This window comes from Microtetraspora sp. NBRC 13810 (assembly GCF_030268685.1).
In the GTDB taxonomy this organism is placed as follows: domain Bacteria; phylum Actinomycetota; class Actinomycetes; order Streptosporangiales; family Streptosporangiaceae; genus BSRQ01.
The window spans coordinates 170,492-398,788 of sequence record NZ_BSRQ01000001.1 but is presented as its reverse complement, the minus strand read 5'-3'; the positions used below and the strand labels follow the sequence as shown (position 1 = coordinate 398,788).

The 228,297-nt window shown below is 71.4% G+C and carries 207 protein-coding genes, 1 tRNA gene and 1 pseudogene (2 of these 209 only partly in view); 122 read left to right on the top strand and 87 right to left on the bottom strand.

All coding sequences use genetic code 11. From position 1 onward, the window contains the following. The 5 genes from QSK26_RS01835 to QSK26_RS01815 form a co-directional block, all read right to left on the bottom strand. Nucleotides 1-311: the beginning of a LacI family DNA-binding transcriptional regulator gene (locus QSK26_RS01835; RefSeq protein ID WP_285773152.1), read on the bottom strand. The gene continues 685 nt to the left of window position 1, outside the view; only the first 311 of its 996 coding nucleotides appear in the window; the start codon lies at nt 309-311; its stop codon lies beyond the left edge, outside the window. Nucleotides 312-342: 31 nt separating this feature from the next. Next, the gene (locus QSK26_RS01830; protein ID WP_285773151.1) at nt 343-1,770 is read right to left on the bottom strand and encodes a GH1 family beta-glucosidase; all 1,428 of its coding nucleotides are present in this window, start codon (nt 1,768-1,770) and stop codon (nt 343-345) included. Nucleotides 1,771-1,775: 5 nt separating this feature from the next. Continuing rightward, entirely contained in the window at nt 1,776-2,636 is an 861-nt protein-coding gene (locus QSK26_RS01825) for a carbohydrate ABC transporter permease (protein ID WP_285773150.1), read from the bottom strand. Then, nucleotides 2,633-3,625: a carbohydrate ABC transporter permease gene (locus QSK26_RS01820; RefSeq protein WP_285773149.1), complete on the bottom strand. Its 993-nt coding sequence runs from the start codon at nt 3,623-3,625 to the stop codon at nt 2,633-2,635. The genes QSK26_RS01825 and QSK26_RS01820 overlap by 4 nt, the downstream gene beginning before the upstream one ends. A gap of 93 nt (nt 3,626-3,718) precedes the next feature. Beyond that, nucleotides 3,719-5,014, bottom strand: coding sequence for an ABC transporter substrate-binding protein (locus QSK26_RS01815; RefSeq protein WP_285773148.1), 1,296 nt, complete (start codon nt 5,012-5,014; stop codon nt 3,719-3,721). Nucleotides 5,015-5,283: 269 nt separating this feature from the next. Between QSK26_RS01815 and QSK26_RS01810 the strand changes: the two genes are divergently transcribed. Beyond that, nucleotides 5,284-6,669, top strand: coding sequence for a glycoside hydrolase family 16 protein (locus QSK26_RS01810; protein ID WP_285773147.1), 1,386 nt, complete (start codon nt 5,284-5,286; stop codon nt 6,667-6,669). Between the two features lie 16 nt (nt 6,670-6,685). Here QSK26_RS01810 and QSK26_RS01805 read toward each other — a convergent pair whose 3' ends face one another. Next, complete coding sequence (locus QSK26_RS01805) at nt 6,686-7,315, bottom strand: LysE family translocator (RefSeq protein ID WP_285773146.1); 630 nt, start codon at nt 7,313-7,315, stop codon at nt 6,686-6,688. 139 nt (nt 7,316-7,454) lie between these two features. On the opposite strand from QSK26_RS01805, the gene QSK26_RS01800 reads away from it, so the two are divergent. Next, nucleotides 7,455-10,631: a helix-turn-helix transcriptional regulator gene (locus QSK26_RS01800; RefSeq protein ID WP_285773145.1), complete on the top strand. Its 3,177-nt coding sequence runs from the start codon at nt 7,455-7,457 to the stop codon at nt 10,629-10,631. A gap of 241 nt (nt 10,632-10,872) precedes the next feature. Here QSK26_RS01800 and QSK26_RS01795 read toward each other — a convergent pair whose 3' ends face one another. Then, nucleotides 10,873-11,268 (bottom strand): response regulator transcription factor, encoded by a 396-nt coding sequence (locus QSK26_RS01795; RefSeq protein WP_285773144.1) that lies wholly within the window; start codon nt 11,266-11,268, stop codon nt 10,873-10,875. A gap of 117 nt (nt 11,269-11,385) precedes the next feature. On the opposite strand from QSK26_RS01795, the gene QSK26_RS01790 reads away from it, so the two are divergent. Further along, nucleotides 11,386-11,457, top strand: a tRNA-Arg gene (locus QSK26_RS01790). A gap of 665 nt (nt 11,458-12,122) precedes the next feature. Here the strand turns inward: QSK26_RS01790 and QSK26_RS01785 are convergent. Further along, nucleotides 12,123-12,296 (bottom strand): BlaI/MecI/CopY family transcriptional regulator, encoded by a 174-nt coding sequence (locus QSK26_RS01785; protein ID WP_285773143.1) that lies wholly within the window; start codon nt 12,294-12,296, stop codon nt 12,123-12,125. Nucleotides 12,297-12,538: 242 nt separating this feature from the next. On the opposite strand from QSK26_RS01785, the gene QSK26_RS01780 reads away from it, so the two are divergent. Beyond that, a complete protein-coding gene (locus tag QSK26_RS01780) occupies nt 12,539-16,036 on the top strand; it encodes a serine/threonine-protein kinase (RefSeq protein ID WP_285773142.1) in 3,498 nt (1,165 codons plus the stop codon). Between the two features lie 125 nt (nt 16,037-16,161). Here QSK26_RS01780 and QSK26_RS01775 read toward each other — a convergent pair whose 3' ends face one another. Beyond that, nucleotides 16,162-16,416, bottom strand: a complete 255-nt coding sequence (locus QSK26_RS01775) for a hypothetical protein (RefSeq protein ID WP_285773141.1) — start codon at nt 16,414-16,416, stop codon at nt 16,162-16,164. A gap of 1,014 nt (nt 16,417-17,430) precedes the next feature. On the opposite strand from QSK26_RS01775, the gene QSK26_RS42060 reads away from it, so the two are divergent. Beyond that, nucleotides 17,431-17,586 (top strand): hypothetical protein, encoded by a 156-nt coding sequence (locus QSK26_RS42060; protein WP_502888654.1) that lies wholly within the window; start codon nt 17,431-17,433, stop codon nt 17,584-17,586. 208 nt (nt 17,587-17,794) lie between these two features. On the opposite strand, the gene QSK26_RS01765 is transcribed toward QSK26_RS42060, so the two are convergent. Continuing rightward, a complete protein-coding gene (locus tag QSK26_RS01765) occupies nt 17,795-18,226 on the bottom strand; it encodes an RICIN domain-containing protein (RefSeq protein ID WP_285773140.1) in 432 nt (143 codons plus the stop codon). 375 nt (nt 18,227-18,601) lie between these two features. Here QSK26_RS01765 and QSK26_RS01760 point away from each other — a divergent pair, with 375 nt between their 5' ends. After that, nucleotides 18,602-18,778 carry a hypothetical protein gene (locus tag QSK26_RS01760; protein ID WP_285773139.1) on the top strand — a complete coding sequence of 59 codons (177 nt, stop codon included), beginning with the start codon at nt 18,602-18,604 and terminating at the stop codon, nt 18,776-18,778. Nucleotides 18,779-18,923: 145 nt separating this feature from the next. Here the strand turns inward: QSK26_RS01760 and QSK26_RS01755 are convergent, their stop codons facing one another. After that, on the bottom strand, nt 18,924-20,603 hold the full coding sequence (locus QSK26_RS01755) for an ABC transporter ATP-binding protein (RefSeq protein ID WP_285773138.1): 1,680 nt from the start codon (nt 20,601-20,603) through the stop codon (nt 18,924-18,926). Nucleotides 20,604-20,872: 269 nt separating this feature from the next. Here QSK26_RS01755 and QSK26_RS01750 point away from each other — a divergent pair, with 269 nt between their 5' ends. From QSK26_RS01750 to QSK26_RS01730, 5 genes are all read left to right on the top strand, one after another. Beyond that, entirely contained in the window at nt 20,873-21,016 is a 144-nt protein-coding gene (locus QSK26_RS01750; RefSeq protein ID WP_285773137.1) for a lasso RiPP family leader peptide-containing protein, read from the top strand. A 118-nt stretch (nt 21,017-21,134) separates the two neighbouring features. Further along, entirely contained in the window at nt 21,135-23,003 is a 1,869-nt protein-coding gene (locus QSK26_RS01745) for an asparagine synthase-related protein (protein WP_285773136.1), read from the top strand. 75 nt (nt 23,004-23,078) lie between these two features. Beyond that, nucleotides 23,079-23,345, top strand: coding sequence for a lasso peptide biosynthesis PqqD family chaperone (locus QSK26_RS01740; protein WP_285773135.1), 267 nt, complete (start codon nt 23,079-23,081; stop codon nt 23,343-23,345). Further along, the gene (locus QSK26_RS01735; protein WP_285773134.1) at nt 23,342-23,776 is read left to right on the top strand and encodes a lasso peptide biosynthesis B2 protein; all 435 of its coding nucleotides are present in this window, start codon (nt 23,342-23,344) and stop codon (nt 23,774-23,776) included. Before QSK26_RS01740 ends, QSK26_RS01735 begins: the two co-directional genes overlap by 4 nt. A gap of 165 nt (nt 23,777-23,941) precedes the next feature. Continuing rightward, nucleotides 23,942-24,685: a PDZ domain-containing protein gene (locus tag QSK26_RS01730; RefSeq protein WP_285773133.1), complete on the top strand. Its 744-nt coding sequence runs from the start codon at nt 23,942-23,944 to the stop codon at nt 24,683-24,685. Nucleotides 24,686-24,760: 75 nt separating this feature from the next. Here QSK26_RS01730 and infA read toward each other — a convergent pair whose 3' ends face one another. Together infA and QSK26_RS01720 are read right to left on the bottom strand one after the other, a co-directional pair. Further along, nucleotides 24,761-24,985 (bottom strand): translation initiation factor IF-1, encoded by a 225-nt coding sequence (infA, locus tag QSK26_RS01725; RefSeq protein WP_285773132.1) that lies wholly within the window; start codon nt 24,983-24,985, stop codon nt 24,761-24,763. Between the two features lie 35 nt (nt 24,986-25,020). Then, entirely contained in the window at nt 25,021-25,434 is a 414-nt protein-coding gene (locus tag QSK26_RS01720; protein ID WP_285773131.1) for a hypothetical protein, read from the bottom strand. Between the two features lie 371 nt (nt 25,435-25,805). Here QSK26_RS01720 and QSK26_RS01715 point away from each other — a divergent pair, with 371 nt between their 5' ends. Then, nucleotides 25,806-26,183, top strand: coding sequence for a hypothetical protein (locus QSK26_RS01715; RefSeq protein ID WP_285773130.1), 378 nt, complete (start codon nt 25,806-25,808; stop codon nt 26,181-26,183). Nucleotides 26,184-26,210: 27 nt separating this feature from the next. Here QSK26_RS01715 and QSK26_RS01710 read toward each other — a convergent pair whose 3' ends face one another. The 3 genes from QSK26_RS01710 to QSK26_RS01700 all read right to left on the bottom strand — a co-directional run bounded on the left by QSK26_RS01710 (nt 26,211) and on the right by QSK26_RS01700 (nt 30,505). Then, on the bottom strand, nt 26,211-27,659 hold the full coding sequence (locus QSK26_RS01710) for an Ig-like domain-containing protein (protein ID WP_285773129.1): 1,449 nt from the start codon (nt 27,657-27,659) through the stop codon (nt 26,211-26,213). Between the two features lie 195 nt (nt 27,660-27,854). Then, on the bottom strand, nt 27,855-28,535 hold the full coding sequence (locus QSK26_RS01705) for a response regulator (protein ID WP_285773128.1): 681 nt from the start codon (nt 28,533-28,535) through the stop codon (nt 27,855-27,857). Between the two features lie 11 nt (nt 28,536-28,546). Further along, nucleotides 28,547-30,505: a sensor histidine kinase gene (locus QSK26_RS01700; RefSeq protein WP_285773127.1), complete on the bottom strand. Its 1,959-nt coding sequence runs from the start codon at nt 30,503-30,505 to the stop codon at nt 28,547-28,549. A gap of 247 nt (nt 30,506-30,752) precedes the next feature. Between QSK26_RS01700 and QSK26_RS01695 the strand changes: the two genes are divergently transcribed. Beyond that, the gene (locus QSK26_RS01695) at nt 30,753-31,676 is read left to right on the top strand and encodes a CPBP family intramembrane glutamic endopeptidase (protein ID WP_285773126.1); all 924 of its coding nucleotides are present in this window, start codon (nt 30,753-30,755) and stop codon (nt 31,674-31,676) included. Here the strand turns inward: QSK26_RS01695 and QSK26_RS01690 are convergent. Beyond that, the gene (locus tag QSK26_RS01690; protein ID WP_285773125.1) at nt 31,651-34,428 is read right to left on the bottom strand and encodes an AfsR/SARP family transcriptional regulator; all 2,778 of its coding nucleotides are present in this window, start codon (nt 34,426-34,428) and stop codon (nt 31,651-31,653) included. The genes QSK26_RS01695 and QSK26_RS01690 overlap by 26 nt on opposite strands. A gap of 1 nt (nt 34,429) precedes the next feature. Then, entirely contained in the window at nt 34,430-34,786 is a 357-nt protein-coding gene (locus QSK26_RS01685) for a hypothetical protein (protein ID WP_285773124.1), read from the bottom strand. A 148-nt stretch (nt 34,787-34,934) separates the two neighbouring features. Here QSK26_RS01685 and QSK26_RS01680 point away from each other — a divergent pair, with 148 nt between their 5' ends. After that, nucleotides 34,935-35,450, top strand: a complete 516-nt coding sequence (locus QSK26_RS01680) for a hypothetical protein (RefSeq protein ID WP_285773123.1) — start codon at nt 34,935-34,937, stop codon at nt 35,448-35,450. Nucleotides 35,451-35,460: 10 nt separating this feature from the next. Then, nucleotides 35,461-36,543 (top strand): protein kinase family protein, encoded by a 1,083-nt coding sequence (locus QSK26_RS01675; protein ID WP_285773122.1) that lies wholly within the window; start codon nt 35,461-35,463, stop codon nt 36,541-36,543. Between the two features lie 40 nt (nt 36,544-36,583). On the opposite strand, the gene QSK26_RS01670 is transcribed toward QSK26_RS01675, so the two are convergent. The 3 genes from QSK26_RS01670 to QSK26_RS01660 form a co-directional block, all read right to left on the bottom strand. Beyond that, nucleotides 36,584-37,828 carry a hypothetical protein gene (locus tag QSK26_RS01670; protein ID WP_285773121.1) on the bottom strand — a complete coding sequence of 415 codons (1,245 nt, stop codon included), beginning with the start codon at nt 37,826-37,828 and terminating at the stop codon, nt 36,584-36,586. A 91-nt stretch (nt 37,829-37,919) separates the two neighbouring features. Beyond that, nucleotides 37,920-38,120 (bottom strand): DUF397 domain-containing protein, encoded by a 201-nt coding sequence (locus tag QSK26_RS01665; RefSeq protein ID WP_285773120.1) that lies wholly within the window; start codon nt 38,118-38,120, stop codon nt 37,920-37,922. Continuing rightward, nucleotides 38,111-38,899 (bottom strand): helix-turn-helix domain-containing protein, encoded by a 789-nt coding sequence (locus QSK26_RS01660; protein ID WP_285773119.1) that lies wholly within the window; start codon nt 38,897-38,899, stop codon nt 38,111-38,113. The genes QSK26_RS01665 and QSK26_RS01660 overlap by 10 nt, the downstream gene beginning before the upstream one ends. A 329-nt stretch (nt 38,900-39,228) precedes the next feature. On the opposite strand from QSK26_RS01660, the gene QSK26_RS01655 reads away from it, so the two are divergent. The 4 genes from QSK26_RS01655 (at nt 39,229) to QSK26_RS01640 (ending at nt 42,689) form a co-directional block, all read left to right on the top strand. Beyond that, nucleotides 39,229-39,705: an ATP-binding protein gene (locus QSK26_RS01655; protein WP_285773118.1), complete on the top strand. Its 477-nt coding sequence runs from the start codon at nt 39,229-39,231 to the stop codon at nt 39,703-39,705. Nucleotides 39,706-39,937: 232 nt separating this feature from the next. Further along, nucleotides 39,938-40,984: a copper resistance CopC family protein gene (locus QSK26_RS01650; protein WP_285773117.1), complete on the top strand. Its 1,047-nt coding sequence runs from the start codon at nt 39,938-39,940 to the stop codon at nt 40,982-40,984. Between the two features lie 23 nt (nt 40,985-41,007). After that, the gene (locus QSK26_RS01645; protein WP_285773116.1) at nt 41,008-41,373 is read left to right on the top strand and encodes a cupredoxin domain-containing protein; all 366 of its coding nucleotides are present in this window, start codon (nt 41,008-41,010) and stop codon (nt 41,371-41,373) included. Between the two features lie 2 nt (nt 41,374-41,375). Beyond that, nucleotides 41,376-42,689, top strand: coding sequence for a hypothetical protein (locus QSK26_RS01640; protein ID WP_285773115.1), 1,314 nt, complete (start codon nt 41,376-41,378; stop codon nt 42,687-42,689). Between the two features lie 77 nt (nt 42,690-42,766). Here the strand turns inward: QSK26_RS01640 and QSK26_RS01635 are convergent, their stop codons facing one another. Further along, entirely contained in the window at nt 42,767-43,468 is a 702-nt protein-coding gene (locus QSK26_RS01635) for a ferritin-like domain-containing protein (RefSeq protein ID WP_285773114.1), read from the bottom strand. A 123-nt stretch (nt 43,469-43,591) separates the two neighbouring features. Between QSK26_RS01635 and QSK26_RS01630 the strand changes: the two genes are divergently transcribed. Then, the gene (locus QSK26_RS01630) at nt 43,592-44,980 is read left to right on the top strand and encodes an alpha/beta hydrolase family protein (RefSeq protein ID WP_285773113.1); all 1,389 of its coding nucleotides are present in this window, start codon (nt 43,592-43,594) and stop codon (nt 44,978-44,980) included. A 110-nt stretch (nt 44,981-45,090) separates the two neighbouring features. On the opposite strand, the gene QSK26_RS01625 is transcribed toward QSK26_RS01630, so the two are convergent. From QSK26_RS01625 to QSK26_RS01585, 9 genes are all read right to left on the bottom strand, one after another. Next, nucleotides 45,091-49,026, bottom strand: a complete 3,936-nt coding sequence (locus QSK26_RS01625) for an nSTAND1 domain-containing NTPase (protein ID WP_285773112.1) — start codon at nt 49,024-49,026, stop codon at nt 45,091-45,093. Nucleotides 49,027-49,293: 267 nt separating this feature from the next. Further along, a complete protein-coding gene (locus tag QSK26_RS01620) occupies nt 49,294-49,533 on the bottom strand; it encodes a hypothetical protein (RefSeq protein WP_285773111.1) in 240 nt (79 codons plus the stop codon). An 88-nt stretch (nt 49,534-49,621) separates the two neighbouring features. After that, entirely contained in the window at nt 49,622-49,867 is a 246-nt protein-coding gene (locus QSK26_RS01615; RefSeq protein ID WP_285773110.1) for a globin family protein, read from the bottom strand. Beyond that, nucleotides 49,801-50,019 carry an antibiotic biosynthesis monooxygenase family protein gene (locus QSK26_RS01610; RefSeq protein ID WP_285773109.1) on the bottom strand — a complete coding sequence of 73 codons (219 nt, stop codon included), beginning with the start codon at nt 50,017-50,019 and terminating at the stop codon, nt 49,801-49,803. The genes QSK26_RS01615 and QSK26_RS01610 overlap by 67 nt, the downstream gene beginning before the upstream one ends. A gap of 65 nt (nt 50,020-50,084) precedes the next feature. Further along, the gene (locus QSK26_RS01605; protein ID WP_285773108.1) at nt 50,085-51,074 is read right to left on the bottom strand and encodes a hypothetical protein; all 990 of its coding nucleotides are present in this window, start codon (nt 51,072-51,074) and stop codon (nt 50,085-50,087) included. Continuing rightward, on the bottom strand, nt 51,071-51,250 hold the full coding sequence (locus QSK26_RS01600; protein WP_285773107.1) for a hypothetical protein: 180 nt from the start codon (nt 51,248-51,250) through the stop codon (nt 51,071-51,073). The genes QSK26_RS01605 and QSK26_RS01600 overlap by 4 nt, the downstream gene beginning before the upstream one ends. Nucleotides 51,251-51,462: 212 nt before the next feature. Further along, entirely contained in the window at nt 51,463-52,617 is a 1,155-nt protein-coding gene (locus QSK26_RS01595) for a sensor histidine kinase (RefSeq protein WP_285773106.1), read from the bottom strand. Then, entirely contained in the window at nt 52,617-52,754 is a 138-nt protein-coding gene (locus QSK26_RS01590; RefSeq protein WP_285773105.1) for a hypothetical protein, read from the bottom strand. The genes QSK26_RS01595 and QSK26_RS01590 overlap by 1 nt, the downstream gene beginning before the upstream one ends. Nucleotides 52,755-52,836: 82 nt before the next feature. Continuing rightward, entirely contained in the window at nt 52,837-53,070 is a 234-nt protein-coding gene (locus QSK26_RS01585; RefSeq protein WP_285773104.1) for a hypothetical protein, read from the bottom strand. A 149-nt stretch (nt 53,071-53,219) separates the two neighbouring features. Between QSK26_RS01585 and QSK26_RS01580 the strand changes: the two genes are divergently transcribed. The 3 genes from QSK26_RS01580 to QSK26_RS01570 all read left to right on the top strand — a co-directional run bounded on the left by QSK26_RS01580 (nt 53,220) and on the right by QSK26_RS01570 (nt 55,082). Then, a complete protein-coding gene (locus QSK26_RS01580) occupies nt 53,220-53,576 on the top strand; it encodes a nucleotide pyrophosphohydrolase (RefSeq protein ID WP_285773103.1) in 357 nt (118 codons plus the stop codon). Between the two features lie 133 nt (nt 53,577-53,709). Continuing rightward, nucleotides 53,710-54,006 (top strand): DUF8820 family protein, encoded by a 297-nt coding sequence (locus tag QSK26_RS01575; protein ID WP_285773102.1) that lies wholly within the window; start codon nt 53,710-53,712, stop codon nt 54,004-54,006. Further along, complete coding sequence (locus tag QSK26_RS01570; protein WP_285773101.1) at nt 54,006-55,082, top strand: DUF6745 domain-containing protein; 1,077 nt, start codon at nt 54,006-54,008, stop codon at nt 55,080-55,082. Before QSK26_RS01575 ends, QSK26_RS01570 begins: the two co-directional genes overlap by 1 nt. 26 nt (nt 55,083-55,108) lie before the next feature. Here the strand turns inward: QSK26_RS01570 and QSK26_RS01565 are convergent, their stop codons facing one another. From QSK26_RS01565 to QSK26_RS01535, 7 genes are all read right to left on the bottom strand, one after another. Then, the gene (locus QSK26_RS01565; protein ID WP_285773100.1) at nt 55,109-55,939 is read right to left on the bottom strand and encodes an STM4011 family radical SAM protein; all 831 of its coding nucleotides are present in this window, start codon (nt 55,937-55,939) and stop codon (nt 55,109-55,111) included. Then, entirely contained in the window at nt 55,933-57,198 is a 1,266-nt protein-coding gene (locus tag QSK26_RS01560; protein ID WP_285773099.1) for an STM4012 family radical SAM protein, read from the bottom strand. Before QSK26_RS01560 ends, QSK26_RS01565 begins: the two co-directional genes overlap by 7 nt. Next, nucleotides 57,185-57,970, bottom strand: coding sequence for an STM4013/SEN3800 family hydrolase (locus QSK26_RS01555; protein ID WP_285773523.1), 786 nt, complete (start codon nt 57,968-57,970; stop codon nt 57,185-57,187). Before QSK26_RS01555 ends, QSK26_RS01560 begins: the two co-directional genes overlap by 14 nt. After that, entirely contained in the window at nt 57,945-59,009 is a 1,065-nt protein-coding gene (locus tag QSK26_RS01550; protein WP_285773098.1) for an STM4014 family protein, read from the bottom strand. The genes QSK26_RS01555 and QSK26_RS01550 overlap by 26 nt, the downstream gene beginning before the upstream one ends. Beyond that, nucleotides 59,006-60,004 (bottom strand): STM4015 family protein, encoded by a 999-nt coding sequence (locus QSK26_RS01545; RefSeq protein ID WP_285773097.1) that lies wholly within the window; start codon nt 60,002-60,004, stop codon nt 59,006-59,008. Before QSK26_RS01545 ends, QSK26_RS01550 begins: the two co-directional genes overlap by 4 nt. Further along, nucleotides 60,004-60,972, bottom strand: coding sequence for an STM4015 family protein (locus QSK26_RS01540; protein WP_285773096.1), 969 nt, complete (start codon nt 60,970-60,972; stop codon nt 60,004-60,006). The genes QSK26_RS01545 and QSK26_RS01540 overlap by 1 nt, the downstream gene beginning before the upstream one ends. Nucleotides 60,973-61,044: 72 nt before the next feature. Beyond that, the gene (locus QSK26_RS01535) at nt 61,045-62,016 is read right to left on the bottom strand and encodes an STM4015 family protein (protein WP_285773095.1); all 972 of its coding nucleotides are present in this window, start codon (nt 62,014-62,016) and stop codon (nt 61,045-61,047) included. A gap of 216 nt (nt 62,017-62,232) precedes the next feature. On the opposite strand from QSK26_RS01535, the gene QSK26_RS01530 reads away from it, so the two are divergent. The 6 genes from QSK26_RS01530 (at nt 62,233) to QSK26_RS01505 (ending at nt 69,527) form a co-directional block, all read left to right on the top strand. Continuing rightward, nucleotides 62,233-63,348: a substrate-binding domain-containing protein gene (locus QSK26_RS01530; protein WP_285773094.1), complete on the top strand. Its 1,116-nt coding sequence runs from the start codon at nt 62,233-62,235 to the stop codon at nt 63,346-63,348. Nucleotides 63,349-63,518: 170 nt separating this feature from the next. After that, nucleotides 63,519-64,838, top strand: coding sequence for an ABC transporter substrate-binding protein (locus QSK26_RS01525; protein WP_285773093.1), 1,320 nt, complete (start codon nt 63,519-63,521; stop codon nt 64,836-64,838). Nucleotides 64,839-64,902: 64 nt separating this feature from the next. Further along, nucleotides 64,903-65,799 carry a carbohydrate ABC transporter permease gene (locus QSK26_RS01520; protein ID WP_285773092.1) on the top strand — a complete coding sequence of 299 codons (897 nt, stop codon included), beginning with the start codon at nt 64,903-64,905 and terminating at the stop codon, nt 65,797-65,799. Further along, a complete protein-coding gene (locus QSK26_RS01515; RefSeq protein ID WP_285773091.1) occupies nt 65,796-66,713 on the top strand; it encodes a carbohydrate ABC transporter permease in 918 nt (305 codons plus the stop codon). The genes QSK26_RS01520 and QSK26_RS01515 overlap by 4 nt, the downstream gene beginning before the upstream one ends. After that, nucleotides 66,710-67,708: a hydroxyacid dehydrogenase gene (locus tag QSK26_RS01510; RefSeq protein ID WP_285773090.1), complete on the top strand. Its 999-nt coding sequence runs from the start codon at nt 66,710-66,712 to the stop codon at nt 67,706-67,708. Before QSK26_RS01515 ends, QSK26_RS01510 begins: the two co-directional genes overlap by 4 nt. A 37-nt stretch (nt 67,709-67,745) precedes the next feature. Beyond that, complete coding sequence (locus tag QSK26_RS01505) at nt 67,746-69,527, top strand: DUF2264 domain-containing protein (RefSeq protein WP_285773089.1); 1,782 nt, start codon at nt 67,746-67,748, stop codon at nt 69,525-69,527. A 54-nt stretch (nt 69,528-69,581) separates the two neighbouring features. Here QSK26_RS01505 and QSK26_RS01500 read toward each other — a convergent pair whose 3' ends face one another. The 3 genes from QSK26_RS01500 to QSK26_RS01490 are packed head-to-tail and all read right to left on the bottom strand — an operon-like array spanning nt 69,582 to nt 73,362. Then, entirely contained in the window at nt 69,582-71,792 is a 2,211-nt protein-coding gene (locus QSK26_RS01500; RefSeq protein WP_285773088.1) for a xanthine dehydrogenase family protein molybdopterin-binding subunit, read from the bottom strand. Continuing rightward, the gene (locus QSK26_RS01495) at nt 71,789-72,760 is read right to left on the bottom strand and encodes an FAD binding domain-containing protein (protein WP_285773087.1); all 972 of its coding nucleotides are present in this window, start codon (nt 72,758-72,760) and stop codon (nt 71,789-71,791) included. Before QSK26_RS01495 ends, QSK26_RS01500 begins: the two co-directional genes overlap by 4 nt. Continuing rightward, a complete protein-coding gene (locus QSK26_RS01490) occupies nt 72,757-73,362 on the bottom strand; it encodes a (2Fe-2S)-binding protein (RefSeq protein ID WP_502888653.1) in 606 nt (201 codons plus the stop codon). Before QSK26_RS01490 ends, QSK26_RS01495 begins: the two co-directional genes overlap by 4 nt. 188 nt (nt 73,363-73,550) lie before the next feature. Between QSK26_RS01490 and QSK26_RS01485 the strand changes: the two genes are divergently transcribed. From QSK26_RS01485 to QSK26_RS01475, 3 genes are read left to right on the top strand one after another with little or no spacing between them, the layout of a single operon-like run. Continuing rightward, a complete protein-coding gene (locus QSK26_RS01485) occupies nt 73,551-74,009 on the top strand; it encodes a MarR family winged helix-turn-helix transcriptional regulator (protein ID WP_285773086.1) in 459 nt (152 codons plus the stop codon). Then, nucleotides 74,006-74,812: an ABC transporter ATP-binding protein gene (locus tag QSK26_RS01480; protein ID WP_285773085.1), complete on the top strand. Its 807-nt coding sequence runs from the start codon at nt 74,006-74,008 to the stop codon at nt 74,810-74,812. The genes QSK26_RS01485 and QSK26_RS01480 overlap by 4 nt, the downstream gene beginning before the upstream one ends. Then, nucleotides 74,772-75,602, top strand: coding sequence for an ABC transporter permease (locus tag QSK26_RS01475; protein WP_285773084.1), 831 nt, complete (start codon nt 74,772-74,774; stop codon nt 75,600-75,602). The genes QSK26_RS01480 and QSK26_RS01475 overlap by 41 nt, the downstream gene beginning before the upstream one ends. 1 nt (nt 75,603) lies before the next feature. On the opposite strand, the gene QSK26_RS01470 is transcribed toward QSK26_RS01475, so the two are convergent. Continuing rightward, a complete protein-coding gene (locus QSK26_RS01470; RefSeq protein WP_285773083.1) occupies nt 75,604-76,830 on the bottom strand; it encodes an epoxide hydrolase family protein in 1,227 nt (408 codons plus the stop codon). Between the two features lie 152 nt (nt 76,831-76,982). Between QSK26_RS01470 and ybiA the strand changes: the two genes are divergently transcribed. Then, on the top strand, nt 76,983-77,543 hold the full coding sequence (ybiA, locus tag QSK26_RS01465) for a riboflavin biosynthesis intermediates N-glycosidase (RefSeq protein ID WP_285773082.1): 561 nt from the start codon (nt 76,983-76,985) through the stop codon (nt 77,541-77,543). A 177-nt stretch (nt 77,544-77,720) separates the two neighbouring features. On the opposite strand, the gene QSK26_RS01460 is transcribed toward ybiA, so the two are convergent. Continuing rightward, complete coding sequence (locus QSK26_RS01460) at nt 77,721-78,869, bottom strand: glucuronyl esterase domain-containing protein (protein WP_502888652.1); 1,149 nt, start codon at nt 78,867-78,869, stop codon at nt 77,721-77,723. Nucleotides 78,870-78,967: 98 nt separating this feature from the next. On the opposite strand from QSK26_RS01460, the gene QSK26_RS01455 reads away from it, so the two are divergent. The 3 genes from QSK26_RS01455 to QSK26_RS01445 all read left to right on the top strand — a co-directional run bounded on the left by QSK26_RS01455 (nt 78,968) and on the right by QSK26_RS01445 (nt 82,214). After that, entirely contained in the window at nt 78,968-79,321 is a 354-nt protein-coding gene (locus QSK26_RS01455) for a hypothetical protein (protein WP_285773080.1), read from the top strand. 87 nt (nt 79,322-79,408) lie between these two features. Then, nucleotides 79,409-80,581: an elongation factor Tu gene (tuf, locus tag QSK26_RS01450; protein WP_285773079.1), complete on the top strand. Its 1,173-nt coding sequence runs from the start codon at nt 79,409-79,411 to the stop codon at nt 80,579-80,581. Nucleotides 80,582-80,873: 292 nt separating this feature from the next. After that, a complete protein-coding gene (locus QSK26_RS01445; RefSeq protein ID WP_285773078.1) occupies nt 80,874-82,214 on the top strand; it encodes a hypothetical protein in 1,341 nt (446 codons plus the stop codon). A 45-nt stretch (nt 82,215-82,259) separates the two neighbouring features. On the opposite strand, the gene recQ is transcribed toward QSK26_RS01445, so the two are convergent. Further along, complete coding sequence (gene recQ, locus QSK26_RS01440) at nt 82,260-84,182, bottom strand: DNA helicase RecQ (protein WP_285773077.1); 1,923 nt, start codon at nt 84,180-84,182, stop codon at nt 82,260-82,262. A 150-nt stretch (nt 84,183-84,332) separates the two neighbouring features. On the opposite strand from recQ, the gene QSK26_RS01435 reads away from it, so the two are divergent. Further along, nucleotides 84,333-85,781 carry an MFS transporter gene (locus QSK26_RS01435; RefSeq protein ID WP_285773076.1) on the top strand — a complete coding sequence of 483 codons (1,449 nt, stop codon included), beginning with the start codon at nt 84,333-84,335 and terminating at the stop codon, nt 85,779-85,781. Nucleotides 85,782-85,802: 21 nt separating this feature from the next. On the opposite strand, the gene QSK26_RS01430 is transcribed toward QSK26_RS01435, so the two are convergent. Further along, nucleotides 85,803-86,600 (bottom strand): SAM-dependent methyltransferase, encoded by a 798-nt coding sequence (locus QSK26_RS01430; protein WP_285773075.1) that lies wholly within the window; start codon nt 86,598-86,600, stop codon nt 85,803-85,805. 176 nt (nt 86,601-86,776) lie between these two features. Between QSK26_RS01430 and QSK26_RS01425 the strand changes: the two genes are divergently transcribed. After that, entirely contained in the window at nt 86,777-89,347 is a 2,571-nt protein-coding gene (locus QSK26_RS01425; protein WP_285773074.1) for a sensor histidine kinase, read from the top strand. Here the strand turns inward: QSK26_RS01425 and QSK26_RS01420 are convergent. After that, entirely contained in the window at nt 89,322-90,362 is a 1,041-nt protein-coding gene (locus QSK26_RS01420) for an esterase/lipase family protein (protein ID WP_285773073.1), read from the bottom strand. The genes QSK26_RS01425 and QSK26_RS01420 overlap by 26 nt on opposite strands. A 210-nt stretch (nt 90,363-90,572) precedes the next feature. Between QSK26_RS01420 and QSK26_RS01415 the strand changes: the two genes are divergently transcribed. Then, nucleotides 90,573-92,243 (top strand): GMC oxidoreductase, encoded by a 1,671-nt coding sequence (locus QSK26_RS01415; RefSeq protein ID WP_285773072.1) that lies wholly within the window; start codon nt 90,573-90,575, stop codon nt 92,241-92,243. Between the two features lie 12 nt (nt 92,244-92,255). Here QSK26_RS01415 and QSK26_RS01410 read toward each other — a convergent pair whose 3' ends face one another. Beyond that, a complete protein-coding gene (locus QSK26_RS01410; protein ID WP_285773071.1) occupies nt 92,256-93,149 on the bottom strand; it encodes a LysR family transcriptional regulator in 894 nt (297 codons plus the stop codon). A 115-nt stretch (nt 93,150-93,264) separates the two neighbouring features. Between QSK26_RS01410 and QSK26_RS01405 the strand changes: the two genes are divergently transcribed. Beyond that, nucleotides 93,265-94,176, top strand: coding sequence for a TIGR03564 family F420-dependent LLM class oxidoreductase (locus tag QSK26_RS01405; RefSeq protein ID WP_285773070.1), 912 nt, complete (start codon nt 93,265-93,267; stop codon nt 94,174-94,176). A gap of 8 nt (nt 94,177-94,184) precedes the next feature. On the opposite strand, the gene QSK26_RS01400 is transcribed toward QSK26_RS01405, so the two are convergent. Beyond that, complete coding sequence (locus tag QSK26_RS01400) at nt 94,185-94,874, bottom strand: CHAP domain-containing protein (RefSeq protein WP_285773069.1); 690 nt, start codon at nt 94,872-94,874, stop codon at nt 94,185-94,187. Between the two features lie 346 nt (nt 94,875-95,220). Here QSK26_RS01400 and QSK26_RS01395 point away from each other — a divergent pair, with 346 nt between their 5' ends. The 4 genes from QSK26_RS01395 (at nt 95,221) to QSK26_RS01380 (ending at nt 101,213) form a co-directional block, all read left to right on the top strand. Beyond that, the gene (locus tag QSK26_RS01395) at nt 95,221-96,483 is read left to right on the top strand and encodes a hypothetical protein (protein WP_285773068.1); all 1,263 of its coding nucleotides are present in this window, start codon (nt 95,221-95,223) and stop codon (nt 96,481-96,483) included. 188 nt (nt 96,484-96,671) lie between these two features. After that, nucleotides 96,672-98,471 carry a serine/threonine-protein kinase gene (locus QSK26_RS01390; RefSeq protein WP_285773067.1) on the top strand — a complete coding sequence of 600 codons (1,800 nt, stop codon included), beginning with the start codon at nt 96,672-96,674 and terminating at the stop codon, nt 98,469-98,471. Nucleotides 98,472-98,752: 281 nt separating this feature from the next. After that, complete coding sequence (locus QSK26_RS01385; protein ID WP_285773066.1) at nt 98,753-99,445, top strand: DUF998 domain-containing protein; 693 nt, start codon at nt 98,753-98,755, stop codon at nt 99,443-99,445. Between the two features lie 88 nt (nt 99,446-99,533). Then, complete coding sequence (locus QSK26_RS01380) at nt 99,534-101,213, top strand: alpha/beta hydrolase (protein WP_285773065.1); 1,680 nt, start codon at nt 99,534-99,536, stop codon at nt 101,211-101,213. Nucleotides 101,214-101,216: 3 nt separating this feature from the next. Here the strand turns inward: QSK26_RS01380 and QSK26_RS01375 are convergent, their stop codons facing one another. From QSK26_RS01375 to QSK26_RS01365, 3 genes are all read right to left on the bottom strand, one after another. Beyond that, entirely contained in the window at nt 101,217-101,624 is a 408-nt protein-coding gene (locus QSK26_RS01375) for a DUF397 domain-containing protein (RefSeq protein WP_285773064.1), read from the bottom strand. 216 nt (nt 101,625-101,840) lie between these two features. Continuing rightward, complete coding sequence (locus QSK26_RS01370; protein WP_285773063.1) at nt 101,841-102,056, bottom strand: DUF397 domain-containing protein; 216 nt, start codon at nt 102,054-102,056, stop codon at nt 101,841-101,843. A 157-nt stretch (nt 102,057-102,213) separates the two neighbouring features. Continuing rightward, nucleotides 102,214-103,065: a helix-turn-helix domain-containing protein gene (locus tag QSK26_RS01365; RefSeq protein WP_285773062.1), complete on the bottom strand. Its 852-nt coding sequence runs from the start codon at nt 103,063-103,065 to the stop codon at nt 102,214-102,216. Nucleotides 103,066-103,523: 458 nt separating this feature from the next. Here QSK26_RS01365 and QSK26_RS01360 point away from each other — a divergent pair, with 458 nt between their 5' ends. The 5 genes from QSK26_RS01360 (at nt 103,524) to QSK26_RS01340 (ending at nt 111,491) form a co-directional block, all read left to right on the top strand. Beyond that, nucleotides 103,524-103,757 (top strand): hypothetical protein, encoded by a 234-nt coding sequence (locus QSK26_RS01360; RefSeq protein WP_285773061.1) that lies wholly within the window; start codon nt 103,524-103,526, stop codon nt 103,755-103,757. Nucleotides 103,758-103,919: 162 nt separating this feature from the next. Next, complete coding sequence (gene glgX / locus QSK26_RS01355; RefSeq protein ID WP_285773060.1) at nt 103,920-106,025, top strand: glycogen debranching protein GlgX; 2,106 nt, start codon at nt 103,920-103,922, stop codon at nt 106,023-106,025. Continuing rightward, a complete protein-coding gene (treY, locus tag QSK26_RS01350) occupies nt 106,018-108,270 on the top strand; it encodes a malto-oligosyltrehalose synthase (RefSeq protein ID WP_352244274.1) in 2,253 nt (750 codons plus the stop codon). Before glgX ends, treY begins: the two co-directional genes overlap by 8 nt. Then, complete coding sequence (treZ, locus tag QSK26_RS01345) at nt 108,263-109,978, top strand: malto-oligosyltrehalose trehalohydrolase (RefSeq protein ID WP_285773059.1); 1,716 nt, start codon at nt 108,263-108,265, stop codon at nt 109,976-109,978. Before treY ends, treZ begins: the two co-directional genes overlap by 8 nt. A 109-nt stretch (nt 109,979-110,087) precedes the next feature. Continuing rightward, a complete protein-coding gene (locus QSK26_RS01340; RefSeq protein ID WP_285773058.1) occupies nt 110,088-111,491 on the top strand; it encodes a hypothetical protein in 1,404 nt (467 codons plus the stop codon). Nucleotides 111,492-111,494: 3 nt separating this feature from the next. On the opposite strand, the gene QSK26_RS01335 is transcribed toward QSK26_RS01340, so the two are convergent. From QSK26_RS01335 to QSK26_RS01305, 7 genes are all read right to left on the bottom strand, one after another. Then, nucleotides 111,495-111,797, bottom strand: a complete 303-nt coding sequence (locus tag QSK26_RS01335; protein ID WP_285773057.1) for an MTH1187 family thiamine-binding protein — start codon at nt 111,795-111,797, stop codon at nt 111,495-111,497. 319 nt (nt 111,798-112,116) lie between these two features. Further along, nucleotides 112,117-112,455, bottom strand: coding sequence for a hypothetical protein (locus tag QSK26_RS01330; protein WP_285773056.1), 339 nt, complete (start codon nt 112,453-112,455; stop codon nt 112,117-112,119). 18 nt (nt 112,456-112,473) lie between these two features. Then, a complete protein-coding gene (locus QSK26_RS01325; RefSeq protein ID WP_285773055.1) occupies nt 112,474-113,151 on the bottom strand; it encodes a uracil-DNA glycosylase in 678 nt (225 codons plus the stop codon). A 296-nt stretch (nt 113,152-113,447) separates the two neighbouring features. Continuing rightward, on the bottom strand, nt 113,448-114,350 hold the full coding sequence (locus QSK26_RS01320) for a carbohydrate ABC transporter permease (protein ID WP_285773054.1): 903 nt from the start codon (nt 114,348-114,350) through the stop codon (nt 113,448-113,450). Beyond that, nucleotides 114,347-115,813 (bottom strand): ABC transporter permease, encoded by a 1,467-nt coding sequence (locus QSK26_RS01315; protein ID WP_285773053.1) that lies wholly within the window; start codon nt 115,811-115,813, stop codon nt 114,347-114,349. Before QSK26_RS01315 ends, QSK26_RS01320 begins: the two co-directional genes overlap by 4 nt. A gap of 12 nt (nt 115,814-115,825) precedes the next feature. Continuing rightward, nucleotides 115,826-117,145, bottom strand: a complete 1,320-nt coding sequence (locus tag QSK26_RS01310; RefSeq protein WP_285773052.1) for an ABC transporter substrate-binding protein — start codon at nt 117,143-117,145, stop codon at nt 115,826-115,828. Nucleotides 117,146-117,229: 84 nt separating this feature from the next. Beyond that, nucleotides 117,230-118,498, bottom strand: a complete 1,269-nt coding sequence (locus QSK26_RS01305) for an ABC transporter substrate-binding protein (protein ID WP_285773051.1) — start codon at nt 118,496-118,498, stop codon at nt 117,230-117,232. 130 nt (nt 118,499-118,628) lie between these two features. On the opposite strand from QSK26_RS01305, the gene QSK26_RS01300 reads away from it, so the two are divergent. The 3 genes from QSK26_RS01300 to QSK26_RS01290 are packed head-to-tail and all read left to right on the top strand — an operon-like array spanning nt 118,629 to nt 122,189. Beyond that, the gene (locus QSK26_RS01300) at nt 118,629-119,135 is read left to right on the top strand and encodes a PadR family transcriptional regulator (RefSeq protein ID WP_285773050.1); all 507 of its coding nucleotides are present in this window, start codon (nt 118,629-118,631) and stop codon (nt 119,133-119,135) included. Beyond that, nucleotides 119,132-119,872: an ABC transporter ATP-binding protein gene (locus QSK26_RS01295; RefSeq protein ID WP_285773049.1), complete on the top strand. Its 741-nt coding sequence runs from the start codon at nt 119,132-119,134 to the stop codon at nt 119,870-119,872. Before QSK26_RS01300 ends, QSK26_RS01295 begins: the two co-directional genes overlap by 4 nt. Nucleotides 119,873-119,909: 37 nt before the next feature. Further along, nucleotides 119,910-122,189 carry an ABC transporter permease gene (locus QSK26_RS01290; RefSeq protein WP_285773048.1) on the top strand — a complete coding sequence of 760 codons (2,280 nt, stop codon included), beginning with the start codon at nt 119,910-119,912 and terminating at the stop codon, nt 122,187-122,189. 60 nt (nt 122,190-122,249) lie between these two features. On the opposite strand, the gene treS is transcribed toward QSK26_RS01290, so the two are convergent. Together treS and QSK26_RS01280 are read right to left on the bottom strand one after the other, a co-directional pair. Further along, nucleotides 122,250-123,935 carry a maltose alpha-D-glucosyltransferase gene (gene treS / locus QSK26_RS01285; protein ID WP_285773047.1) on the bottom strand — a complete coding sequence of 562 codons (1,686 nt, stop codon included), beginning with the start codon at nt 123,933-123,935 and terminating at the stop codon, nt 122,250-122,252. 329 nt (nt 123,936-124,264) lie between these two features. After that, entirely contained in the window at nt 124,265-125,968 is a 1,704-nt protein-coding gene (locus QSK26_RS01280; RefSeq protein ID WP_285773046.1) for an asparagine synthetase B family protein, read from the bottom strand. A gap of 38 nt (nt 125,969-126,006) precedes the next feature. On the opposite strand from QSK26_RS01280, the gene QSK26_RS01275 reads away from it, so the two are divergent. The 7 genes from QSK26_RS01275 (at nt 126,007) to QSK26_RS01245 (ending at nt 135,379) form a co-directional block, all read left to right on the top strand. Further along, complete coding sequence (locus QSK26_RS01275) at nt 126,007-127,896, top strand: hypothetical protein (RefSeq protein ID WP_285773045.1); 1,890 nt, start codon at nt 126,007-126,009, stop codon at nt 127,894-127,896. Between the two features lie 79 nt (nt 127,897-127,975). Next, nucleotides 127,976-128,779 (top strand): anticodon-binding protein, encoded by an 804-nt coding sequence (locus tag QSK26_RS01270; RefSeq protein WP_285773044.1) that lies wholly within the window; start codon nt 127,976-127,978, stop codon nt 128,777-128,779. Between the two features lie 26 nt (nt 128,780-128,805). Next, entirely contained in the window at nt 128,806-129,666 is an 861-nt protein-coding gene (locus QSK26_RS01265) for a neutral zinc metallopeptidase (RefSeq protein WP_285773043.1), read from the top strand. Between the two features lie 138 nt (nt 129,667-129,804). Then, nucleotides 129,805-131,187, top strand: a complete 1,383-nt coding sequence (gene lysA, locus QSK26_RS01260; RefSeq protein ID WP_285773042.1) for a diaminopimelate decarboxylase — start codon at nt 129,805-129,807, stop codon at nt 131,185-131,187. After that, nucleotides 131,184-132,479 (top strand): homoserine dehydrogenase, encoded by a 1,296-nt coding sequence (locus QSK26_RS01255; protein ID WP_285773041.1) that lies wholly within the window; start codon nt 131,184-131,186, stop codon nt 132,477-132,479. Before lysA ends, QSK26_RS01255 begins: the two co-directional genes overlap by 4 nt. A gap of 42 nt (nt 132,480-132,521) precedes the next feature. Further along, nucleotides 132,522-133,697 (top strand): glycosyltransferase family 2 protein, encoded by a 1,176-nt coding sequence (locus QSK26_RS01250; protein WP_285773520.1) that lies wholly within the window; start codon nt 132,522-132,524, stop codon nt 133,695-133,697. 2 nt (nt 133,698-133,699) lie between these two features. Further along, complete coding sequence (locus QSK26_RS01245) at nt 133,700-135,379, top strand: glycosyltransferase family 2 protein (protein WP_285773040.1); 1,680 nt, start codon at nt 133,700-133,702, stop codon at nt 135,377-135,379. A gap of 187 nt (nt 135,380-135,566) precedes the next feature. On the opposite strand, the gene QSK26_RS01240 is transcribed toward QSK26_RS01245, so the two are convergent. The 3 genes from QSK26_RS01240 to QSK26_RS01230 form a co-directional block, all read right to left on the bottom strand. After that, nucleotides 135,567-136,061 (bottom strand): hypothetical protein, encoded by a 495-nt coding sequence (locus tag QSK26_RS01240; RefSeq protein ID WP_285773039.1) that lies wholly within the window; start codon nt 136,059-136,061, stop codon nt 135,567-135,569. Between the two features lie 113 nt (nt 136,062-136,174). Continuing rightward, nucleotides 136,175-136,816 carry an FMN-binding negative transcriptional regulator gene (locus tag QSK26_RS01235; protein WP_285773038.1) on the bottom strand — a complete coding sequence of 214 codons (642 nt, stop codon included), beginning with the start codon at nt 136,814-136,816 and terminating at the stop codon, nt 136,175-136,177. A 78-nt stretch (nt 136,817-136,894) separates the two neighbouring features. Next, nucleotides 136,895-138,427: a glycosyltransferase family 2 protein gene (locus tag QSK26_RS01230; protein ID WP_285773037.1), complete on the bottom strand. Its 1,533-nt coding sequence runs from the start codon at nt 138,425-138,427 to the stop codon at nt 136,895-136,897. A 227-nt stretch (nt 138,428-138,654) separates the two neighbouring features. On the opposite strand from QSK26_RS01230, the gene thrC reads away from it, so the two are divergent. The 8 genes from thrC to QSK26_RS01190 all read left to right on the top strand — a co-directional run bounded on the left by thrC (nt 138,655) and on the right by QSK26_RS01190 (nt 149,508). Beyond that, nucleotides 138,655-139,713, top strand: coding sequence for a threonine synthase (gene thrC, locus QSK26_RS01225; RefSeq protein ID WP_285773036.1), 1,059 nt, complete (start codon nt 138,655-138,657; stop codon nt 139,711-139,713). Nucleotides 139,714-139,739: 26 nt separating this feature from the next. Further along, the gene (gene thrB, locus QSK26_RS01220) at nt 139,740-140,654 is read left to right on the top strand and encodes a homoserine kinase (RefSeq protein WP_285773035.1); all 915 of its coding nucleotides are present in this window, start codon (nt 139,740-139,742) and stop codon (nt 140,652-140,654) included. Nucleotides 140,655-141,117: 463 nt separating this feature from the next. Continuing rightward, nucleotides 141,118-143,175, top strand: a complete 2,058-nt coding sequence (rho, locus tag QSK26_RS01215; RefSeq protein WP_285773034.1) for a transcription termination factor Rho — start codon at nt 141,118-141,120, stop codon at nt 143,173-143,175. Nucleotides 143,176-143,384: 209 nt separating this feature from the next. After that, nucleotides 143,385-143,603, top strand: coding sequence for a 50S ribosomal protein L31 (gene rpmE / locus QSK26_RS01210; protein WP_285773033.1), 219 nt, complete (start codon nt 143,385-143,387; stop codon nt 143,601-143,603). A gap of 100 nt (nt 143,604-143,703) precedes the next feature. After that, nucleotides 143,704-144,756 (top strand): peptide chain release factor 1, encoded by a 1,053-nt coding sequence (gene prfA, locus QSK26_RS01205; RefSeq protein ID WP_285773032.1) that lies wholly within the window; start codon nt 143,704-143,706, stop codon nt 144,754-144,756. Nucleotides 144,757-144,767: 11 nt separating this feature from the next. Beyond that, nucleotides 144,768-145,622, top strand: a complete 855-nt coding sequence (prmC, locus tag QSK26_RS01200) for a peptide chain release factor N(5)-glutamine methyltransferase (RefSeq protein ID WP_285773031.1) — start codon at nt 144,768-144,770, stop codon at nt 145,620-145,622. Nucleotides 145,623-145,675: 53 nt separating this feature from the next. After that, nucleotides 145,676-146,341 (top strand): L-threonylcarbamoyladenylate synthase, encoded by a 666-nt coding sequence (locus QSK26_RS01195; protein ID WP_285773030.1) that lies wholly within the window; start codon nt 145,676-145,678, stop codon nt 146,339-146,341. 89 nt (nt 146,342-146,430) lie between these two features. Next, the gene (locus QSK26_RS01190; RefSeq protein WP_285773029.1) at nt 146,431-149,508 is read left to right on the top strand and encodes a hypothetical protein; all 3,078 of its coding nucleotides are present in this window, start codon (nt 146,431-146,433) and stop codon (nt 149,506-149,508) included. A 16-nt stretch (nt 149,509-149,524) separates the two neighbouring features. Here the strand turns inward: QSK26_RS01190 and QSK26_RS41675 are convergent. After that, nucleotides 149,525-149,599: pseudogene (locus tag QSK26_RS41675) on the bottom strand (pentapeptide repeat-containing protein); the annotation flags it as partial. A gap of 66 nt (nt 149,600-149,665) precedes the next feature. Between QSK26_RS41675 and QSK26_RS01185 the strand changes: the two are divergent. The 13 genes from QSK26_RS01185 (at nt 149,666) to QSK26_RS01125 (ending at nt 161,136) form a co-directional block, all read left to right on the top strand. Beyond that, a complete protein-coding gene (locus tag QSK26_RS01185) occupies nt 149,666-150,052 on the top strand; it encodes a hypothetical protein (protein ID WP_285773028.1) in 387 nt (128 codons plus the stop codon). Nucleotides 150,053-150,304: 252 nt separating this feature from the next. Beyond that, the gene (gene glyA / locus QSK26_RS01180; protein WP_285773519.1) at nt 150,305-151,528 is read left to right on the top strand and encodes a serine hydroxymethyltransferase; all 1,224 of its coding nucleotides are present in this window, start codon (nt 150,305-150,307) and stop codon (nt 151,526-151,528) included. A 64-nt stretch (nt 151,529-151,592) separates the two neighbouring features. Beyond that, entirely contained in the window at nt 151,593-152,939 is a 1,347-nt protein-coding gene (locus QSK26_RS01175) for a glycosyltransferase family 4 protein (RefSeq protein WP_285773027.1), read from the top strand. A gap of 127 nt (nt 152,940-153,066) precedes the next feature. Further along, a complete protein-coding gene (locus tag QSK26_RS01170; RefSeq protein WP_285773026.1) occupies nt 153,067-153,498 on the top strand; it encodes a Cg1360 family ATP-synthase-associated protein in 432 nt (143 codons plus the stop codon). Nucleotides 153,499-153,735: 237 nt separating this feature from the next. Beyond that, nucleotides 153,736-154,527: a F0F1 ATP synthase subunit A gene (atpB, locus tag QSK26_RS01165; protein WP_285773025.1), complete on the top strand. Its 792-nt coding sequence runs from the start codon at nt 153,736-153,738 to the stop codon at nt 154,525-154,527. 75 nt (nt 154,528-154,602) lie between these two features. Next, entirely contained in the window at nt 154,603-154,830 is a 228-nt protein-coding gene (atpE, locus tag QSK26_RS01160) for an ATP synthase F0 subunit C (protein WP_285773024.1), read from the top strand. Nucleotides 154,831-154,858: 28 nt separating this feature from the next. Further along, nucleotides 154,859-155,398, top strand: a complete 540-nt coding sequence (locus QSK26_RS01155; RefSeq protein ID WP_285773023.1) for a F0F1 ATP synthase subunit B — start codon at nt 154,859-154,861, stop codon at nt 155,396-155,398. A 37-nt stretch (nt 155,399-155,435) separates the two neighbouring features. Further along, nucleotides 155,436-156,245, top strand: a complete 810-nt coding sequence (locus QSK26_RS01150; RefSeq protein WP_285773022.1) for a F0F1 ATP synthase subunit delta — start codon at nt 155,436-155,438, stop codon at nt 156,243-156,245. Between the two features lie 40 nt (nt 156,246-156,285). Further along, a complete protein-coding gene (atpA, locus tag QSK26_RS01145; protein WP_285773021.1) occupies nt 156,286-157,935 on the top strand; it encodes a F0F1 ATP synthase subunit alpha in 1,650 nt (549 codons plus the stop codon). Between the two features lie 7 nt (nt 157,936-157,942). Then, complete coding sequence (locus tag QSK26_RS01140) at nt 157,943-158,845, top strand: F0F1 ATP synthase subunit gamma (protein ID WP_285773020.1); 903 nt, start codon at nt 157,943-157,945, stop codon at nt 158,843-158,845. A 1-nt stretch (nt 158,846) separates the two neighbouring features. Further along, on the top strand, nt 158,847-160,274 hold the full coding sequence (gene atpD / locus QSK26_RS01135; protein WP_285773019.1) for a F0F1 ATP synthase subunit beta: 1,428 nt from the start codon (nt 158,847-158,849) through the stop codon (nt 160,272-160,274). Between the two features lie 62 nt (nt 160,275-160,336). Then, nucleotides 160,337-160,741, top strand: coding sequence for a F0F1 ATP synthase subunit epsilon (locus tag QSK26_RS01130; RefSeq protein WP_285773018.1), 405 nt, complete (start codon nt 160,337-160,339; stop codon nt 160,739-160,741). Between the two features lie 23 nt (nt 160,742-160,764). Further along, nucleotides 160,765-161,136, top strand: a complete 372-nt coding sequence (locus tag QSK26_RS01125; protein WP_285773017.1) for a DUF2550 family protein — start codon at nt 160,765-160,767, stop codon at nt 161,134-161,136. Here QSK26_RS01125 and QSK26_RS01120 read toward each other — a convergent pair. Continuing rightward, nucleotides 161,133-161,723 carry a cob(I)yrinic acid a,c-diamide adenosyltransferase gene (locus QSK26_RS01120; RefSeq protein ID WP_285773016.1) on the bottom strand — a complete coding sequence of 197 codons (591 nt, stop codon included), beginning with the start codon at nt 161,721-161,723 and terminating at the stop codon, nt 161,133-161,135. The two genes, QSK26_RS01125 and QSK26_RS01120, sit on opposite strands and share 4 nt — an antisense overlap. Before the next feature lie 108 nt (nt 161,724-161,831). Here QSK26_RS01120 and QSK26_RS01115 point away from each other — a divergent pair, with 108 nt between their 5' ends. From QSK26_RS01115 to QSK26_RS01095, 5 genes are read left to right on the top strand one after another with little or no spacing between them, the layout of a single operon-like run. Further along, nucleotides 161,832-162,800 (top strand): ABC transporter ATP-binding protein, encoded by a 969-nt coding sequence (locus QSK26_RS01115; RefSeq protein WP_285773015.1) that lies wholly within the window; start codon nt 161,832-161,834, stop codon nt 162,798-162,800. Next, nucleotides 162,797-163,600, top strand: a complete 804-nt coding sequence (locus QSK26_RS01110; protein WP_285773014.1) for an ABC transporter permease — start codon at nt 162,797-162,799, stop codon at nt 163,598-163,600. The genes QSK26_RS01115 and QSK26_RS01110 overlap by 4 nt, the downstream gene beginning before the upstream one ends. Nucleotides 163,601-163,610: 10 nt before the next feature. Next, nucleotides 163,611-164,795: a sensor histidine kinase gene (locus tag QSK26_RS01105; RefSeq protein WP_285773013.1), complete on the top strand. Its 1,185-nt coding sequence runs from the start codon at nt 163,611-163,613 to the stop codon at nt 164,793-164,795. Next, nucleotides 164,792-165,385 (top strand): response regulator transcription factor, encoded by a 594-nt coding sequence (locus QSK26_RS01100; protein WP_285773012.1) that lies wholly within the window; start codon nt 164,792-164,794, stop codon nt 165,383-165,385. The genes QSK26_RS01105 and QSK26_RS01100 overlap by 4 nt, the downstream gene beginning before the upstream one ends. Before the next feature lie 58 nt (nt 165,386-165,443). Then, a complete protein-coding gene (locus QSK26_RS01095; protein ID WP_285773011.1) occupies nt 165,444-165,761 on the top strand; it encodes an STAS domain-containing protein in 318 nt (105 codons plus the stop codon). 5 nt (nt 165,762-165,766) lie between these two features. Here the strand turns inward: QSK26_RS01095 and QSK26_RS01090 are convergent, their stop codons facing one another. From QSK26_RS01090 to nucS, 7 genes are all read right to left on the bottom strand, one after another. After that, nucleotides 165,767-166,348 carry a TetR/AcrR family transcriptional regulator gene (locus QSK26_RS01090; RefSeq protein WP_285773010.1) on the bottom strand — a complete coding sequence of 194 codons (582 nt, stop codon included), beginning with the start codon at nt 166,346-166,348 and terminating at the stop codon, nt 165,767-165,769. A gap of 111 nt (nt 166,349-166,459) precedes the next feature. After that, nucleotides 166,460-167,941: an aldehyde dehydrogenase family protein gene (locus QSK26_RS01085; RefSeq protein ID WP_285773009.1), complete on the bottom strand. Its 1,482-nt coding sequence runs from the start codon at nt 167,939-167,941 to the stop codon at nt 166,460-166,462. Between the two features lie 38 nt (nt 167,942-167,979). Beyond that, on the bottom strand, nt 167,980-168,603 hold the full coding sequence (locus tag QSK26_RS01080; protein WP_285773518.1) for a response regulator: 624 nt from the start codon (nt 168,601-168,603) through the stop codon (nt 167,980-167,982). A gap of 5 nt (nt 168,604-168,608) precedes the next feature. Next, nucleotides 168,609-169,820 (bottom strand): sensor histidine kinase, encoded by a 1,212-nt coding sequence (locus tag QSK26_RS01075; RefSeq protein WP_285773008.1) that lies wholly within the window; start codon nt 169,818-169,820, stop codon nt 168,609-168,611. Continuing rightward, nucleotides 169,796-170,644: an ABC transporter permease gene (locus tag QSK26_RS01070; RefSeq protein ID WP_285773007.1), complete on the bottom strand. Its 849-nt coding sequence runs from the start codon at nt 170,642-170,644 to the stop codon at nt 169,796-169,798. Before QSK26_RS01070 ends, QSK26_RS01075 begins: the two co-directional genes overlap by 25 nt. Continuing rightward, nucleotides 170,641-171,480, bottom strand: coding sequence for an ABC transporter ATP-binding protein (locus QSK26_RS01065; RefSeq protein ID WP_285773006.1), 840 nt, complete (start codon nt 171,478-171,480; stop codon nt 170,641-170,643). The genes QSK26_RS01070 and QSK26_RS01065 overlap by 4 nt, the downstream gene beginning before the upstream one ends. 87 nt (nt 171,481-171,567) lie before the next feature. After that, nucleotides 171,568-172,230 carry an endonuclease NucS gene (gene nucS / locus QSK26_RS01060; RefSeq protein ID WP_285773005.1) on the bottom strand — a complete coding sequence of 221 codons (663 nt, stop codon included), beginning with the start codon at nt 172,228-172,230 and terminating at the stop codon, nt 171,568-171,570. Nucleotides 172,231-172,449: 219 nt separating this feature from the next. Here nucS and QSK26_RS01055 point away from each other — a divergent pair, with 219 nt between their 5' ends. The 3 genes from QSK26_RS01055 (at nt 172,450) to QSK26_RS01045 (ending at nt 174,400) form a co-directional block, all read left to right on the top strand. Beyond that, on the top strand, nt 172,450-172,773 hold the full coding sequence (locus QSK26_RS01055; RefSeq protein WP_285773004.1) for an Rv1322 family protein: 324 nt from the start codon (nt 172,450-172,452) through the stop codon (nt 172,771-172,773). Between the two features lie 45 nt (nt 172,774-172,818). Beyond that, the gene (locus QSK26_RS01050) at nt 172,819-173,532 is read left to right on the top strand and encodes an alpha/beta hydrolase (protein WP_285773003.1); all 714 of its coding nucleotides are present in this window, start codon (nt 172,819-172,821) and stop codon (nt 173,530-173,532) included. A 91-nt stretch (nt 173,533-173,623) separates the two neighbouring features. Then, nucleotides 173,624-174,400: an alpha/beta fold hydrolase gene (locus QSK26_RS01045; RefSeq protein ID WP_285773002.1), complete on the top strand. Its 777-nt coding sequence runs from the start codon at nt 173,624-173,626 to the stop codon at nt 174,398-174,400. A 4-nt stretch (nt 174,401-174,404) separates the two neighbouring features. On the opposite strand, the gene QSK26_RS01040 is transcribed toward QSK26_RS01045, so the two are convergent. The 3 genes from QSK26_RS01040 to mce form a co-directional block, all read right to left on the bottom strand. Beyond that, nucleotides 174,405-175,715: an AI-2E family transporter gene (locus tag QSK26_RS01040; RefSeq protein ID WP_285773001.1), complete on the bottom strand. Its 1,311-nt coding sequence runs from the start codon at nt 175,713-175,715 to the stop codon at nt 174,405-174,407. Between the two features lie 160 nt (nt 175,716-175,875). Continuing rightward, nucleotides 175,876-177,192, bottom strand: coding sequence for a DivIVA domain-containing protein (locus tag QSK26_RS01035; RefSeq protein WP_285773000.1), 1,317 nt, complete (start codon nt 177,190-177,192; stop codon nt 175,876-175,878). Between the two features lie 211 nt (nt 177,193-177,403). Next, nucleotides 177,404-177,835 (bottom strand): methylmalonyl-CoA epimerase, encoded by a 432-nt coding sequence (mce, locus tag QSK26_RS01030; RefSeq protein WP_285772999.1) that lies wholly within the window; start codon nt 177,833-177,835, stop codon nt 177,404-177,406. 120 nt (nt 177,836-177,955) lie between these two features. Here mce and QSK26_RS01025 point away from each other — a divergent pair, with 120 nt between their 5' ends. Continuing rightward, complete coding sequence (locus tag QSK26_RS01025) at nt 177,956-179,143, top strand: acetyl-CoA C-acetyltransferase (RefSeq protein WP_285772998.1); 1,188 nt, start codon at nt 177,956-177,958, stop codon at nt 179,141-179,143. A 94-nt stretch (nt 179,144-179,237) separates the two neighbouring features. Beyond that, a complete protein-coding gene (meaB, locus tag QSK26_RS01020; protein WP_285773517.1) occupies nt 179,238-180,230 on the top strand; it encodes a methylmalonyl Co-A mutase-associated GTPase MeaB in 993 nt (330 codons plus the stop codon). 202 nt (nt 180,231-180,432) lie between these two features. On the opposite strand, the gene QSK26_RS01015 is transcribed toward meaB, so the two are convergent. Together QSK26_RS01015 and QSK26_RS01010 are read right to left on the bottom strand one after the other, a co-directional pair. Beyond that, the gene (locus QSK26_RS01015; protein ID WP_285772997.1) at nt 180,433-181,116 is read right to left on the bottom strand and encodes a DUF4230 domain-containing protein; all 684 of its coding nucleotides are present in this window, start codon (nt 181,114-181,116) and stop codon (nt 180,433-180,435) included. Nucleotides 181,117-181,195: 79 nt separating this feature from the next. After that, nucleotides 181,196-182,977, bottom strand: coding sequence for a hypothetical protein (locus QSK26_RS01010; protein WP_285772996.1), 1,782 nt, complete (start codon nt 182,975-182,977; stop codon nt 181,196-181,198). 340 nt (nt 182,978-183,317) lie between these two features. Here QSK26_RS01010 and QSK26_RS01005 point away from each other — a divergent pair, with 340 nt between their 5' ends. The 3 genes from QSK26_RS01005 (at nt 183,318) to QSK26_RS00995 (ending at nt 186,796) form a co-directional block, all read left to right on the top strand. Then, nucleotides 183,318-183,809: a MarR family winged helix-turn-helix transcriptional regulator gene (locus QSK26_RS01005; protein ID WP_285773516.1), complete on the top strand. Its 492-nt coding sequence runs from the start codon at nt 183,318-183,320 to the stop codon at nt 183,807-183,809. A gap of 114 nt (nt 183,810-183,923) precedes the next feature. Next, the gene (gene icmA, locus QSK26_RS01000) at nt 183,924-185,597 is read left to right on the top strand and encodes a coenzyme B12-dependent isobutyryl-CoA mutase large subunit (protein ID WP_285772995.1); all 1,674 of its coding nucleotides are present in this window, start codon (nt 183,924-183,926) and stop codon (nt 185,595-185,597) included. A gap of 248 nt (nt 185,598-185,845) precedes the next feature. Further along, nucleotides 185,846-186,796 carry a tetratricopeptide repeat protein gene (locus QSK26_RS00995; protein ID WP_285772994.1) on the top strand — a complete coding sequence of 317 codons (951 nt, stop codon included), beginning with the start codon at nt 185,846-185,848 and terminating at the stop codon, nt 186,794-186,796. A 214-nt stretch (nt 186,797-187,010) separates the two neighbouring features. Here the strand turns inward: QSK26_RS00995 and fdhD are convergent, their stop codons facing one another. Both fdhD and QSK26_RS00985 read right to left on the bottom strand, forming a co-directional pair. Then, the gene (gene fdhD / locus QSK26_RS00990) at nt 187,011-187,841 is read right to left on the bottom strand and encodes a formate dehydrogenase accessory sulfurtransferase FdhD (protein WP_285772993.1); all 831 of its coding nucleotides are present in this window, start codon (nt 187,839-187,841) and stop codon (nt 187,011-187,013) included. Nucleotides 187,842-188,294: 453 nt separating this feature from the next. Continuing rightward, nucleotides 188,295-189,293, bottom strand: coding sequence for a 2-dehydropantoate 2-reductase (locus QSK26_RS00985; protein ID WP_285772992.1), 999 nt, complete (start codon nt 189,291-189,293; stop codon nt 188,295-188,297). A gap of 77 nt (nt 189,294-189,370) precedes the next feature. Between QSK26_RS00985 and QSK26_RS00980 the strand changes: the two genes are divergently transcribed. From QSK26_RS00980 to QSK26_RS00950, 7 genes are all read left to right on the top strand, one after another. Then, complete coding sequence (locus QSK26_RS00980; RefSeq protein ID WP_285772991.1) at nt 189,371-190,561, top strand: molybdopterin molybdotransferase MoeA; 1,191 nt, start codon at nt 189,371-189,373, stop codon at nt 190,559-190,561. Nucleotides 190,562-190,779: 218 nt separating this feature from the next. Continuing rightward, nucleotides 190,780-192,495, top strand: coding sequence for a thiamine pyrophosphate-binding protein (locus QSK26_RS00975; protein WP_285772990.1), 1,716 nt, complete (start codon nt 190,780-190,782; stop codon nt 192,493-192,495). 13 nt (nt 192,496-192,508) lie between these two features. Continuing rightward, entirely contained in the window at nt 192,509-193,738 is a 1,230-nt protein-coding gene (gene frc / locus QSK26_RS00970) for a formyl-CoA transferase (protein ID WP_285772989.1), read from the top strand. A gap of 3 nt (nt 193,739-193,741) precedes the next feature. Beyond that, on the top strand, nt 193,742-195,877 hold the full coding sequence (locus tag QSK26_RS00965) for an acetate--CoA ligase family protein (RefSeq protein WP_285772988.1): 2,136 nt from the start codon (nt 193,742-193,744) through the stop codon (nt 195,875-195,877). Between the two features lie 176 nt (nt 195,878-196,053). After that, a complete protein-coding gene (locus tag QSK26_RS00960) occupies nt 196,054-197,460 on the top strand; it encodes an Nramp family divalent metal transporter (RefSeq protein WP_285772987.1) in 1,407 nt (468 codons plus the stop codon). A gap of 1 nt (nt 197,461) precedes the next feature. Then, on the top strand, nt 197,462-198,010 hold the full coding sequence (locus QSK26_RS00955; protein ID WP_285772986.1) for a hypothetical protein: 549 nt from the start codon (nt 197,462-197,464) through the stop codon (nt 198,008-198,010). Further along, nucleotides 198,007-199,089 (top strand): TerC family protein, encoded by a 1,083-nt coding sequence (locus QSK26_RS00950; RefSeq protein WP_285772985.1) that lies wholly within the window; start codon nt 198,007-198,009, stop codon nt 199,087-199,089. Before QSK26_RS00955 ends, QSK26_RS00950 begins: the two co-directional genes overlap by 4 nt. A 708-nt stretch (nt 199,090-199,797) precedes the next feature. Here the strand turns inward: QSK26_RS00950 and QSK26_RS00945 are convergent. From QSK26_RS00945 to QSK26_RS00935, 3 genes are all read right to left on the bottom strand, one after another. Continuing rightward, entirely contained in the window at nt 199,798-199,983 is a 186-nt protein-coding gene (locus tag QSK26_RS00945) for a hypothetical protein (protein ID WP_285772984.1), read from the bottom strand. A 76-nt stretch (nt 199,984-200,059) separates the two neighbouring features. Then, nucleotides 200,060-200,782 (bottom strand): GntR family transcriptional regulator, encoded by a 723-nt coding sequence (locus QSK26_RS00940; protein ID WP_285772983.1) that lies wholly within the window; start codon nt 200,780-200,782, stop codon nt 200,060-200,062. Between the two features lie 148 nt (nt 200,783-200,930). Continuing rightward, nucleotides 200,931-202,352 carry an MFS transporter gene (locus QSK26_RS00935; RefSeq protein ID WP_285772982.1) on the bottom strand — a complete coding sequence of 474 codons (1,422 nt, stop codon included), beginning with the start codon at nt 202,350-202,352 and terminating at the stop codon, nt 200,931-200,933. Between the two features lie 108 nt (nt 202,353-202,460). On the opposite strand from QSK26_RS00935, the gene sucC reads away from it, so the two are divergent. The 7 genes from sucC to QSK26_RS00900 all read left to right on the top strand — a co-directional run bounded on the left by sucC (nt 202,461) and on the right by QSK26_RS00900 (nt 211,398). Beyond that, nucleotides 202,461-203,642: an ADP-forming succinate--CoA ligase subunit beta gene (sucC, locus tag QSK26_RS00930; protein ID WP_285772981.1), complete on the top strand. Its 1,182-nt coding sequence runs from the start codon at nt 202,461-202,463 to the stop codon at nt 203,640-203,642. Then, nucleotides 203,642-204,523: a succinate--CoA ligase subunit alpha gene (sucD, locus tag QSK26_RS00925; RefSeq protein WP_285772980.1), complete on the top strand. Its 882-nt coding sequence runs from the start codon at nt 203,642-203,644 to the stop codon at nt 204,521-204,523. Before sucC ends, sucD begins: the two co-directional genes overlap by 1 nt. Then, a complete protein-coding gene (locus tag QSK26_RS00920; RefSeq protein WP_285772979.1) occupies nt 204,520-205,353 on the top strand; it encodes a hydroxypyruvate isomerase family protein in 834 nt (277 codons plus the stop codon). The genes sucD and QSK26_RS00920 overlap by 4 nt, the downstream gene beginning before the upstream one ends. After that, nucleotides 205,350-206,222 (top strand): 2-hydroxy-3-oxopropionate reductase, encoded by an 873-nt coding sequence (locus tag QSK26_RS00915; protein ID WP_285772978.1) that lies wholly within the window; start codon nt 205,350-205,352, stop codon nt 206,220-206,222. Before QSK26_RS00920 ends, QSK26_RS00915 begins: the two co-directional genes overlap by 4 nt. 214 nt (nt 206,223-206,436) lie before the next feature. Next, complete coding sequence (gene gcl / locus QSK26_RS00910) at nt 206,437-208,161, top strand: glyoxylate carboligase (RefSeq protein ID WP_285772977.1); 1,725 nt, start codon at nt 206,437-206,439, stop codon at nt 208,159-208,161. A gap of 57 nt (nt 208,162-208,218) precedes the next feature. After that, nucleotides 208,219-209,760: an aldehyde dehydrogenase family protein gene (locus QSK26_RS00905; protein WP_285772976.1), complete on the top strand. Its 1,542-nt coding sequence runs from the start codon at nt 208,219-208,221 to the stop codon at nt 209,758-209,760. 228 nt (nt 209,761-209,988) lie between these two features. Continuing rightward, nucleotides 209,989-211,398 (top strand): NAD-dependent malic enzyme, encoded by a 1,410-nt coding sequence (locus QSK26_RS00900; RefSeq protein WP_285772975.1) that lies wholly within the window; start codon nt 209,989-209,991, stop codon nt 211,396-211,398. A gap of 31 nt (nt 211,399-211,429) precedes the next feature. On the opposite strand, the gene QSK26_RS00895 is transcribed toward QSK26_RS00900, so the two are convergent. Continuing rightward, complete coding sequence (locus QSK26_RS00895) at nt 211,430-211,555, bottom strand: hypothetical protein (protein WP_285772974.1); 126 nt, start codon at nt 211,553-211,555, stop codon at nt 211,430-211,432. 130 nt (nt 211,556-211,685) lie between these two features. On the opposite strand from QSK26_RS00895, the gene QSK26_RS00890 reads away from it, so the two are divergent. Beyond that, nucleotides 211,686-212,264, top strand: coding sequence for a YqgE/AlgH family protein (locus QSK26_RS00890; RefSeq protein WP_285772973.1), 579 nt, complete (start codon nt 211,686-211,688; stop codon nt 212,262-212,264). On the opposite strand, the gene QSK26_RS00885 is transcribed toward QSK26_RS00890, so the two are convergent. Then, a complete protein-coding gene (locus QSK26_RS00885; RefSeq protein WP_285772972.1) occupies nt 212,257-212,907 on the bottom strand; it encodes a TetR/AcrR family transcriptional regulator in 651 nt (216 codons plus the stop codon). The genes QSK26_RS00890 and QSK26_RS00885 overlap by 8 nt on opposite strands. Before the next feature lie 174 nt (nt 212,908-213,081). Between QSK26_RS00885 and QSK26_RS00880 the strand changes: the two genes are divergently transcribed. From QSK26_RS00880 to QSK26_RS00855, 6 genes are all read left to right on the top strand, one after another. Further along, entirely contained in the window at nt 213,082-214,671 is a 1,590-nt protein-coding gene (locus QSK26_RS00880; protein WP_285772971.1) for a DHA2 family efflux MFS transporter permease subunit, read from the top strand. Between the two features lie 93 nt (nt 214,672-214,764). Beyond that, nucleotides 214,765-215,013, top strand: coding sequence for a DUF3039 domain-containing protein (locus QSK26_RS00875; RefSeq protein WP_285772970.1), 249 nt, complete (start codon nt 214,765-214,767; stop codon nt 215,011-215,013). A gap of 134 nt (nt 215,014-215,147) precedes the next feature. Beyond that, nucleotides 215,148-216,170 carry a zinc metalloprotease gene (locus QSK26_RS00870; protein WP_285772969.1) on the top strand — a complete coding sequence of 341 codons (1,023 nt, stop codon included), beginning with the start codon at nt 215,148-215,150 and terminating at the stop codon, nt 216,168-216,170. Further along, a complete protein-coding gene (locus QSK26_RS00865) occupies nt 216,148-217,548 on the top strand; it encodes an MFS transporter (RefSeq protein WP_285772968.1) in 1,401 nt (466 codons plus the stop codon). The genes QSK26_RS00870 and QSK26_RS00865 overlap by 23 nt, the downstream gene beginning before the upstream one ends. Before the next feature lie 107 nt (nt 217,549-217,655). After that, entirely contained in the window at nt 217,656-218,375 is a 720-nt protein-coding gene (locus QSK26_RS00860; protein ID WP_285772967.1) for a hypothetical protein, read from the top strand. Between the two features lie 145 nt (nt 218,376-218,520). Next, nucleotides 218,521-220,272 (top strand): DEAD/DEAH box helicase, encoded by a 1,752-nt coding sequence (locus tag QSK26_RS00855; protein ID WP_285772966.1) that lies wholly within the window; start codon nt 218,521-218,523, stop codon nt 220,270-220,272. A 60-nt stretch (nt 220,273-220,332) separates the two neighbouring features. Here the strand turns inward: QSK26_RS00855 and QSK26_RS00850 are convergent, their stop codons facing one another. Beyond that, nucleotides 220,333-220,905, bottom strand: a complete 573-nt coding sequence (locus QSK26_RS00850; RefSeq protein ID WP_285772965.1) for a nicotinamidase — start codon at nt 220,903-220,905, stop codon at nt 220,333-220,335. A 9-nt stretch (nt 220,906-220,914) separates the two neighbouring features. Next, nucleotides 220,915-222,276: a nicotinate phosphoribosyltransferase gene (locus QSK26_RS00845; protein WP_285772964.1), complete on the bottom strand. Its 1,362-nt coding sequence runs from the start codon at nt 222,274-222,276 to the stop codon at nt 220,915-220,917. A gap of 39 nt (nt 222,277-222,315) precedes the next feature. On the opposite strand from QSK26_RS00845, the gene clpS reads away from it, so the two are divergent. The 6 genes from clpS (at nt 222,316) to QSK26_RS00815 (ending at nt 225,056) form a co-directional block, all read left to right on the top strand. Then, nucleotides 222,316-222,609: an ATP-dependent Clp protease adapter ClpS gene (clpS, locus tag QSK26_RS00840; RefSeq protein WP_285772963.1), complete on the top strand. Its 294-nt coding sequence runs from the start codon at nt 222,316-222,318 to the stop codon at nt 222,607-222,609. Next, the gene (locus QSK26_RS00835; protein ID WP_285772962.1) at nt 222,606-223,127 is read left to right on the top strand and encodes a DUF2017 domain-containing protein; all 522 of its coding nucleotides are present in this window, start codon (nt 222,606-222,608) and stop codon (nt 223,125-223,127) included. The genes clpS and QSK26_RS00835 overlap by 4 nt, the downstream gene beginning before the upstream one ends. 9 nt (nt 223,128-223,136) lie before the next feature. Beyond that, on the top strand, nt 223,137-223,544 hold the full coding sequence (locus QSK26_RS00830) for a M67 family metallopeptidase (RefSeq protein WP_285772961.1): 408 nt from the start codon (nt 223,137-223,139) through the stop codon (nt 223,542-223,544). 9 nt (nt 223,545-223,553) lie between these two features. Further along, a complete protein-coding gene (locus QSK26_RS00825) occupies nt 223,554-223,709 on the top strand; it encodes a hypothetical protein (RefSeq protein WP_285772960.1) in 156 nt (51 codons plus the stop codon). Between the two features lie 84 nt (nt 223,710-223,793). Beyond that, on the top strand, nt 223,794-224,072 hold the full coding sequence (locus QSK26_RS00820) for a MoaD/ThiS family protein (RefSeq protein ID WP_285772959.1): 279 nt from the start codon (nt 223,794-223,796) through the stop codon (nt 224,070-224,072). 36 nt (nt 224,073-224,108) lie between these two features. Beyond that, nucleotides 224,109-225,056 (top strand): PLP-dependent cysteine synthase family protein, encoded by a 948-nt coding sequence (locus QSK26_RS00815; protein ID WP_285772958.1) that lies wholly within the window; start codon nt 224,109-224,111, stop codon nt 225,054-225,056. A gap of 64 nt (nt 225,057-225,120) precedes the next feature. On the opposite strand, the gene QSK26_RS00810 is transcribed toward QSK26_RS00815, so the two are convergent. Further along, entirely contained in the window at nt 225,121-227,100 is a 1,980-nt protein-coding gene (locus QSK26_RS00810; RefSeq protein ID WP_285772957.1) for a DUF3352 domain-containing protein, read from the bottom strand. Between the two features lie 217 nt (nt 227,101-227,317). On the opposite strand from QSK26_RS00810, the gene QSK26_RS00805 reads away from it, so the two are divergent. Together QSK26_RS00805 and murI are read left to right on the top strand one after the other, a co-directional pair. After that, complete coding sequence (locus QSK26_RS00805; protein ID WP_285772956.1) at nt 227,318-228,109, top strand: thioesterase family protein; 792 nt, start codon at nt 227,318-227,320, stop codon at nt 228,107-228,109. A 118-nt stretch (nt 228,110-228,227) separates the two neighbouring features. Continuing rightward, nucleotides 228,228-228,297, top strand: the beginning of a protein-coding gene (gene murI / locus QSK26_RS00800; protein WP_285772955.1) for a glutamate racemase. The gene runs 779 nt beyond the window's last position; 70 of the gene's 849 nt are visible here — the first part of the coding sequence; its start codon is at nt 228,228-228,230; the stop codon falls past the right edge of the window.

The following is a 228,297-nucleotide window of genomic DNA, read 5'->3' as shown; positions in this document are numbered from 1 at the left end:
AGCATGAGCACCACCTGCTTGTCGGCGGCCTCCAGCTCCCTGCTGGCCGTCCTGATCACCGTGGAGAACAGCGGATCCTCGGAGAAGACCCTGGTGGGCGGCTCGGAGACCACCAGGGCGATGGAGTCGGTGCGTTGCGTCACCAGGCTCCGCGCGGCGGAGTTGGGCACGTAACCCAGCTCGTTGACCGCCCGGATGACGGCGTCGCGGATCTCGGGGGTGACCGTGGCCTGCCCGTTGACCACCCGGGAGACCGTGGCCCTGGAGACCCCCGCCCGCGCCGCCACCGCCTCCAGAGTGGGCCGTTTCATGCGATGGAGTTCCGTCCGGTGGTCACGTTCCTCATCCTGCCAGGCCGTTGCGGCCGATGACGTCGCGGTACCACAGGGCGCTGTCCTTGGGTGTCCTGGTCTGGGTGGGATAGTCCACGTACACGAGGCCGAATCTGCGCCGGTAGCCCTCGGCCCACTCGAAGTTGTCGAGCAGCGACCAGGCCAGGTAGCCGCGGACGTCCGCGCCCCCCTCGACGGCGGCGTGCACGGCCCGCAGGTGGCCGTCCAGGTAGGAGATCCGGTCCTCGTCGTGCACCCTGCCCTCGGTCAGCACGTCGTCGAAGGCGGCGCCGTTCTCGGTGATGAACAGGCCGACCTCGGGGTAGTCCTGGGACAGCCGCAGCAGCAGCCGGGACAGGCCGGTGGGCACGATCGGCCAGCCCATCGCGGTCTTCGGGGCGTCGGCGGTGGCGAAGCGCACGTCCTCGCTGCCCGGCCAGGCGGCGTCGGCGGGCTCGCCGGGGGCGGCCTCCACGACGCACGGGTTGTAGTAGTTGATCCCGACGAGGTCGATCGGCTGGTTGATGGTCTTCAGGTCGCCGTCCTGGATGTGCTCCAGGCCCGCGTGCCGTTCCACCGTGGCCAGCACCTCGGCGGGATACTCGCCGCGCAGCGCCGGGTCGAGGAACTGCCGGTTGAGCAGACTGTGCACCCGTTCCACGGCGGCGGCGTCGGCCTCGGAGACCGCGGCGGCCGGGTCGTGCACCTGGGCCGGCGTGGCCACCAGCGAGGAGTTGATCACCAGCATCAGCTCCTCGGCGCCCGCCGAGCGCAGCGCCTGCGCGCTCAGGCCGTGCCCGAGCAGCAGGTGGTGCGCGGCCCGCAGCGCGTCGCCCGGGTCGCGCCGCCCCGGCGCGTGCACGCCGTTGCCGTACCCGAGGAACGCCGACACCCACGGCTCGTTCAGCGTCGTCCAGGACCGCACCCGGTCACCCAGCCGGGCGTGCACGGCCACCGCGTAGTCGGCGAACCGGTAGGCCGTGTCCCTGGCCGTCCACCCGCCGCCGTCCTCCAGCGCCTGCGGCAGATCCCAGTGGTAGAGCGTCACGTACGGCGTGATGTCGGCGTCGAGGAGCTCGTCCACCAGGCGGTCGTAGAAGTCCAGGCCGAGCCCGTTCGGCGCGCCCGACCCGTCCGCCTGGATCCGCGGCCAGGCCACCGAGAACCGGTAGGCGCGCAGCCCCAGGTCCCGCATGAGCCGCACGTCGTCGGCGTACCGGTGGTAGTGGTCGCACGCCACCTCGCCGTTGTCGCCGTTGAACACCTTCCCCGGCGTATCGGAGAACGTGTCCCAGATCGATCTCCCTCGTCCGTCCTCCTTCGCCGCTCCCTCGATCTGGTAGGACGCCGTCGCCGCGCCCCAGACGAACCTTTCCGGGAAGTCCACCCGCCCCTGCGTGAGGTAGGAAGGCGCGGTCCCCCGAGTGGTGACGGTCATGGTCATCAACCTTTCACTGCTCCCTGCATGATTCCGCCGATGATTTGCTTGCCGAGTAGCGCGAAGACGATGATCAGTGGCAGCGTCCCCAGCGCCGTCCCGGTCAGCCCCAGGACATAGTCGTTGACGTAACCGCTGGCCAGCGTGGAGAGGGCGACCTGCACCGTCGGGTTCTCCGGGGTGAGGACGACCAGCGGCCAGAAGTAGTCGTTCCAGGCCGTCATGAAGGTGAGCATCCCCAGCACCGCCGCGGCTGGGCGGGCTGCGGGTATCACGACGTGCCAGAACAGGCCCCAGGTGGTGCAGCCGTCGACCCGGCCCGCCTCCAGCAGCTCGGTGGGCAGCGCGCGGGACAGGTACTGCGTCATGAAGAACACGCCGAAGGCGCTGACCAGCGACGGCGCGATCAGCGCGTACATCGTGCCGGTCCATTGGATCTTCACCATGAGCAGGTACAGCGGGATGATCCCGAGTTGCAGCGGCACCATCATGGTCGCCACGGTCATCACCAGCAGCGCGTTCTTGCCGCGGAAGCGCAGCTTGGCGAAGGCGAAGCCGGCCAGCGTGGAGAAGAACATCACCGAGATGGCGATCGACCCGGAGACCAGCACCGAGTTGAGCAGCGCGAGCGCGAACGGCACGGTGTCGAAGACCCGGGCGACGTTGGCGAAGAAGTTGCCGCCGGGAAGGAGCGGCGGCGGCACCTGGGCCAGCGCGGAGTTGTGCCGGGAGGCCACGACCACGCTGAAGTACAGCGGGAACGCCGAGAAGAACGCCACCGCGAGCAGGCTGAGATACGTCAGCCGGCGCGCCGCGGCACTCCCCGTCCGGCCGCTCCTGCCCGCGAGCCTGCTGGTCACGCTCATCCGACACCTCCGCGCATCCTGCGGGTCAGCAGGTAGTTGACGCTCGCCACGACCACCACGAAGACGAACATCACCCACGACGCGGCCGAGGCGTAGCCGAAGTCGAAGTTGGTGAAGGCGTGCTCGTAGACGTAGAGCGCCAGGGTCTGGAACTCCCGGTCGAAGCCTCCGGTGACCATGGTGCCGGCGCCGGTGGTGGTGGCGGCGAAGAGCAGCGGCTCGGCGAGGATCTGCATGGCGCCGATGGTGGAGACGATCACGGTGAACACGATCGTCGGCCGGATCATCGGGATGGTGATCTTGCGGAGCTGGGTGAACTTGGACGCGCCGTCGATGGTGGCCGCCTCGTAGAGATCGCGCGGCACGGCCTGCATCGCGGCCAGGAAGATCAGCGTGTTGTAGCCGGTCCACCGCCACATGATCATGACGGCGAGCGCGATGTGCGAGGTGGCCACTCCCGCCGCCCAGTCGATCGCCCCGAGGCCGAACCACGACAGCACCCAGTTGATCAGCCCGAAGTCACGCCCGAAGAGCTGGCTGAAGATGACCACCACGGCCACCACGCTGGTCACGTTGGGCAGCAGCAGGGTGATCCGGAAGAACGTCTGCGCCCGCAGCGGCCGGTTCAGCAGGTGCGCCAGCCAGATGGCCAGCAGCAACTGGGGAACGGTGGACAGGACGCCGATGGACAGCGTGTTGAAGGTCGCGTTCCAGAAGTAGGGGTCCTGGAGCAGGGTGGCGAAGTTGCCGAGGCCGATGAACTCCTGCGTGTCCGACAGCAGGGTCCACTCGTGCAGGCTGACCCAGGCCGTGTAGGCCAGCGGGAAGAGCCCGAACGCCGCGAACAGCAGGAAGAACGGGGCGATGTACGCGTACGGCGAGCCCTTGACGTCGAGCCGGTGGAGCAGTCCGCGGCGCCCGAGACGATGGGAGCGCGGGGCCGGACCACCGGGGGGAGCCGCCGGGCGGTCCGGGGCACGGGTGGCCATGCCGGATCCTTTCTGGACGGGCTTTCTGGACGGGGAGGGGGACGCGGGGGAGGGGCGGGCCGGCCCGCCGGTGCCGGGCCGGCGCCCCTGCGCCTACTTGATCTTGCCGACGTCCGACAGGACCTGCGTCCACGCCTCGTCAGGCGTCTGCTGGCCCTGCTCCACCCGGCCGAGGCCGTTGGCGACGGCCGTGCGGACCTCCGCCTCCTTGGGGCCGAGGTGCTGCGGCTTGAGCGCCTTCGCGGCGTCCGAGTAGATCTTCCCGACCGGCGCGTCGTTGAAGAACGGCTTCTTGAAGTCCTGGACCGCCGGGTCGTCGTACAGCGCGGGGATGGAGGGGAAGGTGCCCTCCTCCTTGAACACCTTCGCCTGGTTCTCGGGCGAGGTGAGGAAGTTGATCAGCTCGGCGGCCTCCTTGGGGTGCTTGCCCTGCTTGGGCAGCATCAGGTGGGAGCCGCCGCTGTTGCCGCCGCCGCCGGGCACCGCCGCGATGTCCCACTTGCCGGAGGCGTCCGCGGCCTGCTCCTGGATGAAGCCGGTCATCCAGGCGGGACAGATGATGGTGGCGAAGGATCCCTTCGCGAAGCCGGTGTTCCACGGCGGGGAGAACGCGGCCAGCTTGGCCGTCAGGTTGTTCTGGCTGAGCTGGTTGGACAGGTCCCAGGCCTTCTTCACCTCGGGGTTGGAGGAGACGACGATGTTGTCCTGGGCGTCGTACAGGCCGACGGCGGCCTGGTTGACGATCGCGCGGAAGATCTCACCGGGGCTGTCCACGAACTTCGCGCCCTCGACGCCGGCCGCGGCGAACTTCTTGCCGGTCTCGATGTACTGCTCCCACGTCGGCCAGAGCTTCGAGACCTCGTCCCGCTCGCTGGGCAGCCCGGCCTTCTCGAACAGGTCGGTGCGGTAGCACATCGCGAGCCCGCCGACGTCGGTGCCGAGGCCGAGGAGCTGGGAGCCGTCCTTGGACAGGCCCTGCTGCCACTTCCAGTCGAGGAAGTCGGCCTGCCGACTCTCCAGGCCGTACTCCTTTAAGTTGTGGAACCTGTCGGGTGTCGAGGTGAAGGTGCTGATGTAGCCGACCTCGACGGCCTCGATGTCCGCGGCGCCCGCGTTGGTGGCAAGCCGCTTGATCAGGTTGTTGTGGTGGTCCGCGAACTCCGCTCTGCGCTCCACGATCTCGATGTTCGGGTGCGTCTTCTTGTACTCCTCGTACAACGGCACGAAGCCCAGGTCGCCGAAGAGGCCGACGGTGAGCTTGACCTTCTCACCGGGCGCCGCGGCCGATGGTGCTCCGGAGCCGCCGTCGGAGCCGCCGCAGGCGGCCACGCTCACGGTCAGAAGTGCGGCGACCATCGATGCGAGAAGCCGGGGGCGCAACATACCCATGGAACCCTCCTGGGGGTCCGAATAAGTTGATCTTCTTGAGAGCGCTCTCTCCGAAGACTGGTTGCCGTTGCGTTAAGTGTCAACAGCTCCAGGCGTAACGATCGCCGTTATCTTGTTTCCACGGTGTGGGCGGCATGTTTCCGTGTGATGAAGTCAAGGCCCTTGACAGGCGCGCTGTCACAGTGGACGCTCTGGGCCTTGAGAGCGCTCTCCTCTTGGCCCCCGTCGTTGTGCGTGCGGCGGCGGCACCCCCCATCGAGGAGACAGTCATGCGCCGATGGTTCATCGCAATGCTCACCGCCGTGGCGGCGGCGCTCGCCGTCGCCGCCGCCCCGGCGGGGGCGGACGTGCCACCCACCCCCGGAGGGTGGTCCCTGGTCTGGTCCGACGACTTCAACGGCCCGTCCGGCTCGTCGCCGTCCAGCGCCAACTGGATCGTGGACACCGGGCACGGTTACCCGGGCGGTCCCGGCAACTGGGGCACCGGCGAGATCCAGAACTACACCGCCGACCCCGCCAACCTCAGCCTCGACGGCTCGGGCAACCTGCGCATCACCCCGATCAAGAGTGCCTCGGGCGCCTGGACCTCGGCCCGGATCGAGACCCGCCGCTCCGACTTCAAGCCGGCCGACGGGCGGATCCTGCGCATCGAGGGCCGCATCCAGATGCCGAACGTCACCGGCGCCGCCGCGCTCGGCTACTGGCCGGCGTTCTGGGCGCTCGGCTCGCCGTACCGGGGCAACTACTGGAACTGGCCGGCCATCGGCGAGTTCGACATCATGGAGAACGTCAACGGGCTGAACTCCGTGTGGGCCGTGCTGCACTGCGGCGTCACCCCCGGCGGCCCGTGCAACGAGACCAACGGGCTCGGCGCCAGCCGCCCCTGCCCCGGGTCCACCTGCCAGTCGGCCATGCACACCTACCGCTTCGAGTGGGACCGCAGCATCTCGCCCAACCAGCTCAGGTGGTACGTGGACGGGCAGCTCTACCACACCCTCACCCAGAGCCAGTTCGACGCCACCACCTGGTCCAACATGACCGGCCACGCCGGTTACTTCCTGCTGCTCAACGTGGCCATGGGCGGCGGCTTCCCGAACGGCGTGGCCGGGTTCACCACGCCCACCGCCTCCACCGTCTCCGGCCGGCCCATGCTCGTGGACTACGTGGCCGTCTACCAGAGCGGCACCCCGACCACCCCGCCCACCGACCCGCCCACCGACCCGCCGACGAACCCGCCGGGCGACGGCTTCGACGCGCGCTCCGCCATCCAGGCGGAAAGCGCCAACGCCCAGTCCGGCACCGGGACCGAGACGACCACCGACACCGGCGGCGGCCAGAACGTCACCCGCGTCGGCAACGGCGACTGGCTGCGCTTCGACAACGTCCGCTTCGGCACCACCCCCGCCACGCAGTTCACCGCCCGGGTCGCCTCCGGCGCGGGGGGCGGCGTGAGCGGCCTGGTCCAGGCGCGGCTCGGCAGCCCGACCGGCACGCTGCTCGGCGACTTCGCGGTCGGCAACACCGGCGGCTGGCAGAGCTGGCGCACCGTACCGGCCAACATCTCCGCCGTGACCGGCACGCAGACCGTCTACGTCACCTTCACCAGCGGCCAGCCGGCCGACTTCGTGAACGTCAACTGGATCCGCTTCTCCTGACCCGGGTGGTCACCGCTCAGGACGGCCGCGCCGAGCCGAACGCGGTGACCACGCCGAGGGCCAGGTAGACGACGCCGCTGACCCGGCCCAGCAGGCGGGCGCGGCCGCGCAGCCGCGCGCCGACCGCGCCCGCCCCCACCGCGTACACCGTGTCGACGGTCAGCCCGACCGTGAACAGGGTGAGCCCGAGGACCACGGTCTGCGCCGGTACGGCTCCCGCCGCCGGGTCGACGAACTGCGGCAGGAAGGCGAGGAAGAACAGGATCACCTTCGGGTTCAGCACGTTCACCACGACGCCCTCGAAGAAGACGGCGGACAGCGGCTGCGACGGCTCGGCGGCCACCCGCTCCTCCGCCTCGTGCCTGCGCAGCAGCGCCCGCACGCCCAGATAGCAGAGATAGCCGACCCCGGCCCACTTCACCACGTTGAACAGCACCATCGACCGGGCGACCAGGTACGACAGCCCGGCCGCCGCCGCCGCGATGTGCAGCAGCGTGCCCGTCTCCACCCCGAGCGCCGACGCCAGCCCCGCCGGCCGGCCCTGGGAGACGGCGCGGGCGGTGATGTAGAGATGGTTCGGCCCCGGCACGACGACGAAGGCGAAACAACTGGCCAGGAAGAGCGCGTAAGTGGAAAGCGGAATCACGGCCTGAACGTTATTACTGCCGAAACCCTCTCAAGAGGGCCATTTCCCATCCGGCTTCCTGGGCCAATCGGCCACGGACCGGGCATGGGATACTCGGCGGCGGGGGCGCTCCGTGCTCCCGGGTAGGCAGGACGGTGACGTGAATCTGAGAACGGCGGAACCCCCGGCGAGCAGTCTGGTCGGGCGGACCGGCGAGCTGGACCGTCTCCTGGGCGTGGCCCGCGCCGCCGCGGCGGGCGCCGCCGGCGTCGCGCTCGTCGGCGGAGACGCCGGCATCGGCAAGACCCGCCTGATCACCGAACTGGCCCGGCGCGCCGTGGCCGAGGGCTTCGCCGTCCTCGCCGGGCAGTGCGCCGAACTCGGCGACGCCGTGCCGTACCTCCCCCTCGCCGACGCCCTCCGCGACGCCGCCCCCGAGATCGTCTCCTCTTGGCCGGTCCTGCGCCGCCTGCTCCCCGGCGGTTCCGGCGGGGCCGCCGCTCCGCCGGGAGCCGGGTCGCCTCTGGCCGGTGGGGACGGCGAGCGGGAGCGGGGGCTGACCCAGCAGCGGCTGTTCGGCTCCACGCTCGCCCTGCTCGCCGAGCTGTCCGCGGAACGCCCGGTCATGCTGATCTTCGAAGACCTGCACTGGGCCGACCGGTCCAGCCGCGACCTGCTGGTCTTCCTCACCCGCATGCTGCAGACCGAGCGCGTCTGCCTCGTCGGCACCTACCGCACCGACGACCTGCACCGCCGCCACCCGCTCCGCCCGCTGCTGGCCGAGCTGCGCCGCCTGCCCGCCGTCACCACCGTCGAACTCCGCCCGCTCGGCCCCGACGAGCTCGCCGGCCACCTGGCCGAGCTGGACGACGGGGACAAGGCCGCCATCAGCGCCGTCGTCGCCCGCGCCGAGGGCAACCCGTTCTACGCCGAGGAACTGCTCGCCGCCTACGGCGACGGCCTGCCGGAAAACCTCGCCGAGCTGCTGCTCGCCCGGGTCGAACGCCTGTCGGAGCCCGCCCAGTCGGTGCTCCGCGCCGCCGCCGTCGCCGGCCGCCGGGTCGACGACGACCTGCTCAGCCAGGTGACCACGCTCGACGACGACGTGATGCGGGAGATCCTGTCCAGGGGTCTCATGCTCCGCGACGGGCAGGGATACCAGTTCCGGCACGCGCTGCTCCAGGAGGCCGTCTACACCGACCTGCTGCCGGGGGAGCGGAACCGGTTGCACACCGCGTTCGCCACGCTGATCGCCGCGAACGGCGGCTCCTACGCCGAGCTCGCCCACCACTGCCTCGCCAGCCACGACCTGCCCGGCGCGCTCGCCGCTTCCGCCGAGGCCGGCCGCCGGGCCATGCGCCTCGGCGCCCCCGCCGAAGCCCACCGCCACTTCGACCAGGCCCTCGACCTGTGGGACCGGGTGCCGGAACCGAACCGGCTGGCCGGCGCCGACCACGCCGCCATCGGCCTGCTCAGCGCCATCGCCGCCGCCGACAGCGGGGACAACCACCGCGCGGTCGCCCAGCTGCGCCAGCTCCCGCCCTCTCCCGAGGTGAACGAGCGCCTCGCCTACTACCTCGCCGAACTCGACGACGTCCCCGGCTCGGCCGCCGCCGCCCAGGCCGCCGTCGACGCCGCCCCGTACGGCCCGCTGCTCGCCCGCGCCCTCGCCACCTATGCCCGCTGCCTGGCCTGGACGCCGCGCCAGGGCGAGATCAAGGGCCTCGCCACCCGCGCCCTGGAGGTCGCCTCCGCCACCGGCGCCGTCGACGCCGAGAACAGCGCCCTCATCGCCCTGTCCACCTTCGTCGAGATGGAAGGCGACACCGACCAGTCCATCCGGCTGCTCACCCGGGCCTGCGCCCAGCGCTCCACCGACCTGTCCGTCGACCTGCGCGCCCTGTTCCACCTGGGCCGCGTCCACTACGAACGCGGCGAACTCGCCATCGCCGCCCCCATCGTCGACGGCGGCATCGCCCTGGCCGGCGAAATCGGCCTGCACTGGAGCACGTACGGCACCGACCTGCGCTTCCTCCGCTTCCTCATCCACTACGTCGCCGGCGAATGGGACGCCGCAGAGCAGGTCGCCGCCGGTTTCGCCCTCCGCGTCGGCACCCCCGCCGAGGCCGTCCTGTCGTCCTTCGCCCTCTTCGTGGAGGTCGCCAGGGGCCTCCCCGCCGTGACGGAACGCCTCGCCTGGCTCCGCCGCTTCTGGCACGAACCGGTCGTCGCCGACATGGCCAGGGGCCTGGAAGCCGAACACGCCATCTGGCAGGGCGACCCCCACGCCGCCCTGGACCACGTGGCCGCCGTCCTCCACGTCGTCGAACCCTTCGACCCGGTCGTCATCCGCATAGCCACCACCGGCCTAACCGCCCTGGCCGACCTCACCACCCCCACCCCCTCCACTACCGGCGATACCAGGAACGCGCCCGCCGCCGTCCTGGGCGCCGCCCCCGCGCAGGCGGGTGCTAGGACCCTCGCGGAGGCCGGTACTTCCGCGAGCGTCGCCGCGTTCGCGCGCACGAATACCGACTCCCACGCGGATTCCGTTCTTGTAAGCATGGCCGCGTCCCCGCCCACGGCTACGCGCACGGGGACCCTCACGGGCGTCGCGCGAGGCGGAGACGCGGGGCACGGCGGCCACGTGGTGAACACCCGGCGGGGCGCGGCCCGGATCGGCGGCAGTGCCGCGCTGGCCGCACACCAGGCCCTCACCCCCGACGTACTCCTCGCCGCCGCCCGCCACGCCGCCGCCACCGGTCCCGACCTCACGCCCAGAGGCCCCCTAGGCGTCGAGGCCCAGGCGTGGCTGGCCCGCGCCGAAGCCGAATGGCACCGCGCCCACGGCACCGACACCCCGGCCATCTGGGAGAAGGTCGTCACCGCCTTCGACTACGGCTTCACCTACGAGGTCGCCCGCTCCCGCTGGCGGCTGGCCGAATCCCTCGTCGCCGCCGGAGACCGCAAAGCCGCGCAAACCCAATGGGAACTCGCCACCACCACCGCGAACGCCCTACGCGCCACCCCCCTCGCCGACGCCCTCACCGCCCTGGCCCGCCGCGCCCGCCTCACCACCAAACCGACCGACCCCAAACCCAGCACCGACCCCAAACCCAGCAACACCAGACCCGGCGCCGACACCAGGCAACCCCCGCTCACCGACCGCGAACGCGAGGTCCTCGCCCTGGTCGCCGAGGGCCTCACCAACCGCGAAATCGCCGCCCGCCTGGTCATCGCCCAAAAAACGGTAAGCGTCCACGTCTCCAACATCCTCGCCAAACTAGGCGTCTCCACCCGAACCCAAGCCGCCGCCCACCTCCACAACCACCGCTAAACCACCCCCAACCGCCACAACCACCACCCCACCCACGTACGGCGCAGGGAGATACCACCGCACCAACCCCAAGGGCCACCGCACCGACACCGGGGAGTACGACATAGCCCCCGGTGGCCGTCACGACGGAGACCCAGCCGTCCCCTGCACTAACACTCCCCAAAGGGCCGGCGACAGCGAAAAGCGGCACACCCCCCACGTACGGCAGGCGACCCCGCCACGCCCGGAAGGCGGTGTGACGCTAAGCCCGCCCCGCACGCGCGGACACGGCGAGATCCCGCACCACCTGGATCAACTCGGCAGGATCGAACGGCTTGGTGAGATAGGCGTCCACGCCGATCCCCAGGCCGCGCTGCCGGTCATGCTCCTGGGCCCGCGCCGTGATCAGCACCACCTTGATGTGGCTGGTCTCCTCATCGTTCCTGAGGCGCGCCGCGGTGACCCAGCCGTCGAGCCGAGGCATCATCACGTCCAGCGTGATCACGTCGGGCATCACGTCCAGCACGCGATCAAGACAGTCCTGCCCATCGCAGGCGGTCTCGACCTGGAACCCCTCCAGCGTCAGGTTGACCGCGATGAGCTGCCGGATGACCTCATCATCATCCACTACGAGTACCCGCCCGAGAACCTCACCCACGGCCGCGAGGCTAACTCTTCCAAGGGGGGTCCCGTGCGACTTTCGAGGGATGTGTGCCCTGAGCGATATCAAGGTGACGAGTGATGGTCAGATGCTGGTAGCCTTATCTCTCGTCAGGCCCCCTTAGCTCAGGGGATAGAGCACCGGCCTCCGGAGCCGGGAGCGCAAGTTCGAATCTTGCAGGGGGCACACAGTCTTGATCAGTGATTTGGCCGCTGACCAGGGCAGATGGCAAAGCAACGGGCGGGTCTCCAATCTCACGGAGTCCCGCCCATTCTCGTTGTGGAACACTGGTTGTGGACCAGTTGTGGACCCATGATCGCCTGAACCACTTGGCTTTACATGACCACGCCGAGGCCGGCCGACCCAAGGGTCTGCGCGGACTGACCATCTCATCGCGTGGCGACACGTCCGCTCTTACCGATGAGCGCGCGTTGCGCGGTTCAACCCATCTCCACGCGGGCGGCCCACCGGGCCGCTTGCTCGACGCTGTGGACCTAGCTAGGGCTTGATGTCCTCGAGCAGGGCTCCGGACTGTGCACTGGAACTGGCCAGGTAGGCGAGGACCGCATCAGGTTCAACGAGCCGTTGGGTGATCGCGTGGTGCTGGACGCGAAGACTGGACTACCGGTCCTGTGCCATCGTGCGCACAACGCCTGCCGTGCCTGAAACGGCTGACGTCGACTGTTAGACCGAGGAATTCGCGTTCCTGGCGGCAACGTCCCGGCCCCCTCGGGGATGGCTCGGCCTGGTGACGCGGCGCCGTCCGGGGCGATCGCCACCGCGGTCACCTCGTCGGTGTACGGTCTCCCGACCTTCCACATCGGCTTCGCGCACGTTTGCCGGCTTAGCTCTCAACGGTCCATCTCGGGCACCATGCCCTTGCGCGACAGCCGCGGCAGAACGGTCAGCACCGTGGTGACCGCGGGCTCGGAGGGCAGCGCGTTCGCCAGGTCCTGCGCGAGCATCCCCTCCGGGTGGCTCCACAGGGCCTCCATGACCGCCCGCTCCAGGTTGCCGAGCCACACCGTCCCACCCCGGTCCCCGTCCTGGCCTCTACCGAGAGTAGAAGGCTATCGGCCCGCCGGGCGGCCCCGGCCGTCACTCCTCGGCCGGGACGGCTTCGTAGGCGGGCCCGGGTAGCCGGTCGCTGGCCCGTTCGAGCGTGCATGATGTCGCCTCCGCGACCGTCCCCCCGGAACACGAAGTAACCGGCGATCGGCACCAACCACTCGCGGTGTCCGTGCGTCTGATGTGAGGAGGAGGCGCGATGGATGCGTTGGCTGCGGGCGATCCCGATCGGATCGGCGGATACTGGCTGGCCGGTCGGCTCGGCACGGGCGGTCAGGGGGTCGTCTACGAGGCGTACGACGCCGCCGGGGGGCGGTACGCGCTGAAGGTGCTGCGGGCCGGAGCCGACGGCGAGCAGCGGCGGCGGTTCGACAAGGAGATCGCCGCCGCGCGGCGGGTGGCGTCCTTCTGCACCGCGCGGATCATCGACGCGGCCCCGGCCGCGGCCCCGCCCTACATCGTCAGCGAGTACGTGGAGGGCGTGGACCTGCGCCGGGCCGGGCGGCTCTACACCGGGGACGACCTGCACCGGCTGGCGACCGCGGTGGCCGCCGCGCTGACCGCCATCCACGAGGCCGGAGTCGTCCACCGGGACCTGAAACCGGACAACATCCTGCTCGGCCCGGACGGGCCTCGGGTCATCGACTTCGGCATCGCGCGTACCGAGGAGATGTCGCTCACCGCCGGCGGGTACGTCGCAGGCACCCCGACGTACATGGCTCCGGAGGTGCTGACCGGTGGCCGTGCCGGTGAGGCGGCCGACGTGTTCGCATGGGGTGGCGTGATGGTCTTCGCCGCCACCGGCGAGGACCCGTTCCGGGCGGACACGCTGGGCGCGGTGATGCACCGGGTGCTCTCCCACGACCCCGATCTGGGCGCGCTGCCGCCAGGCGTCCGCCCGCTGGTAGCCGCCGCGCTGAGCAAGGAGCCGGAGAACCGGCCGTCCGCGCGCGAACTCCTGCTCGCGCTGGCGGGCGGCGGCGTCCCGGACCGGTTCGACGGGCTGCGCCCGGCGCATGCGGCCGACCCCGCGCTCGGCGTCCTCGCCGAGGACGCCTACGCGCTGCTCACCCCCGAGGAACGCGACCTCGTCCCCGAACTGCTGCTGCGGCTCGTCGCGATAGGCCCCGACGGGCTGGAGACGGTACGGCCCGCGGCGACGGCCGACCTGCTGCCCGACCGGCCCGGCGCGCGGCGGCGGATTCTCACCGTGTTCGGCTATATGCTCACCGAACGCGACGGGGAGGTGGTCATCACCAGACCGGCCGTCCTGCGCGCCTGGCCCCGGCTGCGCCAATGGGTGGCGGCCGACCGCGACGGTCTTCCGCTGCTGGCCGAACTGTCGCAGGCCGCCCGGATCTGGGAGACGCACGGCCGCCGCGAGGTGGACCTGTTGCAGGGCAGCCGGTTGGAGACGGCGCTCGGCTGGGCCGCCACCGGACGCCGGCACGTCTCGCTCACCCCGCCCGAACGCGCCTTCCTCACCGAAGCGGGCAGGCTGACCCGCCGCAGGGGCAACCGCCGCCGGCTGCTGACCGTGATCCTCGCGGCGCTGCTCGCCTTGTCCCTGACCGGCGGGTTTGCCGCGGTCTACCAGGGGGCACAGGTGTCCGGGCAACGCGACCAGGTGGCGGCCGAACGCGACCGGGCGCGCGGACGTGAGATCGCCCGGGTGGCCGCCGACCTGCGCACGACCGACCCCGTCCGGGCGATGCTGCTGAGCGTGGCCGCGCACCGGCTGGCCCCGGGCGTGGAGAGCCGCACGGCGCTGAACTCCGCGCTGCTCCAGCGCGAGGTCACCGCGTTCCGCCCGCCGCCGGTCCCCGGAGTCGTCACCCAGGCGGTCAGCGGCGACGGCCGGACGCTCGCCGCGATCAGCGAGAGCGGGGTACGGGTGTACGACGTGGCCACCGGCAGGCAGACCGCGACCTGGACGTCGCCGAGACTGGCCGGGGGTGCGGCCGGCGCGGAGCTGAGCCGGACCGGGCGGCTGCTGGCCGTGGTGATCTTCCAGAGCATCGTGGTCTGGGAGACCCGTACCGGCCGGCTGGTGGGCGTGAAACCGATGGAAGGGGACAATCCCAGCGGGATCGCGCCGGCGTTCGACGACCACGACTCGCTGCTGGCGATCGGCTCGACCGGGCCGCCGTACATGATCTGGGACGTCGAGCACGACCGATCCATCCCCCTGCCGGAGGAGCAGGGGGCGTTCGCCGTCGCGCCTTCGGGGGAGATCGCCGCGACCGTGCACGGCGAGGGCGTGGTCAGCGTGTGGCGGATGCCGGGCTTCCGGCAGGACAGCCGGTTCCCGACCGGCTGCGGCGACTCGATCTCGTCCGTCGGCTTCAGCCCGGACAGCCGTCTGCTGATCTGCGGCGGCGAGCGCGTCGAACTGTGGGACACCGCGACGGGCCTCCTGGTCGCGCGGATCGCGAACAACGAGGAGAATCCCTGGCCCCGGGAAAGCCCCCAGGAGGACGCCAACGCCCCCACGGCCGTGCGGTTGAACACGGACGCGACACTGGCCGCGGGGTTCCTGGGCTCCACCATCCGGGTGTGGGACGTGCGACGGAGCCGGCCGATCCTGGAGTACCGGGCCCACGGCCTCGTCTCGGACCTGTGGCTCGACCCGGACGGCGGATTCCTGCGCTACCTCCTGGACGGTGACGTCGTCACCCTCGACCTGCGTCCCGCGATCCCCGCCCGCCGAGTAGGGGAGGACGCGTCCACGGAGGAGATCAGCCCTGACGGCCGCTGGCTCGCCGTCGAACCGCCCGGCGGCGCGTCGAGGCTGGAGCTGTGGGACATCCCGGCAGACCGCCTGGCCGGGGCGATCCCGGTGTCCGCGGGGACCACCGTCGACGTCACGTTCGATCCCTCCGGCCGGACCGTGGCCGTCTCCCACATCAGCGAGACCGTCGACGTGTACGACGCCGCGACGCAGCGTCGGCTGTGGTCCTACCGGCATCCGGACGGGCTGATCAGCACGAGCGAGGCGTTCACCGGTGACGGCCGCACCTACGCCGCGGTGTACTCGCAGAACTCCCAGCGTCAGGTCGACTTCTGGCTGCACGAATGGGACGCGCGCAGCGGACGGCCGATCAGGGTCGTCAAACTAGATCTATCGGTCTTCGACTTCGCTTTGATGCCCGGCGGTCAAGAGCTGGCATCGGCGACCGGCCGGTTCGTCGGCACCACGACGGGCAAGCCCGCCGGTCTCGGATACGGCACCGCGTCCGCGATCATCACGGACCGGGCAGGGCGGTGGCTTGCCCTCGACCGGAACCAGAGCGTCGCCCTGTGGGACGTCCGGAACGCCATGATCCTCACCCCCGACCTGCGCTTCCCCGGGCAGGTGGAGGCCATGGCCTTCAGCCCCGGCGGAGACGTGCTCGCCACGCTCTCCGGCAACGTCCTGTACCTGTGGGACGTCGCCACCCGCCGGAGCATCGGCAAGATCGGCGTCGACGAGGGCAGCGACTACCTCGCCGAGCACCTGGCCTTCACCTCCGACGGCAAGAGGGTGCGGGCCGCGACCGCCGGGGGCTTCGTCTATGAGCTTCCCGTCGAGCCCGCCCTGGTGGCCGACGCCGTGTGCGCCCGCGCCGGCCGTACGCTCACCCGGGAGGAATGGCGGGCACACCTCGGCGGCATCCCTTACCGCGACGTCTGCCCCGCCCTCCCGGTCCGGCGGTGAGTAGCCTCGAAGGGCGGTTCAGGTCGGGCTCCGGTGCCGGCGTTCGCGGGCGGCGCCGATGCCGAAGACGACCTGCGGGAGCACGAGCACCGCGAGCAGGACGAGCGGCACCGTCCAGTCGCCGGTCAGCTCGTGAACGGCGCCCAGGGTGAGAGGCCCGGTGGCGGCGAGAGGTAGCCGACGCCCTGCGCCATGCTGGACAACTGGGCCGCGTGCCGGGAGTCGGCTGCGCGCAGCACGATGAACAGCATGGCCAGGCTGATCGCCGCGCCCTGCCCGAGGCCGAGAAGGATCATCCACAGGTAGGTCCCGCTGGCCCGGGGAGACCTTCGCTGGCAGCACCGGCACTCCGGGTCGGTGAAGATCGCAACACGATGCACGACAGCGGCGTGCGCAGCGCATCCGGGAGGGGGAGGCAGCACCGGCTTTGCGGGGTTGGTGAGGATCGCAACCGCTCATCGATCTGCGTGAACACCTGCTCGATCACGGCAACACCGGCCCTCTGGAGTCGGTGAGGATCGCACCGCGACCGTCCTGGGCGGCAGCATCCCAAGGCCACGGCGAGGTACCAGTAACAACCGCGCCGCCTCAGAGCAGCACGCCGACGGTGTCCGTCAAAGCGGACAACAAGATCAGGGCGGTGAGCCGGGGCTGCTTGTCGGCCCTGATTGGTCGTGTGGTGGTGCTGCGTTCTTCCCGGCGTGATGAGCAACCGGAATCTTGCGACGTCCGCCAGATGGGCTTGGCTCTGCGGCTTAATCACGTACTGGGGACGTACACGCGTGGCCACGTACAGGGTGTTTTCGCAGGTCAGAGACATGAAGTCGTCCGGCCTCCGGAGCCGGGAGCGCAAGTTCGAATCTTGCAGGGGGCACACAGTCTTGATCAGCGGTTATGGCTGCTGACCAGGGCAGACAGCACAGCATCGGGCGGGTCTCCAGTCTCACGGAGTCCCGCCCGTTCTCATTGTGGATCATCATCTGTAGACCAGTTATGGACCCATGATCCGCACCTTGGCGAGGGGCGAGCCAGGGTTACGAGCGTAAACCTGATCTAGGGCTGTGAGCATCCCCGCAGGCGTGGTGCCGATCGTGCCTGGGCCATCTCTGCGAGGGTGGGCCGTGGTCATCATCAGACGTAGAGCCCGACGTTGAGACGCCCAGCACCGGCAGCAGGCTTACGGGGAAGCCTTTGGCTGTCCTGGCCGCTATCCGAGCACCCCGTACCTGCGGCGGCCGTCCCCGAACCCGTCCAGATCGAGTGCCGGCCGATACGGCCTGCACCTCCAAGGCCAACCGGAGCACCTGCGCAGGCGCGGCATCAAGGCCACCATCCCCAGCAAGGCCGACCAGGACGTCGCACGTCGCAAGAAGGGGGCGAAGGGCGGTCGGCCATTGCTCTTCGACCCCGAGATATACAAGCAGCGCCACGCCGTGGAATGCGGCATCGGCCGTCTCAAACGCAGCCGCGCGGTGGCCACCCGGTTCGACAAGTTGGCCGTACGCTACGAGGCCACGATTTGCATCGCCGCCATCAACGAATGGCTCTGACCCACTTCGATACAGGGCCTTAGGTGGCCCGGCCCATGGGCAGGGAAGTGAGGGTCGAGCCGTCCGGCGTTGCTCAAGCGCACGGTTTCACCGCGTCCGCTGTGGATCAGCGCCCGCTCGGCCAGGTGCCCGTAGACGGCGAGCGGCCAGGCCCGGATCGTGCCGTTGTCGTGGACGTCCAGGGTGCGGTCAAGGTGCGTGATCGGCGCTATGACTTACACTCTTCGAAGAACCACATTTGGTTCTGCCCTTCCCATCTTCCCCATACCGCTATTCTCGTTCCAGGGTCGGAGGACCCGTGGTTCGTAACTTCGAGATCTTTCTTGCAGTTGGGGACACACACGCGGCAGGACAGCGCGACCGCCTCTTCCTCCCACACATGCCACTCGAACGGGGATTCCCGCAGAAGGGCGCCGTCGTCATTCTTCGGCTGAAGATCGGTGCTGAGGTATGTACCTGTTCCGACGTTCCGCAGGGTCCACCCATCCCCGATCCGGTTGAGCTGCCACATCTGGGTGTCGCTGTCATTCAAAGGATTTCCGACGGCATGGACCGTGCCGCCGTCCTCGGCGATATCGATATAGGTGCCGGACTTCACGTTCCGTATTCTGTAGACTTTTTCTGATTCGATGTCAGTCAAGTTGCGCGCTCTTTCCCGGTGCCGGCAACGGCTCCGAACCTCCTTGATCCTTGAGTTATCTTGCCGCATATGTCCTTTCCCGACCACTTGCCAGGCGGCAACGTTTGACAGGTGACCCCTACGGATCCCGAGCCCGCTCGACGGCGGATCGTGCGAGATCGGCCTCCCGCGCGATCCGGCACCGGGCCGCCCTCCGGGCCGGTCAACGGGCCGGCCTCTGAGCTGACCGCGGAATCGAGCGTCTCCAGTCTCACGGAGTCCCGCCCGTTCTCGTTGTGGATCACTGGCTGCGTGCCGGAAACGGAGCCTCGGCCTTAACCTCGAAGCGGCCGGCGGCCGCACCACGTTCCCAGTGGGGCGCGTGTCATTACGCGCATGCCGATGCCGGACGAGCGGCGCGACCTGGCAACGTCAGTGGAGTTGCGGGAGTTCGGTGGCATGCCCGAGGGTGTGCCACTGTTCGAGATCGTGCCGGGGCACCGGAAGCTCCGCGAGGTTCTGCGGGGTGACCACGTCGAGTTGATCTTCGAGGATGCGGCGCCTGGCGAGTGAGCCTCGCCAGGCGGAATTCTGCAGCAATCTGCCAGCGAGTTGGAAGCTTTGTGCGGCTGACGGCGGGAGGCCTCTTGACCTGCGTAGATGCTTCTCAATGCTATTCCGCGGATTATGCGGGCGGTGGCCCTGGTGATGGATCGAGTCAGCTCAGCAGGAACTGGGTGGCGGCCAGCTCACGGTAGAGATTGTCCTGACCCACCAGTTCGTCGTGCGTCCCTACGGCGCGTACTTCGCCTGCCTCCATGACCACGATGCGGTCGGCGTCGGTGACCGTCGAGAGCCGGTGGGCGATGATCAGAACAGTTGTCTCGGTGGCCGTCTCGGCGATGACCTCGCGCAGTCTCAGCTCGTTGACAGCGTCAAGCTGGGAGGTCGCCTCATCGAGTAGCAGCAGCCGGGGCTTGCGGAGCAGTGCCCTGGCGATGGCTACGCGCTGACGCTCTCCGCCGGACAGCAGCACGCCGCGGTGGCCGACGGGAGTGTCGAGGCCCTCTGGCAGCCGGGTGACCAGGTCGCCGAGCCGCGTACGGGAGATGGCGCGTGCCAGTTCTTCCTCTGTGGCGTCCTGGGCGGCGTAGAGCAGATTCTCCCGGAGGGTCCCGGACAGCACGGGCGCGTCCTGTTCGACGTAGCCGAGTGTGGCCCGTAGTTCGGCGAGTGGCCAGTCGCGGATGTCGCGGTCGTCCACGGTGATCGTGCCGCTCTGGTGGTCGTAGAAGCGTTCCAGCAGGGCGAACACGGTGGATTTGCCTGCGCCTGATGGCCCCACGAGTGCGGTCAGCCCGCCGGGCCGTACGTCGAAGGTGACGCCGTTGTGGACGATCGGCCGGTACTCGCCGTATCGGAAGACGACGTCCTGGAATCGCACCCCGATGGGTGGGGAGCCGGCGGGTTCGGAGCGGGTGAGGGGCGCGGGGGTGACGATGAGCTCGGTGGGCAGGTCCTCGATCTCCTTGATTCGGTTCACGGCCGCCAGTCCGTGCTGGAGTTGCACGAGACCTTCGACGATCTGCCCGATGGGGGCGATCAGGTAGAAGAGGTACAGCAGGAACGCGATCAGCCCGGAGAGCTCCAGCGCGCCCGAGGCCACTCGGGCGCCACCGACGGCCAGCACGCACACGAACGCGATCTGCATCGCCATCCGGGTCGTCATTCTGGACAGCGATATCCACCGGGCGACCTGCAGTCCTTTGTCGCGGGCGCGCGTTGCGGCGTCGCTGATGACCGCGATCTCGCGCTCCTCCGCGCCGTTGGCTTTGACGGTCCGGTGGGCCTGGAGTGAGCGGTCGAGCATGGCCCCTGTATCACCTAGAGCCTCTTGGGCCCGCTTCTGGGTTCGTCGGATAGTCGGCATGATCAGTCCGGTAAGCCCGCCGATGAAGACCACCACAAGCAGCATGACCACCATCAGCAGCACGCCGTCCATGGCTGCCATCAGGACGATGGCTCCGACCAGCAGGAACGCGGCGTTGATCGAGTTGACGACCCCGTTGGTCAGGACGACGCGCAGCAAGATCGTGTCGCCGGTCACCCGCGACAGCAGGTCGCCGGGCTGGAGGTGGTCGACATCGGCCATCTTCAGACGGAGCATCCGGTCGACGAGTCTGTGCCGCGCGCCGAGCACGATGCCCTCGCCGGTCCGCTCCATCATGTACGTGCCCAGCGCCGAGACCACGGCTCCGACCAGCACTGCCACGGTCAGCGCGAGGAGAAGCCCGCCCATCGGGCGGTGCTCGCCGAGGGCGTCCACCATGTGCTTGGCGAGCAAGGGCATCGCGAGTCCCGCGGCTGAGCCGACCAGTCCCAGTGATCCACCGGCCATCAAGATCCACTTGTGTGGCCACAGGTAGGCGAATAGCTCTCTGATCACCATGTCTCAGCCCTTCTCCGTGACTACCTGGGGCCCCATCTCGGTGCAATCGAGGGGCGTCCTCGCTGTCGGCGGCACAGCACCTCTTGGGTGTACGGGGTGCGCGGCGTCTTTGTGTACCCATCCACCTACAGTGCTGGTAACAAAAAGTATCTCTATAGCTACTGAGAGTAATGGTAGAGAAGGGGTGACACATCAGTGCAGTGAAAGGAGCGTGTGCTGTGGAGACCTTTCCTTGCCAGGCGGTGTACGAGCCGCCCGCGATGATCGAGATCGGCGGCTTCGCCGATCACACCCTCGGCGCTTCCCTCGGCGTCCCCGACGGTGGCTCTGGGTCGAATGCGTTCTTCCGCGTCTGGTGGTAGGACCCGCTCCCGTTAGGAGCAGGGCCGCGGCTGGGAGCGGCTGCAGGTTCACGGCCCAGGCCGTGTCTCAGCACGACTGATGAGCCGAACGCTGACGGAGGGATCTGCGGTGATGCCCATGGATGGTGAGATGTGGTTCGCCGTGCTTCCGGACGCGGATGCGGCTCAAGCAGCGGCTGACGCGCTGCGTCGCCGGGCCGCCCAGGTGATCGAGCACGCCTCTGGGCGGCCATGGCTGGTCGGTGAGTGGCCGGCGGATCAGATGCACCTGGCGGGTGCGGGCGCGGCGAAGGTGGCGGTGATCGGGCGCTGCCCGGCCACCGCCGCCGACCTGGCCGGACAAGTACGCGGGCTGCGCGACCCCGCCCGCATCGGCTCGCTCGTGGTGGGCCTGCCGGGCAGCTTCCATCTGTGCGTCTCTGCCGGCGGGCAGGTGGCCGTCCGTGGGGTGATCTCAGGGATGCGGCGGGTGTTCCACACGCGCCTGGCAGGGGTCGAGGTCGCCGCCAGCAGGGCCGATGTGCTGGCTGAACTGGTGGAGGCGCCGGTGGAGGAGGAGGTGCTCGCCGCTCGCCTGCTGCCTGTCGGGCTGATCGCCCAAGTGCACGAGACGTCCATGTGGCGCGGAGTACGTGCCTTGGCGCCGGAGTCGTTGCTGCTGCTGCACGCGGACGGGTCGTGGGCGACGCGGCGGTGGTGGCGCCCTCCCGACCCGGTCATGCCGCTGAACGAAGGCGCGGTTGCGCTGCGTGAGGCGCTGATCGGCGCGGTGGACTCCTGCACGGCGTCGGGCGGCACCATCAGCGCCGACCTGTCAGGAGGGCTGGACTCCACCAGCCTGTGCTTTCTGGCAGCGCAGGGGCGAGCCAACCTGGTCACCCTGCACTACCGCACACTTGATCGCTTCAACGACGACGACGCCTGGGCAACGCGAGCGGCCGAAGAGTTGCCGGTGGCCCAACATCTGACCATCAACGCCGAACAGGTACCCAGGTGGTTCTCCGGGCTGACCACCGTGCCCCCTGCCCTTGAGGAGCCCGGTGGCTGGATTCGCGACACCGAACGCCTGACAGCGGTGGCCCACCGGGTCAAAGCGGCCGGGTCCCGGCTGCACCTGACCGGTGGCGGCGGCGACGAACTGTTCTGCCCCACACCCGGCTACCTGCACGACCTGATCCGCAGCCGGCCACTCACGGCACTACGGCGCCTAAGAGCGCACCGGCCAATGTGGCGGCAGAGCTACATCACCCTGCTACGCGCCCTCGTCGAGAACACCCCCTACGACAAGTGGCTGACCAGGTGCGCCGAACGCCTCACCACCGGGCCTCTCGATCTGAACGACCCCTCGACCAGCTGGTCCATCCAGCCGTTCATGCCGGTATGGGCCACCCCCGAGGCGGTGGCCGCGGCCAAGCGCGTGCTGGACGGCATCGCACGCCAAGCACCCGAACCGCTGGCCCCACAGCGCGCGGCGCATCAGCTCCTGGTCATGATCCGCAGCTCAGGGGCGAGCAACAGACTGTTGCAGCAGGGCATCGCCCGGCACGGCGTGCCGTTCGACGCTCCCTACCACGACGACGCCGTGATCGAAGCCGTGCTGTCGGTGCGCTCCCACGACTGGTCCCAGAGCGGCACCTTCAAGCCGCTGCTCACGGCGGCCATGACCGGCATCGCCCCCGCGCCGATCCTGCGGCGCGTCACCAAAGGCGACTACGCCGCCGAGTATTACGCCGGCTTCCACCGTCACCGGCGCGACCTGCTCGACCTCATCGAAGACTCACACCTGGCCCGGATGGGACTGGTCGACTCCGACGCCTTCCGCGCTGCACTACTCGCCCCGCAGCGAAACTTCAGCGACCTCGCCGTCCCACTGCAGCAGACGCTGGGATGCGAGATGTGGCTGCGCGCTGCCGCCCACCACCAGGCCAGCCCGCACCCGCCCGCGCCCGCTGCCGAGCAGATCCGCACACCACCGATCAACCACTGATTCCACCCCGAGCAGGAGGCATCCGCCGCGACGCCCGGGGCCGACGCGCTCAACGCTCCAGAAAGGGGGCCCTTCATGTCCGTGCGGCTTAGCACGCACGTCAGCCTTGGCGACACCGCCGACGCCCTCATCCTGCTGGACGGGCGAGCCGGCCGATACTGGCAGCTCAACGCCACCGCGACCATCATCGTCCGCGCCTTGCTGGCCGGCACCGCCCCGGCCCAGATCGCTCAGGACCTGGCAGCCTCCCACCCCGTCAGCGCCGAGCAGGCCGCCGCCGACCTCCAGGCCCTGCTCGCACACCTCACCAAGGCCAACCTCATCGAAACAGTCACCCCATGACCCCTATCGTCCCCTTCACCGCCCCCCGCCCACCGTTGACCCGACGCGTCACCGCCCGCGCGGCCACCACCGCGGCTCGGCTACTGGCATGCCTGCCACCCCGCCGCATCGTCGCCGTGCTACGCCTCATCCGTCACGGCTCGGTCCCCGCCACCCACGTCCAGGCCCTGCGCGCCCGCAACGACATCGTCGCCACCAGCAAGCGCTGCGCCGGCCGCTACTGCTTGCAACGCTCCCTGGCCACCACCCTGCTCTGCCGGATGCGCGGCACCTGGCCCCGATGGTGTACCGGCGTGCGAACGCCTCCCTTCAGCGCCCACGCCTGGGTCGAAGCCGAAGGGCAACACATAGGCGAACCCGCCGACACCGTCACCTACCAGGTCATCCTCGCGGTCTCCCATCCACTCGTGGACCTGGAAGCGACCACCTGACAGGCCATCGAGGAGGCTAGGCGCACTCCGCCACAACGCGCCGCAACATCTCGTCGGCCTTCCTGTGTCCCTCCCGGCTCGGAGGTACACGCTCCGCATAGAGGAAAGAAGGAATATCAGATGAAACACGTCACTGTCGGCCGCAGGACCGCCTCCATGGGGGCCGTGGCGCTGATCGCGCTAGCGCTGCCCGGTGCCGCCCAGGGCGCATCCGCCCTTCCGGCCACCGGATCGGCAGCGCTCCGCACAGGCTCGGCGGTGCTTCCTGCGTCGCCCGTGCGCATCCCACCGCAGCAGGAGGTGCCGGAACTCGATGCCCCGGGCCCTGCGAAGCCTGTCACCTTCCCACCGGACCGCCGCACCCGCCCAGCTTCGGGCACGTTCACCTTCACCGCTCCGCGCTACACCCGCATCACCCGCCTGGAGATGAACTGCCGCCCCCGCCCCTGCGCGGAGGCCATCGCCACCGACGGCTCCACCGCCACCGTCCGCATGGGGCCCGGGCGGTGGGGGTGGAATCTGCCGGTACGCGTGTGGCTCCAGGCCGACCCCAGTGCTCCAGTGCCCCGGGCCCGGTACAGCGGAAGCCTGAACGTCGACGGCGAGCAGCAGCCCCTCGACGTGATCATCACCGAGGGCAAGCACGGCATATTCGGCATCGTCCGAGAGGACACCCCAGACAATAGCGGAGTCCTGGTGGCCGACGTCGCGCCGGGCGGCCCCGCCGACAAGGCCGGGATCCGTACCGGTGACGTCATCATCTCCTTCAACGGCAAGCCCATCACCAACTCGAAGGAGCAGGTCGCCGCCCGCACACAAGTACGCGCGGGAGCCACAGTCCCCGTCACCTACCGCAGGCCCGACGGCAGTGTCAGAACCACCGAAGCCACCCTGGTCGAGATGCTTTGATCATTGCTGGCATCGAGCACATCTCTGGTCCAGGTCGAAGATTTCTTTTCCTATTTCAGTGTGTCCCGTCCGCCGCTACGTCCTGTATCGGAAGAGGATTCGGCCGCGGGTGAGGTCGTATGGGCTGAGCTCCACGAGCACCCGGTCATACGGCAAGATCTTGATGTAGTTCTTCCGTATCTTTCCGCTGATGTGCGCTAGCACTTTGTGCCCGTTCTGGAGCTCCACCCTGAAGGTGGCGTTGCGCAGGCACTCGGTGACGGTGCCCTCGACTTCGATGCCGTCTGTTTTTCTTGCCATATTCTCGCACTTCTCCGTTCGGTGGCGGTGGGGCGTCAGCGGAGCGCCAACTGCGGGTTGCTGCTCGCACGGCAGGCGCCGACGCCCTCGAACAGCGCCATAGCCGCCCCGTCCGGCGGCGGTGGCGCTGAGCCGAGTTCCGTGACCCGCGGGTCGGTGGGCACGAGGTACTCCCACTTGCGGCGTCGGGTCGTGAAGCCGGCTTGCTCCCAGTTGGACGTCAGGTCGAGGTCGGCCTCATCGACCACCGTGTGCAACGGCTTCGGCAGGTCCGTCAGCATGGCATCGGCGAGTTGGTCAAAGACCGCGCCGTGCCACGCGTCGATGCTGAGGAAGATCCGACCGTCGGGCCTGTGCGAAGTGTCGCCGCGGCCGACCGCTCGGTCGTCCTCCACGGCGTGCCATCGCTTCTCCGCGACCCGCGTGATCACTGCGGCATGCTTGCCCATGCCCGAAGTGAGATGCACAGAACTCATAGGTTGTTGCCTTTCGGGATTGCCCTGTCGAGGCGCTCCCGGCGACACCTACGTCAATCGCCCGACCATGACGGCAAGGGGGAGCACCCACTTCGATGCAGCGTTCATGGGTCTCACCTCCTCGCGCGATGTCACGGTCTGCCGCAAACTATCGGCCCGAACATCGTCCTGTCCAACCATTTTCCCGCCGACCAATCCGTCGGCCGACGGCTTGGTCGGCATGGTCGGGGTCCGTGATGGTGAGGACCTTCGTCAGACCCTGGCTGCATGCGTTGTCGCCGGCGCCGTGGGGGCAGTCGTGCCGAAGAAGAGTGTGCCGGAGGCCGCTCCGCCGATCACGGCTGGTGCGCCGGCCAGGAGCCTCGCCGGACGAGCCGATCGAGCCGATCGAGCCGATCGAGCCGATCGAGCCGATCGAGGTGATCGAGGTGATCGAGGTGATCGAGGTGATCGAGGTGATCGAGGGGTGTCATGGTGAGCGGCGGCAGATTGTCGGGTTGCCGCCGGCGATCGCGAAGCTGACCGCCGGCAAACAACCGCCACCCGCCCGCTGCCGTCCAGAGCGACGTGCGGGGGGCGGGCAGCTTGGTCGTGTCGAAGTGGCACCAGGTAGGGGGCTCAGTCTCGAAGGTGGCCTGGCCTTTGTCGATGCTCCTTCCGTCGGGAGTGCGGCCCCAGCCCAAAGCAGCGGCGGGGCCGTCGCATTCCGGCTCGCAGACTAAGGAGCGATCACGGCCGGTCTGTGTCCGTTAGTTCTTGGCCATGGGCAGGCAGGGGGGTGTTTGGAAGACCACGCCGTCGAGGAAGTTGCCGATCGCCGGGTTGCCGCCGGCGGCTGATACCGACTCGAAGGAGAAGCGGGTGACGGTCTGACCTGGAGGTACGACGTACGTGCCGGTGTAGTGGCCCCAGGCGGTGTTGCCGTCGGAGATGTCGGGGGAGGTGGCTCCGGCCGGGGTCTGGGCGACGGTGGCGCCCGGTGCGCCGATGAGCACCCGCATCACGTCGGTGCCCTGGCGGCCTCGGTGGTACAGCGACCAGGTCATCACGGTCCCTGGCACGGTGGGTACGTCCTGGTAGAGCGCGGAGGGCTCGTTGGCGTTGAGTTCGGCGAACTGCCGGCCGTCTGCGGCCGGGACGCCGCTCGAACTGTTCCAGAACTCCAGCTTGCGGTCGGAGGCGGTGGTGTGCCAGCCGACGGCGGAGTTGGTGGAGGCGTCGGGGATGTTCCAGTCGATTCTGGCCACGGGTGGCGTCTCGAAGCTGCCGTTGAGCAGGTTGATGGGCTCGCGGGTGCAGGCGACGGTGACGGTGACCGTGGCGGTGCTGGTCCCGCAGGCGGTCGTGATCGTGTAGGTGAAGGTGTCGGTGCCGCCGAGCCCGTTGTTCGGCGTGTAGATCACGTTGTTGCCGGAGATCTTCACCGTGCCGTGGGCTGGCTGGGTGACGCCGCTGATCGTCGGCGCTGTTGCGGTGTCGTTGGCCAGCACGGGCACGGTGACGGCCGTGCCCTCGTCGGTGGTGGCGGTGTCGTTGGCGGCCTTGGTGGGCGAGATGGATTGGCCATCGACGATCTGGATCGCGGGAGCGGATGTGTTGTTGCCGAGCTGGCCGGGAGCGGCGATGACGCTGCTGATCCCGGTGGGCCGCATGGTCATGCTGCGTCCGACGGTGCCTTGCTTGACCCGGAAGGTGATGACCTTTGCCGCCGGGTCGGTCTTCGTGCCTGACGACGGGATCGTCAGAGTGTTGCCACTGATGGTGCCGGCCCCGGACTGTGCGACGACGTCGGCGTTGGCCAGCAGCGACGAGAGATCCCACGTGGTGGTGTAGCTGCGGACCAGCGCCGGCCACTGCGCCGTGCTGTGCGTCATCGTGAGAGTGAAGGTACCGCCCGGGGTGATCTGACCACCCCACAGGGACGGCGAGGTGTTGACCGGGATCGCCCCTCTGCCCAGCTGCATGCCGAACGCGTTCTTCCAGTAGTACTCGACGGGGTAGGTCGTCTGGCCCTGGCGGACGCAGGCCGAGTTGGCGGCTTGGGAGACCGTCTTCGGTGCGGTGGTGGCCGCCTGTGCGCCGGTGGCGGTGAGGGGTGCCGTGATCAAAGAGAGTGTGAACGCCCCGGCGAGGGTTCCCGTCACCAGGACCTTGGCGCGATTGCCGAGGCGACGCGGGGGACGTGCTGCAAGCTTCAACTTGTCTCCTCACGGTAAGTAGTTGGCAAATAACTATCTGTAATCAACTTGGGGTGCAAGGGTTTGGCTTCGGCGGGCCGGTCCTAGGGGAGAATCGGTCCGAATTTTGCGATCATGTAAGTGATCTTGGTGAGTGATTCCGTCATTTGTTGCGGTTGACCGCCATAGCGTCCGCGTTGGTCGACGGAGAGGGTGTCAGCGGGAGAGTCCCGGGGTGCCCGGGTCGCCGAAGCCGGCGCGGCGGGCGCGGACGACGGCCTGGGCGCGGTCGGCGACCTGGAGCTTGGCGAAGATCGAGGTCAGGTGGTTCTTCACCGTCTTCTGGCTGATGAACAGGCCGCGGGCGATCTCGGGGTTCGATCTGCCCGAGGCGAGCAGGTCGAGGATCTCCCGCTCGCGGGCGGTCAGCTCGGGGAACGGTCCGCTGTCCGGCCCGGAGGTCAGGAACCTGCGGATGCGGCGGGCCACCGCCGGGCCGTACACGGCCTCGCCGCGGGCGACCGACCAGACGGCGGCCAGCAGACTCGTGCCGTCGGTGCCCTTGAGCACGTAGCCCCTGGCTCCGGCGCGCAGCGCGGCGAAGACGGAGGCGTCGTCCTCGCTCATCGTCAGTACGAGGACGCCGAGGTCGGGCTGCCGGTCGATCAGCCGCCGGGTCGCCTCGATGCCGGAGGTGCCGGGCATCACGAGGTCCATCAGGACCACGTCGGGGGCGAGGTCGAGGCCGAGCCGGACGGCCTCCTCGCCGTCGCCCGCCTCGCCCACCACCTCGATCCCGCCGACGTGTTCCAGCAGTGCCCGCAGCCCGTGCCGCAGCAGGGGGTGGTCGTCCACCAGCAGCACCCGGAGCGGCCGTTCCCCGGGGGATTCCTCCATGTTCACGCCCTTCACAGTGGCAGCACCGCCTCCACGATCGTGCCCGTGCCCGGGGCGGATGTCCGGTGCAGCCGGCCGCCGAGCTCGGCCGCGCGTTCCCTCATGCTGACCGATCCCACTCCCTCGCGGAACCGCGGGGGCAGCCCGTGGCCGTCGTCGCCGACCCGCAGCACCAGCTCGCCGTCCGTCACCCGGGCGGTGATCTCGACCCGTTCGGCGCCCGCGTGCCGCAGCGCGTTGGCGAGCGCCTCCTGGGCGATGCGGTAGGCGGCCACCTCGGTGGCGGCGGGCAGGTCGGGGAGCGGTTCGGGGAGCAGCACGGTGACCGCCGTGCCGCCCTCGGCGTCCAGCGCCAGGTCCTCCAGAGCCCCGCCCAGGCCGAGTTCGTCCAGGGCGGGCGGGCGCAGGTCGTGGACGACGCGCCGGACGTCGGCGACCAGGTCCCGGGTCAGCTGCCCGACCTCCGACACCGAGGTGCGCAGGGGCGGGGGAGCGCCGGACGGCACCAGCGCCTCGATCAGGTCGAGTCGTACGCCGATGGCGACCAGGCCGGGTCCCAGCCCGTCGTGCAGGTCGCGGCGCAGCCGGCGGCGTTCCTCCTCGCGGGCGACGACGAGCCGTTCCCGAGACGCCTGCACCTCTCCGGCCAGCCGTACGGCGGCGAGGGCCACGGCGAGCTGGCGGGCCAGGTCGCCGAGCACGGTGAGGTCCGCCGCGGACAGCGCCTCGCCCGGCGAACGCGGCGCGACCCACAGCTCGCCCTCCTGTCGGCCGCCGACCGCGAGCGGCAGCCGCAGGCCGTCGGCGGGTACGGAACCCTTGACGCACACCGGCGACCCGTCCACGCCGAGTACGGCGACCGCGGGCAGCCGCAACGCCCCGGCCACCGTCTCGGCCGCCCCGTCGAGCAGCCTGGTGGGATCCGCGGACATCTCCAGCCGCTGCCCCAGCATGGACAGCGCGGCCGCCGGATCGCCCCGGCTGCCGAAGAGCAGCCGCCCCACCGCCCGCTGCACGGCGTCCCGCAACGGCGCGAACGCGACCGCCACCACGGCTGTCGCGGCCAGCGGCCCGAACACGCCCCCGCTGTGCAGGAACGTGCCGACCGTGGTCACGGTCACCAGGTAGGCGGCCAGCAGTATCCCGGTCACCACGGCGTAGACCGCGGTACGGCGGAGCAGTACCTCGATGTCGAACAGCCGGTAGCGGAAGATGGCCACCGCGGTCGCCGCCGGGAACAGCGGCAGCGTGACCGCCTGGAGCCACGCCCCGATCGGCGGGTCGGGCGGCAGCACCTGGTCGGCCACCATCGCCAGCGAGATCGCGACGACCGAGGCGAGCACCGGCAGCAGCAGGCGTCGCTGCTCGGCGGCCCGCACCCGCACCACCATGGCGGCGGCGCCCGCGATAGCCGCCGCCGCGACCCAGACGGCGAACACCGGCCCGGCGACGGAGTCGGTGGGCACGAACCCGATCGGGCTCGGCACCTCCGCCCCCCACAGCCAGATCCGGTCCCGGAACATGAGCAGGACCTGGATGACCGCCATCCCGGCGACCAGCGTCAGAAGGACCGGCCGCCAGCGCGGGGACGGCGGCCGTTCGTCGGGCAGCAGCAGCGGAAGCAGCAGCAGCGGCCCGAATCCGGTGAAGAACACCCAGTTGACCACCCACGCGGCGACCTCGGCGCCGGGCCACCCGTGCACCTGGCCGTACGCCGCGTACCCGCCGGCCAGGGCCTGCGCGGACAGGCCGGCGCCGCCGAGGAGGAACAGCAGGCCGACCGCGTTCCGCCGCCGGCGGCTGACGATCAGCGCGCCCACCGCCGGATAGCTCAGGCCCACGCTCGCGTCGAGCACGAGGTAGGTGGTGTCGGCCGTGGGCACGGCCAGCGTCAGGCACGCCCCCACGGCGACGGCGGCGCAGCACAACACGGCGATCAGCCAGGGCCGGAGGAGCACTTCAGGTCGCACCCAGACATCATGGGACATCCCCATTGTGGGCGAAATAGGACCAGAGTCCCGTCCCGCCCGGGACCCCCTCCCAGTGGTTCATCACCGACCGGCAAAGTGGGCGATGCCCGAAGGAGAGAGCCACCGCCGGGGAGGCGGTTACGCGTGCGGGACGACGGCCGAGAACCGGCACGGCGCCGATCGCCCGGGACCACGAGGGGACCGCCGCCTCAACCGGCCGGGACCGCCGGCCGGATCTACTGCCCCCATGCACACCACCACACCACCGCCCACCGAACCCCCCGCCCCGGCCTTCACCGCCGCCGAGCGCGATCTGACGCGGCGGCAGCTCACGGTCTTCGCGCTCGTGCTGCCCGCCCTCGTCCTGCCGTCGCTGGCCTACGCCGTCTCCCAGGGGCTCGACCTGAACCGGCTCGACCAGGCGCCGGTCTCCGCCCAGATCGCCGTCTTCAGCGGCGGCTTCATGCCCGGCGTCGCCGGACTGGCCGGCTGGCTGGCCGCCGGGCGCGGCCTGCGCGGCTTCGACTGGGGCCTGCGCCGGGTCCGCTGGCCGGTGATCGGGCTGGCCTGGCTGATCCCGGTGCTCGGCGTCATCCCCGCGTACGTCGTGGCCTGGCTGACCGGCGCCGCCCGTTTCGACCCGGGCAACCTGGCCACGAGCACCGGGCTGCCGCCCGTCCTCGGCGTCCTGCTCGGCCTCGTCCCCGGCATCGTGCCGTACATGCTGCTGTCGTACGGCGAGCAGATCGGCTGGAGCAACCTGCTGGCGGTCCGGCTCTCCGCCACCAGGAGCGTCGACGCCACCGCGCTCATCGTGGGCCTCGCGTGGGGGGTGTCCCACTTCCCGCTGATGCTCCTCGTGCCCGGCGGGATCGAGGAGGGCGTCCCCGCCCCCTACGCGTTGCTGTGGTTCATGGTGGAGACGGTCGCCCTCGCCTATCCGCTGGTGTGGCTGCGGCTGCGCACCGGGAGCATCTGGCCCGTCCTCGTCCTGCACGCCACGCTCAACGCCTCCGTCTACTTCGTCGCCGGGGCGATGACCGCCGCCACGGACCACTCCGGCTGGTTCGTCGGCGAAGGCGGCGCCCTCACCTCGGTCTTCATCGCGCTCGCCGTGCTCGGCACCCGGCCGCTGTGGCGGAACGTCACCGCCTCGTCCGCCGCGAACTGAGCAGGGAGTGCACCCGCGCCTGCGGCAGGGCGGCTCCCTGCCGCAGGCATTCGTCGAACTCTCCGGCGGACAGCCCCCGGCGTACGGCTTCCGCCTGGCGGGGGGCGTCCACCGGGTCCATCTCCAGCGGGGAGAAGCCGACGCGCGCCCCGATGGCCCGCACCGCGCCGAGCACCCGCGCTCCCTCGGCGGGCCGGCCGGACTCGGCGAGCGCCGCGGCCAGGGTGTGCGCGATGACCAGCCAGGAGGTGAGGTCACCGTCGTCGTCCAGCAGCCGCAGCATCGGCGCGCCCACCGCCAGGGCGTGTTCGGCCTCGCCCAGCCCGAGATCGGTCTTCACCAGCAGCCAGGTGGAGGACGCCTGCACGAAACGGTGCTCGCAGGCGGCGGCGACGGCGATCGAGTCCTTCAGCGTGCCGCGTCCCTCGGCCACCTCCCCGCCCAAGGTCAGCAGCATGCCGAGCGCCATCAGGGCCTCCGCCTCCAGCCAGGCCACCCCGGTGAGACGGGACAGGTCCAGCGCCGCCCGCGCGTCCGCGACCGCGGTGGGGACGCCGCACAGCCCGCCGAACAGCGCCCGGTAGGTGAGGCCCTGCCCTTCGGACATCAGGTCGCCGGCGGTCCTGGCCGATTCGGCGGCGTCCCTGGCCGCCTGGTGGGCGGCGGGGAAGTTCCCCGCGAGGTAGCTCAGCCCGGCCACGCCGAGCTGCGCGCGGGCCCGTACGCCGGGAGCGGCCTCCCTGGTGAGCTCCATCGCCGTCGCCAGCCGGCCGAGCCCTTCGGCGACGTGGCCGCGCCGGTACCAGAACCAGGACAGGGCCGCGCACAGCCGCAGCGCGTATTCGCCGTCGCCGGCCAGCAGCGCCGTGGTGAAGGCGGCCCGGTGTTCCGGCTGGTCGGCGATGAGCAGCCGGATCGCGGGCACCGCCCGGTGGCCGCGCAGCCGCGCCTCGGCCGCCTCGGCGCGGGCGAGTACCCAGGCCCGGTGCGCGGCCTGGGCGCCGGCCAGCTCCGCCGGATCCTGCCGGGTCGTGGCGAAGTCCCTGAGCGTGCCGAGCAGCCGGTAACGGCGCGGCGACGTACCGGACTCCACGGTGACCAGCGACTTGCGCACCAGCGCGGTCAGCCCGGCCAGCACCGGCCCGCCGCACACCTCGGCGGCGGCCTCCAGGTCGAAACCGGCGGCGAACGCGCCGAGCCGGTGGAAGAGCGCGCGCTCGGCGGGTTCCAGCAGGTCGTAGCTCCACTCCACGGTGCGCAGCAGGGTGGCGTGCCGGCGCGGCCCGGGGCCGGAGACGAGCACCGTGAAACGGTCGTCCAGCGCGGACAGGATCTGGTCCACCGAGAGCATCCGGCACTGGGCGGCGGCCAGCTCGATCGCCAGTGGCAGCCCGTCGAGCCTGCCGCACAGCCGAGCCGTGGTCTCCAGCTCGGCGCACGTCGGCTCCCAGCCGGGCACGACGGCCGCGGCGCGGTTCAGGAACAGCTCGCCCGCCTCGTCGCCGGTCAGCGGCGGCACCTCGTACACCGCCTCGCCGGCCACGCCGAGGGTCTCCCTGCTGGTCGCCAGGACGCGTGTCTCTGGGGTGCGGGCGAGCAGGGCGGTGACCGTTTCGCGGACCGCGTCCACCAGGTGCTCGCAGTTGTCCAGCACCACGAGGAGCCGGCGGTCCCGCAGCGCCCGCGCCAGGGCCGTCGTGGTGGACGCGCCTGCGACGCCCACGGCCTGCGCGATCGTCGCGGCCAGCAGGGCGGCGTCCCGCAGCCCGGCCAGGTCGACCAGCCAGGGACCGTCGGCGTCCCGGCGGGCCCTGGCGCTCTCCAGCGCCAGCCGGGTCTTGCCGATCCCGCCCGGCCCGGTGAGCGTCACCAGCCGGTGGCCGGCCAGCATCGCGGTCACCCGGCCGATCTCGCCCGTCCGGCCGACCAGCCCGGTGACCGGGAAGGGCAGGTTCCCCGGCACGGCCGGGTCCGGCGGGGCCTGCGGGTGCAGGGCGTCGTCCTGGGCGAGGATGGCGGTCTCCAGGTCGCGGAGCATCGGGCCCGGATCGATGCCCAGCTCGTCGGCGAGCAGCCGCCGGGCGTCCCGCAGCGCGGCCAGCGCGTCCCCCTGGCGGCCGGAGCGGTAGAGCGCGAGCGCCAGCAGTTCCCAGCCGCGTTCGCTCAGCGGGTGCTCGGTGGCGAACTTCTCCAGGTCGCCCACCACGGCGGCGTGCCGGCCCAGCGCGAGCTGCGCCGCGAACAGGTTCTCCTGGGCCGCCAGGCGCAGCCCTTCCAGCCGGGCGACCTCGGGAGCCGCGAACGGCGCATCCGGGTAGTCCGCGTACGGCCTGCCTCGCCACAGTCCCAGCGCCTCCGACAGCGCCGTCGCCGCCGCCCCCGGGTCCCCGCCGGTCAGCAGCCGCTCGCCCTCGCCGGCCAGCCGGGCGAACCGCTCGGCGTCCACCTCGTAGGCGTCCACCCGCAGCGCGTACCCCAGGCCCTCCCGGGGCAGCACGCCGGAGTGCGTCTTGGCGGTCCTGCCCGGTTCCAGGGCCTGGCGCAGCCTGGCGATGTAGGAGTGCAGGGTCGCCATCGACGGCCCCTCGTGTTCGCCCCACAGGGCGGAGATCACCGTTTCCGCGGCCACCACCTGCCCCCTGGCGGCGGCCAGCACGGCCAGCACCCCGCGTTGCATGCGCCCGCCCAGCGCGACCTCGACCCCGTCCACCTCGGCCGTCACCGGCCCCAGCACGTTGACGCGCAGCGTCACGTCACCCTCCGGTCCCGCGCACGCGCGTCCCGACCTGCAGAAGGGGGACCAGCACGCCCAGTGTCCAGGCCCCCGCGACCAGCCGCCACGGGGCCCGGTGGAAGCCCCAGTCGAAGCCGCGCAGCCCGCGCCCGCCGGCCGCCCAGGCCACCAGCCCGGCGACGGCCGGCATGAACGCCTGGCCGAAGAGCGCGATCTGCGCGGCGGGCGGCGACTGTTCGAGCCGGTTCACGTCGGCCCCCTGTGACACGGCGACGGCGACCGCCGACAGCACGAGCACGGGCAGCACCAGCGCGAAGACCGTGAGCCGCCGCCGGGTGAGGCCGGATGCCGGCGTTGGAGAGATGATCGTGTTCACAGCGGCAGTACAGCCGCCCGGCGGTCCCGCTCACCTGAGCCCGAGGTCCCACCCCGGTCCCGCATCCCGCCCGTGCTCCAAGCCGTGCAGGGTCCGGCTTCAAGCGGATCCCAGGCGGGGCGCAAGTGGCGGCGGCGACGCTGGGGCGGTGAGCGACATCTTCCTCGTGCCGCCGTCCGGCGCGTCCCCCGGGCGGATCGGCAGAGTCGTCCTCGTCGTGCTGTGGGCGGCGATGGGCGTGCTGCCGATCGTGTTCGCGGTGCCGGGCCTCCGGCTCGCCGCCGGCGTGACAGGCGTGCCCGGCACGCTGACCGTGGTCTCGTGCGCGGCGCTGGGGGAGGGCAGGTACGACTGCCGCGGCTCGTTCGCGCCGGCGTCCGGCGGGCCGGCCGTACCGGTGCGGGCCTCGCCCGACTCCACCGCCGGCGACGTGCTGCCCGCCCGCCTCGCCCCGGGCGGCGACCGCGCGGTCCCGGCCGGCGCCGCCGGGGTCCTGGCCGCGCTCGCCCTGCCCGGCGTCGGCGTCGCGGGCCTCGGCTTCCTGCCCTACGTGATCGTGTACTGGTACGGCGGGCGGCGCGGCCGGAAGGCGGCGGCCGTCTTCGGTTGGGTCCTGACGGCCGCCGGTGTCATGATGACGGCCCTGGCCCTCACGGCCGGATGATCCGGAGGCGATGGTGGAACGACCTGACATGTCCCACGCGGCGCGGCTTCGTTCCTACGGGGACGTCTCCACGACCCTCGCCCTGTACGGCGACAGCCGGCTGCGCCGGCTCGTGGACGCGGCCGTTCCGATCGGCTCCGGAATCGGCGGGGTGTCGGCGCTCATGGACGTCGCCGGAGTTCCGGTGTTCGTGAAACGGGTGCGTCTCACCGACCTGGAGACACGGCCGGAGAACATCCGGTCCACCGCGAACCTGTTCGGGCTGCCCACCATCTGCCAGTACGGCATCGGCGGGCCGAACTTCGGCGCCTGGCGGGAGCTCGCGGTGCACACGATGACCACCGACTGGGTGGTCTCCGGACGGTTCTCCGGATTCCCCCTGATGTACCACTGGCGGGTGCTCCCGGACGTGGCGCGGCCCCTTCACGAGGAACTCGCCGACGTGGAGAAAGTCGTCGCCTACTGGGGAGACGCGCCGGAGGTGCGCGACAGGATCGAGGCTCTCCGGGAGTCGTCGGCGAGTCTCGTGCTGTTTCTGGAATACATTCCGCGAAATCTGCACGACTGGCTGGGGGAGCAGGTCAGCGCGGGTGGAGAGACCGCGGAGCGGGCCTGTTCCCTGGTGGAGGACGAGCTCGCGGCCGGCGTTTCGTTCATGAACGCCCGCGGGCTGCTGCATTTCGACGCGCACTTCGAGAACATCCTGACCGACGGCCGGCATCTCTATTTCGCCGACTTCGGCCTTGCCATCTCCACCCGTTTCGACCTGTCGCCGGAGGAGCTCGACTTCTTCGACCGGCACCGCGTCTACGACCGCTGCTACACGAGCACGTACCTGGTGCACTGGCTGACCGTCGCCCTTTACGGGAACGACAGGGAGGACACCCGGGCGCGGATCCGCGCCTGGGCCGCGGGCGAGCCTCCCACCGGCCTTCCCGGCGCGCTCGCCGAGATCCTCACCCGGCACAGCCCGCTCGCCGACGTGCTGGCGGACTTCTACTCCCGCCTTCAGACGGAGGACAGGAACACTCCTTACCCGCTGACCGAGATCCGACGGGTCGCCGCCCTGCACGGCCTCTCCCTCGAAGCCTGACGGGCACCCCGATCGAGAGGCTCCGGGCGGCGCGGCGACGTCAGGGAAGGGGAATCAAAGCAGGCTCCGGGGACGTGTGGCGTAGTTCGGCGGTGTCCGCGGCGTTGTGACGTCGCAGGATCCGCGCGATCGACGACACCCCTCGTGACAGATCGTCCCGGATGAGTATGTCGGCCGAGGTCGAGACGCTGATCCAGCGTCCGAGGACGCCGCAGCGAGTCGTTTCGCCGGCGATCTCGGCGCGGCCCAGCCCTTCTTGCCGCAGGGTGTCGTTCAACTCGGAGATCAGGATAGGAGCGTGTTCCGGCGGACGGTCCTGGGTGGCGAGCACCAGACGCAGTTCCCATGACTGCGCGCCGGCCAGGGGACTCGGGCCGAACCATCGCTTCGCCACGGAGCCGCGCGGCAGTCCGGCCAGCGTCTCCACGGCCCAGCAGGACTCGGCCCTGCTCACCGGTTCGGTCAGGGCACGTACGAGAACCGGATGGACGGCGTCCGCGGTGTGCAGGGCCGCGGCGAGCGGTTCGAGGTGAGCGGCGCCTTCGGCAGTGGTGCAGCGATTGAGGGCAGCGCGGATGGTGGGGGCCCGCAGGGATGGGGCGGTCATCGCACCGGCGAGGATCCGGGCTGCCTGACCGAGGAGAGCGGTCCAGGCGGTGAAGGGGAAGTCCGCGGATCCGGGGGTGCGCAGCGAGTTGAGGTCGCGTGGGGTGGAGTCAGGGGCCACCTGCTCGACGACCAGGTGGCCATCGTCCCCAGTTGTCCAGCGCAGTCCGCTGCCGCGCAGGTCATGCCGTTCGAACCAGTCGCGGGTCTCGGGCCGCAGGCCGTTTTCCGGGCGAGGGCGCACCGCCTGAAAGGCCGCGTCCATCAGTGGGGTGATGACGTCCGGGTCGTCCTGCTCATCAAGGACGACGAAGCGGGCCAGCAGCGCAAGCGCCGGCCCGGGGTGGCGGAGTTGCGGATCGTGCAGCGCCAGGGCCCGGGCAATCAGGTCCAGTTCGCTCCACCGCATGGTGTGGGGATGGAAGTGGGTTTGATCGTCCCAGCCGACGGTGATGGGTTGCGCCAGTCCGGGGGCGGTAAGAGCGAGGTCGAAGTACCCGGTGACAACGTCCAGATCAAGGACGAGGGCGAGTCCTTCGCCCACCTGGAACTCCGCGGTGAACGTTTCCCCGTCCTCATCGTCGTCAAGGTCAGGCTCGGGCGCGCCATCCTCGAAGAGGTATGCCGCCCAGAAGTCAGGGTCGGCCATTCGAGCCGCCAACACGTCGTCCAGAGGCATATCGCGCATGTTACAGATGTGGAATGGCCAGGACGACGACACGGGCGAGGACCTGGCCGGCCTCGACGACGACGCTCTCCTCTGGCGTCGGTTACCGGTCGAACTCGCCCGTCTTGACGGCGCGGATGAATGTTCTCCACTCGGTGGGGGTGAAAAGCAGTTTGGGGCCGTCGGGATCCTTGCTGTCGCGAACGGCGACGATGTCAGGGAGATTGGCGGCGACCTCCACGCACTGGCCGCCGTTATCGGATGAACGCGATGACTTCCGCCATATGGCGGTGCTCAGGTCCATTCCTGTTTCACTTCCTCGATCATCTTGAGGGATGTGTGTTCAGGATAGGCCCACAGCCGTATGGCCTCATAGCGCTTCCAGATGGAGGCCACGACCTCGGAGTCCGTCGTGATCTGTCCTTGTGCGGGTGAGTCGGCGTGGACGACGTCAGGCTCCCCGTCGGCCAGTTCGGCGATCATAAAGGCTCCGGCCAAGCCGGCCACGCAGGCCGAATCGACGACTTGGATGGAGACGGCCTGTCGGCGGGCGGTCTCCAGCAGGTGATGGAGTTGTTCCTGCATGAGGCCGGGATCACCGATCCGGCGGCGCAGCACGCCTTCATCGATGAGGGCGAGGAACATGGGCGGGTTTTCACGGTCAAGGATGGACTGCCGCTGCATGCGAGCCTCGACGCGCTGCTCCGCCTCCTCTTTGGTGATCCGAGGCCCTCGACTGAACAGGTATCGGGCGTAGGACTCGGTCTGGAGGAGGCCGGGGATGAGCAGCGGGTCCCAGGAGCGGAGCACGCGGGCGGCGGGCTCGACCTCCTCGACCCAGCTCCGGAACCACACGGGGCCGCCGGGGCGGGCGACGATGCGCTGGTACATCCGGGTGAACGACACGCCGTCGGCCGAGGCGAAGAGCCGGTCGAGCCGCTCGGCGTCCGACCTGGACGGCGTGCGGGTGGCCTTCTCCAGGCGGCTCACCTGGGTCTGGGTGCAGCCGAGCCGCGAGGCCACCGCCGCCTGTGACAGTTGCGCGACCTCCCGCAGGCGGCGCATTTCGGCCCCGAACCGCACCCGGGGGGAGCCGGGATCGAGAGACGGCACAGCATCCATTGCATTTCCTCTCGAATCACAGAAAACGGACTTCCGGTTTCCGGGCGATACCGAGTTCAGGCCAGCCCAGACCAGGACCGGTCATCGTCCGATCTCGCCTGGGTTTTCAGGCGGGTCACCGAAGCGCCCCCCGGAAGGCATTCTAAACACGTGCCTTCCGGCCGGACGGCGCGGACGGGAAATCGTTCCCATCATTGTCATGCCGGGTCGAATGGCGGCGGCAGGTGAATGCCACGATATTGTCGCTCCGCCCGGTCATGCGACCCGGAAATCCTCCAGGAGGCGAAACCATGAGCGGGCGAGGACGGCTCGGCCATCACCACGCCGAACGGCGGGAGCCATCCGCGGAAAGGCCGCCCATCTGCTGGCGGCGGCAATTCCCGGGAAAGGCGACGTCCGTTCCGGAGGTCCGGGAGTGGGCGCGCGATCTGCTGGCGGGGCGGCTCGCCACTCCGGTGCTCGACGACGCGCTGTTGCTGCTGAGCGAGATCGTCACCAACGCGATCGCGCACTCCGACTCGGGGCGGACACCGGAGGAGCGGGTCACGGTCCGGGTGATCCGCGTCTCGGGCGGCGTCCACGTGGAGGTGACCGACGCCGGTTCGGCCACCACGGCGCCCGCCGTACGCGTGCCGGGACCCGAGGACGAAGGCGGGCGCGGCCTGTGGCTGGTCGATCTGCTGGCCACCGCCTGGGGGACCCGCCGCGGGTATGGCCGCGGGACGGTGTGGTTCCGCCTGACCGAGCGCGTGCCGCGAGAGCCGTGATTGGGCGCGGAGAACCCCATGTCCGCACCGCGACCGTGCGGCGGGGACGCAACGGGACGGATCCGACGGCGGCCGGCGACCCGGATGATTGACGCTGCCGTGACTTTGTGCAAAGAATGTGGCTGAACAGCCCCAGAGTTCCACCGGACGGCACCCCGGAGGGCGGGTGGGCTGCCCCTCACCACGGGCTGGTCGGCGCACGTGTTCGGTACCCGAAAGGATCGGCCCGCGCTTGTCCCGGCATATTCGGCCTTCCGCCGCCTCATCCGCGGGCGGGACGGCGACGGACGGTCCCGCCCCACCCGGCCGGGTGCCGGTGCGCCGCGACCTGTGGCGCGTGATGTGGTCACTCCTCCTGGCGTTCTCCGGCTGTGTCGCGCTGACCGTCGCCGCGCCGCCCGCCGCCGCGCACGGGCAGCTCGCGACATCCACCCCGGCCGCGGGAAGCACGCTGAGCGAGCCGATGGAGTCGGTCGCGCTCTACTTCACCGAGCCGCCGGTGCCGCACGCCTACTTCACGATCTTCTCGCCCAGCGGCGTACGGGTCGACCGGCCGTGGTCGCCGGGCGCGCCGAAGACCCTCGACGAGCCGGTCAGGGAGCTGCACCGCGTCAACGGGGCCTGGGAGCCGCGGTTCTACCATCTCGGCCACCCGGCGGAGATCCCGGTCGGCTACTGGCCCGAGCAGGGCGACTACATCGTGAGCTACCTGACCGTGGCCTCGGACGGGGAGACCGTGCGAGGAGATGTCAGGTTCACCTACCGGGGCGAGATGTCGCAGCCGCCGAAGGGCTGGAAGACGCCGGGCGACGGGCCCGACCCGGAATTGGTCGCCGCGACCTCCGGGCACGGCGCGGCGGCCGGACCGTCACCCGCGCCCACGGTCGCCTGCACGCCGCGCACCGTACCCGAGACCGGCTGCGCCACCCACGCGTCACCGTCCGGCTCCGCCTCGCCCGGCGCGGCGGCGGGGACGCCTGGCGCGGCGGCGGGGACGACGTCCGGCGGGGCCGCGGGGGGCGGTGCGGAGGCGGTGTCCGCGGACCCGGCGGCGGGTGGTTCGGGGCCGCTGGTCTGGCTGGTGCCCGCCCTGGTCGTGCTCGGCGCCGGGGTCATGGTGGTCCGGGCGGCGCGGCGCCCGTCCACCGCCCAGGCGCCGTACGGCGGACCGGCCGAAGCGCGGCCCGGCCCTGGCAAGAACCCCCGGACGCCGCCGTCCCCGCCGCCGTCCCCGCCGACATCGACGAAGAGGCCAGGCAAGACCCGCAAGCGCCGCTGACCCCCCAGGAGAGACGGACGACCATGGCCCACGTACGCCTGCGCAAGTTGCTCGTCGTGCTGTTCCTCGGCGTGATCCCGCTGTCGGCCGGCTGCGGCACGTCGGACGCCGCGCCGGCGACGACGGCAGTGAAGGAGATCACGGTGACCATCGCCGACGGGAAGGTGACGCCGCCGCCCGGCCGGATCGAGGTGGCCCAGGGGCAGCCGGTACGGGTCACCGTGACCAGCGACGTGGCCGACGTCGCCCACGTGCACGGCTATGACAAGGCGGCGACGCTGACACCGGGCACGCCCGGCGAGATCCGGTTCATCGCCGACCAGGGCGGGCTGTTCGAGGTGGAGACGCACGAGGCGGATCTGCAGCTGTTCCAGCTCGTGGTGCGCTAGTGATGCTTCTGGCCCACGGCATCGGCGGACGCCAGGATCTGCCCATCCCGTTCTCCGCTGCGCTGGCCGGGGCGGTGCTGGCGCTGCTGCTGTCGTTCGCGGCGCTGGGCATGCTGTGGACGGAGCCGCGGCTGAGCGGCGGGCCGGGCGGGCGGCCGGTGTTCGCGCTGCGGCGGAACGCGGTGCCCCCGGCGTTCTGGCGGTGGGCGGCGCGGCTGGCCGGGCTGGTCGCGGCGGCGTACTTCTGCGTCGGGCTGCTCTTCGGGCCCGATCATCCGGACAATCCCACGGCGGGCGTGTTCTATGCCCTGTTCTGGGTTGGCCTGGTGCCGTTGTCGCTGCTGTTCGGCCCGGTGTGGCGGTACCTGAACCCGCTGCGCACGCTGCACCTCCTGGCCTGCGCCGGGCTCCGCCGCGACCCCCGGGCGGGGCTCCGGGCGCTGCCGGAGGGCCTGGGCTACTGGCCCGCCGCCGTGGGCCTAGCCGCGTTCGTATGGCTGGAACTGGTCGCCCCGGGCCGGGCCACGCTGCCCGTCATCTCGGCCTGGCTGGCGGTGTACGCGCTGGCCATGCTCGCCGGGGCGGTGGTCTACGGGTCGGGCTGGTTCGACAAGGGGGACGCGTTCGAGGTCTACTCCGACCTGATCGGCCGGCTCGCCCCGCTGGGACGCCGCCCGGACGGCGCGCTCGCGTGGCGCAACCCGCTGGACGGCATGGCCGGGCTGCGGCCCGCCCCCGGGCTGACCACCGTCGTGATCGTGCTCCTCGGCTCCACCATGTACGACAGCCTGTCCAACGCCCCGGTGTGGGTGCGTTTCGTCCAGGAGGGGCCGCTACCCGCGCCGGTCACCGGTACGGCCGGCCTGTTCGCGGTCATCGGCCTCGTCCTGCTCGCCTACCTCGGCGCGACCGCGCTGGCCGGGCGGCGCGGCGGCGGGCTGCCGGGGGCCACGGCGGGCGAGCTGGCGCACTCCGTCGTGCCGATCGCCGTCGGCTACCTGGTGGCGCACTACTTCACGCTGCTCGTCCTCGAAGGGCAGCGGACCGTCTCGCTGCTGTCCGATCCGCTGAACACCGGGGCCGACTGGCTGGGCACGGCAGGCTGGGAGGTCGCCGCCGCCGGTCTCACCCCGGCCGGGGTCGCCGTCCTCCAGGTGACCGTCATCGTCGTGGGCCACCTGCTCGGCACGGTCCTCGCGCACGACCGCGCGCTCGCGCTCTTCCCCCGGCGTACGGCTGTCGCCGGGCAGGTCCCGCTGCTCCTGCTGATGGTGGTCTACACGGTGACCGGGCTGCTGCTGCTCTTCGCCGCCTGACCACCGCTCACACCCGGTGCGCGTGCCCGCCGGGGCTCGTCTCGGCTCCCGCCGATCGTCAGGCCGGCGGGACCGGGTCAGGGACCGCCGGGTCTGGTGGCCTCGGCGAACAGCCTGAGCGCGTCGAGGGCGAAGCGGGCGGGTGGCACGCCCAGCGCGCGGAGCGCCTTCCCGTGGTCCACGGCGACGACGGTCACCGTCCCGGCCATCAGGCACCACCAGATCCCGGTGAGGAGCGTCCCGGCCGGACCCGGCGGGCGGCCGACGCTCAGCCGGTGGCGGTGGAAGGGGACGTGGCGCTCCTCGTCGGCCAGGATGCGGGCGGCGACCTCGCGGGTCAGCGGGTCGTCTCCGCCGTCGCGAAGCGCCCGGTAGTAGCGCAGCGCGACCACCTCGGCGACCATCAGGACCATCAGCTCCAGGCGGAGCCCGAGCGCCCGGCGCAGCCGGACGAAGACCGCGTCGCTCCAGTGACCGGACAGCGTGGGCACGCCGGCCGCGGCGAGCAGCTCCGCCAGCATGCGGGCGTGGTTCCGCTCCTCCTCGACGAAGAGGCGTACGGCTGCCGTGTAGGCGTCGTCCCCGGCCCGGACGGCCTTGTCGATCAGGTTCGCCCCGTCGCCGCTCTCGCCCACCTGGAAGCGCCGGACGCTCTCCGCCACGGCCGCGCCGAGCCGCGCCCCCCGGGCCCAGTCCGGGTCGCCCTTGGTACGGCGCCGCCCGGCCTCCGCCTCGAACGCGGCCACCCAGATCGTGAAATCTGCCGGAAATACGGTCATGCGGCCTAAACGTAGGGGACTTCCGTGGTCCGCGGCGGCCGGATGCCGGGGATGGGGCTAGGCGTGATCGTCATAGCGTGATACATCCACCTAAGTAGATTAATCTTCTGGTGGAGGAGCCTCATGAGGTCACTTCGGATCGGTGTTTCGGCCTTACTGGCCGCGGCCGTATCGGTCGTCTGGGCCCCGTCCGCCACGGCGGCGGCCTGCGCCGCGCCCGTGCCGAGCGAGACCCAGCCCGGATACACCGTGGCCGACCCCTGGTGCGACACCTCCGGCCGCCCCTTCACCGCGCTGCCCGGCGCCACCGCCCACGCGGGCGTCAAGGACGGCGCCGCCTACCGGATCGAGGTGCCCGCCCGCTGGAACGGCGAACTCGTCCTCTACGCCCACGGCTACCGGGGCACCGGCACCACCGTCTACGTCGACGACTCGCCCATCAGGGCGCATCTCATCGCGCGCGGCTACGCCTGGGCCGCCTCCAGCTACGAGACCAACGGCTACGACGTCGGGCAGGGCGTCGAAGACTCGCACGAGCTGATCGCGCTGGCCCGCCAGGTCACCGGCAAGCCCGCGCGCCGGGTGTACATGACCGGGTTCTCCATGGGCGGGCACGTCACCGCGGTCGCCGTCGAGCGTTACCGCAGGACGTTCGCCGGTGCGATGCCCGCCTGCGGCGTCCTCGGCGACACGGCGCTGTACGACTACTTCACCGACGCCAACGTGACCGCCGCCGCGCTCACCGGCACGCCCACCGACTTCCCGCTCGCCCCCGCGCCCGACTACGGGCAGGTCTACGCCGACCGGGTCCTCGGCCTGCTGCCCGAGCTCGGCACCGGCTTCAACCAGGGCAGCGCGCCGACGCTCACCAAGCTGGGCAGGACCTGGAGCGACGCGGTCGAGCGGCGCAGCGGCGGCGACCGCCCGGGCTTCGACTCCGCCTTCGCCTTCTGGAACGCGACCGGCCGCGCGCCGCTCACCCAGATCCCGTTCCTGTTCGGCCTCTATCCCGGCCTGACCGGCGGCACCGCGAGCATCGCCGACGGGAACGTCGTGGACAACCGGCGCACGGTCTACCAGCTCGACGACCGGCCGGGCCTCTCCAGGGCCGAGCGCGAACTCAACCGGGACGTGCTGCGGGTCGCGCCCACCGACCGGCCGAGCCGCGGCCTCGACGGCATCCCCGCGGTCGAGGGTGACCCGCGCATACCTGTCCTGTCCCTGCACAACATCGGCGACCTCTTCGTTCCGTACTCCATGGAGCAGATCTACGCGGACCGCGCCGCCCGCCACCGGCAGTCCGGCAACTTCGTCTCCCGCGCGATCAGGGCCGTCGGCCACTGCGACTTCACCCCGGGCGAGCTGACCCGCGCCTTCGACGACCTGGTCACCTGGGTCGAGCAGGGCAGGCGCGCGGCGGGCGACCAGGTCCACCACACCTCCCGCCCCGACTTCGGCTGCCGCTTCACCGAAGTAGCCCGCCCCACCTTCGCCGCCCCCGCCTGCCGCTGACCCGCCTGCTGCTGCCCCTCGCCTGGCGCTGACCCCCGCCTGGCGCTGAGCGCGGCTTTCCGTGGGGTCGGCCTGCTGTGGGCGGGGTTGTCGTCGCGCGATGGGGTGGGTCAGTGGGAGAGGGCGGCGAGGCGGGGCAGGGCGTCGGCCGGGCGGATCGGCCAGGTGATGATGCGGTGGTCGTCGCCGGCGGAGACGACGTGGGCGGAGTCGCCAGTGAACAGGACGTCGTTGACCGGGCCGTCGTGACCGGTGAGCCTGCTCACGGCGCGCCGGGTCGCGACGTCCCAGACGGTCACGGTGCCGCGGTGGTCGCCCGAGGCGAGCAGCCTGCCGTCCGGGCTGAAGGCCACGCTGCCCGCCGGGTCCCGCTGCCCGTGCAGGGCCCCGGCGGCGGCACGCCGGGCGGTGTCGAAGAACACGACCCGGCCGTTGGCGACGGCGGCCAGCAGCCGCCCGCCGGGAGCGACGTCCAGGTCGCCGATCGCGCCGGCCTGCCGGGGCAGCACCGCGCCCCACCGCCCGGTCGCCGGGTCGATCAGCGAGACGGCCCCGCTGCTGTCACCGACCGCCAGCAGGTACGGCGGCGCCGGCAGGAACGCGAGCGTGTCAACCACCCCGGCATGCTCCAACGCGAACACGACATCCCCGGTCCGCACGTCCCACGCCCGGACCACGCCGTCGGTGCCACCCGCCGTCACCAGCCGCCCGTCAGGGCTGAAGTCCACCGCGCGGACCGTGGCGGTGTTCCGCAGCGCCATCCCCGGCCGCCGGGCGATCGCGTCCCACAACCGCACCTCATGCCCGACGGCGACGGCGAGCACCCTGCCCCCCGGCCCGAAGGCGACAGCCCCAACGGGCATGCCGCCATCCGGACCGCCGCCGGTAGCCGAGCCGTCGCTACCCGAACGGGTGGCGCCCGAGCCGTCCACACCCGAGCCGTTGGCGCCCGAACCGTCCACACCCGAGCCGTTGGTGCCTGAGCCGTCCACGCCCGAGCCGTTGGTGCCCGAGTGGGTGGTGTCTGGCCAGCCGGTGTCCGCGGCGGCGGTTTGCGAGTTGGCCGGGTTGGCGCCGGTGGTGTCCAAGAGGGTCGGGACGCCGGTCGTGCGGTCCCACAGCAGGGCGGTGGAGTCGGCGGCGGCGCTGGCGAGGGTCCGGGCGCCGGGGACGTGTGCCAGGGAGGTGACCGCGGCGGTGTGCCGGGTCAGCGGCAGGGCCTCCCGGTCCCACACCACCACCGTGCCGTCCTGCCCCGCCGAGGCGAGCCACCGCCCGTCACCGCTCACCGCCACGTCCACGACCGGGCCGACGTGCGCCCGGAAGGCGACCACCTGACCGGACCGGTCGACATCCCAGACGGTGGTGGCGCCGCGGGCGTCACCGGAGACGAGGAGGCGGGCGTCACCGGAGAAAGCGAGCGCCCGCACCTCCGACCGCCCCGCGTCCAGCGTCACATCACCCCCCTCCCTCCGCACGCCGATCGTCCCGGAAAGCGGATCCCCACACGCGGACACCCGCCCATCGACCCCCAGCGCGTACACCACACACCCCTCCACCCCCACCCGAATGGCACCATCCCGAGAGGCGCCACCACGGGAGACCTCGCCCCGGGAGACCTCGCCCCGGGAGGCGTCATCCAGGTAGACGTCATCCAGGGAGGTGGCGTCCTCGGTGTGGGGAGGGCGGGTCGCGCCGTCGGTGGTGGCCCGGTCCGGGGCGGCGTCGGTGGGAGCGGTGTCGGTCGCCGGGTGCTGAGAGGCGTTGCGTCCGGCGGCGGGAGGGGTGGCCGCGGTCAGTTCCGTGCGGGTGGTCGCGGGGGGTGGGGCGGTGGTGGGGAGGTCGGGGTCGCATGGGCAGCGTTTGTCGACGATCTTGGCGCGCAGGGCGTGGAAGGCGGAGTCGCCGGGGGTGAGGCGGCGGCCGGTGTGCGCGTCCCAGACGCGGTCGTCGTAGCCGGGGTAGGCGGTGGTGGCGGTGATCCGGGTGCCGTCCAGGCTGAAGGCGACGCCGCTGACCGGGATCCGCGGGCCGTCGACCGTCCGGATGGCGGTCCGCCGGGCGACGTCCCAGATCACGACGTTGATGCCGGCGTCCGCGGAGACCAGCCGCCGGGCGTCGGGGCTGAACGCCAGCGCCTGCACGGGGGAGGAGTGGCGGCGCAGCACGGCGACCGTCGAACGTGTGCGCGTGTCCCAGAGGCGCACGCTCCCGTCGCGTTCCCCGTAGGCCAGCAGCCGCCCGTCGGGCGTGAACGTCACCGCCCCCACGGCGCCCGCGGCGCTGGTCAGCCGGCTGGTGTAGGCGGGCGCGGCGGCGATGCTCAGCACGGCGTCGCGGGCCTGGGCGGTCGGCGCGGTGCGGTACGCCTGGAGGGCGAGCGCGGCGGCGCGGCGTACGTCGCCGTCGGCGGCGGCCCTCGCCTCGGCCGCGAGCTGGCGTGACGTGGCCTGCCGCCGCTCGTCCTGGGCCGCGCGCTCCTGCCGCCACACGACGAGCACGCCGGTGGCGGCCACCAGCAGCAGGACCGACAGCGCGGCGGTGAGCGCGCGCAGCCGCCGGGCGGTCCTGGCGGCGGTGCGCCGTTCCTCGTCGCGGGCCGCCAGCCCGGCGGTCAGGAACGCCCGCTCGGCGGCGGTGAGATCGTCCCGGTGCTCCCCGGCGAGCGCCTCCTCGGCCGCCGCCAGGCGCACGCCGCGGTACAGCGCCCCCGGGTCGCGGTCGAGCTCCGTCCACGCGGCGGCGGCCTGGGCGAGCTGGTCGCGGGTACGGAGCCGTTCGCGGTCCTCCTCCACCCAGCCGAGCAGCCGGGGCCAGGAGGTGATGAGCGCCTCGTGGGCGAGGTGCACGGTGTCCTCGTCCACGGTGATGAGGCGGGACTGCGCCAGGCGTTCCAGGACGAGGGCGGTGCCGGCCGGGTCGCCGGTGTCGAGTTCGGTACGGCGGGCCGGGCGGCGGGTGTGCCGGGAGTCGGCGCCGGGGGTGATCAGCCGCAGCAGGATCCTGCGGGCGAGCCGGGCGTGCCCGGCCGGCAGGTCGGCGTACACCTGCTCGGCAGAGTGGGCGACCGCGCCCCGTACGCCGCCGGCGGCTTCGTAACCGGCCAGGGTCAGCGTCCTGCCCCGGCGGCGGTGCCACGTCTCCAGCAGCGCGTGGGACATCAGCGGCAGCCCGCCGGGTTCGCCGGCCACCTCCTGGACGATCCGCTCGGTCAGGGCCCGCTCGACGATCAGCCCGGCCCCGGCGGCCGGCCGTACGATCGCCTCCCGCAGCTCCTCCTCGGTCATCGGCCCCACCAGCAGGCCGATGCCGCGCAGCTCGCGGGTGAGCCGGCGGTGCTCGGCCAGCCGGCCGTAGAAGTCGGCGCGCACGCCGAGCACCACCCGGCTCCGGGAACCGGCCTCGCACACCGCCAGCAGGGCGTCGACGAACCGGGCGCGTTCCGCCGGATCGGCGCAGAGCGTGTACGCCTCCTCGAACTGGTCCACCACCACCAGCCCCGGTACGCGGCCCAGCTCGCGGAGCACGGCGGCGTGCGTGTGGAAGGGCCGTTCGCCCGGCGTGATGACCACGACCTTCGCCGGTTCCCGCGCCTCGGCGACGGCGGGTACCAGGCCCGCCCGCAGGAGCGAGGACTTGCCGCTGCCCGACGGGCCGGTCACCGCGACCAGCCGCCGCCCGGCAAGCTGCCCGGTCAGGTCGGCGACGAGCGCGTCCCTGCCGAAGAACACCCCCGCGTCCTCGTGGCCGAACCGGGCCAGGCCGCGGTAGGGCGGTTCCGCGTCGGCGTTCTCCAGCTCGCGCCAGCGCCGCTCCCACTCGGCCGGGTCGCCGTCGCACGCGCGCACGTACGCGAGCAGCACCGGCAGCGACGGCAGCCGGTCGCCCGCGGCGGCCCTGGACAGCGCCGCCACCGACGCCGGCACCCGCGCGGCCATCTGCCGATAGGTGGGCCCGCCGGCCTGTTCCCGTAACCGCCGCAGGTCGAAGGCGAAACGCTGGAGCGGTCCTGCCGCCGGATCGACCGGTTTCTCCTGACGCCCCATCGGTCATCCGCCTTCTGTCCGGTGGACCCCACAAGATGAATCGGCTCGGCCTCAAGCCTAGACAAGCAGCACCACTTCCAGTTGAAAAGGCCGGTAACTCCCCTTTGTCGCGACGGCGATTTTGTTTCCCCAGGTCACCGGGTGCACAACAAACGGCAGACGCACTAAACCTGGTGGTGGGGGCAACCCGGGGGAGCGGGAAGGGGGGGCGGACGCGTACGCTGGTCCGCCCCCATCCCGCTGGTCATCGACCGTCTGGGCGGGGGCTCAGGTGGCCGCCTCCAGGGACGGTTCCGCCGCGGACGCGCGCCGGTGTTCGACGGCGAGCATGGCCGCCAGGAGCAGCACCAGGGTCGCGAGCTGCGCCATCGCGGACCACAGCCCGGCTGCCGCGGCCGGCAGCGCGGCGACCGCCACCACGCCCCTGACCGCCGCCCGGCGGAGCCCGAGCACCCGGCGGAACCCGTAGTCGCCGGCGAAGTAGAGGGCCACGCCCGCGGAGAGCACGATCGCCGCCGCCGGTTTGAGCGGGTCGAAGGGATGCCCGATGACCTTATTTCACAAATGCGCAACTGGCTTGTTCGCGTGGCGCCGCTCACTGCTGGTACGGCGGGGCGACGCCCCAGCCCCAGCGCGGTACCGGCGCCTGGGCCGGCAGCGTCGCGCCCGGCTGTGAGTTGTGCACCGCGATGCGGGTGCCCCACTCGATGTAACCGGCGAAGGCGGCCCGGAACTCGGGGTCGTCCGGCAGGCCCACCTCGTCGGCCGCGTCCATCAGCAGGGCCGCCCAGCGGCGGCGCTGGTCCTCGCGGAGCCGCCGGCCGAGATGGTGGGCGAGCATCCGGGGATGTAGCACTCCGGCTCGTCGACGCACCTCGACAGCTCGTAGTCCAGGCACTGGGGCGCCTTGCCCAGCGGCACCACGGCCCGCCGGTAGGCGGCCTCGAACGTCTCCGCGTCCGGGACTCGGTAGCGGACGTACTCCACGATCATGACATGCCCCCCTTGATGTAATTGTGTAACCACATAAGCATCGGGGGTGTTAATCAGGGCGTCGTTCAGCGGGTGGTGGCGAGGATCCGGCGGGCGCGGGTCAACTGGTCGCGGCGGTAAGTGAGGAGGCGGGCGAAGCGGTCGGGATCGCGGGCGATGACGGCTGACTGGAGGGCGGACTCGGCGGCCAGCCAGGCGGCGACCAGGCCGGAGCGGTGCTTGCAGCGCACGTCCGCGACCGCGGTGGCCCGCTCGCCGGGCGTGACGGTGGGCGCGTCGAGGGCCCAGCGCCGGTCGGAGACCGCGGCCCGCGGGTCGGCGTAGTCGAAGCCGGAGGCCAGCATGCAGGCCCGCCAAGCGTCCCGTGCCCGCAGGACGTCCGGGTGGGCGGCAGACTCCTCGACCGTGCGCAGGTTGTGGGACTCCAGCCGGCGCATGTCGTCCTGGGGCGCGCCGGCGGCCAGCCACGTGCCGGCCCGCTCCCGGCAGCCGGGCCGGGTGGCGGTGCCGTGCAGGGCGGCACGCTCCCGCGCCGGCATCCCGTCCTCCCGCGCAGACACCCCGTCCTCCCGCGCAGGCAGCCCGCCCTCCCGGCCCGCGGACCGCGCCGCCCGGTCGTCCCCGGCCCCGCGCGGATCGCCGCCCGCCTCGCGCGGTTCGTCCCCGGCCCCGCGCCGGTCGTCGCCCGCCTCGTTCGGAGCGGCGCCGGCGCCGCGCGGATCGTCGCCCGCCTCGGGCGGATAGTGGTAGCCGAAGCGGTGGGCCACCGCCTCGTCGATCACCCCGTACCGCCGGGCGTGCTGGGGCGGGCCGTCCTGGGCCGGTGGCATGGGGCGCGACGTCCGGCCGAAGCCGTGCGCCCGCATGCACCGCTCGGTCAGCGCGTGGTGCGCCCGCCGCAGCAGGCCGCGGTCCTCCGAACTCAGCCGGTAGGGGTCGAACGGCAGCGCGATCCGCGCGGGCGGGGCGGCGGCGGCGGGTTGTCCGGTCCCGCACCCCGCCGAGCCGACGGCCAGAGTGAGCGACGCGACGGCGGTGGCGACGCCCGTCCTCATGCGCGGACGTCCATGGCGCCGGCCCGGTGACCGCTCACCGGACCGCTCACCGGACCGCCCACCGGACCGCAGGCCGGGCCGGTGAAGAGGCCGCCCCGGCCCGCCGCCGGTGTCGCGGTGACCGCGTCCACCGCCGCGAGGAGCGCCGCCGCGGCGGTGAGGTGACGTGTTCGCATGGAATTCCTTCCCTTTACGGGAACCGGCCGGTTAATGGCCGCTGCATCGACTCAAGCACACCCGGCGAAACCTGAGAAGCCGCATTCCTTTTTCTCATCGATACCGGTCTGAGCTGGCCGGAAGGTTATAGGAGGCGCTTTCGTCACGGGAAAGGGGAAACGATGATCCGAGGTGCCGGGAAATACAGGTAAGAATGCGGAGAAAGTAGGTGTTACGCGGTGGCGGGCCAGGGGAGCCGGGCCGTCACCCGCCAGCCGCCGTCCGGCGCGGGCCCGTGCTCCAGCCGCCCGCCGTCCAGCGCGACCCGCTCGCCGAGCCCGGCCAGTCCCAGCCCGGGGCCGCCGCCGCCCGCCCGCGGGCTGGCGGCGGGGGAGTTGCGCACCTCGATGGTCAAGCCCCGGCCGGGCGCGCCCGCCAGACGCACCGACGCCTCGGCTCCCGGCGCGTGCTTGCGGGCGTTGGTGAGCGCCTCCTGTACGACCCGGTAAGCCGTACGGCCGGCTCGCTCCGGGACCGGGCCGGCGACCTCCTCGCTCAACGTCACCGGCATCCCGGCCCGCCGCGAGTCGGCGACGAGTTCCCCGACGTCGGCGAGGGTCGGCTGCGGCAGCTCGCCGACCGGGGCGCGCAGCACCCCGATGACCTCGCGCAGGTCCTGTAACGCCTGGTGGGCGCTCTGCCTGATCACCCTGGCCGCGCTGGAGATGTCCTCGGCGGAGGCGTGCGGGTGGAACTCCAGCGCGCCCGCGTGCACGCTCAGCAGCGACAGCCGGTGCCCGAGCACGTCGTGGATCTCCCTGGCGATCGCCTCGCGGGCCCGCTGCTGCGCCTCGGCCTCGGTCCGCGCGGCGCTCTCCCGCAGCGACGCGATGAGCCGCCGCCGATGGTGGACGAACAACCCCCAGCCGACCGCCGCCCCCTGGAACGCGAACCCCAGCAGGAACAGCACCAACCGCGGCAGCTCGGGATCGGGACGCAGCAGCACGTAGACCAGCCCGGCCACCAGGCTCAGCGTGAAGACGGCCAGCGAGGTCCACACCGCCCGGTGCACCGCCACGGTGAACAGCGCCACCAGCATCGCGCCCGCGACCAGCTCGGAGTACGCCGACAGCACGACCAGCACGACGGCCAGCTCGACCGGCCGCCGCCGCCGCGCCCACAACGCCGCGCACCCCAGCACCCCGACCACCTGGTCGAGGTGGAACACCCACATGGGCACGTCCAGCGTGGCCGTCGCGAGCCGCTCGGCCGCCGTCAGCATCCCGAACGCCACGGCGAACACGAACAGCCCCGTGTCCACCACCCAGTCCCGGACCTCCCGCCGGCGCGGGCCCGCGTCCCGCCACGGCGGCGGATCGGCCGGCACTAGGACTCACCGAGCCGGCGGTTCACCGCGCGCTCGGCCGCGGCGGACTCCGCGCCGGTCAGCACCCCGGTCCGGGGCGGCCGGCCGGGCTCGCCGTCGAACGTCCACGACCCGTCCGGCACGAAGATCTCGGCCATGCGCCAGCCTCCCGTGATCACGCTCTCCGAAGTCTAGTCGCGCCGGGCACGGCGGCCCCGGAGGACGACCGGCGTGGACCGCTCACCCGCGCACCCGGCCGATCCGCTCCGTCGCGACGACCACGACCACCCCCAGGATCGCCAGCGACAGGTTCGCGAACACCTCATACCCCTCGAAGAACGGCACCCGTTGCACGACCAGCCGGTTGTACACGTTGAGGAAGACGCCGAACAGCGGCTGCACCGCCACGTGGTCGATGGCCCCGCTGACCCCCTGGAGGATCATGAAGAACCCGAGGAACTGGATGATTTTCATGCTTCGAGGCTAGGAAAACCGCCCGCCCGCGCACATCGGCCCTCGGCATCCCTCCCGCGAACCTTCGGCCGGGCGCGGCCCCCGCCCGCTCCTCCTTTGGTATCGCGGCCACGGGTCCCGGCGGCTCGCGGGGGCTAGGGTCACCTGATGTGAGCGATGACCTGGAACGGCTGGCCGTACGGCTGCGCGCGTTCGCCGAGGTGCGGGACTGGGAGCGATTTCACACGTCCAAGAACCTCGCGATGGCGCTGGCCGGCGAGGTGGGGGAGCTCGTGGCGGAGTTCCAGTGGCTGACCGCCGAGGAGGCGGCCCGGCCGGACCCGGACACCCTGGCCAGGGTGCGCGCCGAGCTGGGAGACGTCACCAACTACCTGGTCCGGCTGGCCGACGTGCTCGGCGTGGACCTGGTCGCCGCGGCGCACGCCAAGCTCGACGAGAGCGAACGCCGCTACGACCCGGACGTCTACCGGGGCTCGGCGCGGAAGGCCCCTCCGCTGCCGCCGTGACTGGGCGGGTGCGCGAAAGGCCCCTCCGCTGCCGCCGTGACGGGGCGGGTGCGCGGGGGGTCTCCGGCGGCCGGGGAATTGTCGGTCGCGGGCGATAGCTTTCGATCATTCCCCCCAAGCTGGAGGTTGGTCGATGTACCGACAGGGCGACATTCTGATCGTGCCGGTGGCCGAGGAGGCCGTGCCGGGCGGGCTGCGGCCGGAGGAGCGTGACGCGCGCGGTCGGCTGGTGCTGGCGCACGGCGAGGCGACCGGGCACTGTCACGCGATTCCCGGGCCGGGCACGCTGGCCGGCGGGTTCCTGCACCTGCCCGAGGGCGGCAGGCTCGTGCACGAGGAGCATGACGCGATCTCGCTGCCCAAGGGGTGGTATCGCGTGGTCCGGCAGCGGGAATACGTGCCGGGGTCGTTCCGGGTGGTGGCCGACTGATGGCGACGCTGACGTGGGAGCAGACGGCCTTCGCGACCGGTCCGGCGGATGACGTCGAGGCGGGCGTGCGGCGGGCCTACCGGGACGCGGGGCTGGCCGGGCCGGAGCGGGTGGTCGTGCTGGGCTCGCCGGCGGCGGGCGCGGCGGCGGCGGCGTGGCTGACCGGGGACGACGACCTGCGCAGGGCCGTCGAGGACGGCCTCCGCGCGGCCGGCCTGGGCGGGCCGGCGGAGACCGCCGCCGGCCTGGCCGCGCTGTTCGACGGGGTGGAGCCGGGGCGGTCCGTGCGTGACGACGTCAGGACCGCACCGTGGGAGCGGGCGCGGCGGGCGGCGTACGCGGAGCTGGGGCCGGCCGGCTGGGCGGCCCAGTGGGCGGAGACCGGCGGCCGGTTGTGGCCGCAGGTGGACCGGCTGGTCACCGCGATCCGCCGGGCCGTCGCCGACCTCGGCGGCGAGGAGCTGCGGCGGCTGACCCTGGACGCGGTCCTCGGCCAGCACGACGCCCCGTGGCTGTCGGCCTTCGACGGGTCCGACGGGCTGGCGGGCCTCAGGCAGGTCGCCGGAGGCGCGGGCTGGTGGTGGCCCTACGAGCGGGTCGCCATCGTCACCGAGCGGCCCGTCGAGCTGCACCGGGACGACGCCGGGCGGCTGCACCGGGGCGACGGGCCCGCCATGGCGTTCTCCGACGGGTTCGCGTTGCACGCCTGGCACGGGATGCCGGTCCCGGCCGACTTCGGGGCCGCGATGACCGCGCTCACCCCGTCCCGCATCCGCGAGGAGGAGAACGCCGAGCTGCGCCGGGTGATGCTGGAGCACTTCGGTTTCGACCGCTACCTCGCGGAGTCGGGGGCCGAGGCGCAGCAGTCCGACGAGACGGGCGTGCTGTGGCGGATCGAGCTGCCCGGTGACGAGCCGCTGGTGATGGTCGAGGTGGTCAACTCGACACCCGAGCCCGACGGCACCAGCCGCACCTACTTCCTGCGGGTGCCGCCGTGGGTGCGCCGGGCGCGCGAGGGCGTCGCCTGGACCTTCGGCATGACCGAGGGCGACTACCACCCCCAGCGCGAGACCTGAGGCGGCCGGGGCGCCACGACGGCGGCCTACGGCCAGGCGGCGGGGACGCGTTCGAGGATGCCGCCGGCGAAGACGGGGTAGAGGCCGGTGGGCTCCAGGTGGACGTAGCCGATGTGGCAGTCGCAGGCGGCGGCCGGGCAGGGGCGCGGGCGCAGCTCCCGGCGGTAGGAGCCGTCGTAGAGGTTGCCCAGCTCCTCGGGGATGAAGTGGCAGCGGCGGACCGTGCCGTCGCCGTTCACCGAGATCACACTGTCCCCGGTGCGGCAGGGCAGGCCGGCGCTGGGATGCGGGAAGCGGCTGTGGTGGAAGAGCGGGTCGATCGCGGACCACTCGGCCGCTTCCGCGTCGGTGTAGAGGCGGCCCTCCTCGGCGTTGACCCACAGGTAGGTCTCGGCGGGCAGGTCGGCCCGCAGCCGCCGGGCGTCGGCCAGATGGGCCGGGTCGCCCACGATGCCGACGCTGTGCCGTACCGGTAGGGAGCGGACCTTCGCCAGGAAACGGTCATAGGGCACCTGGGTGGGGTGGTAGGTCACCCAGAGGGCGGCCCGGTCCGACGCCGAGGCGAGCCACCCGGTGCGGTGGCTGAGGTTCGTCTGGACCGCCACCCTGCGCACGTTCGGCGCCCAGGACAGGTCCACGACGGCCCTGCGGTACCAGGATCGGACCAGCGCCTCGCCCCACGGGGTGAACAGCACGGACACCTCGAAGTCCTGGGCGGTGACCCAGGCGGTGAAGCGCTCCAGCGCGGCCCGGTCGGCCCGGAGCCGCTCGGGGGAGTCCCGCCGCTTGGCGAAGGGGCAGTAGGCGCAGTCGTAGTCGCAGCTCGCCAGCGGGCCGCGATAGAGGATGGTCAGCATGCCGCGTACCCGTCCATGAGGCCCCGGACCCGGTCGGAGAACAACGCCGGGCCGATCGCGTCGGAGTGGGCGAGGCCCTCGGCGGTCAGCCTGATCGCCGACGGCTCCACGACCAGCAGGTCGGCGAAGCGTTCCAGTGGGAAGTCGTCCAGCACGTCGGCGCCGAACCGGTCGCGGTAGAGCGCCCGGGACAGCCCCTCGGCCTGGAGCAGCGACTGGATCAGGTGCCGCCGCCTGCTCTCCCCGGGGGAGAGGGTGAACCCGACGTTCGCCGTGCCGAAGTCGGTCCGCCGCACGTAGTCGTCGATGATCGACCGCACCTGGCGCGCGCCCACGGCGTACTCGAAGGAGTAGTGCAGCGTGCTCGTGTAGGACCGGGCGCCGCAGCCGAGGCCGACCATGCCGTCGGTCTGGCAGCAGTATTCGGTGGACGAGCCCGAGCCGGGCAGCCGGAACATCCGCATGGACACCTGCTCGTAGCCCGCCGCGAGGAGGTGGTCGCGGCCGAGACGGTACAGCTCCAGCCGCTGGTCGTCCCAGGCCCGGCCCTGCTTGCCGAGGCCGGTCAGCGGGCGGACGTAGAGCGGGTAGAGGTACAGCTCCTCCGGTTTCCAGGTGAGCGCGGTGTCCAGCGAGTACCGCCAGGAGGCGGGGGTCTGGCCGTCGATCCCGTAGATCAGGTCGATGTTGAGCGCCGGGATTCCGGCCGCGCGGATCGCGTCGAGGGCCGCGTCCACCTCGGCGCGCCGCTGCGGGCGCACGGCGGACCTGGCCTCGGCGTCGACGAAGCTCTGCACGCCGATGGAGACCCGGGTGGTGCCGCGCTCGGCGAGCACGGCGAGGCGGTCGGGGGTGGCGGTGGCGGGTGAGGTCTCCACGGACAGCGGGATCGCGGCGAGGTCGGCGCCCATCGTGCGCTCGGTCAGGTCGAACAGCCGGGTCAGCTCGCCCGCGCTGAGATAGGTGGGCGTGCCGCCGCCGAACGCGGCGGTGCTGAACGCCGGGGCCTCCAGCGCCTCCCGCACGGCGCGGGCCTGCCGTTCGAGGGCGTCGAGGTAGCCGCCGACGAGCTCCTCGGGCGCGCCGGTGCGGGTGAACAGGTTGCAGAACCCGCAGCGCATCTCGCAGAACGGGATGTGCACGTACAGTGCGCCCGCCCGCTCACCGGCCCACACGTCCCGCAACGGCGGGCGCGGATCGAGCGGCCGGTAGGCCGTCTTGTGCGGGTAGGCGTAGACATATCCCTCATAGGGCCGCATGACGCTCCAGAATGAATTCGGCGTAGGGCACCGTCCACACGACCTCGTGACCGATCCGGTGGCCGACGTGACCGTCCTCGCCGTACGCGGTGCCGTGGTCGGAGCAGACGATCACCAGGCAGGGCCGGCGCATGAGGTCGTAGAGACGGCCGATGTGCCGGTCGACGTACTCCAGCGCGGCGGCGTGGCTCTCCCGCGAGTCACCGGTGGCGCCCGGCAGGTAGAAGTGGTTCGGCTGGTGCAGCGCCGAGACGTTGACGAACAGGAAGACCGGCCCGTCCCGGTGTGCCAGCACCTCGGCCGCGCGGTCGATCTGCCGCTCCAGCGACGCCGGGTTCGTCACGCCGAACTCCGGCTCCCAGTGGCTTTCCGCGAACAGGCCCGGCAGCGCCGAGCCGAGCGGGGTCCGCTTGTTGAAGAATCCGACGCCGCCGACGCAGATCGTCCGGTAGCCCGCCCCGGCGAGCCCCGTGGGCAGGTCGGGGGCGTCGAACACCCACGTGCCGCCCGCCGTCGTCTCGCTGCCGGGGAAGGTCGCCGCGAACAGCCGGGGATGCGGGCCGGGAGTCACCGGGGTGGGCAGGAACCCGGCGAACATCGCGGCGTGCGCGGCGTAGGTGAAGCTGCCGGGGCTGTGCCGCCGCTCCCAGCCGCCCCCGTGCGGCAGCAGCCCGGTCAGCCGCCCGGCCTCGGCCATCTCCGCCGCCACGTCGTACCGGAGGGTGTCGAGGGTGACCAGGAGGATGTCATGGCTGCCCACGACGTCGTGCATGTCCATCGATGACCGCCTTCACCTGCTCCGCGTAGGTGTCTCGTTCGTTTCCCGACAGGTCGCCCAGGCCCGGCAGCAGGTCGCCGAACGCGTTGACCTCGGCCACCGCGACGGACCGCAGGTCGGCGCCCACCATGACGTCCACGCCGGTGGCCAGGCTGCCGGGGAAGCACGCCGCCGCCCCGGCGCACGCGTCCAGCACCCGCGTCCACAGCGCCGGGCGGGAGCGGACCACGTCGAGGTCGCCGCGCTCGCCGCCGAGGTGCAGGTTGGTCATCGGGCCGCGGCCGACCCGGACCACCGCGTGCGTCGGCGTCCCCGCCACGGTCACGACCCGCAGGTCGTACGCCCTGCCGTCGATCGACGCCTTGGGGAACCACCGCTCGACGTGCAGCCCGTCGGGCGCCAGCGCGTCCACCAGCGCCCGCACGCCCTCCTCGTCCTCGTAGGCGCGCAGCTTCAGCGAGTTGCGCAGCACGCCGTCGAGCCAGGCCGCCGAGGTGACCGCCTTGACCCGGCCGGCGTGCGCCTGGAACGCGACCACCCCCGACGCCGACGAGCCGTGCGCCGGCTTGACGAACACCCTGGCCCAGCCGCGCTCCGCCATCCGCTCGCGCAGCTCGTCGTACGAGCCGGCCGGGAACGCCGGCGGCACCGGCACCCCGGCCCGGTCGAGCACGGCGTGGCAGCTCCGCTTGTCGAACATCACCGCGATCTCCCCGACGTCGCCGAGCAGCTCGACGCCGGGGATCGCGGCCACCCGCGCCAGCCCCTTCGTGAACGCGGCGTACCACGACGCGCCCCCGCCCACCCGGGCCGGATCGCCGGGCCCGCGCAGCAGCGCGTCGCTCTCCGCGTCCTCGCCGGGCGAGTCGATCCGCAGCAGCGCCCCCGCGGGCGCCCCGATCTCCCGCCCGGCCAGCACGTCCCGCCACGAGACGAGGGACGGCTCCGCGAGCCCGCGGGCGAGCACGGCGGCGCGGAACAGCGCCACCCGGCGGTCGCCGGGCGTGCCCACGACGGCGAAGCGCACCGTCATTCGCTCACCGCGACATAGAACTCGTCGTGCGTATATCGGTGGGAGAGGTCGACGGTCACCGTGGGCAGTGCCTTCTCGACCCTGGCCGCGGTCTCCTCGCTCAGGTAGTTGTGGTGCAGGTCGAGGTGCTGGAGGTGGCTGAGCGGCTGCCCGCTGAGGAGGGCTTCGGCTCCGGCGTCGGTGAGGACGCCCATGCCCAGGCTGAGCGCCTCCAGCCGGGCGACCACGGGGGCGGCGGCGACGGCCGAGGCGATCTCGTCCTGCCGCTCGCTGTCGCGCAGGCCGAGCCGTCTCAGCGCGGGCAGCCCGGCGCCGCCGAGGATGCCGGCCAGGTCGGCGGTCGTCGAGTCCCCGCCGTACTGCTCGACGCCGAGCCACAGCTCCAGGTGTGCCAGGCCGGGCAGGTGGGAGTCGCCGACCGCGCGGACCACGTGGGCGGGCAGCCCGCCGCACTCGAAGCGCAGCACACGGAGGTGCTCGTGCCGGACCGGTCGCATGACCAGCCCGTCGGAGCCGCGCACGTCCAGCCGCTCCAGCCGGGGGAACGCCTCCAGCAGCGGGGTGATGTCGCCCTGCCGGATCCAGGAGATCTCCCAGTGCTCGGGCTCGACGAATCCCAGGAACACCGAGCGGAGCCGGGGCAGCCGGTGGGCGTGCGCCGCGAGGACCTCCGGCGCCCCGCTCGCGTCCTCTCCGGCGACGACGATCGCCTGGATCCGCTGACCGCCGACCCGGCCGATCAGCTCGGAAAGATCGTCGGCGAGGGACGACCCGGCGCCGCCGTCGGTCGAGGCCCCGTCCCACAGGACCCAGGCGGCCTGCCAGGGGTCGGCGCACGGGTCACCCGGCTCCACGATCGGCAGCCCGGCGAAGCGCTCGCGGTGGGCGCCGGCGGGGTCGTGGCGGTAGACGGAGTCCTCCGGGATGAACGCGTCGCCGGGGTCGCGCGGATCGGCGGGCGTCTCCTCCCACTGCTCCTCGAGGTCGTCGTACATCATTCGCTCACCGCGACATAGCGCCAGTCGCGGTCGGTCCGCTGCCGGTCGGACAGGACGACCTCGACGCCGGGCAGGGCGGCGGTGACCCGCTTCATCATGGCGTCGGTGAGGAAGTGGTGGTGCAGGTCGAGTCTGCGCAGGTGGGTGAGGGGCTGGCCGCTGAGGAGGGCTTCCGCGCCGGTGTCGGTGAGGACGCCCATGGACAGGTTGAGGCTCTCCAGCCGGGCGACGATCGGGGCGGCGGCCACCGCCGCGGCGACGTCGTCCTGGATCTCGCTGTCCTGGAGGCCGAGGTGGCGCAGCGACGGCAGCCGCTCGCCGGTCAGGATGGGGCCGAGGTCCGGGGTCGTCGTGTCGCCGCCGTAGTTCTCGACGCCGAGCCACAGTTCCAGGTGTTCCAGCGCGGGCAGGTCGCAGGCGCCGATCGCGCGGACGACCTCTCCGGGCAGGCCGCCGGTCTCGACGCGCAGGATCCGCAGGGCGTCGTGCCGCACCGGGTTGAGCCGCAGCCCGCTGCCGCCGCGCACTTCCAGCCGCTCCAGCCGGGGGAAGGCGGTGAGCAGCGGGGTGATGTCGGACTGCTGGATCCAGGAGATCTCGGCCTCCTCCGAGCTGATCGCGCCGAAGAAGAGTGAGCGCAGCTCGGGAAGGCGCCCGGCGCTCTCGGCCAGCCGGGAGACGAGGGTATCCGAGGGGGTCTCGTAGGAATCCTCCCAGCCGCCGATGACCAGTGCGGTCACCTTGGCGGTGTCCACGAGGCCGAGGAAGCGGTCGAAGCACTCGGCCATGGTGGAGTCCGCGGTGTCGTCCCACTCGCTCGCGGTGAGCCGCCAGGCCACCGAGCCGGGGTCGGGGAGCGGCTCCTCCTCGCCGGAGTCCGGAAGGTGGGTCACGGGCAGCCCGGCATAGGTCTCGTCGTAGCGACGCTGGTAGCCGTGACGCGGGTCGTACTCAATCTCGATCATGGGGGGATCCTCGCCTGGGGGAGTGGCGGAACATGTCCTACCAGAGGCCGCCGACACTTCGCGGCGGGCGTCTCACTCGCTCACCGCGACGTAACGCCAGACCTCGCCGTCCTCGTCGTCCTCGTCCTCCAGGTCGGGCTCCTCCTGCTCGGACAGGTCCACGTGCACGCCGGGCAGGGCGGCGGCGACGCGGGTCATCATGGCGTCGGTGAGGTAGTGGTGGTGCAGGTCGAGTCTGCGCAGGTGGGTGAGGGGCTGGCCGCTGAGGAGGGCTTCGGCTCCGGTGTCGGTGAGGACGCCCATGGACAGGTTGAGGCTCTCCAGCCGGGCGACGACGGGTGCGGAGGCCGCGGCGGCGGCGATGTCGTCCTGGATCTCGCTGTTCTGCAGGCCGAGGTGGCGCAGCGACGGCAGCCGCTCGCCGGTCAGGATGGGGCCGAGGTCGGTCACCGTGGCGTCGCCGCCGTACTCCTCGACGCCGAGCCACAGCTCCAGGTGTTCCAGCGCGGGCAGGTCGCAGGCGCCGACCGCGCGGACGACCTCTCCGGGCAGGCCGCCGGTCTCGACGCGCAGGATCCGCAGGGCGTCGTGCCGCACCGGGTTGAGCCGCAGCCCGCTGCCGCCGCGCACCTCCAGCCGCTCCAGCCGGGGGAAGGCGGTGAGCAGCGGCGTGATGTCGGACTGCTGGATCCAGGAGATCTCGGCCTCCTCCGAGCTGATCGCGCCGAAGAAGAGTGAGCGCAGCCCGGGAAGGCGCCCGGCGCTCGCGGCCAGCCGGGAGACGAACGTCTTGCTGCTCTCCGTGTAGCAGTCGCCCCAGTCACCGGCGACGACGGCCGTGACCCGGGTGGTGTCCACCCGGGTGAAGAACCGGTCGAGGCACTCGTCGAGCGAGTGACCGTCCCACGTGCCGCCGCTGAGCCACCATGCCGCCGAGCCGGTGTGCGGGAGGCGCTTGTCCGGCGAGGCGGGCAGGGGGGTGACGGGCAGCCCGGCGTAGGTCTCGTCGGCGCGGGTCAGGAAGACGTCGTCTATCTCGATCATGGGGAGTCCTCGGCTGGGGGGTGGACGGTCCTGTCCTACCAGACCCGGCCGACGGAACCGTCCCCTGTGCTGCACGGTGGTAACGGCGGGGGGCGTTGACGGGATACTCCTCTTCAGCGGGGGCGCGGACGGCGGAGGCGCCGGGTGCGACAGTTTTCGAAAACGAACGTCACCGTTACGATGACGAACGAAACTTGCCGAGGAAGGAGCCCGCGGGTGCTGGCCGAGGAACGACACGAGGCGATCTTGCGGGAGCTGAGCCGCAAGGGCTCGGTCCGGGTGGCGGACCTGGCGGCGAGCCTGGGCGTGTCGGCCGTCACGATCCGGCACGACGTGCGGGAGCTCGCCGGCCGCGGCCTGCTGACCAGGGTGCACGGCGGCGCCCTGTCGGCCCCGGTGACCTCGGGCGACGGGGCGGCCGTGGAGCAGCTCGTCCGGGAGCGGGCGCCGGAGCCGGAGACGGAGCGGGACGCCGCCGGGCGGGAGCCTTACGTGCTGGGCATGCTGGTGCCGCAGGCGGCCTACTACTATCCGGCGGTGATCCGCGGCGCGCAGGCGGTCGCCCGCGAGCTGGGGGCCAGGATTACGCTCGCGGTGTCCCGGTACGACCTGAAGGAGGACCGCAGGCAGGTGGCGCAGCTCCGGGCCTCCGGGGTGGACGGGCTGCTGCTGACGCCGAGCGAGGACCCGACGCGCTCGCTGCAGACCGAGCAGTGGGTGAACGAGCTGGACCTGCCGGTGGTGCTGGTGGAGCGCCGGTCGAGCTGGCCGGTGGACCGGGTGGAGCAGGTGGCCACCGACCACGGGTACGGCGCCTACCTGGCCACCTGTCACCTCGCCCGGCTGGGGCACGACCAGGTGGCGCTGTTCGCCAGGGAGAGCAAGACGACCCCGTGGATCCGCGAGGGGTACGAGCGGGCCCAGCGGTCCCTCGGCCTGCGCGAGGGGCACCTGCACCTGGTCCCGCTGTCCGAGGCGGACGACCCGGTGCCGATGGACGAGCACGTGGACGCCTTCGTGCGCCTGGTCGCGACCGGCGCCGTGACGGCCGCGCTGGTGCACAACGACATGGACGCGTTGCTGCTGGTCAGAAGTCTGCGGGCGCGCGGGATCTCGATCCCGGGTGACCTGGCGATCGCGACCTACGACGACGAGGTGGCCGCGCTCGCCGACATCCCGCTGACCGCCGTGTCGCCGCCCAAGCAGGCGGTGGGCGCCGAGGCCGTGCGCATGCTGGTGGACCGGCTGGACAACCCGGACCGGCCCCTGCGCAGCGTGCTGCTGCGGCCGGAGCTGCGGGTCCGCGCCTCCTGCGGCGCGCCGGGCCGCTGACCGCCCCGTACGGCGCACGCATCGTTGGCGACCCCGACGATCTTCGTTTCCTTTCGTTTTGCATCGTTGTAACCAGAATGCAATTGATCGTCGGTGGAGAACCGTTGACAGCCCTTCATTCGTAATCGAATGATTGCACCGAACTTCCTTCTCCCCCATGGACGGTGCACATGAAGCGTAGGTCCCTGCGGATGTCGGCCCTGCTCGCGAGTGCCGTCGTGTCGTTGTCGGCCGTGGCCGCCTGCGGTGGCACGGATTCGAGCACTCCCCAGGCGGAGTCGGGCGGCGGGCCCGTCACCATCACGTTCCGCTCCTTCGTCAAGGGCTCCGACGTCGTCACCGCGGCCTTCAACAAGACCCACAAGGACATCCAGGTCAAGTTCGAGAACGTGCCGAGCGGCGCGGACTACTACACCAAGCTCGCCAGCTCGGTGAAGGCCGGCAACGCCCCGGACGTGGCCGTCGTCGAGTACAACCAGTTGCCCGAGGCGGTCAGCCAGGGCGAACTGGAGGACCTGACCGCCAGCGCGGGCTCCCTGGTCTCGGAGAAGTTCCGCCCGCCGGTGCAGGCGCTGGTCAACCTCGGCGGGAAGACCTGGGGCGTGCCGCGTGACGTGGCCCCGCTGGTGTTCTTCTACCGCAAGGACTTCTACGACAAGCACAAGATCGAGCCGCCGAAGACCTGGGACGACTTCACCAAGGCGATGGAGGCGGTGAAGAAGGCCGACCCCGAGGCCAGGGGCGGCGTCTTCCAGACCGGTGACCCGGACGCGCTGGCCGCGTTCGCCTGGCAGGCGGGCGCCAAGTGGTACGGCACCCAGGGCGACGCCTGGAAGGTGGACATCGACGACGCGGCGTCCAAGAAGGTGGCGGACTACTGGAACGACCTGGTGGTGAAGGACCTCGTCGCGCAGTTCAACACCGTCAGCGACGACGCCTTCTTCCAGGCGTTGCAGAAGGGCCAGGTCGTCTCCTACGTCTGCCCGAACTGGTGCGCGGGCGCCCTCCAGTCCACCGTGCCCGACCAGTCCGGCAAGTGGGCCGTCGCGCCGGTGCCGAGCTGGGACGGCCAGCCGGCGTCCGGCATGCTCGGCGGCTCCTCCTTCACCATCCCGAAGGGGTCCAAGCACCCCGAGGCGGCCATGGAGTTCATCAAGTTCATCACCAGCGACATGGAGGGCATGAAGGCATGGCTGTCCAGCGGCACCAGCAGCATGCTGCCCGCCGCTCCGGATCTGGCCCCGGCCACCAGCGTCTTCAAGCTCGACTTCTTCGGCGGCCAGGACATCTTCTCCGTCGCGTCCAAGGCGTACGAGTCGATCCCGGCGGGCTGGGCGTGGGGGCCGACCGCCGGCGTCACCGAGACCGCGATCAACGACCAGCTCGGCAAGCTGGCGACCGGTGAGGTGCGGCTGGCCGACGTGCTCACCAGCGCCGAGCAGGCCACCGTGGCCGACCTGAAGACCCGCGGCCTGAACGTCGTCCAGTAGCGCCCGAAAGGGCCGGGTGCCCGCCCGCGGCGGCGGGCACCCCCGACTCCGGAAGGAGAGTGCCATGGCGACCCGTTCGGCGCGGCGGCAGGGCCGCACCGCCGCCCTGCTCATCGGCCCGTTCCTGCTGCTCTTCCTCGCCTTCTCCATCGCGCCGCTGGTCTACACGGCGTGGCTGAGCCTGTTCTCCGAGCGGAGCTCCGGCCTCGGGTTCGGCGGCACGGAGACGTTCTTCACCGGCCTGGAGAACTACGTGCGGGCCCTGTCGGACGAGGCGTTCCGCAACAGCTTCCTGATCATCGCGCTCTACGTGCTGCTGTACATCCCGCTGATGATCGGCGGCGCGCTCCTCCTCGCCCTGCTCCTGGACTCGGCGATGGCCCGCGCCAAGCGGTTCTTCCAGCTCGCGCTCTTCCTGCCGCACGCCGTGCCCGGCCTCATCGCCGCGGTCATCTGGGTGTACCTCTACACGCCCGGACTCAGCCCGGTGATCGACGCGCTGGAGTCCGCCGGGGTGCGATGGAACTTCCTGTCGGCCGACCACGCCCTCTTCTCGGTGGTCAACATCTCCACCTGGGAGTGGATCGGCTACAACATGGTGATCTTCTACGCCGCCCTGCAGGCCATTCCCCGGGAGATCCTGGAGGCGGGCCGGGTGGACGGGGCGAGCGGGGCGCGCATCGCGCTGCGGATCAAGGTGCCGATGGTCCGCCCGGCGATCGCGCTCAACGTGCTGTTCACCGTGATCGGCGCACTCCAGCTCTTCACCGAGCCCCGGGTCATCTACCGGGTCTCCACGGAGATCGGCAGCGCCTGGACCCCCAACATGTACGCGCTGCGCGCCGCCTTCGAGAACCACGACTACGGCCTCGCCTCGTCGGCCTCGATCCTGATCGCCCTCCTCGGCGCGGTCCTGTCCTACATCGTGACCCGCTTCTCCGGACGCAGGGGGCAGATATGACGCTCACCGCGACACCCGCGCCCGCGGTCCCCGCGAGCCCGCCGCCCAGGCCCGGGCGCACCGGCCTGATGCCGCGGCTGCTGTCGCGCACCGCGGTCAACGGCGTCCTCGTCATCGCCACGCTCTACACGCTGATGCCGCTGCTGTGGCTGGTCATGGCGTCCACCAAGGACATGCGCGACCTGTTCGGCACCAACGGCTTCGCCTTCGGGCAGGAGTTCAACCTCGGCGCCAACCTGTCCCACCTGTTCACCGCCAACGACGGCATCTACCTCGAATGGCTGTGGAACACCGTGCTGTACGCCGGGGGCGGCGCGCTGGTCGCCACCGCCCTGTGCGTCGCGGCCGGCTACGCCTTCGACAAGCTGGCGTTCCCGTTCAAGGAGAAGATCTTCGGGCTGATCCTGCTCGGCGTGCTGGTCCCGGCGAGCGCGATGGCGCTGCCGATCTACTTGCTGGCGTCGAAGGTCGGCCTCGTCAACACCTTCTGGGGATTCTTCCTGCCGAGCCTCGTCTTCCCGTTCGGGGTCTACCTGGCCCGGGTGTTCAGCGCCGCCTACGTGCCGGACGAGGTCGTCGAGGCGACCCGGGTGGACGGCGCCGGCGACCTGCGCACCTTCGTCAGCATCGGGTTCCCGATGTTGCGCACGGCCTTCGTGACCATCTTCCTGTTCCAGTTCACCAGCATCTGGAACGGCTTCTACCTGCCGCTCGTGATGCTCACCGACCAGCATCTCTACCCGCTCAACCTCGGGCTCTACACCTGGCAGACCACGGGGCTCAACCAGGGGCACCCGGAGGACTACCTGCTCGCCATCACCGGATCGCTGGTGGCCGTCATACCGCTGATCATCGCCTTCGTGGCGTTGCAACGCTACTGGAAGGCCGGCATGACCACGGGAGCGGTCAAGTGACCCTGCCCCGCGCGCTGTTCGTGATGGAACCGCGCTTCCGCACCGCCCTGTTCGGTCCCGAGGAGCTCGACCGGCTCACCGGGCTGACCGACATCGACCCCGGCCTGGTCGTCCGCGACTTCGCGGACGCGCCCGGCCTGGACACCGCCGAGATCCTGATCACCTGCTGGGGCTGCCCGCAGATCGACGCCGACGTGCTCCGGCGCGCGCCCCGGCTGCGGGCCGTCGTGCACACCGCGGGCACCGTCAAGCAGATCATCACGGACGCCTGCTGGGAGCGCGGCATCGCCGTCTCCTCCGGCGCCGCGGTCAACGGCCTGCCCGTCGCCGAGTACACCGTCGCCGCGATCCTCTTCGCCGGCAAGCGGGTGCTGGCCCTGCGCGACCTGTACCGCGCGGAGCGCCGCACCCTCGACTGGGCGGCGCGGTTTCCCTCGCTCGGCAACTACCGCAAGGTCGTCGGCGTCATCGGGGCCTCGCACATCGGCCGCCGGGTGCTGGAACTGCTGCGCCCGTTCGACCTGGAGCCGCTGATCAGCGACCCCTACCTCGACGAGGCCGGGGCCGCCGCGCTCGGCGCCCGCCTGGTGGACCTGGACGAGCTGATGGCCACCAGCGACGTCGTCTCCGTGCACGCCCCCGCGCTGCCGGAGACCCGGCACCTGCTGGACGCCAGGCGGCTCGCGCTGCTGGCCGACGGGGCCACGCTCATCAACACCGCCCGCGGCTCGCTGGTGGACATGGACGCGCTGGCGAAGGAACTGCTCACCGGGCGGATCGACGCGGTGCTCGACGTCACCGAGCCCGAGGTGCTCCCGGCGAACTCACCGCTCTACGACCTGCCGAACGTCCTGCTCACCCCGCACATCGCCGGCTCCTTCGGCGGGGAGCTGCGCCGCCTCGCGCACGCCGCCCTGGACGAGCTGGAACGCTACAAGGCCGGCCTGCCGTTCGCGCACGCCGTGCTCCCCGACACGATCGGCCGCTCGGCGTGAGCCGGCGCCGCCCCGCCCCGGACAGGAAGGCTTCACGGTGACCGACCCCCTCGCAGGCAACCCGTTGCGCACCCGCGCGGACCTCCAGGAGGCGGTGCGCGCCCTGTGCGCGCCGCTCGCCGCGCGGTTCAGCCCCGGCGGGGCGCGGGTGCGGCTCGGCGGCACCGGCGCGGTGTTCGACGACGCCGCGGCCGAGCTGGAGGGGTTCGCCCGCCCGCTGTGGGGGCTCGCGCCGCTGGCCGCCGGGGGAGGCGACTTCGACGGCTGGCCGGTGTACGCGCGCGGGCTGGCGAGCGGCACCGACCCGGCGGACCCGGAGTTCTGGGGCGACCCGGTCGAGCGCAACCAGCGGCTCGTGGAGATGGCCGCGCTCGGCTTCGCGCTCGCCCTGGTCCCCGAACAGGTGTGGGACCCGCTTCCGCCGGCCGCACGGGACAACCTCGTCCGCTGGCTGTCCACGATCAACGAGCGGGAGACCGCGGACAACAACTGGCTGTTCTTCCGGGTGCTGGTCAACCTGGGCCTGGCCCGGGTGGGCGCCGAGCACGACCCGGCCGCGACCGAGGCCGCGCTGGACCGGCTGGAGAGCTTCTACGTGGGCGACGGCTGGTACACCGACGGCCCGACCACGCAGCGCGACTACTACATCCCGTTCGCGATGCACTTCTACGGTCTCATCTACGCCCGGCTCGCCGACGATCCCGCCCGCGCGGCGCGGTTCCGGGAGCGGGCGGCGCTGTTCGCCGGGGACTTCGCCCGCTGGTTCGCCGCGGACGGCGCGGCGCTGCCGTACGGGCGCAGCCTCACCTACCGGTTCGCGCAGGGCGCGTTCTGGGGCGCGCTGGCCTTCGCGGATGTCGAGGCGCTGCCGTGGGGGGTGATCAAGGGACTGGCGCTGCGCCATCTGCGCTGGTGGCGGGACCGGCCGATCTTCCAGCCGGACGGGACGCTGTCCATCGGGTACGGGTACCCCGACCTGATCATGGCGGAGGGGTACAACTCGCCCGGCTCGCCGTACTGGGCGTTGAAGTTCTTCCTGCCGCTCGCGCTGCCGGAGGAGCACCCGTTCTGGCAGGCGGAGGAGGCGCCGCTGCCCGAGTCGCCGCAGGTCACCGCGCTGCCCCGGGCCGGGATGGTGATCGTCGGGGATGCCGGCGGGCGGCAGGTGACGGCCCTGGCCGACGGCGGGCAGTGGGCGGACTGGCAGCCCCGGCACGCTGCTGAGAAGTACGCCAAGTTCGCCTACTCCACCGCGTTCGGCTTCAGCGTCCCCGCCGGGGGGCGCGGCCTGGCGCAGGCGGCGGCGGACAGCATGCTCGCGCTCTCCGACGACGGCGTGCACTACCGGGTCCGCGAGCGGTCGGTGGAGACGTCGGCCGACGGGGACGTGCTGCGCTCGGTGTGGCGGCCGATGCCCGGCGTGGAGGTGGAGACCTGGCTGCTGCCGCGCGCGCCGTGGCACGTGCGGATCCACCGGCTGCGCTGCGACCGGCCGCTGCACAGCGCCGAGGGCGGCTTCGCGGCCGGGCGCGGCCTGACCGGCTCCGCCCAGGAGGCGGGCGCCGCCTGGGCGGTCGGCCCGGCCGGCGGCAGCGGCCTGCTCGACCTGTCCGGCGCGCGCGACGGGCTGCTCGTCCTGACCGAGCCGAACACCAACCTGATCGCCCCGCGTACCGTCCTGCCCACCCTCGTCGCCCGGCACGAGCCCGGCGAGCACTGGCTGGCCTGCGCCGTCCTCGCCGACCCCGACCCCTCCGCGTGGCAGGCCGCCTGGCCCGCCCCGCCCGAGCCGCCGGAGTGGTACGCCGGTCGCCGCTAGACCACCCCGAGGGCGGCTCCCGTCGCGCGGGCCGGGAGCCGCCCCTGCGGGTGGTCACTCCGTCGCCGCGGCCTCCCCGGCGGCCAGCACCAGGTCCGGGGTGATCGGCAGGTGCCTGACCCGGTGGCCGGTCGCGTGGTAGACGGCGTTGGCGATGGCCGCCGCCGTGCCCGTGCCCGCCACCTCGCCCATGCCCCGGGCGCCCAGCGCGTTGGCGTGCGGGTCCGGCCGGTCCACGAAGATCACGTCGAGGTCGGGCACGTCCGCCTCGACCGGGACCAGGTAGCCGGCCAGGTTGGCGGTGACGATCCGGCCCAGCCGCCGGTCCACCAGGGTGTGCTCGGTGAGGGCCATGCCGATGCCCCAGATCATCCCGCCGATGGCCTGGCTGCGCGCCGTCGCGGCGTTCAGCACCCGGCCCACGTCCAGGGCGCTGACCATGCGCGACACCCTGACCTCCCCGGTGACGGCGCTGACCCGCACCTCGGCGAAGGCGGCGCCGTAGGATCCGGCGCCCGAGGGGGCGGGGGTCCCCAGGTCGGCCGACCCGGACGCGTGCACCGGCGCGCCGTGCCGCTCCATGATCTGCCGGTAGGTCTCGCCGCGGCGCGGCCTGGCCGTGAGGAACAACCGGTCGTCGGCCGCCCCGACCTCCCCGGCGGCGGCGCCGTACAGCGGGGAGCGCGGGTCGGCGACGGCCAGGGCCGTGACCTTCTCCCGGGCGGCGCGGCCCGCCTCGCGGACGGCGACGCCGACCGTCGCCGCGGTGGTGGACCCCGAGGAGGTCGGTCCGGGCGGGTATCGGGTGTCGCCGAGGCGTGGCCGCACGGACGCGGGGCGCATGCCGAGTGCCTCGGCCGCGATCTCCGTCATGATCGTGTAGGTGCCGGTGCCGATGTCCTGCGTGCCGGACCGCACGATCGCCCGCCCGTCCGTGCCGATCTCCACCGCGGCCTGCGCGCGCATCCCGTGCCAGCGGTGGTAGGAGCCCGCCATGCCCCAGCCCACCAGCGTCTCGCCCTCGCGCATCGACCCCGGCTCCGGCCTGCTGCGCGGCCAGCCGAAACGCTCCGCGCCCAGTTCGTAGCACTCGCGCAGAAACCTGGTCTCCGGGTTCGTGGCCCCCGGCTCGGAAGCGGCGTAGTTCGCCAGCCTGAGCGCGACGGGATCCATGCCCAGCTCCCAGCTCAGCTCGTCCAGCGCCATCTCCAGCGCCTCGTTCGCCGGGCCGCTCGGCGGGCGGGTCGCCATCGTGGTGCCCATGTCCACCTCCACCACCTGAGTGCTCACCCGCAGGCCAGGGCAGGTGTAGACGGCCTGGGTGGAGGCGACCGGGTTGAAGTGGATGAGGTCGCGCGTCGCGCTGTGCGAGATGATGTGGTGGGTCAGCCCGGTGAGCCGTCCGTCCCGGGTGGCGCCGGCCCGCAGGCGCTGCACCGACGCGGGCCGGTGGCCGCAGGAGGTGCTCATCTGCGCGCGGGTGAGCACCAGCCGCACCGGACGGCGGAGCTGCCGGGCGACGGCCGCCACGATGTAGGTGTGCGGCCACACGAAGCCCTTGCTGCCGAAGCCGCCGCCGAGGAACGGCGTGACCACCCGCACCCGCTCCGCCGGCACGCCGAGCATCTCGGCCACCACCTCCCTGGTGTACGTGATCGACTGGGTCGACTCGTACAGCGTGAGGTTCTCCCCCTCCCAGACGGCCAGCGTCGCCGACGGCTCGATCGGGTTGTGGTGGTTGACCGCCGTCGTGTACTCCGCCTCGATCCGCGCGTCCGCCGCCGCCAGCCCGGCCTCCGGATCGCCGCGCACGAGTTGCAGGGCGCCCGGCGTCCCGTCCGGCGGCGTGTACGCCCTGCCGAGGTTCTCCCGCAGGCCGATCGTCGGGGTCTCGGCGTCGTAGTCCACCCGGACCAGACGGGCGGCTTCGTGCGCGCGTTCCAGGGTGTCGGCGACCACGACGGCGACGTGCTGCCCGCCGTACCAGATGTCGGGTTCCTGGAGCGGTACCGTCGACTGGGCGTGCGGCGGGAGCCAGGACGTGGGCCGGTGGGCGAAGCGGGGCATGTTCTCGTGCGTGCAGACCGCCAGCACGCCGGGGGCCGCCTCGGCGGCGGCGGTGTCGATGCGGGTGATCCGGCCCCTGGCGATCGTGCTCTGCACGAGCACGGCATGCGTGAGACCGGGTACCCGCTGGTCGGCGGCGTACCGGGCGGCGCCGGTCACCTTGTCAGGGCCGTCCACCCTGCCGGGAGGCGGAGTCATCGGCCGCCTCCCACGCGCTCCAGCACGTCGGCGACCGTGCGCCGGACGAGTTCCACCTTGAACGCGTTGTGCTCGCGGGGCGCCGCGCCCTCGACGGCCGCCTCGCCGGCGGCGCGCAGCACGTCGGGGGTGAGCCGGCGCCCGCGGACCGCGTTCTCGGCCGCGAGCGCCCGCCACGGCCGGGGCGCCACGCCGCCGAGCGCGATCCGCGCCTGGCGCACGGTGCCGCCGTCCAGGTCGAGCGACACGGCCACCGACACCAGCGCGAACTCGAAGGACGCCCGGTCGCGCACCTTGCGGTAGCCCGAGCGGAACCCGGCCCCGGCCGCCGGGATCTCCACGGCGACGATCAGCTCGCCCGGCCGCAGCGCGGTCTCGACGTGCGGGGTCGAACCGGGCAGCCGGTAGAACTCGGTGATCGGGATGCGCCGGTCGTGCGTGACGACGGTGGCGTCCAGTGCGGTGAGCGCCACCGCGAGGTCCGACGGATGCACCTTGATGCAGGCGTCGCTGCCGCCCAGGATGGCGTGCCAGCGGTTCTCGCCGCCGATCGCGGGGCAGCCGCTGCCCGGCACGCGGGTGTTGCACGGCATCGCGGCGTCCCTGAAGTACCAGCACCGGGTCCGCTGCATCAGGTTGCCGCCGACGCTCGCCGCGTTGCGCACCTGGGCCGACGCGCCCGCCAGCAGCGCCTGCGACAGGACCGGCAGCCGGTCCCGTACCCGGGGTTCGCGGGCCACCTCCGCCATCCTGGCCAGCGCCCCGATCCTGATCACCTCCTCCCCGAAGGAGATCCCCTTGGCCGGGACGGCGTTGACGTCCACCACCAGGCCGGGGGCGGCCAGCCCGTCCCGCATGAGGTTGAGCAGCTCGGTGCCTCCGGCCAGGAACGCGGCGGAGGGATCCCGCCCGGCCACGGCGACCGCGTCCGCCGCGCTGGTCGCCTGCGCGTAGGCGAAGGGTCTCATCGGGGCACCTCCGCGACGTCGGCGACGGCGTCCACGATGTTCGGGTACGCGCTGCACCGGCACAGGTTGCCGCTCATGCCCTCGCGGATCTCGTCCCTGGACCGTGGCCGCCCCTCCTTGAGCAGTCCGACGGCCGACAGGATCTGGCCCGGTGTGCAGAAACCGCACTGGAAGGCGTCACGTTCGAGGAACGCCACCTGCATCGGGTGCAACCGGCTCCCGTCTGCCAGCCCCTCGATGGTGGTGATCTCGGCGCCCTCGCGCATGATCGCCAGCGTCAGGCAGGACTTCACCCGGACGCCGTCCACAAGCACGGTGCACGCCCCGCACTCCCCGTGGTCGCAGCCCTTCTTCGTCCCGGTGAGGTCGAGCTTCTCGCGCAGCGCGTCCAGCAGGGTGACGCGCGGTTCGACGAGCGTCTCCCGCACCTGCCCGTTGACCCGCAGGGCCACCCTGACCTCGCCCGGCCCGACGATCTCCGGAGCCGCCCCGGCCGCCGCGGGCCGCGCCCCGCCCGGGGCCACCGTGGTCGCCGCGGCCAGCGCCGTGCTCGCCGCCAGCACCTGACGGCGGCTGAACCGCCCTTTAGCGTCTTCCTCCACCACATCTCCCGTCCGGGCCGGGACCGCGCCCGGCTCCCACGGGTACTCTCATCGCCGCCGTCCCCCGCGAACAACGGCGAATCGCTCAACGCGACGGTAAGCGGGATTCACCGATGCCGCGCGGGCGGCTGCTGCTCGCCGCCTCCCTATGTGGCGAAATAGCTCTGAATAAGAGCTAATATGTGGACATGACGCCCAAAACGCCACAGACCACTGCCGACGACGTGATGGCGGTGGTCCTGGGGATGCGTCGCGTGCTCCGGCGAAGGCTCCGGGACCTGTCTGCCACGCCGACGCTGCGAGGTGCCCAGGTGGAGGTGCTCACGTTCGTCGAGGCCGAGCCGGGCAGCGGGGTCGCGGCGGTCGCCCGCGCCCTGCGTCTGGCGGGTAACTCGGTGAGCACGCTGGTCAACCAGCTCGTCGACGCCGGGCTGCTGAGCCGCGAGGTCGATCCGGCCGATCGCCGCGCGGTCCGGCTGTTCCTCACCGACGCCGCCCACGCCCGGCTCGCCCGCTGGCGCGAGGCGCGCAGCCGGCTGCTCGGCGACGCGTTCGCCCGGCTGCCGGCGCAGGAGGCCGCCACCATCGCGGCGGCCCTCCCGGCCCTGAGACTTCTGATCTCAGAACTCGCAGAGGAGGATGTATGACCCCGGCTGTGCGCTGCATCGGGCTGCGCCAGAAGTTCGGCGACACCGTCGCCGTCGACGGGCTCGACCTCGTGGTCGAGTGTGGCCTGGTGTTCGGCCTGCTCGGCCCGAACGGCGCGGGCAAGACCACCACGATCCGGATGCTCACCACGCTGCTGCCCGCCACCTCGGGCACCATCGAGGTGCTCGGCCGCGACGCCGCCCGGCAGCGTACGGCGGTGCGCAGGCTTATCGGTTACGTGCCGCAGCAACTGTCCGCCGACGGCACCCTGACCGGCAGGGAGAACGTCGCGCTGTTCGCCCGCCTCTACGACGTGCCCCGCCGTGCCAGGACCGCGCAGATCGACGCCGTGCTCGAAGCGGTGGACCTCGCCGACGTGGCCGACCGCCAGGCCAGGACCTACTCGGGCGGCATGATCCGCCGCCTGGAGCTCGCCCAGGCGCTGGTCAGCGCGCCCCGGCTGCTGATCCTCGACGAGCCCACCGTCGGCCTGGACCCGGTCGCCCGCGACGGCGTCTGGGAGCGGATCCAGGCGACCCGCGAGGCCACCGGGATGACCGTGCTGGTCACCACGCACGCCATGCAGGAGGCCGACGAGAACTGCGACCGGATCGCCCTGATGCACCGCGGCCGGATCCGCGCGGAGGGCGCCCCCGCCGACCTGAAGAGCGCGCTCGGCCCGGACGCCACCCTCGACGACGTCTTCCGCCACCACACCGGCAACACCCTCACCGAGGACTCCGAGAACGGAGGGATGCGCAATGTCCGCGCAGCTCGTCGCACCGCCCGCCGCGTCGGCTGACCCCGGGCGCCACCCGCTCGGGCTCGTCGTCCTGACGCTGTCCCGCGTCGGCGCGATGTGCCTGGTGGAGATGCAGAAGCTCCGTCACGACCGGACCGAGCTGGTCACCCGGGCCATCCAGCCGGCGTTGTGGCTGGTGGTCTTCGGCAACGTGTTCACCCAGATCCGGGCCATCCCCACCGGCTCGACGCCCTACCTGGACTTCCTGGCGCCCGGCATCCTCGCCCAGTCCGCGCTGTTCATCGCGATCTTCTACGGCATCCAGATCATCTGGGAGCGGGACGCCGGGGTGCTCGGCAAGCTCCTCGTCACGCCGACGCCGCGGGTGGCCCTGGTGGCCGCGAAGGCGTTCGCGGCCGGGGTACGGGCGACCGCGCAGGCCGTCGTCGTGCTCATCCTCGCCCTGGTCATGGGGGTCAGCTTGACCGGGAACCCGGTCAAGCTGCTCGGCGTGGTCGCCGTCCTGGTGCTCGGCTCGGCCTGCTTCTGCTGCCTGTCGATCACCATCGCCGGGCTCGTGCTGTCCAGGGACCGGCTCATGGGCATCGGCCAGGCCATCACGATGCCGCTCTTCTTCGCGTCGAACGCGCTCTACCCGGTGCAGCTGATGCCCGGCTGGCTCCAGGTGATCAACCACATCAACCCGCTCAGCTACGAGGTCGAGGCCCTGCGCGGCCTGCTGATCGGCACCCCCGCAAGGCTGGCCCTCGACTTCGGCGTGCTCGTCCTGGCCGCCGCCATCATGATCACCATCGCGTCGGCCCTGCTGCCCCGCCTCGCCAGGAGCTGACTCAGCGCCGGCCGCGGAAGGTGCGGCGCAGGTCGGCCACCCAGGCATCGGGGATCTCCCAGGGGATGAAGTGGCCGCCCTCGTGGTGCACGGTGAGGTTGACGTGGTTGTACCAGCCGCCGCGCTCGGAGTCGACGAAGTGCTGGACGCGCTGGTCGGTGCTGACGCCGGGCGGGTTCTCGTACCCGACGAAGGTGATGCCGGTCGGGGCTTCGACGGCCGGGCCGCGGTCGTGGGACGGGGTCCACGGGTAGCGGTTGGCGTTGGCGTAATAGCGCAGCGACGTGCCGATGGCGTTGTTCACCCAGAAGATCATGGCGTGGGTGAGGATGTCGTCCTTGCTGAAGACGGTCTCGATGTCGCCGTGGTTGTCGCTCCACTTGACCCAGCGCTGCAGGATCCAGGCGAGCAGCCCGGCCGGTGAGTCGCTGAGGCCGTGCGCGAGAGTGCTGGGCTCCAGCACGTGCGCGGCGAGGTGGACGGCGAAGCGCCGGTCCAGGGCGACGATCCGGCGGTGGACGCTCTCGGGCAGCCCGTCGGGGATGGGGTGGCCGCCGCTGAGGTCCCAGGCGCGGTCGCCGTTGAACATGGTGAGCATCTGGCCGGAGCCGATGTGGATGGCGTGCAGTTCCTCGGCGTACTTGTGCCCGAGCTGGCCGGTGACCAGGGCGCCGATGTCGCACCCCGCGGCGGCGTACTTCCGGTGGCCGAGCACGCCGGTCATCAGCGTGTGCCACAGGTCGGCGACCTTCCAGAAGTTCATGTCCGGATGGTTCGGCAGCGGGGTGGAGAAGCCGAAGCCGGGCAGTGAGGGCACGATGACGTCGAAGGCGTCGGCGGGGTCGCCCCCGTGGGCGCCGGGGTCGGCGAGCGGATCGACGACCTTGGCCCAGTGCCAGAAGGTCCACGGCCAGCCGTGGGTCAGGATGAGCGGGACGGGAGCGGGGCCCACCCCCGGCCTGCGCATGAAGTGCACCGGAACCCCGTCCACGGTCACCCGGTAGTGCTCGTAGGCGTTGATCGCCGCCTCGGCCTTGCGCCAGTCGTACCGGTGGAGCCAGTGGTCGACGAGTTCGGCCAGGTAGTCGCCGCTGATCCCGTAGTGCCAGTCGTCGTTGCCGGCGTCGACCGGCAGCCGGGTGAGCCGCAGCCGCGCCCTGAGGTCGTCGAGCACCGCGTCGGACACGTGGATCGGCGTCGGTTCGAGCGGGATCTTGCTGTCTGCCATGAGGGTTCCTTTCGCACGTGCGGACGAATGTATCACCTCCTTATTTAAGTTGCTTATGTATCTCTCGGTGCCGCCGGAACCCGTCCCCGGCATGGACGAACCGCCGGAAAACGCGTCGCCGCCGGAGGTGGTCGTCTGGGATCGTGGGCCGCATGTCGAAGGCGGCGGACGTGCGCGGCGTGGCGGAGCTGATCAGGCTGGACGGCCCGGTGGACTACCTGTTCTTCTGGGGCCCCCGGCCAGCCGGGAGTCAGGCGCGCAAGGGGTGCCTGTCGCAGTGGTGGCCGGGCGACTTCAGCGTGGACGGCGTCGTCTACCGTACGGCGGAGCACTACATGATGGCCGCCAAGGCGCGGCTGTTCGGCGACGGGGAGATGGCCGCGAAGATCGTCGCCGCCGGGCACCCCGGGGAGGCCAGGGCACTGGGCCGCCAGGTGCGCGGGTTCGACGAGGACGCCTGGGTGGCGGCCAGGTCCGGCGTCGTCGTGGCCGGCAACCTCGCCAAGTTCGGGCAGCACCCGGCGGCGCGCGACTTCCTGCTGCGCACCGGCTCCCGGGTGCTGGTCGAGGCGAGCCCGCTGGACCGCATCTGGGGGATCGGCCTGGCCGAGGACGACAGCCGGGCCGCCCGCCCCGCGGACTGGCGCGGCCTCAACCTCCTCGGCTTCGCCCTGATGGAGGTACGGCAGGCGCTGGCCGCCGCACCCCGCTGACCCGCCGCGATCTCGCCGTCCAGTCACGCCCGCACCCCCGCCCGGCCGACCCCGCCCCTCGGCTCCCGTGGGCTCGACCCGCACTGACGCGCCCGCACAGGAGGCGACTCGCGGGATCGGCCGGGTCGCCGGCCCGCCCACACCGCCGGGGGTGGGCGGGCCGGGGAGCGCCTGATGTCAGGCGCAGGTGTATCCGGAAGGAAGCGCGGTGTCGCCGTTCGGGCGGCTCGCCTGGAAACCGGCGCTGGTGGTGCCGGTTCCCGGGGCGAGGGTGCCGTTGTGGCCGGCGTTCCTGATGGTCACGGTCTGCCCGCTGACGGTGGCGGTGCCGTTCCACGAGCCGGTCAGCGTGTGCCCGGCCGGCAGCGTGAAGGTGACCGTCCATCCGCTGATCGCCGAGGTGCCGGTGTTGGTGATGGTCAGCGGCTGGATGACGTACCCGCTGCTCCACTGGGTCTGCACGGTCGGCACGGCCGTACAGGCTCCGGTGGACGTGCCGGGCTGGGTGGTGACCTGCGCGGTGTTCGAGACCGGCGAGGTGTTGCCCGCGGCGTCCCGCGCCCTGACCTGGTAGCGGTAGGTCGTGCTCGGGGTCAGGCCCGTGTCGGTGAACGAGGTCGTGGCCGAGGTGCCCGCCTGGGTGAACGCGCCGCCGCTCGCGCCTGGCGCGCGCAGGATGTCGGAGTCGCCGAGAGCCGGAGTCTGCCAGTCCCGCCACTCGGCCAGGTTGCCGGACGCCCGGGACGAGATTCTCATCGCGCCGGGGGCGTTGCCCGTCTTCAGCAGGAACTTCTGGATGTTCTGCTGCAACGGGGTCCGCCATTCGGCCCTGCCGGCACAGTGGGTGCCGTCCTGGACGTCGGACCAGTAGGTGATGTTCTCGCCCGCGCCGAGCGCCTTGTACACCTCCGCTCCGCCCAGGGCCGCGACGCTCGCGGATCTGGGACCGAGGTTGGCGATGTGCGGGTTGTCCATGATGAACAGTCCGCGCGGCGCGACCATGGCCACCATGTGGTGGGTGTCCACCGGCAGTCTGGCCGGGCTGCCGGTGAAGGAGCCGAACGCGTCGCCCAGCCACGGCTGCTCTCCGTAGGCGCTGCTCAGACTCTGGGCGCCCTCCCCGGGTATCCCGCGGAAGATGGGGACACCGGCGCTACCCGACTCGATCGGCATGGTCAGGGCGATGCGCTGGTCGAAGGCGCCGGTCACGAAGGCGCCCTTGCCGAACCGCGAGCATCCCGTGACGCCGGTCGCGTCCGCGCGGAGGACGCTGCCGTCGGACTGCTCGATGGGTGATGCCGGTCCGCGAGACCGTCCCCGTGACACTCGCCGGCTTCGCGGGCTTCTCACCGTAGACGAACCGCTCCGCCAGCCTCTTGATCTCCTCCCGCCGGCACCGCCACTCGGACCTGGTGGAGATCCGGGTGTTGTCCAGCTTCCTGAAGGGGTCGGGAAGCCTGGCGTCGGTCGGCAGGGATCCCGCGTCGGGCAGGCCGGTCACCGCGCAGTCGGCACCCTCGTTCTCGACTCCGGCGGCCGCGGCGGCCTCGGGGGGCAGGACCGTCAGTGCTCCGGCGACCGAGAGCGTCGCCGCCATCGCCAGCGCGACGACCCTCGAACGGATCGGGTGCCGGAAATTCGCTTGCGGGCGCGGGCGGCCCCGGCGGATGATGGTCCGCATGTTCCGGCACGCCTTCCTTCGCACGCCCGCCATCGCGGGCGCGCCGGCGCGTGCCCTGATGCCTGCCGCGACGCGGCTCGACGGCGTCGAGCGCTGACCCTTTCCCGGTCGTCCATGTGACCCCACGGGAAAGGGTCGGCCGAACGTCCGGGGTCACCCCGAAACGGGCATCAGAGGAATGATCATGTCCAAGCAGACTTACGTGCGCAGCAAGCCGCACCTCAACATCGGCACGATGGGGCACGTCGACCACGGCAAGACCACGCTCACGGCGGCCATCACCAAGGTGCTCAGCGAGCGGGGCGGCGCGACGTACGTGCCGTTCGCGCGGATCGACCGGGCGCCGGAGGAGGCCGCGCGGGGCATCACCATCAACATCGCGCACGTGGAGTACGAGACGGCCACCCGGCACTACGCCCACGTGGACATGCCGGGCCACGCCGACTACGTGAAGAACATGATCACGGGGGCGGCGCAGCTCGACGGCGCGATCCTGGTGGTCTCCGCGGTGGACGGCATCATGCCGCAGACCCGGGAGCACGCGCTGCTGGCCAGGCGGGTCGGAGTCGAGCACCTCGTCGTCGCGCTCAACAAGGCCGACGGCGCCGACCCCGAGCTGGCCGACCTCGTCGAGCTGGAGCTGCGCGAGCTGCTCGCCGAGCACGGCTACGACGACGTGCCGATGGTCCGGGTCTCCGGCCTGCGCGCGCTGGCCGGCGACCCCGAGTGGGTGGCGTCGGTGGAGTCGCTGCTGCGCGCGGTGGACGACCACATCCCGGTCCCGGTCCGGTACGTGGACGCGCCGTTCCTGCTCCCGGTGGAGAACGTGCTGACCGTCACCGGGCGGGGCACGGTCGTCACCGGGGCGATCGAGCGCGGCTCGGTCAGGGTCGGCGACACGGTCGAGGTCGTGGGCCTGGCCGAGGGCTTCACCGCGGTGGTCACCGGGGTCGAGACCTTCGGCAAGGTCATGGAGCGCGGCGAGGCCGGCGACAACGCCGCCCTGCTGCTCCGCGGCGTCCGCCGCGACCAGATCCGCCGCGGCCAGGTGCTGGCCGCTCCCGGCAGCCAGACCGCCCACCGCCGCTTCACCGCCAGGATCTACCTCCTGACCGGTGAGGAGGGCGGCAGGAGTACGGCTGTCGCCACCGGCTACCGCCCGCAGTTCTACCTCCGGACCACCGACGTGCCCGGCCGGGTGGACCTGCGGGACGCCGAGCTCGCCCTCCCCGGCGACACCGTCGAGGCCACCGTCGACCTCGGCAAGCCGGTGGCCCTGGAGCCGGGCCTCACCTTCGCCGTCCGCGAGGGCGGCCTGACAGTCGGCGCCGGCACGATCACCACCGTGCTCGACTGAGCCACGCGCTCGGCTGATCCACCGTGCGCGGCTGACCACCGAGCCGGCCGCCGCCGGGCCCTGAGCCAGAAAGTTCAGGGTCCGGCGGTGCCGTCGTTTCCGGGGGTGTACCTCGATGCGGTGAAATGTTATGAAGTAGGTGATAGGTCACACTCTTTGGTGTTGTTTTCACATCTCATCGTGATGTCCGCCGCGATTTTCCGTGGCGCCACGAGCATGTTCGACGCGTGAGCGTCGCCGGTTCTCTCCTGCAAGTCCCGCCACCCTGCCGAGCCCTGCGAAAGGACTCCCCTTGCGGAAACATGTGGCACGACTCGCCATGATCCTGCTGTTCCTGACGATGGCCGCCGTGCCCCCGGCGTACGCGGTGCCGAAGGCAGACCCCGTGCCTATGGCAGACCCCGGGTACGGTACCCCGCTGGTGAGCGCGCCGGCCGCCGGGCTGGTGTGGCACCCGACCACGGGGCTGAGCACCCTGAAGGCGCAGGCCGGGCTGACCCAGGTCGGCTTCGGCGACGTGATGGGCAGCGCCAACCATCCGATGCGCGGCTGCGACGCCACCGAGCGGGCGGGGCTGCCGATCGCCCCGGCGGCCACCGTCGCCTGGTGCTGGGACACCGGCGACGCCACCACCGAGACCTGGATCCCGCAGAGCGTCACCACCTCCGGCGACGCCGACGACGACGGCCTGTGGGGCGCGCACAGCGTCATCCTGTCCGGGTGGAACCACTGCAACTCCGGCGAATGCGGCCCGCACCCGCGTAACAACGACGCCCGGGTGGCGTTCATCGACTACACGAACCCGGCCGCGCCCCGCTATCGGTGGGCCTACCTCGTCGCCCCCACCGACGGCACCGCCAACCCCAACGCCACCAGCTACGCCAACCGGGACTTCGGACCGGCCAAGGCCCACATGGGCGGCATGGCCTGGTACGGCGACAAGCTCTACGTCAGCGCCACCGGCAACAACTCCACGGCGATCCGGGTCTTCAGCATGCAGGAGATCCTCCAGGTCAACGACGGCGGCTCCGCCATCGGCAGGACGAGCGCCGGCTACGCCGCCTACGGCTACCAGTACGTGCTCCCCGAGATCGGCTACTACAGCTACCGGGGCGGCACCTGCGACATGAGCTCCGACACCGGCGTGCCGTGCTTCTCCACGATCTCCCTGGACCGCAGCACCAGCCCGGACAGCATCGTCGCCGGCGAGTACTTCAACGTGCCCACGCTGCACGGGCGGCTGTACCGGTACAACCTGGGCGGCGCCAACTTCCTGCTGGCCGCCTCCGGGAGCAACGTGGCCTCGGCCCAGTCGTACCGGACCAGGGTCGGCAACATCCAGGGCGTACTGGCCTGGAACGGCACCTGGTATCTCGCGCACAGCTCGGCGGACGCGGCGGGGGAGCTGTGGGCCCTCACCACGTCCAGCGGCGCCTCCCCGACCTGCGCCAACCCCTGGAGCACGGTCCACGAGTGCTGGGGGATGCACCCGGAGTCCCTGACCTACAACTACGCGACCGGCATGGTGTGGTCGATGACCGAGTGGACCAAGCACCAGTGCGCGACCGAACGCCCCACCCCGCAGTCGTGCGGACGCGCACTCTTCGGCCTACCACGAACGAGACTGCCGTGACCGGCCACTCGAACCGGTCCACCGCGACCAGGCTGCCGTGACCGGCTACTCGAAGTCGAGGTGTTCCTGTTCTTCCTCCTCGGTGGCGTCGCCGGGATGCAGGGTCTCCAGGACCTGCTTGCCGTACTTGGCGAGCTTGCTCTCGCCGACGCCGCTGATGGTGCTGAGGGCGGTGAGGGTGGTGGGCAGCTCGACGGCGATCTGGCGCAGGGTGGCGTCGTGGAAGATGACGTAGGCGGGCTTGCCCTCCTCCTTGGCGGTGGCGCCGCGCCAGGCGCGCAGGCGCTCGAACACCGGCGCCGCCTCCGGCGGCAGCTCCTCGGCGGCGGCGGACCGGCTCCGCCTGGCGGACCTGCCCTCCCTGGGCGCCTCGGCGTCGCCCGCCCCGCCGCCGGGGCGGGGCTGGTGGACGGGCTCGCGGCGCAGCGGCACCTGGCGCCGGCCGCGCAGCACCTCGGTGCTCGCGCCGGTGAGGTGCAGCGTGCCGTAGTCGCCCTGGACGGCGATGAGCCCTTGGGCCAGCAGTTGGCGCACCACGCCGCGCCACTCGCCCTCGCTCAGGTCGGAGCCGACGCCGAACACGGAGAGCGTCTGGTGCCGGTTCTGCAGCACCTTGGGGGTCTCCTTGCCGAGCAGGATGTCGATGAGCTGCCCGGCACCGAACCGCTGGCCGCGCTCGCGGTCGAGCCGCAGCACGGTGGACAGCAGCTTCTGGGCGGCGACCGTGCCGTCCCACGACTCGGGCGGCGACTGGCAGGTGTCGCAGTTGCCGCACGGCTCGGCGCCCTCCTGGCCGAAGTAGGCGAGCAACTGGACCCGGCGGCAGCCGACCGTCTCGCACAGGGCGAGCATCGCGTCGAGATGGGAGGCCAGGCGGCGGCGGTGCGCGTCGTCGCCCTCGGAGGTGTCGATCATCTTGCGCAGCTGCACGACATCCTGCAGCCCGTAGGCCAGCCAGGCGGTGGACGGCAGGCCGTCGCGCCCGGCCCGGCCGGTCTCCTGGTAGTAGCCCTCGACGGACTTGGGCAGGTCGAGGTGGGCGACGAACCGCACGTCGGGCTTGTCGATGCCCATGCCGAAGGCGATGGTGGCCACCATGACCACGCCGTCCTCCCGCAGGAAGCGCGCCTGGTTGGCGGCCCGGGTCGGCGCGTCCAGCCCCGCGTGGTAGGGCAGCGCCTCGATGCCGTTGTCGGTCAGGAAGGCCGCGGTCTTCTCCACCTCGGCCCTGGACAGCCGGTAGACGATGCCCGCGTCGCCCGGGTGCTCGCGGCGCAGCAGGTCGAGCAGCTGCCGGCGGGGCTCCTTCTTGGGGGTGATGCGGTAGTTGATGTTGGGCCGGTCGAAGCTGGCCACGAAGTGCCGGGCCTGCTCCAGGTTGAGCCGCGCGGCGATCTCGGCGTGCGTGGCCCGGGTGGCGGTCGCGGTGAGCGCGATGCGCGGGACGCTCGGCCAGCGCTCGTGCAGGGCGGACAGCGCGAGATAGTCGGGGCGGAAGTCGTGGCCCCACTGGGCGACGCAGTGCGCCTCGTCGATCGCGAACAGCGAGATGTCGCCGCGCTCCAGCAGCCTGAGCGTGGACTCGGCGCGCAGCCGCTCCGGCGCGAGGTAGAGCAGGTCGAGCTCGCCGGCGAGGAAGGACGACTCGACCAGTTGCCGCTCGTCGAAGTGCTGGGTCGAGTTGAGGAAGCCGGCCCGCACGCCGAGCGTGGTCAGCGCGTCCACCTGGTCCTGCATGAGCGCGATCAGCGGCGAGACGACGACGCCGACGCCTTTGCGGACCAGCGCGGGGATCTGGTAGCACAGCGACTTGCCGCCGCCGGTCGGCATCAGCACCAGCGCGTCGCCGCCGGCGACCACATGCTCGATGATCTCCTGCTGACCGGGGCGGAACGAGTCGTAGCCGAAGACGCGCCGCAGCACGCTCGAAGCCTCGCTCACCTGGGTGTCACTGTCGGGGGCAGCCATTGGGCCATTCTATGAAGATCATCACAGCGCCCCGGGAGGAATCCCGTCACCTGTGGAAGAAGCCGTCGGCCCTGTGGACGGCCGAACATGAGCGACTCCCGTACCGGAGCGGGGAATTCCGCGACCCGATCCGGGTAAAGCGTCTTCTCTATGAGCGACGTGCGAACCGGCACCGTGACCACCAAGGTGCCCGCCAGGCTCGACCGGCTTCCGTGGTCGCGCTGGCACTGGATGATCGTCATCGGCCTGGGCACCGTCTGGATCCTCGACGGCCTCGAAGTCACCATCGTGGGCAACCTGTCCGCCCGGCTGGCGGCCCCGGGCAGCGGCCTGGACATCACCCAGGCGCAGGTGGCGGGCACGGCCGCGGCGCTCTACGTCGCGGGGGCGTGCTCCGGCGCGCTGTTCTTCGGCTGGCTGACCGACAGGTTCGGCCGCAAGAAGCTCTTCATCATCACGTTGCTCCTCTACCTGTTCGCCACCGCGATGACCGCGTTCTCCTTCCACGTCTGGTGGTTCTTCCTGTTCCGGTTCCTGACCGGGTTCGGCATCGGCGGGGAGTACGCGGCGATCAACTCGGCGATCGACGAGCTCATCCCGAGCCGGCACCGCGGCAGGATCGACATCATCATCAACGGCAGCTACTGGCTCGGCGCGGCGGGCGGCGCGCTGCTGACCGTCCCGCTGCTCAACGACCTCCCGGTCAACATCGGCTGGCGGGTCGCCTTCGGCCTCGGCGTGGTGCTCGGCGTGGCGATCCTGCTGGTGCGGCGGAACGTGCCGGAAAGCCCCCGCTGGCTGTTCATCCGCGGCAGGGGCGACGAGGCCGAGCGCATCGTGGGCGGCGTCGAGCAGGAGGTCGAACGCGAGACCGGCACCCGCCTGGCGGAGCCCGAGACGTCCATGACGATCCGGCAGCGCCGGTCCATCGGCTTCGTCAGGATCGCGCACACCATGATCGCGCTCTACCCGAAGCGGACGATCCTCGGCTTCTCCCTCTTCGTCGGCCAGGCGTTCCTCTACAACGCGATCACCTTCGGCTACGCGCACATCCTGTCGAAGTTCTACGGCATCGAGGCCGACGCGGGTTACTACTTCGCGGTCATCGCGGTCGGCAACTTCCTCGGCCCGCTGGTGCTCGGCCCGCTGTTCGACACGGTCGGCAGGGTGCCGATGATCTCCGGTACGTACATCGGCTCGGGACTGCTGCTCTTCGGCACCGCCTGGCTCTTCGCGCAGGGCATGCTGACGTCGTTCACGCTCACGCTCTGCTGGTGCGTGGTGCTGTTCTTCGCCTCGGCGGGCGCGAGTTCGGCCTACCTCACGGTCAGCGAGATCTTCCCGATGGAGACCAGGGCGATGGCGATCGCGTTCTTCTACGCGATCGGCACCGCCGTGGGCGGCATCTCCGGTCCGCTGCTGTTCTCCGGGCTGGTGGAGAGCGGCGTCCCGGGGGACACCGCGCTCGCGTTCTCCGTCGGCGCCGCCCTCATGGTCGCCGCCGGGCTGGTGGAGTTGTTCCTCGGCGTCCGGGCGGAGCGCAAGGGCCTGGAGGAGATCGCCGCCCCGCTGTCCGTGGAGGAGGCGGCCCGCCCCTGACGGGCCCGCCGGGAGCGGGGGTCAGGAGACGCGGCCGACCCCCGCGGCGACCTTGAGCTTGGTCGGCGGGGCCGTCTCGTCCGGCCACCACTCCTGCACGTCCACCACGCCGGGCGGCAGCACCTCGAAACCGTCGAAGAAGCGCTCGATCTCGGCGCGGGACCGGAAGCACATGGGGGAGGGGGAGTTGACCGAGATCTCCTCCAGCTTCGCCTTCGCGCCGGGATCGCTGCCGTCGGTGCAGAACTGCGAGATCATCACATGGCTGCCCGGCGCCATCCGCCCGCGGAACCGCGCCACCAGCCCGGCCGGGTCATCCTCGTCGCCGACCAGGTGGAACAGGCCCACGAACAGCACGAGCAGCGGGCGGTCGAAGTCGATCAGCTCCTTGACCTTCGGGTGGCCCATGATCCCGGCGGGGTCGCGGACGTCGGCCTGGATGGACACCACGTTCTCGGCGCCGGTCAGCAGCGCGTCGTTGTGCACGGTCACGATCGGGTCGTAGTCGACGTAGACGACCCGGGCGGCGGGGTTGACCGCCCTGGCCGACTGGTGCACGTTGGGCGCGGTCGGGATGCCGGTGCCGATGTCGAGGAACTGGTCGACGCCCGCCTCCGCGCACATCCGCACCACCCGCAGCAGGAACCTGCGCTGCGCCCTGCCCAGCACCGGCAGGTCGGGCGCGAGGGCCATGACCTGCTCGGCGGCGGCGCGGTCCACCGCGTAGTTGTCCTTGCCGCCGAGGACGTAGTCGTAGGCGCGGGCGTGGCTCATCCGGGTGACGTCGATTCCGGGCGGCGCGCTGTCCTGCTCACTCACCATGACACCCCTGCGATCTTCGGCGGGCCTCGGAACCCAAAGCGTAGCGCCGAGGGTGGAGCGGGCCAATCGTTGATGATCACCATTTCCGGCGGACGCTCCGTCGAGGCGCGGAAGGCCGCATGGCAGGGTAGGACCCGGGAAAAGGGGGCTTCCACACGGAAGGTGAGCGAAAGGTGCCACGCGGGCGGCTGCGGATCTATCTCGGCGCCGCGCCCGGCGTTGGTAAGACCTACGCCATGCTGGGCCAGGGGCGCAGGGCGTGCGAGCGCGGGCGGGACGTCGTGGTGGGATTCGTGGAGACCCACGGCCGCTCCCGCACCTCCGCCCTGCTGGACGGCCTGGAGGTCATCCCGCGCCGGACCCTCACCTACCGGGGCGCCGAGTTCACCGAGCTGGACACCGAGGCCGTCATCGCGCGCCGTCCCGCGGTCGCGCTGATCGACGAGCTCGCGCACACCAACGTGCCCGGCTCGAAGCACGAGAAGCGCTGGCAGGACATCGAAGACATCCTGGACGCCGGGATCGACGTGGTCTCCACCGTCAACGTGCAGCACCTGGAGTCGGTCAACGACGTGGTGGAGCAGATCACCGGCGTGCCCCAGCGGGAGACCGTCCCGGACGAGGTGGTACGGCGGGCCGACCAGATCGAGCTGGTGGACATGTCCCCGGAGGCGCTGCGCCGGCGGATGGCGCACGGCAACGTCTACGGGCCGGAGAAGGTCGACGCCGCGCTGTCGAACTACTTCCGGGTCGGCAACCTCACCGCGCTGCGCGAGCTGGCCCTGCTCTGGGTGGCGGGCAAGGTGGACGAGCAGCTCGACCGCTACCGCACCGAGCACGGCGTCTCGGCGACCTGGGAGGCGCGCGAGCGGGTGGTGGTGGCGCTGACCGGCGGGCCCGAGGGGGCGACGCTGCTGCGCCGGGCGGCCAGGATCGCCGCCCGCACCACCGGCGCCGACCTGCTCGCCGTGCACGTCACCAGCGCCGACGGGCCCGGCGGGGCCGACCCGGCCGGGCTCGCCAGGCAGCGCGCGCTGGTGGAGAGCATGGGCGGCAGCTACCACCAGGTCGTCGGCGAGGACATCCCGCGGGCGCTGCTCGACTTCGCCCGCGGCGTCAACGCCACCCAGCTTGTGCTGGGCGCGTCCCGCAGGGGCCGCTTCGCGCAGATCCTGTCCCGTGGCGTGGGCATGACCACCGCCGCCTCCTCCGGCTCGATCGACGTGCACCTGGTCACCCACGAGGAGGTCAGCAAGGGTAGGGCGCGTCCGGCGGCGATGCGCAGCGCGCTGACCCGGCGGCGCAGGCTGGCCGGGTGGGCGATGACCGCGGCCGGCCTGCCCGCGCTCGGCGGGACGCTCCTCGGCCTGCGGCACCTGACCGACCTGCCCAGCGAGATCCTCATGTTCCTGCTGCTCGTGGTGGGCGTGGCCCTGGTGGGCGGCCTGTGGCCGGCGCTGGCCGCGGCGGTCGGCGGCTTCCTGCTGCTCAACTTCTTCTTCACCCGGCCCTACAACAGCCTCGCCGTCTCCGATCCCCAGGTGGTGTTCGCGCTGCTCGTGTTCGTCCTGGTGGCGGCGGCGGTCAGCGCGATCGTGGACCTCGCGGCCCGCCGTACCAGGGAGGCCGCGCGGGCCAGGGCGGATGCCGAGGTGCTGTCCACGCTGGCCGGGCACGTGCTGCGCGGGGAGGCCGGGGTGCCCTCGCTGCTCGCCCGGCTCAGGGAGACCTTCGGCCTGGCCTCGGTGACCCTGCTGGAGCGGCGGCCCGGCGCCGAGCCGGGGCCCGGCGACCACGCCGACGCGGACGCGTGGCAGGTCGTCGCCACGGCGGGCGGCGCGCCGTGCGAATGTCCCGCCCAGGCCGACACCGACGTGGTCATCGACGAGGACCTGGTGCTCACCGCGCGCGGCAGGCTGCTGGACGCCGCCGACCGGCGGGTGCTGGAGGCGTTCGCCGCGGAGGCCGCGGTCGCGTTGCGGCAGCGGCGGCTGGCCGAGCAGGCCGAGCGGGCCGCGCCGCTCGCGGCGGCCGACAAGATGCGCACCGCGCTGCTCGCCGCGGTCAGCCACGACCTGCGCAGCCCGCTCGCGTCGGCGAAGGCGGCGGTGGAGAGCCTGCGCGGCGCCGAGATCGCCTGGAGCGACGAGGACCGCGCCGAACTGCTGGCCACCGCCGACGAGTCGCTGGTCAAGCTCGACCGCCTGGTGGCCAACCTGCTCGACATGAGCCGCCTCCAGGCCGGGGTGCTCGGCGTCGCCGCGGAACCGGTCGCCCTCGCGGAGATCGTGCCGCACGCGATCGAGGAACTGGGCGCGTTCGCCGGGCGGGTGCGCGACGAGGTCTCCGCCGGCCTGCCCGACGTCCTCGCCGATCCCGCGCTGCTGGAGCGCATCCTCGTCAACCTGATGTCGAACGCCGTCCGCTACAGCCCGCCGGGCGAAAGCGTGCTGGTCACCGCGAGCAGGTACGCGGGGACCCTGGAGATCAGGATCGTCGACCGGGGACCCGGCATCCCGCGCGAGGCGTACGACCGGGTGTTCCTGCCGTTCCAGCGGCTGGGCGACCGGGACACCCACTCCGGCGTCGGCCTCGGCCTCGCGCTGTCCCGCGGGCTGGCCGAGGCCATGAACGGCACGCTGATCCCGCAGGAGACGCCGGGCGGCGGCCTCAGCATGGTGCTCACCCTGCCGGTGTCCGCCCCGGCGGGACACGAGGTCAGCCCGGACGCTCCAGCTCCCTGACGATCAGCGGGAAGACGTCGCGGTGCGCGTGCCTGCCGAGGAACATGTCGAGGTGGCTGTAACGGGGCAGCACGTGCAGGGAGTGGAAACGCGGGCGGAACCGCGAGAAGAACGCGTGCGACCTGCGCTGGCTCTCGGGCAGGAAGCAGCGGTTCCGCTCCCCGGCGAGGAAGACCACCCGGGCGGCGGTCCGCGGCTCCTGGGCGGTGTAGTCGTCGGGCAGCCCCTTGACCCGCTCGTAGGACACCAGGTGGCCGCGCCGCACGCACCGGGCCATCTGCTGGAAGAACGTCAGCGGCACCGGCCCGAACTCGCGTGGGATCCAGGCGTCGTGCGTCTTCGCGTCGAGGTTCTCATGCCGCCACAGGGCCGGGAAGCCGCTGCCGTAGGTGAAGCTCACCATCTTGCACACCGTGTTGCCGCACTCGTGGTGGCCGGCCTTGACCAGGTGGGTCAGCATGCTCGCCGCGCCCGGCGGCGGGGAGTCGCCCCACGCCGGGTTCAGGTACGGCAGCAGGCGGTGCACCACGGGCACGGCGTAGCGCAGCTTGGCCTCCGACCAGGGCGGGACCACCGTGTGCAGGGACACCGCGTTGGAGACGATCACGTCCACCTCGGGCAGCAGCCCGGCGCAGGCGGACATCATGAAGGACGTCGAACCCTGGCAGTGCACGACGGCCTTGACCGTCTCGGCGCCCGTCTCCTCGACGATCTTCCGCACCGCGGCCGGATGGTCGTGGCGGGCCGCCTGGTCCAGCGTCCAGCTCGTGGGCGGCAGGTCGATGCTGGCCCGCCAGTTCTCCAGCCAGACGTCGTACCCCCGGGCGACCAGGGTGTCCACCAGGTTGACCGGCAGCGGGGCCCGGAAGACGCCGGCCCGCACGCCCGCGCCGTGCACCAGCACGACGGGACCCCGGGTGGGCGGGGCCGCCCCGCGGACGTTGATCAGGTTGAGCTCGGTGCCGTCACCCGCGGTGAAGGGCACCGTGCGTTCCAGGAGTGCGCCCTCGTCCATGCCGATTCAGCCTGCTTTCCGTAGTCTGCCTGCTCCGGTGCGTGGTGGAACACTCCGCAGTGTGTATCTCGGGATCTCGCTTGACAAGCAGGTGGGAAAGAGCAGTCTGGAATCCTCTCGCTTCGGGGAGTGATCGGGAACACCTGGCGGTGACACGTGGCGATGACACGTGGCGGTGACACGTGTTCGGGAGACGCGGAGGGGAAACCGATGGACGAGCACGCCGATGTCGTCGTGGTGGGATCGGGCTTCGGAGGGTCGGTGGCGGCCCACCGGTTCGCGGAGGCCGGTCGCCAGGTCGTGGTGCTGGAGCGCGGCAAGCCGTACCCGCCGGGGTCCTTCGCGCGCTCGCCGGCGGCGATGGCGCGCAACCTGTGGGACCCGAGCGAGGGCCGGCACGGGCTGTTCGACCTGTGGAGTTTCCGCGGCATCGACGCCGTGGTGTCCAGCGGCCTCGGCGGCGGCTCGCTCATCTACGCCAACGTGCTGCTGCGCAAGCCCGAGAGCTGGTTCGTGAACGAGAGCCCGCTGCCCGGCGGCGGCTACGAGCACTGGCCGGTCACCCGCGACGACCTCGACCCCTACTACGACGAGGTCGAGCGGATGATGGGCGCGCAGCGGTTCCCCTACGAACACGCGCCCTACGCGGCCAGCGCCAAGACGGCGGCGATGCGCGAGGCGGCCGAGCGGCTGGGGCTGCACTGGGAGCTGCCCACGCTCGCGGTGAGCTTCGCGCCGGAGCCGGGCGCCCGGGCCGGGCTCGGCCTGCCCATCCCCGAGCCGTCGTACGGCAACCTGCACGGCGTGCCGCGCGTCACCTGCCGGATGAGCTCCGAGTGCGACTTCGGCTGCAACGGCGGCGCCAAGAACACCCTCGACCACACCTACCTGTCGGCCGCCGCCTTCCACGGCGCCGACCTGCGGACCCGGCACGAGGTCCGGGGGTTCGAGCCGTTGCCCGGCGGCGGCTACCTCGTGCACTACGTGGTGCACGATCCGGCCGGCGAGGGGACCAGGACGCGGACCAGGCGGCTGCCGGTGCGCAGCATCCGGTGCAGGCGGCTGGTCCTCGCCGCCGGCGCGCTCGGCACGACCTACCTGCTGCTGGTCAGCAGGAAGAAGCTCCCCGCCCTGAGCAACGCGCTGGGCACCCGGTTCAGCGGCAACGGCGACCTGCTCTCCCTCATGCTGAGCGCGCGCGGCGCCGACGGGGAGCACCGCCCGCTCCGGGGCAGCACCGGACCGGTGATCACCAGCGCGATCCGCGGCGAGGACGGCCCCGGCGGACGCGGCTTCTACGTACAGGACGCCGGATATCCCGGGTTCGTGGACTGGCTGGTGGAGGCCACCCAGGTGTCCGGGCAGGCCAGGCGGATGCTGATCTTCGCCTGGGCCAGGCTGGCCGCGGCGGTCACCCGCTCCCCGCGGACCAGGATCAACGCCCAGGTGGCCGCGCTGATCGGCCGGGGCAGCCTGTCGGAGGCGTCGCTGCCGCTCCTCGGCATGGGCCGCGACGTGCCGGACGGCGTGATGCGGCTGCGCGGCCGGCACCTCGACGTCCAGTGGACCACCTCGACGTCCCGCGCCTACTTCGACCGGGTGCGCGGGACGATGCGGGAGATCGCCGAGACGATGGACGCCGACTACCGGGACAACCCGCTGTGGTGGGCCAGGCGGGTCATCACCGTCCACCCGCTCGGCGGCGCGCCGCTGGGCCGCCACTCCGGCGAGGGCGTCGTGGACGCGTACGGCGAGGCGTTCGGCCATCCCGGGCTGCACGTCCTGGACGGCAGCGCGCTGCCCGGCGCGTGCGGCGCCAACCCCTCGCTCACCATCGCCGCCCTGGCCGAGCGCGCCTGCGAGCGCATCCTGACCGCCTGACGGCCGGCTTCCTCAGCCGAAGGCCGCCAGCAGGGTGCCCGCGCAGGAGGCGGACATGCCGGAGGTGACGAGGAAGCCGGGCACCAGCACCTCGGGATCGAAGGGCAGGACGGACACCGTACGGGTCGCCGGGGGCACGTCGGCCGGGTAGAGCACGGTCCACGCCGGCGGGCCGCCGCCGATCTCCAGCAGGGTCTCGTGCGGCGCGCCCGCCGGGCGGCCGAGCAGCGGCTCGACGCCCGCCTCCCGGCAGGCCCGGACGATCAGGTCGTGCACGAAGCGGTCGCAGTCCCGGCCGGGCAGCCGGGCGGGCAGCCCGGCGAGGTCGGCCGGCCGTACGGCGGCGGCCCCGGCGAGCGGGTGCGCGGCGGGGAGCGCCACCATGAGCGGCTCCCGCCACAGCTCCGTCACCTGGAGGCCAGGCGGGCGAGGTCCGGCGGCGGAGGCGGGCAGGGCGCGGACGAGGGCGAGGTCGAGGTCGCCGTCGCGGACGGCGGTCAGCCGCTCGTGCGGCGGGCGGTAGTCCAGCTCGACCTCCAGGCCGGGCGCGGCCCGCCGCAGCTCCGCCAGGGCGGGCTCCAGCCGGGGACCGAGGCCGGGCGCGGTGCCGATCCGCAGCCGCACGGCGCCCGCGCGGGCCAGCTCGGCCGCCACGCTCGCGGTCCGGTCGGCCGCGGCGAGCACGGCCCTGGCCTCGGGCAGCAGCCGCTCGCCCGCGCTGGTGAGCCTGACCCGGCGCGGCGAGCGGTCCAGCAGCGGCACGCCGAGCTCCCGCTCCAGCCGGCGCACCTGCTGGCTCACCGCGGGCTGGACGATGTGCAGCCGCTCCGCCGCCCTGCCGAAATGCAGCTCCTCGGCGACGGTGACGAAATAACGAAGTTGCCGCAGCTCCACGTCCGCCTCCACGATCACGATGCGTTATCGCCGCACAGGACAACCGCGTCTTGGTCGCGCGTCTTCCCTCCCGTTGACTGGATCGGGTCCACGACGTTCACGACGAGGTTCACGACGAGGAGGACGGGTGCGCATCGGAGTGTGGTTCGACGATTCCGGGATGACCGTCGACGAGATCTGCCGCCGGGCCGGCGAGGCGGCCAAGGCAGGGTACGACGTGGTGTGGCGGGGTGAGACGGGGAGCTGGGATCCGCTCACGATGCTCGCCGTGATGGGCCGCGAGGTGCCGGGCGTCGGCCTCGGCACGGCGGTCGTGCGCAGCTACCCGCGCCACCCGCTGGCCCTGGCCGCCCAGGCGCTCACCGTGCAGGCCGCCGTCGGCAACCGGCTGAGGCTCGGTCTCGGTCCCGGCCACGCGGCGATCATCGAGGGGCAGTACGGCCTGCCGTTCACCGGGGCGGTGGACGGTTTCCGGGAGTACCTGGAGGCGCTGCTCCCGTTGCTGCGCGGGGAGGAGGTGGCGTACCGGGGGCGGAGCTGGACGGCGGTGGGCGAGGTCGGGGTGGTCGGCGCGCGACCGCCCGCGGTGCTGGTGTCCGCGCTCGGCCCGCGCATGCTGCGCCTGGCCGGCGAGCTGTCCGACGGCACCGTCACCACCTGGCTCGGCCCCGCCGGGATCGCGGACTACGTCGCGCCCGCGCTGGCCGAGGCGGCGCGGGCGGCGGGACGCCCGGCGCCGGAGGTGATCGCCGGCGTGTGCGTCGCGGTGACCGGCGACCCCGACGGCGCCAGGAGCTGGGTGAACGAGCGGTACGGCAGGGCGGGCGACCTGCCGAGCTACCGCGCGGTCATGGACCGGGAGGGCGCGCGGACGCCGGGGGACACGATCATCGCCGGCGACGAGGCGGCCGTCGAGCGGGAGCTGCGCCGTTTCGCCGACGCCGGAGCGGCCGAGGTGCAGGTCATCCCGGTGGGCACCCCCGAGGAGCAGGAACGCGTCTTCACCCTGGCCCCGCAGTTGGTCGCGGCCTCGCGGTAGCCGGGCGGTCAGTCGCGCGGCCGGGTCCTGCGGTGCCGGCCGGGGGTGGTGTGGAAGGGGCGGACGACGGCCAGCACCACGGTGGTGCCGACCAGCAGCGAGAGCAGGCCGACGGCGGGGACGAGCGTGGCCGAGAAGTCGGAGCGGTCGGGCAGCGTCGCGGCGGTCAGCGACTGCGTGGTACCGGGGGCCTGGCCGGGCGCCACCTTCAGCTCCACGGACTCCAGGTGCTCCTTGACCTTGCGCGGCAGCCCGTAGCCGACCACCTTGCTCTCGTCGCGCACCTTGCGCTTGAGCCACACCTTGTCGACGTTGGCCTCGATCGTGTGGATCTTGCCGTTGGCCACCTTCTCCACGATGCCGACGTGGTCGATCTTCTTGATCGCCTTGGCGCCCTTGCCGCCCGACCAGTCGAAGAACACCAGCGCGCCCGGCTCGGGCGTCCCGGTCCAGGCGTCACGCTGCTCGAACCAGCGGGCGTGCGAGGGGGTCCAGGCGAACTCGCCGACGTACTCCTGCACACCCGCCCGGTTCGCCGCCCAGGCGAGGAACATGTCGCACCAGGGCGCCTTCTTGTACTGCGGGTCCTGGACGGCCTGGGCGTACCACTCGCCGAACTTCGTGTGCTGGTCGGTTCTCTCCCGGTAGCCGAGCTCCGGCTCGATGACCCTCAGCAGGTTCGTGGTGATGGGGTCCATGGTGGTCAACGGAGTCGTCCACCGCCGGCCGCCGGGGCGAGTCGGGGGAGGGACCGTTCCAACATCTCTCCTTGTCCGCCTGCCGGGGGGTCGCCCTCCCCGGTGGCTGATCGGCTTGACGATCGACTGTAGGCAGACATTTCGGAAAAAGTGCCGAGAATGCCCAAAGGATCTTTGACGGATTTTTCGGGTTATGCCGGAAATATTGGATTAGGCTGGCAGAAATTCCCCGGTCGATCGTTCCATCGGGCACCGGTATTCCCGCCAGCATGTTGTGGCCCCGGGAGAAGTTGATCCGCGCGGCGGCGGCGGTGACACTGCGCGCATGGGCAGATGGAGAGCCGCAGTGACCGCAGTGCTCATGGTCTTCGTCGTCGGGGCGACGGAGGCCCCGCGAGATTCCTTCGAGGTGTGGCTGGTCGACCAGTCCGACACCGCCGGGCTCGGGTACGGCGGCACCGTCCGGGTGTACGAGGGGCCGGACGCCCGGCCGGACGGGACCATCGACCTCGGCGGCGCCACCGCGTCGATGTGCCTGGCCGCCACCGGCAAGAACCCGGTCCGGCCGCACATGCTGGTCTTCAACAAGAAGGACACGCACGCCGCGATCGGCTTCGTCGCGAGCGGGCACGTGGCCATCCTCGACGCGAGCACCCGCCGGCCGCTGGCCTGCGTCCTCACCGAGGCGGGCGCCGGCGGCGCGCAGCAGGCGCACGCGCTCTGGCCGACCAGGGACGACAAGTACCTCGTGATCGCCAACCAGAACGGCAAGAAGCTGGAGCGCATCCGCACCGACTACGCCTCCGGCACCTTCACCCAGCAGCCGTCCGCCACGCTGGACCTGGCCAACTGCACCACCCCGAACGGCGCCCCCTGCCAGTCGGCCGAAATCCGCCCGGACAACGCGCCCATCTGCCCCTACATCGCCTCCGACAACGGCCCGGTGTTCGTCAGCCTGCGCGGCGGCGGGATGCTGCTCGTGGACTGGCGAACCACGCCGATGTCGATCGTCGCCGAGTACGACATGCACAACGTCCCGCCCAACGGCTGCGGGTTCGTGGAGGCCAAGGGGTCGATCTTCGGTGACGGGGGCGGCGGCACCGCGCACAACATGGACGGGTTCAGCGTCTTCCGGCTGCCGATGACCGGGTACTCCCCGGCCAACCCGCCGAACACGCCCGCCGTGCAGCGCCTCTTCGACGACGAGTCGCACGACAGGGACGCGCACGGGACGGCGGCCACCGCCGGGGAGCGTTATGTGTGGGTCGCGGACCGCGACGCCAACGTCGCCGAGGTCTTCGACGCCAGGACCGGCGCGCGGGTGAACACGGTGAACCTCGTCTCCCCGCACAGCGCCGACCCGACCGTGGACCTCTTCGACATCTCGCCCGACCGCGAGTGGCTCTTCGCCTCCACCCGGGGGCCGAACCCGCTCTCCGGCGACCCGCACTCCTCGCAGGGCGCCGACCCCGGACTGCTGATCATCAAGATCACCGCGGGTGGCCGGTCCGGACAGGTGCGCGGCCTGATCCCGATCTCGAACGTGGACGCGGGCGGGGTGCAACGAGCCGACGCGCACGGCATCCGGCTGCGCCGCACCCACCGCTAAGCCCGCCATATCCTGCGATAAAGGAATATATCCGGCACGCTGGAATTTGTGGCATGATCACGGAATTCGAGGAGGTTAGCCGTTATTGCCACTTGATGGAAAAAGGATCTCGACATGTGGCTATCCAGGCGTTAACTTCCCAACGTAATGCGATTGACGCCGCCCAGTGGTGCGCAGGGGAGACCGCCATGAGAAGCCGCCGCCGAGCGTGGCAGGTGTCCGGCTACACCCACATCCGCGACCTCGGCGCGGGCGGCGCGGGACGGGTCGTGCTCGCCCGCCACGACGCGGACGGGTCACACGTCGCGATCAAGTATCTGTCCGGCGGGATGCTCACCGACCCGGAGTTCGTCGAACGGTTCAGGACCGAGGCCCGGCTGATCGCCTCGATCGACAGCCCGCACATCGCCCGGCTGCGTGAGTACGTCGAAGGCGAGGACGGCGCGGCCATCGTCATGGAGCTGGTCGACGGCGTGACCCTGCGCCGGCTGCTGCGGGAGCAGGGCACCACCGGCCCGGAGGCGGCGCTCGTCGTGCTCAAGGGCGCGCTGCTCGGCCTGGTCGCCGCGCACCAGGCCGGCGTCGTGCACCGGGACTTCAAGCCGGAGAACGTGATCGTCACGGTGGACGGCGGCAGCAGGCTGGTCGACTTCGGCATCGCCGTACCGCTGGGGGAGAGCGGGCGACGGCTCGGCACCCCGCCGTACATGGCCCCCGAGCTGTGGCAGGAGGCGCCCGCCAGCCCCGCCACCGACGTCTACGCGGCGACCATCGTCTTCTTCGAGTGCCTCGCCGGCAGCCGCCCCTTCCACGCCGACGACATCGCCGCGCTGGCCTACCAGCACGAGAACACGCCGCCGCCGATCGAGCGGGTGCAGGAGCCGGTGCGCCCGCTGGTGGAGCACGGGCTGGCCAAGGAGCCGTGGGACCGGCCGTCCTCCGCCGGGGCGTTCCTCGCCGAGCTGGAGGAACTGGCGGTCGCCCGCTACGGCCCCGACTGGGAGCGGAACGGGCGGCTCGGCCTCGGCGGGCTGGCCGCCGCGCTGGTCGGGTTCGGCGCCGTGCCGCCGGCGGAGTTCGCCGTGCCGCACGCCGGGTCGTCCCTGGTGAAGACGGTGCTCGTGCCGGCCGGCAAGCTGGTCGCGGCCGGCGCGCTGGCCGCCGTCACGGTCACCGGCATCGTGACCGCCGTGCTCTCCATCAACGACTCCGCGAACGAGACCCCGGCAGCCCAGGGCCCCGCCGCCACCGCCCCCCGCCTCCCCACCACCCCCACCCCCTCCGCCCCACCCACCGCCGACCCCACCCCCTCCGAGGCCCCCACCGACCCGGAGCCCCCCGCCGACTTCCCGGTCGACCAGCGCGCCCCGATCGCCCTCGCACCCCCCGACGCCGCCCCACCCGCCGACACCGACGGCGCGGGTTCGGACGGCGCGGGTTCGGACGGTTCCGGTTCGGACGGCTCTGGCTCGGACGGCTCTGGCTCGGACGGTTCCGGTTCAGACGGTTCCAGTTCGGACGGCGCGGGTTCCGACGGCCCCGGTTCCGACGGCCCCGGTTCCGACGGCCCCGGTTCGGACGGGCCCGACCCCGGACCGCCTGCCGCCGACCCGGATCCGGAGCCCGCCGACCCCGGCCCGCCGCCGGTCGAGGACCCCGGCCCGGCCGACGAACCGCCGAGCCTGGACACCGAGCCCGACCTGCCCGAGCCCGATGGAGGGGAGGCGGCGGCACCCGCCCCCGAGCCGCAGCCGGACCCGCAGCCCCCGGCCCAGGAACCCGAAGCCCCCGGCCCGCCCCCGCCCGCCGCAGCGGACCCCGGCCCCGGCCCCGGCCTCCCCGACCCGCCGGCCCGCGAGAACGCCCCCCTCCTGGACGTCAGGGTCTCGGCCTCGCTCGGCCTCCCCCTCCTCGGCGGCGACTCCGGCCGCCTCCTCGACGCCGACATCCTCGTCGGCATCACCTCAGGACTCCTCGGCCCCAGATAACCCCCACCCACCCAGCAAAACCGCACCCCCTCCCAACCGCGTCCCCCACCCACGCCCACCCATCGCCCGCCCCTCCGGCTCGTGCCCCACGTCCGGCGGGAGCCACCACGCGGCGCCGCGACCGCTCCCAGCCGCGTCCCCACCCATGCCCACCTGCGCCCGCCCTCTTCGGCCTGTGCCCCACGTCCGGGAATGGCCGCGCGGCGTCGCGCCCTCCGCCCTCCCGCGGGGGACGACATACATCGTTTTTATCGGTGGTGGGGGATCATGGGCGCCTTGGCGTGGTGAGGGAGGTGGGCGTGCAGCGGGCGGCGTGGGGTGGAGTGGGCGTGGTGGGGGTCGCGGTCGCGGTGGTGCTGGGGCTGGAGGTGCGTTACGCGGACGAGGTGAATCCGTGGCGGCGGACGATCAGCGAGCACGGGCTGGGGCCGGACGGCTGGCTGTTCGGGGCGGCCGTGGGGCTGGTGGCGGCCGGTTCCGCGGTGATCGCGGTGTCGCTGGTGCGGCGGCGGATCGCGGCGGCGTTCTCGGTGGGGACGCTCGCACTGGTCACGTGGTGCGTCGGGCTGGCCGTCGTCGCGGTGTTCCCCAAGCACGACTGGTCGGTGGGGCCGAGCCTGGGCGGCACGATCCATCGGGTCGGCAGCGTGATGGCGTTCGTCAGCCTGCCGATCGCCGCGCTGCTGATCAGCCGCCGGGCCTGGCGGCTGCCCCTGGGGCGGGTGGTGGCGTGGCTCGGGCTGGGGTCGTCGCTGTGGGTGGTCGGGATCACCGGCGTCATGGCGGTGGCGTCGTGGCAGGGCCTGCCGTGGTGGCGGGCCATGCCGCTCGGCCTGGTCGAGCGCGGGCTGGTGGTCACCGAGATCGTGACGCTCCTGGCCCTGGGCGTGTGGGCGGCGGCCCGCCCGGCCCCGCGAGCCGCCCCGGAGGCCGTGGGCGTCCCCGGCGGACAGGGCGCGACAAGTCGATCTTGATGGTATAAGCCGACCTGGCCGCCACGGATGGCCCGCCGGGGGGCTAGGGTCGGCTGTACGAACACCTGATCGTCAGCGGGGGCCGCCGGTGCAGGACCGGGTCGAGGATCGTACGGCGGAGCGTGCCGGGACGCCGCCCACGGGCGACGGCTCCTCTCGTGTCGTGCGCAGGAGGCTCGACATCGCCGGGACCCTCGTCGCCGTGGGATTCTTCTGCGCCTCCCTGTCCCCGTCGCTGCTGCCGCGTTCCTGGTTCCTGCAGGGGGTCGTCGCGGGCGTCACCGCGGCGGCGGGCTACGGCCTGGGCGGCACGATCAGCGCCCTGGTGCGCCGCTTCACCCGGCTGGTCCCCAGCCCGCGGGCGGGCGCGTTCGCCTGGCGGCTGCTGCTGGTCGCGGGCACGGCGCTGTGCGTGCTGGTGCTCTACTACAGCTCGGAGTGGCAGCGCGAGGTCCGGCGCACCATGGCCATGGACACCGACATCTCCTGGTACCAGCCGGTGATCGCGGTCATCGCGCTGGCGACGTTCGCGGTGCTGGTGGCGCTGAGCCGGTCGATCCGGCTCGGCACCCGCAAGCTGATCAGCCTGCTGGGCCGGTTCATCCCGCGGATGGTCGCGAAGGTCGTCGGCCTGGTGGTGGCCGTGCTCCTGGTCAGCCTCTTCGCCAACGACGTGGTCTTCGCCAACTTCATCGAAGGCATGAACAACACCTCGTCCCTGGTCAACGGAGGGACGGACCTGGGGGTGACGAGACCGCGGTCACCCTTTCTGGCCGGCGGCCCCGGATCCCTGGTGCCCTGGGAGACCCTCGGCAGGGAGGGACGCGACTTCACCGGCCGGGCGCCCACCCGGACCGAGCTGAGCGCCTTCGCGGGCAAGCCCGCCATGGACCCGGTCCGGGTCTACGTGGGCCTGCAGTCCGCGACGTCCTACGACGGCCAGGCCCGCCTCGCCGTACGTGAGCTGGAGCGGACCGGCGCGTTCCGCCGCCAGGTGCTCGTCGTGATGGGCACCACCGGCACCGGCTGGGTGGACGCGAACATCGCCGACGCCCTGGAGTACATGTACGCGGGGAACTCCGCGCTCGTCGCGATGCAGTACTCCTACCTGCCGAGCTGGCTGTCCTTCGTGGTGGACCGGACCAAGGCCGCGCAGGCCGCGGTCGCACTGGTGCGGGCGGTGGAGGCGAAGCTGGCGACGCTGCCGGCGGACTCCCGGCCGAAGTTCCTGGTCGCCGGCGAGAGCCTCGGGTCGTACGCGATGGAGGAGGCGTTCGGCACCCTGGACGCGTTGCTGGCCCGCACCGACGGGGCCTTACTGGTCGGCCCGCCCAACGCCGACCCCATCTGGCGGCGGGTGACCGAGCGGCGCGACCCCGGCACGCCCATGTGGCGGCCGGTCTACCAGGGCGGCTCCGAGGTGCTCTTCGGCCAGTTCCCGGCGGATTTCACCCCCTTCGCCCGCGCGCACGTCGTCTACCTGCAGAACGCCTCCGACCCCGTGGTGTGGTGGAGCCCCGACCTGCTGTGGCGCAAACCCGGCTGGCTGGAGGCGCCGCGCGGGCCGGATGTGGCGCCGGCCATGCGCTGGTACCCGGTGGTGACGTTCTGGCAGGTCGTGGTGGACCTGGCGTTCGCGAACTACGTGCCGCCAGGGCACGGCCACCAGTACGGCGTCAACGTGGTGAACGGCTGGGCGGCCGTCGCCCCGCCCCCGGGCTGGACCGGCGCGGACACCGACCGGCTGCGCAAGACCCTCGCCCCCTGACCCTCACATCCGGTCGGCGTCGAACCGCCGCTCCCGCACCGCCGCCGCGAACGCGTCCCACTCCTCGGCGGAGAAGCGGAGCACGGCGCCTTCGTCGTCGCACCGCAGGAGCACGAGGTCGCCGGTGAAGGCGATCTCCAGCCGGTCGGCGTCGTCCAGGGGTGTATCGCTCGTCCAGGCCGCGAACGGCACGCCGTCGTGCCGTCCTGGCGCGGGCCGGGTCAGCCGGCCCGACTTGATGGCGGTGATCAACTGTGACCACGTGGGACAGGAGACGATCAGGAATGGCGTGGGATTCTTACTGTCCCTGATCGCGATCCAGTCGTCCTGGCGGGCCGCGTTGGCGCAGGCCCCGCCGTTGCACAACGGCGAATGCCAGGTCGCGCCGAGAAAACTCGGCCGGTCCTTCATGCCATTCCTCCGGGCAAAGATCGACAGCATGTGTCACCGAATTACCGCGCCCGGCTCTCATTTTACATGGCCTTGGCGATCGGGCCGGGTCCACGTGACCGGACGGATCGCAGGGGCCTGAGTTCCCAGAGAGGTTGAAGTGGGGTTCCGCGCTGGAAGGAGCGGGTCGACGGATATCGTGAGCCCGCCCCTCCGTCCGCAGGTTCAGCCGCCCTTTTAGGGCTTCATGTCGTTGTCACCCTGTCGGGTGGCGGACAAAAACGCCTGCCATTCTGGTGTGCTGAAAGTCAGGACCGGACCGTCGGGGTCCTTCGAATCGCGTACCAGAACACTTCTCCCGGTAAAGGCAACTTGAACGCAGTTGCCACCTCCGCAACGAGTTGCGGTCCGCCACTCCAGGCCGGAGGCGGGTGCGGGATACGATGACGTCATTGTCGGTGTCCCTCTAAGAGATGGAACGAGAGTAGAGAACTGCTTGAGGGGATCTTAACGTCAGCGACTTGGGGCTTATGTCGAAGATACTTCGACATAGCGTAACGATCCGCTCGACCAACCATAACGATTCGGTCACGGACCCGTGAAACCCGGTTTACGAATAAATGGCCTTCTTGAGGTCATTAATTAATTGCACGGAATCGTCGGGCGCCAGCGCATTCTCCGTGATGTTCCTGATCGCCTCGGCGTAGATCGTGATCTCGTTCGGCCGCTCCAGGTAGTCGGCCTTGGTGAGCCCCTCCAGATAGACGATCCGGGCCGGTGACATCTCCGGCAGCTCCAGGAGCACGAAGGTGTTGGCCAGCCCCATGTAGGCGCCCGCGGTGAACGGCACGATCCGGACCGAAACGCTGGGCAGCGCGGCCGTCTGGACGATCCGGTCGAGTTGCCGGGCCATCACCTGGGGGCCGCCTATCCGGTGGTGCAGCACCGACTCGTGGAACAACGCGTTGAAACGCGGGGCGCCTTCCTTGGTGAGGAGCTGCTGCCGGCGCATGCGGAGCGCGACCCGGGATTCGAGCACCTTCTCCTCCATTTTCGGATAGATGCCGCGGATGAGCGCCCGCGCGTATTCCTCCGTCTGGAGCAGGGCCGGCAGGTAACAGGTCTGGAAATCGGTGATCGTGGCGGCCTGTTCCTCGTAATCGTTATAAGGATAAAGCGTCTCGTCGCCGAGGTCGTATTCGTGCCGATATCCCGGGCGCCGCGCCTCGCGGGCCAGCTCTATCAGCTCGCTCACCAGCCGCTGGTCGGCGACCCCGTAGATCTCGCAGAGGTCTCGCACGTCCCGCGGAATCGCCGCCCGGCGGCCCGTCTCCAGCCTGCTGATTTTGGAAGGGTGGCACATCAGCTTCTCGGCGACGTCGTCGATGCTGTACCCCGAGCCGAGCCGGAGCCTGCGCAGACGGTCGGCCAGCTGGCGTCTGCCGAGTGTCTGGTTCGCCATCGGGCTGTCACCCCTCGCGGCGGTCAAGCATGCGATGTCCTGTAAGGCGGGCGAAGTGCAGTTTCTCCCATGCTAGTGGGCTTACCGTACTCGCCGCGGGCAACTTCCGCCAGCAACTTCCAGCGGATGTGCCAGAGGCAACCGCCATTTGGCACTTGCCAATGATCATGGCAGCGTTCACTATACGAGATAGGACGACTCGATGAGAGTCCTTCGTGAACGGCACGCCCTCTGAATCTGGACGGAGAGGAGGCGATGCCCGACAGGGACGAAGGGTCGCGCCAGGCCGGGCAGGGGCCGCCTGGCGGAGGCGCAGACGTGAGCTGGGCCGATGTTGGCTCCATCGGCCCAGCCGAGAGACCACCCCGCGCTTCTGCTCAAACGGAGGCTAAGTCTCAGTGATTCATGGTAACTCCCGGGGGTTGCAGCACAACGCCCTGCTTTTGGTCCATCGCCTGATGTGGCGGCTGAGCCGTTCGATGTTCGACGAGATCGACTCCTTCGCATGGACGCAGGACTGGCGCATCGAGCGGCGCATCACCCGGCGTCTCTACCACGACCGCCGGTTCGACTCGCTGGTCCAGTGCTCCGAGTGCCACGGTTCCTTCGTCGTGACCGAGGACGAGGAGTGCAGGATCTGCTCGGGCACCGGGCATCTCATCCTGCTCCCGATGCCCGGCGGTGAGGGTTGACCGCTCCGGCGGCCGGGTAGGCCGCGGTGACACAGGACGTACGGCTTGCGCTTCGCGGGAGGGGCGCAGGCCGTACTTGTGGAGTCGGCGTGGCGCGGCGCGTGGAACAGGCATAAGGCAGGAACATGTGGGGATAACGAATCACCGCTGAAGGGCGGTGCGATGACCGAGACTTGGCCTGGCGATCCCTATCCGCTGGGAGCCACCTACGACGGCGCGGGGACCAACTTCGCGCTCTATTCCGAGGCCGCGGAACACGTGGACCTGTGTCTTTTCGACGACGACGACAAGGAGACCCGGGTCCCGCTGAGCGAGTGCGACGGCTTCGTGTGGCACGGCTACCTCCCGGGCATCGGCCCGGGGCAGCGATACGGCTACCGGGTGAGCGGGCCCTACGACCCGGCCAGGGGACACCGGTGCAACCCGGCGAAGCTGCTGCTCGACCCGTACGCCAAGGCGATCGAGGGCGAGGTGCGCTGGGACCAGGCGGCCTACGGTTACACCTTCGGCCAGCAGGACAGCCGTAACGACCTCGACTCCGCGCCCTACGTGCCGCGGTCGATCGTGATCAACCCGTTCTTCGGCTGGGGGCACGACCGGCCGCCCGCGACGCCGTACCAGGACACGGTGATCTACGAGGCGCACGTGCGCGGGCTGACCATCCGCAATCCGAAGATCCCCGAGCACATCAGGGGGACCTACGCGGCGCTCGGCCACCCGGAGATCATCGACCACCTCACCGGGCTCGGCGTGACGGCGATCGAGCTGATGCCGGTCCACCAGTTCGTCACCGACCACGTGCTGGCCGAGCGCGGGCTGACGAACTACTGGGGCTACAACACCGTCGGGTTCTTCGCCCCGCACAACGCCTACTCCTCCACCGGGCAGCGCGGCGGCCAGGTGCTGGAGTTCAAGGCGATGGTGAAGGCGTTGCACGAGGCCGGCATCGAGGTGATCCTCGACGTGGTCTACAACCACACGGCCGAGGGCAGCCACCTGGGGCCGACGCTGAGCATGCGCGGCATCGACAACGCCAACTACTACCGGCTGGTCGAGGACGACCCGCGCTACTACCTGGACACCACGGGCACCGGCAACAGTCTGCTCATGCGGTCCCCGCACGTGCTCCAGATGATCATGGACTCGCTGCGCTACTGGGTCACCGAGATGCATGTGGACGGCTTCAGGTTCGACCTCGCCGCCACGCTCGCCCGGGAGCTGCACGAGGTGGACCGGCTGTCCGCCTTCTTCGACCTCGTCCAGCAGGACCCGGTGCTCTCCCAGGTCAAGCTGATCGCCGAGCCGTGGGACGTCGGGCCCGGCGGCTACCAGGTGGGCAACTTCCCGGCCAGGTGGACCGAGTGGAACGGCCGCTACCGGGACACGATCCGCGACCTGTGGCGGGGGCAGCCGGCCGCGCTGCCGGAGTTCGCCTCCCGGCTGACCGGGTCCAGCGACCTCTACCAGAACGACAGCAGGCGCCCGGCCGCCTCGATCAACTTCGTCACCTGCCACGACGGGTTCACCCTGCGCGACCTGGTCTCCTACAACGACAAGCACAACGAGGCCAACGGCGAGAACAACCGCGACGGCACCGACGACAACCGGTCCTGGAACTGCGGCGCGGAAGGCCCGGCCAGCCTGACCGTCGAGTCGCTGCGCGAACAGCAGAAGCGCAACTTCCTGGCCACCCTCTTCCTGTCCCAGGGCGTGCCGATGCTCTCGCACGGCGACGAGCTCGGCCGCACCCAGCAGGGCAACAACAACGCCTACTGCCAGGACAACGAGATCAGCTGGGTCGACTGGTCCGACGTGCGGGAGAACTGGCTGCTGCTGGAGTTCACGAAGTCGCTGGCCAAGCTCAGGCGCGAGCACCCCGTCTTCCGGCGCAGGCGCTTCTTCTACGGCCGGCCGGTGCGCGGCCAGGAGGACGGCCTGAGCGACATCGCCTGGCTCACCCCGGGCGGGGAGAAGATGACGGACGCCGACTGGAAGGTGGGCTACGCCCGCTCGATGGCGGTCTTCCTGAACGGCGACGCCATCACCGAGCCGGACACCAGGGGCAGGCGGATCCGCGACGACTCCTTCCTGCTGATGTTCAACGCGCACCACGACGTCATCAAGTTCACCATCCCGAAGGACTACGGCGAGATGTGGCTGACCGAGATCGACACCGCGATGCCGATCACCCTCGACACCCGGGCCTGCCGGGCCGGCGAGGGCGTGGCCGTGGCCGGTCGCTCGGTGCGGGTGCTGCGTCGTGTCTAGCGCGCCGGAGCCCGGCTCCAGCGCGCCGGAGCCCGGCCGGCCGGCGCGGGCGGACGTGCCCACCGCCACCTACCGGGTCCAGCTTACCCCCGACCTCGGATTCGCCGAGGTGGCCGAGCTGGCGCCCTACCTGCGCGACCTCGGCGTCAGCCACGTCTACCTGTCGCCGATCCTGCAGGCCGTCCCCACGTCCCTGCACGGGTACGACGTGGTGGACCACTCGCGGGTGCGCGCCGAGTTCGGCGGGATCGACGGCCTGCGGGCGATGGCCGGGCGGCTGGCGGAGCACGGCATCGGCGTCGTCGTGGACATCGTGCCCAACCACATGACGGTGCCGGTGCCGGAGTCGGGCAACGCCCAGCTCTGGTCGGTGCTGAAGGACGGCCCGGCGTCGCCGTACGCGTCGTGGTTCGACATCGACTGGCGGGACGGGCGGGTGGCGATGCCGGTGCTCGGCGACGACGTCGCGGAGCACCCGCCGCACCCGGACGGCGAAGTGGTCCGCTACCACGACCACGAGTTCCCGCACCCGGCGCGGCACTACGCGCTCGTCTCCTTCCGGGAGGGCCCCGGTTACCGGCGGTTCTTCGACGTCGCGTCGCTGATCGGGCTGCGGGTCGAGGATCCGGAGGTGTTCGAGGCCACCCACGAGGTGATCCTGTCGCTGGTCGACGAGGGGATCGTGCACGGGCTGCGGGTCGACCACCCGGACGGCCTGGCCGACCCGCGCGGTTACCTGCGGCGGCTCGCCGAACGGTCCGGCGGGGTGTGGACGGTCGCCGAGAAGATCCTCGTCGGCCCGGAACGGCTGCCCGCCGACTGGCCGTGCGCCGGCACCACCGGCTACGACACGCTCAACCGGATCACCGGGCTGTTCGTCGACCCCGAGGGCAAGGGCCCGCTGGTGGAGCTGTTCCTGCGGCTGACCGGCATGCCGGAGGACTACGCGGCGGTGGCCTACGAGTCCAAACGGCACGCGATCGACCTGTTCTTCGGCGCCGAGATCGACCGTCTCACCGCGCTGGTCGGCGGGCCGGGGGTGCGCGAGGCGGTGGTCGAACTGCTGGCCGCCATGCCGGTCTACCGCGCCTACGCCGTGCCCGGCGAGCCGGTGCCGGCGGAGTCGGCCGAGCTGGTCAGGGCCGCGGCCGGCGCCGCCGCCGCCCGGCTGGGCGACGAGCGCGGCCTCGCCGAGGTGGCCGAGCGGGTGCTGTACGGCACGCCGGAGGCGGTCGTGCGCTTCCAGCAGACCTGCGGCCCGGTCATGGCCAAGGGCGTCGAGGACACCGCCCTGTACCGCTGGTACCCGCTGGCCTGCCTGAACGAGGTGGGCGGCGAGCCGGACCGGTTCGGCGTCACCCCGGAGCGGTTCCACGCCCACTGCGCCGCGCTGCCGCAGGGCACGATGACCACCCTGTCCACGCACGACACCAAGCGTTCCGAGGACGTGCGCGCCCGGCTCGCCGTGCTGTCGGAGCTGCCGCAGGAGTGGGCCAAGGCGGTCGAGGAGTGGTCCGGCCTGGTCTCCTTCGACCCGGCGCTGGACTACCTCGGCTGGCAGAACCTGCTGGGCGCGTGGCCGATCTCCGCCGAGCGGTTCACCGGCTACCTGCTCAAGGCGGCCAGGGAGGCCAAGACGGCCACCTCCTGGGTCGGCCCCGACCCGGAGTACGAGCGCGGGCTGCGCGTCTTCGCCGAGCGCGCGGTCCTCGAATGCGGGCCGCAGATCGCGGAGTTCGCCGCCCGGATCGAGCCCTTCGCCATGACCGTCTCGCTCGGCCAGAAGATCGTGCAGCTCATGATGCCCGGCGTCCCCGACGTCTACCAGGGCAACGAGGTCACCGACTTCTCCCTGGTGGACCCGGACAACCGGCGCCCGGTGCGCTACCCGCCCGAACCGGCCTCGGAGTGGGACGCCGCCAAGCTGCTCCTCACCCGCGGCGCGCTCAACCTGCGCGCCCGGCTGGGACACGGCCGGCCGTACGTGCCGTTGTTCGCGGAGGGGAGCGCGGCGGAGCACGCGTTCGCCTTCGCCCGCGGTGAGCGGGCCGTCGCGGTGGCCACCCGGCTGCCGGTGCGGCTCGCGCGTTCCGGGGGCTGGGGGAGCACGACGCTCGCCCTGCCCCGAGGCCGGTGGCAGGACCTGCTCACCGGTTGCGTGCACACCGGCCGGGTCCCGCTGGCCCACCTGCTGGCGCGGTATCCGGTCGCACTACTGGAAGGGGACGTCGCCGACGATGTTTGAGGTCTGGGCACCCGGCGCCAACACGGTAGAGGTGGAGATCGGCGGTACCCGCCACCCGATGCGACGGGGTGCGGGCGGCTGGTGGTGTGCGGAGGTCGCGGGGGCGGCCCACGGCACGGACTACGCGTTCCGGGTGGACGGCGGCGATCCGCGCCCCGACCCGCGCACCCGGCGGCAGCCCGACGGCGTGTTCGGCCCGAGCCGCCTCTACGACCACGACAGGTTCACCTGGAGCGACCACGACTGGCACGGCCGTGACCTGCGCGGGGCCGTGATCTACGAGCTGCACGTCGGCACCTTCACCCAGGAGGGCACCTTCGCCGCCGCCGCCGGCAAGCTCGACCATCTCGTCTCCCTGGGCGTCGACTTCGTCGAGGTCATGCCGGTGCCGCCGGTCCCCGGACGGCACAACTGGGGGTACGACGGGGTCGACCTGTACGCGGTCACCGAGAACTACGGCGGGCCCGACGGGCTGAAGGTCTTCGTGGACGCCTGCCACCGGGCCGGGCTCGGCGTGATCCTCGACGTCGTCTACAACCATCTGGGCCCGTCGGGGAACTTCCTGCATCCCTTCGGCCCCTACTTCCACGAGGGGCTGGGCAGCTTCTGGGGCCAGGCGGTCAACCTGGACGGTCCGGGCTCGGACGAGGTGCGCCGCTACCTCATCGAGAACGCGTTGCAGTGGCTGCGCGACTTCCACATCGACGGCCTGCGGCTCGACGCGGTGCACGCGCTGCACGACAAGCGGGCCGTGCACCTGCTGGAGGAGCTGGCCGTGGAGGTGGACCTGCTGGCTGCTGCCCTCGGGCGCCCCCTCACGCTGATCGCCGAGTCGGACATGAACGACCCGCGCCTGGTCACCCCGATCGAGGCGGGCGGGCTCGGCCTCGACGCGGCCTGGAACGACGACGTGCACCACGCCCTGCACGCGGCGCTGACCGGCGAACGGCACGGCTACTACGGCGACTTCGGCTCGCTCGCCGTGCTCGCCAAGACGCTCACCTCGGGTTATCTGCACGACGGCACCTACTCGACCTTCCGCGGGCGTCACCACGGCCGCCCGGCCCGGCACGTGCCCGGTTACCGTTTCGTCTGCGCCGTGCAGAACCACGACCAGATCGGCAACCGGGCGGAGGGCGACCGGCTGCCGGCCGAGCTGCTGCGGGTGGGCGCCGGGCTGCTGCTCACCTCGCCGTTCACCCCGATGCTGTTCATGGGCGAGGAGTGGGGGACGCGGTCGCCGTTCCTGTTCTTCACCGACCACGTCGAGCCGCAGCTCGCCTCCACCGAGGCGGACCGCAGGCGGCGGGAGTTCGTGGACCACGGTTACGACGACTGGGCGGCCAAGGCGCCCGACCCGCAGGACAAGATGACCTTCCTGCGCTCCAAGCTGGACTGGTCCGAGCTGGAGATCGACCGGCACCGCTCGCTGCTCACCTGGTACCGCGACCTGATCGCGCTGCGCAAGGTGCTCCCCGAGCTCACCGACCCGAGGCTGACCCGGGTGCACGTCGACTTCGACGAGGCCGCCCGCTGGCTGGTGGTGCACCGCGGCTCCCTGCGGATCGCCGCCAACCTGGGCCCCGGCCGCACCAACGTACGGCTGCCGCACGGGCGGCTGCTGCTGGCCTCGGACGAGGAGATCCACGCGAACGGCGACGACCTGGTCCTGCCGGGCCGTTCGGTGGCGATCGTGCGCGCCGGGTGACCGCCGCCTGTGGACGGCCTTCGCGGGTCGTCCACAGAACGCGGTTCTGCCGGGGTGGCGGGCGGGCCGGGGAGTGATGCTGAGGGCATCGCCGGATGAGGAGGCCCACGTGCAGCTCACGTTCCCCGTGCCCAGGGAGACCAGCTCGGTGTTCGTCGTCGCCGTCGACCGGATCACGGCCGATCCGGTGTCGGTCGTCCCCTGGCGCATGCACCGCCCGCACCGCCGCGCCGCCGCGGCGTCCCTCGGCTCGTCCCGGCTGCGGATCTCCGTCCGGCGGGCGGTCTCCCCGTGGCGCTGGACCGGCCACCGGCGCCGATGGTCGTGGCCCGCACCCTGGCGAGACTTCGACACGAGGCGCTGGCGGGGCTTCGACACGAGGCCCTGGCGAAGCTTCGAGGCGGGGTCCTGGCGGGGCTTCGAGGCGGGCTCTTGGCGGGGCTTCGACGCGGGTGGGTGGGAGGCGGGTGACGACGAGCGTGCCCTGGTGCGCCGGGCCAGGCTGCACATCGTGGTGTCGAGTGTGGCCCCGCCATCCGCCCAGCCGGAGGCGGCCCAGACGGCGCGGGCCGCCGCACGGGCCCTCGCCGCGGCCAACGACGGCGTGATCGTCGATCCGCTCACCGGCGCGATCGTCTTCCACTGCGCCTGCTGCCCCGGCGAGCGCCCGCACTTCTCCCTCCCCGACGACTGGCTCACCCACCACCCCACCACCTCCCACCGACATCCCCCACCCTCCGAAACACACGCCCCTTCGCTCTCCGGGCTTGGCTCTTTGGTGTCCGGGCGGCGGCCCGCTTTCGTCACGCCCCGGCCGGCCGCCGATCCCCGGCGCAGGATCTCCGCCGTGCTCGCCGCCGCCGGGGCCCGACCGGCGGACCCATCCGGCAGGGCACCCGCGGGGCTGTCTCCCGTCGTCCGTGGAGGATCGCAGGAGGCCGCCGGGCGTCTTTCGCCCGCGCCGGATGCCTCCGCGGCGTCGCCTGGGGTGCTTGCGCCGCCGGTTGTCCGTGCAGTGGCACCTGGGATGTCCGTGCCGTCGCTGGTCAGCCGGGGGCTGGTGAGGTTCGGGCTGCCGGAGGTGGCGGTCACGGAGGCGGGGTGCGCGCACGGCCTGTGCTCGGTCACCCGCCTGCGTGCGGTCGCGGGGCGTCTCCTCGCCGACCACCTGGCCTTCCTGCACCGGCACCCCGGCGCCGGAAAACGCACGCTAGACACCCGGCTACACCTCGCCACCACCCACGATCTGGACGCTCTCCACAACGCCGCTCTTCCCGGCTCGGACGCCCTTCGAGGCTCGGACGCCTTTCAAAGCTTGGACGCCCTTGAGGGCTTGGGCGACGATCACGACCTGGGTGCCGTGCACGATCTGGGCGGTGTCTACGAGCTCGCGTGGGGCGACCCCTTTCGGGGCGCCCGCACGCTGCACGCCCATCCCGTCGCGGTGCCGGCCGGTCGTTCGTGCCTCAAGGTCGATCACTCCAGGCGCTCCGGCCTGCGGGACACCGCGTGACGGTCAGCCGTCGTGCTGGGCGAGATGCTGTTCGAGAGACTCCACCTTGGAGGTCATCCCATCCGTGACGCCCTGGCGTACGTCGGCCTTGAGCACCAGGCTCACCCGTGGCGCGACCTCGGAGACGGCCTCGACGGCTCGCTTCACGACGTCCATCACCTCGTCCCAGTCGCCTTCGATCGTGGTGAACATCGCGTCGGTGCGATTGGGGAGGCCGCTGTCGCGTACCACCTTGACGGCCCTGGCCACCGGCTCGGCGACCGCTTCGCCGACTCCCAGCGGGGTGACGGAAAAAGCGATGATCATCAGCTGCCTCCTGTCAGGGGGGAACATGCCACGCAGGCATTCTCTCCGCCCACCCACGCCACGTTCTCGTGAGGGGGTGGGGTGGAGGAGGGACGTCCTGGCTTGACGAGGCGGGGTGAAAGAACGGCGCCCTCGGCCACGACGGGCGAAAAGAACGGTGCCCTCGGTCGCGACAGGGTGAGACAGCGGCGCCTCTCGACCCGCGACGGGGTGAAAGAGTGGCGCCCCTCGGCCGCGACGGGTGTGTGCGGTGAGGGGCGCGGTGCCGGGTGGGGCTGGAAGGGGTTGGCGGCGGTCCGGTATGGGGCCTGGCCGAGGGTCAGTCGTCGTGGTCGTGGTCGTGGTCTTCGTCGCCCTCTTCGTCGGGGCCGTCCGACGGCTCGACGCCGAGCATGGCCTCGCGCGGCTCGACCTCGTTGATGTGCTCGATGAGGGCCAGCACGTGGTCCGGCTCGATGAGCCACTGCAGGGCGGTGGCGCCGCTCTCGTCGGCGGTCACCATGGCCGCCTGTTCCTGGCGCTCCTCGTCGTCGAGGTCGGCGGCGGGGTGCCGGATCTCGGCGAGCGCGGCTGCTTGCAGCGCGTCGACGTCGAGCACCTCAACGGTCAGCTCGACATTGATCCTCAGAAAGCGCTCGGAACCTGAATTATCACTCACGGTGAAATCCTAGTGGGGTCAGGGGAGCTTCCACTCCACCGGTGTGGCGCCCTGCTCCACGAGGAGCTGGTTGGCCCGGCTGAACGGCCGGGAGCCGAAGAAACCGCTTCGGGCGGAGAGCGGGCTCGGGTGCGCCGACTCGATGCACGGGACGTCCCCCAGCATCGGGCGCAGGTTGCGGGCATCACGTCCCCACAGGATCGCCACCATCGGCTTGTTGCGCGCCACGAGGCCGTGGATGGCCTGCTCGGTGACCTGCTCCCAGCCCTTCCCGCGGTGCGAGGCGGGCTTGCCCGGCATGACGGTCAGCACCCGGTTGAGCAGCAGCACGCCCTGCTCCGTCCACGGCGTCAGGTCGCCGTTGGTCGGCTTGGGGTAGCCGAGGTCGGCCGTGTACTCCTTGAAGATGTTGAGCAGGCTGCCCGGAATGGGGCGCACGTCGGGGGCGACGGAGAAGCTCAGGCCGACCGGGTGCCCCGGCGTGGGGTAGGGGTCCTGGCCGACGATCAGCACCTTGACGTCGTCGATGGGCTGCTGGAAGGCACGCAGCACATGTGCCCCGGCGGGGAGGTACTGCCGCCCGGCGGCGATCTCATCGCGCAGGAAGTCTCCCATCACGGAGATCTGATCGGCGACGGGCTCCAGAACGGTCGCCCACCCTGCTTCCACTATTTCCTGCAAAGGACGTCCAGCCATGAACGGAAACTCTAGTGCCCGCCTGAGCACGCCGTCGGCGCTAACAGAAAAATGATCAAACCTGCCCCAATGGGGGATGAGTGCCCGCCCCGCCGCCGCGAAGGCGGGGCGGGGCGGGCACTCATGGCGTCACGTCACAACGGGACTTCGCAGTGTCACGCCACCGGGCAGCGCTGCTCCACGCCGTTCCCGCGCCGCTTCACCGATCAGCGCCGTGTCACCGCCGGATCCCGAGCCCAAGCCTGAGCCGAGCCCGATCCGGGATCCGGGGTCCGGGATCCGGATCCCGAGCCGGATCACTTCACGGAGCCGGCCATCATGCCCTGCACGAAGTAGCGCTGGAAGGCGAAGAACAGCACCAGCGGGATGATCAGCGACAGGAAGGCTCCCGGCGCGAGGATGTCCACGTTGGTACCGAACTGCCGCATCTGGGACTGGAGGGCCTTGGTCATCGGCTGGTTCTCGGTGTTGGCGAAGACCAGCGCGATCAGGAGGTCGTTCCACACCCAGAGGAACTGGAAGATGCCCAGCGACGCCACCGCCGGCTTGGCCAGCGGGAAGACCACCGTGGCGAAGATCTTCCACTCTCCGGCGCCGTCCATCCGCGCGGCCTCCAGCAGCTCCCTGGGGATGCCGGCGAAGAAGTTGCGCAGCAGGAAGATGGCGAACGGCAGGCCGAACGCGACATGGAAGAGCACCACGCCCGGGATCGAGCCGAACAGCCCCAGCGTGCCGTACAGCTTGGCGACCGGGATGAGCGCGATCTGGATGGGCACCACCAGCAGCCCGACCACGACGAGGAACAGTCCGTCCCTGCCCGGGAAGTCGATCCAGGCGAAGGCGTAGGCCGCCATGGCGGCGAGCCCGATCACCAGGAGGGTGGCCGGCACCGTGATGAGCACGGTGTTCCAGAACGAGCTGGTGAATCCGGTGGCCAGCAGGTTGGCGTAGTTCTCCAGCGTGAGCTGGGCGGGCTGGGTGAAGATCGTCCACCAGCCGGAGGCGTTGTTGTACTGCTCGCCGCGGATGGAGACCACCAGCAGGCCCAGCGTGGGCACCAGCCAGAACAGGGCGATCAGGATGAGCACGACCTGCACGAGGCCGCCGCCGATCCGATCGACGACGCGGCCGAGCACGCCGCGCTTCGGTGCGCCCGTGGCGGGGGCGCCCGCGGTCCGGTCGAGGGTCGCGGTCGTCATGATTGCTGCTCCCTCCGGAACCGGCGAACGTTGATGATCATGAAGGGCAGCACCAGGATCAGCAGGAAGATCGCCAGCGCCGAACCCAGCCCCTCGTTGCCGCCGCCGCCGAAGGACACCCGCCACATCTCCAGGGCGATCACGTTCGCCTGGGACTGCACGGATCCCGGTGCGATGACGAAGACCAGGTCGAACACCTTGAGTGTGTTGATGATCATCGTCACGAAGACGACGACCAGCACCGGCGACAGCAGCGGCACGGTGATCTTGCGGAACACCTGCCATTCGGTGGCGCCGTCCATCCGGGCGGCTTCCAGCGCGTCACGCGGGATGGAGGCGAGCCCCGCCGCGATGAGCACCATGGCGAACCCGGCCCACACCCAGATGAAGGCCCCGATGATGGCCGGCGTGATCAGTGCCGGGCCGAGCCAGGAGATCCCGTTGAAGGGCGCCTCGAAGTTCGACTGCGGCAGCCGTACCGTGTAGTCGCCGGCGGGGAGGCCGGCGAAGGTGAAGGCGCCGTCGGCCGTGGTCGTGGTGGTGCCCTTGACCTCGCCGTTCTGCACGGCTTCGACGGTGATGCCGGGCAGGCCCTTCTCGTTGCCGTCGACCTGGCCTGAGGTGCCTCCGCCGCCGAGGGCGAAGTCCAGCCAGACCGTGCCGCCGAGCGCTCCGCCGGCCGCGGGGGCCTTGGCGGGGGCGACGTCGGCGGGCAGCGCGTCCGGGCGGACGCCGACCAGCGGCAGCGAGACCGGCGTGCCCGGCTGCACCGGCTGGCGGGTGACCACGGCCCCGTTCTGTTCGGCGAGCGTCGCGTCGTTGTCGCGGGGGTGGATGCCCGGGTAGCCCTGGCCGGAGTCGAAGACGTCGCGCACCGAGGTGAGCACGGCGTTCGCCATGCCCTTGTCCGGGTCCTGCTCGTAGACCAGCCGGAAGATGACGCCGGAGGCCATGAGGGAGACCGCCATCGGCATGAAGACGATGAGCTTGAACGCCGTCGCCCACTTGATCCGCTCGGTCAGCACCGCGAAGATCAGGCCGAGTGTGGTGACCAGGATCGGCGCGACCACCACCCAGATCAGGTTGTTCCTGATCGTGGTGAGCGTGCCGGGGTTGGTGAAGATGGTGCCGTAGTTCTGCACGCCCACGAAGGTCTGGCCGGTGGCGTCGAAGAAGCTGCGGTAGAGCGAGTAGATGATCGGATAGATCACCAGGGCGCCGAGGATGATCAGCGCCGGGAGGACGAACCAGAGCGCCAGCCGGGGCGAGGGGCCGAGGCGCGGCGCCTTGGGGGGCGGCCCGGACTTCGCTGCGGCGGCGGCGGAGGCCGGGGAGTGGGAGTCCCGTGCGGGACCGGGGGGGACCGCCGCGGTGGCGGTGGCGTTGTCCTGCGGCTCGGGAGAGGTCCCGGCGGCGACGGTGCCGCCGCGCGGGGCCCGCGGGCCGTCCGACCGTTCGGTCACGGCCTTCTCCTCTTACTCGTAGGCCTTGGCGGCGTCGTCTTCGAGCTTCTGCTGTGTGCCCTTGATGTCCGACGTGTTGTTCAGGAAGTCCTGGAGGGCCTTCCACATGCCCCGGCCGTCCGTGCCGCCGAAGGCGCTGGGCACGAGGTCGGACATGTCGTAGCGGACCGACTCGCCGGCGTCGATGATCGTCTGGGCGAGCTGCTTCGTCACGTCGCTCGGGTAGTTGTCCGGGGAGACGTTGCGGTTCGGCGAGAGGTAGCCGGGCTGCTTCGCCCAGACCGAGCCGCCCTCGGCCGAGGCGAGGTAGGCGAGCAGTTCCATCGCGCCCTTGGACTCCTTCAGCGCGACCGCGATGTCACCACCCAGCACGACCGGCGCGGTGTCGCCGGCCGCCGGGAACGGGAAGAACTTCGCCTCCTGGCCGATCGTGGCACCCGACTCGGTGGCCGAGGCGGCGACGAAGTCGGCCTCGATCACCATCGCGGCCTTCTTCTGGCCGTAGACCTGGGTGACGCAGGTCGGGAAGTCGGTCTGCAGGGCCCCCGACTTGCCGCCGAGCAGGAAGGCTTCCTTGCCGGCGATCTGCGCGATCTTCTCCAGGGCGGTGGTGACCGTCGGGTCGGTCCACGGGATCTCGTGCTTGGCGAGCTTGTCGTAGTTCTCCGGGCCCGCGGTGGAGAGGTAGACGTTCTCGAACAGGTCGGTGAGCGTCCAGCCGGAGGCGCCGCAGAAGGAGAAGGGCGAGGTGCCGGAGTCGGAGACCGTCTGGGCGGCGGTGACGAGCCCCTCCCAGTTGGTGGGCGGCTGCACGCCGGCGTCGGTGAACGCCTGGTCGCGGTACCAGACCAGCGACTTGTGCGCGGCCTTGACCAGCACGCCGTAGACCTGGCCGTCCGCGGAGCCGAGCTCCTTCCAGTACGGCGTGTAGTTCTTGTCGATCTCGGCCTGGACCTCCGGCGCGAGCGGCTTGAGCGCCTTCTGGGCCGCGTACTGCTGCACAAGGCCGGGCTGGGGCAGGATGGCGATGTCCGGCGGGGTGCCGCCCTGGATGCGGGGGCCGAGGTAGGCGCCGGTGTCCTCACCGGTCGAGGCGTAGGTGACGGTGGCGCCGGTCTTCTCCTGGAAGGCCTTGAGCACCTTCTCGAAGTTGGCCTGCTCCTCGCCGGTCCACTTGGCGGCGAGCTCGATCTTCACGCCGTCGAGGGGCTTCGGGCCGGCGGCGGCGCTGTTCGCGGCGCCGGTGGGGGTGGTGCTGGTCTCGCCGCCGCCGCACGCGGTCGCGGCGAGCGCCAGACCGGCGACTACGGCCAGGACTCTGGCTTTACGCATTATGGGTACCTCCTGCTTGGGGGCCCGGGGGGTTATGAAATTGGGTGGGGATGACGGCTCGGCGGAGTGAGGGGTCTCCTCGTCCTACCGGGCCCGGATGATCTCGTTGAGTTGTTTCTTCATCGAAGTGGCGGCATCCGCGGCCGACCCGTCGAACGGCGGGGTGAGCGCTCGGGAGGCGGCATCGGCGATCGCCAGGCTTACCTGGTTGTAGTTGGGGTGCGCCGGCCGTGGCCGGGCGCTGAGGATGCTTTCCTTGAGCACCGGAAGGTAAGGAAAGCGCTTGATGAGCGCGGGGTCGTCGTACAGCTCCGCCCAGACGGGCGGGAACGACCCCTCGGTCAACACCCTGCGCTGGTTGTCCAGGCCGGTGAAGTATCGGATGAACGACAGCGCCGACCTCTGCTTCTTCGAGAAGGCGCTGATCGCCAGGTTGTAGCCGCCGAGCGAGCTCGAACCGGGACCGTCGAGCCCCGGCAGCCGGGTCACCGCGAACTTGCCGGCGACCGAGGACTCGGTGGCCGGGCCGTACGCGTGCGGCCAGTTGCGGGCGAAGAGCAGCCGGCCCTCCTGGAAGGCCAGGCGTGACTCCTCTTCCTTGTAGGTGAGCGCCTCAGGCGGGATCCAGCCTTCGCGGAAGCCCTGCATGAGGAACGCGAGGCCGGTCCTGGCCGCGTTGACGTCCATGGTCACGGCGGTGCCGTCGGGGTTGAGGATGTCCTTGCCGCCCGCCGACTGGTACGCCTCGGCGAAGTTGACCGTCAGTCCTTCGTAGGCGAGGAACTGGCCGCCGTAGCCCCCGATGTCGTGGCGCGTGGTGAGCTTCTTCGCCTGGTCCCGCAGCTCGGCCCAGGTCCTGGGCGGTTCGAGTCCCTCCTTGTCCAGGATGTCCTTGCGGTAGTAGAGCAGCCCGGCGTTGCTCGTGTACGGCACCGCCCAGAGCTTGTCCCGGTACAGCGCCGTGCCCACGACGGAGGGGAGGAACCGGTCGAGCGGGAACATCGACCGTTCCAGGGGGACGATCCAGCCCGCGTCGGCGAACTCCGCGGTCCACACCACGTCGAGCCCGAGCACGTCGTACCGGTCGCTCCTGGCCTGGAGGTTGGCCACCATCTGGGCCCGCTGCTCGTCGGCCGCCTCCGGCAGCTCCAGCAGCGTGACCCGCTCGGCGGGGTGCTCCTTGTTCCAGCGGTCGAGCAGCGGCTGAAGGTAGGCGGTGGTGTCCCGCCCGATCACCAGGGTGATCGGACCGGTGCCGCCGCCCAGGTCGCCGTCCAGCTCGGCGTCGTCCCCCGTTCCCGCGCAGCCGGCGAGCAAGAGTGCCGCCAGCGCGACCGGGATGAGACGAAGCACCTGCTACCTCCGGGTTTCAACCGAGTTACATACGTGTTAGGTAGATGCATGCATGTTATGCACAGCTGTAATGTGGGAGTCAACCGATGTTCCCGTAACGCTCACATAACGAGCATCGAGGAGGTGGGGAGTGCGGCTCACGCTGCTGGCGCTTCTCGCGAAGGAACCTGCCCACGGGTACGAACTCAAACAGGCGTTGGAGCACACCTTCGGCAGCGCTTATCCGTCACCGAACATCGGCCAGATCTACGTCACGCTCGGCCGGTTGGAGAAGGACGGCCTGATCCGCGCGATCGACGTGGAGCAGTCGAACCGGCCGAACAAGAAGGTCTACTACCTCACCGTCACCGGGCGGGAGGCGCTGGCGGAGTGGGCGGACGAGCCGACCGAGGGCCCGCGGATCCGCGACGAGTTCTTCATGAAGCTGGTCCTCGCCCCGCTGACCGGCATCGCCGACCGGATGGCGCTCATCAACCGTCAGCGACGCCACTATCTTGGCGTGATGCGAGATCTGAACGACCTCATCGAGCGCACCGATCCGGACAACCGGGTCGCCCTGCTGCTGATCGAGGGCGCCATGCTGCACGTGCAGGCCGACCTCGACTGGTTGCAGCGCTGCCAGGAGGACCTCGCGTGAGCGCCGTGATCAGGACCGTCAACCTGGTGAAGATCTACCAGAGCGGCGGCGTCCCGGTGACCGCGGTGGACGGCGTCGACCTGCACGTCGGCGCGGGCGAGTTCGTCGCCGTCATGGGGCCCTCGGGTTCCGGCAAGTCGACCCTGGTGCACATGCTGGGCGGGCTCGACGCCCGTACCAGCGGGGAGATCTGGCTCGACGGCAAGCGGGTCGACACCCTCTCGGAGAGCGCCTGGGCGCTGCTGCGCCGGGACAAGGTCGGCTTCGTCTTCCAGTTCTTCAACCTGGTCGCCAACATGACCGTGGCGGACAACGTCGAGCTGCCCGCGCTGCTGTCCGGCGCCACCCCCAAACAGGCCCGCGAGCGCCGGGAGTACCTGCTCGACGCGCTGGGCCTGACCGAGCGCGCCGAGGCGCCGCCCGCCCAGCTCGCCGGCGGCGAGCAGCAGCGGGTGGCGCTGGCCCGCGCGCTGGCCAACGAGCCCAGCCTGCTGCTGGCCGACGAGCCGACCGGCAACCTCGACAGCCGCAACACCCGTGACGTGCTGCGCCTGCTCGGCGAGGTGCACAAGAAGGGGCAGACCATCATCATGGTGACCCACGACGCCCGGGTGGCCAGTCTCGCCGACCGGGTGGTGTCGCTGCTCGACGGCCAGATCGTGGACGACGGCGTCATCCCGGTCACCCGGCGGCGGCCCAAGGCAGGCGCGGGCGACGTCGTGGAGCTCAGGAGCTGACCGTGCGGGAGACGTCGTGCGGCCCGGAGGGCCGCAGGTGAGCGCGCTCCGGGCGTCGGGCCGGTGGATCAGGGCCGACCTGCGGGCGCGGAGAGGGCAGGCGCTGCTCACGGTGCTGGCCGTGGCCGGCATCGTCACCGCGCTGATCACCTCGGCCACGCTGCTGGAGGACAACACCAACCCCTGGCGCGGCCTGTTCACCCAGACCGACGGCGCGCACGTGTGGATCAGCGCGCAGGGGCCGCTCGACCCGGCCCCGCTGGCCGCCCTGAGCGGCGTCACCGGCGTCGCCGGGCCCTACCGCAGCGCCCCCGTGACGCTCACCGAGAACGGCAGGAGGACGCCGGTCGCGCTGCGCGGCCTGCCCGCCGCCCCGCCCGAGGTGGCGCACCCCGTCGTGCTCGAAGGCCGCTGGCTGGACCTCGCCGACCTCGACGGCGTGGTGGTCGAGAGGTCCTTCGCCCAGGCGGCCGGCCTGCGGCTGGGCAGCCCCTTCCAGGTGACCGCCCTGAACGGCACCCGGCATATGCTGGCCGTCGCGGGCATCGCCGAGACCGCCGAGCAGGGCTTCTACCCCGAGTGGACGCCGGGCCTCGCCTGGGTGCTGCCGGAGACGCTGGACCGGATCGAGCCCGCCATCGGCCGCAGCCAGTCGGTGATCGGCCTGCGCCTCGCCGACGCCGAGGCGACCCGGCTGGTCGTGCAGGGCGCGGTCACGCTGCTCGACGAGCGGATCCAGCGCATCTACACCTGGCGCGAGGTGCGCGCGTCGATGGAGCTGGACAACCGGCTGCTCGGCCTGCTGCTCGCGCTGTTCGGCGCGGTCGGCCTGGCCGCCGCCGCGCTCGCCATCGTCAACGCCGTGGGCGCCCGCGTGCTGACCCAGTCGCGCGACTTCGCCACCCTCAAGTCGCTCGGCCTCACCCGGCGGCAGATCACCGGGATGCTGCTCGTCGAGCACGGCTCGCTCGGCCTGCTCGGCGTCGCCGCCGGGCTGCTCTGCGGCCAGTTGGTCACCGGGCTGGCCCTGAACGGCGGCGCCGGGCCGCCGCTGTCGTTCGTCCCGGCGGCGGCGATCACCACGGGCACCGCGCTGGTCGTGCTGGTCGCGGTGTGGCTGCCCGCCTGGCGCGGCGGCCGTACCCCGCCGATCCCGGCCACCCCCGCCGCGCCGCCCCGCGGCCACCTGTCCAGGCTCGCCCGGCTGGCCTTCGTGGTACGGCTGCCGCCCGCGCTGGTGCTCGGCGCCAGGGACGCGTTCACCCGGCGGGTGCCCGCGATGCTGACGACGTTCGGCGTGGCGATCCCGATGATGATGATCACCATCGGGCTGGGCTGCTGGGCGACGCTGGACAACTTCCTCGCCCATCCGGAGCAGGTGGGCCAGGCGGCGGCGCTCCAGGTCGGGCCCGGCCGGCTGCCGTCGAGCGAGGCGGAGCGGCTGATCAACGCCGATCCGGATGTCGCGGCCGTCTACCCGGGCACCGAGGTGGACGCGCTGGAGCCGGAGCAGACCAGGACCGTGCTGGCCCGCGCGGTCGGCACGTCCGCCCGCCCCTACCCGTTCGTCGTCGTGGAGGGCCGGCCCTACGCCGACCGCGGCGAGGCGGTGGCCGGGCAGGGCCTGCTGGACCTGCTGGATCTCAAGATCGGCGACCGGGTGCGGGTCACCGTCGGCGGCACGCCGCTCATCCTGCGCATCGTGGGCCGGGTGGTGGAGCCCGACCAGGACGGCGAGGTGATCTCCTTCGGCCTGGACAGCCTGGCCGCCAAGGACGCGATGCCGCCGGAGTTCTACAGCCTGGTGCTCAGGCCGGGGGTCGACCCGGAGGCGGCGCGGGCGAGGCTGCTGGCCGCGTCCAACCAGGACCTGGAGGTGCGGCGGGTGGTGAACCCGGCCGAGCGGCTGGCGGTGATCCGGGTGGTGATCGTGGCGTTGAGCGTCGTGCTGGCGCTGATCGGGCTGGCCAACCTGCTCACCGCGAGCGCCGTCGGGCTCCGGGACCACGCGCTGGACCTCGCCGTGCTCAAGGCGATGGGGCTGACCCCGAGGCAGGTGACCGCGACCCTGGTGACCGGCACCGGCGTGCTGGTGGTGATCGGCGTGGTCGCGGGCACCCTGGCCGGGGCCTCGATGGCCGGCGGCCTGATCGACCTTCAGGGGTACACCAGCGGGGTGGGCGCGGGCATCGGCCGTACGCCCTCGGCGTTGACGCTGGCGGTGGTGATGCTGCTGGCGGTCGGCGCGGCCCTGCTGGTCGCGCTGATCCCCGCGCGCCGCGCCGCCCGCGCGCGGGTGCCCGTCACCGCCAGATAAGACGCGGGGACACGAAAGAGCGCGTGTACGGCGGGGCCGTACACGCGCTCGGCGCCGGTGTCAGCTGATCGAGAACCAGTAGAAGCCGTGACCGGGCAGGGTGAGCAGGTAGGGGATCTCCCCGATCACCGGGAAGGGCACCCCGCCGCGGCACTCCACCGGCGTCATGCCGGCGAAGCGGCGCAGGTCGAGCTCGACCGGCTGGGGGAACTTCGACAGGTTGTTGACGCACAGCATCCGGTCGTCCCCCTCCTCACGGACGAAGGTGAGCACGGCGTTGTTGGAGGACCACAGCTCGCTGTAGGCGCCGGTGCCGAAGACCGGGTGGCGCCGCCGGATCTCCAGCATCTTCTTGGTGAAGTGCAGCAGCGAGGCCGGGTTGTGCTGCTGTGCCTCGACGTTGACGGCCTGGAATCCGTAGATCGGGTCCATCACGGCGGGCAGGTAGAGCCGTCCCGGGTCGGCGGCGGAGAACCCCGCGTTGCGGTCGGGACTCCACTGCATGGGGGTGCGGACGGAGTCGCGGTCCTCCAGCCAGATGTTGTCCCCCATGCCGATCTCGTCGCCGTAGTACATGACGGGCGAGCCGGGCAGGGACAGCAGCAGGGCGGTGAACAGCTCGATCTGGTCGCGGTCGTTGTCGAGCAGCGGGGCGAGACGACGCCGGATGCCGAGGTAGGCCCGCATCCGCGGGTCCTTGGCGTACTCGGCGTGCATGTAGTCCCGCTCCTCTTCGGTGACCGTCTCCAGGGTCAGCTCGTCGTGGTTGCGGAGGAAGATGCCCCACTGCGCGGTCTCGGGCAGCTTGGGGGTGCGGGACATGATCTCGGAGATCGGCTCGCGGCTGCCCCGCCGCACCGACATGAAGATGCGCGGCATCAGCGGGAAGTGGAAGGCCATGTGGCACTCGTCGCCGCCGGTGGTGGGGTCGCCGAAGTACTCGACGACGTCCTCGGGCCAGCCGTTGGCCTCGGCCAGCAGCACCCGGTCGGGGTAGAGCCGGTCCACCTCGGCACGCACCTTGCGCAGGTAGGCGTGCGTCTCGGGCAGCCCGGAGCACATGGTGCCCTCGCGCTCGAACAGGTACGGCACGGCGTCGAGCCGGAACCCGTCGATGCCGAGGTCCAGCCAGAACCGCAGCACCTCCAGCATGGCCTCCTGAACCGCGGGGTTGTCGTAGTTCAGGTCGGGCTGGTGGTGGAAGAAGCGGTGCCAGTAGTACTGCTTGCGCACCGGGTCGTAGGTCCAGTTGGACTCCTCGGCGCCGATGAAGATGATCGGCGCGTCCGGGTAGCCCTCCGGAGAGTCGGACCAGACGTAGAAGTCACCGTAGGGACCCTCGGGGTCGTGCCGGGACGCCTGGAACCAGGGGTGCTTGTCACTGGTGTGGTTCATCACCAGGTCGGTGATGATGCGCAGGCCCCGCGCGTGGGCCTGTTCGATCAACTCGACGAAATCCCCAAGATCCCCAAAATCAGGAAGGATCTTCATGTAGTCGGAAATGTCGTATCCGCCGTCCCGGAGAGGGGACTCGTAAAGCGGTAGCAGCCACAAACAGTCCACGCCCAGCCACTGGAGGTAGTCCAGTTTCTGGATCAAGCCGCGAAGGTCTCCGGTGCCGTCGCCGTTGGAGTCCTTGAACCCCCGGACGAGCACCTCGTAGAAGACCGCCCGCTTGTACCACTGCGGATCGGCTGAGACGAAGTCTTCGGCAACCGGTTCCGAGCAGGGGGATGTAGTCGTCATCTCTCGCTCACAGTTAAGGAAAAGGGCAGAACGAAGTAACCGGACGAAACCGGCTGGTCATGTTGGGTCAGCACGCCGCCCGGAGTCGTCATCCCCACGAACTCCATGCCCTCGTCGAGACCGAATTTGTGATTCGGGCCCGTCCTTTAGCGTGCTTTCGTGCCGAACACTACCAGCGACACGGAGCGGGAGAGGCACTGTGAATCGAGGTGCCTCGCCGGAAGTGGAGATCTTTCGCGCCCGGCGCCCGTAATCAGGATGTTACCTTCCGTTCTCAGTTGCGAAACGTGCTGTTCGGAGGCGGTGTACGGCCGGATCGGAAAGGCGTGTCAGACCCACGGAGGAGTGAGGTCGCCGAGCCGGTTTTCGTGGTCGGCGAGCCAGGTGCCGAACAGGACGAGCCCACGCACCCAGAAGCGGTCGTTCCAGCCGTTGAACCGGGTGAGCGCGTCCGGGCCGTCCAGCACCACCTCGTGCAGCTCGGCGGACAGCAGGCCGGGCACCCGCTCGGCGACCGTGGTCAGCATGCGGTGCGCCTGGGCGCGGGCCGGCGCGGCGGTGGAGCGCAGCGGCACCCGGCGCAGCGGCTGCTTCACGACGTTCGTCGAGGGCAGCGCCGCGACCCGGGGGTTGGCCTCGTGCAGCAGCTCCCGGTAGAACCGCCCCTTGTCCTTGCGCGCCACGCCGACCGACAGCGCCGCGTCGAAGAACTCCGGATGGATGAACGGCGCCACGAACGACGCCTCCGGGCCCACCAGGTTCACCGGTGAGCGGGCGATCCCGCGCACCGTCCGGGTGTGCAGCACCGACAGCGGCAGCTCGGCCCGGTGGCCGTGGAACATCGAGGTGGCCTCCGCGAACGCCGCGCGCACCGTGTCCTCGATCCACCCGGCGGCCCCGGCCGACAGGAAGGGCACCGACGGAGCGCCCAGCGACAGCGACTCCAGCACCGCCGCCTTGCGCTCCTGCTCCGAGGAGGCGAGCAGGGCGTCCCCGCTCACCATGAAGTTCTTCAGCAGCGGCCCGCCGGCCAGGCCGTCCACCAGGGTGCGCCCCGCCTTGTGCACCTCGCGGGCGAAGGGGGCGTACCAGGCGTGGTGCGGGGTGAGGTACTCCAGCCGGCGCGCCACGGCGTGCGCGTCCCCCGGATAGGCATCGGCGGACTGGCCGATCACCCGGTGCCGCACGCCCAGCTCGCGGGTGATCGCACGGGCGAAGGCGATGTCCGCGTCCGTGCCGTCGTCGGGGCTGGTCGTCCACGACTCCACGTCCGCGCCCCTGGCCACCGCCACCGAGCACAGCAGCCGCGAGTCGTAGCCGCCGCTGACCGGCACGAGCAGCGGCCGGTTGTCGAACTCCTTGTACACGTCGTGCAGGATCGCCAGGATCTCCCCGGCGCTGCGCCCCGCCTCGTACGGCTCCTCGCGCACCCAGCGCGGCAGCCGCCGCTCGGCCGACACCCGCCCGGTGCCCCGGTCGAAGACCAGCGCGCCGGACCCGGCGAGCCGTTTGATCCGCGCGTACGGCGTGCCGTCGCCCATCGGGAAGGTGACCCCGATGATCCCGGCCCAGCCCGCCCAGTCCACCTCGTACGGCTCGCGCAGCAGGGCGAGCAGCGGGGCGAGCAGCGAGGAGAAGTAGACCGCCTCCGGAGTCGGCAGGTAGTAGACGTCCACCAGGCCGAGGCCGCCGGCGTGCAGCACGACCCGCTCGCCGTCGTCGATGAGCCCGGGGGTCTCGTAGGTCTCGGCGATCGAGATCCAGCTCGCCGTCGCGACCGGCCGCCGCTCGCCCCAGGCGAAGGCGTAGCCGTGCTCGCCGCGGTGGTAGGGAGGCAGCGGGCCGCTGCTGAACAGCGCGGCTCCCGGCGTCTGCAGCGCCGCCCGGACCCGGGGGCCGGCGGTCTTCAGCGTGTCCAGCCGGGCCGCGTCCACGTGGCCGATGGCGCCGCACACGTAGGGCCGCACGCTGAACGCCGGCCACTCCCCGTCGGCCACGGTCGACTCCTTTGCCGAGATGTCGCGTTTGGTCAAAGGGTATCCTTTGCACCGCTCATGAATCGGAGGACGACGTGGCGGGCGAGCAACTGGAGGGTACCCGGAGGGCACTGCGGGACGCCCTGGCCCAGGCGGAGCGCGCCGCCGAACTGGCGCGGCTGCTGGAGAAGGCGCAGGCCGGGCTGGCCGACGCCGAGCAGGCCACCGAGGAGCTGAAGGCCGCCAGGGAGCGGCTCGGCGCGACGGAGGAACTCCTCGAGCAGGCCCGCGCCGCCGAGGAGAAACTGCGCAGGGAGCTGGCCGAGCAGCGCTACCAGACCGAGGTGGCCCGCTGGAAGCTCACCTCCATGCAGCTCGCCCGCTGGTCCCGCATCGGCGACGCCCTCAAGACGGGCAAGAGCAACCCGGTACGGCTGGCGCGCGGCCTGCGCGGCGCGGCCCGCCCGGTGAACCGCCCCAACGCGCCCAAGCGCCAGCCGGTGGCCACCCCAGCCGGGGACGACAGGCAGGCCGCGCCCGGGGCGTCCTTCCAGGCCCGCTCGTCGGTCCGGGTGATCGAGGGCGCCTCCTTCAAGCTCAAGCCGTTCCGGGTGCCCACCGGGCCGAACACCCGCCCGCACCTCACCGTGGCCGCCGTCCTCGACTCGCACGCCGAGGCCCTGCTGCGCTACGAGTGGCGGCAGACGGTCGGCTTCACCCCCCGCGACTTCGCCAGGGTGCTGCCGCTGGAGATCCCGCACCTGCTGGTCGTGGAGTCGGTCACCGGCGGGCCGTGGGCCGGCGAGGTGACCGGCGAGGGCGGCGAAGGGCTGCGCGCGCTGCTCGCCTGGTGCGCCGAACGCGGGATCAGGACCGTCTTCTGGCACACCCAGGGCCAGGTCACCGACCACCGCGCGGTGGCCGGGCTGTTCGAGTACGTCTTCACCGCCTCGCCGGAGGCGCTGCCCGTGTGGCGCTCGCTGCACCCGAGGGCCGGGCTGCTGCCGTACGCCGTGCAGCCCCGGGTGCACAACCCGCTCCCGCTGGCCAGCGGGCGCTTCGACCGGGTGCTCACGCTGGAGGAGCTGCTCCCGCCGCCGGTGCACTACCCGGACGTGCTCACCTCCTACCGCTGGCCCAGGTCGGTGTCCTGCCCGCCCGGCACGCCGGAGTGGCGGCTCGCCGAGATCGCCGCCTGCGGCACCCCGATCGGCAGCCTCCCCGACGACCGCCGCGCGCACGCCGCGCTGCGCAGGGCCTACGCCGCCGGCACGATGAGCGAGCGGGTGGACGACCTGCTGGAGGCGATCGGCCTGCCCTCGGCGCGGCCCACGCTCGACGTCTCGGTGATCGTGCCGCTGCCCGCCGACGCCGACGCGGACCGGGCGCTCGCCCAGGTCGCGAGCCAGTCGGGAGCCCGCCAGGTGGTCCTGATGGCCGCCGACGCCGAAGCGGTGCAGGCCCGCGCGCGTACCCTCTTCCCCGGCGGAACGGATGTGCTGGTCAGGCAGGCCGACCCCGGGCTCACCACCGGCGGCCTGCTCAACCGCGCCCTCGACCTGTGCGAGGGCGACCTCGTCGCCGTCATGGACCCGCGAGACGTGTACGGCGAGCACTACCTGACCGACATGACGAGGTCTTTCCTGTTCACCACCGCCGACGTGACCGGCAAGGCGTCCTACTTCGCCCACCTGCGCGACGCCGGGGCGACCCTGCTCAGGCAGCCGGACGCCGCCTACTCCTACCTGGCCGAGATCACCGGCGGCACCCTGCTGGCCCGCCGCACCGTGCTGCGCGGCCTCGGCATCGCCGACGTGTCCGACGGCTGGGACGACGTGCTCATGCGCCAGTGCCGCGCCGACGGCGTCCGCGTCTTCTCCGCCGACCGCTTCGGATACGTCAAGACGCGCGACGAGGACCCCGCCCTCCTCGCCTCCTCCCAGCTCGTCGGCTACGGCCCCGCGGAGCCGCACGCGCTCGCCTGACCGGCTGCGGGCCCGGGGCGTCCCGCGGCGGCGGGGTGATCGTTCGCGGTGCCCGGCGGGGGCGCGTAGGGTGCCGGGCATGACGCCTTCTCAGCTGGCCGCGATCCTGGGCGAGCCGCCCGAGCCGCGCGGCTCCTGGGAGCGGGAGGCCCTCTACGTCTCGGCCGTCGCCCTGCGCGCCGCCGATCCCGTCGCCGCCGCCGAGGGCCTCGCCGCGCGGTCGCGCGCGCTGGCCGGGGTCGCCGCGGCCCGGGTCAGGGACAGCGGGTTCCTGGAGATCGTCGTGTCGACGCCGGGCGAGCTGGTCACCGAGATCGAGCAGCACACCGGGCTCGCGGACGCCCCCGGGGCGGAACCCGCCGACGGCGCGCTGCCGGGGGCGGTCCCGAGGGCGGTGCCGGGGCCGAGGTCGGGGGCGGTGCCGGGGTCCGTCCCGGGGGCGGGGGCAGTGCCGGGGGCGGAGCCGTGGCCGGAGCGGCCGCTCACCTGGGACAACCCCGGCTTCGTGCTGAGGTTCGCGCACGCGCGCGCGTGCGCGGTGGGGCGCTGGGCGCGGGATCTCGGGGTGCCCCGCACCGGTTTCGCACCGGAGGCGCTCACCGGACGGCACGACCGGGCTGTGCTGCGGGTGCTGGCCGAGCTGCCGGGAAGGCGGTCGCGGCGCGGCGCGGGCCGGCCCGGGGGAGCGGTGGGGCGGGCGGGTTTCGCGCGCAGGCTGGCGCTCGCCTATCACGACGCGCACGAGCGGGCGCCCGCCGTACCGGCGGGGGAGGAGCCGGTCACGCCGGAGCACGTCGCCCGGGTCCGGCTGGCGCGGGCCGTACGGGCGGTGCTGGCGGAGGAACTGGCCGCCCTCGGTGGGACGGCACCCGACAGGCTATGAACGATCCCGGTTCGTCACGGCGAAGGATGATCGTCCGGCGGCTGCTGCCGGCCGGGCTGGTGTTCGCGGTCGTGCTGGCCGGGCTCGCGGTGTTCGCCCCCCGGCTGCGTGTGCTCCTCGGCACCGACCCCGCCTCGGCCACCTGGGGGGCGGCGGCGCACGACCTCTACGCCACCGGCCCCGTCGTCAACCGCTGCGACCTCCCGGCGAACCGGGACGAGAACCCCGAGGCGACCCTGCGCGCGCTCGCCGGCTGCCTCGACCGGGCCTGGGCGCGCACGATGGCCCAGGCGGACCGGGAGTACGAGCCGCCGGGCGAGGTCAACCTGATCGGCAGCCCCGCGGAGGCGGCCTGCGGCACCGACGAGTACGACTGGGTGGGGATCTACTGCCCGGACACCGCCTCCGTCAACGTGCTGATGGAGGACGGGAAGTGGGTGTTCGCCTCGATGTTCACCCTCGCCCACGAGTACGCCCACCACGTGCAGGAGATCAGCGGGATCGCGAGCAGGCGCGGGCCGGAGGCATTCGACGAGGCGTGGACGCGACGGCTGGAGCTCCAGGCGAACTGCATGGCGGCGGCGGCCCTGCGCGGCGTCGACCCGGCCGGGGTGCGGGTCGTCAGGGAGAGCGTCGCCGAGGCGGCGGGCGCGGAGCGGGACCGCGGCCGGGCAGGTGCCACGGAGGGCGACGCGGACGGCGGCACGGACGGCGACGCGGACGGCGACGCGGACGGCGGCACGGACGGCGGCACGGAGGGTGCCACGGAGCAGGAGCGGACGCACGGCTCGGCGGCCAGCGAGACGGCATGGCTGCTGCGCGGCGAACGGCACGGCACGGTCGGCGCCTGCAACACCTGGGCCGCCCCGGCCGCCGAAGTGTCCTGACCCTCGCACGCCGGCGGGGAACAACCGACGGAAGATATCCCGATATTTGCCATTATTTGGCAATAAATTGTGGTGATCTTGTCTCGTACTGTGGGCATGCGTCCCACGGGGATCAGCGGGTCCGATAGCCTCGTTCGGGTGAGTCGATTCGCCCATCCGGCCGGTGACCGGCATGCCGAGATGATGCCCCAGGAGCGCCCGCCGCGCCCGCCCGCCGACCTTAACTCGCTCAGCCCCAAGATCTGGCCGCGCAACTCCGCCCGCACGGGCGGCGCGGTGACCGTCGGCGGGGTCGACGTGCGCGACCTGGCCAGGGACTACGGCACACCGCTCTACGTGCTGGACGAGGACGACGTGCGCAGCCGTTGCCGCGACTACGCGGAGGCCTTCGGCGACAGCGACGTGCACTACGCGGGCAAGGCGTTCCTGTGCAGGGAGCTGGCCCGCTGGATCGACGAGGAGGGCCTCGGCCTCGACGTGTGCAGCGGCGGCGAGCTGGCCGTGGCGCTCAGCGTCGACTTCCCGCCCGAGCGGATCACCCTGCACGGCAACAACAAGTCCGCGGCCGAGCTGGAGCGCGCGATCCAGGCCGGCGTCGGCCGCATCGTCGCCGACTCCTTCGAGGAGATCGCCCGGCTCGGGCACCTCGCCGAGCGGCACGGCGTCCGGCCCAGGGTGCTCATCCGGGTGACCACCGGCGTCGAGGCGCACACGCACGAGTTCATCGCCACCGCGCACGACGACCAGAAGTTCGGCTTCTCGCTGAACAACGGCTCCGCCGCCGAGGCCGTGCGCCGCGTGCTCGCGCTGCCCCAGCTCGAGCTCCTCGGCCTGCACTCGCACATCGGCTCGCAGATCATCGACACCGCCGGCTTCGAGGTCGCCGCCCAGCGGCTCACCGCGCTGCTCGCCCAGATCAAGGACGAGCACGGGGTCGTCCTGCCGGAGCTCGACCTCGGCGGCGGCTACGGCATCGCCTACGTCGAGGCCGACGAGGCGCCCGACATCAAGGTGATCGCCGACAGCCTGCGCGAGATCGTCGCCAAGGTGTGCGCCAACGCGGGAGTCCCGGTGCCCCGCCTCACCGTCGAGCCCGGCCGCACGATCGTCGGCCCCGGCGGCGTCACCGTCTACGAGGTCGGCACGGTCAAGGACGTCGAGGGCCTGCGCACCTACGTCAGCGTGGACGGGGGCATGAGCGACAACGTGCGCACCGCGCTCTACGGCGCGGAGTACACCTCCGTGCTCGCCTCGCGGTCCAGCGACGCCCGGCCGATGCTCTCCCGCGTCGTCGGCAAGCACTGCGAGAGCGGCGACATCGTGGTCCGCGACCTGTGGCTGCCGGACGACCTCGCCCCCGGCGACCTGCTCGCCGTCGCCGCGACCGGCGCCTACTGCCGCTCGCTCGCCAACAACTACAACTACCAGCCCAGGCCCGCGGTCGTCGCGGTCAGGGACGGCGTGGCCCGGGTCATCGTTCGCGGTGAGACCGAGGAGGACCTGTTGAGGGGGCAGTCGTGAAACCGCTGAAAGTCGCCCTGCTGGGGTGTGGCGTGGTGGGCTCCCAGGTCGTGCGGCTGCTGGGGGAGCAGGCCGCCGACCTCGCCGCCAGGGTCGGGGCGCCGCTGGAGCTGGCCGGCGTCGCCGTACGCCGGATGGGCAAGAAGCGTGACACCGACGTGGACCCCGCGCTGCTGACCACCGACGCCGAGGGCCTGGTCACCCGGGACGACGTGGACATCGTCGTCGAGGTGATCGGCGGTATCGAGCCGGCCAGGTCGCTGATCCTCGCCGCGATGGCCAAGGGCAAGTCCGTGGTCACCGCCAACAAGGCGCTCCTCGCCGAGGACGGCGCCACCATCCACGCGGCGGCCAAGGCGGGCGGCGCCGACCTGTACTTCGAGGCCAGCGTGGCCGGGGCGATCCCGCTGCTGCGCCCGCTGCGCGAGTCGCTGAACGGCGACCACGTCCGCCGCGTGCTGGGCATCGTCAACGGCACGACCAACTACATCCTCGACAAGATGGACGCGGAGGGCTCCTCCTTCACCGACGCCCTGGAGGAGGCGCAGGCCCTCGGCTACGCGGAGGCCGACCCGACCGCCGACGTCGAGGGCTTCGACGCCGCGGCCAAGGCCGCGATCCTGGCCGGGCTGGCCTACCACAGCCGGGTGACGGCCGCCGACGTGCACCGCGAGGGGATCACCGAGATCTCCGCGACCGACGTGGCCAGCGCCAAGGCGATGGGCTACGTGATCAAGCTGCTGGCCATCTGCGCCCGCTCCGACGACGGCCGCTCGATCGGCGTCCGCGTCCACCCGGCGATGATCCCCAGGAGTCATCCGCTGGCCGGGGTGCGCGAGGCGTACAACGCGGTCTTCGTCGAGGCGGAGTCGGCCGGGGAGCTGATGTTCTACGGCAAGGGCGCCGGCGGCGCGCCGACCGCGTCCGCGGTGCTCGGCGACATCGTGGCGGTGGCCCGCAACCGGCTCGCCGGCACCCGCGGCCCCGACGAGTCCACCTACGCCGACCTGCCGGTCCACCCGATGGGCGACACCCTCACCCGCTACCACGTCGCGCTCGACGTGGCCGACAAGCCGGGCGTGCTGGCCAGGGTCGCCGAGCTGTTCGCCACCCAGGACGTGTCGATCCAGACCGTGCGCCAGGAGGGCCACGGCGACGACGCCCAGCTCGTCCTGGTCACCCACCGGGCGAGCGACGCGGCGCTGTCCGGCACCATCGAGAGCCTGCGGCGGCTCGACATCGTCCGGGCCGTGGCCGGTGTGATGCGCGTGGAGGGCGACGATAACCTTTAGCCGGGCGCTCCCCCCGAGTCCCTCCCCGACCCCCGAGACGTGATGGACGCCACCTCCTCCCAGACAGCATCCGACCGTAAACCCGCCGAACCGCCCGCGGGCGGGGCGACCCCGCAGGGTTTCACCCGCTCGCCTTCGGCCGAGGCAGGCTCGCTGAGCTGGGACGGCGAGCGCTGGACGGCGGCGGAGGAGCCGCTCGGCGACCCCGTCACCGCCGAGGACGTGGCACGGCTGCGACCCCTGCGCGGGCTGCGCGTCGAGTGGCCGGTCTCGCCGGGCTGCTCGTTCGCGGCGGTGCTCGACCTCGCCGCGGCGGGCGTGCCGCTGTTCTCCACCGTCGTGCCCGCCTGGGCGCGCGCCGCCGACCCGGCCCTGACCGCCCTGCTCACCTCCTGGCACGCCGATCCCGCAGCCGGCGGGTCGATGCGCTCGGTGACCGACCTGCGCCGCGAGGAGCACAGCGTCCGGCTGCGCCGCCACGCCCTGCGCGCCGGTCACCCGGACAGCGGCGAGCCGCCGCTGGTCAGCGTGGTGATGTCGAGCATGCGCCCCGCCCTGGTGGGCTCGGCGCTGGCCCAGATCGCCCGGCAGCGGCACGTGCGGGCCGAGGTCGTGCTGGGCCTGCACGGCGTCCCGGCCGGCCACGAGAGCGTACGGCGGGCGGTCGAGGACTTCCCGCTGCCGATCACCGTGGTCGAGGCGCACCGGGAGACGCCGTTCGGCGAGGTGCTGAACCGCGCGGCAGCGGCCGCGAGCGGCGACCACCTCGCCAAATGGGACGACGACGACTGGTACGGCCCCGAGCATCTCGCGGACCTCCTGCTGGCCAAGGAGTACGCGGGCGCCGACGTGGTGGGCACGACGGCGGAGTTCTTCTACCTGGAGCCGCTGAAGGCCACGATCCGCCGCACGGACTACACGAGCGAGGTGTGGAACGAGCACGTCGCCGGCGGCACGATCCTCCTCGGCACGTCGGCGTTCCGGGACGTCGGGGGGTTCGGCCCGCTGGCGAGCGGGGTGGACGCCGACCTGCTCAAGCGCGTCCACGCGGCCGGCGGGCGCATCTACCGCACCCACGGCCTGGGATACGTCCTGCGCCGCTCGCTGTCCGGCGAGCACACCTGGCGGCTGCCGCTCGCCCATTTCCTGCGGGTGGCGACCAACCAATGGCGTGGTTTCCGGCCCAGCACGCTCCTGGAGACCGCCGAGGAGGCCTGACATTGAGCACGGACCTGACCGAGGCGCGGCTGCCCGCGGCCCGCGTACGGGGCAACGACTACAAGGCGCTGCGACCGCCGGCGCTCGGGGCGTGGACCCCGGCGCTGACGGTGAGCATCGTCGTCCCCGCCTACAACGGCCAGCGGAAACTGGACCTCGCCCTCGCCGGGCTCGCCCGCCAGACCTACCCGCAGGAGCTGGTCGAGGTCGTCGTGGTGGACAACGGCAGCGCGCCGCCGCTGCGGCTGCCGCGGATCCGCCCCGAGCTCACCCGCCTGGTCGTCTGCGACACGCCGGGCCGGGCCAACGCCCGCAACGCCGGCCTCGCCGCCGCCACCGGTGACGTGATCCACTGGCTGGACTCCGACATCGTGCTGGACCCGGCCGAGGTGGAGGCGCACATGCGCTGGCACCACCTCGCGCCGTACATGGTGGTGGCCAGCTATCTGCGCTTCACCCCGGCCGCGCTGCCCTCTCCCGAGGTCGTCGCGGGCGCCGACCTGGCCGGGCTGTTCGAGCCCGCGGAGCCGCACCAGTGGCTGGTGGACCTGATCGAGCGCACCGGCGGCCTGGTGGAGGACGCGCACCGCGCCTTCAGCCTGCACGTCGGCGGCGCCACCTCGGTCAGCGCCCGGCTGCTCGCACGGACCGGGCCGATGGACGTGGACCTCATCCTCGGCCAGGACACCGAGCTGGGCTACCGTCTCGCCCAGGCCGGCGCGGTCTTCGTGCCCGACCCCGAGGCACGCGGCTACCATCTCGGCCCGTCGATGCGGATGCGCGACAAGACGCCGATCGACCGGGTCAGCCACGCCTTCATCGCCGACCGCGTCCCCGCCTACCGGTGGCTGCGCTCGCACCCGGCCCGCCGGTGGAAGGTGCCCTACGTCCAGGTGGTCGTCGAGGCCGCCGGTTACGACGACGTGCGGGCCGGTGTGGACGCGGTGCTCGCCGGCACGGTCGCGGACGTGACGGTCGAGCTGACCGGCCCGTGGGACACCCTGGCTCCCGAGCGCCGCGCCCCGCTCACCGACCCCGACCTCGATCTCGCCCTCATCCACGGCCACTACGCCCATGAGCCCAGGGTCCACCTGGTCACGGACGCCGCCCCCACGTTCGCGCCCTTCAGGCTGGTGCTGCCCGCGGGCTGGGCGCCCGGCGAGGACACCCTCGCCCGGCTGCTCGACCTCGCCAGGGAACAGGAGTGCGGCCTGGTCAACGTGCTCCTCGCCGAGCGGGCCGACGGCGTCGTGACGGCCCGGCTGGAGCGCACGGCCGCCTTCGCCAGGGCCGAGCTGGTGGCCGGGGCCGAGGAGGACCTAGACGACGTCGTGGAGGAGACTTTCGGCGTGCTGTGGGCCGACGGCGAGACGTACGGCTTCACCGCCGCCGCCGACGCCCCGGACATCCTCGGCCGGCGCAGCGCCTACCGTGCCCGCCAGCAGGCCGAGGCCGAGGTCGTCCGGCTCACCAAGGAGGCCGAGCGGCTGCGCGGCCAGATCGTCAGGTGGCGCGACGAGGCGGGCCGCTGGCGGAAGAACGCCGTGGACATGCGACGCGAGGTCGGTGCGCTCCGCAAGGAGCTCGCCGCCGCCAAGAAGGTCCTCCAGCAGCACGCCGGCGGCCGGTCCCGCCTCGCCCGCACCATCAAACGCGCCCTGTCCCGCAACCGCCGCGCCTAGCCGGGCGGCCCCTCCACCGGCGTCCCCTGCCGACATCCCCTGCCGACGTTCCTCGCCGATGTCTCTCGCCGACGCCCCCGTCGGCGTCCTCTCGCGGGTCCGTGGCGCGTGCGCGGTTTGTCCTGTCGTCCTGTTGTCCTCGGGAGAGGAGCAGCCCCCGTGGCGCTCCTCTCCCGGATCGTCCCGGCTAGATCCCGGCGGGCTTGCGGACGCTCCACGACACCTTGTGGCCCGTCAGGGAGTAGTCCGGGTTGGTGAAGAGCGTCAGGTGGACGACGGGCTGGTAGTGGGTGCTCAGCGTCCTGGTGGTCCACACGCCGTTGCACTCCCGGGCGGTGGGGTCCTCGAAGCCGAGGACGTCCGTGCTCAGCCGGGCGCAGAAGCCGTCGCCGGGGCCGGTGTCCCTGATCTGCGCCCTGATCGTCACCCAGGTGTCGCCGCCGGCGCTCCGGTGCCAGGTGACCGAGCCGTTCCGCACCTGGGCGCGCACCTTCCCGCCCTGCGAGAACGACCTCGCGGCGAACGCCACGGTCTTAGTGGCGGCGACCGCCCCGCTCACCGTGGCGGCCCCGGTGGCAGCCCCCGTGGCAGCCCCCGTGGCAGCCCCCGTGGCCGCCGTCGCGGCGGGCGCGGCGGCGAGGACCGCCCCGGCGACGACCGTGACGATGCTCAGTCTCTTCACGCGTGTCCCCCAATATCGGATGATCCACAACTCTGGACAGAGCCGATTATCGCGGCATACCGGGGCGGAATCCTTGACGATCCGTGCCACATATCCAGCAATCCGCGCCACGTTCAGCGGGCGCGCGCTCCCGGGGCACGGCCGGCCGTGCGCACCGCGTCGGCCATGGCGGTGTCGCCCAGGGCCGCGTAGCCGCCGGCGACGCCGGCACGGTCGGCCTCGGAGCGGTTCTGGCTCATCTTGACCTTGGCCTCGACCCTGGTGACGACCAGTTCGACGCCGACGATCGCGCGCAACTGGCCCGAGACGAACGCGTCGGGGGCGTCCTCCACGGCCCACGGCGTCTCCCGGCGGGCCTCGTGGCGCTCGGTCAGCCGCCGGACGAGACCGGCGAGCCAGGCGGGATCGTCGTGCACGACCAGCTCACCGTAGACGTGCGCGGTGACGTAGTTCCAGGTGGGCACCACGCGGCCGTGCTCGGCCTTGGCGGCGTACCACGACGGCGTGACGTAGGCGTCAGGGCCGCGCACGATGGCCAGCGCCTCGCCCAGCACCGGCTGCCGCCACTGGTCGTTGTTGCGGGCGAGATGCGCGAGCAGCGCCCCGTGCTCGCCCGCCTCCGGGTCGAACAGCACGGGGAGGTAGGTCGCCAGCAGCCCCCGCGGCGTACTCGTGATCAGGTCGGCCGTGTCGCGGCTCGTCAGGAGCTCGCGGATCTCGGCGTCACCGGCGGAGAAATGGGCTGGAACGTACATGGGACCGACCTCGGGCATTCGTTTCGCTGCGCACCAGACGATACAGGGCCGCGGGTCGCCGCCCGCGGCCCGTGCCGGTCAGTCGGAGCCGAGGGTGTTACGCAGCTTCTTCAGCAGGCCGGGCCGGTCCGGGACCGGCCTGGGCTCGGACCGCGCCGCCGGGGCGGCCGGCGGCTTCGGGGGAGCGGGCGCCTTCTGCGGCGCCGGAGGCGCGGCGGCGGGCCAGTAGGCGGCGTGCTCGGCGTGCCGTACGCCGTGGGTGGCCTCGACGGTGTCGTCGAAGGAACGGTCGGCGGTGGTGAGCAGCAGCGCGCGGCTGATCGACTCGGTGCGCTCCAGGCGGGCGGTCCCGCCGGTGGGCAGGGCGACCGTGAGCAGGCCGAGCCGGTTCTCCTGCACCGTGTCGATCATGCGCTTCAGGGTCTCGGGGCCGAGCGGGACACCGGCCGGGCCGGTGTAGCGGAACGCGACGGGCGCGGGGGTCGGCGCCGGCTCGTCGGCGAAGCGCACCCGCTCGTCGTGCGCGAAGTGCTCGCGGATCAGCCGCAGTTCGAGCATGGGGTCCTGGAGCACGGAACGCCGTTCGGCGGTCAGCTTCGACCACGGCGCGACCAGGGTGACCACGACGTCCGCGACCGAGCCCTCGAACGCCGCGCCCACCGCCGCGCGCACCGTCTCCTCGGCGGCGTCCTCGACGTCCAGCACGACCTCGACGTAGGGCACCAGCCAGTGCGGCGCCCGCTCCTTGCGCAGGTCGCGGCGGAGCGGCACGCGGTGCGCGAGATAGGTGGAGGCGACCCGTACCGTGCGGTCCCGGTCCAGCCGCTGGCCCGGCAGGCCGAGATGGACGGCCTGCGCGGCGGCGTCCGGGATGAACACGGCGCCCTGCGCGGCCAGACGGTAGGCGAACTCGGTGTCCTCGCCGCGCGGGACCGCGGGATCGATGCCGCCGGCCCGGTGGAAGAGCTTGCGGTGCAGGCACAGCGTCGGCCCGGTGCACACGTGGTACGGATTACGGCTGGCGCGCAGGCCGTCGAGCTTGGCGATGGTCGCCTCGGTCGAGCTGGGCAGCGCCGCGTCCAGGTCGAAGATCGCGCCCAGTCCCTCGCCGGTCACCGCCTCGTGCACCTGGGCGGCGGTGAGCTCGGGCTCCTCGACGAACCGCTTGAACCCGATGGTGACCAGGTAGTCGGTCACGTGGTGCCAGCGGGCGAGGGCCTCGATGTGCTCCCTGCCGGTGATCATGTCGGAGTCCAGGCGCTGGATCAGCACCCCGTCGGCCGCCGCCGCGCCGGTGTTGAGCGCGTGCCCGATGCCCCAGCCGGTCGGGTCGGCGCGCACGATCCTGGTGTCGATCGGAGCGATCTCGGGGAGGCGCAGGGGAGGGTCGGTGCCGTCGTCGACGACGATGACCTCCAGCAGGTGGACCGGGTACGTCTGCGCGGCGAGGGCCGCCAGCGTGAGATCGAGCCGGTGCTGCCCGCCGTGCGCGGGGATGATCACACTCACCGGGAGAGTGGGCTGCCATTCGCCGAGCGGAGGCGGTTGCAGCGGTGAGTAGTCGTTGTGCCGGATCAGGGGCCGGTGGCCGACACCCGCTCCACCTGTCATGATCAACTGCTCCTCGTGCGCTGACTCGGCAGACAAGCTGTCCGCCGACCTTATCGGGCATTTCGTGTCGTGTGTCGAGTCTGACCGTCTGTTCGGGCCGCCGCCGGGGTGCCGTCCGGCCGGGGGGCGGCGTCCGAGCCCGTAAACTTTGTGTCCTGCACCGCAGGTAGCGATGAAGACGCAACGCGTTCGCGGCCCGCATCCGGCCGCGCGCGGGAGGAGCAATCATGACCAGGGCGTGGCGTGGCCTGATCGAGGAGTACCGTGACCGTCTTCCGGTGACTCCGGCGACGCCGGTCATCACGCTGCTGGAGGGCGGCACACCGCTGGTGCCCGCGCCCCGGGTGTCCGCGCTCACGGGCTGCGACGTCTACCTCAAGGTCGAAGGTCTCAACCCGACCGGCAGCTTCAAGGACCGCGGCATGACGATGGCCATCAGCAAGGCCGTCGAGGAGGGCGCCAAGGCGGTCATCTGCGCCTCCACCGGAAACACCAGCGCCTCCGCCGCCGCCTACGCCGTGCGCGCCGGGCTCACCTGCGCCGTCCTCGTGCCGCGCGGCAAGATCGCGATGGGCAAGCTGGCCCAGGCTCTCGTGCACGGCGCCAAGCTGCTCCAGGTGGACGGCTCCTTCGACGACTGCCTCGACATGACCAGGAAGCTCTCCGAGAGCTACCCGATCGCGCTGGTCAACTCGGTCAACCCGTTCCGGCTCCAGGGCCAGAAGACCGCCGCCTTCGAGATCGTCGACGCGCTGGGCGACGCGCCCGACGTGCACTGTCTCCCGGTCGGCAACGCGGGCAACATCTCGGCCTACTGGATGGGCTACACCGAGTACGCGTCGGACGGCCCGGCCACCGGGACGCCCCGGATGATGGGCTTCCAGGCCAGCGGCGCGGCGCCGATCGTCAACGGCGCCCCGGTGACCCACCCGCACACCATCGCCACCGCCATCCGGATCGGCAACCCCGCCTCGTGGAAGCTCGCCGAGGCCGCCCGCGACGAGTCCGGCGGCGCCATCCAGGCCGTCACCGACCGCCAGATCGCCGCCGCGTACAAGCTGCTCGCGCAGGGTGAGGGCGTCTTCGTGGAGCTCGCCTCCGCGGCCAGCGTCGCGGGCCTGCTCCAGGCGCACGAGCAGGGGCTGATCTCCCGCGGCTCACGCGTCGTGTGTACGGTGACGGGCAACGGCCTCAAGGACCCCGACTGGGCGATCTCCGGAGCCCCCGCACCGGTCACGATCTCGATCGACGCCCACGCCGCCGCGATGGCCCTCGAACTCGCCTGATCCACTCGCTGTTCCGAAGGTGACGCATGCCCCAGAGCCCGACGGTCGTCGTCCGCGTGCCCGCAACCTCCGCCAACCTCGGGCCCGGGTTCGACACCCTCGGGCTCGCCCTCGGCCTGTATGACGAGGTCGAGGCGTCCCTGACCGGGACAGACACCGAGGTCGAGGTGACCGGCGAGGGCGCGGGAGACCTGGATCTCGGAGAGGGCCATCTCATCGTCGCGGCGATGCGCAGGGCGTTCGGCGCGATGGGCGTGCCGCAGCCCGCCGGCATACGGCTGCGCTGCCGCAACCGGATCCCGCACGCGCGCGGCCTCGGCTCCTCCTCCGCCGCGATCTGCGCCGGCCTGCTCGCCGCCCGCGCCCTGGCCGGCCCCGGCATGCTGTCGGACGACGACGTGTTCGCCCTGGCCACGGCGATGGAAGGGCATCCGGACAACGTGGCGCCGTGTCTCGCGGGCGGCTTGACCATCGCGTGGAGCGAACCTGGCGGCGCACCGCGTATGGTGAAGTTGAGGCCACACGCCGAGATCCGGCCCGTGGCCCTCATCCCTTCGCACCGGCTTTCGACCGAGGTGGCGAGGGGACTGCTGCCGAAAGACGTGCCGCACGCCGACGCCGCCGCCAACGCGGGGCGCGCGGCGTTGCTGGTCGCCGCGGTGACAAGCCGGCCGGAGACCCCGGTCCTGCTCGCCGCGACGGAGGACCGGCTGCACCAGCACTACCGCGCGCCTGCCATGCCGCAGACCGCGGAGCTGGTAGAACGTCTCCGCGCCGCGGGAGTGCCCGCGGTCGTGTCGGGGGCTGGTCCCACGGTTCTTGCGTTTTCGACTGCGGATGCGCAGGATTTGATCGCGTCAAAAGTGGGTAATGACTGGCACATCCAGCCACTGGACGTCGACACCGATGGTGCGAGCGTTCAGTTTCCCGAGACACGCTGATGCCTCTTCTACCTTCAGGGAATAGCCGTGTGCGCTGGTGATGTTAGGCTTATAGCCGCACCAGATGCCCCCATGATGGGTGCGTGCTTGTCAGCCCGATATCGCTGCTTCATGCTCCACTTCGTCAGACGTGGGCAGTACACCCTCCCCGAATCCGTCGCCTCCGGTTGCTCCACATCCGGTGGGCACGTCGAGGGGCGGCATCTGCGGGGATACAAGGGCTGCGGCCAACTCTCCATGTGGCTGGCGGCAAAAATCCGGGGGGTGACCTCCACGCACCCGCCGTCGACGCATCTCGGCGGTGACCGCATGGGCGCACCCGTTCCCGGCAGTGACAGCCGTCTTCCGAGACGGCCAAGGATCGCAATGTGCACCCCGACCCGGTCTGTCCCGCCGGTTCGATCGCACCTTCGGGACGAACGGCTTATCGCGGCCGACGCCCGACCCCTGGGAAGGACCCTTAGTGAGCGACACCACCGAACTCCTCTCCGACACCGGTTCATCTGGGCAGCCGGCGGCCGGCGACACCCCCACCCGAGCGGCGAAGCCGCGCCGTCGCTCCGGCACCGGCCTGTCCGCCATGGTGCTGCCTGAGCTGCAGCAGCTCGCCGCCAGCCTGGGAATCAGCGGGACCGGGCGCATGCGCAAGAGCCAGGTCATCGCGGCCATCCAGGAGAAGCAGGGCATCTCTGCCGACGGCGGTGCGGCCGCCCCCGCGCAGAGCCCTGTCACCGTCAAGGAAGCTCCCGCCGAGCCCGCGACCGAGCGGGTGGAGACGCCGGCCGAGCGCCCCACCCGTACCCGCAGGGAACGTTCCCGGCCCGCCGCCGTCGCGGCCGAGCCCGCCGCCTCGCAGCAGGCCCCCCAGACCGTAGCTCCCGAGCCCGTCGCGGCCCCGGTGGAGCAGGTCGTGGAGCAGGCCGAGCCTGTGGTGCAGGCCGAAGGCCGGCCCGAGCGCGGCGAGGGCCGCCGCGAGCGCGGCGAGCGCCGCAGCCGCAACGACCGCCGTGAGCGCGGCGAAGGCCGTGGCGAGCGCGGCGACAGCCGTACCGACCGGACCGACCGCGCCGACCGCGCCGGCCAGCGCGCCGGTGACGCGGGTCAGGGCCGCGGCGACCAGGGTCGTGACCAGGGTCGTGACCAGAGCCGTGACAACGGCCGGGGCGGCCTCGACCAGGACCGTGACCGGATGAACGACACCCGCGGCGACCGCGGCGACCGTGGCTCCGACCGTGGCTCCGACCGTGGCCCGGACCGTGGTCCCGACCGTGGCGGCGACCAGGACGACGACGGCGGGCGCCGTGGCCGGCGCGGCCGGTTCAGGGAGCGCAACCGTCGCGGCCGTGACCGCTTCGACAGCAACGAGCCCGTGATCGGCGACGACGACGTCCTGATCCCGATCGCCGGCATCCTCGACATCCTGGACAACTACGCGTTCGTGCGCACCAGCGGCTACCTGCCCGGCGCCAACGACGTCTACGTCTCCCTGGCCCAGATCCGCCGCAACGGCCTGCGCAAGGGCGACGTCATCACTGGCGCCGTCCGCCAGCCGCGCGAGGGTGAGCGGCGCGAGAAGTTCAACGCGCTGGTCCGCCTCGACACGGTCAACGGCATGGACCCCGACCAGGCGCGCAACCGGCCCGACTTCAACAAGCTCACGCCGCTCTACCCGCAGGAGCGGCTGCGCCTGGAGACCGAGCCCAACGTGCTGACCACCAGGATCATCGACCTGGTCTCGCCGATCGGCAAGGGCCAGCGTGGCCTCATCGTCTCCCCGCCCAAGGCCGGTAAGACGATGGTGCTCCAGGCGATCGCCAACGCGATCACCCGGAACAACCCCGAGTGCCACCTGATGGTCGTCCTGGTGGACGAGCGTCCCGAAGAGGTCACCGACATGCAGCGGTCGGTGAAGGGCGAGGTCATCCACTCGACCTTCGACCGTCCCGCCGAGGACCACACCACGGTCGCCGAGCTCGCCATCGAGCGGGCCAAGCGCCTGGTCGAGCTGGGCCACGACGTCGTCGTGCTGCTCGACTCGATCACCCGCCTCGGCCGTGCGTACAACCTCGCGGCGCCCGCCAGCGGCCGGATCCTGTCCGGTGGTGTCGACTCCACGGCGCTCTACCCGCCGAAGCGGTTCTTCGGCGCCGCCCGGAACATCGAGAACGGCGGCTCGCTGACGATCCTCGCCACGGCGCTGGTGGAGACCGGCTCCAAGATGGACGAGGTCATCTTCGAGGAGTTCAAGGGCACCGGCAACGCCGAGCTCAAGCTCAACCGCTCGCTGGCCGACAAGCGGATCTTCCCCGCGGTGGACGTCGACGCGTCCGGCACCCGTAAGGAAGAGATCCTCATGTCGAAGGACGAGCTGCAGATCGTCTGGAAGCTGCGGCGGGTGCTGCACGCGCTGGACATGCAGCAGGCTCTGGAGCTTCTCCTGGAGAAGATGAAGGAGACCAAGTCCAACGCGGAGTTCCTGCTCCAGGTCCAGAAGACCACCGTGAGCAACGACCGCGACTGAGTCGCGGCCGGGGCGGCGTGCCACGGCGCGCCGCCCCCGCCATCTCCCGGCCGGCTGGGAATGCCATATGGCCTGGGATGGTTTCAGGATCTGGCACACTGGTAGCCGAACCGCAGCGGTACCGGTTCCCGCCCGCGCCATCCGGTGTGCGACAGGCGTGTGAGACCACTGGCGACCCGGCGACCGCACCTTGCGAGAGGACGAAAGACATGAAGGCCGACATCCACCCGGAGTACCACCTCACGCAGGTCACCTGCACGTGTGGTAACTCCTTCACCACCCGCAGCACCGCCAAGAACGGCGTGATCCACGCCGACGTGTGCTCCGCCTGCCACCCGTTCTACACGGGCAAGCAGAAGATTCTGGACACCGGCGGCCGGGTGGCGCGCTTCGAGAAGCGTTTCGGGAAGAAGACCACGGGCAAGTAGCCCAGATCAGGCGCCGACTCGGAACCATCCCGTCCGCGGGGTGTGCCCGGGTCGGCGTTCTTGTGATCAAAGGTTTTCTCTGCGGAAGAAGGGAAGCGCGGTGAACCTGGACGAGCTGATCAAGGAATTCTCCGAGCTGGAGGGCAAGCTCGCCGATCCCGCCGTGCACGCCGACCAGAACCAGGCGCGCACGCTCGGCAAGCGCTACGCCGAGCTCACTCCGATCGTCAGCCTCTACCGCGAGCTGGAAGGCGTCCGCGAGGACCTCGCCGCGGCCAGGGAGCTGGCGACCGAGGACGCGGCGTTCGCCGCCGAGGCGCAGGAGCTGGAGGCGCGGATCCCGGCTCTGGAGGAGAAGCTCACCCACCTCCTCATCCCGCGCGACCCCAGCGACGACAAGGACATCCTGATGGAGATCAAGGCGGGTGAGGGCGGCGAGGAGTCGGCCCTGTTCGCCGGCGACCTCCTGCGGATGTACCTGCGTTACGCCGAGCGCGTGGGCTGGAAGACCGAGATCATCGACTCCCAGCACTCCGACCTCGGCGGCTACAAGGACGTCACGGTCGCCATCAAGGCCAAGGGGCACGAGGGCGCCTGGTCGCGGCTGAAGTTCGAGGGCGGCGTCCACCGGGTGCAGCGGGTGCCGGCCACCGAGTCGCAGGGCCGCATCCACACCAGCGCCGCCGGCGTGCTGGTCTACCCGGAGGCCGAAGAGGTCGACATCCAGATCGACCCCAACGACCTGCGCATCGACGTCTTCCGCTCCGGCGGCCCCGGCGGCCAGAGCGTCAACACCACAGACTCGGCCGTGCGCATCACCCACCTGCCCACCGGCGTCGTCGTCTCCTGCCAGAACGAGAAGAGCCAGCTCCAGAACAAGGAGTCGGCGATGCGCGTGCTGCGCGCCCGCCTGCAGGCCATCGCCGAGGAGGAGGCCGCGGCCGAGGCCGCAGCCGAGCGCAAGTCGCAGGTGCGGACCGTCGACCGGTCCGAGCGCGTGCGCACGTACAACTATCCGGAGAACCGCATCTCCGACCACCGCGTCGGCTTCAAGGCCTACAACCTCGACCAGGTCCTCGACGGTGACCTCTCCGCGGTGATCCAGGCGCTCGCCGACGCGGAGATGGCGGAGAAGCTGGCCGCCCACACCTGAGCCTGGATGCCATGACCTTTCTTCTCGACGAGATCGCCCTGGCCACCGCCCGACTGGCGGAGGCCGGGGTGCCCTCGCCGCGCACCGACGCGGAGGAACTGGCCGCCTTCGTGCACGGGGTACGGCGCAGCGAGCTGCACAGGGTCAAGGACGGCGACTTCGACGCGCTGTTCTGGGAGGGGGTCGCGCGCCGTGAGGCCCGCGAGCCGCTCCAGCACATCACCGGCCGCGCCTACTTCCGTTACCTGTCCCTGGAGGTCGGCCCCGGCGTCTTCGTGCCGCGCCCGGAGACCGAGGTGGTGGCGGGCTGGGCGATCGACCGGCTCCAGGAGATGGACGTCGCCTCGCCCGTCGTGGTCGACCTGGGCACCGGTTCCGGCGCCATCGCGCTGTCCATCGCCCAGGAGGTCGCCCTCGCCCAGGTGCACGCCGTCGAGGTCGATCCGGACGCCTACACCTGGGCCAAGCGCAACATCTCCGAACACGGCCAGGGCCGCGTCACCCTGCACCCCGAAGACCTCGCCGACTGCCTGCCCGAGCTGAACGGCCAGGTCGACCTGGTCGTCTCCAACCCGCCCTACATCCCGCCCGGCGCCATCCCGCGCGACCCCGAGGTGCGCGACTACGACCCGGCGCGCGCGCTGTACGGCTCGGGGTCCGACGGCCTCGACGAGGTGCGCGCGGTCGAGCGCACGGCGCGGCGGCTGCTCCGGCCCGGCGGCTTCGTCGCCGTCGAGCACGCCGACGAGCAGGGCACGCCGGTCTACCTGATCTTCACGGAGGAGAACGGCTGGCGCGACCCGCGCGTCCACCAGGACCTCGCCCGCCGGGACCGCTTCGTCACCGCCCGCTTCGGCCAGGAGTAGCACGGGCGGGCCGGAGGCGGAAGTGTCCCCGGCAGGTGGCAGGATTACCTAACGTGACCCGACGTTATGACTGTGCAGACGCCGAGCAGCGGGCGGCCGGGCTGACCGACGCCGCCTCCACCGTCCGCCGCGGCGACCTCGTCGTCCTGCCCACCGACACGGTGTACGGCATCGGCGCCGACGCCTTCACCCCCGCGGCGGTCAACAAGCTGCTCGAAGCCAAGGGACGCGGCAGGGACATGCCGGTCCCGGTGCTCGTGGGCACCGTGCGCGCCGCCACCGCGCTGGTGGAGGATCTCGGCCCCTACGGGCAGGATCTGATCGACGCCTTCTGGCCCGGCCCGCTGACCCTGATCTGCCGGGTCAACCGGGCGCTGTCCTGGGACCTCGGCGACACCAAGGGCACGGTGGCGGTGCGGATGCCGCTCCAGCCGGTCGCCCTCGACCTGCTCAAGGAGACCGGCCCGATGGCCGTGAGCAGCGCCAACCGTTCCGGCGCCTCGCCCGCGATCACCGCCGCGGAGGCGCAGGGGCAACTCGGCGACTCCGTCAGCGTCTACCTCGACGGCGGCCCGTGCGAGGACAAGGTCCCCTCCACCATCCTGGACCTCACCTCCGCCATCCCGCGGGTGCTGCGCAAGGGCGCCGTCTCCGAGGAGAAACTGCGCGGCGTGGTGGGATACGTCGCCACCGATGGGGACCCGACCCCGGACAACTGACGGGTCCGCTCATACCGGATCAGTATCCCCAAGACGAACGGCCGTCGCGCGGGTACCTTGAAGTGGGCCGACACTTCCGGGAGAAGCGCATGGGCAAGTTCGAAGGAATGGACCCCCAGCTCGTCCGCACTCTTCTGTCCGAGGTGCGACGGGCGGCAGGCGAGATTCGCACCACGGAAGGCAAGGTGGCCGGCCTGCTGAGCGCCGCCGGCGTCTCCGCGCAGGCCACCTACCGCCCCGTCCAGGTCGCCGAGTCCTGCGACGACCTCGTCCGCGACGTCACCTCCCGCCTGACGGTCCTGGAGAAGAAGGAGCGCGACCAGCCCGGCACCTCCGACGCCGGCTCCAAGCTCAACGGCCCGCCCGGCGCCGGCGGCAATCCCGTCGGCGACGCCTCCAAGGACGACCCGGGAGACGACGCCCCTCCGAAGAGCGGCGACGACGCTCCTGCGAAGGGCGGCGAGGACGTTCCTGCGAAGGGCGAGGACGCGGACAGGGACACGCCGAAGGGGGAGGACGCCGAGAAGGACACCCCCACGGGCGAGGGCTCGGACAAGGGCGACGACGAGAAGGGCTCCAAGGCCGACGAGGGCGCCAATCCTCGCGAAACGCCTGCCCCAGAGAAGTCCGACACCGGCTCCTCCGACCAGGACCCCCCGAAGCAGGACGCCCCACCCAAGGAGGAGGCGCCCCCCAAGGCCGACACTCCGAAGGAGGAGGCGCCCCCCAAGGCCGACACTCCGAAGGAGGAGGCGCCGCCCAAGGCCGACACTCCGAAGGAGGAGGCGCCGCCCAAGGCCGACACTCCGAAGGAGGAGGCGCCGCCCAAGCAGGAGAAGGACGACGTCCCTCCGAAGGGGGATGCTCCTCCCAAGGGCGACAGCGACGGCGCCGCCGGCAACGACAAGGGCGACTCCGACAGGGAGTCCAAGAGCGAGCGAGGCGAGAACCCACGCGACGACCGATTCCAGGGCGGCCAGGACCAGAACGGCCAGAGCCGCGACGGTCAGAGCCAGGGCGGTCAGGGTGGGCAGTACCAGGGCGGCCAGGGCCAGGACGGTCAGCCCCGGGACGACTCCCAGCGTGACCAGGACCAACGTGCCCAGGACCAACGTGCCCAGGACCAACGTGCCCAGGACCAGCGTCCCCAGGACCAGGGGCAGGGCGGCGGTGCCAGGGAGGATCAGCCTCAGAACGGCCAGAGCCGAGATGGTCAGGACAGGCTGGACACGCCGCAGAAGGATCACCCTGACGACGTGGACACCTCCATGCCGGACCGCCCCGTTGTCACCACCGAGGACGGCACCAAGGTCGTACAGGTCCCCATGGAACCGCCGACCATGGACGAACTCCGTGACCTCATGGAGAACATGGAGAACGCCCAGCCGATCGACATGCCGACCGTGGTCTTCGACGAGCAGGCCGGCGGCCCCAAGCCGGACGGTCCTCCGGGCCAGATCGACGGCCATGCCCCGACCAACCCCGGCCGCCCGGACACCCCCGTCTTAGACCAGGTCGGCCCCGCCACCGACCAGACCGTCCAACCGCCGGGCACCGGCACCTCCACCCCCACCGACCCCCCACAAAACCCCAACTCCCAGAACCCCCAGCCCGCCCCGCCCACAGCCACGACCCCTGACCCCCAGCCGCCCGTGGCGACGGTCCCCGACCCGCAGCCGGTCCCGCCTGTGGCGACGACCCCTGACCCCCAGCCGCCCGTGGCGACGGTCCCCGACCCGCAGCCGGTCCCGCCTGTGGCGACGACCCCTGACCCCCAGCCGCCCGTGGCGACGGTCCCCGACCCGCAGCCGGTCCCGCCAACGGCGACGGCCCCCGAGCCGCAGCCGCCTGTGGCGACGGCTCCCACTCCGCAGCCCGTGCCGCCTGTGGTGGTCGAGCTGGCGCAGCCTCCGTTGTCCGCGGCGGCGATGCCGGACATGCAACCCGTCACTCCCCAGGCGCCGGTACCCGATCCGCAACAGGTCCCGCCTCCCGCGGCCGACCAGCAGCCGGTACCTCCGGGCGGGTCCGAGTCGTCTCCGCCGCCCACCGGCTGGGAAGGCGCTCAACCCGTACCCGTCACCCCGGACGTGCCTCAGCCCGGCCCCGCGACTCCGGATGTCACGACGGCACCGCCCGCGGCTCCGGAGGCGGCCAACCCGCCCGCGCCCCAGGCACCTGCGCCGGGGAGCCCGCCTGGGGCTCCGGAGGCGGGGGCTGTGCCGGTGGTTCCCGTGCCGGACGGCGTGGGGAACGACGGAGCGCCGTGCTCGCCGGGGGCGCCGCGAGAGGGTTCGGGGGTGCCTGTGGTGCCGGAGACGGCTCCTGCCGTACCCGCGCCGGATGGGGGCGGACGCGCGGAGGGGCCTGGCGGGTCAGGTGGGACGGTACTCCTCGGGGTTCAGGGTGACTCCGTGTTCGTCGACGTGGACGGCGGAGGGCCGGTCGGCGGCGCTCCGGCAGGCGTGGGCGGGGTCTATGCGGATGACGGCAGAGTGCAGTTCGTCGCCTCGGCGACAGGACCGGAGACGGGGGCGGCGGGTGGTACGGGGGAGCGGTCCGTGACGGAGCTCTCCGTGGTGCTTCCGTGGGCCGAGGAGGGCGGCTCGGCGGCGTACGGCACGCGGCTGGAGGGAATGCCACTGGGCGCCGGAAACGACGCTTCAGGGCCGTCTCAGGGCGAAACCGGAGTGAACTTCTGGGCGAACGACGGCAGTGACATCGTGACGGCCGAGGCGCGGCCACCGGACGCGGAGGCGCTGGGCACGGTCATGCAGAACGCGCGGGAGATCGAACCGCTGGACATGCCCACGGTCTCGGGCGGACAGGACATGCCGACGGTTTCGGCCGGGCACGACCTTGCCGAATCCCGGGTGGAAGGTGGTGCGGGGCAGGTCGGGGACGGTGGAGGCGGCGAGGTGAGCTTGTGGGCGAACGACGGGAGTGACGTCGTGACGGCCGAGGCGCGGCCACCGGACGCGGAGGCTCTGGGCACGGTCATGCAGAACGCGCGGGAGATCGAACCGCTGGACATGCCCGGCGTGTCCGTGCCGAAGGGCGAGTGGGGTACCGGCGCGTGGGTGCCGATGGACATCGAGCCCGACGGCCCGGCGGGCGGAGTCGAACCCGGCGCCCCCGCCAGCCCGATCCCACCCCCAAACTCCTGACCCCCGCTCCCGCCAACCTCGCTCCCGCCAACCTCGCTCCCGCCAACCTCGCTCCCGCCAACCTCGCTCCCGCCAACCTCGCTCCCGCCAACCTCGCTCCCCCCAACCACGGTCACGCCATGAAGGTCCTGTAGACCGAGTCGCCAAGGAGGTCGGAATGTATGTCGATCCGCCGGCGCCCAAGCCGATGCAGCCGGGGGAGACTCCGCCGGCGCCGAGTCCCGGGGTCGCGTTGACGCCGGGCGCGCAGACCAGTACGTGGGTGTTCAACCGTGACTACGAGCAGCTTGTGCGGCTGTGGCAGGAGGTGGTGCCCGCGCTGGACGCGATGGCGGCCTCGCTCGACAAGTCGTACCAGATGGCCCGCAGTCCGGATGTGTGGGACGCGCCGGTGGCCGAGCGGTACGTCGAGGACATCGCCGAGTGGCGCAAGCGGCTCGCCCTGTACCGGCAGTCCGTGCTGACCTCGATCAGCGACCAGGCGGCCGACACGCCGCGCTGGATACCGGGGGAGCCGGCCGCCCCGCACGCCTTCATGCCCTGACCAGGCGGTATGCCGGTGTCCCCGGGCGATGCCGGGGGGCGTGCGACATGCGGGGAAAGACGAAGTCGGTCCCATGGGTGGCATCAACGGGCTTAGAGTGGGAAGCGGAGCGAGGAGGGTGCGCACGGTGTGACGGGCCGGAGGCGTGGCGAGCATCCGGCCGGCGAGCGGCTTCATCGGCGCGGCGCACCCACAGCGGCCGAACGGAGTGAGGCAGTGAGAACGGTGCCTTTTTACGGGCCCGACTTCGCCATGCTGCGCCGCAACGACCCCGACGTCGCCCAGTTGCTGCTGGATGAGCTCGACCGCGTGCGCGGCGGGCTGCAACTGATCGCGAGCGAGAACTTCACGTCCCCCAGCGTGCTGGCGGCCCTCGGTTCGACGCTCACGAACAAGTACGCCGAGGGCTATCCCGGGCGGCGGTACTACGGCGGGTGCGCCGTCGTCGACGAGGTCGAGCGGCTGGCGACGGACCGGGCGAAACGGTTGTTCGGGGCCGATCACGTCAACGTCCAGCCGCATTCGGGCGCCTCGGCCAACCTGGCCGCCTACGCGGCGCTGCTCCAGCCCGGTGACACGGTGCTGGCGATGGAGCTGTCGCACGGCGGCCATCTCACGCACGGCTCGAAGGTGAACTTCTCGGGGCGGTGGTTCGACGTCGTGGCGTACGGCGTGCGGCGCGACACCGAGCTGATCGACTACGACGAAGTGCGGGATCTGGCGCTTCGCCATCGGCCTAAGATGATCATATGCGGGGCCACGGCCTACCCCCGGCTGATCGATTTCGCCGCTTTCCGCGGGATCGCCGACGAGGTCGGGGCGTGGCTGCTCGCGGACGTCGCGCACACCGTCGGCCTGATGGCGGGAGGTGTGATCCCGTCCGCGGTGCCGTACGCGGACGTGGTGACGTTCACCACGCACAAGACGCTGCGCGGGCCGCGTGGCGGCGGGATCATGTGCACGGAGGAGCTGGCGGCCAGGATGGACAAGGCGGTCTTCCCGTTCATCCAGGGCGGGCCCTTGATGCACGTGATCGCGGCGAAGGCGGTGGTGTTCGGCGAGGCGTCGCGGCCGGAGTTCGCCGCGTACGGCCGGCAGATCGTCGACAACGCGCGGGCGCTGACCGGCGCGCTCGCCGACGACGGGCTGCGGCCCGTCTCCGGCGGCACGGACACCCATCTGGCCCTGCTCGACCTGCGGCCGGCCGGGGTCACCGGCGCCGAGGCGGAGCGCCGGTGCGCCGCGGCGGGCATCACGCTCAACCGCAACACGATTCCCTACGACCCGGAGCCGCCGACGGTGACCTCCGGCATCAGGGTCGGCACGCCCTGCGTGACCACCCAAGGGCTGGAGCCCGAGGATCTGACGGAGGTCGGCGCCCTGGTGGCGCAGGCCGTACGGGATCCGGGCTCGGCCGCGGACATCAGGAAAAGGGTGACGGCGCTGGCGGCCGATCACCAGGTTTATCCCAGCTAATCATGAGCTGCTCTGTGGCTTTTTCCGGCCACGGCAGACCGACGTATCCAGGAAACTAGGGGCCGTGCGCGAATACTTCCTCATTGCGCTGGCGGCGGCAACGGTGACATACCTTCTCGTGCCGCTGGTCCGCGTGTTCGCCATCAGGATCGGCGCGATGCCGGAGGTTCGCGATCGCGACGTGCACACCGTCCCGACGCCGCGCCTGGGCGGCCTCGCGATGTACGGCGGGCTGGTCGCGGGCCTGTTGCTCGCCACCAAGCTGCCGTGGGTGTCCGCCTCCCTCGCCGACACCAGGCTGGCCGACGGGCAGACGGTGATCGCCCTGATCGCGGCGGGCGGCCTGATCACGCTGACCGGCTTCCTGGACGACTGGTGGGGCATGGACCCCTTCATCAAGCTGGGCGGGCAGATCGCCGCGGCGGGTCTGCTGGTCACCTTCGGGCTCAACCTGTCCTGGATCCCGGTGCCCGGCAGCGGCGCGATCGGCCTGGACGGCACGCTGCGCACCATCATCACCATCCTGATCGTCGTCGTCGCGATCAACGCGGTGAACTTCGTGGACGGCCTCGACGGCCTGGCCGCGGGCATCGTGTGCATCTCGGCGATGGCCACCTGGGCCTACTCGGTGGCGCTGTCCACCAGCATGGGCGACACCCGGATCAACGCGACGGCGGCGATCACCTCGATCCTGATCGGGATGTGCCTGGGCTTCCTGCCGCACAACTTCCATCCCGCGAAGATCTTCATGGGTGACACCGGCGCGATGCTGATCGGCCTGGTCCTGGCGTCGTCGGTGGTCACGGTGACCCCGATCGACCCGACCGCGCTCAGCCCGACGATCAACCGCTTCCCGGTCGTGCTGCCGCTGCTGCTGCCGGTCGCGGTGCTGGTCCTGCCGCTGCTCGACCTGGTCACGGCGGTGGTCCGGCGCACCTCCTACGGCATGTCGCCGTTCGCCCCGGACCGCGGCCACCTGCACCACCGGTTGCTCGACATCGGCCATTCGCACCGGCGGACCGTGCTCATCATGTACGCCTGGACCTTCCTGTTCGGGTTCACCGTGGTCGGCCTGTCGCTGGGCGGCGTCCCGGTGGTCGTGCTCCTGGCCGCGGTCGCGCTGGCACTCGCGGTGCTGGTGCTGATGGCGCTGCCCAGCCTGCGGGCCCGCCGGGACAACGGCGGCACGCACGCCACCCGCAGGGGCGGCCGGCCCACCGGCGACCCGGCCTACGAGGAACGGCAGGCCCCCCGGCCGATGGTCGGCGGGGACCCGGGAAGCGGCCGGGCCGACATGACCACCCCGATGGGCTATGGCCCGGACCACGTCTCCGACCGCGTCGGGGACACGGCCGTGACCCCTTCGTTCGGTGCCCCGGCGACCGGCCTCCCGCCCCGTGTCACCAGCTGATCATCCCCTAGAAACGGCAGGTAAAGGCACCCTTCCCTGAGCTTGTGATAGCTTTCACTAGCAGGGACCTCACCGAACTTGTTCTGTGAGGTAGCAAATGCTCGCTTGATAACCGTATGGAGCACCGATGCAGGCCAACGACGTGCGCGTACTCAAGAGCGCCGCGATACCCGCCATCGCGGTGGGGCTCGTCGTGGCCATCGTCTCGGCATTCCTGGCCGGCCTTGAGGGAGCCCTCGGCGCGGTCATCGGTCTGCTGGTCGTCGGTGCGTTCTTCGTCATCGGCCTCGTCGCCGTGACCTACGCCTCACGGATCTCGCCGACGATGATGATGGCCGCCGCGATGGGCACCTTCTTGACGAAGGTGGCCGTCCTGGCCATCGTGCTCTCGTCGCTTTCCGACGTGACCGCCTGGCACCCCATGGCGTTCACCTGGGCCGTCATCCTCTGCACGATCGCCTGGACGTTCGGCGAGGCAAGGGGATTCCTACGACTGCGCATACTCTATGTCGAGCCGGACAGTAAGGTTCCCGGCCACATCGGGAGAAGCGATGGCTGAAATAGTCAGCCACAGCGGCTGGCCTGATATGACTAGTCACGGCCGGGCCTGCTATCGTCACGTGCGCGATGTGCGTGCCGGAGGATCGCAGCCTCCGAGCGTCCGCGGGCCATGGAATCCGTGCCATCGCAGCACCCACCTGACTCACCTTCCCGATCTTCCGCCAAGAGGCGTGAAGGCGGTGGAAGGCACCCTCAAGCTCTACGACTTGCTCCACCACGACGAAGGGAACGCCGAGTGAGCGCCGCGCTGCCGCTTCTCGCCGCCGAGGAGTTTCAAGCCCCCGGGCTCGGCCTGTTCGAGTGGCCGCCGCTGGTCCAAGGTGCGGCCTGGTTCAACAAGCCCGCCCTTTTCGCGATGGTCGCCGCGGTGCTGGCACTCGTGTTCGTCTACGCGGCCTTCTCCCGCCCGAAGCTGGTGCCGCGGGGAATACAGAACGTCGGCGAGCTGGCGTACGAGTTCGCCCGCGAGCAGATCGCCCGCCCGTTCCTGGGCAAGGACAGCGACCGGTGGATGCCGTTGCTGTTCAGCATGTTCATCTTCGTCCTGATCATGAACCTGTTCGGGTCCTTCATCTTCGTGCAGTTCCCGGTGATGTCCCGGATCGGCTACCCGGCGGTGCTGTCCATCGGCGTGTGGCTGCTGGTGATGTACCTGGGCATCAAGAACCAGGGCGCGATCGGCTTCTTCAAGAACATCATGTTCCCGCCCGGGCTGCCCGGCTGGATCTACGTTCTGGTCGCGCCGATCGAGTTCATCTCCACCATCTTCCTGCGGCACATCACCCACGCGGTGCGGCTTTTCGCGACCATGATGGCCGGCCACCTCATCATCGCGCTGTTCTCCGAGGTCGGCTGGCACTTCCTGTTCGTTCAGCTCACCCCGCTGGGTGCTCCGCTCGGCCTGCTCGGCGTCATCATGACGATCCTGCTGACCGCCTTCGAGCTGTTCATCCAGGCGTTGCAGGCCTATGTGTTCGCGCTGCTGACGGCGATGTTCATCAACGACGCGCTGCACCCCGCGCACTAAGACTTCACCGCTTTTCCCCACCGACAAGACGGGTTCCGGTGGACACTCCACCGGTCGATAGAAAAGGAAACAGGCATGAGTGTGCTCGCTGACGTGACCGGTAACCTCGGTTCCATCGGCTACGGTCTCGCGGCCATCGGCCCGGGCGTGGGCATCGGCATCATCTTCGGCCAGGGCGTGCAGGCCATCGCCCGCCAGCCGGAGGCTTACGGCCTCATCCGCCAGAACATGATCCTGGGCTTCGTCTTCGCCGAGGCGCTGGCGCTGATCGGTATCGCGCTCGCGTTCGTCTTCCGGACCTGACCAGACCAGCCCTACGGAAGGCAGCACTATGTACTTGCTAGCCGCAGAAGAAGCGAACAACCCGCTGCTCCCGCACACCTCAGAGATGGTGGTCGGTGGCTTCGCGTTCCTGTTCGTCCTCTTCTTCGTCGGTCGCCTGCTGGTGCCGCGCATCCAGAAGACCCTCGCCGAGCGCACCGAGGCGATCGAGGGGGGTCTGAAGAAGGCCGCCGACGCGCAGGAAGAGGCGCAGCAGGCCCTCAAGGAGTACCGCGAGCAGCTCGCCGAGGCCCGGCACGAGGCCGCTCGCCTGCGCGAAGAGGCCCGCGAGCAGGGGGCGCAGATCAAGGCCGAACTCCGCGAGGAGGCACAGGCCGAGGCACGCCGGCTGGTCGAGGCCGCGCACGCGCAGATCGAGGCGGACCGCCAGCAGGCGTTCGCCCAGCTGCGCACCGAGCTCGGCCGCCTGTCGACCGAGCTGGCCGGCCGCATCGTCGGCGAGTCCCTGGAAGACGAGGCGCGCCAGCGTCGCATCGTCGACCGGTTCCTCGAGGAGCTGGAGAGCTCCAGTTCCGAGGCGGTGCGCTGATGACGGAGCGAACCGGACGAGGAATGGTGAGTGACCGATGAGGGGTCTCAGCCGTGAGTCGTTCGCTGCCGTCGAGGAGCGGTTCAACGCGGTGGCGGGTTCAGCCGACCTGGCCCGCCTCGCCGACGACCTCTTCGCCGTCGCCGACCTGCTCGACCGCGAGCACGGTCTGCGCCGCGCGCTCTCCGACCCGGCCCGAGTGGCGGAGCAGAAGGCGCAGACGGCCAGGATCCTGCTCGAAGGCAAGGTCAGCGAGGCGGCGCTGGACACGGCTGTCGCCGCGGTGGAGGCCAGGTGGGCGCGGTCGGGAGACCTCGCCGACGCCCTGGAGCGCCTCGGTGTCGTCGCGGCCTCCGCGGCGGCCGAGGCCGGCTCGCAGCTCGACTCCGTCGAGGACGAGCTGTTCAGGTTCGGCCGCATCGTCGACGCCAACCCCGACCTGCGCCGCGCGCTGACCGACACCGGTGTGTCGGCCGAGCGGAAGCTGGAGCTTCTCGGCACGCTCCTCGACGGCAAGGTGACCCCGGTCAGCCTGCTGCTGATCAGGCAGGTCGTGGCGCATCCGCGAGGACGTAGCCTGGAGAAGGGTCTCGCGGAGTTCGGCAGGCTCGTCGCCGAGCAGCGGCAGCGTCTCGTCGCCGTCGTGCGGAGCGCGGTCACCCTCAGTGAGGAGCAGAAGCAGCGGCTCGCCGCGTGGCTTCGTTCCTCCTATGGCCGCGACGTTCACCTGAACGTCGAGGTGGACCCGCGGGTGCTCGGCGGCTTCTCCGTCCGCATCGGAGACGAGCTGATCGACACCACGATCGCGGGACGTATCGAAGAAGTCCGCCGCCGGTTGGCCGGCTGATGCCGACGTCGGTTTTGAGCGAATAGGGAGACAGAGAGAGATGGCGGAGCTGACGATCCGGCCGGACGAGATCCGGGACGCGCTTGAGCGCTTCGTCCAGGCGTACGAGCCGGAAGGCGCCGCGCGTGAGGAGATCGGGACCGTCGTCGACTGTGGCGACGGCATCGCCCATGTCTCCGGCCTTCCCTCGACGATGGCGAACGAGCTGCTTGAGTTCGAGGACGGCACGCGTGGCCTGGCACTGAACCTGGACGTCCGGGAGATCGGCGTCGTGGTTCTGGGTGACTTCAGCAAGATCGAGGAGGGCCAGACGGTCCGCCGGACGGGCGAGGTCCTGTCCGTGCCCGTCGGCGACAACTTCCTCGGTCGCGTGGTCGACCCCCTGGGCAACCCCCTGGACGGCAAGGGCGCGATCGAGTCCGAAGGACTGCGCGCCCTGGAGCTTCAGGCTCCCTCGGTCGTCCAGCGGCAGTCGGTGAAGGAGCCGCTGCAGACCGGCCTCAAGGCGATCGACGCCATGACGCCGATCGGCCGCGGCCAGCGCCAGCTGATCATCGGTGACCGTGGCACCGGCAAGACCGCGGTCGCCGTGGACACCATCCTCAACCAGCGGGAGAACTGGCTCTCCGGCGACCCGACGAAGCAGGTGCGCTGCGTCTACGTCGCCGTCGGCCAGAAGGGCTCGACGATCGCGCAGGTCAAGGGCCGCCTGGAGGAGGCGGGCGCGATGGAGTACACCACCATCGTCGCCGCCCCGGCCTCCGACCCCGCCGGTTACAAGTACATCGCCCCCTACACCGGTTCGGCCATCGGCCAGCACTGGATGTACCAGGGCAAGCACGTGCTCATCGTCTTCGACGACCTGACCAAGCAGGCGGACGCCTACCGTGCGGTCTCGCTGCTGCTGCGCCGTCCGCCGGGCCGTGAGGCGTTCCCCGGCGACGTCTTCTACTTGCACTCGCGGCTGCTTGAGCGCTGCGCGAAGCTGTCGGACGACATGGGCGCGGGTTCGATGACGGGCCTGCCCATCATCGAGACCAAGGGCAACGACGTCTCGGCGTTCATCCCCACCAACGTCATCTCCATCACCGACGGCCAGTGCTTCCTGGAGACCGACCTGTTCAACCAGGGCGTCCGGCCGGCCATCAACGTCGGTATCTCCGTCTCCCGAGTCGGCGGCTCGGCCCAGGTCAAGGCCATGCGGAAGGTCGCGGGTACGCTCCGCCTCTCGCTGTCGCAGTTCCGTGACCTGGAGGCGTTCGCCTCCTTCGCCTCGGACCTGGACGCGGCCTCCAAGGCCCAGCTGGAGCGCGGCCAGCGTCTGGTCGAGCTTCTCAAGCAGCCCCAGTACAGCCCGTTCCCGGTCGAGAAGCAGGTTGTGTCCGTGTGGGCGGGCACCAGCGGCGAGCTCGACGAGGTTCCGGTCGAGGACATCCGCCGGTTCGAGGCGGAGTTCCTGGACTACCTGGCGCGGGACCACAAGGGCGTGTTCGACGGCATCCGCGAGACCAAGGAGCTCACGGACGACGGCATCACCGGCCTGAAGAACGCGATCAACGAGTTCAAGAAGGGCTTCGAGACCTCTTCCGGCGAGCTGCTCGTCCGCGAGGAGTCGGTGGAGGCGCTCGACGCCGGCGCGGTCGGCCAGGAGAAGATCACCAAGGTCGTTCGCAAGCCCGAGGCGAAGTAGTCACGCCATGGGAGCTCAGCTAAGACTTCTCAGGCGGCGGATCAAGTCGGTCAAGTCGACCGCCAAGATCACGCGCGCCCAGGAGCTGATCGCCTCTTCGAAGATCGTCAAGGCGCAGCAGCGGATGCACGCGGCCCTGCCGTACGAGCGAGAGATCACCCGTGCGGTGTCCGGTGTCCTCAGCAACACGGGGAGCATCGACCACCCGCTGACCGTGGCGAAGGACAATCCGACGCGCGCGGCGGTGCTGATCGTGACGAGCGACGGCGGTTTCTGCGGCGGCTTCAACGCCAACGTGCTGCGTGAGGCCGAGGCCCTGCGCGGCCTGCTGGAGGAGCGCGGCATCCAGGCGACGCCGTACGTCTCCGGCCGGAAGGGTGTCACCTGGCACAGCTTCCGCGGCCGGGAGATGGGCGGGCAGTGGACCGGCTTCTCCCGCAGCCCGGCCTACGCCGACGCCAAGGCGATCGCGGGCACGCTGATCGAGGCGTTCAAGGACGAGAACGGGATCGACGAGATCCACATCGTCTCGACCGAGTTCGTCTCCATGCTCACCCAGAACGTCGTGGTCAAGCGGATCCTGCCGCTGGAGGTCGTCGAGGCCGAGCCCACGGCGGAGCAGAAGATCCCGCCGTACTTCGAGTTCGAGCCGACCGCGGGTGAGGTGCTCAACTCGCTGCTCCCGCGGTACGTGGAGTCGCGGATCTTCACCGCGCTGCTCCAGTCGGCCGCGTCGGAGGAGGCGGCACGCCGCCGGGCCATGAAGTCGGCGACCGACAACGCCAACGAGCTCATCAAGCGGTTCACCCAGGAGATGAACCAGGCTCGGCAGGCGGAGATCACCCAGGAAATCAGCGAGATCGTCGGTGGCGCGAACGCGCTGGCTGACGCCGCAGCGGGGAAAGAGTGAAATGACTGCACAGACTGTTGAGACCGGCGTGGGCCGCGTCGCGCGGGTCACCGGTCCCGTCGTCGACGTGGAGTTCCCCGTCGAGGCGATGCCTGACATCTACAACGCGCTCAACGTCGAGGTCACCCTCGGCGGCGAGACCAAGAAGCTGACCCTGGAGGTCGCCCAGCACCTGGGTGACAACCTGGTCCGCGCGATCTCCATGCAGCCCACCGACGGCGTGGTCCGCGGCGCCCCCGTGACCGACTCCGGCGCCCCGATCTCGGTGCCGGTCGGCGACGTCGTCAAGGGCCACGTGTGGAACGCGCTCGGCGAGTCGCTCGACGTGCCGACCGCCTCCCTCAAGGTGGAGGAGCGCTGGGGCATCCACCGCCCGTCCCCGGCGTTCGACACGCTGGAGTCGCGCACCGAGCTGCTGCCGACCGGTATCAAGGTCATCGACCTGCTCACCCCCTACGTGCAGGGTGGGAAGATCGGCCTGTTCGGCGGCGCCGGCGTGGGCAAGACGGTCCTCATCCAGGAGATGATCCGCCGTGTCGCCCGCAACTTCGGTGGCACCTCGTGCTTCGCCGGTGTCGGCGAGCGCACCCGTGAGGGCAACGACCTCTGGGTGGAAATGGCCGAGGCGGACGTGCTCAAGGACACCGCCCTGGTGTTCGGCCAGATGGACGAGCCGCCGGGCACCCGGCTGCGGGTCGCCCTGTCCGCGCTGACCATGGCGGAGTACTTCCGCGACGTGCAGAAGCAGGACGTGCTGCTCTTCATCGACAACATCTTCCGCTTCACCCAGGCGGGCTCCGAGGTGTCCACCCTGCTCGGCCGTATGCCGTCCGCGGTGGGTTACCAGCCCACCCTGGCCGACGAGATGGGCGTGCTCCAGGAGCGCATCACCTCGACCCGCGGTCACTCGATCACGTCCATGCAGGCGATCTACGTGCCCGCGGACGACATCACCGACCCGGCGCCGCACAACGCGTTCGCGCACCTCGACGCGCAGACGGTGCTCTCCCGGCCGATCTCGGAGAAGGGCATCTACCCCGCGGTGGACCCGCTCGACTCCACCTCCCGCATCCTCGACCCGCAGTATGTCGGCGAGGAGCACTACGCGGTCGCCCAGGAGACCAAGCGGATCCTGCAGAAGTACAAGGAACTGCAGGACATCATCAACATCCTCGGTATCGACGAGCTCTCCGAGGAGGACAAGGTCACGGTCAACCGGGCTCGCCGGATCGAGCGTTTCCTGTCCCACCCGATGTACGCCGCGGAGGCGTTCACCGGCCAGCCCGGCGAGAACGTGCCGCTGGACGAGACGGTCGCCTCCTTCAAGGGCCTCTGCGCGGGTGAGTACGACCACCTGCCCGAGCAGGCGTTCTTCATGGTGGGCGGTATCGACCAGGCCATCGCCAAGGCCAAGGAACTCGCCCGCTAGTCGCTTCCGGTGCCGGTGCGGTCCGCCGTACCGGCACCTGATCGGAAAGGAAGTCTCCAGAAGTGGCGAAGCTGCGCGTAGGAGTCGTCTCGCCTGAGCGTGAGATCTGGTCCGGCGAGGCGGACATGGTCATTGCCAAGACCGTGGACGGCGAGATCGGTATTATGCCGGAACACGCCCCTGTGCTCGGCGTCCTCGTCGAGGGCGGCGTCCTGCAGGTGAAGCGCGGTTCCGACCAGGAGGATCTGGTCGCGGCGGTGCACGGCGGGTTCATCTCGGTGGCCGAGAACGAGGTCTCGATCCTCGCCGAGCAGGCGGAGCTGGGCTCCGAGGTGGACGTCGCGGCGGCCCGCGACGCCCTGCAGCGGGCGATGGCGTCGGTCGACGCGGACTCGGAGAACGCCGAGGCCGCGATCGAGGCCAAGCGCGCGCGGGCCAGGCTGCGCGCGGCGGGCGAAGAAGTCTGACAGGCGGCACGGTGGGGGCGGCGATGGCGATAGCGCTGGTGGTGATCACGGGCGTGTTGCTGGTCGCGGCCCTCATAGCCCTCAGGGGCCTGGTGCTCGCCCGGTTCCGGGGCTTCGTGCCCTGTCGGCTCCGCGAAGGAGTCAGCGGCTGGCGGAAGGGAGTAGCCCGCTATGCCGACGGAGAGCTCCACTGGATGCCGCTCCTGGGTCTCGGCCTGAGGCCGCGCCACGCGATCGCGAGGCGCGGCCTTCGTGTTTCCCGCCGCCGCCGTGAGGGCGAGCTGTGGGCGGTGGACTGCGACGGCCTCTCCCTGGCGATGAGCGAGGACGCGCTCACCGGCTTTCTCGCCTGGCTGGAGTCGGCGCCGCCGAGCGCCCACCTGGACGTCGCCTAGCGCGTCGCGCCGGGCTTCCAGAGGATCTCGTCACCGCCGGCCGCGACCCGGCACAGGATGAAGAGCAGGTCGCTGAGCCGGTTGAGGTACTTCACGGTCAGCGGGTTGACGTCGTCGTGCGACTCCACGGCCGACCACGCGGTGCGCTCGGCCCGCCGTACGACGGTCCGGGCGACGTGCAGCTGGGCGACGGCGGGCGTGCCGCCGGGCAGGATGAAGCTGCGCAGGGGCGCCAGCCGCTCGTTGAAGCGGTCGCACTGCGCCTCCAGCCACGCCACGTAGGACTCCTCGACCCGCAGCGGCGGGAACTCCGGATTGTCCGTCACCGGGCAGGCCAGGTCGGCCCCGAGGTCGAACAGCTCGTTCTGGACCCGGCCCAGCACCTCGGCGATCTCCACGCCGAGCGCGCCGTAGGACAGCGCCAGGCCGATCGCCGCGTTGGCCTCCTCCACGTCGGCGTAGGCGCCGAGCCGGGAGTCGGTCTTCCTGGTCCGGCTCATGTCACCCAGGTTGGTCGTGCCGTCGTCACCGGTACGCGTGTAGATCTTGGAGAGTACGACCGGTTTGTCGTTGTCGCCGCGGGTCATGCTCCCCAGCGTAGATGACACCTGTCATGCCGATCGGCCGCGGTACGCGTGCGAGTCCGGTGATATCCGCGACTACCTGCCAGGACGCCGGATCACGATGATCGGTTCATGGCTACACGACAGGAGACCGCGGTTGAGGTGAACGGGCTGCGGCAGCGCTACGGGGACTTCGAGGCGGTGCGCGGGATCTCGTTCACGGTGGGCGAGGGGGAGCTGTTCGCCCTGCTCGGCACCAACGGGGCGGGCAAGACGACCACGATGGAGGTACTGGAGGGCCTGCGGGCGGCGGGTGACGGAGAGGTGCGGGTGCTGGGCCTCGACCCGCACCGGCAGCGTAGGCGGCTACGGCCGAAGGTCGGGATCATGTCGCAGGAGGGTGGGTTCCTCGGCGACCTGACGGTGGCGGAGACGGTGGCCGTGTGGCGCGGCATGGCGGCCGACGTGGGCCGCCCGTCCGCCGACGGACTGCTGGAGCTCGTCGGGCTGACCGGCAAGGCGCGGACCCGGGTACGGCAGCTGTCCGGCGGCCAGAAGCGCCGCCTGGACCTCGCGCTCGCCGTGCTGTCCCGGCCCGAGCTGCTCTTCCTCGACGAGCCGACCACCGGCATGGACCCCGAGGCGCGCCGCGACACCTGGAACACCATCCAGCGGCTGCGCGGCGAGGGCAGCACCGTGGTGCTCACCACGCACTACCTGGAGGAGGCGGAACGCCTGGCCGACCGTCTCGCGATCATGCACGAGGGGACGATCCACGTGGCGGGCACGGTGGACGACGTGGTGTCCGGCGCCGGCGACCAGATCGCCTTCCGGCTGGCACTGGGCCCGCAGGAACTGCGCGAGCGCCCGGGGGAGGGCCTGCCGTTCCTGGCCGGTCAGGCGCCCACGGTCACCTACGCCGGCGGGACGACCGGCGTGACCTACACGCTCACCGGTCCCGAACCCGCGGAGCGGGCACACGCCGCGCTCCGGCCGCTGATGGCCTGGGCGCACGCCCAGGACCTCACCCTGCAACGCCTTGAGGTTCGCCGGGGCACCCTTGAGGACGTCTTCCTCGGCGTGGTGGGGGAGGGCCGATGACCGCCGACCTGCGGCACGCCGTACGGCTCGCCGGGATGGATCTGAGGCTGCTGGGCCGCAACCAGACGGCGCTCGTCACCGTGCTGCTGCTGCCGTTGCTGATGAGCTGGCTGTTCTCCTGGACGGGCGGGGACACGGCGACGGTGGCTGGGGTGCCGGGGGCGTTGTTCATGCTCACCGGGATGCCCGGCCTGATGCTGTGCTTCGCCGTGTTCATCAACCTGGTCAACGTCTACACCGCGCGCCGCGAGGAACTGGTGCTCAAGCGGCTGCGCACCGGGCAGGCGTCCCCCGCGGGCATCCTCGGCGGGACCGCGCTCGGCGGGCTCGTGCTCTACATGGCGCAGATCGCGCTGCTGGTGGCGTGGATCATGCGGGCCGAGGACGGTCCCGCCCCCGCCAACGTGCCGCTGCTGCTGCTCGCGGCGGTGCTCGGCACGGCGGTGTTCGCGCTGCTCGCCATGGCGTTCTCCGGGATCACCGCGAGCGCGGAGCTGGCCCAGGTGACGGTGCTGCCGGTGCTTCTGGTGACGATGGTCGCCGGGCCGTACTTCGCGCCGCTCTCCGCCATGCCCGAGCCACTGCGACAGATCGCCCAGGCGGTCCCGGCCACGCCGGTCGTGGAGATCTTCCGGACCGCCTACCTGGGCGCGGACTTCGTCGGCGACGCGGGCGGTCCGCTCTCGACGGGCGAGCAGTGGCTGGCCGCGCTGCCGTCCCTCGGCATCCTGCTGGCGTGGACGGTTCTCGCCGGGCTGGCCGCCAGATGGCTGTTCCGCTGGGATCCGCGGCGCGGATAGCGTTGGCGCGGTGAGGGTGCTGGAGAGGTTACAGGTCCTCGGCTTGTGGCTGCCGGCCGAGGACGACAGCTCGCATTCCAGGCGGGTGCGCCGGGTGACCTATCTCGGGCTCGGCGCGGGCGCGCTCACGCTGTGGCTGATGGTCGGCGGGGCGGTCCTCGGCGCGATCGTCGACGGGACGGTGGACAGGCCCGGCATGGTCGTGGGCCTGGCCGGGGCGGTCGTGATCAGCCTCCTGTACTTGCGCGCCGCGTTCGCGGCCATGGCGGGGAGATGGATCTCCCGGCGTGAGCTGGTGCTGTCGGGGGTCGTCGCGATGGTCGTGGTGGCGTTGCGCGAGCCCGGGTCGTTCTCGCTGCTGTGGGGGACGGCGGGGGCGGTGTGGGCGGGCGGCGCCGCGCTGGGCACCGGCCGGCGCGGCGCGGCGGTCATCACCGTGATCGCTACGCTCGGCTGCTCGGTGCTCACCGACCGGGGCGTGCCGGGAGTGGGGACCGCGGTGTTCTTCGCGGTCATGTGTACCCTGTTCGTCTATTCGAACAGGTTCCAGCTCTGGTTCTGGCAGGTGCTGCGGGCGGCCGAGGAGGGCAGGCGGGCACAGGCCGACCTGGCGGTCACCCAGGAACGGCTGCGCTTCGCCCGCGACCTGCACGACCTCGTCGGGCACAGCCTCTCCGCGATCGCGGTCAAGAGCGAGGTGGCGACCCGGCTGGCGACCACGGACGGGGAGCGGGCCGCCGCCGAGATGGCCGAGGTCCGCGGCCTGGCCAGGGAGGCCCTGCGGGAGATCCGTACGGCGGTGCGCGGCTACCGCACGGTGGACCTGCACGAGGAACTGCGCAGTGTGCGGGCGGTGCTGGAGGCGGGCGGCGTCACCTGCGAGCTGGACATGACGGTGGCCGAACTCCCGCAGGACATCGGCACCCTGCTGGCCTGGGTGCTGCGCGAGGGCACCACCAACGTGCTGCGGCACAGCAGGGCGAGCCGGTGCCGGATCGCCCTGACCGTCCGGGAGGGGAGCGTGATGCTGGAGATGCGGAACGACGGCGTGTCCGGCGAGGCCGGCGGTCCGGGCAGCGGCCTGCCCGGTCTCGCCGAGCGGGTCGCCTCCCTGGGCGGCGTGCTGAAGGCCGGGCCGGACGGCGCCGGACGGTTCCTGCTGCGGGCCGCCGTGCCGCTGGGAGGCGTGGCGTGATCCGGGTGCTGCTGGCGGACGACGAGCACCTCATCCGCACGGCCATCGCGACCCTGCTCGGGCTGGAACCGGACATCGAGGTCGTGGCCCAGGTGGCCAGAGGGGACGAGGTGGCCGCGGCGGTGACGGCCCGCGATCCCGACGTGCTGGTGCTGGACATCGAGATGCCGGGCATGGACGGCCTCACCGTCGCCGAGGCGCTCCCCGGCCGGACCATGCTGATCCTGACCAGCTTCGGGCGGCCGGGTTACCTGCGCAGGGCGCTGGCGGCCGGGGTACGCGGCTTCGTGCCCAAGGACGCGGACGCGGCCGAGCTCGCCTCGGCGATCCGCAAGGTGCACGCGGGCGGGCGCTACCTGGATCCCGACCTGGCCGCCTCCGCGATGATGGCCGGGGACAACCCGCTGACCGAGCGGGAACGCGACGCGCTCGCACTGGCCGCCCGGGGCGACTCGGTGGCCGAGATCGCGCGCGGGCTGCACCTCACCGAGGGCACGGTGCGCAACTACCTGTCCAGCGCGATGGGCAAGCTCGGCGCCACCAACCGGATCACCGCGATCAAGGCGGCTCAGGACTTGGGCTGGTTGTGAGGTATGGACGGCCGGGAGGTGGGCACTGGTTCACATAGAGCGACTGCGAGGGGGTGGCATGCGTTACAAGGGAAGACCGGGTTCTCAAGTGGTCACCGTCGGCCACCGGCTCGACGCGGGCACCTCCGCGCGGGTTCGCCCGCACCTGCACCGTGCGGTCGACGCGGGACACGGTGACCTGGTCGTCGACCTCGCCGGCCTGGAGACGATCGACGCCACCGGGCTCGGCGTGCTCGTGGGCACCCACCGCCGCGCCGGCGCGGCCGGTCGCCGCCTCGTCCTGCGGCATGTGCCGCCGCGGATCATGCGGGTGCTCGCCGTCACCCGGCTCAACCGGGTGCTCGTCGTGGAGCCGTCGGAGGCGGCCGTCGCCTGACGCCCTCAGGGTGTGAAAGAGCTGCGGAAGATGTGCACCGCCGTGCTGATGAGCTCGTCGATGTGCGGCGGCTCCTCGGCGACGACCCATTCGATGAGCAGTTCCTGCAACGCCCCGATCACGCCCAGCGCGAGCAGGTGCGGGTTGCCCGTGGTCCGCTCCGGGAAAGGGCGCACACCCTCCTCGACCAGATGGGTGAAGCTGCGCACCGCCCGCCGCCGGGAGTCGGTCAGGCACTCCCCGGCCCGGCGCACCTCCACGTGCAGGATGTGCGCGCGGCGCGGGTCCTTTGTGACGAACAACACATAGCCCGCGATGCCCGCCTCGATGCGCCCGCCCAGGGTGTTCGGCGCCGTGGCGATGGACGTGGCGACGGCTTCGACGGTCTCGTCCACGCACCGGTCGTAGACCGCCTGCATCAGCTCCTCACGCCCGGAGAAGCACTCGTAGAAGGCGCGGTTGGACACCCGGGCATGGGTGCACAGCCGCTCGATCGTCGTTCCGGGGAAGCCCTGGGCGGCGAACAGCGTGTAGGCGGCGCCCATGAGCCTTTCCCGCCGGTCGGCCAGTCGCTGCTCAGCCGTCATCCCCCGATACGCCCGTCCCGTCACATCCCACCTCGCGCCCAGCGTGATCGCGCCCCCCAGAGCCCACCATTATGGACGCATGATCCTTTTTGGGGAAGAGTCAGGACATAGCTACCTGCGTCGGCCATGTAGGAAGGTCACCAGCTTGACGAGCCGGTCAACCTCGGCCTCACCCCTGCCGAACGTCGTCACGTTCATCCCCGGCAAGGTGAAGCGCTGACGGGAGATCGACTTCGGCCGGGCGAACTCGCGCAACCCATCCGCCCCATGGATACGCCCGAAACCCGAGTCTCCCACACCCCCGAACGGCAGCGCCGGGATCTGCGCGAACGAGATGACGGAGTTGATCGCGGTCATCCCGCTCCGCATCCGGCGGGCCAGCTCCATCGCCCGCCGGGGGCTCCGCGAGAACACCGTCCCGGCGAGGCCGTACGCCGTGGCGTTGGCCCTGGCGAGCGCCTCCTCCGCGTCGGCCACCCGGCTGACCGTGATGGTCGGCCCGAAGGTCTCCTCCTGCACGGCGGGGTTGTCCTCCGGCACGTCCTCCACCACCACCGGGTCGACGTACGGCGGCCGCACCGACTCCGGGCCGCCGATCACCGCCCTGCCGCCGGCGACCGCCTCCCCGATGTGCCGCCGGATGACGTCCACCTGGGCGGGCATGGTGATCGGGCCGTAGTGCTCGCCCGCCCTGACCTCACGCGCCCGCGCGGTCAGCTCCCGCATGAAACGGTCGTAGACCGCGTCCACCACGTAGACCCGCTCGACGCCGACGCAGGTCTGGCCCGCGTTGGACAGCGCGCCCCAGACCGCCGCGTCGGCCGCCGCGGCCAGGTCGGCGTCATGGTCCACGATCAGCGCGTCCTTGCCGCCGCACTCGGCCACGATCGGGGTCAGGTTCGCGGCGCAGGCGGCCATCACCCGCTTGGCGGTCGCGGTCGAACCGGTGAAGGCGATCTTGCCGATGCCCGGCTGCCCGGCCAGCGCCGCGCCCGTCTCGCCCAGCCCGGTCACCGTCTGGAACACGTCGCGCTCCGGCACCGCCTGGGCGAAGAGGTCCGCCAGCAGCACCCCGACGCCCGGGGTCAGCTCGCTGGGCTTGAAGACGACGGCGTTGCCGGCCGCGAGCGCGTAGGCGATCGAGCCCATCGGGGTGAACACCGGGTAGTTCCACGGGCCGATCACGCCCACCGTGCCGAGCGGCTGGTACTCCAGGGTGGCCGCGAGGTTCACGCCCAGCAGGCCGGGGAAGACCCGGCGCGGGCCGAGGACCCTGCGCGCGTGGCGGGCGGCCCAGTCCAGATGCGCGACCGTCACCACCACCTCCAGGGTGGCGTCGGCGTGCGGTTTGCCGGTCTCCTCGTTGACCAGGGCGGCGATCCGCCCGATGTTGCGGGCGAGCACCGACTTGTAGGTGAGCAGCCGCGCTCTGCGGCCGGCGAAGCCCAGTCGACGCCACCAGACCGCCGCGTCCGCGGCCGTCTCCACCGTGGCCCGGACGGCCTCGGCGCCGTGCACGGGATGGGTGCCGACGACGGCACCGGTCGCCGGGTTCAACGAGTCGAACGTACGGTGCTCGGTCATCGCCGTCATGCGCCTCACCCTAACCTCGGGGCCAAGGGTGGTAAACATCACTTATCGAGCAGGCCGAGATCCAGCGCCGTCGTCACGGCGGCCGTACGGTCGGACACGCCGAGCTTGCCGAAGATGCGCAGCAGGTGCGTCTTGACCGTCGTCTCGCTGATGAACAACCGCTTGCCCACCTCGGCGTTCGTCAGTCCCTTGGCCACCAGCGCCAGCACCTCGGCCTCCCTGGGGGACAGCGCCCCGGCCGCCGGGGTCCGCATCCGCGTGACGAGCCTGGTGGCCACCGACGGGGACAGCACGGTCTCGCCGCGCGCCGCCGCCGCGATGGCGTTCAGCAGGTCGGCCCGCGAGGTGTCCTTGAGCAGGTAACCCGCCGCGCCGGCCTCGACCGCCCGGACGATGTCCTGGTCGGTCTCGTAGGTGGTCAGCACCACGACACGGGTCTGCGGGCGCTCGGCCAGGATGCGGGCCGTGGCGCTCACCCCGTCGCCGTTGCGCATCCGCAGATCCATGAGGATCACGTCGGGCGCCAGCTCGGCCGCGCGGACCGCAGCCTCGTCGCCCGACCCCGCCTCACCGACCACCAGCACCCCGGGATCGGCCTCCAGCATGCCGCGGATGCCCTCGCGCACCACCGGATGGTCGTCGACGATCAGCACTCGTATCAACTTGCTCACATCTCCCGGTCCGGAATGACGATCTCCAGTGTGGTGCCCTTGCCGGGATCACCGTCCACCCGGACCAGGCCGCCCGCCTGCTCCACCCGGCCACGCATCGCGCGCAGGCCGTAGCCGCCGCCGTTCGCCGGGTGCAGCCCGTTGCCGTCGTCCCGGATCCGCAGCGCGACCTCGTGCCCGCCGTACTCCAGCTCGACCGTGGTCCTGGACGCCCCCGCGTGCTTGCGCACGTTGGACAGGCCCTCCTGGGCCGCCCTGATCAGCACCACCTCCACCGGCGGCGGCAGCGGGCGCGACGTCCCCGCGGTGTCGAAGTCCGCCCTGACGCCGGTCTCCTCGCCGAGCCTGACGGTGAGCCGGCCCAGTGCCTCCTCCAGCGACGAGCCGTCCAGCGGCGCCGGCGCCAGCGCCTCGATCAGGGCGCGCGCCTCGGCGAGGTTCTCCCGCGCGGTCCGTACGGCGAGCTCCAGGTGACGGGCCGGGTCGGGCTGCGCCTGGGCCGCCTGGATGAGCATGATGATGCTGGTGAACCCCTGGGCCAGGGTGTCGTGGATCTCACCGGCCAGCCGTTCCCGCTCGGCGAGGGCGCCGCGCTCGGCCGACAGCCGGGCGATCTCCGCCCTGCTGTTCTCCAGCTCCTCGATGAGCTGGGCGCGTTCCCCGCTCTGCGTGATGATCCGGCTGATCCAGAAGCCGAACCCGGCGGAGAAGACGATCTGGATCCCCGCCCCCACGAGCAGGGCGAGGGCCGTGCCGGCGTCGGCGCCGTTGAGCACGAACACCAGGACGGGGGAGAGCGACAGGGCAGCCGCGGCGAACACCGCCCGCCCGTACCGCAGGGCGATGAAGCACTGCGGATACAGGCCGAAGAGCGCGAAGTAGGAGGCCGAGTTCAGGTACACGGCCGGGGCGTAGACCAGCACCAGCAGGCCGAGATAGAGGACCAGCCGCCAGGTGGCGCGGGAGCGGATCGCCGGGCGGCCGACGACGGCGAAGATGGGCAGGATGGCCACCAGGAGGCCGGCGACAAACGCGTTCTCCACCGTGCCGCCCTCACCGAGGAGCACATAGCCGGCGGGGAGGAGGACGGAGACGGCCAGCACCCCCGCCCAGATCCCCGGCAGGTCCCAGGCGTGTCTCCCGGCCGTGCCGCCGTCACTGCCGGGAGCGCCCTCGGCGGCGGTCATCCGTCGCGCCGGCTTTTCCATCTGAAGGTCATGAGACACAGGACCAAGCCTCCAACCACCCAGGCCAGCAGGACAAGCGCCACCCGGCCAAGCTCGTAGGAGCCGACCGCCTCCTGGGCCACCCAGGCGTCGCCCAGGAACACCGACCGGAACCCCTGGCACATCCACTTCAGCGGGAAGATCGCGGCGATGTCGCTCAGCCACGGGGGCAACTGGGACGCGGGGATGAACACGCCGGAGACGAACTGGAGCACCACGAACGGCAGCGTGATCACCGCGGCCGCGCTCTTGCCGGACCGGGGGATGCTGCTCACCGCGATGCCGAGCAGCGCCGAGGCGGTCACGCCGAGCAGGAACACCCAGCAGAAGGTGCCCCACAGGGAGACGTCCGAGGGCAGGCGCAGGCCGAACAGCGCCACGCTCACCGCCAGCAGGATCGCGACCTCCAGCACGGCGAGGATCAGGACACTGCCGATCTTGCCGATGAAGTAGGAGACGCGCGGCATCGGCGTGCCGACCAGCCGCTTGAGCGTGCCGTCGTCGCGCTCCACGGCGATGGCGACGCCGAGGTTCTGGAAGCTCGCGCTCATTACGCCGGCGCCGATCAGCCCGGCCGCGTAGACCTGGGAGAACGCGATGCCGGTGCCTTCGAAGGCTTCGTTGAAGATGGAACCGAAGAGCACCAGCATGATGATCGGGAACGAGAACGTGAAGACGACCGCCTCCCGCTCCCGGAAGAACAGCCGGAGCTCGTGCAGCGAGCGGGACATGCCGATGCGCAGCGGGGAGGGCAGGCGCACGTCCGCGGGCGGGGCGGCGGCGGGGGCGGTGGTGGTCTGGGTCACAACGTCTCCTCGATCAGGTTCAGGTAGATGTCCTCCAGGGTCGGCCTGGTCACCGTGAGCTCCGGGATCTCACCGTCGAAGCGGCCCGCCAGCTCCACCACGGTGCGCGCCGGGGTGTCCGTCCGGATGCTCCTGCGCTCGCCGTCCTGCGACCAGGACACGGTGGCCTGCGCGGCCGCCCTGCCGCCCAGCGTCGCCGGGTCGCCGGTCGCGACGACCTGGCCGCGGGCCACCACCGCGACCCGGTCGGCCAGCGCCTCGGCCTCGTCCAGATAGTGGGTGGTGAGCAGGATCGTGGTGCCGTCGTCGGACAGGCCGGAGATCAGCTCCCAGAACTGCCGCCGCGCCTCCGGGTCGAAGCCGGTGGTCGGCTCGTCGAGGAAGAGCAGCCGGGGGCGGCCGATGATGCCCAGCGCCACGTCCAGCCTGCGCCGCTGACCGCCGGACAGCGCCCGGATCCGGGCGCCGGCCTTCTCGCCCAGGCCCACCTTGCCGATCACTTCGTCCGGGTCGCCGGGCGCGGGGTAGTAGCCCGCGAAGTGCCGCACGATCTCGCGCACGGTCGCCTCCGGCTTGTCCTCCGCGGTCTGCGGGACGATGCCGACGCTGGACCGCCACTCCCGCGTCGCCCTGCCGGGGTCCACGCCCAGCACGCTGACCTCGCCGCCGTCGCGGCTGCGGTAGCCCTCCAGGATCTCGACCGTGGTGGACTTGCCCGCGCCGTTCGGCCCCAGGATGGCGAAGACCTCCCCGGCCATGATGTCCAGGTCGATGCCGCGCACCGCCCGGACCTCGCCGTAGCTCTTGGTGAGCCCGCGCACTGTGATTGCCGTCATGTGTCCACGGTCCCGTTTTTCCGGTTCCCGCGACACCAACGGCCGGTGGAACGCCGTGTCCTCCGAACGGAGGACACGGCCTCCCGATCAGAAGAGCGTCGGGTTCTCCGGCGCGATGCCGCGCAGGGTGTCGTAGTCGAGGGTGACGCAGTCGATGCCGCGGTCGGCCGCCAGCACCCTGGCCTGCGGCCTGATCTCCTGAGCCGCGAAGATGCCCTTGACCGGGGCGATCAGCGGGTCGCGGTTGAGCAGCTCCAGGTAACGGGTGAGCTGTTCGACGCCGTCGATCTCGCCGCGCCGCTTGATCTCCACGGCCACGGTCGCGCCGGTGTGGTCACGGCACAGGATGTCCACCGGGCCGATCGCCGTCGGGTACTCCCGGCGGACCAGGCTCCACCCGTCGCCCAGCGTGGTGATGTGCTCGGCGAGCAACTCCTGCAGGTGCGCCTCGACGCCGTCCTTCCGCAGGCCCGGGTCGACGCCCAGCTCGTGGCTGGAGTCGTGCAGCACCTCGTCGATGCTGAGGACCAGTTTCTCCCCGGTCTTGCCGTGCGTGACGGTCCAGGTGTCGCCGTCCTCGCGGAGCTTGCAGGGAGGGTTCATCCAGTTGAGCGGCTTGAACGCCCGGTCGTCGGCGTGAATGGACACCGAGCCGTCCGCCTTGATCAGAATGAGCCGGGTGGCCAGGGGGAGATGGGCGGTGAGCCGCCCCACGTAATCCACGCTGCACCGCGCGATGACCAGCCGCATGAGCGCCTACCCTACCCGTCCGCACCGGCCCGCTTCGCCCGATCGGTGGGGAGCGGGCGGAGGGGTGGGGCGTTTTGGGGTGACCACGTGTGGTCTGGGACACTGACCGCAGCGGCTCGTGGTGGCGCCGGGGCGAAACTCCGGAGCCGGTTCGGTGAGGAGAACGATGGTGTCGGCTGGAGCGGTCCCGGCTGCGCGCGAGACGGCGGACCCGCCCGTATGAGCCCCCGCCGTGCCCGCCGGATGGACCCCTACGACCGGGGACGGCGCGGCGTGCCGCCCGCGAAGCCGACCAGCGGCGCCCCGCGCGGCGGCGACCGGGTCGAGGAATGGCCGGACGGCGAGTGGCGGGTACGCGCCCTGGCCGGGAGCGCGGCGGACAAGTCCTATCGTTGTCCCGGTTGCGACCAGGAGATCAGGGCAGGACAGCCGCACATAGTGAGCTGGCCCAACTGGACCGGGGGCGAGGAGGAGCGCCGGCACTGGCACTCCGCCTGCTGGCACAAACGCCTCGACCGCGGGCCGGGCCGCAGCCGCTACTGACCACACGGGCCGGGCACCGCCCGGCAGGGAAAGGACAATGCGGAAATGGAGATTCGGGCGTCCACGGTTCTGCCCGCCCGCCGCGAGCCGATCGAACTGAACACCTCCGACGGCCTCACACTCGTCGGCGAGCTGGCCCTGCCCGCCGAGCGCCCCCCGGTGGCCACGCTCATCTGCCTGCATCCGCTGCCCACCCACGGCGGCATGATGGACAGCCACGTCTACCGCAAGGCCGCCTCCCGGCTGCCCGCCCTGGCCGACCTCGCCGTGCTGCGCTTCAACACCCGCGGCACCACCTCCGAGCGCGGCACCTCCCAGGGGCAGTACGACCACGGCGAGGGCGAGCGGTTCGACGTCGCGGCCGCGCTGGAGTTCGCCGAGTTCCACGACCTGCCGCACCCGTGGCTGGTCGGCTGGTCCTTCGGCACCGAGCTGACGCTGAAGTGGGGCCGCGACCCGCTGGTGGAGGGCGCCGTGCTGCTCTCGCCGCCGCTGCGCCGGGCCGGTGACGCCGACCTGGCCGCCTGGGCGGAGTTCGGCCGCCCGCTGGTCGCCCTGGTGCCCGAGTTCGACGACTACCTGCAGCCGGAGGAGGCGCTCAAGCGGTTCGCCGCGGTGCCGCAGTGCGAGGTCGTGCCGGTGGAGGGCGCCAAGCACCTGTGGGTCGGCGAGCCGTACGTGCGGATCGTGCTGAACGAGATCGTCAGGCACGTGAACCCCGCCGCCCACCCGCTGCCCACCGAGGTCCCCGAGCCGTAGGCGGGTTTCGGACACCGGGACGGCGCGCCGAGGGTGACCGCTACCCGCCGCCAAGGTGGCAGGCGGCCGTCGCCGGGTTACGTTGTTCCTCGTGCGCCTGTACTCGCGATCCACCGGCAGCGGTGTGCCCGTCGTCCTGCTCCACGCCTTCCCCCTGTCCTCGGCGATGTGGCTGGCCCAGCGGGAGGGGCTCGCGTCCGCCTGCCGGGTGATCACGCCGGATCTGCGGGGTTTCGGCGGATCGGTGCTGCCGGACGAGGAGCCGTCGCTCGACCTCATGGCCGACGACGTGGCCCGGCTGCTCGACGCTGAAGGGGTGGAGCGGGCCGTGGTCGGCGGGCAGTCCATGGGCGGCTACGTGACGATGGCCTTCTGCCGCCGGCATCCGGACCGGGTGCTGGGCGTCATCCTGGCCGGCACCAAGGCGCAGGCCGACGCCGACGCCGCCGCCAGGGAGGCCAGGGAGCGTCTCGCCGGCTCCGTCCTCGACTCCGGCAACGGCGTCCTGGTCACCGAGCTGCTGCCGAACCTCGTCGGCCCGACCACCCGGCAGCGGCGCGCCATGGTCTTCGGCCGGGTCCGCGGCCTGGTCCAGTCGGCGCCGCCCGGAGCGGTCGCGTGGGCCTCGCGGGCGATGGCGGGCCGCGCCGACTCCTTCGAGACGCTGCGCGCGCTGAAGGCGCCCGTGCTGGTGATCGTGGGGGAGGAGGACGTCATCTCCCCGGTGAGCGACGCCGAGGCCATGCGGCTGGCGGCGCCGGACGCCAGGCTCGTCGTCATCGAGCAGGCGGGTCACCTGTGCGCCGTCGAGCACCCGGAGGCGTTCAACCGGGCCGTCGCCGGCTTCGTCGCCGCCCTGGCGGAGTGACCGGCTACAGGCGGGCCTGGCGGGGCAGGACGACCTCCCGGATGATCAGCGCGATCGCCGCCGCCACCGGGATGGCCAGCAGGGCGCCGACGATCCCCATCAGCGCGCCGCCGAACAGCGCCGCGACCACCGTCACCGCCGGGGTGACGTCCACCGACCGCTTCATCACCCTGGGATAGATCACGTAGTTCTCGACCTGCTGGTAGATCACGAAGAAGATCAGGCAGGCGACGCCCAGCGGCACCGACTGGAGGAACCCGACCCCGGTCACCAGCACCGCCCCGATCGTCGCGCCGACCAGCGGGATCAGGTCGGTGACCGCGATCACCAGCGCCAGCGCCAGCGCGTACTCCGCACCGGCCAGGATCAGGAACAACCACGACAGCACGCCCGCGATCACCGAGATGAGCACGTTGCCCGCGACGTAGCCGCCGATGCCGTCCAGGATCTGGTCGCCGATCGACCGGGTCCGCTCACGTCGTGTCGAGGGGACCAGGAGCAGCAGATACTCCTTGATCGTCGGCAGCGAGCTGAGGAAGTACAGGGTGAGCACGAGGAGGGTGACCCCGGAGAAGAACGCGTTGAGCACGACGGCGCCCGCGCCCACGATCCCGCCCGCGATCGTGCTGCCCAGGTCGCCGCTGGTGATGTACTCCTGGAGTCGTTCCAGCAGCTTGTAGTCCGCGTCGAGCTGCCTGATCGTCGGGTTCGAGGCCAGCTCGGCGATGTACCCGGGCACGGCGCCGACGAACGCGGCGGACTCCTGGCTCACCGGAGGCACGATCGCCAGCCCGAACAGCACGAAGAACACGATCACACCGGTGAACACGATGGAGATCGCCCAGCGCCGGCCCATGCCGCGCCGGGTGAGGAACTCCACCACCGGATTGAGCCCCACGGCGAGGAACATCGCCACCACCACGAGCACGATCACGCTGCGCGCGCTCATCAGCGCCTGTGCCAGCCCCAGCGCCGTCAGCACCCCGAGCGCCGCCGTCAGCCCGAACAGGAAGGGGCTCTTCGCCAGCGGCTTCCCCGGCGTGCCGAACGGCAGGCCGATCTCCCCCAGCACCGCCGTGCCGTCCGCCGCCGCGGAGCCCTCCGCGGCCACGGGTCCGTTCGCCGCCGCCCCGTTCGCGTGGCCGGGGGAGGAGGCGTGGGCGTGGGTGGGGGCATGGGCGGGGTTCGCGGGTGGTGGCGTGGACGGGGAGCCGTCTGTGGGGGGCTCGGCCGTGTCCTCAGCCGGGTCCTTGGCCGTGTCCTCAGTCGTGTCCTCAGTTGGGTCTTCCGTGGGGTCTTTGGTGAGGTCGGGCACGTTGCGCTCCTTCGCGGTGGGAGTGCCATGCCGGATATATCGAGGCAGCGGGCGATATTTCGGGTGGGGATGTCGGGGCCGGAACACGAGAGAGCCTAGCGACCACGATCGGTCGCCAGGCTCTCCGGATAGCCGTCGCTAGATTCCCGGGATCAGAGGCTCACTCCTGCCACCACTCGGAGTCGTCCTCGGAGGCCGAGCTCTTCGCCGGGGCGGCGGCGGGCGCGGGCGCCGGGGCGGGGACGGCGGGGGCGGGAGCCGGCTTGTCGTTGCCGGAAGCGGCCAGGGCGGGCTTGGCCGGCGCGGCGGTGAGGGCCGGGTCGGGGTCCATGTTCGGCAGCGGGGCGCCGCCGAGGAGCTGACGGAGCTGGGCCAGGTGGCTGGTGATGCTGTCGCGCTGGCGGGTCAGCTCGTCGACCTGGCGCTGGGCCACCGAACGGCTGCGCTCGGCCTCGGCCTTGGCGTCGTGCACGATGGACTCGGCGCTGGACTTCGCCTCGGCGACGATCTGGTCGGCGTTCTTCTTCGCGTTGGCCAGCAGCTGCTTGGCGTGCGTGTCGGCCTCGCGGCGGGTCTGCTCGGCCTGCTGGGTGGCCTTGCTGGCGCGCTGCTCGGCGGTCGCCGCGCGCTGCTCGGCCTCGGCGACGAGCTTCTGCGTCGCGGCCTGCGCGGTGGCGTGGCGCTCGGCCTCCTGGCGCTCCGCCTCCTCGCGGCGGGCGGCGAGCTGGATCTCGAACTCCGCCTCGTCCTGGGCGCGCTTGGCCTCGGACTCCTCCAGGACCCGCTGGGCCTGGGCGCGCATCTCGTCGGCCTGCCGCTTGGCGGTGGTGAGGATCTCGTCGCGCTCGCGCTTGGTCGAGGCGCGCAGCTGGGCGACCTCGCGCTCGGTGGTGGTACGCAGCTTGGCGATCTCGCGCTCGGCGTCGGCGCGCTTCTCGGCCACCTCGTGGTCGGCGGTGGCGCGGAGCTTGGAGACCTCGCGCTCTGTGGTGGAGGTCAGCTCGTCGGCCTCCCGGCGGGCGGTCGAGCGGATCTCCTCGGCGTCGCGCTCGGCTGTGGTGCGCATCTCCTCGGCCTCGCGGGTGGCGAGAGCGCGCTTCTCGGCCGCCTCGTTCTCCGCGGCGGCCCGCACGTCGGCGGCCTCGACCTTGGCCCCGGCCTTGATCTCGTTGGCCTCGGACCGGGCGGCCTGGACGAGCTCTGTGGCCTGCTCCTCGGCCAGGCGCAGCAGCTGCTCGATGCGGGCGCCCAGACCGGAATAGGTCGGGCGCTCCTGCTCCTGGAGCTGGCGCTGGGAGTCGGACAGCTCCCGCTGGAGGGCCTGGGCCTGCTCCCGGGACTGACGCAGCTCCGTGTCGAGGGACTTGAGATGATCGTGAACCTGGTGCCGGTCATACCCCCGGAGCACCACGTCGAACTCCCGCGCGGGGGCGTCTTCGAAGAAGTTGTTTAGCTGGGCGTCGATGTCGGACTGCATGGAGGCTCGATCCTGGGTTGTCGAGACGGCTACACGGGCCGGACGGGGAGCGGACATTCGGGGCGAGGAGCCGCCGGCCAACGCTCGCGCGCGCCGTAGGGCGGGATCCACGTCCGGTGGTAGGCCAGCGTACTCCGCCCTTGCGTCGTTGGCCGCCCCGTCAGACTTTCTGCGCGACTTGTTACGTATGAACGTTTCTTACGTTGGACGATCAGTGACCATTATCGCGTGGAGCCTGCACCAATTCGGTCAAGACACCGCCGGTGTCCTTCGGGTGAAGGAACGCTATCGCCGCGCCCATCGACCCGTGCCGCGGTCGCTCGTCGACCAGCCTGACGCCCTGGCCGGCGATCTCCTCCATGGCCTTGGCGACGTCCGCGACGCCGTACCCGATGTGGTGCACGCCCTCGCCGCGCCTGGCGAGAAACTTGCCCACGGCCGTGTCCGGATGCAGCGGTTCGAGAAGCTGTACATAAGACGCGCCGCCGTCGCCGTCCGCGACGTGCAGCATCGCCTCGCGAACCCCCTGCTCCTCATTGACCTCGCGGCTCACCACGGTCAAGCCGAACGTTGACTCGTAGAAGGCGATTTTCTCCTCCAGGTCGTTGCACGCGATGCCGACATGGTCGATGCGCAAAAACACGTGACCCACCTCCGCGGTCGATCGTCTCAGTGCTCCATGGGTATGGTGTCAAAGCCACGCCAGCACGCCACCGCCGGGTTTGCTCGGGCGCGAGGCTAGGAAACACAGGAGGCCTCTGTCATGTCTGGTTCCGTTATCGTCGCGGGGGCTCGCACCCCCATCGGCCGCCTGCTCGGCTCGCTGTCCGACCTGACCGCCGTCGATCTGGGCGGCATCGCCATCAAGGCGGCCCTGGAGCGGGCGGGCGTCGCCCCCGAGGCCGTGGAATACGTCATCATGGGGCAGGTCCTCCAGGCCGGCGCGGGTCAGATCCCCGCCCGGCAGGCCGCGGTCAAGGCGGGCGTCCCGATGAGCGTGCCCGCGCTCACGATCAACAAGGTGTGCCTGTCCGGCCTCGACGCCATCGCGCTGGCCGACCAGCTCATCAGGGCGGGGGAGTTCGACGTCGTCGTCGCGGGCGGCATGGAGTCGATGACGAACGCGCCGCACCTGCTCCCCGGCCTGCGCAAGGGCGTCAAGTACGGCGGCGCCGACGTGCTCGACTCGATGGCGTTCGACGGTCTCACCGATGCCTTCGACCAGATCGCGATGGGCGAGTCGACCGAGCGGCACAACCGCCGGTTGGACCTCACCCGCGAGGAGCAGGACGAGTTCTCCGCCAGGTCCCACCGTCTCGCCGCCGCCGCGATCAAGAACGGCGTCTTCGACGACGAGGTCGTGCCGGTGAGCATTCCGCAGCGCAAGGGCGACCCCGTCGTCTTCGCGGCCGACGAGGGCGTGCGCGGCGACACCACCCCCGAGGTGCTGGCCCGGTTGCGGCCCGCCTTCAGCAAGGACGGCACGATCACGGCCGGTTCCTCCTCGCAGATCTCCGACGGGGCCTGCGCGGTGGTGGTGATGTCCAAGGCCAGGGCCGAGGCGCTCGGGCTGCCGTGGCTGGCCGAGATCGGCGCGCACGGCAACGTCGCGGGCCCGGACAACTCGCTCCAGTCCCAGCCGGCCAACGCGATCAGGCACGCCCTCGGCAAGCAGGGCCTAGTCGTCACGGACCTCGACCTCATCGAGATCAACGAGGCGTTCGCGGCCGTGGTGCTCCAGTCGGCCAAGGAACTCGGCGTCTCCCTGGACATCGTCAACGTCAACGGCGGCGGCATCGCGCTCGGCCACCCGATCGGCGCGTCCGGCGCGCGGATCGCGCTGACGCTGATCCACGAGCTGCGGCGGCGCGGCGGCGGCCTCGGCGCCGCGGGCCTGTGCGGCGGCGGCGGCCAGGGCGACGCCCTGATCCTGCGCGTCCCCTCGGCCTGACGCCCCCGGTGGCCACAAGCATGACGCACACGGGCGTGACGCACACGGGCGTGACGGACACGGGCATGACGGACACAGCATGACGGGCGCGGGCATGACGGGTACGGGCCGGACGGACACGGGCCGGACGGACACGGGCCGGACGGACGTGGGCAAGCTCGTCGGGCGGGCCGTCGAGGGGGAGACCCGGGCGGTCGCCCGGCTGATCTCCCTGATCGAGAACGGCGCGCCCGAGCTGCGGGCGATCACGGCCGAGCTGTGCGCCGCCGGGCGCGGGGCGCGGCCGGCCCGGGTCATCGGGCTCACCGGATCGCCCGGGGTGGGCAAGTCGACGTCCACCGGGATGCTCGTGCGTGCCTACCGTGAGCAGGGGATGAAGGTCGGGGTCCTCGCGGTGGACCCGTCCAGCCCGTTCACCGGCGGCGCGCTGCTCGGCGACCGGGTCAGGATGCAGGACCACGCGACCGACCCGGGCGTGTTCATCCGCTCGATGGCCAGCCGGGGACACCTGGGCGGGCTGGCCTGGGCCACCCCGCAGGCGTTGCGGGTGCTCGCCGCGGCGGGCTGCGAGGTGATCCTGATCGAGACCGTCGGCGTCGGCCAGGCCGAGGTGGACATCGCCTCCCTCGCCGACACCACCGTGGTGCTGCTCGCCCCCGGCATGGGCGACGGCGTCCAGGCGGCGAAGGCGGGCATCCTGGAGGTCGCCGACGTCTTCGTGGTCAACAAGGCCGACCGCGAGGGCGCGCAGGCCACCGTGCGCGAGCTGCGGAACATGCTCGGCCTGGTGGAGCGGCCGTGGCGGCCGCCGATCGTGACCACGGTCGCCATGCGCGGAGAGGGCCGGGGCGACGTGGTCGAGGCGATCGAGGCGCACCGTGACTTCCTCGCGGAGTCCGGCGAGCTGGCGCGCAGGCGCCTGGTCAGGGCACGGGACGAGATCGAGGCCATCGCGCTGACGTCGCTGCGGTCGGCCTTCGCCGGCCTGCACGGCGACCGCCGCCTCGACGCCCTGGCCGGCCGCGTCCTGTCCGGCGACACCGACCCCTACACCGCCGCCGACGAACTCGTCGCCGCCGTCTCCTGACCCACCGCCCCCCGCCCTCCGCCCCGCCCGCAGCGGGCCGCTCCCGGCCTCCGGCGCGCACGGGCCGGGCCGCCCCCGCCTCCGGCGCGCACGGGCCGGGCCGCCCCTGGCCTTCGGCGCGCACGGGCCGGGCCGCTCCCGGCCTCCAGCACGCACGGGCCGGGCGCGGCGCGGGGTTTCGGGCGGGAAGCGGGCGCGGGGGTCAGGGCTCGTCGGCGAAGCGGATGGTGACCTTGGTGAAGCCGAGGGACTTCATGAGGCCCTCCAGCATCGCCTTGGCGTTCTGGTCGGCGCGGTTGCGCAGGTCGCTGGCCTGCGCCGCCTCGCCGATCTTCCGCTCGGCCAGCACGTAGAGCTCCTGCTGGTTCTGCGGGGAGGAGGACAGGAAGTCCTGGACCCGGTCGAGGATGCCGCGCTGCTGGTGGTAGGTGTAGGAGCGCTCGTTGTCCAGGCTGGGCCGTTCCAGTTGGGCGCGCGGCAGCCGTACGGTGACCTGGGTGCGGTCGGCGGAGACGGTGACGGCGTCGCCGGTCAGGCCGGAGAAGTCGACGTAGGCGTCGACGGAGCCCGCGCCGACGAAGAGCGTGCGGGTGCCCTTGATCGCGTCCGGCAGGAAGGCGGCGTCCTTCTCCAGGTCCACGACCACCTGGAAGCTGCCGGTGGCGGCCTCGAACCTGCTCAGGTCGTGGATCGACTGGAGCAGCACCGGCTGGCTGCGGTCGATCGGGCGCTCCCGCAGGGGGTCCACCCAGGACCAGGCGAGCCACCCGCCCGCCGCCAGCAGCACGACGATGACGACGAACCCGGCGAGGACGCGCCATCCTCGGCGGCTGCGAGGGGCCGGCGCCGGCGTGGTCGGGGGTGCCTCGGGGGGAGTGGGCGTCACGGGTCTGTTCCTTCCCGTGGGAGACGGCTTATCACCTGATTTCGCCGCCTCCCCGCGGGCCGGGACGATCTTGTGACCGTCATGCGGTGTCCGCCAGCCGGTGGGCGCGTTCGGGTGTCGTGCCCGGTGTCCCGGGGGCGCCCGGCGTGCCTTCGTGGCCGTACGGGCCGCCCGGCAGGGGCCGGCCCGGGGCGAGCGGGCGGGACGGCGTGTCGCCGCCGTGCGGGAGGGGGGACCGGTGGTCGCCGAACGGGCCGTGCGGGTGGCGGCGGTCGTCCCGGTCGAAGCGGTCGTGCCGGTCGTGCCCGCCGTCGCGCACGTGGCCGCGTACCTCGTCCCGGTCGAACGGCGTGCCGCGGGCCGTCGCGATGTCGTGGGCACCCGGGGTGTCGAGGTGCCCGGGGACGCCCGGGGGACGGTGGTGCCCCGGACCGGCGGGCGGCGGCCCGGACTGGCCGGGCTGGGGAACGGCGGGCGCGGCGGTGGCGCCCTCCCGCGGCGACGGCGGGACGAGGTGCGGCTGCGGCGCCTCCGGGAGCTCCGTGCGCTCCCGGGGCTGCGCGTAGAGGTGCGGGCCGCCGCCGAAGTGCTCGCCGCGCAGGCTGCACCGGGTGAAGTCCGCGTAGAACATGCGCAGCCACTCGCGCCGCTGCGCCTCGGTCTGCGAGGAGAACCACGTCGTCGCGTACCGGTGGCCGGGCAGCCGGCTGGGCGGCAGCGGCTCGCCGCGCAGCCAGCTCATGACGATCGCGCGGTAGCCGGCCGCGGTGTGGTCCGGGCACTTCGCCGCCAGGCTGTTGAGGAAGTCGGCCACCGCCTTGTCGGCGAACCCGGCGGCCAGGTCGTGCATGTGCACCGGCACGGTGCCGGAACCGGGCGTCGGCCCCTCCCGGTACGGGCGCTGCTCCACCCTGCTGAACTCGGCGGGCGTGCCGGCCAGCCGGGAGGCGATCGTGGTGAACGCCTCGCCGAGGACGGGGAGGCCGCTGCGCATTCCGGGGTGCACACACACCGTGATCGGCCACTCCTGGCAGCTGTAGACCACGTGCTGCACGGCGGAGACCTGCTGCGGCTGGTCCACCAGCCTGGCCACGCCGGTGGCGGCGGCGAGCACGGCCAGCGACGCCGCGGCCAGCACGAGCACCCGCCGGGTGACCGCCGCCGCCCAGCCGAGGAGCACCGCGGTGCTCGCCCCGACCAGCCACAGCGTCTGGTCCATGAACTCCGAGGCGCTCAGCCCCCGGAAGACGTCGTACGGCTCCCGCGTCGCGGGCGCGAGCCGGTCGGCCCAGGTGGGCCCCATGGCGAGCCAGGCGAACAGCGCGTAGCAGCCGAGCGCGGCGAGCAGCGGCGTCCACGCCCGCGGCAGCATCCAGCCCACGACCCAGCCGATCGACACGTAGAGCGCCAGCCCGGCCATGCCCATCGCCAGGCCGCTCGGCGGGATCCTGCCCGCGTGCTCGCTGAGCACGCTCCGGACCGCCAGCAGCAGCGCGGTCGCGGCGAACGAGCCGGCCACCACGGTCATGATCGCCAGTGGCGGCTTCAGCGCCCGCCAGGTGGTGAGCGCGCGCCTGGCGCGGACCCTGCGCTTGCGGACCGCCACCCAGCAGGCGAACGCCGCCGCCACCGGGCCGGTCAGCCGCAGCGAGCCGATGACCGCGACGACGATGTTCTCCCAGGCGTCGACGCCGGGTATCAGGACGCTCCACGCGGCCGCGAGGCCGAGCACGAGCAGCAGCGCGACCGTCAGGGCCGTGCTCTGCTTGAGCTCCTCGCGTGAAACGCCCTTGTGCCTACGCACCTCGACGCGCGCGCCGGTGTCCCGGGCACGCCGTTTGCGACCGGCGGTTCCCCTCATGTCTCGACATCCGCCGTGACGGCGGACTCCAGTAGCTCTTCATCAAGCACCCCCTGTGCCCCTGGGCGGGCGGACCCTCGTCCCGCGCGCCGGTTCCCCTCGGCGCAGTGCTCCGGGCCTGACTTCCCCCGCCGGCCCGGATCGAGGACGAGCCGGGGCACATCCGCCCCGGCGATGCGGCCACTTGGCCTCCGCCTCACCTTACGTGCGAGAACCATAACTGAGAGTGATGTTTGACGGGTGAGTTCTTTGGTCAAGCCGTGAATTTGATTACTCAACGTAAGCGGGCGAATCGGGACGAGGCCGCGCTACCGTAAACGCTGTGTCTACCGGTCAGCCCCTGAACTTGCCTTTCGACCCGATCGAGCGCGCCGCGGAGACCTGGCGTGCTCACTTCGGGCCGTCCTCGGCCATGGCGGCGGTCACCTCGATCATGAGAGCGCATCAGATCCTGTTGTCGCAACTTGACGCGCTGCTCAAACCGTATGACTTGACCTTCGCCCGGTATGAAGCGCTGGTTCTGCTCACTTTCAGCAAGGCGGGCGCGCTGCCGCTGTCCAAGATCGGCGAGCGGCTGATGGTGCACCCGACGAGCGTGACGAACACGGTGGACCGCCTGGAGCGGGCCGGCCTGGTGCGCAGGCTGCGCAACCCGAAGGACGGCCGCGGGGTGCTGGCCGAGATCACCGACGAGGGTCGTGACCTGGTGCGCCGGGCCACCGCCGACCTGATGGCCGCCGGCTTCGGGATGACCATGTACGGCGAGTCGGAGCTGGAGGACCTCTTCGCTCGGCTGCGCACCCTGCGGGTCGCGGCCGGCGACTTCGCCTGATCCCGCCCGCCCTTATGCATGGGGGCAGGCGTCGGGTAAAATTACTAGGACGTCCTAGTAGTTACCCGTTGCAGGGCGTGACGCACTGCCGTACCGGGACATGGAGGGGCAGCAATGGAGGAGCACGAGATCGCCGAGGGGCGGAGCCGCTGGCAGGCGCGCTTCGACCGGTCGCGCCGGCGGGACGGTGAGTTCCGCACGCTCTCCGGGCTGGAGGTGGACCCCGTCTACGGCCCGCCGGAGGGGACCGGCGACCCCCGGATGGCGCGGATCGGGTGGCCGGGGGAATACCCCTTCACCCGCGGGCTGCACGCCACCGGCTACCGCGGCAAGGCGTGGACCATCCGGCAGTTCGCCGGGTTCGGCAACGCCCGGCAGACCAACGAGCGCTACAAGATGATCCTCGGCGCGGGCGGCGGCGGCCTCTCCGTGGCCTTCGACATGCCCACCCTGATGGGCCGCGACTCCGACGACCCGCGCTCGCTGGGCGAGGTCGGGCACTGCGGGGTGGCGATCGACTCCGCCGCCGACATGGACCTGCTGTTCGACGGCATCCCGCTGGGCGACGTCACCACGTCGATGACGATCAGCGGCCCCGCGGTGCCGATCTTCTGCATGTACCTCGTCGCGGCTGAGCGCCAGGGCGTGCCGGTCGGCGGCCTCAACGGCACCCTGCAGACGGACATCTTCAAGGAGTACATCGCGCAGAAGGAGTGGCTCTTCGCCCCCGAGCCGCACCTGCGGCTGATCGGCGACCTGATGGAGTACTGCGCGGCGGAGATCCCCGCCTACAAGCCGCTGTCGGTCTCCGGCTACCACATCAGGGAGGCCGGTTCCACGGCCGCGCAGGAGCTGGCCTTCACCCTGGCCGACGGGTTCGGCTACGTCGAGCTCGGCCTGTCCCGCGGGCTCGACGTGGACGTCTTCGCGCCCGGCCTGTCGTTCTTCTTCGACGCGCACATCGACTTCTTCGAGGAGATCGCCAAGTTCCGCGCCGCCCGCCGGATCTGGGCGAGGTGGCTGCGCGACGTCTACGGCGCGCGCACCGAGAAGGCGCAGTGGCTGCGCTTCCACACCCAGACGGCCGGCGTTTCGCTCACCGCGCAGCAGCCGGACAACAACATCGTCAGGACCGCCGTCGAGGCGCTGGCGGCCGTGCTGGGCGGCACCAACTCGCTGCACACCAACGCCCTGGACGAGGTGCTCGCACTGCCCTCGGAGAAGGCCGCCGAGATCGCCCTGCGCACCCAGCAGGTGATCATGGAAGAGACCGAGGTGGCCAACGTCGCCGACCCGCTCGGCGGCGCGTGGTACGTGGAGGCGCTCACCGACCGGCTGGAGGCCGAGGCGGAGGCGATCTTCACGAAGATCCGCGACATGGGCTCGGACGGCACGATGACCTCCGGCATCCTGCGCGGGATCGAGGACGGCTGGTTCACCTCCGAGATCGCCGAGGCCGCCTTCGACTACCAGCGCAAGCTGGAGAAGGGCGAGAAGAGGATCGTCGGGGTCAACTGTCACACCGCCTCGGTGGAGGAGCCGCTGGAGATCCTGCGGGTCGGCCACGAGGTCGAGATCGAGCAGAAGCGCGTCCTCGCCGAGCGTCGCGCGGCCCGCGACCAGGGCGCCGTGGACGCGGCGCTGGCCCGTATGGTCGCCGCCGCGCGCGGCGCGGAGAACATGATCGGCCCGATGGTGGACGCGGCCCGCGCCGAGGCCACGCTGGGCGAGATCTGCGACGCGCTGCGCGCCGAGTGGGGCGTCTACGCCGAGCCCGCCCGCTTCTGAGCGGCCCCCTTCCGAGCGGCCCTGTTCCGAGCGGATCCCTTCCGGGCAGCCCCCCGGACGACCGGCGTGCCGGGTCCCCGCGACCCGGCACGCCGCTCACCGCCCAGGCTCAGCCGCCGAACCGCGAGCGGCGGGGACGCGAGGTACGGGTCACCCGCACCCCGCGCGGCGGCGAGTTGCTTGAGCTGTTCCGGCTCTGAGCCCCCCGCGTCGTACGGCGGCCCGCGCTTATGCGGCAGGATTGGAGTATGAGCCCAGCGGACTTCAATCGACCCGGATCGCTGTACGGCGCGGTGGACCTCGGTGCCCGTAAGCAGGCCCTGGAGGCACAGGCCCGCCGCGAGGCCGTCGTCGCGCAAGGCGGCCAGGCCGGAGCGGCGGCGGCGTCCGTAGTCGATGTCACCGATGACAGTTTCTCTGCCGATGTGATCGAGCGCTCGATGCGCGTGCCGGTCATCCTGGACCTGTGGGCCACCTGGTGCGAGCCGTGCAAGCAGCTCAGCCCGATCCTGGAGAAGCTCGCCGCGGAGGCGGGCGGTAAGTGGCTCCTGGCCAAGGTCGACGTCGACGCCAACCCGCAGATCAGCCAGGCGCTGAGGGTGCAGAGCATCCCCACCGTGCTGGCGATCTTCCAGGGCCAGGCGGTGACCGGTTTCCAGGGCGCGATGCCCGAGGCGCAGGTGCGGCAGTGGCTCGACCAGCTCATGGAGGCCCTCGCCCAGTACCTTCCGCCCGACGACCAGGAGGCGGCGCCCGGCCAGGAGGAGGGCGCGGCCGACCAGCCGCGGATCGACCCCGACCTGGCGGCGGCCGAGCAGGCCATCGACGCCGGCGACCTCGCCGCCGCGGCCGGCGCCTACGAGCGGCTGCTCGCCCGTTCCCCGGGCAACGAGGACGCCAAGATGGGCCTGGCCGGCATTTCGCTGATCCAGCGCGCGGAGGGCCTCGACGAGGCCGCCGTGCGGGCCCGCGCGGCCGACGGCTCCGACGTCGAGGCGCAGTGCCAGATGGCCGACCTGGAGATGCTCACCGGCGCGGTGGAGGCGGCCTTCGAGCGTCTCATCGGCACGATCCGCCGTACGGCGGGCGCCGACCGGGACAAGGCGCGGGTGCACCTGCTCGGCCTGTTCGAGACGCTGCCCTCGGACGATCCCGCGCTGGCCGCCGCGCGCCGCGCCCTCGCCAGCGCGCTCTTCTAGCCGCGGGAACCCTGGGCCCTGGAAAAGCCGGAACCCCGGCCGCATCGGTGATGCGACCGGGGTTCCCGGGTGGGGTCTGAGGTGGTGTCCGGCCGATCTCCGGCCTGCCGCCCCGACGCCGCTCGTGACGGCAAGATCGACCGGACACTCCCCAGAGGAGCCGGTCGACGTAAGGGGGCGGACCGTCGACCGGCTCCTCGCCTGCGTTCGGCGTTCAGCCGCCGTCCGATAGCCGGTGTTCGCCCGCGTAGACGTTCATCGACGCGCCCCTGACGAATCCGACCAGTGTGAGACCCGCTTCGACGGCCAGCTCCACCGCTAGGGAGGACGGAGCGGAGACGGCGCACATCGCTGGGATGCCCGCCATCACGGCCTTCTGCACGAGCTCGAAGGAAGCACGACCCGAGACCATCAGCACGCTGGTGCGCAGGGGCAGGCGGTCCTCCCGCACCGCCCAGCCCACCAGCTTGTCGACGGCGTTGTGCCGCCCGACGTCCTCACGCACGCAGAGCGCGTCTCCGCCGGGCGTGAACAGGCCGGCCGCGTGCAGGCCGCCGGTCCGTTCGAAGACGCGCTGCGCCGCCCGGAGGCGGTCGGGCAGCGCGGACACCACGTCGGCCCGCAGGATCAGCGGGTCCTCGTGCACCGTCCAGCGCGCGACGGTGCGTACGGCGTCGAGGCTCGCCTTGCCGCAGACGCCGCAGGACGACGTGGTGTAGAAGTTCCGCTCCAGTGAGCCGGTCGGCACCGGCACGCCCTCCGCCAGCCGTACGTCCAGCACGTTGTAGGTGTTGGAGCCGTCGACGGTGGCACCGGCGCAGTAGCGGATGGTGCTGACCTCCGACGCCGTGCCGATCACGCCCTCGCTGACGAGGAAGCCGCAGGCCAGGTCGAAGTCGTCGCCCGGCGTGCGCATCGTCACGGTCAGCGGGCGGCCGTTGAGCCTGATCTCCAGGGGCTCCTCGGCCGCGAGCGCGTCGACGCGGTGCGTCTGCCCGGCTTCGCGGACCTTGAGAATGCGGCGTTGCGCGATGACACGGGTCATCGGATCAGTCCTTCTGCGCGGTGTGCCTGCGGGGAGCAGAACCTGCTCGTGGTGCGCAGGTCGTGCGGTGAGGTCTCTTGCATGAGCTGCCGGTCCTCTGGTGGAGAGCGATGGTACGACCTCCTCCACAGTAGGTGCAGATCATGGCGGTTTACGACTGCTTGTCCTCATGTGAGGTACCCGTCGCGGGATGGGTGACCCGGGCGAACCGAGAAGCGCGCCCGGGGGGCGCGCTCCTCGGCCGTCGGTCCGGCGTCGCGGAACCGAGGGTCCATCTGTCACCCGGTCCCGGCGGGCATAATGCCTATGACCACACGGGTGAACTTCCGCCCGGCATGGTGCGTCTCATGGGTGAGGCGGTCATATGGTTCGGCGCGCTTCGCACTCATGCCGACCCCTTCGTCGTCTCTGTATGCAGTCTACGGTATGCCAATGGTGACCGGACAGACAAGGTCACACCGCACGAGTGGCGACCGGCGGTTGTGCGGTGATTCCCTCGTTCAGCAGATCCGCCACCGCGTGGATCGCACGCAGGGTGGGGATCTCGGCGCCGGTCAGGTCGGCCAGCTCGACGACGGCGGCCAGGAGCACGTCGAGTTCGAGTGGCTTGCCCTTCTCCAGGTCCTGCAGGGTCGAGGTCTTGTGCTCCCCGGTGCGCTCGGCGCCGGCCAGCCGCTTCTCGATCGAGATGTTCGGCGTGCAGCCGACCCGCTGGGCGACGTCCAGCGTTTCGCGCATCATCGTCATGACCAGCTCGCGGGTGCCGCCGTGCCGGGCGATGCCGACCATCGTCGCCCGGGCGAGCGCGCTGATCGGGTTGAAGGCGATGTTCCCCATCAGCTTCACCCAGATGTCGTGGCGAAGGTCGGCCTCGACCGGGCACTTGAGGCCACCGGCGATCATGGCCTCGCTGAACTGGACACATCGCGGGGAGATGGTGCCGTCCGGCTCCCCGATGGAGAACCGGGTGCCCTCCAGGTGGCGGATCACCCCTGGAGACTCGATCTCGGTCGCCGCATAGACCACGCAGCCGATCGCGCGTTCCAGCGGCAGCGCCTCGGTGACCGAGCCGCCCGGGTCGACACTCTGGATCCGGTAGTTCTGGTACGGTCCCGGCAGGCAGTGGAAATACCACCAGGGGATGCCGTTCTGTGCTGCGATGATGCCCGTGGTCTCGTGCAGCAACGGCTTGATCATCGGTCCGGCGGCCGCGTAGGAGTTGGCCTTCAGACCGAGGAAGACATAGTCGACTGGGCCGACCTCCACGGGGTCGTCGGTTGCGTTCGGACGGGCGGAGAAGTCGCCGCGCGGGCTGAGCACGCGCACTCCGTTGGTTTGCAGCTCGCGAAGGTGCGGACCGCGGGCGATCAGGTGGACTTCGACTCCCGCCCTGTGAAGGGCGGCGCCGACGTACGCGCCGATGGCGCCGGCGCCAAGAACAGCGACTCGCAAAATCAGCTCCGTTCTCGCATGCCCCTTGCATTCGGTATACAGTATGGAATTATGAGGGTCAAGGAAGGGGTGAGCCCATGACGCTCGTTCGTGCTGTCGACGACGGGCCCCAGATCCTCTCGACGGCCACACCCTGGGAGGTGGCGCGCTGGACCGCGTGGCGGGCGGCGACCCCGTTACCACCCGCCGAAACGTCGCTGCGCGAGGCGGCGGGCCTGAGGCTCGCGGCGCCGCTGAGATCGCTCGTCGCGCTCCCCGGATTCGACACGGCGGCGATGGACGGCTACGCGGTGGCCGGCCGGCCGCCGTGGCAGGTGGTCGGCGGAGTGCTGGCCGGGCGGGAGCGTTACGACCGGCTGCTTGAGCCCGGTTCCGCGGTGGAGATCGCGACCGGCGCGGAGGTGCCCCTGGGCACGGAGGCCGTGCTGCCGATCGAGGAGTCGGCACGGCTGGGCGACATGGTCGCGGGAGAGATCGCGCCGGGCCGCCACATCCGCAGGAGAGGCGAGGACTGCCCGGAGGGGCACCATATCGTGGCGGCGGGGGCGCGAGTGACGCCCGCGCTCCTCGGGCTGGCCGCCAGTCTGGGCCATGACACGCTCACCGTGCACCCGCTGCCCAGGGTGACCGCGCTCGTCACCGGTGACGAGGTCGTCCCCTTCGGGCTGCCCGGCAGGGGCCGCGTCCGCGACGCGATCGGTCCCATGCTGCCCGGGCTGGTGAGCTGGGCCGGGGGCTCCCTCGGCGGGGCGCTCAGGGTCGGTGACACGGCCGACGCGCTCACCCGCGCGATCGCGGGGAGCGACGCCGACGTGGTGGCGGTCTGCGGCGCGTCGTCGGTCGGCCCGGCCGACCATCTGCGGGCCGTGCTCGCCGAGCTCGGCGCCAAGGTGCTCGTCGCCGGCGTGGCGTGCCGTCCGGGGCATCCGCAGGTGCTGGCCCGGCTGCCGGACGGCCGGGTCCTGGTCGGGCTGCCCGGCAACCCCTATGCCGCCCTGGTCGCCGCCATGACCTTGCTCGTGCCGGTGCTCGCGGGGCTGGAGGGCCGCCCGTTCCCGGTGGGATCACGGTCGGCGATCATGGGCGAGGTCCGGCCGCGCCCGTACGACACCCGGCTGGTGGCGGTCCGCCGTACCGAGCGCGGTGCGGCGCCCGTCGGCCATGACCGGCCGGGCACGTTGTGGGGCGCGGCTCTGGCCGAGGCTCTGGCCGTCGTGCCGCCGGGCTGGCAGGGTGAGCCTGTCGAGTTGCTGGATCTGCCCGGGTGAACAGGGCCGTGCGGACGGCGCGTGCGGTGCCGTACCGTACGGCCGGCCGCGGCATGCTCCCGGTACGGCGAGACGTGCCGGGCGGCGACGTGAAGGTCTGTGGAGCGAAGGTCTAGACATGGACGGAACGTCGCGATAACCATTGAGACACCGCACATACGGTATGCAGTATGCAGAGGACTGGATTCCGCTTAGGCGGCGAGATAGGAGAGGACCCCATGACCAAGACTGCGCCCGAGAGCACACCCCCGCTCACGGTTCGCGAACCCGAGGTGATCTCCGGCGGCCATTTGGTGGCGAAAGCGCTCAAGGCCGAGGGCGTTGATGTGATCTTCACCCTGTGCGGCGGCCACATCATCGATATCTATGACGGCTGCGTAGATGAGGGGATCGAGGTCGTCGACGTACGCCACGAGCAGGTGGCGGCGCACGCGGCCGACGGCTACGCCCGGATCACCGGCAAGCCCGGTTGTGCCGTGGTGACCGCGGGGCCGGGCACCACCGACGCGGTGACCGGCATCGCCAACGCGTTCCGCGCGGAGAGCCCGATGCTGCTCATCGGTGGTCAGGGTGCGCTGAGCCAGCACAAGATGGGTTCCCTGCAGGACCTGCCGCACGTTGACATGATCACGCCGATCAGCAAGTTCGCCGCCACGGTGCCCAGCACCGAGCGGGTGGCCGACATCGTGTCGATGGCGTTCCGCGAGTGCTACCACGGTGCCCCCGGTCCCTCCTTCCTGGAGATCCCCAGGGACATCCTGGACGCGAGCGTCCCGGTGGAGAAGGCCCGGATCCCGAAGGCCGGCGCCTACCGGGCGTCCACCCGCCAGGCGGGCGACCCCGAGGCGATCGAGAAGCTCGCCGACCTGCTGGTCAACGCCAGCAAGCCGTGCATCCTGCTGGGCAGCCAGGTGTGGACCACCCGGGCCACCGACTCCGCGATCGACCTGGTGCGCGGGCTCAACGTCCCCGCGTACATGAACGGCGCGGGCCGTGGCACCCTGCCCCCCGGCGACCCGCACCACTTCCAGCTCTCCCGCCGGTACGCCTTCACCAACGCCGACCTGATCATCATCGTCGGCACCCCGTTCGACTTCCGGATGGGCTACGGCAAGCGGCTCTCGCCGAACGCGACCGTGGTGCAGATCGACCTCGACTACCGCACGGTCGGCAAGAACCGCGACATCGATCTCGGGATCGTCGGCGACGCCGACCTCGTCCTCTCCTCGGTGTTCCAGGCCGCCAGCGGCCGGGTCAGCAACGGCGCCGCCAGCCGCAAGGCGTGGCTGGAGGAGCTGCGCGCGGTCGAGACCCAGGCGTACGAGAAGCGGCTGCCCCGCCAGCTCTCGGACTCCGAGCCGATCGATCCCTACCGCCTGGTCCACGAGATCAACGAGTTCCTCACCGAGGACTCGATCTACATCGGCGACGGCGGCGACATCGTCACCTTCTCCGGCCAGGTCGTCCAGCCCAAGTCGCCCGGCCACTGGATGGACCCGGGCCCGCTGGGCACCCTCGGGGTCGGCGTTCCCTTCGTGCTCGCCGCGAAGTACGCCCGGCCCGACAAGGAGGTCGTGGCCCTCTTCGGTGACGGAGCCTTCAGCCTCACCGGCTGGGACTTCGAGACCCTGGTCCGCTACAACCTGCCGTTCGTCGGGATCGTCGGCAACAACTCGTCGATGAACCAGATCCGCTACGGCCAGATCCAGAAGTACGGCGAGGACCGCGGCCGCGTCGGCAACACGCTCGGCGACGTCCGTTACAGCGAGTTCGCCAAGATGCTCGGCGGCTACGGCGAGGAGGTGCACAGCCCGGCGGAGATCCGGCCGGCCCTGGAGCGCGCCCGCGAGTCCGGCAAGCCCTCGCTGATCAACGTGTGGGTCGACCCGGAGGTGTACGCCCCCGGGACCATGAACCAGACCATGTACAAGTGATGGGGGTGCCGCGATGACCAAGGCGTTGGAAGGCGTCCGTGTCCTCGACATGACACACGTGCAGTCGGGTCCCTCCGCGACCCAGCTGCTCGCATGGCTCGGCGCCGACGTGCTCAAGGTCGAGGCGCCGTCCGGTGACATCACCCGGAAGCAGCTCCGCGACCTGCCGGACGTGGACAGCCTCTACTTCACGATGCTGAACTCCAACAAGCGCAGCGTCACGCTCAACACGAAGTCTCCCGAGGGCAAGGAGATCTTCACGGAGCTGGTCCGCAAGTCCGACATCATGGTGGAGAACTTCGGGCCGGGCGCGGTCGATCGCATGGGCTTCACCTGGGAGCGGCTCCAGGAGCTCAACCCGCGCCTGATCTACGCCTCGATCAAGGGCTTCGGCACCGGCAAGTACGCCAACTACAAGGCGTACGAGGTGGTCGCCCAGGCCATGGGCGGCTCCATGTCCACCACCGGCTTCGAGGACGGCCCGCCGACCGCGACCGGTGCCCAGATCGGTGACTCCGGGACCGGCATCCACGCGGTGGCCGGCATCCTCGCCGCGCTCTACCAGCGTGAGCAGACCGGCCGCGGCCAGCGGGTGCAGGTGGCCATGCAGCACGCCGTGCTGAACCTGTGCCGGGTCAAGCTGCGCGACCAGCAGCGGCTGGCGCACGGCGCGCTGGCGGAGTACCCCAACGAGGACTTCGGCGACGAGGTGCCGCGTTCGGGCAACGCCTCCGGCGGCGGCCAGCCGGGCTGGGCGGTGCGCTGCGCCCCCGGCGGTCCCAACGACTACGTCTACGTCATCGTCCAGCCGGTCGGCTGGGCCCCGCTGGCCAGGATCATCGGCCGGCCGGAGCTCGCGGACGACCCGGAGTGGGCGACCCCCGAGTCCCGGCTGCCCAAGCTGGACAAGATGTTCCAGCTCATCGAGGACTGGAGCAGCAGCCTCGGCAAGTGGGAGGTGCTGGACCGGCTCAACGCGGAGAACATCCCGTGCGGTCCCATCCTGTCCACGAAGGAACTGATCGAAGATGAGACGCTCCGGGACAACGGCCTGATCGTGTCGGTCGACCACCCCGAGCGCGGCACGTACACGACCGTCGGCAGCCCGCTCCAGCTGTCGGACTCGCCTGTCGACGTGGTCAGGTCGCCTCTTCTCGGCGAGCACAACGAAGAGGTCTACGCCGGCGAACTCGGGATCGAGCCCGGGCGCCTAGCTGAGTTCAAAACGAACGGAGTGATCTGAGTCATGGCTCATGACCAGACCGCGGTACGCGAGATCCTCGACAAGGCGAAGGCCGAGGGCCGCACGGCCCTCACCGCGCCCGAGGGCAAGAGGATCTGCGACGCGTACGGCATAGCGACACCGGGCGAGGGTCTGGCCACCTCCGCTGACGAGGCGGCCTCGCTCGGCACCGAGATCGGCTTCCCGGTGGTGCTGAAGATCGTCTCGCCGGACATCCTGCACAAGACCGAGGCCGGCGGCGTCATCGTCGGCGTCGACTCGGCGGACGCGGCTCGCGCGGCCTACGAGAAGATCATGGCCAGCGCCCACGCGTACAACGCGTCCGCGGCGATCGACGGCGTCCAGGTGCAGAAGCAGCTCGGCGGCGGCCAGGAGGTGATCATCGGTGCGGTCACCGACCCGACCTTCGGGAAGGTGGTCGCCTTCGGCCTCGGCGGGATTCTCGTCGAAGTACTTCGCGATGTGACCTTCCGGATGGCGCCGCTTTCAGGCGATGATGCACGGACCATGCTGGATGACATCAAAGCGGCTGAAGTGCTGCGTGGTGTGCGAGGGTCGGAGCCGGTGGACCGGGAGGCGCTCGCCGACACGATCACGCGCGTGGGCGAACTGGTGATCGACTTCCCGGAGATCTCCGAGATCGACCTCAATCCGGTGTTCGCCGACGCCCGCGGCGCCATCGCCGCGGACGTCCGCATTCTGCTCGCCGAGGGCCCCGTCTCCGAGCCGGCGCGGATCCCGCGCGAGCAGATCCTCGCCTCGATGAACCGGATCTTCAAGCCCCGGTCCGTCGCGGTGATCGGCGCCTCCGCCGAGACCGGCAAGATCGGTAACTCGGTGATGCGCAACCTGATCAACGGTGGGTACCAGGGTCACATCTACCCGATCAACCCCAAGGCCAGCGAGATCCTCGGGCTACCGGCATACCCGAGCATCTCCGAGGTCCCGGGCGACGTCGATGTGGCCGTCTTCGCGATCCCCGCGAAGTTCGTCCCCGCCGCGCTGGAAGAGGTCGGGGTCAAGGGCGTGGCGGGCGCGATCATGATCCCGTCGGGCTTCGCCGAGACCGGCAACGTCGAGGGCCAAGAGGAGATCGTCGAGATCGCCAGGCGGCACGGCGTGCGCATGCTCGGCCCCAACATCTACGGCTACTACTACACGCACGAGAACCTCTGCGCCACCTTCTGCACTCCGTACGACGTCAAGGGCAGCGTCGCACTGACCTCGCAGAGCGGTGGCATCGGCATGGCCATCCTCGGCTTCAGCCGTACCAGCAAGATGGGGGTCTCGGCGATCGTCGGAGTCGGCAACAAGGCCGACGTCGACGAGGACGACCTGCTCACGTTCTTCGAGCAGGACGACAACACCAAGGCCATCGCCATGCACCTTGAGGACCTGAAGGACGGCCGCGGCTTCGTCGAGGTCGCCCGCCGGGTCGTCAAGGAGAAGCCGATCATCGTGCTGAAGGCCGGCCGCACCGCCATGGGCGCGCGGGCCGCCAGCTCGCACACCGGCGCCCTCGCGGGTGACGACAAGGTCTACGACGACATCCTCCGCCAGGCGGGCGTCGTGCGGGCACCCGGGCTCAACGACATGTTGGAATATGCCCGGACCCTGCCGATGCTGCCCGCGCCGAAGGGCGAGAACGTCGTCATCATCACGGCGGCGGGCGGCTCCGGTGTGCTGCTCTCCGACGCGTGCGCCGACAACGGGCTCTCCCTGATGGACATCCCCGAGGACCTGGACCAGGCGTTCCGCGCGTACATCCCGCCGTTCGGCGCGGCTGGGAACCCGATCGACATCACGGGTGGGGAGCCTCCCACCACCTATGAGAACACCATCAGGCTCGGCATGACCGACCCTCGCATCCACTCCCTGATCCTGGGCTACTGGCACACCATCGTCACGCCGCCGATGGTATTCGCCGAACTCGCCGCCCGGATCGTCGCGGAGTGCCGCGAGGCCGGACACGACAAGCCTGTAGTGGCGTCGCTCGCCGGCGACACCGAGGTCGAGGCCGCGTGTGAGTACCTCTTCGACCACGGCATCGTCGCGTACCCCTACACCACGGAGAAGCCGGTGGCGGTGCTTGGAGCCAAGTACCGCTGGGCCCGTGCTGCCGGGTTGCTGGGCGGCTGATCGACGGCACATCTGAGCCAAGGGGGCCATCGGGGCACAACCCGGATCCGTACATCTCCCGAGGAGGTCCAAGAGTGGACACTTCATCAACACCGGCGGCAACGCCACCAAGCTCGGCGGGCAACGCGTCGCCGGAACAGGAGGAGCGGGTATGGCGTGCGGGCAAACTGGAGCCGATGCCCATACGTGAGCTACCCGATGCGCCCCCGTCGGTTCACCTTCTCGGTCCGACCGTCTTCCTCGTCGCACTCGGCGTCGGCATGGGCGAGTCCTACCTGTGGCCTCGGCTGGTCCTGCTCTTCGGACCGGAGATCCGGTGGCTGTTCCTGGTCGGCGTCACCCTCCAGGCCGTCGTCATGCTGGAGATGGCGCGATATGCCATGGCGACGGGCGAGAGCATCTTCTTCGGCGCGGCGCGCGTCTTCAAGCCACTCATGTGGTTCTTCTTCATCACCGCGATCGCGGTGTACATCTGGCCCGGCCATCTGTCGGCGGGCATGGCGGCATTCGAGCAGATAACCGGGATCCCCTGGCAGGTATCAGCCTGTATAGGACTACTCCTGGTAGGGGTCGTCTTCAGCCTCGCGAAGGTGATCTACAACCTGCTGGAGAACCTGCTGTCGGTCCTGATCGGCGCACTGGTGGTGGGCACCTCGGTGATCGCCGCCATGGTCGGCAACTGGGCCGACCTCGCCAGCACCGTGACCGGCATGTTCCACATCGGGTACCTCCCCGAGGGCGCGATGTCGGCGACGTGGTTCCCGGTGATCGTGGGTTCGATCGCCTTCGCGGGACCCTCCGGTATGCAGCAGATGTGGTACACGCTGCACCTGCGCGACTCCGGCGCCGGCATGGGCGCGCACATCCCCAAGGTGCGCGGCCTGCGGCACGCCGGGGAAGAAGAGCAGATGCCGTCCCGCGGCTTCATGTTCGACACCTCCAACCCGGCCGAAATGGCGAAGTGGAAGGGCTGGCGGCGTTGGGTGACCTTCGACGCGCTGCTCCTCTTCTGGGGTGTGACGATGCTCGTCACCGTGGCGTTCACCGTGATCGCTCAGGCTGCGGCACGGCAGAGCCCCAACGTCAAGGCGCTGATCGAGGCCGGTGACCGTGAGGCGTCGCTCAACGCGATGGCCGACTCGTTCGCCTCGGCGGGCAGCTCCGTCCTTGGTGTGGTCTTCCTCGGGTTCATCGCCCTCATCGGCATGAACGCGACGCTCGGCCTCTTCGACTCCTTCAGCCGGGGCCAGGCCGACATGACCTACCACTTCGTGCCCGGTGCCAAGAAGTTCCGGATGTCCTACCTCTACGCCGGCTTCCTCTGGGGCGTGGTGATCTTCGGCATCCTGATCCTGCTGTTCGGCCCCGCCGACGGGCCGGCCGGCATCTTGGACACCCTGGCATTCCTGTCCACGTTCGCCATGGGCGCCTACTGCGTCACCCTGCTCCTGGTGAACAACACGATGCTGCCGAAACCGATCCGTCCGAAGATCTGGACCAACCTGATCATCGGCTTCGGAGCGGTCTTCTACCTGGGCATGCTGTTCTACAGCCTGTTCAGGTTCGGCGTGATCGTCAACTGACATGGGTGCCGAACGTGTACGACGGCTCGGTGAGCTCGCCCTGCCCGGGCTCGCCATCGGAGTCACGGGCGGCCTGATCGCCGGTGGGTTGTCCCTTCTTGCGGGACAGCCCCCCGGCTGGGCCCTCGCATCCATGCTCACCCTCGCGATCCCGATGGGACTCATCGGCGGCGGCTACAGCCTGCTGATGGCCTACGGGATCTTCCGGCCCGGTGTCTTCGCCACCGGGGGTCTCTACTGGTTCGTCGGCTTCCCCGTCAGCCGGCTGATCCAGGAGGCCGGGTCGAGCACGATCATCTACGGCGCTCCTCACCTCCGGGAGGACGTCCTCTCCTTTCTCGCCTACCAGGCGCTCGTCAGTCTGGGCTTCGCCATCGGCTTCGTCTGGCTGCACGAGCGACTAACGCCGTCCTGGCTCATGCGAGTCCAACATCGAAACCCTGACGCACAACGCCTGCTCGCCAAGTACGTTCAGCATGCTGAGCTTCTCTGGCGGGGCCAAGAGCAGCGGCGGGCGGCGCGAGGTGCCCGGAGCAAAGGAGCGAGATGAGCCTGCCCACGTGGGTATGGGTCGTGACGATCGTGGCATTCACGGCGTTGATCGCCTTCGACTTCTATCTCGTGGCGCGCAATCCGCGCGAACCGAGCTTTCGCGAATGCACCCGATGGGTGGCGTTCTATGTCGGCCTGGCGGTGCTGTTCGGGCTGGGAGTCACGTTTTTCTCCGACCCTCAGCACGGCGCAGAGTTCTTTGCCGGCTGGATCACCGAATATTCGCTCAGTGTCGATAACCTGTTCGTTTTCGTCATCATCATGAGCCGATTCTCGGTGCCGAGAGAGTACCGCCAGAAGGTGCTTCTCATCGGTATCGTGATCGCGCTTCTGCTGCGAGCGGTGTTCATCGCCGTCGGCGCCGAGGCCATCACCCGGTTCGACTGGCTGTTCTACCTGTTCGGTGCGTTCCTGATTTACACGGCCTGGAAGCTCATGGGCGACCACGGCGAAGAAGAGGAATTCTCCGAGAACGTCGCCCTGCGCACGGTGAGGCGGATTCTTCCGACCACCACCGAGTACAAGGGCGCCTCGATCGTCACCCGGGTCGACGGCAAGCGCATGGTCACCCCCATGCTGATCGTGATGGTCGCGATCGGCACGACCGACCTGCTCTTCGCGCTCGACTCGATCCCGGCGATCTTCGGTCTCACCCAGGAGCCCTACCTCGTCTTCACCGCCAACGTGTTCGCCCTGATGGGGTTGCGCCAGCTCTTCTTCCTCATCGGCGGACTGCTCGACCGGCTGATCTACCTCAGCAAGGGCCTCTCCCTGGTCCTCGCGTTCATCGGGGTCAAGCTCATCCTGGAGGCCCTGCACCACGACGGGGTGGCCTGGGCTCCCGAGATCCCGATCCTGGTGTCGCTCGGCGTCATCATCGGCACGCTGGCCATCACGGCCATCGCGAGCCTGATGAAGACCCGTCGCGACAACAACCGGCGGCCGGGAGCCGACGGGCACGCGCCCGGCGGAACCCCGGACCCCGCCTCCCCGTCCAACGGCTCCGCGCCCAACGGGTCCGCCGGCTCGCCGGCGGCCTCCCATCAGGACAAGGCGCCCGCAGAGGTGGAAGGCTGACCCGCTGATCCGCACACGATCGCTCTCGGAGCGGGTGCGCCCGGAAGGGCCACCCGCTCCCGAGTCGTGTCCGGCGCCGGGGCTCGTCCACAGCGACCACGCCCGCCCGGGCGCGCCGCCTGCGCCGCGCGGGCCCTGTGGCGCGGACGGGCACGGCTCGCCTCCGGGACGGTCCGCCGGTGTGCTCACCGGTCGGCCGGCCGCGGCGCGGCGCCGTAAGGGCTCGGTCATGTGCTCCCAGTTCGTCGTTCTCGTGCCGTCGCGCGCTCGGCGGCGCGACGTGCGAAGGTCCTGTGCGACCACAGACGCCGCGGCGGGTGTGCGGGCATGCTGCGCCCGCGCACGACACCGGTGGCGCAGGCCGCGCGTCAGCGGCCGTACGTCCGCGGTGGCGCGCGTACGACTGTGGTCGTCTAGGTGGTGGTGTCCAGCGCCGCGGGCTCGCCTCCGGTGGCGCCGGGCGGCGGCCTGGACGGCCGGGCTCGGCTGCTCGGTGGCATGGGCGGCGGGACTCGGCGACCCGGTCAGGCTGCCGGGGCCGGGGGATGACGGCCGGGGGGTGCCGCAAGGCCGATGGCCTTGGCGGGGGCGGCCGCGTCTTGCGAGGACGGTGGCAGGGGAGCCGGCGGTCTGCGCCGGTGCCCGTCAGAGGCCACCGTCGGTCATGGAGCCGGTGCCGCGCGATGGCTCACCTGGCTCCGCGCCGGATCAGCGGTGCGTCTGCAGACGCTCCTCTTCGGCCCAGCGGCGCAGGTGACGCTCGGCGCCCTCATCGACGGTGATGCGGATCTGCTCGCGCTGCTTGGCCAGCGCGACGCTCAGGCCGAGACCCAGGGTGCGGCCATCGGCGGCATATCCGAGCTTCTGGCTCAGTAGATGCATAAACTTCGGCATTGTGTTACCTCCCTTCTTTGTAACCAATTCTCCGCGCCGGTTGTTTCCTCCGGGCGGACGCTTTGTGAAATCTCCGTCAATTCCCCGAACGGCCGCGCCGGCGCTTGGCCGGTACCGGCTCCGCCGGGGCCTCACCCGCGCGCTGCTCCAAGTAAGAACGACGGGTGTGCTCGGTGTGCTCGCTCATGATCTCGGCGGCACGCGTGCTGTCGCCCACCTCGATCGCGTCGATCAGGGCGGCGTGCTCCTCCCATGACTTGGCGCCGCGCATCCGGGCCACCGGCGTGTAGTACCAGCGGACCCGGCGCGACACCTGGGCCGCGAGCTCAGACAGGACCTTGTTGGCCGACATCTCCATGACATAGGCGTGCAGCTCGGCGTTGGCCGCCACGGCCCCGTCGACGTCGCCGGCGGTGTGCGCCTGCTCGCCGCGGGTGCAGATCGCGCGCAGGTGCGCGGTGCCCGCCTCGGTGGTGTTGAGCGCAGCCAGCCGGGCGGACTCGGTCTCCAGCAGCCGGCGCACGGCCAGCAGCTGGTCCGCCTCCTCGTGCGTCGGCAGGTGGACGAACGCCCCCTGGCCCGGCCGCAGGTCGACCCAGCCCTCGCCGCTCAGCAGCTGAAGCGCCTCCCTGACCGGCTGGCGGGAGACGCCGAGCAGATCGGCGAGCTCGTTTTCCACCAAATGCTGGCCAGGGCGGAGGCTACCTGTGATTATGAGCTCGAGGATGGCCTCGAAGACACTTTCTCGCAGGGGCACCGGCCGGGCGATTCGCTGAGCAGACAATTCGGTTCGCAACATTTCTCAACTCCAATGAGATGGCGACCGGGTGCCTGGCTGATGCTTTCCTCCATGGTCCAGTCGACTGCATCCAGTATACCGCGTGCCAAACTGCTTCCTTCGTGAACCCCGTCACACCTGCGCTTTCGTCATTCCGGTCGTGTGTGACTCAGGACACGGGTGCCGGATGGGACACGGGAAGTGTTGATGGGTGTCCGGGTTGTCTGAGACGGCGGGCGAGAAGGACGGTTATGAGACCGAGCGCCGCCGCGATCACGCACACGACGGGAGAGGATTCGAGCGTAGCGGCCGTGCCCAGGGTGGCGCCCAGGATTCCGCCGAGCCCTTTGGCGGAATAGATCACACCGTGGATCTCGGCGGTGCGCCGTTCCCCGAAGTACTCCCGCACCATGCTCGCGATGAGCGGATAGAAGCCGCCCCCGCCCAGCCCGGCGAAGAGCACGAACGCCGCGAGCAGCGCCGCCGACCCGTTCGTCACCGCGCCCGCCAGGGCGACCTGGCCGGCCGTGAGCAGGCCGAGGACGCACAGCAGCGCGGGCCGCCTGCCGGTGCGCTCGGAGACCGCGATGGAGGCCGTGCGGCCCGCTCCGTTGAGCGCGACCAGCGCGGCGGCGGCGAGTACGGTCGCCGTGACGCCGTGCCTGGCGGCCAGGCCCGCGGCGACGGCCACGTTGAACAGCGAGATCCCGCCCGCGAGCACGAGGACCGCGGCCATGGTGAGCAGTGCGGGGGTGCGCAGCGCCTCGCCCGCGGAGAACTCGCGCACGGCGCGCGGGTTGCGGCGCAACCCCGGGTTGACCGTGCCGTCGTGCGCCCACGCGCGCGGGTCGATGTGGCCGGGCCACCAGTGCGGCGGCGGCTCGCGCAGGAGCAGCCCCGCGCCGGCCACGACGGCCAGTACGGCGAGCGCCGCGACGTCCAGCACGACCGTCAGCCCGGTCCCCGCGGGCCCGGCGCCGGTGACCGCGTGCGCGGCGACGACGAGGGGCACCGCGCCGTAGGCGAAGGCGCCGGTCACCAGGCTCACCCTGGCCGCCGTGCGCTCGGGGTACCAGCGGGCCACGACCGAGCTGCACGTGGCGTACACCAGGCCGCCGCCGACGCCGCCGAGCAGTGAGTAGCCGGCGAGGGCGAGCAGGAGGTGGCCGGCGTGGGCGAGCGTGACCAGTCCGGTCGCGGACAGCACCGCGCCGGTGATCATCATGGCCCGCAGCCGCGGGCCCCCGCCGTGTGCCGTGCCGTTCACTGCGCCGCCCGCCGGGGGGAGGAGGCGCGCGCGGCGGCGCTCCATGAGCGCCGCGGTGGGCAGTCCCACCGCGGCCTGGGCGACCGTCCAGGCGGCCAGCAGCCACAGGGCCTGTGCGTTCGACCAGCCGTGCAGCGACGCCACGGCCGGCAGCGCGGCGCCGTAGCCGTACTGCAGGGCGCCGATGGCGGCCATCGCCGCCCAGGCCGGCCACAGCATGGATGACCTGGGGCGATTGAGGATCTGTTCGGGACTGACACCGGTGAGATAGACGCGGCCACGCCAGTCCCGGACCTCGTGGCCATGCGCCGTGCTGTTCTCCATACTGTATGTAATATGCAATCTCCAGCCCGCTTGTCGACCCCTAGACGGTGCTTATTCCATACGGTATACAGTCTACCAAGGTCGTACGGTGGAGACGAGGTAGAACGCGTGGATCTGTACGAATACCAAGCAAAGGAGCTCTTCGCGGCCCATGGTGTGCCCGTCCTCGCAGGACGTGTGGCGACGACACCAGCGGAGGCCCGGGAGATCGCTACCGAGCTCGGCGTTCCAGTTGTGATCAAGGCTCAGGTCAAGGTGGGCGGGCGTGGCAAGGCGGGTGGCGTCAAGGTCGCCCCCGGCCCCGCCTCCGCGGAGGAGATCGCGGAACAGATCCTGGGCATGGACATCAAGGGGCACACCACCAACAGCGTGCTGGTCGAAACCGCACAGGTGGTGTCCGAGGAGTATTACCTGGCGTTCCTGCTCAACCGCGCGGAACGCACCTTCCTGACCATGTGCTCCGCGGCGGGCGGCATGGACATCGAAGAGGTCGCGGCGACCAGGCCGGACGACCTCGTCCGGCTCCCGATCGACCCGAACGTCGGCGTCGACATCGAGACCGCGCGCAAGCTCGTGACCGACGCGAAGCTGCCGGCGCAGGTCGTGGAGGCCGCCGCGGAGACCGTCGTACGGCTGTGGCAGGTCTTCGTCAAGGAGGACGCCACCCTGGTCGAGGTCAACCCGCTGGCGGCCACGCAGGACGGCCGCATCATCGCCCTCGACGGCAAGGTCACGCTCGACGACAGCGCCGACTTCCGGCACCCCGAGCACGAGCGTTTCGTGGACGTGGCGGCGGAGGATCCGCTGGAGGCGCGGGCGAAGGAGAAGGGTCTCAACTACGTCAAGCTGGACGGGAGTGTGGGGATCATCGGCAATGGTGCGGGGCTGGTGATGTCGACGCTGGACGTGGTGGCGTATGCGGGTGAGGGGTTCGCGGGGTCGCCGCGGCCGGCGAACTTCCTGGATATCGGGGGTGGTGCGTCGGCGGAGGTGATGGCGAATGGTCTGGAGATCATTTTGTCGGATCCGTCGGTGCGGTCGGTGTTCGTGAACGTGTTCGGTGGGATCACGGCGTGTGATGCGGTGGCCGATGGTGTGGTGTCGGCGTTCCGGTTGCTGGAGGGTCGTGGTGAGGCGGTGAGTCGTCCGCTGGTGGTGCGGTTGGACGGGAACAACGCGGAGCTGGGGCGGCGGATTCTGGCGGAGGCGGCTTTGCCGGGTGTGGAGCTGGTGGACACGATGGATGATGCGGCTCGTCGGGCTGCCGAGCTGGCTGCGGTGGGTGTGTGATGGCGATCTGGCTGACCAAGGACTCGCGGATCATCGTTCAGGGGATGACGGGGTCGGAGGGTTCGAAGCACACGCGGCGGATGCTGGCTTCGGGTGCGCAGGTGGTCGGGGGGGTGAATGCGCGTAAGGCCGGCACGGTGCATGAGGGGTTGCCGGTGTTCGGTTCGGTGGCTGAGGCGATGTCGGTCACGGGGGCGGATGTGTCGGTGGTGTTCGTGCCGCCGGCGTTCACGAAGGATGCGGTGAAGGAGGCGGTGGATGCGCGGATTCCGTTGTGTGTGGTGATCACCGAGGGTGTTCCGGTGCATGACACGGCGGAGTTCTGGGCGTATGCGGTGGCGGCGGGTGGGGTGACGCGGGTTATCGGGCCGAACTGTCCGGGGATCGCGTCGCCTGGTGCGTCGAATGCGGGGATTATTCCTGCGGATATCACGTCGCCTGGTCGGGTGGGGTTGGTGTCGAAGTCGGGGACGTTGACGTATCAGCTGATGTATGAGCTGAGGGATCTGGGGTTCTCGACGGCGGTGGGGATCGGTGGGGATCCGGTGATCGGGACGACGCATATTGATGCGTTGGCGGCGTTTGAGGCGGATCCGGAGACCGATGCGATCGTGATGATCGGTGAGATCGGCGGGGATGCGGAGGAGCGGGCGGCGGCGTTCATCGAGAGGTCGGTGTCGAAGCCGGTGGTGGCGTATGTGGCGGGGTTCACGGCGCCGGAGGGTAAGACGATGGGTCATGCCGGGGCGATCGTGTCGGGGTCGGCTGGTACGGCTCAGGCGAAGAAGGAGGCGTTGGAGAAGGTCGGGGTGCGGGTGGGTAAGACGCCCAGCGAGACCGGCCGCCTCCTGCGCGAGCTGCTGGAGCAGGGCAAGCGATGAGATTCGACGTCAACCTCTCCATCCTGTTCACGGAGCTGCCGCTGCTTGAGCGCCCCGCGGCCGCGGCGGCGGCCGGGTTCGACGCGATCGAGCTGTGGTGGCCCTTCGCCGGCCCGTCCCCCTCGGCGGCCGAGCGCGACGCGCTCAAGGGCGCGATCGAGGACGCCGGGGTGCAGCTCGTCGGGCTGAACTTCGACGCCGGCGACATGGCGGCCGGTGACCGCGGCCTCCTGTCCCGCCCCGCCGACATCCCGAGGTTCCGGGAGAACATCGACGTGGCGGTGGCCTTCGCCGACTCCCTCGGCTGCCGGGTGCTCAACGGGCTCTACGGCAACGCCGTACCCGGCCTCGCGGCGGAGGAGCAGCGGCGGCTCGCCGTCGAGAACCTCGGCATCGCGGCCAAGGCGGCCGAGACGATCGGCGCCACCGTGGTGCTGGAGGCGCTCAACTCGCACGAGAACACCGCCTACCCGATCACCTCGTCCGCCGCGGCGTTCGAGGTGATCGACGAGGTGGGCGCGCCCAACCTGGCCTTCCTCGCCGACTTCTACCACCTCTACCGGATGGGCGAGGACCCGGTAGAGCTCGTCGACCGGCACGCCAACCGGTTCGGCCACGTCCAGGTCGCCGACGCGCCGGGCCGCGGATACCCCGGCTCCGGCGAGATCCCCTACGAGCGGGTGCTCGCCCGGCTGGCGGCCGGCGGTTACCGGGGCAACGTGGGGCTGGAGTTCAAACCGGTGGGACCGAGCTCCGGCAACTTCGGCTGGCTGCCCACCCTCAGGGACCACCTGTCCGCCATCGAGGACGTCAACAAGGAGACCGCGTGAACACCGTCGGATTCATCGGCCTCGGCATCATGGGCGGCCCGATGGCCGACAACCTGCTGCGCGCCGGTTTCGCCGTCGTCGGCTACGACCTCGCGGAGGACTCGCTCAAGCGGCTGGAGGCGGCCGGCGGCAGGGTCGGCGCCACCGTGGCGGAGACCATCGCGGGCGCCGACGTCGTCATCACGATGCTGCCCGACTCCCCGCACGTCGAGGAGGTGGCCCTCGGCCCCGGCGGGATCCTGGAGAACGCCGGGGAGGGGCTGCTCTACATCGACATGAGCACCATCCGCCCGGACACCTCGCTGCGGGTCGCGGAGGCCGCCGCCGCCAAGGGCGTACGCGTGCTCGACGCCCCCGTCAGCGGCGGTGAGAAGGGCGCCGTGGACGGCACCCTGTCCATCATGGCGGGCGGCGAGGCCGACGCCTTCGAAGCCGCCCGGCAGGTGTTCGACGTCCTCGGCACCACCGTCGTGCACGTGGGCCCGGCCGGCTCGGGGCAGACCGTCAAGGCCGCCAACCAGCTCGTCGTGGGCGGCACCTACGCCCTGATCGCCGAGGCGATCGTGCTGCTGGAGAAGTCCGGCGTGGACGCGCACCGCGGCCTCGACGTCCTGGCCGGCGGTCTCGCCGGGAGCCGCATCCTGGAGCTCAAGCGGACCACCATGATCAACCGGCAGTTCAAGCCGGGATTCCGCATCGACCTGCACCACAAGGACATGGGTATCGCGCTCGCCGCCGCCCGCGAGGCCGGCGTCGCGCTCCCCGTGACCGGTGTCATCGCCCAGCTCATCGCCGCGGCCCGCGCCCAGGGCCACGGCTCTCTCGACCACTCGGCGCTGCTGAAGGTGATCGAGAGGATCAACGATTGATCCGCTCCCCACGGCCCAGGCCGGGGGACTTCCGCCCTCGCGGGCCCGTTCTTCCTACTCCATCGCCCACCGACCCCGCTGATCAGAGCCGGGGTCTCATACCCGCTTCACAGGCGCCCGGCCGCTCCGCCCCGCAGGCGGCGCGGCCCCGGCGGCGTGGCCGCCGCGTGCGCCGGTACTTACCCACGAGTCATTGGGAGGGAGGGGGATTCCGATGAACAGAGTCCCTTGCATGGAGGCCGTGGTCGATGTCCTCATCTCGGAGGGTGTCGACACCGTCTTCGGAATTCCCGGCGCGGCGATCCTGCCGTTGTACGCCGCCTTGCTGAAGAGCCCGATCAAGCACATCACCGTCCGCCACGAGGAGGGCGGCACGCACTCGGCCGACGGCTGGGCGCGGGTGACCGGGAACGTCGGTGTCTGCATCGGCACCTCGGGCCCGGCCGGCACCAACATGATCACCGGCCTCTACACCGCGATGGCGGACTCCATCCCGATGATCTGCATCACCGGGCAGGCCGCGCGCGACAAGCTCCACCAGGAGGCGTTCCAGGCGGTCGACATCGTGGAGATCGCCAAGCCGGTCACCAAGTGGGCCGTGCAGCTCAAGGAGGCCGCCCAGGCGCCGTGGGTGTTCCGGGAGGCGTTCCGCATCGCCAGGTCCGGGCGTCCGGGGCCGGTGCTCATCGACCTGCCGATCGACGTGCAGCGCGGCACCTGCCTGTACGACGCCGCGCTGGACGGCCCGCTGCCGGTCGAGGTGCCCCAGCCCCGGGCGCAGGCCGTGCAGGCCGCGGTGGAGATGCTGCTCGCGGCCGAGCGCCCGCTCATCCTGGCCGGCGGCGGCGTGATCATCGCGGACGCGGCGGCCGAGCTGCGCGAGCTGGCCGAGCACCTCCAGGTGCCGGTCCAGGTCACCCTGATGGGCAAGGGCGCCTTCCCCGAGGACCATCCGCTGTTCGCCGGCATGGCCGGCCTGCAGACGCAGACCCGGTGGGGGAACGCCGCCTTCCTGGAGAGCGACCTGGTGCTGGCGGTGGGCGCGCGCTTCGGCGACCGGCACACCGGCGACCTGGAGACCTACCGCAAGGGCCGCAAGTTCATCCACGTGGACATCGAGCCGACCCAGATCGGCAAGGTCTTCGAACCCGACCTCGGCGTGGTCGGGCACGCCAGGCCGGTGCTCGCGGCGCTGGCGGCCGAGGCCGGGGTGCAGACCCGGCGCCGCCGGCCGGAGAAGTGGGTCAAGCGGGTGGAGGAGCTGCGCACCACGCTGCTCCGCCGGGACGACTTCGAGGACGTGCCGATCAAGCCGCCACGGGTCTACCGGGAGCTCAACGAGGTCTACGGCCCGGACACGACGTTCGTCACCGCCATCGGCCTCTACCAGATCTGGTCGGGACAGTTCCAGAAGTCCTTCCTGCCCCGCCGCTACCTCGTCTGCGGCCAGGCGGGCCCGCTGGGCTGGGAGGTGCCGGCGGCCATCGGCGTCAAGACCGCCTTCCCCGAGCGGCAGGTCGTCGTGGTCGTCGGCGACTACTCCTTCCAGTTCCTGATGGAGGAGGTGGCGGTCGCGGCGCAGTACGAGATCCCGTTCGTGATCGTCATGGTGAACAACGAGTACCTCGGCCTGATCAGGCAGGCAGAGATCCCCTACGACATGAACTTCGCGGTGGACCTGCACTACGGCGAAGGCGGGATCGACCACGTCAAGCTGATGGAGGCGTTTGGCTGCCCGGCCCGCCGGGTAGAGGAGCCGGGCGACATCGCCGGTGCCCTGACCTGGGCCAACGCCGAGTCGGAGCGGCTGAGCCGCCCGGTCCTCGTGGAGATCATGGTCGAGCGCGAGGCCAACGCAGCGATGGGCCCCTCCCTCGACAAGATCAAGGAGTTCGAGCCCGCGCCGGAGCTCGTCTCGGCCGTCGACTGGTCCGACTGACCGCCCCCCTACGCCCCGCCGGTTGCGAGTGTGCCGTCCGACCGAAGGAGACCGTTCATGTCCTTGATCCTGAAGCCGGGCACGGCCTGGCACGACGCCTACGCGGCGTCCGTGTCGGCCGCGCCCGAGGCCTTCCACGACGACAGGGTGCTCAACCACTGGGGCGGCATCTGGCAGCGTGACGGCAGGCCGGCGCCCGACGTGTCGCCGGTCGACGGCACCGCGATCGCCGGCCCGCCGCGGCTCGACCGGTCGGCCGCCGCGCGGGCCGTACGGGGCAGCCTGGACGAGCACCGCGCGTGGCGGCACCTGCCGCTCGCGGAGCGCAAGGCCAGGGTCAGCGCGGCGCTGGACGCGCTGACCGCGCACCGCGACCTGCTGTCGCTGCTGCTGGTGTGGGAGATCGGCAAGCCCTGGCGGCTCGCCACCGCCGACGTCGACCGGTGCATCGAGGGGGTGCGCTGGTACGTCGAGGAGATCGACCGCATGCTGGAAGGGCGCACCCCGCTGCCCGGCCCGGTGAGCAACATCGCGAGCTGGAACTATCCGATGAGCGTGCTCATGCACGCCATGCTCGTGCAGACGCTCGCCGGCAACGCCGCCATCGCCAAGACCCCGACCGACGGCGGCGTGGCCTGCCTCACCCTGGCGTGTGCCCTCGCCGTGCGCGAGGGCCTGCCGCTCACCCTGGTCAGCGGCAGCGGCTCGGAGCTGTCGCCGGCGCTCGTGCGCGGGCACGAGCTCGGATGCGTGTCCTTCGTGGGCGGGCGCGACACCGGCGCCCAGATCGCGCTGTCACTGGCGGATCTGGGCCGCGCGCACATCCTGGAACAGGAAGGGCTGAACTGCTGGGGAGTCTGGGAGTATGACGACTGGGAGCTGCTCGGGCGGCAGATCAGGGCCACCTTCGACTACGCCAAGCAGCGTTGCACCGCCTACCCGCGTTTCGTGGTGCAGCGCCAGCTCTTCCACCGTTTCCTCGACACTTACCTGCCTGCGGTCTCCTCGGTACGGTTCGGGCATCCCCTCGCCGTGGAGGCGCCCGACGACCCGCTGCCGGAGCTGGACTTCGGACCGCTGATCAACGACGCCAAGGCGAAGGAACTCGCCGACCAGGTGGACGACGCGATCACCAAGGGCGGCATGCCGATCTACCGGGGGTCGCTGACCGACGGCAGGTTCCTGCCCGGGCAGGACACCTCCGCCTACTTCGCCCCGGTCGCGGTGCTCGCCCCGCCGCGGTCCTCGCCGCTCTTCCACGCCGAGCCCTTCGGCCCGGTCGACACGATCGTCGTGGTGGACACCGAGGCCGAACTGCTGGCGGCGATGAACGCGAGCAACGGCGCGCTCGTCGCGACCATCTCCTGCGGCGAGGAGGCCACCGCCAAGCGGCTGGCGTCGGAGGTGCGCGCCTTCAAGGTGGGCATCAACAAGCCCCGCTCCCGGGGTGACAAGGAGGAGATCTTCGGCGGGCTCGGCGCGTCCTGGCGCGGCGCGTTCGTCGGCGGCGAGCTGCTGGTCCGCGCGGTGACCCAGGGTCCCGAGGACGAGCGCCTGCCGGGCAACTTCCCGGGTTACACCCTCCAGCACGCCGGATAGCGCGGAGAGGTACGGCACCGCCGGGATCCCGATCGGACCCCGGCGGTGTTCGGCGTGCGTTTTCCGCACAGCGCTTCCCAGGCGCCGTCACCTGGGCGGAACCCCTCTAAAACCCACCAAGCCGGGCATCCCATTACCGAGGCGAGGGGGAGACGGGGAACACCGGTCACCCAGTCGTGGCACCATGGATGAACCAAATCCAGGTCAGGCGCAAGGGAGCGGGTTGACGTGGCCACCGTGCCGAGTGTGTCTTACTCCATCACTGTGCGGCTGGAGGTGCCGGCCGGCGGTAAGGCCGTCAGCCAGCTCACCCATGCCGTAGAGTCCGCGGGTGGCGTTGTCACCGCGCTGGACGTCACCACCGCGGGCAACGAGAAGCTCCGCATCGACGTGACGTGCGCCGCCCGCGACACCGATCACGCCCAGGGCATCGTCGACGCCCTGGAGGCGATCGAGGGCGTCGTGATCCACAAGGTCAGCGACCGCACCTTCCTCATGCATCTCGGCGGCAAGATCGAGACGAAGTCCAAGGTGCCGCTGCGCAACCGCGACGAGCTGTCGATGGCCTACACGCCCGGCGTGGCCCGGGTGTCGATGGCGATCGCGCGCAACCCGGAGGACGCGCGCCGCCTCACCATCAAGCGCAACAGCGTCGCCGTGGTCACCGACGGCTCGGCCGTGCTCGGCCTGGGCAACATCGGCCCGGCCGCCGCGCTGCCGGTCATGGAGGGCAAGGCCGCGCTGTTCAAGCGCTTCGCCGGCATCGACGCCTGGCCGATCTGCCTGGACACCCAGGACGTCGACGAGCTGGTGCGCACGATCCAGGTGCTCGCCCCCGGCTTCGGCGGCATCAACCTGGAGGACATCTCGGCCCCGCGCTGCTTCGAGGTCGAGCGCCGGCTGCGCGAGCTGCTGGACATCCCGGTCTTCCACGACGACCAGCACGGCACCGCGATCGTGGTGCTGGCCGCGCTGACCAACGCCCTGCGCGTGGTGCGCAAGGAGCTGGGCGAGGTGCGCATCGCGATGGCCGGCGCCGGCGCGGCCGGTACGGCGGTGCTGCGCCTGCTGCTCGCGGCCGGCGCCCGCCACGTCGTGGTCTGCGACTACCTGGGCGCGGTCCACAAGGGCCGCGACGACCTGGACGAGTCGCTGCGCTGGATCGCCGACCACACCAACGCCGAGGGCTACGCGGGCGACCTGCGCGGGGCGGTCAAGGGCGCCGACGTGTTCATCGGCGTCTCGGCGCCCGGCATCCTCACCGGTGACGACGTCGCCGCCATGGCCGAGGACGCCGTGGTCTTCGCGCTGGCCAACCCCGAGCCCGAGGTGTCGCCGGACGAGGCCCGCGAGCACGCCGCGGTCGTCGCGACCGGCCGATCGGACTTCCCGAACCAGATCAACAACGTGCTGGCCTTCCCCGGCGTCTTCCGCGGCCTGCTCGACGCGCAGGCCGGCGGGGTCACCCAGGAGATGCTGCTGGCCGCGGCCGGCGCCCTCGCCGCGGTGGTCACGCCCGAGGAGCTCGGCCCGAACTACATCGTGCCCAGCGTCTTCCACCCCGACGTGGCGACCGCCGTGGCCGCGGCGGTCCGCGAGTCGGCGGGCGGCCGGGCCAGGGGCATGACGGAGGCGTAACCGCAGGACACGCGCCCGCCCGGAGCCGGTCTCACCGCTCCGGGCGGCGGGTGACGACGGGCGTCTCGGGGGTCCGGTGCGGCCAGACCGTGCCGAGCCACCACAGCAGGGCGCCCGTCAGGATCAGACCGCCCGCGGTGGCCAGCCCGCCCAGCATGCCGCCTCCCGATGGTCGGCCGATCGGCTTCCACTGCCCGGTGTCCCCCCGGGGAGCCCGTGAGTAACATCATTTCGGCGTATGCCCTCCTGGGGCGCGAGATTGCCGGTTCACCCATCATCATGGATGTATGGCGGAAGCGATCTACGTCGGAGGGTTACTGGTGGCGACGCCACGGCTCGAAGATCCCAACTTCCGGCGTAGCGTCGTCCTGGTCCTTGAGCACGACAGGGACGGCGGCACGCTCGGTGTGGTCCTCAACCGGCCGAGCGACGTCTCCGTGACCCAGGTGCTCCCCACCTGGGACGCGCTGGTCACCGGACCGTCGGTGCTGTTCCAGGGCGGCCCCGTGCAGACCGACAGCGCGCTGGCGCTGGCGGCGGTGCCGAGCGGGGAGGAACCGCTCGGCTGGCGGCGGCTCGCCGCCGCGATCCCGGCGGTCTCCCGGCTGGGCACGGTCGACCTGGACGCGCCCCCCGAGATCCTCGCCGGCGAGATCGCGCAGATGCGGATCTTCGCCGGTTACGCCGGCTGGACCCCGGGTCAGCTCAAGGCCGAGATCGAAGAAGGCGCGTGGTACGTCGTGGACGCGGAGCCCGGCGACACGTTCTACGCCGATCCCGAGTCGCTGTGGCGGGCGGTGCTGCGCCGTCAGCGCGGTGAGCTGGCCTTCGTCGCGACCTGCCCGGACGACCCCAACCTCAACTGACGGCGCCGGCCGCCCGGGGCGGAGCGACGTCCCATCCGGGGCGCAGAGCGTCCTCGATGAGGGCGAAGGCGCTCTCCACCCGTGCCACGAGCTCGCCCATGTCGCCGACCTCGTCGGACGGGCACTCCATGCCGATCCGCGCGGCCGAGACGACCAGGGCCACGACGATGTGCGGCCGCTGGTCCGTGCCGGGGTCGACGCCCTGCCGCGCGGCGACGAGCGCGGCGAGCCTCGTCTCCATCCGCGCCATCCTGGTGATCGCCCTGCCCATCAGGGCGGGCGTCGTCTCCATCAGCCGCCGCGTCTTCAGGTGGCGCTCGACGTTCTCGGGGGAGGACTGGCCGAGCTGCCGCAGCGCCACGCGGAAGGCGTTGGCGAGCGCGGCGAAGGGCGGCTCCTGCGGCGGGCGCTCGGCCAGCGCCGCGGTGAGCTCCTCCTCCAGCTCGGAGGTGTGGCTGAGCGCCAGGTCCTCCTTGCCGGAGAAGTAGCGGAACAGCGTGCGCGGGGAGATCTCCACGGCGTCGGCGATCTGCTCGACGGTCGTCTGCTCGTAGCCCTGGGCGAGGAAGAGATCCAGGGCCGCGTCGATCAGCGCCTGGCGCATCCGGAGCTTCTTGCGCTCCCGTAGGCCGGTACGACTCATGGCCGACACCCCCTCGAAACTACTCGTTCACAGTGTGCCATAAGTCACATGATGGTGCATAAAATAAGTTGTCATTTGTCATAGTGTGACACTAGATTTCAGACCACAGTCAAGCAAAAGCCTCGAAGAGGGGCAAACGGGGCACATGCCTCGGGGGTTTAAGGGGGCTCGTTCATGGCACAAGCCGAGACGGTGGCCGGCAGGCCATCGTCCCATGCCGCACCACGAGGCCGAGGTCAGGGCAGTCCCTGGCTGACGCTGCTCGCCGTGGCACTGGGCGTGATCATGGTGATGCTCGACGGCACCGTCGTCTCGATCGCCAATCCGGTCATCGGGGACGAGCTCAACGCGTCCCTGCCCGACCTCCAGTGGGTGACCAGCGGCTACCTGCTGGCGCTCGCGGTCTTCCTGATCACCGCGGGCAAGCTGGGCGACCTGTTCGGCCACAAGCGGGTCTTCCTGATCGGCATCGCCGGGTTCGCGCTCTCCTCGCTGGCCATCGGCCTGTCCCAGGGCATCGGCATGCTGATCGCCTTCCGGGTGCTGCAGGGCCTGTTCGGCGCGCTGCTCCAGCCGGCCGCGCTCGCGCTGCTGCGTGCCGCCTTCCCCGCCGAGCGGCTGAACATGGCGATCGGCATCTGGGGCGCCGCGATCGGCGTCTCCAGCGCGGCCGGGCCGATCGTGGGCGGCGTGCTGGTGGAGAACGTGAGCTGGCAGTCGGTGTTCTTCATCAACGTCCCGGTGGGCGTGATCGCGCTCGCCGTCGGCTACTTCGTGATCAAGGAGAGCAAGGCGACCGCGCTGTCCCGGGTCGACTGGCTGGGCGTCGCCCTGCTGTCCGCCGCGATGTTCTCCCTGGTGTGGGCGCTCATCAAGGCTCCCGAGATCGGCTGGGGCGACGCCAACACCATCGCCTTCCTGGTGGCCACCGTCGTGCTGACGGCGGTGTTCATCTGGTGGCAGGGCAGGGCGAGGGAGCCCCTGCTGCCGCTCGCCATGTTCCGCAACGCCTCGGTGTCGATCGGCACGGTGCTGATGGTCCTGGTGGCGTTCTCCATGTTCGGCGCGATGTTCTTCCTGACGTTCTTCTTCCAGCACGTGCACGGGCTCAGCCCGCTGGAGTCGGGCATGCGGATGCTCCCGATGAGCGCCGGCATGATCGTCGCCTCGCCGCTCGCCGGCTTCGCCATCGGCAGGCTCGGCCCGAAGATCACCATCATGGCGGGCATGGTGATCACCGCCGTGTCGATGTTCCTGCTGTCCAGACTGGGCCTGGAAGCCTCCTATCTCGACAGCGCGATCCCGTTCGTGCTGCTCGCCTTCGGCCTGTCACCGGTCATGGTCGGCGCGACCGAGATCATCGTGGGCAACGCGCCCGAGGAGCTCAGCGGGGTCGCCGGCGGCGTGCAGCAGTCGGCGATGCAGGTCGGCGGCTCGCTCGGCACCGCCGTGCTCGGCGCCATCGTCGTGGCCAAGGTGGGAGAGGTGCTCCCCGGCCACATGACCGGCGCGGGCCTGCCCGCCCCCACCCCGGAGCAACTGGCGCAGATGACGGGCCCCGTCTCCTACGGCGTCGCCCCGGTCACGGGCGGGATGCCGGAGCAGGTCGTCCAGGCGATCACCCAGGCGGCGCACCTGTCCTTCCTGGACGGCATGCACCTCGGCTACCAGGTCAGCGCGGTCGTCGCCGTGGTGGCCGCGGTCCTGGCGGCGTTCGTCCGGGCCGGTCGCAAGACCGAGGGCACCCCCGTCCACATGGGCTGACCAGGTACACCCCGAGCGGCCCGTGCCGAGGGCGCGGGCCGCTCGCGCGTCTCGTGGGGGAGGCCACGGGCGCGGAGGCATAGACTCGTCAGCGTGAGCACGAAGATCCTTCCCGAGGGCGACGTCCGGCAGGAGCTCTCCAACGACGGCGACCACGAGCGCTTCGCCCACTACGCCGACAAGCACAAGATCACCGAAAGCCTGGTGACCGGCACCCCGGTGCGCGCGATCTGCGGCAAGATCTGGGTGCCCAGCCGCGACCCGAGCAAATACCCGGTCTGCCCGGAATGCAAGGAGATCTACGCGGGGCTGCCGAAGGGCGGGCCCGGCAAGGGCGAATGAGCGACCGGCCACTCGGCGCGCCCGACGGCGCGCCGATGTGTGTTGTTCGCAGGTGACGGCGGCCGGCCGGGTTACGGTCTGGTGGGCGCCACGCTCGGCGTCCGACCAGCACATGTGACAACTCGGGGGAGTGCATGGCCCGGCGCCCGATCGCCGTCATTGCCGCATGCCTGTTCACGGTGGGCCTGTCCGGCCTGCCCGGGGCTGACAGGAAGACCGCGGAGCCGCGCCCGCTGCCGCAGGACCGGCCGCCCGCCGCCGCCGGCGGCACGCCCGTCGTGGACGCGGCCTGCCTGGCCGCCGCGCGCGTCGCGCGACCGGCCGACCGCCTGGCGCGCGGCCTGGAGCCGTACGCGCCGACCCGGCAGGACGTGCTGCGGATGGAGGCGGACCTCGGGGCCTACCTCGACGAGCACGGCGAGCTGCGCGGCGGCGCGGCGACCCGGCGGGCCGCGGTCAACGTCCCGACCTGGGTACACGTGATCAACAATGGCGCCCAGCAGTTGCCCCGGCAGAAGGTCCTCGACCAGATCGCCGCCCTCAACTCCGCCTACAGCGGCAGGCTCGGCGGGGCGGACACCCGGGTGCGGTTCCGGCTCGACGGGATCACCACGACCAACAACGCGGCGTGGTTCGGCAACCCGCTGGGTTACGAGAAGGCCATGAAGACCCGGCTGCGCCGCGGCGGGGCGGGCACGCTGAACCTCTACATCGCCCAGCTCAACGAGGTCGTCCTCGGCTACTCGACCTACCCCTTCGCGTACGCGGCCAGCCCGGTCAAGGACGGCGTCGTCGTCGACTGGCGCAGCATGCCCGGCGGGTCGCTGTCCGGCTTCGACAAGGGCTTCACGGCGGTGCACGAGATCGGCCACTGGCTCGGGCTGCTGCACACCTTCGAGAACGGCTGCGCCGAGCCCGGCGACGGGGTGGCGGACACGCCCGCCCAGGCCACCCCCACCGGCGGCTGCCCGAGCGGCAAGGACACCTGTCCCGAGCCGGGGGAGGACCACGTGCACAACTTCATGGACTACTCCCACGACCGGTGCATGACGTCGTTCACCAGGGGCCAGGCGGCCAGGATGCACGCCACCTGGGCGGCTTATCGCGGGACGAATCGAACACTACGCTTGACGGGTGACAGCACCAACGGCTCTTGACGCTCCATACGCACCCCCCCGGATCCTCGGTCCTGCCTACCGCACCTCGACTCTCGGCATCCTCCTCGTCACCACGCTGATCGCCTTCGAGGGCATGTCCACCGGTGTCGTGATGCCGGCCGTCTCCCTGGACCTGGCCGCCATCGACCTGTACGGCTGGAGCTTCTCGGCCTTCCTGATGGCGGGCCTGTTCGTCAACGTCGTCGCCGGGCTGTGGTCGGACCGCAGGGGGCACGCGCTGCCGTTCCTGCTCGGCATGGTGGTGTTCGTCGCCGGGCTCGGCCTCGCGGGCGCGGCGGAGACCAAGGAGGTGTTCATCGCGGCGCGCGCCGTCCAGGGGGCCGGCGGCGGCGCGGTGATCGTGGCGATCTACGTGATGATCGCCCGGGTCTACGAGTCGGCGGCCCGGCCGAAGATCTTCGCGCTGATCTCGGCGGCCTGGGTGGTGCCGTCGCTGATCGGCCCGGCCGTCGCCGGAGCCGTCGCGGCCTCGGTGGGCTGGCGGTGGGTGTTCTACGGGATCGTGCCGCTGGTGGTGCCCGCGTTCGTCATGCTGCTGCCCGCGCTGCGCGCACGGCCGGGGAAGGACAGGGACGCGCCCCCGCCGGCCACCGGCCCGCGCAGCCGGCCGGTCCTGATGACGCTCGCCGCCGCGGCCACCGCGGGCGGCGCGGGGGTGCTCCTCTACGGCGTGGACCGGCTGCACGTCGCCCTCACGCTCGGCCTCGTCGCCCTCGCCTGCGGGCTGGCCGCCCTGTCCGCCGGGCTGCCCCGGCTGCTGCCGTCCGGCGCGCTCCGGCTGCGGCGCGGGCTGCCCACCACGGTGGCCATGCGCGGCCTGCTCTGCGGCGCCTTCTTCGGCGTGAACTCCTACATCCCGCTGGTGCTGCACGAGGTCCGCGGCATGTCCCTGGAGGGCGCGGGCCTCGCCCTCACCACCGGGGCACTCGGCTGGTCGGCGGGCTCCTACCTGCAGAGCCGCTGGCAGGGCGACCGGGTGCGGCTGATCCGCTACGGCGCCGCCGCGGTCACCCTCGGCGTCCTGCTCGCGTCGCTGTCCGCGCTGCCCGCGGTCACCCCCTGGATCGCCGTGCCCGCCTGGGTGATCGCCGGCCTCGGCATGGGCGCCGGGATCACCAGCGTCAACGTCACCATGCTCAGCCAGTCGCCGCCGCAGGAGCAGGGCGCCAACTCGGCCGCCCTCCAGGTCTCCGAGACCCTCGGCTCCTCGCTCACGATCGGGATCGGCGGCGCCCTGATCAACATCATCGGGCACGACGACCTCGGCACCGGATTCCTGGTGATCTGCATGTCGATGGCGCTGATCGCGGTCTTCGCCGTGCTGGCCTCGACCCGGGTCACCGCCCCCGCGGTGTGACCTGATGACGCCTCATCTGTCCCACCGGCAACATTGATCACGAATTCCGTGAGCGCCGGGGGCGGGCGTGGTAGGACAGGGGGGCCGCGGCTGCGAGGGAGGGCGCTGTGGACCAACGACCACGCGGGCGGAAGCCGTACGCGCGGCGGGTGTGGCCGCCGACTCCGGAACCGGAGGAGGCCCTGCCGCCCTCGGCCCGGGTGTACGGCACGCCGGCCGCGCCCGCCCGGCCGCGCATCCCGCGCCGCCTGCGGACGGCCCTGGTCGTCTCGCTGGCGGGCGCGACGGGCGTGGCCGTCATCGCGGCGGCCGTCGCGTTCGTCATGAGCCTCACCGCGCCGCGGGCGCCGTCGGAGAAGGTGGTGGACGGCCTCGCCGGGATCCGCTACCCGCTGCCGCTCGGCTGGCGGCCGGGCGGCCTGGCGCCGGTCACCGCGTTCAGCTCGGTGGTCACGAACGGCGACGCCACCGCGGTCGGCATCGCGGACGGCGGGCAGGCCATGCTCATGGCCAGGACGGGCCCCGACCAGGGCGCCCGGCCGCTGCGCGAGATCACCCTGGAGCTCGCCGAGCTCTACGCGGGGCTGCTGCTGCACGGCGACACGGTGGACGTCGTGCACGACGGGCCGGTCAGCGTCGCGGGTTATCCCGGTCACAGCCGCTCGGTGCTGGCCGGCTACGACGACGTGGTGAACCGCCCGGCCTATCTGCGGGTCGTCGTGCTCGACCGGGGGCCGAGGACCGTCGTGCTGCTCGGCCTCGCCCAGCCCGACGACCAGCGGGCGCGCGCCGACATCGACGCCATCGTGCGGGGCGTGAGCAGGTGATCCGCGGCTTAGCACGAACGGACCGGCTTGGCGAGCTTTCGCGTTCGACGGCACGTCCTGTCGGTGGCGGCGATTACCCTGGTGTGATTGTGAGGGAGCGAACCAGCAGTAACAGCAGCCACACCGATGCCGCGAGGAGGAGTGCGTGAGCACCTTTGCCGCATCGCACCTGTCGCCCTCCTATCCCGACCGCGCCGCCTGGGGGACCGCGCCTAAGCTGCGGGCCTGGCAGCAGGAAGCCTTCGACCTCTACTTCCGGCAGGAGCCCCGTGACTTCCTCACGGTGGCCACCCCCGGAGCCGGCAAGACCACCTACGCGCTGCGCATCGCCAGCGAGCTGCTCGCGCGCGGCGTCGTGCGCGCCGTGACCATCGTCACACCGACCGAGCACCTCAAGCGGCAGTGGGCCGACGCCGCGGGCCGGGTCGGCATCGCCATCGACCCGGAGTTCAAGAACAGCCAGGGCACCACGTCCCGCGACTACACGGGTGTGGCGGTGACCTACGCCCAGGTGTCGATGCACCCGGCGCTGCACAGGGCGCGCACCGAGGCGCGCAAGACGCTGGTCATCTTCGACGAGGTCCACCACGCCGGCGACGCCAAGTCCTGGGGCGACGGCGTGCGGGAGGCGTTCGAGCCCGCGGCCCGGCGACTGGGGCTCACCGGCACGCCGTTCCGCTCCGACGACAACCCGATCCCGTTCGTGTCCTACGTCGAGGACGGCGACGGCAGCCTGCGCAGCGTCTCCGACTACTCCTACGGCTACGGTCCGGCGCTGGCCGACGGCGTCGTCCGGCCGGTCATCTTCCTCGCCTACTCCGGCGAGATGAAGTGGCGCACCAGGGCGGGCGACGAGATCGCCGCGACCCTCGGCACGCCGCTGACCAAGGACCAGCTCTCCCAGGCGTGGCGGGCGGCGCTCGACCCCAAGGGCGACTGGATCCGCCAGGTGCTGCACGCCGCCGACCGCAGGCTCACCGAGGTGCGCCGCGGCGTGCCGGACGCGGGCGGCCTGGTGATCGCCACCGACCACGAGACGGCGCGCGCCTACGCCCGGCACATCCGGTCCATCACCGGCGAGGGCGCGACCGTCGTGCTCTCCGACGATCCCGACGCGTCAAAGAAGATCAAGGGGTTCAGCCAGTCGGAGGACCGCTGGCTGGTGGCCGTGCGGATGGTGTCGGAGGGGGTGGACATTCCGCGCCTGTGCGTGGGGGTCTACGCGACCTCGGTCTCCACGCCGCTCTTCTTCGCCCAGGCGGTCGGCCGTTTCGTGCGAGCCCGCCGGCGCGGCGAGATGGCGTCGGTGTTCGTGCCGTCCGTGCCGACCCTGCTCGGGCTGGCCAACGAGATGGAGACCGAGCGCGACCACGTCCTCGGCCGCAGGCGCGACGACGACGGCCTCGACGACTCCCTCCTGGAGGAGGCCAGGCAGCGCAAGGACAGCCCCGACGCCCTGGGGGAGGAGCTGCCGTTCCAGACGGTGGAGGCGTCGGCGACCTTCGACAGGGTGCTGTTCGACGGCGGCGAGTTCGGCACCGCCGCCGCCCCCGGCTCCCCCGAGGAGGAGGACTTCATCGGGCTGCCCGGCCTGCTGGAGCCCGACCAGGTGGCGACGCTGCTCCGCAAGCGGCAGGCCGACCAGCAGGCCGCCAAGCGCAAGCAGCCCGACGACAAACCCGCCCCCGCGCTCGCCCCGCACGAGGAGATGAACGCGCTGCGCAAGGAGCTCAACGGCCTGGTCGGCGCATGGAACCACCGCACCGGCCAGCCGCACGGCGTGATCCACGCCGAGCTGCGCCGGGTGTGCGGCGGCCCGCCGATCGCCCAGGCGTCCGCCGACCAGGTCCGCGACCGCATCGCCCAGATCCGCAAGTGGGCCACGCAGCGCCGCTGACCCGCCACGTCCCTTCCGCCCGGCCCGGCGCCGCCGTCGGCGCCGGGTCGCACGCGTGGTTCAGGGGGCGACCGTGGGGGTGCCGGTCAGCTGGACGCCGGCGGTGTCGAGCTCGTCCAGGGCGGCGTCGGTGGTGAGCCTCGCGACGCCGGCGGTGAGGTCGAGCAGGACGCGGACGGCGAAGGCGTTCTCCACCGCGTCGAGGGCGGTGGCGCGGACGCAGTGGTCGGTGGCGATGCCGACCACGTCGACCGTGCGGACGCCGCGCGCCGAGAGCCAGTCGGCCATGGTCGTGCCGTCGGCGGAGACGCCCTCGAAGCCGCTGTAGGCCGCGGCGTGCGCGCCCTTGCTGAAGACCTCCTCGACCTTGCCGGTGTCGAAGGCGGGGTGGAACTCGGCGCCGGGCGTGCCCGCCACACAGTGGGCGGGCCAGGACCTGCGGAAGTCGGGCTCGGCGGAGAAGTGGGCGCCGGGGTCGATGTGGTAGTCCCGGCTGGCCACCACGTGCGCGTAGGGGTGCGTGGCGATGTGCCGCGAGATTCTGGCGGCCACGTCGGCCCCGCCGGTCACCGCGAGGCTGCCGCCCTCGCAGAAGTCGTTCTGGACGTCCACGACGATCAGCGCGCTGGTCATGCCCCGATCTTACGAGCCGAAGACCGACGGGATCGCGGCATAGCCCCGGGAAAGCTGGTGCGCCTCCACCGGCAGCTCGGCGACGGCCTCCCGGTGCCGCCGCCGCGCCGCCTCCAGGGGCTCCCTGCCGACGACCTCGCCGCCGCGGACCAGGCGGGTGAGCAGCGGACGGTGCCGCATCGCCTCGCCGTTCCCAGGCGGGGCGCCGTCGGAGCCGTTGTTCGCGTTCAGCCCGGCGGCCTGCCTGGCCGCGTCCGGGCCGTCGGGGACGACCAACTCGGCGACGGCGAGCCCGTCGGGGCCGATCCTGCGGAAGGCGGTCTTGCGCCCGCCGCGGCTCGGCTTGCCCACCGAGCGCTTGGCCACCGGCTGGAGCACGCCGTCGGCGTCCTCCCTGGCCACGAGCTTGTAGACGAGCGCGGCCGTGGGCACGCCGGACCCGGTGACGAGGGAGGTGCCCACGCCGTAGCCGTCCACGGGGGCGGCGGCGAGCGCGGCGATGGCGTACTCGTCCAGGTCGCTGGTGACCAGGATGCGGGTCTTCGCCGCGCCGAGGGCGTCGAGCTGTTCGCGCACCTCGCAGGCGGCGAGCGCGAGGTCGCCGGAGTCGATGCGCACCGCGCCCAGCTCCGGCCCGGCCAGCTCGACGGCGGAGCGCACCGCGGCGGGCACGTCGTAGGTGTCCACGAGCAGCGTGGTGCCCGCGCCGAGGGAGGCGAGCTGGGCGGCGAACGCCTCGGGCTCGGAGTCGTGCAGCAGGGTGAAGGCGTGCGCGCTGGTGCCGGTGGTCGGCACGCCGTACAGGTGGCGGGCCATGAGGTTGGAGGTGGCGGCGAAGCCGCCGATGTAGGCGGAGCGGGCGGCGGCGACGGCGGCCATCTCGTGCGTGCGCCGCGCCCCCATCTCGATGATCGGGCGCGACTGCGCCGCGTGCGTCATCCTGGACGCCGCCGAGGCCATCGCGCAGTCGTGGTTCAGCACGGACAGGGTGAGCGTCTCCAGCAGCACGGCCTCGGCGAAGGTGCCCTCCACGACCATGATCGGAGAGCCGGGGAAGTAGCAGTCGCCCTCGCGGTAGCCGTGGATGTCGCCCGAGAAGCGGTAGCCCGCCAGGAAGTCGACGGTCGCCTCGTCCACCACCTGCTGGTCGCGCAGGAAGGCGAGCTCCTCCGCGCCGAACCTGAACGACTCCAGCGCGTCGAGGAAGCGGCCCACCCCGGCGACGACGCCGTACCGGCGGCCGCCGGGAAGATGCCTGGCGAAGACCTCGAAGACGGCCCGTCGCCCGGCGGCCCCGCTGCGCAGGGCGGCCTGCAACATCGTCAGCTCGTAGTGGTCGGTCAGCAAAGCGCTGCTCGTGGTCGTTGTCACGTGTCGAAGACTACGGCCGGCGTAGGGCACACTGGATAGGTGCCCAGCACCGCTCCCGTCGAGGTCGAGCGTCCCGCGTCGGACGTCAGGCCAGACCTCCCCTGGATCACCATCGTGTGGAACGACCCGGTCAACCTCATGTCCTACGTGACCTACGTCTTCCAGACGGTCTTCGGCTACCCACGGGACAAGGCGGAGAAGCTCATGCTCGACGTGCACCACAAGGGCAAGGCGGTGGTGTCCAGCGGCACCCGCGAGGAGATGGAGCGCGACGTGCAGATCCTGCACTCCTACGGGCTGTGGGCCACCGTCCAGCAGGACTCCGCCTCATGAGCACCGGGTTCCACCCGAGCGCGACCGGCGTCACGGCCGAGTTCGACGCCGCGGAGGTGTCGATCCTGCGCTCACTGGCCGACATGATCCTCGGGCTGGTCGAGCCGGGCGGCACGAGCGAGGACCCGCTGGAGCGGGCGCTCAGCGTCGGTTCCTCCGAGGCGCCCGAGGACCCCGCGCTGGCCAGGCTCTTCCCCTCGGCCTACGCCGACGACGAGCAGGCGGCGGAGTTCCGCCGGTTCACCGAGGCCGGGCTGCGCGACGGCAAGCGCGCCGACGCGCAGGTGGTGCGCGAGACGGCCGTGGTCGGCACGATCGCCCTGACCGCCGAGCAGGGCCGCGCCTGGATGCGCGCCCTCAACGACGTACGGCTGACGCTCGGCACCCGGCTGGAGATCACCGAGGACGTGCACGACGAGCTGGCCGGGATGCCGGAGGACGACCCCCGTTACCCTGCGTTCGTGACATATGACTGGCTGACCTACCTGCAGGACACACTCGTGCGAGCACTTTGGTAGCTTCCTCGCATGCTGAGGATCTCGCAGGAACTCGCGGACAGGATCGTCGCGCACGCGCGGGCCGACCACCCGGACGAGGCGTGCGGCGTGATCGCCGGGCCGGTCGGCTCCGACCGTCCGGAGCGCTTCATCCAGATGGAGAACGCGGAGCGCTCGCCGACGTTCTACCGGTTCGACTCGATGGAGCAGCTCCGGGTCTGGCGGGAGATGGACGACAGGGACGAGGAGCCGGTGGTCATCTACCACTCGCACACGGCCACCGAGGCATACCCCTCGCGCACCGACATCTCCTACGCCTCCGAGCCGAACGCGCACTACGTGCTCGTCTCGACCAGGGACGAGGTGGACGTGGAGTTCCGTTCTTATCGCATCGCCGACGGGGTGGTGACCGAGGAAGAGGTCACCTTCGTTAAGTAAACTGGTCCCGTGTCGACTTCCGACCCCGAGTCCGGTCCGAGCGCGGTCCTCGCCACCGCGTGGCGTCCGCGTTCCCGGGTCCGGTCGGCCGCGGCTCCGGCCGTGCAGAGCTACCTGTTCGCGCACACTCCCTCGGCCGTCGTCTACGACTGTCCGGGTCACTGACACCCCGGAACACCCCCGCATCCTCCCGTGTTCGGATCGGGTGGGTGCCCAACGACGACCACATGACCAAGGAGATCGACCGCGATGGCCATTGAGGTTCGCATTCCGACCATTCTGCGTAGCTACACCGATGGCGCCAAGGCCGTCGAGGGCAAGGGCGGCACGCTGGAGGAGCTGATCGGCGACCTGGAGGTCCGGCACCCCGGGCTGCGGGACCGCCTGGTCGAGCAGGGCGCGCTGCGCCGTTTCGTCAACGTCTACCTCAACGACGAGGACGTGCGGTTCCTGGGCGGCCTGGAGACGCCGGTCGCCGACGGCGACACCGTCACCGTGCTGCCGGCCGTGGCCGGTGGCGCCCGCTGAGCCGGGCCGCCCGTTCCGACACGAAGGCCGTGCACCATGCGCTTTGACTCGTTGATCCACTCGGTGGGCAGGACTCCGCTGGTCGGCCTGCCCAGGCTGTCCCCGTCCGACGAGGTGCGGATCTGGGCCAAGCTGGAGGACCGCAACCCGACCGGTTCCGTCAAGGACCGGCCCGCTCTGTGGATGATCGAGCAGGCCGAGAAGGACGGGCTGCTCGCGCCGGGGTGCACGATCCTGGAGCCCACCTCCGGCAACACCGGCATCTCGCTGGCGATGTCGGCCAGGCTCAAGGGTTACAAGCTGATCTGCGTCATGCCGGAGAACACCTCCGAGGAGCGCCGCCAGCTCCTGCGCATGTGGGGCGCGGAGATCATCTCCTCGCCCGCGGCGGGCGGCTCCAACGAGGCGGTCCGGGTCGCCAAGGGGCTGGCCGCCGAGCACCCCGACTGGGTGATGCTCTACCAGTACGGCAACCCGGCCAACTGGCGCTCCCACTACGAGTCCACCGGGCCGGAGATCCTCGCGGACCTGCCGACGGTGACGCACTTCGTGGCGGGGCTCGGCACGACGGGCACGCTGATGGGCGTCGGCAGGTTCCTGCGCGAGCGGGTGCCCGGCGTGCGCATCGTCGCCGCCGAGCCCAGGTACGGCGAGCTGGTCTACGGCCTGCGCAACGTGGACGAGGGCTTCGTCCCGGAGCTGTACGACCCGGAGGTGCTCACCACGAGGTTCTCCGTCTCCTCGGCCGACGCGCTGCGCCGTACCAGGGAGCTGCTCGCGCAGGAGGGGATCTTCGCGGGGGTCTCCACCGGGTGCGCGCTGCACGCCGCGCTGGGCATGGCGCGCAAGGCGGTGCAGGCGGGCGAGCGGGCCGACATCGTGTTCATCGTGGCCGACGGCGGCTGGAAGTACCTGTCGACCGGGGCCTACGAGGGCACCCTGGACGAGGCGGAGGACCGGCTGGAAGGCCAGCTCTGGGCCTGACCCCGTCCCGGACGACGAAACCCCCCGCCTTCCGAGGGAGGCGGGGGGTTCCGTATGCCGGGGATCAGTTGAACAGCACCCGCAGGGAGAAGGTGGACTCGCTGTCGGACTGCCTGCCGCTGATGCCGACCGCGCGCAGCACCTGGAGGTTGGCCCGCTCCTCGCCCTGCACACTGGAGAGGTAGAGCTTCTCCAGCTTGTCGAGGTCGACGAAGGCCGCGAAGGTGGCCTCGCCGGCGTCGGGCACGGCGAGCTGGAAGGTCTCGCTGTCGGCCAGGGTGCCCGACTGCGACAGCTGCTGTGCGTACTCCTGGGTCGTCGCCAGGGCCAGGGTGCCGTCGCCGGCGACCTTGCCGAGCCGCAGGCCACCGCCCTCGGCGGCGAGCAACTGCTCGATCTTGGTCACCACCTGCTGGCCCTTGACGGGGTCGGTGACGATGCGGGCGCCGATCTGCGGCAGGTCGGCGTCGATGCCGCGCTCGTCCACCGCCAGGGTGAGGTTCTTGCCGAGCAGGGTGACCACGTCGTCCGGGAGCGACAGGCCGCTCTGCTGCGCATCCGCCAGGAACTGCTGGAACGTCGCGTCCTGCTGGGCCATCCTGCTGATCTCGGCCCACTGCTTGGTGAACACGTCGCCGAGGCCCGAGACGGACACGGCGCCGGCCGTGGTGGCGGGCAGGTCGCTGATCCGCGCGGCCTCAGGCGAGCCCGCGTCGAGCATCGTGGCGCCGCGCACCAAGCCGGCCAGCTCGGCGTAGGAGCCGTCGAAGCGCAGGGCGCCGGCGAAGCGGGCCCCGGCGACCTGCTTGAGCGTCTGCTGGTCCAGCTCGCCCGAGATGCTCGGGATCTTGCTCAGCCGGTCCATGTCGCCCCAGATGGACAGCACGCCCTGCTCCCCGATGGCGCCGATGTCGTCGGTGAAGTTCGGGTTGTCCGCCAGCGGCGCCTCCTGGGCGTACCGGTCGGCCAGCGCCTGGGTCTCGGTGACCAGCGCGTAGTCCTCGCGGAAGGCGATGCCGGCCTGCTCTCCCTCCATCAGCTTGGTGATCCCGGCCCGGGCCGCGGCCTCGTCGGTCACCTGCACCGCGACCACCGCGCCGGGCTCGTCGGAACCCTGGGCGGGCGGAGTGACGGCCACGCCGATCCGGGAGCCGAGCCACGGCTCGACGTCCCTGGCGAAGTCGAGGCCCTCCGCGCCCTCGCCCTGTGACTGGATCAGGTTGAAGAGCGCCTGGCGCGGGTCTTCGCCGCTGAAGGACTCCCTGGTCGGGGTGAACTTGCGGGCGATGTTGAACAGCGCCAGCTTCTGGTTGGCCGCGGGGTCGAGGTCGAGGCGCACGTAGGCGAGGGCGCTGCCGGGCAGGACCGCCTCCGGCTGGGTGCCGCCGCCGCTCAGCAGGTTGACCGCGTAGACGCCGCCACCGCCGATCAGGACGACCACCACCGCGGCGATGACCGCCGCGATCCAGCCGCGCCTGCCCTTGCGCGGCTGCGCGCCGCCGCCGAGCACCTCGGGCCCGCCGGACCAGGACGGCTGCCCGTAGCCCTGCTGGCCCTGCTGGCCGTAGCCCTGTTGCCCGTACCCCTGCTGGCCCTGCTGTCCGTAGCCCTGCTGGGCGTACGCCTGCTGCTCGTGACTCTGCTGTCCGTAGCCCTGCTGGCCCTGCGGCTGGCCGTACCCCTGCTGGCCGTAGCCGGGCTGGCCGTACTGCTGCTGGGGCTGGCCGTAGGGCTGCTGGCCGTACTGCTGGGCGCCGGGGTCGTATTGCGGTGCCTGGTTCTGACCGTAACCCTGGTCATATCCCGGGCCCTGTCCCTGACCGTATCCCGGTGCGGGCTGGCCGTATCCCGGCTGACCGCCATAAGGCTGGCCATAACCGGGCTGCTGGCCCTGACCTGGGGGAACATTCTGCTGCGGGTAGCCCGAAGGCCCCGCCTGCGGCGGATACGGCGGCTGCTGCCCCTGCTGGGGACGATAGACGACGGTCCGGCTCGGGTCCGGCTCGTCCGATGCCGGAGGTCCGGGGGGAGTGTTCGACGACATATCAACTCACATCGTGGGCTTCTGGGTGCTCCTAGAAGCTAGTGCACTTTGCTAGCGGTTGACTTGCAGAGAACTAACCATCCGATGTTTGCGTCTAATGCGATATTTAGTTTTTTTCCGGATTTTTCAGACCGTCGGCCTCTCGGACCGATACGCCAAGGGCGCGGTACAGTTAGCCCGCAGAACATAGTTCGGTAGTGGTGCACGAGGGGCGTGGATGACCAAGTTTGACGAGGCGACCCGGGCTCTCCGGGTGGACGAGACCACCTATGACGTATGCCTTGACGACGGATACGGGATCGGCGGGCCGCTGAACGGCGGTTACCTGCTGGCCGTGGTGCTGCGCGCGGTGGTGGACGCCTCGCCGCACGCGCATCCCGTCTCCACCAGCGCGCAGTTCCTGCGCGCCCCGCGGCCGGGCCCGGCGCAGGTCCGGCTGGAGCAGCTCAAGGCCGGCCGCACCGCCGCGATGACCAGGGCGACCCTGCTCCAGGACGACCGCGCCTACATCGAGGCGCTGGTCACCACCGCGACGCTCGGCGACGCCGCGCCCGACTGGTCCGCCGGACCGCCGCTCGCCATGCCGCCGCCGGAGCGGTGCCGCCCGCTGCCCGAGCCCAAGCCTGAGTCCAACATGACGCTCAACGCCCAGTTGGAGATGCTCTTCGACCCGCCCACGATCGGCTGGCTGACCGGCGAGCCCACCGGGCGGCCGGAGTCGCGGGCCTACTTCCGGATGGCCGAGCCGCAGGATCCCGACCCGTTCGTGCTCGCCCTGGCGGTGGACGCCCTGCCGCCGGTGGTCTTCTCCGCGGGCGCCAGAGGGTGGGCGCCGACCGTGGAGCTGACCTGGTACCTGCGCGCGCTGCCCGCCCCCGGCTGGCTCACGCTCTACGGCAGCGGCCGGCTGATCAGCGACGGCTGGTTCGACGAGGAGGTCGAGGTGCGCGACTCCACCGGGCGCATCGTCGCGCAGTCCCGGCAGATCGCCCGCCTCGGCCGGGGCTGACCACGTGGGCCACCGCCCCCGGCCGCGGAAAACCCGTGGCAAAAAGGGATGGAAGACACTCGCGCTGTGAGCATTATTACGATGAGCGATCAAGCCAGGTCCCCTAACCTTGGGAAACGTGTCAGGCGAGAGCATCGGAATCTTCGACAGCGGCGTCGGCGGGCTCACCGTCGCGAGGGCGATCATCG

Bases quoted from the DNA above. Each gene is read 5' to 3' on its own strand.
- prmC (WP_285773031.1), top strand. From the start codon at position 144,768: ATGACCTTTCTTCTCGACGAGATCGCCCTGGCCACCGCCCGACTGGCG.
- atpA (WP_285773021.1), top strand. From the start codon at position 156,286: ATGGCGGAGCTGACGATCCGGCCGGACGAGATCCGGGACGCGCTTGAG.
- QSK26_RS00940 (WP_285772983.1), bottom strand. From the start codon at position 200,782: ATGTTGCGAACCGAATTGTCTGCTCAGCGAATCGCCCGGCCGGTGCCC.
- QSK26_RS00965 (WP_285772988.1), top strand. From the start codon at position 193,742: ATGGCTCATGACCAGACCGCGGTACGCGAGATCCTCGACAAGGCGAAG.
- QSK26_RS00850 (WP_285772965.1), bottom strand. From the start codon at position 220,905: ATGACCAGCGCGCTGATCGTCGTGGACGTCCAGAACGACTTCTGCGAG.
- QSK26_RS01625 (WP_285773112.1), bottom strand. From the start codon at position 49,026: ATGGGGCGTCAGGAGAAACCGGTCGATCCGGCGGCAGGACCGCTCCAG.
- QSK26_RS01090 (WP_285773010.1), bottom strand. From the start codon at position 166,348: ATGACGGCTGAGCAGCGACTGGCCGACCGGCGGGAAAGGCTCATGGGC.
- QSK26_RS01155 (WP_285773023.1), top strand. From the start codon at position 154,859: ATGTACTTGCTAGCCGCAGAAGAAGCGAACAACCCGCTGCTCCCGCAC.
- QSK26_RS01630 (WP_285773113.1), top strand. From the start codon at position 43,592: ATGAGGTCACTTCGGATCGGTGTTTCGGCCTTACTGGCCGCGGCCGTA.
- QSK26_RS01065 (WP_285773006.1), bottom strand. From the start codon at position 171,480: ATGACGGCAATCACAGTGCGCGGGCTCACCAAGAGCTACGGCGAGGTC.
- QSK26_RS00975 (WP_285772990.1), top strand. From the start codon at position 190,780: ATGACCAAGACTGCGCCCGAGAGCACACCCCCGCTCACGGTTCGCGAA.
- QSK26_RS01140 (WP_285773020.1), top strand. From the start codon at position 157,943: ATGGGAGCTCAGCTAAGACTTCTCAGGCGGCGGATCAAGTCGGTCAAG.
- QSK26_RS00955 (WP_285772986.1), top strand. From the start codon at position 197,462: ATGGGTGCCGAACGTGTACGACGGCTCGGTGAGCTCGCCCTGCCCGGG.
- QSK26_RS01480 (WP_285773085.1), top strand. From the start codon at position 74,006: ATGACCCCGGCTGTGCGCTGCATCGGGCTGCGCCAGAAGTTCGGCGAC.
- QSK26_RS00920 (WP_285772979.1), top strand. From the start codon at position 204,520: ATGAGATTCGACGTCAACCTCTCCATCCTGTTCACGGAGCTGCCGCTG.
- QSK26_RS01370 (WP_285773063.1), bottom strand. From the start codon at position 102,056: ATGACGTCATCGTATCCCGCACCCGCCTCCGGCCTGGAGTGGCGGACC.
- QSK26_RS01780 (WP_285773142.1), top strand. From the start codon at position 12,539: ATGGATGCGTTGGCTGCGGGCGATCCCGATCGGATCGGCGGATACTGG.
- QSK26_RS01325 (WP_285773055.1), bottom strand. From the start codon at position 113,151: ATGGCTGGACGTCCTTTGCAGGAAATAGTGGAAGCAGGGTGGGCGACC.
- QSK26_RS01560 (WP_285773099.1), bottom strand. From the start codon at position 57,198: ATGCGGCCCTATGAGGGATATGTCTACGCCTACCCGCACAAGACGGCC.
- QSK26_RS01095 (WP_285773011.1), top strand. From the start codon at position 165,444: ATGCGTTACAAGGGAAGACCGGGTTCTCAAGTGGTCACCGTCGGCCAC.
- QSK26_RS00905 (WP_285772976.1), top strand. From the start codon at position 208,219: ATGTCCTTGATCCTGAAGCCGGGCACGGCCTGGCACGACGCCTACGCG.
- QSK26_RS01605 (WP_285773108.1), bottom strand. From the start codon at position 51,074: ATGAGGACGGGCGTCGCCACCGCCGTCGCGTCGCTCACTCTGGCCGTC.
- QSK26_RS01085 (WP_285773009.1), bottom strand. From the start codon at position 167,941: ATGACGGCGATGACCGAGCACCGTACGTTCGACTCGTTGAACCCGGCG.
- QSK26_RS01485 (WP_285773086.1), top strand. From the start codon at position 73,551: ATGACGCCCAAAACGCCACAGACCACTGCCGACGACGTGATGGCGGTG.
- QSK26_RS01675 (WP_285773122.1), top strand. From the start codon at position 35,461: ATGGTGGAACGACCTGACATGTCCCACGCGGCGCGGCTTCGTTCCTAC.
- QSK26_RS01525 (WP_285773093.1), top strand. From the start codon at position 63,519: ATGAAGCGTAGGTCCCTGCGGATGTCGGCCCTGCTCGCGAGTGCCGTC.
- QSK26_RS01825 (WP_285773150.1), bottom strand. From the start codon at position 2,636: ATGAGCGTGACCAGCAGGCTCGCGGGCAGGAGCGGCCGGACGGGGAGT.
- QSK26_RS01250 (WP_285773520.1), top strand. From the start codon at position 132,522: ATGGACGCCACCTCCTCCCAGACAGCATCCGACCGTAAACCCGCCGAA.
- QSK26_RS01515 (WP_285773091.1), top strand. From the start codon at position 65,796: ATGACGCTCACCGCGACACCCGCGCCCGCGGTCCCCGCGAGCCCGCCG.
- QSK26_RS01495 (WP_285773087.1), bottom strand. From the start codon at position 72,760: ATGAGACCCTTCGCCTACGCGCAGGCGACCAGCGCGGCGGACGCGGTC.
- QSK26_RS01150 (WP_285773022.1), top strand. From the start codon at position 155,436: ATGAGGGGTCTCAGCCGTGAGTCGTTCGCTGCCGTCGAGGAGCGGTTC.
- QSK26_RS01025 (WP_285772998.1), top strand. From the start codon at position 177,956: ATGTCTGGTTCCGTTATCGTCGCGGGGGCTCGCACCCCCATCGGCCGC.
- QSK26_RS01235 (WP_285773038.1), bottom strand. From the start codon at position 136,816: ATGTACGTTCCAGCCCATTTCTCCGCCGGTGACGCCGAGATCCGCGAG.
- QSK26_RS00830 (WP_285772961.1), top strand. From the start codon at position 223,137: ATGCTGAGGATCTCGCAGGAACTCGCGGACAGGATCGTCGCGCACGCG.
- QSK26_RS01475 (WP_285773084.1), top strand. From the start codon at position 74,772: ATGTCCGCGCAGCTCGTCGCACCGCCCGCCGCGTCGGCTGACCCCGGG.
- atpE (WP_285773024.1), top strand. From the start codon at position 154,603: ATGAGTGTGCTCGCTGACGTGACCGGTAACCTCGGTTCCATCGGCTAC.
- QSK26_RS01120 (WP_285773016.1), bottom strand. From the start codon at position 161,723: ATGACCCGCGGCGACAACGACAAACCGGTCGTACTCTCCAAGATCTAC.
- QSK26_RS01590 (WP_285773105.1), bottom strand. From the start codon at position 52,754: ATGGCCGAGATCTTCGTGCCGGACGGGTCGTGGACGTTCGACGGCGAG.
- QSK26_RS00945 (WP_285772984.1), bottom strand. From the start codon at position 199,983: ATGCCGAAGTTTATGCATCTACTGAGCCAGAAGCTCGGATATGCCGCC.
- treZ (WP_285773059.1), top strand. From the start codon at position 108,263: ATGTTTGAGGTCTGGGCACCCGGCGCCAACACGGTAGAGGTGGAGATC.
- fdhD (WP_285772993.1), bottom strand. From the start codon at position 187,841: ATGACCCGTGTCATCGCGCAACGCCGCATTCTCAAGGTCCGCGAAGCC.
- QSK26_RS01075 (WP_285773008.1), bottom strand. From the start codon at position 169,820: ATGGAAAAGCCGGCGCGACGGATGACCGCCGCCGAGGGCGCTCCCGGC.
- QSK26_RS01635 (WP_285773114.1), bottom strand. From the start codon at position 43,468: ATGACCGTATTTCCGGCAGATTTCACGATCTGGGTGGCCGCGTTCGAG.
- QSK26_RS01310 (WP_285773052.1), bottom strand. From the start codon at position 117,145: ATGCGTAAAGCCAGAGTCCTGGCCGTAGTCGCCGGTCTGGCGCTCGCC.
- QSK26_RS01500 (WP_285773088.1), bottom strand. From the start codon at position 71,792: ATGACTCCGCCTCCCGGCAGGGTGGACGGCCCTGACAAGGTGACCGGC.
- QSK26_RS01420 (WP_285773073.1), bottom strand. From the start codon at position 90,362: ATGGACGAGGGCGCACTCCTGGAACGCACGGTGCCCTTCACCGCGGGT.
- QSK26_RS01720 (WP_285773131.1), bottom strand. From the start codon at position 25,434: ATGGGCAAGCATGCCGCAGTGATCACGCGGGTCGCGGAGAAGCGATGG.
- QSK26_RS01375 (WP_285773064.1), bottom strand. From the start codon at position 101,624: ATGAAGGACCGGCCGAGTTTTCTCGGCGCGACCTGGCATTCGCCGTTG.
- QSK26_RS01645 (WP_285773116.1), top strand. From the start codon at position 41,008: ATGGCCCACGTACGCCTGCGCAAGTTGCTCGTCGTGCTGTTCCTCGGC.
- QSK26_RS01390 (WP_285773067.1), top strand. From the start codon at position 96,672: ATGAGAAGCCGCCGCCGAGCGTGGCAGGTGTCCGGCTACACCCACATC.
- QSK26_RS01540 (WP_285773096.1), bottom strand. From the start codon at position 60,972: ATGATCGAGATTGAGTACGACCCGCGTCACGGCTACCAGCGTCGCTAC.
- QSK26_RS00935 (WP_285772982.1), bottom strand. From the start codon at position 202,352: ATGGAGAACAGCACGGCGCATGGCCACGAGGTCCGGGACTGGCGTGGC.
- QSK26_RS00885 (WP_285772972.1), bottom strand. From the start codon at position 212,907: ATGAGTCGTACCGGCCTACGGGAGCGCAAGAAGCTCCGGATGCGCCAG.
- QSK26_RS01810 (WP_285773147.1), top strand. From the start codon at position 5,284: ATGCGCCGATGGTTCATCGCAATGCTCACCGCCGTGGCGGCGGCGCTC.
- QSK26_RS01365 (WP_285773062.1), bottom strand. From the start codon at position 103,065: ATGGCGAACCAGACACTCGGCAGACGCCAGCTGGCCGACCGTCTGCGC.
- QSK26_RS01265 (WP_285773043.1), top strand. From the start codon at position 128,806: ATGATCGTCCGGCGGCTGCTGCCGGCCGGGCTGGTGTTCGCGGTCGTG.
- QSK26_RS01655 (WP_285773118.1), top strand. From the start codon at position 39,229: ATGAGCGGGCGAGGACGGCTCGGCCATCACCACGCCGAACGGCGGGAG.
- QSK26_RS01125 (WP_285773017.1), top strand. From the start codon at position 160,765: ATGGCGATAGCGCTGGTGGTGATCACGGGCGTGTTGCTGGTCGCGGCC.
- QSK26_RS01665 (WP_285773120.1), bottom strand. From the start codon at position 38,120: ATGGACCTGAGCACCGCCATATGGCGGAAGTCATCGCGTTCATCCGAT.
- QSK26_RS01670 (WP_285773121.1), bottom strand. From the start codon at position 37,828: ATGCCTCTGGACGACGTGTTGGCGGCTCGAATGGCCGACCCTGACTTC.
- icmA (WP_285772995.1), top strand. From the start codon at position 183,924: ATGGAGGAGCACGAGATCGCCGAGGGGCGGAGCCGCTGGCAGGCGCGC.
- QSK26_RS01185 (WP_285773028.1), top strand. From the start codon at position 149,666: ATGTATGTCGATCCGCCGGCGCCCAAGCCGATGCAGCCGGGGGAGACT.
- QSK26_RS00960 (WP_285772987.1), top strand. From the start codon at position 196,054: ATGCCCATACGTGAGCTACCCGATGCGCCCCCGTCGGTTCACCTTCTC.
- QSK26_RS01415 (WP_285773072.1), top strand. From the start codon at position 90,573: ATGGACGAGCACGCCGATGTCGTCGTGGTGGGATCGGGCTTCGGAGGG.
- QSK26_RS01695 (WP_285773126.1), top strand. From the start codon at position 30,753: ATGCACACCACCACACCACCGCCCACCGAACCCCCCGCCCCGGCCTTC.
- QSK26_RS01815 (WP_285773148.1), bottom strand. From the start codon at position 5,014: ATGGGTATGTTGCGCCCCCGGCTTCTCGCATCGATGGTCGCCGCACTT.
- QSK26_RS01615 (WP_285773110.1), bottom strand. From the start codon at position 49,867: ATGCTCGCCCACCATCTCGGCCGGCGGCTCCGCGAGGACCAGCGCCGC.
- QSK26_RS01610 (WP_285773109.1), bottom strand. From the start codon at position 50,019: ATGATCGTGGAGTACGTCCGCTACCGAGTCCCGGACGCGGAGACGTTC.
- QSK26_RS01010 (WP_285772996.1), bottom strand. From the start codon at position 182,977: ATGAGGGGAACCGCCGGTCGCAAACGGCGTGCCCGGGACACCGGCGCG.
- QSK26_RS01570 (WP_285773101.1), top strand. From the start codon at position 54,006: ATGGCGACGCTGACGTGGGAGCAGACGGCCTTCGCGACCGGTCCGGCG.
- QSK26_RS01035 (WP_285773000.1), bottom strand. From the start codon at position 177,192: ATGCAGTCCGACATCGACGCCCAGCTAAACAACTTCTTCGAAGACGCC.
- QSK26_RS01740 (WP_285773135.1), top strand. From the start codon at position 23,079: ATGTCCGTGCGGCTTAGCACGCACGTCAGCCTTGGCGACACCGCCGAC.
- QSK26_RS01535 (WP_285773095.1), bottom strand. From the start codon at position 62,016: ATGATCGAGATAGACGACGTCTTCCTGACCCGCGCCGACGAGACCTAC.
- QSK26_RS00880 (WP_285772971.1), top strand. From the start codon at position 213,082: ATGGCACAAGCCGAGACGGTGGCCGGCAGGCCATCGTCCCATGCCGCA.
- QSK26_RS00890 (WP_285772973.1), top strand. From the start codon at position 211,686: ATGGCGGAAGCGATCTACGTCGGAGGGTTACTGGTGGCGACGCCACGG.
- tuf (WP_285773079.1), top strand. From the start codon at position 79,409: ATGTCCAAGCAGACTTACGTGCGCAGCAAGCCGCACCTCAACATCGGC.
- QSK26_RS01575 (WP_285773102.1), top strand. From the start codon at position 53,710: ATGTACCGACAGGGCGACATTCTGATCGTGCCGGTGGCCGAGGAGGCC.
- QSK26_RS01335 (WP_285773057.1), bottom strand. From the start codon at position 111,797: ATGATCATCGCTTTTTCCGTCACCCCGCTGGGAGTCGGCGAAGCGGTC.
- QSK26_RS01830 (WP_285773151.1), bottom strand. From the start codon at position 1,770: ATGACCGTCACCACTCGGGGGACCGCGCCTTCCTACCTCACGCAGGGG.
- QSK26_RS01520 (WP_285773092.1), top strand. From the start codon at position 64,903: ATGGCGACCCGTTCGGCGCGGCGGCAGGGCCGCACCGCCGCCCTGCTC.
- thrC (WP_285773036.1), top strand. From the start codon at position 138,655: ATGACCAGGGCGTGGCGTGGCCTGATCGAGGAGTACCGTGACCGTCTT.
- QSK26_RS01755 (WP_285773138.1), bottom strand. From the start codon at position 20,603: ATGGCCGGTGGATCACTGGGACTGGTCGGCTCAGCCGCGGGACTCGCG.
- meaB (WP_285773517.1), top strand. From the start codon at position 179,238: ATGACGGGTACGGGCCGGACGGACACGGGCCGGACGGACACGGGCCGG.
- QSK26_RS01555 (WP_285773523.1), bottom strand. From the start codon at position 57,970: ATGCACGACGTCGTGGGCAGCCATGACATCCTCCTGGTCACCCTCGAC.
- thrB (WP_285773035.1), top strand. From the start codon at position 139,740: ATGCCCCAGAGCCCGACGGTCGTCGTCCGCGTGCCCGCAACCTCCGCC.
- QSK26_RS01640 (WP_285773115.1), top strand. From the start codon at position 41,376: ATGCTTCTGGCCCACGGCATCGGCGGACGCCAGGATCTGCCCATCCCG.
- QSK26_RS01735 (WP_285773134.1), top strand. From the start codon at position 23,342: ATGACCCCTATCGTCCCCTTCACCGCCCCCCGCCCACCGTTGACCCGA.
- QSK26_RS00995 (WP_285772994.1), top strand. From the start codon at position 185,846: ATGAGCCCAGCGGACTTCAATCGACCCGGATCGCTGTACGGCGCGGTG.
- rpmE (WP_285773033.1), top strand. From the start codon at position 143,385: ATGAAGGCCGACATCCACCCGGAGTACCACCTCACGCAGGTCACCTGC.
- QSK26_RS01190 (WP_285773029.1), top strand. From the start codon at position 146,431: ATGGGCAAGTTCGAAGGAATGGACCCCCAGCTCGTCCGCACTCTTCTG.
- infA (WP_285773132.1), bottom strand. From the start codon at position 24,985: ATGGCAAGAAAAACAGACGGCATCGAAGTCGAGGGCACCGTCACCGAG.
- QSK26_RS00820 (WP_285772959.1), top strand. From the start codon at position 223,794: ATGGCCATTGAGGTTCGCATTCCGACCATTCTGCGTAGCTACACCGAT.
- QSK26_RS01820 (WP_285773149.1), bottom strand. From the start codon at position 3,625: ATGGCCACCCGTGCCCCGGACCGCCCGGCGGCTCCCCCCGGTGGTCCG.
- QSK26_RS01115 (WP_285773015.1), top strand. From the start codon at position 161,832: ATGGCTACACGACAGGAGACCGCGGTTGAGGTGAACGGGCTGCGGCAG.
- QSK26_RS01745 (WP_285773136.1), top strand. From the start codon at position 21,135: ATGGATGGTGAGATGTGGTTCGCCGTGCTTCCGGACGCGGATGCGGCT.
- QSK26_RS00980 (WP_285772991.1), top strand. From the start codon at position 189,371: ATGACGCTCGTTCGTGCTGTCGACGACGGGCCCCAGATCCTCTCGACG.
- QSK26_RS00870 (WP_285772969.1), top strand. From the start codon at position 215,148: ATGGCCCGGCGCCCGATCGCCGTCATTGCCGCATGCCTGTTCACGGTG.
- nucS (WP_285773005.1), bottom strand. From the start codon at position 172,230: ATGCGGCTGGTCATCGCGCGGTGCAGCGTGGATTACGTGGGGCGGCTC.
- QSK26_RS01550 (WP_285773098.1), bottom strand. From the start codon at position 59,009: ATGACGGTGCGCTTCGCCGTCGTGGGCACGCCCGGCGACCGCCGGGTG.
- QSK26_RS01170 (WP_285773026.1), top strand. From the start codon at position 153,067: ATGCAGGCCAACGACGTGCGCGTACTCAAGAGCGCCGCGATACCCGCC.
- QSK26_RS01760 (WP_285773139.1), top strand. From the start codon at position 18,602: ATGCCGATGCCGGACGAGCGGCGCGACCTGGCAACGTCAGTGGAGTTG.
- QSK26_RS00815 (WP_285772958.1), top strand. From the start codon at position 224,109: ATGCGCTTTGACTCGTTGATCCACTCGGTGGGCAGGACTCCGCTGGTC.
- QSK26_RS01565 (WP_285773100.1), bottom strand. From the start codon at position 55,939: ATGCTGACCATCCTCTATCGCGGCCCGCTGGCGAGCTGCGACTACGAC.
- atpD (WP_285773019.1), top strand. From the start codon at position 158,847: ATGACTGCACAGACTGTTGAGACCGGCGTGGGCCGCGTCGCGCGGGTC.
- QSK26_RS01230 (WP_285773037.1), bottom strand. From the start codon at position 138,427: ATGACAGGTGGAGCGGGTGTCGGCCACCGGCCCCTGATCCGGCACAAC.
- QSK26_RS01320 (WP_285773054.1), bottom strand. From the start codon at position 114,350: ATGACGACCGCGACCCTCGACCGGACCGCGGGCGCCCCCGCCACGGGC.
- QSK26_RS01055 (WP_285773004.1), top strand. From the start codon at position 172,450: ATGAGCCCCCGCCGTGCCCGCCGGATGGACCCCTACGACCGGGGACGG.
- recQ (WP_285773077.1), bottom strand. From the start codon at position 84,182: ATGGCTGCCCCCGACAGTGACACCCAGGTGAGCGAGGCTTCGAGCGTG.
- QSK26_RS01110 (WP_285773014.1), top strand. From the start codon at position 162,797: ATGACCGCCGACCTGCGGCACGCCGTACGGCTCGCCGGGATGGATCTG.
- glyA (WP_285773519.1), top strand. From the start codon at position 150,305: ATGCTGCGCCGCAACGACCCCGACGTCGCCCAGTTGCTGCTGGATGAG.
- QSK26_RS00950 (WP_285772985.1), top strand. From the start codon at position 198,007: ATGAGCCTGCCCACGTGGGTATGGGTCGTGACGATCGTGGCATTCACG.
- frc (WP_285772989.1), top strand. From the start codon at position 192,509: ATGACCAAGGCGTTGGAAGGCGTCCGTGTCCTCGACATGACACACGTG.
- QSK26_RS01470 (WP_285773083.1), bottom strand. From the start codon at position 76,830: ATGGCAGACAGCAAGATCCCGCTCGAACCGACGCCGATCCACGTGTCC.
- glgX (WP_285773060.1), top strand. From the start codon at position 103,920: ATGACCGAGACTTGGCCTGGCGATCCCTATCCGCTGGGAGCCACCTAC.
- QSK26_RS01360 (WP_285773061.1), top strand. From the start codon at position 103,524: ATGTGGCGGCTGAGCCGTTCGATGTTCGACGAGATCGACTCCTTCGCA.
- QSK26_RS00835 (WP_285772962.1), top strand. From the start codon at position 222,606: ATGAGCACCGGGTTCCACCCGAGCGCGACCGGCGTCACGGCCGAGTTC.
- QSK26_RS01600 (WP_285773107.1), bottom strand. From the start codon at position 51,250: ATGCGAACACGTCACCTCACCGCCGCGGCGGCGCTCCTCGCGGCGGTG.
- QSK26_RS01435 (WP_285773076.1), top strand. From the start codon at position 84,333: ATGAGCGACGTGCGAACCGGCACCGTGACCACCAAGGTGCCCGCCAGG.
- QSK26_RS01270 (WP_285773044.1), top strand. From the start codon at position 127,976: ATGACGCCTTCTCAGCTGGCCGCGATCCTGGGCGAGCCGCCCGAGCCG.
- treS (WP_285773047.1), bottom strand. From the start codon at position 123,935: ATGACGACTACATCCCCCTGCTCGGAACCGGTTGCCGAAGACTTCGTC.
- QSK26_RS00810 (WP_285772957.1), bottom strand. From the start codon at position 227,100: ATGTCGTCGAACACTCCCCCCGGACCTCCGGCATCGGACGAGCCGGAC.
- QSK26_RS00805 (WP_285772956.1), top strand. From the start codon at position 227,318: ATGACCAAGTTTGACGAGGCGACCCGGGCTCTCCGGGTGGACGAGACC.
- sucD (WP_285772980.1), top strand. From the start codon at position 203,642: ATGGCGATCTGGCTGACCAAGGACTCGCGGATCATCGTTCAGGGGATG.
- QSK26_RS00895 (WP_285772974.1), bottom strand. From the start codon at position 211,555: ATGCTGGGCGGGCTGGCCACCGCGGGCGGTCTGATCCTGACGGGCGCC.
- QSK26_RS01400 (WP_285773069.1), bottom strand. From the start codon at position 94,874: ATGGACCCCATCACCACGAACCTGCTGAGGGTCATCGAGCCGGAGCTC.
- ybiA (WP_285773082.1), top strand. From the start codon at position 76,983: ATGTCGAAGGCGGCGGACGTGCGCGGCGTGGCGGAGCTGATCAGGCTG.
- QSK26_RS01545 (WP_285773097.1), bottom strand. From the start codon at position 60,004: ATGTACGACGACCTCGAGGAGCAGTGGGAGGAGACGCCCGCCGATCCG.
- gcl (WP_285772977.1), top strand. From the start codon at position 206,437: ATGAACAGAGTCCCTTGCATGGAGGCCGTGGTCGATGTCCTCATCTCG.
- QSK26_RS01050 (WP_285773003.1), top strand. From the start codon at position 172,819: ATGGAGATTCGGGCGTCCACGGTTCTGCCCGCCCGCCGCGAGCCGATC.
- QSK26_RS01705 (WP_285773128.1), bottom strand. From the start codon at position 28,535: ATGGAGGAATCCCCCGGGGAACGGCCGCTCCGGGTGCTGCTGGTGGAC.
- QSK26_RS01585 (WP_285773104.1), bottom strand. From the start codon at position 53,070: ATGAAAATCATCCAGTTCCTCGGGTTCTTCATGATCCTCCAGGGGGTC.